Origin of the sequence: Bacillus sp. FSL R5-0443, assembly GCF_038608285.1 — a bacterium.
Lineage (GTDB): Bacteria > Bacillota > Bacilli > Bacillales > Bacillaceae > Bacillus > Bacillus velezensis.
Map to the genome: position 1 here is coordinate 2,657,517 of NZ_CP152013.1, position 228,190 is coordinate 2,885,706.

Here is a 228,190-nt window from a genome sequence, read left to right on the forward strand (position 1 = left end):
TGATTAAGCCGGAAAGCGGAATTAAAAGAATGGAGCATTACTTAAAAGACGCTGCCGCCAAAGAGCCGTCAGACTGGGCTGACAGCGCGATCGCCAGATGGAAAAAGGACCTCAGGCTGCTCGATCAGTTTTATGAGCAGACAGAGGAAAAACCTGAGGAATACCATTTGGAAAAACAAGCGCTGAAAGCCTTATATCAGCCGAAAATTCACATTCAGATTGAAAACGGCGGTTTATTTTTCCTGCAAAGTAATTTTTCTGGATAAGCGTTATCCATTCGACACCTTTCCCGTTTTTTCTGGAAATTCTATATTATAATAAAAGTATATAGAAAAAATTTCTGGCGTTTCGCATGCGATGAATCACTTCCAGACATGTAAAGATAAGGTCATGGGCGGATTGGCTGAAATACATAAACAAGTATTTTAGGAGGAGAAAATGCATGAAAAATGCAAAAATGGAATTTTCGCAATTAGATAAGGAATGGGTTGAGCTGATATTAGAAGCCCAAAAAGCAAATATCAGCCTAGAAGAAATACGCAAATACCTGCTTTCGCATAAAAAGTCTTCTCAACATATCCAGGCAGCCAGAAGTCATACCGTAAATCCTTTCTGAATGTGCTATAATATCACAAGGAAGGTGATGACATTGATTGGCCAGCGTATTAAACAATACCGAAAAGAAAAAGGCTACTCACTATCAGAACTAGCTGAAAAAGCTGGGGTAGCGAAGTCTTATTTAAGCTCAATAGAACGAAATTTACAGACGAACCCCTCCATTCAATTTCTCGAAAAAGTCTCCGCTGTTCTGGACGTCTCGGTTCATACTTTACTTGATGAAAAACATGAAACCGAATACGATGGTCAATTAGATAGTGAATGGGAGAAATTAGTTCGCGATGCGATGACATCCGGGGTATCAAAAAAACAATTTCGTGAATTTTTAGATTATCAAAAATGGAGAAAAGCGCAAAAAGAGGAGTAGTGCCGCCATATGTGCACAACTCCTCTTTTAACTGTCCGACTTTCGGATTAGTTTTTATCCTCACTGTGAGCCTTTTCATTTTCCTTGACGTAACCGTCTTTATCCGTATGATCTTTCGTAATGGTCAAGCCGTTCCATTGCGTTGCTTCAAAAGAGAATTGAAGAGAAATCGCATTGCCTTGGAACTTGTTTTGCACACTTAATCCGTCCGCAGTTTTTGCGGTGTCATTTTTAAATTGGATTTCCATTCTCACCTGGTCATAATCAGCAGGCGTTTTCGGAACTCCGTCGTACTCAGGAGCTGTTTTGCCGTTAATGGTTGCTACATTGACTTTTCCGCTCTCACTCAGGAATTTCGGATCAATGTGCTTGCTGATCGCTTCGGCAGCTGCTTTATCCTGTTTTGTTGACATTAAGTATAAGTCTTTCAGGCTGGCCGCCTTCAAAATGATATTTTTAGGATAGCCGTTGCCCCCTTCTTTACCGACTGTCAGAACCGTAATTTCAAACTGACTGAGGAAATCCTCCGCAGATTCATTTCCTTTCTTTGCTCCTTTAAAGTCAGTAAAATTCAAAGCCATCAGCACTTCTTTAATAGCAAGTGAACCATTGTTTCTGAATTCAAAATCTTTCGTCAATTTATCACCTGGTTTTAAGTTTGACAAATTGACATTGGCTGATTGTTCTTTAGCCGATAAATCAAGTGTTCCTGACGCAAATGTAGCGTCTGTCGACTTCACATCATTAAATGCGGCCCATGTGCCTCCTCCTACTAATGCTAAACCGAGTGCGGCTGAGGCAACGCCCAAGCTTAATTTCTTTTTCATACCCATGTTTGTACTCTCCCCTTACTTTTTATTTTTGTTATCAAATCCTGTCGCCAGGTTGCAACCGTATTCATGTGGAGATGGTTCCCTTTTTCGCATGTTCTTCCAGCGCTTTCGTTTTCCGCTCAATATCGCGGAGGGCGCTGACAATGACTGTTATTGAGTAAATCAAAAGCATGACGCCGGGAACGATTAACAGAATCGCCGTTCCGATCGGCTGGCTGGCCAAATGGATGACATATCCGGCATACGGAAGCTGATATCCCGTATACTGGGCCGCCACTTTTTCAGCTTGAACGGGTGCGGCATCCGGGGCGGCATTATGGTCCCCTTTTGTCTCAAACAGCAGGTTCCCGTCCTTTTTCGTGATCCCGATTATTCTGTGTGTGACGGCTGTTCCGTCATCTTGCGTAAAGGTGATCACATCCCCTTTTTCTAAGTCATTCACGTCAGAAATTTTCTTTACCGCTATGAGCGAACCCGTCTTAAATTCCGGGTCCATTGAACCCGACAGCACGGATTTCAGCGTATAGCCGAAGATGGCCGGCTCACCCCCGGAAGCCCGGGTCGAAATCACCGTTAACGTCAGCACAATAATCAAGCTGAAGATGACGGCATACAAAATATTACTGATCAGTTTCAGCGTTTTTTTCATGTTCTTCCCCGCTTTCTTTTACCGGCTCAGCCGGCTCTTTCTCCGTTTTCTTTAGATCGGAAACGGTCGCCTGTTCCCGGCATTTGACGAGTTTCATCGGTTTTGACCACTCAAATTTTTCTTCGTCCGCCGGATACCCTTCAGGCTTGTAAACCTTGAATGCGTATATGCCCGGCTGCAAAGACCGCTTTGACTCAATTTTATAAATCGTTTTGCTTTTTTTATCAGTAATAAGCCCTTTATCCACAACATTGCCGTTTCGTAAAGGCTGCTGCTGAAAAGCAATTTTATGGAGCTCCCATTTCCAGTCAGAAACAGTCCGCTCTTTTCCCTTATTCTCCAGCTCGGCATAGAGCTGAAGCGGCGCACACACGGTGCCTGACGTATCAGTTTGATTTGTTATATGTAAATCACTTTGATCCCAGCGTTCGTCATAACGGCAATCGTCATCCGTATATTGAAAATCTCCGCACGTTTGAACCTGGAGACTGAAGCTTTTTACATCATTGAAGGAGGAACTTGTATCACCTGTGAACTGAGCACATATCGTCACGGACAGGCAAAAAATGAACGAAAGCCGTAAAAATAGCATCATCCGCCATCTCACCTTGCCCTTTTTTTCCATTCGCAACAATCGGAACATGCCTTACCCCCTGTAAAACTGGTAATAAATATGACAACCGTTCTCTTTAAAGAACTGTATGAACAAAGTATAATCAAGGATTATCGTCTTGAAAAATGTCAAAATCGGTCAAATTGTTCGTTTTTAAGAATGGTATCTTTTAAAAACAGCGTTTTGCTTCAAATTACACACCTTTTTGGAATTTTTTCTAATAAAACGTGAGAAAATAACGAGGTGCCTAGAACAAAATGGAAAGTATATACAGCGAAAGGACGAAGAATGATGATCAAACAAAGTCTGATTTGCCTTTCTCTTCTTGTTTTCGGGGTTTCAGGAACAGCTCAGGCGGAAACGGTGCCTTATTATGCTGTTCACCATAAATCAAAATGGGAAAAGTTAGCAGAAAAGGAAGCTAAAAAAAGATATCCGCTCGCCCAAACGTTATTTATTCAAAAGGTGTGGGATCGGAAAAGAACGGACGAAGCAGTCAAGCAATACCACTTGACATTGCGGGATGGCGCAAAAGAATTTGGCGTGTTTGTTACGATTTCTTTTAATCCCTACAGCCAAAAGGTAAATAAAATTGCCGTCATTGAGGAATACCAATAAGGCCCTCCTGTATCAGGAGGACCTTTCGTGTGATTCACTTTATTTTTTCCGCTGCATCCACAGCTTAAAACTATACGGCAATATTCCGAACCAGTGCTGAGAAGCCGGCACTTTCTTTTCTTTCCGCACTTCTTTTCGCTCTCTCCGTTCCTGTTTCGGCGTATCGAAATATTTAACGAATTGCTCAGTCATATATTTTACATAATCATTTGTTTTCACGGCTCTCACCTCATAGTGCTGTCTTTACTATGAAGTGTTGTCCCGCCGCCTCTTTTTTATACTTCCGTCCATTGAATCAGCTGTTTCTTCTTCTGATCGAACAAAAGGTGAGCCTCCCGTCTCGTTCCTGTCGTTGTTTCCGCCTGAATTGTAACCTGAACCGTTTCCCGGCGATCACTCCCCGTGATGTGAAAAGAAACGGTGCCATACGGAAAACGCTGTGTACCAGTTTGGACCTTTTGTCCCTGTGTCATATGGCGGCTTGACAGCAGCACGCCGTTTTGGAGCAGATTCTCTCCGATCCAGTACTCCCCGGCCTCTTTTGCAAATGTTTTTCGGGTGATGAAATCAGACGAAGTATAGCTGATGACAAGTAAAACTGCGGCAGAAACAAACAGAACCGCGGGATATATAAAACCGTCAGATTTGTACATTTAATCACCTTTAAAAGAGCTGTAAACCGGAATGACCGCCTGATTCTTTTGACCTGCAACGCTTGAGATCTCTAATAAGAGCAGGCCGTTTTTCACATCAGCCGTTAATGATGCCGCGTTTTGCAGGATCGGCACGTGGCCTTTTCCGTTTACTCTTTTCCTTATCATCTTATGATAAATTTCAAAACGCACTTCTTCGCCCCCGGTTTTCCGGCATGCTAACGCCCGTCCGCCGTCCTCCGGCTTCACAGCCTCAGCCTGTTTACATTCGTTCATGATCTGCTGAACGGCAATTTGATGCTCCCGGCTGTCTAATCCGCCGTTATCGGCCCGGTTTGATAAAAACAGATGTAAAATCGGGCCCAAGGTGCCTGATAGGAAAAGACAGACTGCCAAGGAGAACAAAACATTAAGAAGCGTAAAGCCAGTCTGTTTTGAGAATGCTGAGGCACATTTCTTTTTCGCTGCGGTCAGCCGTACACACTTTGTAATACTCACCATCCTCCTTCCACTTCACACCGGGAGACGGCGGCTTTTTTCCGGTCATCATATAAGTGCTGATATGTTTCTGAAGAAGCTGGTACGCTTCCTGGCGATCTTCTATTTTCAGACCATCTGTCAGCATGCCCGTCCAGACCGGAATGATAGACGTCATAAGGAACAGCCAAATGGCCATTGCTGATAGTGTTTCAATAGTAGAGAACCCCTTATTTCCGTTTAGCATGAACATTTCCGCTCCCTAAGTAAACTGTGATCTCATAGGTGAACCCGGCGCTCTTCAATTGAATCTTTCCTCCCGAATTCGGATGGCCTTTTTCGTTAAATTCAAGGCTCTCCGGTAAAGTCACAAGTGTAATGTGAAGCGAGTCAAAAGAACGCTCGACAATCCTTCCGCCTGACTGCAGTTTGTATTTATGCTCTTTTGGAAGAAAAGTGATTTTTGTTCTTTTATGTTCTGCGATAGCCGTTTCCTGAGCAAGCTGAATATCTTTTTGGAGCAGTTCTGTTTTTTGCCGCACGGCAAGGTGGGTGTAGGCCGGCGGAACCGTCGTGAACAAAACCGTCAGCAGGACGGACGCCAGGCTTAACACAATCAGGCTTTCAAGAAGGGTAAACCCATTTTCTGTCCGCCTGTTATTGTTCAACTGTAACTTCTCCGCCACTAATTAAGATCTGTTTACCATTCGGGCAGGCTGTATTCTTTTTGATATACCCCTCTGATTGTAAATCGTTCATATCCGGCATTTTACCTTCATGATCGATTTCGTACGCCGTCACTTGGGCTTTCACCATATTCTGCAGTCCTTCACAGCCTTTATGCTGAATGCTTTGATTATGTTTTGTAACGTTAGGAATGGTGATTAAAAGCAGAATGGAAACGATAAATAAAACGATCAGCATTTCAATTAAAGTAAATCCATCTTGATTTTTCAGACGAAGCACTCCCTTACATTTGGTTCATCATCTGGTACATCGGCATCAGCATTGACATGTAGACAATTAAAATCATACCGGCCACAACACCGTAAATGACAGTCTGGAGAATGCCGGTATACTTCGCCGCGTTTTGTTCAAGACGCTCCATCATAAACTGGCTGTACGTATAAAGTTCGCGGTGAAGCAGGCCGTTTGCCTGTCCGTGGCTGACTGCAGCCGCAAGGTCTTTTTCATAACACGGATGCCCGGAAAGAGCGGATTCTATGGTTTCTCCGGCTTTCAGACGTGTAATGAGCATCTCTGCTTCTTCACGATAAAAAGGCAGAAAAGATTGTTCTTTAAAAGCTGTTAAGCTGTCATAGATCGATAGGCCGGATTTCAGAAGACTGCTGAGCTGTAAAGAGAAAAAGTAGCTGTTAAAAAGAACGGCCGCTTTTCCTAATAGTGGTATTTTCACAACAATCAGCATTTTATCTTGCGGGGATTTTTTTTTACATAAGAACCAAACGTACAAAAACAAGCAGAAAGCGGCGGACAGCGCCAGTGCGCAGGCTTCATGAAAATGCCGAAAAAACGCAAAGATGAAAGCAGTCGCACCGGAAGTATTCATATTCATTGATTGATAAATCCCAGCAAACTGCGGAACAATTAAACTTTGCAGGATATAAAACATGACACAGACGGAAGAAATTAAAAACATCGGATACCGGAGCATTTTTTTGATTTGATTCGTCTGCATGAGCTTTCTCTGTAACAAGTCGCCGCTTTGTTTCATCGCCCCCGGCAATTCCCCGTGTTTCTCCGCGAAATAGCAGATAGAGACGGCTTCTTTGTGAAAAGACAGTGTCTCAAGCACTTGGTAAAACGCATCACCTTCCCTCAGCCGGCGGATTCCGTCCGTCAGCTCTGCAAGCTGACGTTTATGCAGCTGGAGTTGCAGCAGCCTGAGCCCTTCAATCAGACTGTATCCTTTTTCCGTCATTTCACCGAGCCTTTTCAAAAAAGCCGCTTGATCCTTCAAGGGCCAGGTTCGTTTAATCCGCTTCATGATACACCCACCGATCGTAATTGTCGGTCGTGACATAGCCGAGCGCGATTCCTTTTCTGATCAGCCTGCGGAGCGTCTGATATTGAAAATTGGCGTGCTCTCCCTTTGCTTCCTGAAAGCATTGGGTGAGGTTTTTCCCGTAGAGCAGTTCATAAATGCCCGCACGGCGTGTCTGCCTGTACATCCGGCAGTACACGGAACAGTTTTCCTCTTTGCAGAACGGACATGTTAAATCAACCAGACGCTGAGCGGCAATAGCAATGACGGTTTGTTCAATTTCTGTCATGTTCACGCCGAACTCCAGCAGCCTGTATATGGCGCCCTTAGCATCTCTTGTATGCAGGCTTGAAAGAACGAGGTGTCCCGTCATGGCCGCGCGGACTGCGATTTCAGCCGTCTCGGCATCTCTGATTTCCCCTAAGATGATCATATCGGGATCATGTCTTAAAATCGCTTTTAAACCGGCGGAATATGTGACTCCGGCTTTTTCATTCACCTGAACTTGCAACACATCCTCATCTCTTGTTTCTACGGGGTCTTCAAGCGTGACAATACGCCGGTTGAAATGCCTTTTTGCATAGTTGACAAGCGAGTAAAGAGTGGTCGTTTTTCCAGATCCGGTGGGGCCGGTAAACAGAAGCAGGCCGTGCGAATGCTTCAGAAAGGACAATAGTGCGGCGCCTGCCCCCCGAAATAAGGACAGTTTATCCAGAGGGGGAATCTGCCGCTTAGGCAAAAGCCTGATGACAAGACTTTCATCATTCATTGTCGGCAAGGTTGACATTCTTAAATGAACGGTTTCCGTCGGAAGCGGCAGAGACAATGACCCGTTTTGCGGCTTACGTCTTTCTCCTATATCCATGGCCGATAAAAACTTAAAATGAGAAATAAGCCTTACGCATTCCTCTTTTTTTAAGACTCTTTTTTTCACAAGAGCATGGCCGATGCGAAAATGAATGAAAGCATCCTTTTCTCTCGGCACAATGTGTATATCTGAAGCCCTTGCCGTATAGGCCTCGTTTATGATGTTCCTGCTGTATGTTTCAATATTTTTCACAAGACTTCCCTCCTTCCGCACGTATTGTAAATCAGATACACAGAAGCCGGCAAAGGAGAGATTATGCGTTTTACAGTGTGTAAAACGTAAAATAATAAAAAATAAGCCCCCTGACATTGATTTACCGAATGAAATCGGGAACCATTCGGCCATTTTCAGCCATCAAAAAAAAGCAGGCGTATGCCTGCTCTTCTTAGCGTTTCTTTTCTTTCCGCAAATATTTTTTTTGATGCTCCCTCAAAATGTCCCCTGTCCAGCCTTTCTGCCGCAGATAAATATAAATCAGCAGGGTTGATACAATAATGAGCACGATGGAACAAATATACGCATATTTCCAATGAAGCTCCGGCATGTTATCAAAGTTCATCCCCCAGAGAGCTCCAAGCGCCGTCATCGGTGTAAAGAGAGTTGTAAAGATCGTCAAGGCTTTCACAATTTCATTTCCTCTTTGGGAGGTAATGACTTCCTCGGCGTGCAGCAGATTGCTCAATTCCTGATCAAACTCATTGATATATGTAATTCCTCTTTCCATCTTTTGATGAGCTCTGAGGTAATCTTTCTGCCTGTCATTCTTCGGAAGAAAAGCTTCTTTTAAAGCCATTTCCACTTTTTTAGCCCCCAGTGTAAGGCCTTTCCAAATGAACAGCTCATGGCGCAGTTTATGCACATTTTCCAAGATTCCTTTGCTGTTGTCATCATGAATCTGCCATTTCAGCGTCCGCTGCTTGACTTCAAATTCATCCAGTCCGATCAGATAGGAATTCATCAGCTCTCCCAGCAGAACAAAAAAGCCTTCAATCGGATTTTCACAGGTTTGAATCTGCTGTGTGGCATGCTTTTCTTTTACACCGCGCAGCAGCGAAAAATCAAAATTAATCGTAAAAAAGAAGTCTCTCGTAATATAAAAGTGAAATACGGTATGGTTTTTTTCATCATCTAATCCTTGATGATAGATTAAAGAACCGAAAACCGCTTCATTATTCTGATCATTTGTATCTGAGCGCAGAAAGTTTATATGATTTTCATGTTCAAACCACTTTTCGCATTGCGGCCAGTGATTGTGATGAATCATTTTTTTCGCTTCTGTTTTTTCATGCGGACCGAGCTGGTACCACAGCCAGTCCGCACCCGAATGTACCTTCATCTCTTGTCATCCTCCAGTATCGCTTTCTTGTTTTATTACCGTAAATGAAGCAGGCTAAACCAGGTTCGATGTTTGAGCAGCTTTCTACAGTGGTATTATTCCGAAAAAAGGGAGGTGCAAGCCTTCCTTCGCGGAAGGCGTTACATTGTATATCATCAAACTGTCTGCCATCGTACTATTTATTTTATTAACGGCGTGTTTTGTCGCCATAGAGTTTTCAATCGTTAAAGCAAGGCGCTCCCGCATTAATCAGCTCATTGAGGAAGATGTAAAAGGAGCAAAAGCAGCCAAGCATGTCATTACACACCTCGATGAATATTTATCGGCATGCCAATTGGGCATCACCGTCACCGCTTTGGGAATCGGCTGGCTGGGTGAACCGACAGTCAAAGCAATGCTTCAGCCGTTATTTTTAAAGACCGGAGTTCACGAAGCGGTTGCCCAAGTCCTGTCATTGATCATCGCCTTTCTGCTGGTTACATATGTGAATGTCGTTATCGGCGAACTCGCCCCGAAAAGTTTTGCTATCCAAAAAGCCGAGCGGATTACACTTTTGTCTGCCAGACCGATGATTTTGTTTTATAAGTTAATGTTTCCGTTCATCTGGCTGCTCAATCATTCCGCCCGCCTGATTACAGCCATGTTCGGCTTGAAGCCTGCTTCCGAACATGAAATGGCTTATACGGAAGAGGAATTGCGGGTGCTCCTTGCCGAAAGCTATCGAAGCGGCATGATTAAAAAAAGCGAGCTGCATTACGTAAATAACATTTTTACATTTGATAAGCGCACTGCCAAAGAAATTATGGTGCCCCGGAATGAAATGGTGAGTCTGCCGTTAGACAGCGGATCGGGACATATGCTCCGGGACATTATCAAAACAAATAAATATACCCGGTATCCCGTAGTAAAAGGAGATAAAGATCATGTAGTCGGCATCATCAATATAAAAGAAGTTTTATTCAGATTCCTGTCAGAAGGAGCGGCGTTTACAAAACACGAACTCAGCCCTTACATCCAGCCGGCGATCCATGTGATTGAGACGATTCCGATTTATCAATTATTCGTTAAAATGCAGCGGGAACACGCCCATATGGCCATTCTCATTGATGAGTACGGCGGAACCGCGGGATTAGTAACGGCGGAAGACATCATTGAAGAGATCGTCGGCGAAATCCGCGACGAATTTGATACGGATGAAACACCTTCCGTTCAAAAGCTTGGGAAGAACCGCTATCTCCTGAACGCCAAATTGCTGATCAGCGACGTCAATGATGTACTCGGAACAGAGATTACGGCTGATCAAGTCGATACACTCGGGGGCTGGTTTCTTACTCAGCATATTGACGCGAAGCCCGGGAGCACCATTGATTTTGAAGGCTACACATTTACGGTAAAAGAAATCGACAGCCATCATATCATTACGATTGAAGCTGACAAAGCTGAATAGCTGAGGGAGACATCCCTCCCGGCCATTCAGCTTTTTATCATCTTAATGATTCTTTTACGATAAATCCGTTTTTTGCCAGCGCTTTCGCCAGACTCTGCTCCGTTTTCACCTGAGAAAAATCGATGCCGAGCTTCACGACGGTCTGCGCGATTTCCGGCCTGATGCCTGAGATTGTCGTTTCTATGCCAAGAAGTTTTGTGCTGTCAATCACTTTAAAAATCTGATAAGCGACCATCGTATCCACAATCGGCACACCTGATATATCTAAAAATAAATAAGAAAGACGGAGTGAAGAACATTGGTCAAGCACCGATTCCAAAATCATTTTTGCCCGGTAGGTGTCAATTTCGCCGACGAGCGGCAAAATTCCAATACCGTCGGCAATCGGCATAATCGGCGCACTTAGTTCGTTAATCATTTCTTTTTGGGCGTTTAATTGTGTAACCGTCACTTTATAATATTCCTCTGTAAATACTTCAATCATATGGTCAATTGCTTTGTTCAGCTTCTCTCCCCAATGGAATACCGCATTCGCCCCAGGCTTCTCAGACATTGTTTCACAGCACGTCTGTATGCGGTTCCAGACCAATCTCCGGAATTCTTTAAAGCTCGTGACGCTTTCATAGACCGGTACTTCATGGACGGCCCGGTCCCTTGCGAACTGAAGCGCCCATTTTGTCAGCTCCTCTTCTCCGCCGTCTTTTTCCGATAAAATGCCGGCAACGATTTCAATTAACAGACGGTGCTGCATTTCCGCTTTCTGATCATCTGAAGGCCGCCCCGATTTTGGTATGAGCAGCCACTGGCGTGTGATTTCACCTGATTCTTCAATTAAGGTTCGAGATAATGTTTCACTCAAATGTTTCACGTGTCTCCTCCATTCAAATTCCTTTGTATGTATAAATCGGCGCCGGACGCACATACTGTAATTACATCCGATGGGCTATAGCCAAGCGGTAAGGCAATGGACTTTGACTCCGTGATCGTTGGTTCGAATCCAGCTAGCCCAGTCCGCAACCGCAAAAAACGAAGATTAGCTGATAAATTTTGATCAGCGGATCTTCGTTTTTCTCTTATGATACAGATTGATGTACCGTTTTTTTCTTCGTCAGCTTCATCAGTTCTCCCGGATTGTATCCGATAACGAGCTTATTGCGATCGATCAGAATCGGACGCCGCAGCAGTTTCGGCTTCTCAGTCAAAAGCTTCAGCACTTCATTTACAGTCATTTCTTCAATGTTCAGGTTGAGATTTTTAAATGTTTGACTTCTCGTCGCCAATATTTCATCAATTCCTTCAGTCGTTAATGATAAGATCTGCTTCAATTCATCAATTGTCGGTGTCTCCCTGAATAGATGGCGCTCTTGAAAGTCAACATTGTGGGCTTTTAACCAATGTTTCGTTTTTCGGCATGATGTGCAGCTCGGGTATGAATAAAAAATAAGTTCTTTCATTTTTAAAAATTCCTCCCTCGGATAATCCGTCTCTTTGTTAACATAAGTACCCTGAACTTTTTTTCATTAAACATATTTCCAAAAAGATTTTTCGGATCTTTTTGAGAGAGCGGCATAAGATATAAAACACAGGGAAAGACATAAATTCCACAATAAATATAATCATGAAAATGTTTACATTTTGAGTGCCGATCTATTATAATAAACTTCAGATAGACTCTCGGGAGGGGATAAGGAATGAATCGCATGTTCCGGGTGTTAGGATTTTGGACGGGGATATTTGCAGTCATGTTTTTTTTAGGGGGCATGAAAGACGCTTCACTTTTGTTTTTTGGACAGACGATCTTTTTCGTATTTCTTTCTTATTTGAATCTGACTGAGCGGATGTATATTTATATTTTCGGAGCTTACTTAACCGTATTTTTCGCCGGATTTACATATTACTCTATTTTTATTATGACACCGGGCGGCGGAACCCACTGACAGAAAAAGACAGACCGTTATGGTCTGTCTTTTTTCATTTACAGTGAAAAACCATTGATAAACGGGTTTCGCTCCTGCTCTGTCTGAATATCCGTTTCCGGCCCGTGCCCGCTTAACACAAGTGTATGTCCGGGAAGCGTGAGCAGTTTTTGATGAATGGAATCAAGCAATACGTCCTGACTTCCGCCCTGTAAATCAGTTCGGCCGATGCCTCCCTGAAAGAGCACATCACCTGAAATCACCAGATCCGCGTCCTTCACATAATAAGAAACGCTTCCCGGTGAATGTCCCGGCGTAAACAATGTCTCCAAATGGAAAGGCCCGATGTCCAAAATGCCGTCGCCTTCGATGAGCCGTTCGGCGGGCCGTGCCGTTACGGCGATGCCCCGCAATATGCCCGATCCGTTTAAGGAAGAGTCCTCCAGCCACTTTTCTTCATTTTTGTGAAGATATACGGGAACATCCCATCTGTCTCTTACTTCGTCAAGCGCGCCGATATGGTCAAAATGGGCGTGCGTCAGTAAGATGGCCAGCGGCTTCAGATTGTTTTCTTTTATGTAATTGTTGATTTTGTCCGCTTCTCCGCCCGGATCAAAAATAAGACAGGACTGATCCTCACTGACAAGAAAATACGCGTTTGCCTGAATCGGACCGGCCGGCATTCGTCTCCATTTCACTTTCATCACCTCTTTATGTATATGCCCTTATTATGAAGGTTTTCTGCGGAAGATTCAATGAATGCGGCCGGGAAAACGCTATCGACAAACAAAATGAAAACGGTTAAAATGAAATGGAAAGATTTTCAGGTTCCAATGACAAAGGAGGAGCATGATGTTACTTGTTGTAATCTTCGGCCTTGTCGCATTATTAGCTGTATTAGGAGTCCTGCGGGCTGTCAGACAGAGAAATATCCTGGGATTTTTGTTAGCCGCCGCCACGCTGGGCGTGTTTGGCTGGTTTACCGTAATGACCGTTGTAACCAGCGGCTATCCGACTGCACATTAAAAGCCTGTATCCAATGGATACAGGCTTATTTTTTATTGCTGCAAATGTTTGCTGACACTTTTGATTTTGCTCTCCAGTGTCGTTTCTTTATCACGTCTGTCATCAATGCGGATATTTGTCGCCACTCTGTGCAGCCCTTTTTGGAACGGGGCTTCGTGAATGTCCTGAATGACTGCGAATAAGTCGCTCAGCTCACCTTCAATCAAAGTGTTCATCGGCGTGAGCTGAAATTTGATTTTGCCGGCAGCTTTGTAACCCTCCAAAATGTTTTGCACATCAGCTACATACTCACTGACACTCGGTGTTTTTGTTCCGATCGGAATGATTGTGACATCTGCAATTGCCATTTGGTTCAAACTCCTTTTTCATTTGTTATGATTGGTTCTGTCATGCCTGTTTTCAGTGAAATCAGACGGTCATACGTAAAGCCGTATAAAGCGTATTCCCCGTTCGGAGAGATCTGAATCGGCTCCATTTCCGTGTTTTTGAGCACCGTCCGCTCCCGTTCGTCTCCTAAGTCAAAGCTGATCAGATTGTAAGAGCGGCCTTCAGGCTTAAATATGTAAAACCGCTTGTGTGTCTGATCGTAATCATACTCCATCGGCGCGAAGCTCTCATACTTTTTTTGGAGAGGAAAGCGGTGCGTCACGGATGCCGGCTTTTGGAAAAGGAACTCGCCGTCTCCGTCCGATTGATCCGTTTGTCTGACGGCAATCGTCATGCCCGGGCGGGAATCGGCCCAGATGACGTGATGAAGCACTCTTTTTTCTTTTTTTGTCTGCAAGTGATAAGAATATAAAGGACCCTCTTCCTCCGTTTTTCCTTGCTTGATATATTGGAATTCATCAGTGGAGGTCCAATGGACAAAAGGGGCCTGAACGGGACTCTTTTTTAAAATGCCGTTGTTCATATCGGCCGTATAGGCAGTGAAGTCCCATGTTTCAGTAAAAACGGTAATCATCATTTGATACGGGTCATACGGATTCCAAGCCGTCTCCAGCTCATAAGAGTTAAAGGCTTTGTGATAAAGTCTTTTCCCCTGCTTGTTCATAAGCACAAGCTCAGTCTGACCGCTGCTTGTCACCTGTACGAGAATCAGCTGTTTTTTCCGGCTGATCTTTACATTGACAATATTGCCCTTTGTTTCATAGAGCCGTTCGGATTTTCCGCTGAAAAGATCATATTTCATCAGCTGATGATGTGCTGTATACAGGATCGTTCTGTTATCCAGCCATCCTTCCGTTTTCTCCGCTTCCTTTTTACTGAGCGGAACGATTTTCTGTTCTGCCGATTTTGCCGAAACGCCTGTGTCTTGCTGCTGATGAGATGGTTCACAGGCCGCTAAACACAGAACGAATGCGGACAGCAGAACACAAACCAAGTATCTCACCAGCCTTCCCTCCATTCTTTTCTATTGTCCCATATTTGTTTATGTAAACAAATGAGAAATTTCACAGATGTCTCAAAAAACAAGCGACCTCCACAAAATACCTTCCGTCGCTTGATAAATATCAGCAAACTGATGAAAAGGCAAAGGGTTTTTTCCCTTCCCGAGCTCAATGGTATAGCCCTCTTTTCCATACTGCTGTATAAACCAATCCCTAAAACCGGCATGGCTGTCAATGGTTTTAACGCCTTGATAGCGGTTTCCGCTTATCGCTTCAAACTCCCGAATCATCCGGGATGATTGCTCCGGTTCACATCCTTCGTATCCCCAATAAATCTCTTCTCCCTGCGTATGAAGCGCGATCAGCCTGTCAGGCGGCTGCTTCGTTATCAGCCGGTGCATTGCCTGCGCCTCCGGTTCAGTGAGCGGCGCCGTCCCCGGAAAATCACGGTATGAAGGGGCTTTCGGTTTGCGCCTCTGTTCAATATCCCAATTGGATGGGAAATGTTTATTTAAATCCACACCGTTTATATTCGCCTTCCATTCGCGGAAATCCGGGCGCTGCTCATTTAATTCATTAAGAAATTCATTTTTTTCTGATAAATCTTCACATCCGTAAAGTACGAGATCAACACCGTCGGGATTTACGAGCGGAACGAATGACAATGATGTCCGGCTGAATATATCAAGCGCAGAGTGCCCGAAAACGGTTTTATTTTCGCATAATGCCGCGCAATATTCTTTACACCATTTAAGCGCGACCGAGGTGGTGATCCATTCATTGGCATGAAATGAGGCGTTTACATGGACTTTTCTTTCGGCCGTATCCGCACCTATTTTCAGCTCATAAAGCGGCTTTCCCAATACGGAACTGCCGATTTTACGGCACGTGACAAACGGAAAGACATCCGTTATTTTCTCAATTTCTTCATAAACCGATTGGGAGCCGTACACCTTTTCTTCCTTCACCCATTGATCAGCGGAAAGAATCCTTTCACAGTGCCGGATGTATCGCGAAAGCCCGCTCAGCGTCTCAAGCGGCGGACCCTCTGACTGCCCGCTCACGGCAAAGCCGGGACAAAATAATTCATCGTTTTCCGCCGTTTTATCAGCGGCTTTCAACAGTTTTTCATCAATTGAAAGCACCTTTGCAATATCTTTCATATGCTGTTTCAATTCAGGTTTGACACGAATTCCCGCCATTGTTCATCCCCCTTTTTTAAAAACTATATGACTGGGGAGATAAAAAAAGAAAGCCGCCCGCGATATGGGCAGGCAGACTTTCTTCAGCAGTTTTGATGTTTGAGCCATTCATTTTTGGCAATCCACGCCCCGCCGATGACTCCGGCGTCATTTCCAAGTTCCGCAATCGAAATATCCGCCGCTTCCGCAGAACGCGGGAATGCGGTGATTTTGAAAGTCTCTTCCACTTTTGACCGCAGGATTTCACCCGCTTTGGAGACGCCTCCGCCGAGCACGATTTTCGTCGGATTCATGGCGCTTGCCAGATTTCCGAGCACGAGGCCTAAATGTTTTGCGACATAATCGACGACTTCAAGCGCTGTCTTATCCTGCTGTTTAGCCGCATCGAACACGTCACGTGCTGTCAGATCGCGCACTTGTAAGAGCGAAGAGTCGGAAACCGCCGCAAGCTTTTCTTTCGCGATGCGGACGATGCCGGTTGCGGACGCAATCGTTTCGATGCAGCCGGATTTTCCGCAGTTGCACGGAGCTCCTCCTTCCGGAATACTGCAAATATGACCGATTTCTCCGCCGGCCCCGTTTTTTCCGTGAACGATTTCTCCGTTGACGATGATGCCTCCGCCGACTCCGGTTCCGAGCGTCACTAAAATGACATCTTTGGCCCCGTCACCTGCACCCTTCCACATTTCTCCGAGCGCCGCGATATTGGCATCGTTTTCAATGACGGCCGGAATACCCGTTTCCGCCTCGAGATGGTCTTTCAGCGGATAGTTTTTCCACCCCATATTTGTCGTCTCATAGACCATCCCCGTCGTCATTTCCACGGGTCCAGGCGCTCCCATTCCGATCCATTTTACGATCCGTTTCGGCTTGTTCAGTTCTTCCAGCTTCTGGTCAAGCGCTTTGGCGATCGTGACCGTAATTGTGTTTCCTGATTTATCGGTCGGAACTTCCCATTTATGCTGAATTTCACCGTACATGTTGATAAAGGCCAGCTTGATGGTTGTTCCGCCAAGATCAATCCCCGCAAACCATGTATCTTCCATAATAATCTCCTTTTCTTATTAAAATCCTGCTGTGTTATCTGCCTTTGATCCGCTCCGATTCTCTCTGAAGAACTCCGGCGGCTTTTTGCCATAATTCTCTTTCAATCACGTTTGACAAGTACATTTCCTTTAATTCATCTTTCATAAAGTCAATTTCGGCTTGTCTGTCACCGAAATAAACGATATGTCCGAATGACTTAAACAGCTGCTGCACGTCATAAAATGAATTCATCTTCTTCACCATTTCTATTCTTCTTAGTATAAGCGTATTTCATCACTGATCCGGGCGTCAAGCAAAAAACGATTGGAGAAAATATCCTTGTATTATTTTCATAAATTGTATATTCACAATTGTAAAAAAACACTCATTTATGCGTTTTTCTGTTACAATACTTTCGTGCCCAAAAGCACAAAAGGATTAAAGTTTGATGGGGTGTTGTTTTGAAACAAGAAAAAAGGCTGACGTTCATCTCAGCCATCAGTTTATTTGTCTTGATGTTAGCAGTCATTATTTCCTGCCTGTTTTTCTTTCATACAGAGCCGCATATGCCGCTGTTCTTTTGCGTCATTATTCTGTCTCTGGCAGGTTTGTGGCTCGGTTTCTCGTGGGACAGTCTTGAAAAAGGAATTGTCAGCGGATTGAAAAACGGTGTGCAGCCGATTATCGTGCTGGCTTTGATCGGTGTGCTGATCGGCGCCTGGATGTACAGCGGCGCCATTCCCACCGTCACCGTTTACGCTTTGTCAATTATACAGCCGAGTCAGCTGCTTTTGACCGCATTATTTTCCTGCATGATTATCAGCACGCTTGTCGGCTCAAGTCTGACAACTGTCAGTACAATCGGCGTCGCGCTGTTAGGGGTAGCAAGCGCGGCGGGAGTTCCGCTCGAATGGACGGCGGGAGCAGTCATTTGCGGGGCTTGTTTCGGTGATAAAATGTCACCGATGTCCGACACGACGAATTTTGCCGCCGGAATCGGCGAAATTCCGATTTTTAAGCATATTCGCCATATGATGGGCACTACCGTTCCGGCACTTCTGATCACGATTGTTCTTTTTTATATTCTCGGTTCATCGGTTTCAATAAATGCCGCTTCAACGCAAAATATTGAGGCGGTCATTTCCGGAATAAAAGAGGCCGTGCACGTTACGCCTTGGTCGCTTCTTTCACCTCTGTTGGTGATCATTTTAGCTGTGAGACGGGTTTCCGTGATTCCGGTGCTTACCGCCGGTATTATTTCCGCAGGGCTTCTGACTGCTGTTTTTATTCCTGACAGCAGCATTCAAGGATTTATATCCGCCCTGCAAAGCGGGACGGCGTTTAAAACCGGCGACCAGGCTGTGGCCAGCATTATCAACAGAGGCGGGCTCCAATCGATGATGGGATCAGTCTCTCTGATCATGATCGCCTTTGCGCTCGGCGGCCTGATGGAAAAAACGGGCCTGATCGCGGCGCTGCTTCAAGGATTGATAAAAGGCGTGCATACGAAAGGACGTCTTGTCATGGCGACCGTCTTCTCAAGTATAGGCGTAAACCTTGCGACAGGTGAGCAGTATTTGTCGATCTTAATTCCGGGTCAATCTTATAAACCTTTATATGACAAGCTCAGCATTAAGCGGATTCACCTTGCGCGGTCGCTTGAGGACGGCGGAACATTGATCAACCCGCTGATTCCCTGGGGAGTAAGCGGCGCTTTTATGGCAAGCGCATTAGGGGTTTCTGTCATCGACTACCTGCCGTTTACCTTTTTCCTGTACATTTCTCCTATGATCTCAATTCTGCTCGGTTTCCTGAAAAAAAGCTGACAATACGAGAAAACCTGCCGTTTTTTACCGGCAGGTTTTCTTATGCAAAAAATCCCGCTGAAAAACGGGATTTGTTTAAAATGCCTGCTGAATGAATTTGTTTCTGATAAACGGTATTTTTAAAAAGAAATGAATGAATGACCGTCTGATCCCCGGCTGGCTGAGCACGCTGTTCATCAGACGGTAGCGGTTTTGGTAAACGGCTAAAACAGATACGGCGCATAATGAGTAGATCAACAATTTTTTCATCTTATCCCTCCTGCCCCTATCGTTTGTCAAACAGCGAGAATTATTCCGGTGCAAGAAGTTTTTTATGCGATTAAGCGATGGTTTCAGATTCAGTCACGATCATATCGACCGGAATATCGTGGGGCATGCGGGGAATGCGGTCTGTCAGCTGACAGTCAAAGAGAAGCGACACGGTACGGCCTTTATAACCGGACAGGTACCGATCATAATATCCTCCGCCGTATCCGATTCTGAAGCCTTCCCGGTCAAAAGCCACGCCGGGCACAATCACAAGGTCAATGTCATTTTGGGCGGCTTTTTCCGTCAGGCTCTCGATCGGTTCACTGAGGCCCGCATATACGGTTTCCAGCTGATCATACGCAGAAAATGTACGGAACTCCATCGCTCCCGTCTGCGGAAAGCATTTTGGGATACAGACTTGTTTTTTCTCTTTCCAGGCCTGTTCAATAATCGGCTGTGTCGGAATTTCCAGGCGTGTCGAGATGGTAACGGCGATCACGCGGGCCTGTTTCCATTCTTTTAAAGAAAACAGCGTTTCACGCATGCTGCGGCATTTTTTCTCCCATTCACTTTCTGTCATGTCAGAAAGCTTTGCTTTGATAGCGGTTCTGATTTGTGCTTTCACGTTTCTCAAACCTCCCTGAAAGACAAAAAAGCCAGAACTTTATTGAAAGCTCCAGCTTTTTCCGCTGTTTTAAACAGCTTATTTTGTTTCACGGTGTAACGTAGATTTTTTATCACGTGGGCAATATTTTTTAAATTCAACGCGGTCCGGATTGTTGCGTTTGTTCTTTTTAGAAATATAGTTACGCTCACCACATTCAGTGCAAGCCAAAGTAATATTAACGCGCATTATTTTCCCTCCAAACTAAATATCATTTACTTATTCAGACTTATATATAATACCACTATAATGGACGGAATGCTAGAGTGATTTACATGAAATGTTGTTTAAGTGCAGAAAACATCAGTTTATGCTTCTGATCCTCTGAATGAGCTTGCGTCAGATGAAGGGAAAATATGACGAAACAGGACAAAAAAGGACTTTCTGATACGAAATCTATAGAGAAATAACCGTTTGCTCCCCGAATAAAAAAGATTTCCCGACAAAATTCCGTTTTTTTCTCTATTTCCTTTAGAATGGCGGCGTTTTATGGTATAAAAAAGAAGGGCAAATTAATAATAGAAGGTGATGAAACGTGGAAATTGCTATTATTGCGTTGTTTATCGTCAGTATAGCGCTTATTGCATTCTCATATTCTCAAAGAGATCCGATGAAAGACGTGGAACAGGAGCTTGAAACGCTTCAGCTTTCCGCCATGCAGGAAATTTACAAGCTGAAAAAGAAAATGACGGTGCTTGAAGAAGAATTGCTGGAAACCAACCTCGTGATCCGCAAAGCCAAAAGCAGCGGCATTAACCAAAAAATCGCCAAACAAATCATTTCAAAATATAACAACGGAATGTCTGCGGAAGCCATCGCAAAAGCGGAGCACGTATCTGTCGAGGACGTCAATACCATTATTAAAGATAATGAGAAGGTGCTCGTATGACAAAACGGGGCATTCAGGCTTTTGCAGCAGGCATGATTTTAGCGACGGCCGTTCTCGCTGCTGTCTTCTATTTGACTGACCATGACCAGGCAGCCGCCGTTAAAACCGAAAAAACAGCATTGACAGAAAAAGAAGTAAACAGCTACCTCGACGATCAGCAAAAAGTCTCCGTCAACCGGGATGACTATCAAAAACTGCTTGATTCTAAAGAAAAATCGTTAAACAACGACCAAAACACAGACGCCAAAAAGAAAAAAGTAACATACAAACTGACGATTAAAGACGGAATGAGCACTGCTGATGTGTCATCCATTCTTGAAAAAGAAGGGATTATTCCTTCAGCGAAGGACTTTAATGATTACGTCATTGACGCAGGCTACCATAAAGAAATCCGCGCCGGCCATTTCAAAGTCGACTCAGATATGAGCTTTAAAAAAATCGTCAAAACATTAACCCGCTAAAAAAGCTTGCAGGCATCGTCCATTCAGATGGATACGGCCGGCAGGCTTTTTTAATAGGCAGTATAAAACGGACCCGGTCAATGGCCGGGCCCGTTTTTTTATCCAAATTTTCCGGTGATATAATCATGTGTTTTTTGATGATCCGGCTGAGAAAATATTTTGCCCGTATCGCCCCACTCTACCAGTTCGCCCATATAAAAAAACGCGGTTTGATCAGAGACCCTCGCAGCCTGCTGCATGTTGTGCGTCACAATGACGATTGTATACTTTTCTTTCAATGTCAAAATCAGCTCTTCTATTTTCCGCGTGGACACGGGATCAAGAGCGGACGTCGGTTCATCCATCAGAAGGACGTCCGGTTTTGTGGCGAGCGCCCTTGCGATGCACAGCCGCTGCTGCTGACCGCCTGACAGTGAAAGCGCCTGCTGGTGAAGGCGGTCTTTCACTTCATCCCAGAGCGCAGCTGCCTTTAAAGATTCCTCGGCGATTTCAAGCAGTTTCTTTTTATTTTTTTCGCCGTGAATTCTCGGACCATACACGACATTCTCAAATATTGACTGGGGAAACGGATTGCCTTTTTGAAACACCATACCGATCTGTTTTCTTAATTCTGCCGCATCCGTCTTTTCTTTCAGCAGATTGCGCCCGTTATAGATCATGTCGCCTGTCACTTTGACATTCGGGGCCATTTGCAGCATTAAGTTTAATGTTTTAATAAAAGTGGATTTCCCGCAGCCGGACGGACCGATGATCGCAGTTACCTTCCGCTCCTCAAAACCGATCGTAATGTCTTTTAAAGCCTGGTGGGCTCCGTACCATACGTTCATGCCGTGAATATCAAATAAATTCTGTGTGTGCACCGCTTCCTTCACAAGGCTCACAGTCCTTCCCCCTATCCGAACTTTCCGTTAATGTAGTCATCTGTCTTTTGCGCTTTAGGACTCGTGAAAATTTGTTCTGTCTGCCCGTATTCCACCACTTCCCCGTTTAAAAAGAAAGCCGTTCGGTCAGACACCCTAAGTGCCTGCTGCATGTTATGCGTAACGATAATAATCGAATAATCTTTTTTCAGTTCTGTCAAAAGCGTCTCGATTCTGGCGTTTGAAATAGGGTCCAGAGCTGAGGCCGGTTCATCTAAAAGTAGCACGGCAGGTTTCATCGCAAGCGTACGGGCGATACAAAGACGCTGCTGCTGGCCGCCTGATAACGAAAGAGCCGATGAATGAAGCCGGTCTTTGACTTCCTCCCAAAGCGCCGCCTTCGTTAAGCTTTCCTCGACCGCATCATCCAAAACGGCTTTCCTGCGGTCCCCCGCATACTTCAGCGCATGTGTGATGTTATTGTAAATGGATTTCGGGAACGGATTCGGTTTTTGAAACACCATACCGATCTCCCGTCTGAGAGACACGACATTAATCGCTTCCCCCAAAATATTCAGCCCTTCATAAAGGATCTCTCCCTCGCTTCTTGCCGAAGGGATGGCATCGTTCATTCTGTTAATCTGTCTCAAAAATGTTGATTTCCCGCAGCCGGACGGACCGATCAGAGCCGTCACCGCATGTTTTTCAATATTCATGTTCACATCTTTAACCGCTTGTTTGTCACCGTAATAAATTGATAAATGCTTCACTTCCAAAATTGAAGACTCCGGCGAACGCTTTGTCTGTTCCGCTTGTTCCCTGATGATGTGATCAATCATGTTTTCGCCTCTTTCCGATTAATTTGCCGTAAGCTTTTTATAAATGACAGATCCGAGCCATCTTGCACAAAGGTTAAACAAGAGCACCGAAATCACCAGCACCGCGGAGCCGCCGTTTGCAATCGCTTCGGCGTCAGGGATGATTCCCTGCGTATTGACACTCCATATATGAACCGCCAGCGTCTCAGCCGGCCTGAAAATGTTGAAAGGAGATGATTCAGAAAACGGGTTCAAATCCGTAAAGTTCAGCCGCGGCGTTGTCAGTCCCGCTGTAAATAACAATGCGGCCGCTTCTCCAAATACTCTTCCGGATGCGAGAATGGCTCCGGTTAAAATCGAAGGAACCGCACTCGGAACCAGCACCGTTTTGACGGTATGCCATCTCGATACGCCTAAAGCGAGAGAAGCTTCTTTCAGCTCCTTAGGAACTGCAGTGAGCGCGCCTTCCGTCACCCGGACCATAACGGGAAGGTTAAAGACCGTTAATGCGAGCGCGCCCCCGATAATCGTGTAACCCCATCCGGTCAGGTTTACAAACATCAGCATGCCGAACATCCCGATGACAATGGACGGAAGCGAAGACAGCACCTCAATACACGTTCTGATAAAATTAGTGATTTTATTTTGGGGCGCATATTCAGCCATGAAGACGCCGCCCCCCACTCCAAGCGGTATCGTGATCAGCATGGTGATAAACAGAATGTAAAAGGAGTTAAAAAGCTGATCCCGTATTCCGCCGCCTGACGCAATGGCGCTCGATTTTGACGTAAGAAAATGCAAGGAGATTTCAGAGACGCCGTGAATAAGAATGTACAAAAACAATCCTGCCAAAATCGCCGCGATTACAGCGGCGCATAACCCGAATACACCGGTGGCCAATTTATCCGTTATTTTCCGGTTCATTACACTTTCCTCCTAGATGACAAGTAGCGTATGAGCAATATAAACAGAAACGACATGATAAGAAGAACAAGCCCCATAGACCATAACGTATTATTTTCAATACTGCCGTATGTGGTATGGCCCATGTTTAACGTAATAATCGTCGTTAATGTTCCCGCCGTATCAAGCAGGCTTTCCGGCAGAAGCTTTGTATTTCCGATAACCATCTGTACGGCGAGTGCTTCTCCGAACGCTCTTGCCATCCCGAGCACGACGGCGGTCAGCAATGTCGGAAACGCCGCCGGGATAAGCACCTTTCTGATTGTCTGCCACCTCGTCGCACCAAGCGCGTATGAACCGTCGCGAAGATGTTTCGGAAGTGACGCAAGCGCATCAGCGGAAATCGATGTAACAGTCGGCAGAATCATTACCGAGAGTACGATCGTCCCCGCCAGAAGGCTGTGACCCGTTCCGCTTGATTTAAATGAGCCGATAAACGGAACCAATACTGTAAGACCTATGAATCCATAAACGACGGACGGAATGCCGACAAGCAGCTCAATTACCGGCTGCAGCACCTTTTTTCCCCAAGTCGGCGCAATTTCCGTCATAAACACGGCACCCGCAATTCCGAGGGGCGCTGCGATCAGAGCGGACAGAACCGTGACCGCAAATGATCCGAAAATAAAAGGCAGCGCGCCGAACTCAGGTTTTGCCTGGGTTGGATTCCAATTCAGACTTGTTAAGAACTCAATCGGGCTTACACCATTTACAAAAAAAGATTGCAGCCCCTTTATGCCGAGAAAAATTGTGATCGCCGCTGATGCCGCAATGATAATCGCGGCACACACAGACACAATCACCCTTCCGCGGACTTCATCCATTTGCCTGTTTTGTTTTGAGCTTATTAAGCGTTCGCTTACAGACTCTTTTTCTCTGTGATTTATCATTTGTTTACACTCCTATAAGGAAGAAGAGGCGGGGAGCCCGCCCTCCCCTCAGCTTTGCTTGCCGTTTGCGTCACGTGTGACTTTCATATCAGAGATCGGAATGTAGCCTTGATCTTTTACGATACTTTTCTGTACTTCATCGCTGTTCATATAGTCAAGAAACGTTTTTGTAAGGCCTGACGCTTCACCTTTCGTATAAGAGTGCTCGTAAGCCCAAATCGGATACTCGCCTGTGACGACGTTTTTCTCTTCCGGTTTGATGCCTCCGATCGATAAAGGCGTTACTTTGTCATCGTTTATATAAGAGAATGCCAGATAACCGATTGCTCCCGGCGTTTCCGCAATGATTTTTTTGACTGTATTGGAGGAATCCTCTGTGATGCCCTCTGCAGGATCTGCTCCGTCAAGCGCATATTTGACGAACGTAGCGCGCGTTCCTGATGAATCAGGACGGTTCACAAGTGTAATTTTTTGATCTTTACCGCCAAGCTCTTTCCAGTTTTTAATTTTGCCTGTAAAGACGTCTGTCAGCTGTTTTTTGGTTATATCCTTTACGCCCGCACCGGGGTTGACCGCAGCCGCCATCGCCACTACCGCGACTCGGTGGTCTTTTAGGGCTTTTGCATCAATGCCTTCTTTTTCTTCAGCAAAGACATCTGAGTTGCCGATTTGCACTGCCCCTTCAGACACTTGCGAAAGACCTGTTCCTGAACCTCCCGCTTGCACCTGCACATCAGCATCCGGATGTTTTTCCATAAACTTTTCCGCCGCTGCCAGTACTAACGGCTGCATGGCTGATGAACCAGAAATAGTTAAAGAACCTGATGCTTTTTTATCCTCACTTGCAGATTGACTGTCTGTCTTGCCGCTTTCCTTTGCATTTCCGCATGCTGCAGCAACAATCATAACAGCAGCCATCAGAAGCATAAGCATCCATTTGTTTTTTTTCATTTCCTGAATTCCCCCTGCATTTAATGTGTAATTTGTCCTACAGGTCTAGAGTAAAGGGTTCTTGTAAAATGCGTATAAATCAAGTGTTAAGGTTTTGTAAATCCGGATGTTTTTTTGTATAAAAAAAACGCTCACAAGTTGTGAGCGTTTTTCTGTTAGTGATTTGTATTGCCGTTTTCAGCGTCTTCCTGAATTTTATCTTCGTTTTTCTGCTTCGTATTATTATCTTCTTGTTTCTTTTTCAGCTCAAAGTATTTGTCCAGAGCTGCTCTTCCTATATCATTCGTAATCGAATATCGATCGCTGTAATCAATATAGGCCCAAGGAACGACTACAGAAATAGCCACTTCCGGATTATCCGCAGGTGCATAAGCGACAAGAGTCGTATTATACGTTCCTTCACCCGTCTCTGATTTGTCCGGACCGTCATAGAAAGATTGCGCCGTACCCGTTTTACCGGCAGGACTGTATGTCGCCGTCGCAAAATCAGTTGCGGCTGTCCCTTTTGTCATGACACGTCTGAAACCTGCCTGCACTTCTTTAATGTCTGCATTATTCATATCAATCTTGTTCAGTACTTGGGGCTGAACAGACTCTACAACGGCTCCGATTCCTTTTTTCGAATCAGGCTGCCTGACCTCTTTTACAAGCTGAGGCTTCAAACGATAGCCTCCATTGGCAATTGTAGATACATACTGCGCCATTTGCAGCGGTGTAAACGTATCATACTGTCCGATGGCAAAGTCTAACAGAAGACCGGAAATTCGCTGTGACCCTTGGTACCCGGTCGCTTCATTCGGAAGATCAATCCCCGTCTTAACTCCGAGTCCGAACTGATTGAAGTAGTATCTGAAAGTATCGAATGCCTTCATATCAAGCGGCAGGGACTGGCCTTTTTTGTATTCCCCTTTACCGACGGCAATCGCCGTTTTGAACATGAACACGTTTGACGATTCCTGAAGCGCTTTTTGGATATCTACGGGACCTAAATTCGTCCATGATTTTTTCGGGTTTTTGCTTCCCTTGAAATACATAGGTTCATCCTGGAAAACGGTGTTCAAATTAATCGCGCCCGTCTGCAGTCCGGTCAACACCGTCGCTCCTTTGACCGCCGATCCCATTGCGTAGGAGGAAGTCATTGCGCCGAGGGCATAATCATTAATTTTGTACTTTCCATGGTCATTCGTAATCTGTTTGCCGGCCATCGTCAGCACTTCTCCGTTTTTCGGGTTCATCATGACGACGAAGGCCCGATCAAGAAGCTTCGTGCTCGGTCTCGCTTTTGCCGATCTTAAATTTTTCTCAATGATTTTTTCAACGGATTTCTGCAGGTCCATATCAATGGATAAAACAAGGTCTTTGCCGGCCTGTCCTTTTGAAATCACTTTGCTGCCCGTGACATTTCCGGATGAGTCGGTTAAGTTCTGCACTTTCTCTTTTTGACCCTGCAGCAGGCTTTCATATTGATATTCTAAATAGCTTTTTCCGACCCTGTCATTCCGGCTGTAGCCGAGTGACAGATAGTGATCCAGCAGGTTGGACGGAAGACCTTCGTTCGAACTGGATACACTGCCGAGCAATGTCCGGATCAGGCTTTTATAAGGATAAGACCGTTCCCAGTCAGACGTCACGTCAACTCCCGGCAGTTCATCTAAATGTTCGCTGACGACGGCCATTTCTTTTGCCGACACCCCTTCATTTTTGATGTATTGAGGCGTCAGGGAGTAGCCTGAATCCATCTGCCTTTTGATCGCAAGGATCTGCATGTCTTTTGAAGTGAGCTCATTCAGCTGTTTGTCTGTGATGCGTTTCAGCTGAAGCTGATATAAATCATCGTCAGACAGTTTTTTGTCTTCAGCTTTTTGCTTTTCTTCGGCCGTAATCAGTTTTTTCGCTTCACCAGGCCTCGTTAACATCCAATAGTCTTTTTTATCCCGCTCAGTCACCTTTTTGGTGCTTACCTTAATCATACCCGACAGTTTTTTTGCGATTTTCAAACGCTGCGCCTGGGTGGTTGAGGCTGAACGTGTATATGTAATCGCATTTAATGCTTTATTCGTTACGATGGGATTTAGGTTCCGGTCGTAAATTTTCCCTCTCGGAACCGCCGTGCTGACATCAGACTCCTCCTGCTTATTAGCGGCGTTTTTATAATCATCACCCTGAACTATCTGCTTGATGCCAAGCTCGACGATAATCCAAGTGAAAATAAGAAACGCGGCCAAAAACAAAAAATTAAGCCGGATCGGCAGTGATTTTTTCTTTTCTTTGTTTACAGCTATTTTCTTTTTATTTCTCCTCATGACATCACCTTTTCTTATTTACAGAAAGAAATGACACCTTCTGTTCAGGTGCCATTTTTCATTCTAAAGGTTTTTTCGATATTTTTCTACAGATAACCCTTTTATCTTTCTCCTTTTATAAAATTCGGTTCCGCCGCCTGTTTTTGTCGGTCTTCTTCTACTGTTTCATCCGAAGTTTCCGTATCCAGTTTGATGTCTTTTATAAAGTAATAAATCAGCGGATGCCCGGCTCCGAGCAGCACGAGCGCCGCCGGTATTCCCACTTTTTCCTTGAACAATGTAACGATGACAAGGAAACAAAGGATGGAAACGATCCGGCCCGCATTTAAAAATAACTCCCTGAGCACAATGTATTCAATTCTGGCTTTTCTGGCAAGCCGCGCCCGGCCTATCACATCATATGTAAGCGAGACATACGGCACGAGCAGAACTGGATAGCCGATCGCAATAAACACTCCGTACAAAAGGAGCGTCGTGAAGCTCATTTTAAAAATTATGAGAAACAGGGCGCCGTACAAGATCAATCCGCCGATAAGAATCGCCTTTTTCCGCGCTCTTTTTTTGATGAGCCTTGATGCAAAATAATAGGCAAAAAAAGAAACCGCGGAATTGACGAGACCGAATGTTCCGAGCGCCAGCTCACTGTTTGTCGCAATGAATACAAATACGCTGATTAAAAAAACAAAAATCCCTTCTCTCAAGCCTTGAAAAAAGTGCGCGTTGGTAATCCGGCGCCAATTCAGATTCGTGTGGCGCTCATCAAAAACTTTTTTCAGCATAAACCGGCCTTTCGACTCCCTCCGCTTCAGGAAAAAGCTCATGACCACGGCAAGGGCAAATAAGCCGAGCGACAGGCTGAAAATGATTGTATAACCCGTATTGTTTTCAAGTCTTGAAATGACATATCCGGCCACAATCGGACCGATCATACCCGCCGATGAAGACAAAATGCCTAAAAACCCGTTAAAAAAATCTCTCGTTTCCGGTTCCGTGATTTCGAAAGTCAGCACATTAAAAGCCAGCCAGTAAAAGCCGTATCCAACTCCGAGCACGGCCCCTATCAAAACGAGACGGGAAGCCGCAGTTTCTCCGGCAAGCAGCACACTTAAATAAAAAGCGGCCAAAAAGATAACGCCGAACCTTAGAATAAACACCCTGTCAATTTTTTTAGCCAGCCGGCCAGCCAGCAGAAAGGTAACCGGCTGCATCGTCACGACCGACAAATTGTATATGGCCAAATCAATAAATTTTCCCGACTGCTTCCACAAATACACGTTGACAAATGTATTTGACAGCGCGATGCCCAATGAGTAAAGGCCGCCAATCGTCAATAACAGCAGCAGCCCTTTATTTATTTCGATGTCGCCGATAATTTTTTTTATTTTGCTCATCATTGACTCCCCTTTACTACACATTAGTTTGTCTCACTCAAACTGAGATATGTAAAAGGAATCAAAGTCAATAAAAAAACAAGGCCTCCCGCGGGAGACCTTGTGATCATTCAACTCAATTATTTTGCTTCGCTGTAAAGACGGGCAACTTCATCCCAGTTCACAACATTCCAGAAAGCTGAAATGTAATCAGGACGGCGGTTTTGGTAGTTCAGGTAGTACGCGTGCTCCCAAACATCAAGGCCGAGAACAGGTGTTTTACCTTCTGAAAGCGGTGAATCTTGGTTTGGCGTGCTTGTAATTTCAAGTTTGCCGTTGTTTACAACGAGCCAAGCCCAGCCTGAACCGAAACGGCCTGCAGCTGCTGCCGCGAATTTTTCTTTAAATTGATCGAAGCTTCCGAACGTGCTTTTGATCTCTTCAGCAAGCTCACCAGTCGGTTCGCCTCCGCCGTTCGGAGATAAAAGAGTCCAGAATAAAGAGTGGTTTGCATGTCCGCCGCCATTGTTGCGGACTGCCGTGCGGATGTCCTCCGGCACTGCGTTCAAATCAGCAACAAGCTCATCTACAGATTTCTCTGCAAGCGCTGATCCTTCGATCGCTTTGTTGAGGTTTGTCACGTATGTGTTATGGTGCTTCGTATGGTGAATCGTCATCGTTTCCTTATCGATATGAGGTTCTAAAGCATCATAAGCGTAAGGCAATTCTGGAAGTTTGTAAGCCATAATTTTTTCCTCCTTTAAATATATGTACTGAAATGCCGCTTAACGCGAACTTTTCTAATCTCAATGTAACAAAAGAAAGCGTGGTAATCAATGAAAAAGCTCACAATCCGGCGATTCCAGCAGACATATTACACTTTATCCGTTCACGGCCGAAATTAAACCTTTCTAAAGCACCGTCCATAAGAAATACCCGATCATAAAGAGCTGAATGACGCCTTTTGCCGCCACGCTTGTTAAAAAGCCGATTAACGAGCCGAGCCCCACTTTTGCCGCAGACTTGATATCCTTTTGATGAACAAACACCTCAGCGCAGAGAGCACCGATAAACGGGCCTAATATAATGCCCGCCACGGGAATAACGAAGGGCCCGATCAATAATCCGATCGTGCTTCCCCAGATTGCCGCCCTGCTTCCTCCGTACCTTTTAACGCCAAGTAAATTTGACACATAGTCAGCTGCGAATAAAACGGCGGCAAATACCGCCTCAATGAGCCAAAACAGGTAAGAATAAGGACTGAAGGAAAACAAAAATCCGTAGAGAAGAAAACCGGCCACAATAAAAATAACGCTTGGAATCACCGGATATACAAGCCCGATAAAAGCAATGACGAAGACCGCAATGATCATCAGCCAATACAAAACACTCATAACAAAAACACCCTCCTTTGTTTTGCGGGCGATCACCGCTTCCCGCTTTATCTTATTATGTATGATTCCTTATCACCGCTTTAAATACTCTCACTTGTGTTCATCCCCTGTGAACGATACAATAAGCAACATATACCAGTTTAGGCTAGGAAGTGAAGATGTTGAACATATTTACGGCTTTATTGAAAAGTACATACTCTCCGGCAGATATTGCAAAAACACGGTTTCAGGGGATAGGAAAAGCGATCCTTTATGTATTTTTGCTGTCTGTCCTTTTTACGCTGCCAAGCGCTTATTACCTTTGCTCCGGCACCGTAAACTCAATGAACGGTTTCAAAACCGTGTTAAAGAAAGATTTCCCTGATTTCAGCATTTCAAACGGAGAATTGCAGACGAAAGCGTCCGCCTCTAAGGAAACGGAAGCGAACGGGTTCGTCATCGTGTTTGATCCGACAGATGCTTACGGCGCGAAACAAATAGCGGCCAAACAAAATGCGATCGGCATTTTGAAAAATAAAATGGTGCTTGCTGTAGACGGACAGGCGACAGAAATGAATTATTCGCTGATGCCTGCTGATATCACAAAAAAAGAAATCATATCAGCATTAAACCAAAATAAAACAATGATCGTCACCGTCCTGTCCGTTCTGCTGTTCATCATGACAGCGGCCGGAAAATTCATTGAAGTATCATTTCTCGCCGTCATCGGACTGATATTGAAAAATGCGCAAAGAAAGACATTGAATTACCAGCAGCTCTGGAAGCTTTCGGCTTATTCCATTACACTTTCGACCATATTCTTTACGATCATGCGCGCGCTTGTTATTACAGTGCCGAGTGAATTTTTAGTGAATTGGTTTGTAAACTTTATCATCCTTTTCCTCGTCTTAAAAGAGATACCGCCAAGAAAAACAGCTGTGTAACAAAGACTGCCCCCGGCGGTCTTCTTTTTTGTCATGAACAAAATGGGACAAGCATACAATGAAGTAAAAATGTATGCGGGAGGCGGTTGGAATGAAGCGGCTTACTTTTGTATTCGGCAGTTTATTTGTGATATTCATTATCTTTTACGATCTTAAAATCGGCACGATCCCTTCTCAAGACCTTCCAGCATACGCAGCGGCGGCACAGCCAGCCCGACAGGAATCTTCATACAGAACGGTTACGGTCAAAAAAGGCGATACGGTGATGTCGATAGTCGGCGCACATAAAGCGCCAGATGATATTGCGCAAGATTTTGAAGCGCTGAATCCGAATGTAAAAGCAAACGCAATTCAGGCAGGCACCGCTTATAAATTCCCCGTCTACCGCAATTAAACGTTAATTTCTTGTCAGTTCGGCAAATACACTGTTACAATATAACATGTAAATAGAAGTTGCCTGACATGTAAAAGGCTCAGCCTGCAAAAGCGGTAACTACAATTAAGGAGCGATTGACAAGTGAGTGAAATCACACATCGTACAAAAACGCGTCCCGTCAAAGTGGGACCTTTAACAATAGGCGGAAATAACGAAGTCGTCATTCAGAGTATGACGACGACCAAAACACACGACGTAGAAGCAACAGTTGCGGAAATCAACCGTTTAGCCGAAGCCGGCTGCCAAATTGTCCGGGTGGCATGTCCGGACGAACGCGCCGCTAACGCGATTGCCGACATCAAAAAACAAATTTCCATCCCTCTCGTTGTCGATATTCATTTTGACTACAAGCTTGCATTAAAAGCAATTGAGGGCGGGGCCGACAAAATCAGAATCAACCCGGGAAACATCGGCCGCCGCGAAAAAGTGGAAGCCGTCGTAAAAGCAGCGAAGGAAAAAGGAATTCCGATCCGGATCGGCGTAAACGCGGGTTCTTTGGAAAAACGCATTTTAGAAAAATACGGCTATCCGACTGCTGACGGGATGGTTGAGAGTGCGCTTCATCATATCAAAATCCTGGAAGACCTTGACTTTCACGACATCATCGTCAGCATGAAAGCGTCTGACGTCAATCTAGCCATAGAAGCATACGAAAAAGCATCAAAAGCATTTGATTATCCGCTCCACCTCGGAATTACAGAATCGGGCACGCTGTTTGCCGGAACGGTAAAAAGCGCGGCCGGACTCGGAGCGATTTTAAGCAAAGGAATCGGAAACACGCTCCGGATCTCTCTGAGCGCCGACCCGGTTGAAGAAGTAAAAGTAGCCAGAGAACTGCTGAAATCATTCGGTCTTGCTTCAAACGCGGCTACGCTTATTTCATGCCCGACATGCGGACGGATCGAAATTGATCTCATCAGCATCGCAAATGAAGTGGAAGAATACATTTCTAAAGTCAAAGCGCCGATTAAAGTAGCCGTTCTCGGATGTGCCGTTAACGGACCGGGCGAAGCAAGAGAAGCTGATATCGGGATTGCCGGCGCGCGCGGCGAAGGACTTCTTTTCCGCAAAGGCCAAATCGTCCGCAAAGTCCCTGAAGAAACCATGGTCGAAGAGCTGAAAAAAGAAATCGACAAGCTGGCAGAAGAACACTACGCAAAGCTTGAAGCGGAAAAAGCAAAAGCAGAACAAGAAACACAAAAAGCTTGACGGATATTCCGCCAAGCTTTTTTTTGCGTTGTGTTAAAAAAACGGTGTAATGAAGATGCCGAGGACAAGGGAAACAATACCGATTCCCATCGCCCATCCGCCTAAAGCGCCTGCTCCTCTTCTTCTGGCGATATAGCCGACGATAATGCCGCATGCCCCTAATAAAACAGGGAGCACAAACAGGGAAATGATAGAAATAGCCAATGCTGCATACCCTATCCCCCGGCCTTCACTTACTCCGTCCCGGTTATCATCACGGTCTGCTGCCCGGTCAGAAGCACGATATGGCTCTGAAATTTCGGCCGCTGTTTCTTCTGAATAAACATCACGCGTGATATCGGTTCCTTCCGATCCATGATCCACATAGTAGTCGTTGCCTTTTCGATTTTCGTAATCGTATGCCACCTTCAATTCCCCCTTTTTCTTTTATGAAAGGAGCTTTTTTAGTTTCCGCGTTTTTTACGGATTCATGTTTGCTAAACTTTTCTGGTATTGTTAATTGTTTATGTTACACTTGAAGGGATGAATTTATAGGAGTGTGGACATGTTACGGTTAGGTATAGATATTGACGGCACAGTTACGGCACAGGATACATTTGTCCCTTATTTAAACCGCTCATTTCATCTTTCCATTACCTTGGATGATATGACTGATTATGATCTGACGAAGCTTTTGAACATTACAGACGAGGAATTTTGGGAATGGATGAACGTTCATGAAGCAGCCATATATAAAGAAGCGAAGCTCGCGGAATTTGCCAAGCAGGCACTGGACGGACTGAAAGAAGAGCACCGTCTGATCTACATTACGGCAAGACGCGGCCACTTAGAAGATGTTACGCTGGACTGGTTTGCAAACCGGGACATTCATTACGATCACATTGAGCTTGTCGGAGGCCATCACAAAGTGGAAGCCGTCAAAAAACACGGCATTGATTTATTTTTCGAAGATCACCACGGCAATGCGACAATGATCGCAAAAGAAGCAGGCATTCCGGTTATCCTTTTTAACTCCCCATATAATCAGCTCCCCATCGATTCCAATATTATCAGGGTGCAGAATTGGCTTGAAGCCGTCGCCTGGATTAATAAAAACAAACATAGCTTTCAGCATGTCAAAAGCTGAAAAAAACCTCCTGTATAAGCAGGAGGTTTTTTATCGGCACGCCGGACAGGTGCCGTAAATTTCAAACTTATGGCCGCTGATTTCATACCCTTCCAAATCATCGTGCAGCTTATCCATCGGACAGGACTCAATTTCCTTCGTTTTCCCGCAGGTTAAACAGATAAAATGGTGATGATGATGGGTATAAGAGCATGTAAAACGGAACAGTTTTTCTCCGGAAAGCTCCGTCGTTTCCAAAATGCCGAGTTCTTCATATAACGAAAGATTTCTGTATATGGTATCAAAGCTCAGACCCGGATAGTCGTCATTTAATGCGGCAAGCACGTTTTTGGCGGTCAGATATTTATCAGAATCAGCAAAAAGCTGCAGCATGTCTTCTCGCTTACTCGTATATTTATACCCTTTTTCTTTCAGCAGGTTCAACGCTTCTTGTACGTTCATGAGGACCTCCCCTTTACAACACGGTATCGCTCCAAAAAGAAAATGGCAGCTGTCTGAACAGCAGGCCATTTTCTTATGATGTATCAAATTATACCTATAAAATGATGAAAAGTAAATGAAAGCCTAGTGAATCGCGGTTTTGAACTTACCGCCCCTCGTTTCATGGGTATTCATGATCGTAATAAAGGCGTTTTTATCAATTTCAAACACAATGGATTTCAATTTAGTCACTTCAAGCCTTGTCACGACCGCGTAAATGACTTCTTTGGTTTCATCCGTATATCCGCCTTTACCCTGAAGTTTGGTGGTTCCCCGCCCAAGCCGGTGCAATATAGCATCTGAGATCTCAGCATATTGCTCTGCAACAATAATGACCGCTTTTGTTTCATCAAGCCCCTGGATGACCGCGTCAATCGTTTTCATGGCAATATAATAAGTCATGAAAGAATACATTGCCTGCTCCGGACCGAACACAAAACCGGCCCAAATGAAAATAAACACATTGATGAGCATAACGAATTCCCCGACTGAAAAGGGCAGCTTTTTCGTGAGAAGGATACCGAGGATTTCAGTACCGTCCATCGAGCCTCCGTTTCGGATGACAAGGCCTACCCCGAAACCGAGCAAAAGCCCCCCGAATACCGTCGCCAAAATAGGCTGGGTCGTAATGGCCTCCACATGGTGCAATGAGGATTCAATCAGCGCTAAACCGACGATTCCGATAACAGTAGAGATGAGAAATGTTTTTCCGATATATTTATATCCGAAAATCATAAATGGAATGTTGAGTAACACAACGAATAAGGCAAAATTGAGGAGGGGATTGGACATAAAGAGGTGGTCTAAAATTAATGAAACACCGATAATGCCTCCGTCGATAAAATTATTAGGGACCAGAAACAATTCAATACTTACGGCGGCTGAACCCGCCCCGATCAGAATCATAATGACCCTGAAGATAAAGTGTAAAAATGATTCTCTTTTATGCTGTTTATTTGGGGTCATAAAATCTCCTTTCCTATAATAACTATTTTAAACAGTAAGCAACTTCATTTTACCATTAAAAGCTGTAACAGTTTAATGATCTGCTCAATACATTATGTCTAAAGAGGTGAAAGTATCGATGATTTTAATACAAAGAATTATTTTGCAGCGGCTCAATCAAGTCACTGCGGACGATCTGCTGAAATATTCCAAGCAATACGGGATCAGCATTACAAGAAGTCAAGCGGCTGAGGTAGCGGCTCTGATGCACGGAAAAAACATCAATATTTTTGATGAACAGGAGCGGCTGCGCCTGCTGAAAAAAGTGGAAACGATAACTTCAAAAGAAACGGCGCGGAAAGTTGACGAACTTTTCAATCAATTCTCAGGGTAAAAAAGGAGGGACACCCGCCCCTCCTTTCTTTCTTATTGAGCTGATATTTTTTCAAGAAGCTCCTTATCAAACTGCTTTTCTTTCAGCATTTCGATTTCAAAACGGTACGGCGGCTTCTTATTTTTCTTGTCTTCACCTACATACGGTGTTTCGAGGATTTTCGGAATATCGGCAAGCTGCTCGTGATGAACGATGTACTGCAGAGCGTCAAAACCGATCTCTCCGAACCCGATATTTTCATGGCGGTCTTTCCGGGCGCCTTTAATATTTTTACTGTCGTTAACATGAAGGACTTTTATCCGATCGATGCCGACGATTTTATCAAACTCGTTAAGAACACCGTCAAAATCATTAGCGACATCATACCCGGCGTCATGGGTGTGGCAAGTGTCAAAGCAGACGGATAGATGTTCATTATGCGTGACTCCCGCAATGATCTCGGCCAGCTCTTCAAAGCTTCTCCCGCATTCTGATCCTTTGCCCGCCATTGTCTCCAGCGCAATCTGCACGTTTTGCCCGGGAACAATCACTTCGTTTAAACCTTCAATGATTTTTTTGATGCCTGTCTCAGCCCCGGCTCCGACATGCGCCCCTGGATGAAGCACGATCTGTCTCGCGCCGATCGCTGCCGTTCTTTCAATTTCAGAACGCAGAAAATCAACGCCCAGCTCAAATGTTGCCGGATTTGTCGTATTTCCAATGTTAATGATGTACGGCGCATGCACGACAATCTCATCGATGCCGTTTTCCTTCATATGGGCGCGGCCCGCTTCAATATTCAAGTCCTCAATTTTTTTGCGGCGCGTGTTTTGGGGAGCGCCCGTATAGATCATAAATGTGTTCGCCCCGTACGAAACAGCTTCCTTGCTTGCGGCAAGGAGCATATGTTTTCCGCTCATTGAGACGTGTGAACCTATTTTCAGCAACCCGATTCCCCTACTTTCCTCTGTTAGATTTGTTTCTTCTCTGCTTTCTTTTTATCTTTTCCATTTCGTAGCCCATTTTCTTTTTATAGCCCGGCTTCACTTTTTTCGGTTTTTTCACGAGGCGCTTCGCCATTTGGTCGGCCTCATTCTCCGATTTTTTGCGTTTTTTGCGGCGGTGGCGGTCATCGCCTTTCTTCCATTCCCCGTTTACAAGCTCCGCATAGTCAAACACAATGCCCATCTTTTCAAGTCTTGCGAGCGCATCTTCGTCAGAAAGCTCATAAATGGTCAGTGCTTGGCCTGATGAACCGGCGCGTGCAGTTCTTCCGACACGGTGAACATAAAAATCCAGATCATCCGGAAGCTCATAGTTGATGACGTGGCTTACGCCTTTAATGTCAATTCCTCTAGCCGCAAGGTCTGTCGCAATGACATAAGTGAACTCCAGATCATTAATCTGCTTCATTACCTTCTTACGCTCACGCGGCGTTAATCCCCCGTGCAGAAGACCGACCCTCATTCCTTTTTCAGTCAGGTATTTCGCAATATGGTCAGCCGTGTTTTTCGTATTTGCAAACACAATGCCCAGATAAGGATTCAGATGAGACATCATATCAAAAAGCAGTTTGTCTTTATCACGCTGTTTAGAAGGAACCAACACATGTTCAATCTTTTCGGCTGTGATTCTTTTCGGCTCAACATGCGCGTACTTCGGATTTTCCATATACTTTTTCAAAAACGGCTTCAGCTTTTCCGGAATCGTAGCTGAGAACACAAGCATCTGAAGTTCTTCCGGCATACGCGATCCGATATAATCAACGTCTTCTAAAAAGCCCATATCAAGCATCAGATCAGCTTCGTCAATGACGAGAGACTGCGCTTTATAGACGTTCAATGCCTGCGCCTTAATCAGATCCGCGATCCGGCCCGGCGTTCCGACGACCAGATGCGGCTGTGTTTTCAGCTTATCAATTGATTTTTGCTTGTCCGTCCCGCCGATGAAGCATTTTGTCCGGATCGGCTCGTCTTCCGCACCCTGTGTAATTTTGAGCGCTTCCTGATGAATCTGATTGGCAAGCTCTCTCGTCGGTGCCGTGATAACGGCCTGTACCGTATCAGAACCCGGATCAATCCGATTCAAAATTGGCAATAAATAGGCGTGGGTTTTCCCCGTCCCCGTCTGGGACTGCCCGATCACGCTTTCGTTTTTCAGTACGGCAGGTATCAGACGCTTTTGAATATCTGTCGGTTCATAAAAACCAAGGCGGTGAACTGCATCTATAATAAACGGTTTTAAGTTGTATCCATCAAATTTAGTTTCTTTCATTTTTCCCAGCTCCTTAAAGCGGCACATTCTGTGTCCATCATCACATTATAACCGATTTTACTTAAAAACACCATGTCTTGGGGGAATCCTGTTTTCGAGACAGAAAAGCAAATGCCCCCTCCGATGCATATTGTAATAGCAGAGAGACAGAAAGGAGGTACAAGTATGTTTCCACAGCAGCCGATGAGAAATATGGCGCAGCAGGGACGGCCGTTTATGAATCCGCGTATGATGATGGGAGGAAGACCGTCATTGCCGGGACGGCAGCTAATGCAGCAGGGACGGCAGCTTTTCCCTCAGCAGCAGATTGCCGGAGCGGGCCTGAGAAACGCAGGCACGGGCGGCGGAGGGGGCTTAAAAGGGATGCTTTCCCGTTTTTTACCCGGTTCAGGAGGAGGAAGCGCTGCCGCGTCGGCACCGGCGGCGGCCAGCGGAGGAGCAGGTGCAGGACTGCAGGGAATACAGAACCTGGCAAGTCCGGCATCCCTGTCGAGCATGCTCGGCAACGTTCAGAAGGTGCTCGGCGTGGCGCAGCAGGTTACGCCGATGATTCAGCAGTACGGTCCTTTAGTACGGAGTCTGCCCGCCATGATGAAGCTTTACAGCCAATTAAGCAGCAGTGATGACGAGAATGAATCTGACGAGACGAAAGAAACAGACGAACAGAACAAAAAGGATGAAGCTGAAAAAACAGATGAAACAGAAGATGAAAACAAATCAGACGCCTCATCCAAAACATCAAAGAAGACGTCTGAAAAAGCATCCGCTTCAAAAGAAAAAGACGCCGCACAGGCAGACTCAGCGGAACAGCCGCGTCCAAAAAGAACATCGGGCAGATCAAAGCCGAAATTATATATTTAACATTCTTTGATATCTCACGAAAGATTAGCTATAATGAGATCAGAAGAATGCAAGATTTGAGCCGTTTAACTACGGCTTTTTATATTGCCTCTACACTCACTTTTGATAGGAGGACATCTACATTGGACGTTATCAAAATATCGCCGCGCGGCTACTGTTACGGCGTTGTTGATGCCATGGTCATAGCCAAAAACGCGTCACTCGATAAAACACTGCCAAGACCTATATATATACTGGGAATGATTGTTCATAATAAGCATGTCACAGATGCGTTTGAGGAAGACGGCATTTACACGCTTGACGGCACAAACCGTCTGGAGATTTTAAAGCAGGTGGAAAAAGGAACCGTTATTTTCACGGCTCACGGGGTATCTCCGGAAGTAAGAAAAGCCGCTGAGGAAAAAGGGCTTGTTACGATTGACGCCACATGCCCGGACGTCACGAAAACACATGACTTAATCCGAAAAGTAAAAGCTGAAGGTTATCACGTCATATACATCGGTAAAAAAGGCCACCCCGAGCCTGAAGGAGCCGTCGGCGTCGCTCCTGAAATCGTTCATCTCGTTGAAACAGAGGAAGACGTGAGAAATCTCGATATTCAGGCTGAGAAATTAATCGTTACAAACCAAACGACAATGTCCCAGTGGGACGTCCACGATATTATGGAATCAGTCAAAGAAAAGTACCCGTACGTGGAATACCATCAGGAAATCTGCCTGGCCACACAGGTTCGTCAAGAAGCTGTATCAGAGCAGGCAAAAAAAGCGGACTTAACCATTGTTGTCGGTGATCCGAAAAGCAATAACTCCAACAGACTGGCTCAAGTGTCAGAAGAAATCGCCGGAACAAAAGCCTACCGAATCGGAGACATCAGTGAACTGAAGCTCGAATGGCTGAAAGACGTCAATACCGTCGCCGTTACCGCAGGCGCATCAACACCGACACCGATTACAAAGGAAGTCATCCGCTTTTTAGAGCAGTTTGACCACAACGATGAATCGACATGGCAGCTTGAACACAGTGTGCCGCTAAAAAAAATCCTTCCGAAAGTAAAAATAAAAAACTGAGGCCGGGGGCCTCAGTTTTTTTATAAGAAAGTAAATGGGTTTGTATCTGTTTCGGAAGCGAAAATGCGCACATCATAGTTTTTCTCCCCGGCCATTGCCGTAAGCTTCTCAGCCGTGCCTTTTCTCATGATTTTTTCAGCATAATGCCCCGGGTCCACGACGTTTAACCCCATCATCATCGCATCATGCGCTACATGGAAATAAAGATCGCCCGTCACGTAAACATCTGCACCCTTCCGCTTTGCCTGATAAATATATTTATTTCCGTCACCGCCAAGAACCGCGACTTTTTTCACCTTGCTGTTTCGCTCTCCGACCATCCGGACTCCGTTAACGTCAAACTTTTCTTTCACAAACAGAGCAAACTCTTCAAGCGTCATGTCTTGCTGAAGTTTTCCGATGCGGCCGAGCCCTTTTTCAAGCGGAGACTGCTCCACTGGATAAATATCATATGCCACCTCTTCATACGGATGGCTTTTTTTCAGCGCTTTTACGACGGTTTTCTCCATACTTGCCGGAAAAACGGTCTCAAGTCTCACTTCATGGACGAGCTCCAGTTCTCCCGTCTGTCCGATAAACGGTTCTGCCCCGTCCAGCGGCTTAAAGCTGCCGATTCCCTCAGAGGAGAACGCGCAATGGCTGTAATTGCCGATATGTCCCGCTCCGGCGTTGCCAAGTGCAGTTCTTACAGCTTCTTCATAGTCTTTCGGAACATATACGGCAAGCTTTTTCAGCGGATCCGAATATGTCGGGACGAGCACTTCTGTGTCTGTCAGGCCGAGAGCTTCGGCAAGCAGATCATTCACACCGCCGTCCGCTACATCAAGATTCGTATGAGCCGCATATACGGCAATATCATGCTTTATACATTTCTCAATCAGTCTTCCGCCAGGCTGATCAGTGGTGATCTGTTTAAGCGGCCGAAAAATCGGCGGATGGTGGGCGATAATTAAGTCAACTTTTTTCTCAATGGCTTCATCTACCGTTTGTTCCAGAACATCCAGTGTCACCATGACATTTTTCACCGGCTTATTCAATGTACCGATCTGCAGGCCGATTTTATCTCCTTCCACCGCAAAAGCCTTCGGTGAAAATTGTTCAAACAGCTGGATGATTTCCTGTCCGTTCACATGTTTAGGCATGTCCGATTACCTCCTTCAGCAGAGAGATCCGCTCTTTCAATTCAGCTAATTTTTCATGATTTTCATGCTTTGCGCTGCGGCTGATCTGTTCATAAATTTGTTCAGTATGCTTAAGTTCCTGGCTCCATTTCCGAAGAAACACTTCATTCCTCTCTTTTAATAAAAACGGACCCGCGAGCATTCCGGCAGCCATCGGCACGTCCCGATACGGCGCATCACGGTCGCCAGTTTCCGCAACGAGGATTTCATAACACTTTCCGTCTTCTTCGAGAATCACTTCATCAATCAGTTCATAGCCTTCCTGATACAGCCACTCTCTTATATGAACGGCATGAATATTCGGCTGCAGAATCAGCCGTTCACGCCCCGTCAATTTCGTTTTTCCGGACTCCAAAATATGAGCGATCAGCGCTCCGCCCATGCCAGCGATTGTAATGGCGCCGGCTTCTCCTTTTTCAAGGACGCTCAGCCCGTCACCTTTCCTTACGGAGATAAGAGTGCTTAAGTCCAGTTTTTCCACCTGCTGTTTGGCGGATAGAAACGGTCCGTCTGTAATTTCACCAGCGATTGCCCGGCTTGCCAAATGATTCAAAACGGCATAGCAAGGAAGATACGCGTGGTCCGACCCGATATCAGCAACCAGGGCACCCGGAGGGATATATTCCGCCACAGACTGCAATCTTTTAGATAACTTCATTTCATTCACAATATCACAACTTTTCTCAGGTTCTTTTTCCTTTACTATCATATAAAAAAACCGCCCGGAATCCAAGCGGCGGATAGAGTTTTTCATATGTCTTTTATATAGGGACCGGTAAAGCTTTATTTAATGTCAGAAACCCATTTTGCCATGTCATCCAGCTTTTCGGCCGGCACAAGGCCCGCGGGCATCCCGTTGCCGCCTTTTTCAATTTTTGTTTTAATCTCAGCGACATCTTTTCTTTTGCCGACGCCTTTTAAGTTCGGCCCTGACACACCTTCATAGTTTTCCCCGTGACAGGTGATGCAGTTCGCTTTATAAATCTCTTCAGGTGAAGCGTTTGCAGTTTCCTTCTCGGCATTTTTGCTTTCACCGCCGCTTGCGATCTGATGCGCATCTCCATTGCCTTTTACAGCTAAAAAGAAAGTCAGCCCTATTCCCAGCACTGCAATGAGCAAAAAAGGAATCAGCGGATTCCACTTCATATCTCCATCCCCCTTTTTCATTCTCCCCCTATGTAAACACTTCTAATTCTAACTTATTTTTACAAAAAGTAAATGGTCTTACTCAGCAATTTCATTGATTTCACAATTTATACAAAAAGCAAAAATAACTGTTTTGTTTATCACAAAATTATCTTTATTCTATTGTATAATGAATTGTATACGCTTACAATAAAGAATATAAATAAACTTATCTCATTTTCCCCCTTTCAGGACATGCCGCATTTTTTCCAAACTCATTTGCAAAACATATGCTTATCCAGTAAAATAAAGGTATATTATCCATATATCTTATACATAAAAAAGAACGGATCAAAAAGACCCGTTCCATTCTATTCGAGAAAATCCTTCAGACGTTTGCTTCTGCTCGGATGTCTCAATTTGCGAAGCGCTTTTGCTTCAATTTGGCGAATACGCTCTCTCGTTACTCCAAACACTTTGCCTACTTCTTCCAAAGTTCTTGTGCGTCCGTCATCCAGACCGAAACGGAGACGCAGCACGTTTTCTTCACGATCTGTCAACGTATCCAGCACATCTTCCAGCTGTTCTTTTAAAAGCTCATATGCCGCATGATCCGACGGAGATGTCGCTTCCTGATCTTCGATGAAGTCACCGAGATGTGAGTCGTCTTCTTCACCGATCGGCGTTTCTAAAGAAACAGGCTCTTGAGCAATTTTTAATATTTCACGGACTTTTTCAGGCGTAAGATCCATGTCTTCAGCAATCTCTTCCGGTGTCGGCTCTCTGCCAAGATCCTGAAGAAGCTGACGCTGCACCCGGATTAATTTGTTGATGGTTTCCACCATGTGAACCGGGATACGGATTGTTCTCGCCTGGTCAGCGATGGCGCGTGTAATCGCCTGTCTGATCCACCAAGTCGCATACGTACTGAATTTATATCCTTTACGGTAGTCAAACTTCTCGACGGCTTTCATGAGACCCATGTTTCCTTCTTGGATCAAGTCTAAGAAAAGCATGCCGCGGCCGACATACCGTTTAGCAATGCTGACAACTAAACGAAGGTTTGCTTCAGCCAGTCTGCGTTTAGATTCCTCGTCACCCTCTTCAATTTTTTGAGCGTAGGTGATTTCTTCTTTAGCAGAAAGAAGATTTACCCGTCCGATTTCCTTAAGGTACATGCGGACTGGATCATTGATCTTTACGCCAGGCGGTACGCTGAGGTCATTAAGGTCAAATTCTTCTTCGGCTTTGGCAAGCTGTTGAATATTAGGATCTTCCGTTTCTTCATTTTCACTAATTAATTCAACACCTTGTTCTCCTAAAAATTCATAATACTCATCCATTTGGTCTGATTCAATTTCAAAGCTGGACATGCGTTCAGCAATTTCTTCATATGTTAAAACGCCACGTTTTTTTCCAGTTTCAGTAAGCTGCTCTTTTACCTGGTCTAATGTAAGTTCTGTTTCTGTTTCGTGGGTTTGTTTATCAGCCATTATGGATCCCTCCTTCCAAAGCTTGCAACGAATTCTAAAAGCGGTATGTTTCTTATCCGACCCGGAAGCCTTCTCTCTTTTTCAGCATGCAGGGCTGCGGATAATAAATGACAATTCATGATGAGGTTAAGCGATCTATTTGCTCCTCCGCAAGGAATCATTGCCAATCAGAACGCAAGCCTCTTTTTGGTGTTACTTTAATGATCGGTTCAATGCAACAATTTCTTGAGCCAGAGACGCAGCTTTCACGAAGTCTTTCTGCCTCTCCGCATCCGCTCTTTCTGCTTCTTTTTCCTTTATCATTGACCATTTTCGGTGATCCAACACTTTTTTTACGTAATCGGATAACTCGGCCTCTGAGAGCTCCTCGTTTACTTGGAGCATCCCTATATCTGAAAGCAGCTGGCTGATTTCCTCATCCTGCATTCTCGCCATAAGATGCTGCGGCGTCATGTCAGCACCCTCTTCATAAACAGCGTACAGGTATGCTGCCAGCGCACGATGTCCGTCAATGTTAAATTCAAAGCCGACACGCTCTATCACTTTCTTTATGACGTTTCGGTCTCTCAGCATATGAGCGAGCAGAAGTCTTTCCGCGTTCTCATAGGCGGGACGGAGACGGCGCCGTTTCGCTTTTGTCGTCACCCGGGCCCGTCTTGTCTGCGGTTCGGCGTTTTTGTCGCCGGGGGCGTTTTGTCTGGCGTAGATGGAAAGCTGTTCCGTCAAAGATTCTACCGAAAGAGAAAATTCTGAGGCGAGCTGCTTCACATACATTTCCTGCTCAAGCGACCCGGAAAGAGCGCTGATTTCTTTCAGCACTTCTTTCATGTAAGCGAGCCGGTCTCCTTCGTCAGATAAGTTTTTCCCTTTGCGGAAATACTGCATTTTAAAAGCCATGACCGTAACGCTTGCATCAATGATATCGGTCCGGAATTTTTCTCCGCCCCGGGTTCTGATATAATCATCAGGATCAAGCCCGTCAGGCAGCATGCTTACTCTTACCTTACAATCGGCTTTCTGGAGCAGGCCGGCCGCTTTCAGCGTAGCTTCGTACCCGGCTTTATCCGAATCGTAGCAGAGAATGACCTCCTGAACATTTCTCCTGAGGATTTTCACATGTTCTTCGGTGAGCGACGTCCCCATTGTGGCGATACTTTCTTTTACGCCTGAGCTGACGGCGGATATGACGTCAGCGAAGCCTTCAAACAGAACGGCTCTCTCCTCTTTCCTGATCGGCAGGCGCGCCTTATGAAAGTTATACAGCAGCTTAGATTTATGAAACAGCGGCGTTTCCGGGCTGTTCATATATTTCGGCTGCTGGCTTCCGAGCGCCCTTCCTGAAAAAGCCGCCACGGCTCCGTGGTGATCATGAATGGGAAACATAATTCTGTTTCTGAAACGGTCAAAATACCCGCTGCCGTCTTCCCTTCTGATCAGCAGACCCGCTTTTTCCATCAGTTCTTCCTCAAAACCGCGCTTTTTCAAGAATTTCGTCATGAAATCCCAGGAATCCAGCGCGTAGCCGATTTCAAACTCATCTATGAGCTCTTTCGTAAAACCCCTTGATAAAAGGTAATCTAACGCTTCCTGGCCTTCCTTTGTATTTATTAGCAAATGATGGTAAAATTTCTTCAGAAGCTCGTGGGCTTCCGCCATCTTCTGCTCTCCGGAAGATTCCGGCCTGGATGCAGAGTGAATCGTTATATCATCAGGGAAATCAATCTGATATTTATCCGCAAGGTGAGAAACAGCTTCCGTAAATGAATAACCTTCCATCTGCCGTAAGAAAGAGAAAACGTTCCCGCCCGCACCGCATCCGAAGCAATGAAAGATCTGCTTATCGCTGGAGACGGAAAACGAGGGCGTGTTTTCCCCGTGAAACGGACAGAGCCCAAAGTAGTTGCGGCCTTGCTTTTTCAATTGGACATAATCACCTATGACTTCAACAATGTCTGCTGACTGCTGCACCTGATTAACTACTTCATCTGGTATGCGGTTTCCCATCTTATAACACTCCGTCGTACATTATTCGATGTTTTGATTTGAAATCCCTTCATCATTCGACAGGATTTTTTTAAGCAGGGTAACAAATCGATTCCGATCTTCTTTATTTAATTTTTTAGGTCCTTTGGAATGAATGCCGCTTCTTCTCATTTTGCCTGACATATGACGGCTCATCAGAGCGAAGTCAATCGTGTCTTCAGTATAAGAACGGCCCCTTTCCGATAAGACGGCAATATTTCTGTTCAGCAAAAGAGAGGCTAAACCGATATCCTGCGTGACTACGACGTCTCCCGATCTCACATGGTTTGCGATATATAAGTCTGCCGCTTCTTTATGAGGATCAACGTATACCCAGTTCTCGTCTTTGCTTCTGGAAAGCTGGTAGTGTTCAAATGATGCGACGAAAATAACCCGAACGCTGACTTGCGATGCAATGAGCATTATTTCCTCTTTTACGGGGCATGCGTCTGCATCGACAAAAATCGTCTTTTCTTTTTCATTTAGAAGACTAATTCTCCATCCCTCCATCAATCTCCTGCATAAAAACAAGCGAAATCGCATATGCTCCATGACTGCGGATCTATTTTGAGCTTTGTCGAAAAATTTCCGGGAGTTATTCTTGACATCTTACCCATAATAGTTTATTCGTATCACACGAAGCTTAAACCTAAAAATAAACATTTTATCACAATTTTTTATTATAATACAAACTTCGCGAAGATGCCATCCTTTTTGTTTATTCCCTATTTGCATACCCAAAAACCCAGGATAAAGCGTCCTGAGTTATCGGCCCTTTGTTTTGAGGTGATGAATGATGTTCGCTGTTTCCTCGACCGCTTTATTCGAAACGTCAACGACTTGGCAGCCGATCCGGTCCACGATTTTCTCAAAATACTCCAGCTCTTCTTTAATTCTGTTGATATTGGCGTAAATGGCTTTGTCATTTAAGCCGAGAGATTTTAACCGTTCTTTTCGTATATGGTTCAGTTTATCAGGGCTGATTTTTAAGCCGATGCATTTTTTCGGATCAACGCTGAACAGTTCTTCCGGCGGATCGACCTCAGGAACGATCGGCACATTGGCCACTTTCAGACGCTTATGGGCAAGATATTGTGATAATGGGGTTTTAGACGTTCTGGATACTCCGAGCAGGATGATATCGGCTTTTAAAATGCCTCTTGGATCCCTGCCATCGTCATATTTGACGGCAAACTCGATCGCCTCGACCTTTTTGAAATAATCTTCATCAAGCTGGCGGACGCGGCCCGGTTCATATTTGGCGGTCAGACCGTAAGCCGATTCCATTTTATCGATGAGCGGACCGATAATATCGTAATACAGCACATTCGCTTTTTCCGCTTGTTCAACCAGGTATTTGCGCATTTCAGGAACAACGAGCGTAAAACAAATAATGCCGCCGTCCGCTTTGGCGAGAGACACGACTTCATTAATGGTGCCGATATCTTCCACATAAGGTATTCTTCTGATATGCGTATCATCGGCTGAGCCGTTAAACTGGCTGAGCGAGGCTTTTACAACGAGTTCGGCGGTTTCTCCGACTGAGTCTGATACTACATAAATGATGCGATTGTCCATGTTATCCCCCCGTTAGTTTTCAAGCTTATATGATTTCATTTTCTGATAAACTGACAAGTATCTTAGTCATATTCGTTTTGGTAAACCGGCCGATGACCTCAAAGCCTTTATCCGTATCTTTAATAACGGGCAGGGCATCGATCTGTTTTTCAATTAAATACTTGGCGATGTCCATCACATAATCGTCACGCCGGCAGACGGCGATATTCGGCATTCTTGTCATGATAATATGAACCGGTATTGAGGCAAGTTCCTGCTGGCCGATGCTCGCCCGCAGCAAATCTTTGCGTGACAGCACACCGACTAAGACAGCATCACGATCTACGACAAATAACGTGCCGACATCTTCTAAAAACATGGTGCAGATGGCATCGTATACCGAGACATTCTCATTGATGACAACAGGGATCGATTGAAAATCTTTCACTTGCAGCTTTTTCAGTTTATCCGCAAGCAGCTGATTTCCCGTTTTCCCCGTATAAAAATAACCGACCCGCGGACGGGCCTCTAAGAAGCCTGACATGGTGAGTATGGCCAAGTCCGGCCGCAGCGTGGCCCTCGTTAAATTGAGCTGTTCTGCGATATGCTCTCCGGTAATCGGGCCGTTTTCCTTTACAATCTGTAAAATTTGTTCTTGCCGTTTATTTAATTCGATCGTACTCACCACCTTTATGGAAGGGTTTCTTTATCTATGTTTTCATTCTGTGATGTTTATGTAAAAGGGGAAAAGACGATTGCCGATCACACAGCAACCGTCTTTTTCTTTATTTTACAATAAGATGATTCATATTAGCAAAAGACTTGATCACATCTGCAAGAGCGGTCATTTGCGCTAAACGGTTGGTTTTTAATGCTTCATCGTCCGCATTTACCATCGTGTGATTAAAGTAGTCTTCAATCGGCTCCTTTAATCCGCTGAGCACGGCAAGCGCCTGTTCATAGTTTTTGGAGGCAAAGCTTTCCGCGACACTGTCTTTTGTTTTTTGATAAGCGTCAAACAGCTTTTTCTCCTGTTCATTTTCAAACAGATCCGGATTGATATCGCGGCTCTCGCCTTTTTTGCTGATGGAGATGACCCGGCCGAGTGATTCAGCCGTTTCTTTAAAGCCGGGTGTGCCGAGGTGCTTCTCAAGCACTCTTGCTTTATGAACGGCTGCATACGGCTCAAGCTCTGTGCTGTCCAGAACGGCTTCGATAACGTCATGACGGATGTCTTCAGCGTTTAAGACGTATTTCAGACGCTGTGTAAAGAAATCGAGGAGCTCATTTTCTTTTTCCGTTTCTGTCAATGACAGCAGCTCTTTAAAAGAAATGCCCCAGTTGCGGTCGATCAGAATGGAAACGATGCCGCTTGCCTGACGGCGCAATCCGTACGGGTCCTGAGAACCTGTCGGAATCACGTCAATGCTGAAGAAGGAAGCAATCGTGTCCAGTTTATCAGCTAACGCCACAACCGCGCCGGTAAAGGTTGAAGGCACTTCTCCCCCGGCCGCTCTCGGCATATAGTGCTCATTGACAGCGGCAGCGACGGCTTCATCTTCACCGAGCATGCGCGCATATTTTTCTCCCATCACGCCTTGAAGCTCAGGGAACTCATAGATCATATGTGTAACCAGGTCAAATTTAGAAATCTCTGCGGCGCGCTTCACAAGGTTTTGCGTCTGTTCATCCGCTTTCAGGCGGACGGCAAGTTTGCCCGCAATGGCGGCCACTCTCCTTACTTTATCTCCAAGGGAGCCGAGCTCTTCATGGAAAACGATATTTTCCAGTTTCTTCACGTTTTCATCAATGTTCAGCTTTTGGTCTTCTTTGTAGAAGAACGCAGCATCTGAAAGCCTTGCTCTCAGCACTTTCTCGTTTCCGCGGGCAACATTTTCAATTGCATGGCTGTTCCCGTTTCTTACCGTAATAAAATGAGGCAGCAGATTCCCGTTTTCATCTTTTACCGGGAAGTAGCGCTGATGCTCTTTCATTGTTGTTACAAGCACTTCTTCAGGGATAGAAAGAAACTCGGATTCAAAAGATCCGTAAAGCGCCGTCGGGTATTCCACCAGATGGTTGACTTCGTTCAGCAGGTCCTCATCGATCGGAATGTTCCATTTCTTCTCGGCTGCAAGCGCGTCCAGCTGGCTTTGGATCATTTGTTTGCGTTCTTTCGGGTCAGCAATGACGCTTTGTTCTTTCAGCAGCTTTTCGTATGATGACGGTGCATCAACAGATACTTCTTGGCCGAGAAAGCGGTGTCCCTGTGTGTTCCGGCCCGTCTCGACATTTGTGATTTTAAACGGAATGACGTCTTTTCCAAAGAGAGCGATAATCCATTTGATCGGACGGATATAGCGCAGATCCTGCGTGCCCCAGCGCATGTTTTTCGGAAAATGCATTCCGGCAATCAAATTTTCCAGCTGCGGTAAAAGTGTCTTCGTCTCTTGTCCCGCCTGGAATTTTTGAACGAAGACATATTCCGTGCCGTTTACATCTTTTATATACAGGTCATCCACTCCGGCGCCTTGGCCTTTTGAAAATCCGATAGCGGCTTTTGTCCAGTTTCCGTCAGCATCCAGAGCGATTTTTTTCGCAGGGCCTTTTGCTTCTTCCTGAATATCAGCCTGTTTTTCTGCTACGTCTTTTATATATACTGCCAGACGTCTCGGCGTATTAAAAAGTTTCACTTCGCCGTGGGCGATATTTTTTTCAGCCAGCCAGCCGGTCAGCTTTTCACCGAGCTGCACCATGCTGTCATGTAAAAACCGCGCCGGCATTTCCTCGAGTCCGATCTCTAAAAGCAAGTCTTGTTTACTCATGGGAAGAGCCCTCCTCTTTAAGCATTGGGAACCCTAATTTTTCCCGTTCTTCATAATACGTTTTTGCCACTTTTCTCGCTAAGTTGCGGACACGGCCGATATAACCCGTCCGCTCCGTCACCGAGATCGCGCCTTTTGCATCGAGCAGATTAAATGTGTGAGAGCATTTCAGCACATAATCATAGGCCGGATGCACGAGCCCGTTATCCATTTGTCTGATCGCTTCTTTTTCATAGGTGCTGAACAAACGGAAAAGCATATCCACGTCAGATGTTTCAAAAGTATAAACGGAATGCTCATATTCAGCCATCATAAATAAATCTTTCACAGTAAATCCTGACGTCCATTCAAGATCAAAGACGTTTTCTTTATCCTGAATATATGACGCGAGACGTTCAATACCATATGTGATCTCAACGGATACCGGTTTACATTCAATTCCGCCCACCTGCTGGAAGTATGTAAACTGAGTAATTTCCATCCCGTCAAGCCATACTTCCCAGCCGAGACCTGCACAGCCTAAAGACGGGTTTTCCCAGTTGTCTTCTACGAAACGGATATCATGTTCAAGCGGGTCAATGCCGAGCGCACGCAATGAATCAAGGTAAAGCTCTTGAATGTTATCAGGCGACGGCTTGATAATGACTTGGAATTGGTGATGCTGATAGAGCCTGTTCGGGTTTTCACCGTACCGTCCGTCAGCAGGCCGTCTGGACGGCTCAACGTAAGCCACTCTCCACGGTTCCGGCCCGATGCTTCGTAAAAATGTATACGGGCTCATTGTGCCTGCGCCTTTCTCCACATCATACGACTGCATGAGCACACAGCCTTCATTCGACCAGTGCTTCTGCAAGGTTAAAATCATATCTTGAATGTTCATTTCAAGCACCTCCACTTTCTCCATTCTTTTACAAGTGCGGCGGCAACCAAAAAACTCCCGTCTCTATGCTTGCCGGCCGCAAACATAGGGACGAGAGTTCTCCCGCGGTTCCACCCTAGTTGCTGAGGATGTGAATCACTCAGCCTCTTTTTAAAGGGTTGCTCGAGAATGCCTTTCGTTGCGCGCTCATCCTTAGCTTACACTGCCCTAAGGTCGCTTGTATGAGTTGGACGCAAGTACTTCTTTCTGTCACTGCAACATATTTTATAATAAATGATCATATAAAAAGATGGGCAGAATGTCAACTTTTGTTTTCATCCAAAAGGTTCTTCATGCTTTCCATCTGATCTAAAAACCGTTTTGACTTTAAATAAAGTCCTGAATATTCCTCGTAATACAGATCAATGACCCGTTTAATTTCGTTTTTGGTTTCCTGTTTTAACGAGACGCTGCCGAGCCTTCCGATATCAAAGTAATAAAAAAGCCTTAGCAGCCTTGCCGTTTGCGGCGACATCGGAACTCTGTACGGATCCTTTTCAAAGCAGCGGTGGCAGATAAACCCGTTATCTCTTATCGAAAAATGAAACGTCCCTTCCCCGCTTTTGCAGTGGACACAATGATTCAGCTCCGGATACAGCCCCATGACGCCGAGCATTTTCATCTGCACGATGAAGGTGATCACGTCCGGGTCAGTCCCGTCATTCAGCCTCTTAAAGGATTCGAGAATCAATTCGAATAAATAGGGGTTCGGTTTCTTCTCTTCCGTTCCTTTGTCAGTGAGTTCAGCGATAAAAGCGGCATACGCCGTCAAAAATAAATCTTCTCTGATCGTTCTCATGCTGAGAATCATTTCACCCTGCTGGAGCGTGCCGAGTCCGGATGTTCTTTGCATTAAAAATGACCCGTACAAAAACGGCTGGCTGACTGCTGACAGCCGGCTGGCTGACTTCCTGGCGCCCCTTGCCATGACGCCGATTTTGCCGTGTTCCCTCGTCAGCAATGTCACGATTTTATTCGTCTCCCCGTAGTCATTCGTACGGAGCACGATTCCTTCACTTTTAGTCAGCATTTCCGCACCTTCCAACAACGGGAGGGGCCAAGAGGTTTACAAAATTGGAAAATCAATTCGGGCTAGCTCATCTTCCGGTTCTTCGGGTCTTTCCAGGTTCTCTTTTTCCAGTTCTTTAAAAAGAAGGTACGTATCAACACTTCCTGTTTGAGAAAATACGTTCCAGGTAAAATTCAACACAAAAAACCCACCTTTCATCATTAAACTAGCTTGCTATCCAAATTCTTACCCTTATCTTGACCTGATGTCCTCCTTTTCATGTTAAACAAATTTTGCTAACGAATCCCTGCTTCTGTGAGGTAATCTCACACCTCAGGCATGCGCCTTAGATGAATTAATATTCATCCTCTTTGAAGCCGAAATCACGCAGCTGAGACATTTTATTCCGCCAGTCCTTCTGCACCTTCACCCATAATTCCAGGTAAACGCGTGAGCCCAAAAGAGCTTCAATATCAGCCCGCGCTCTTTTGCCGACTTCTTTCAGAAGCGCTCCTTTTTTGCCGATGACGATGCCTTTTTGAGAATCCCGCTCGACCACAATGGTGGCGGCGACATGGACGGAGCCGTTTTCCTGCCCTTTAATGGACTCGATGGCGACAGCGATGCTGTGCGGCACTTCTTCCCTTGTCAGATGGAGCACCTTTTCCCTGATCAGTTCAGAAATAATGAACCGCTCGGGATGGTCAGTCACCTGATCGCTCGGATAGAACTGAGGCCCTTCCGGTAAATACGCTTCAATCTGCGCGAGAAGGGTTTCGACGTTGTTCCCTTCCAAAGCTGAGATCGGCACGATTTCCTTAAACGGATAGCGCGTACGATACTCATCAATTAAAAGAAGCAGCTGGTCAGGGTGGATCTTATCAATTTTGTTAACGATCAGAAAGACCGGTGTAGACGTCTGTCCGAGCTTTTCAATGATAAACTCGTCGCCTTTTCCGTACCCTTCTTCGGCGTTAATCATAAATAACACCAAGTCAACTTCTTTCAGCGTATTCTGCGCCACTTTCATCATAAAGTCGCCAAGCTTGTGCTTTGGTTTGTGAATGCCCGGTGTATCAATAAAAATGGTCTGCGACGTGCCGGTTGTCAGCACCCCTTGGACTTTATTTCTTGTCGTCTGGGGTTTGTCGCTCATGATGGCGATCTTTTGACCGATGACCCTGTTTAAAAAGGTAGACTTTCCTACATTCGGCCTTCCGATGATAGATACAAATCCTGATTTAAAGCTTTCGTTCGTCATGTAAATCCTCCGATGAAAATGCGCCCGGTAATAATTCTTCCGCAGTCATTTCTTTTATTTGTCCTTGTAAGTTGGTCAGAATAACAAGCATATCCTTTGAGCACAGCTCGGAAATTACTTGTCTGCAGGCTCCGCACGGCGAAACCGGTCCCGGAGTATCCGCAGCCACGGCGAGCATCGCAAATTCCGTATCCCCCTCGGAAACAGCTTTGAATATCGCCGTGCGTTCAGCACAGTTGCACATGCTGTATGCCGCATTTTCGATGTTGCAGCCTCTGTACACTTTTCCGTCTTTGGTAAGAAGAGCGGCTCCCACTCTGAAATTTGAATACGGCACATACGCTGTGTCCCGCGCTTTTAATGCTTCTGCAATCAATTCTTGTCTGTTCATGTGTACTTAATTCCTCTCTTACCTTTATCCTGTATGATACCGCTGTCACTTTTATTTTACATAATTATGATTGGTTTTTCACGCCCATTTTTGGCAATGTAAAATAATTGTAAGAATCTTCTGCTAACATATCTTCGGCAAGAAGATGAGTAAACCAATGATACACGATATCACGGCAAAGACGCAAACGGCTCCGGCGGCCGCGTCCTTTGCCGCTTTTGCGAGCGGGTGATACTGATCGGTAACTAAATCCACAACATGCTCTATCGCGGTATTTAACAGCTCCAAAGCAAGCATTCCTCCGATCAGCATCAAAACAACGGCCCATTCGGCTGTGCTCAGCCCGGTGAGAAAACCGCAAACGATAACGGCGCAGGCCGCGGTAATATGAAATTGAAAATTCCGCTCTGACCGCGCCGTTTTCCAGATTCCCCTCCATGCATGGACAAAGCTCTTCAGGAACCTGCTCCACTCGTTTTTATGATCTCGTGAGTCCATACTCATCCAGCAAATCCTTTTGCTTTGAAAACATTTCTTCCTCTTCTTCTTTTGTCATGTGATCATAGCCAAGCAAATGCAAAAAGCCGTGCACGGCCAGAAAACCGAGCTCTCTCATAAACGAATGGCCGTACTCTTCCGCCTGCTCTTTCGTTCTGTCTGCGCTGATGATAATATCTCCTAAAACAGGCGGCATGTCGGCGCCTACGATTTCAACCTCGTCTTCGCCTTCTTCTTCAAGCGCAAACGAAATGACGTCAGTCGGAGTGTCTTTTCCCCGGTAGTCTCTGTTGATTTCTCTGATTTCCTCATTTGTCACAATCGTGACCGATACTTCAGCCTGGTCCTGAACGCCTTCTTTTTCCGCCGCGAATTGGAGCAGCTTCTCCACTTCTTGGAGCGCATCAGCTGAGACGCTATTCGTTTCATCAACAATATCTATGAGTAAACTCATTTATTTCACCTTCTTCGTAGCCTCCGGATATTCAATCCGGGAGTGGAAAATTCCTTTTAAAGTCGCACATAGTGTTTTTGCGATCGTATCCAGTTCTCGGAACGTGAGATCACATTCTGAGAATTGTCCGTCCTGAAGCTTATCGGATATAATTCCCCGCACCAGTTTTTCGATCCGCTCGGGATTGGGATTATGCATGGAACGGACGGCGGCTTCAACGCTGTCGGCCACTGAGATAATAGCCGCTTCTTTCGATTGCGGCTTCGGCCCCGGGTAGCGGAACTCTTTCTCTGTAATCTGGTCGCCCTTTTCTTTCGCTTTATAATAAAAGAATTTTAAAAGGGACGTTCCGTGATGCTGCTCCGCGATATCCACAAGCTCTTTCGGAAACTTATAGCTTCTGAGCATATTCGCACCGTCTGTCGTATGTGCGATAATGATATTTTTGCTGAGCTGCGGAGACAGCTTGTCATGCGGATTATCCATATTCATCTGATTTTCAATAAAATATTGCGGACGTTTCGTTTTGCCGAGATCGTGATAATACGCTCCGACCCGTGCTAAAAGACCGTTTGCCCCTACGGCTTCACAAGCCGCTTCCGACAGATTTGCCACCATGACGCTGTGATGATATGTACCGGGTGTTTCCGTTAAAATCTTTCGAAGCAGGGGATGATTCGGATTAGACAGTTCAATCAGCCTCATTGTTGAAAGAATGCCGAATCCCGTCTCAAAAAACGGCATCAGACCGATAATCAAAACGGATGAAGCAAGTCCCGAGACGACCCCCATCAGCATCAGCGTTCCGATTTCAACCGGTGACAGCGCCGTATTTTGTATTAATAAAAGCGACAGCACGATAATCATATTAATAAATGAGACGAACAGTCCCGTCTGCAATATTTTTGACCTCGCATTATGTTTTCCCAAAAACAGAATGCCTGAAATGCTGCTGATTAAATAGTAAATGCCGATGACGTAATTAAATGTTCCCGTCACACCCTGATTAAACATCATACTGCCGCAGATCGCCAGAATGATGCTTCCTAAAATGGCGAGCCTTTCATTGAGCAGCAGCCTGATTAAAATCGCACCGGCGGCGATCGGCACAAGATAGCCGATATTGGTGTATTCAATCTTCTGAAAGAGACTGACGACTTCCATAATGACGAGAATAAGCGTTGTAATGATAGAAAACAGCAAAAGAGATTTATTTTTCAGCTTAAGCTCCTGCTGCTGTTTCTCAAAATAGTAGACAAGCGTGGCAATAAACAGGCCGATCATCAGAAGGAGACCGCTGATCGGTTTTAACAGGTTGGAATTATTCAAAAGACCCGTCAGTTCAAGCTTCCTGTATACTTCCCGGTCAATCAGGTCATTCTCTTCCACGAGAACCTGTCCCTGTTTGATCTGTACCGGCTGGACGCTGTCTGACGCTTCCTGGCGTTTTTCATCGGTCGCTTTCGGATCAAAAACATAATTCGGGATGACCGCGTATTTTCCGATTTCAGTCGCAGCCGCTAAATATTTTGACGGCACAGAAGCGTTTTTCAGCTCTTTTGCGACCTTATCCTTCGCTTCGGCAAGCTTTTCAGAAGGAATTTCACTGCTCATCACCGTATTCACCGCGGTAATGACGGAATCCCTCACAAATGAGAAATCTTCATTGTTTGCATGGAGAAGCGATTTAATGGCATCTTCCGAGACGGATTCATTGACATCCTGTGTCAGCTTGTTTTTCACCGATTTTACCAGTGATTTTTCCGAAGGTGACTTTTTGTCTTTTTCCGCATCTTTTTTCACTTCGCCGATGCTGTCAAAAATGGAAGTGATCAGGTCAAGCCGATTGTCGGTATAGCCTTTTTTCAGAGTGTATTGATCTTCCACCGCATCTTCGGCCGCCTGTTTTTTCGATTCCGTCGCCTGCTGATCTTCCACTGTGGCGGGCGCGTAAATCGTTTTATCACTGACTGCAAACAAATCCAAATTAAGTGATTCAGGTTTTACATGAATAAAGAGCAAACCAAACATGATCGCTGAAAGCAGCAGGTACAGCAGCACATGGGCTGAGCGGGCATGTCTGAAACTGCGGAACCGTTCCCGGGCGCTTTTGCCCTTTCCCTTCTTTTTCAAAACAAGAACCTCCTCCCTGAAACATCAGGAACACATCATATAAAAATGACCCGATAACGGGAGATCGGGTCATTTTTGCATTACTTTTGCTTATCATAAGCTTCAATAATTTTTGCAACAAGCGGATGCCTGACCACATCTGTCTGGTCAAGTTCAATCACGGAGATGCCGTTTACGTCCTTCAGCATGTCCTTCGCTACTGCAAGTCCCGATGTGACGCCTTTCGGCAGGTCAATTTGGCTTACGTCGCCCGTAATGATCATTTTAGAGCCAAAACCCAATCTCGTCAAAAACATTTTCATTTGAGCGGGAGTGGTATTCTGGGCTTCATCAAGAATCACATACGCGTCGTCAAGCGTCCGCCCTCTCATATAGGCAAGCGGGGCGATTTCGATAACCCCTCTTTCCATAAGACGCTCCGTATGGTCGCTTCCGAGCACATCATGGAGCGCGTCATACAGCGGGCGCAGATAAGGATCTACTTTTTCCTTTAAATCTCCGGGCAGAAAACCGAGGCTCTCGCCGGCTTCCACAGCGGGTCTTGTTAAAATGATTTTTTTAATGTGGCCGTTTTTTAAAGCGTGCACCGCTTTTACGACCGCCAAATAAGTTTTGCCGGTTCCCGCCGGCCCGATGCCGAACACCATGTCGTTTTTCTTCATCGCCGCCACATATTCTCTTTGGCCGATGGTTTTGACACGGATCGGTTTGCCTTTTGCCGTTTTCGTTATTTCCTCTTCATACATGCTTTCAAAATAGTCCAGTTCATCTTTTTTTGCCATTTTCACGGCATACAGCACATCACGTTCCGAAATCTCGATCCCCTTGCGAATTAAAGTAAGGAGCGAGCCCAATAATCTGTCAGCGATCTCAAATGTTTCATCATTCCCGGAAACGTAAATGGTTTCACCGCGTGTGATGAGGCTAATGCCCAGATCCTTCTCCATTAAATGTAAAAAAGCATCTTGGCTGCCGAACAAAGAAAGTGCTTCGTCCGGGCTTTTCAGTTTGTGATTAATCGCAAGTAAATGTTCTGCCATTCTTTAGTCTCCCTGAACAATAGGTGTGGTTTGAACGATATCTTCTATAACTTGGTAGAGAATAATCAACTTTACTTTACCATTCTCAACGGATTGGTGCAAAACTTTTTCACTTTCCACCTCTCCGCTGCCGTTTAATCGCTTTTCTACATCTTGTCTTCCCATTTTGATACCGGCCTGAACCGCTTCGCCTTTCGTATAAGTCCGCACGGATGTTTCACTTTCTCTTGTCTGTTCTGAAACGTAAGAAACCGGAAGCTTCATCCCCAGAAATTGAAACGGATGCTTTTCTTCCTCTGTTTTCGGATGTTTCAGCGGCTTCTCATTAAATTCAAAGCCCCAAAAAGGCACGCCCCATGATCCGAAAGACAGCTTGTGCTTCGTCCTTACTTTACCCGTATATAGCGTAAATGATGTTTCAAGGGGCACGGTTACTTCTGACTTGTACCATGTTTCTCCGTAAATTTCCGCTTTTGAGGCGACTTTCCGGTCTTCATTTCCGATCAGTCCTGAGACGAGGAGCTGTCCTTTGTCAACATGATCGTTCACAAAAGCCATCGGCTGCCCCTTTTGCACGAACATCCTTTTGATGACCGCCTTCTTTTTGGCAACGATATGGCGGGGGCTTACGTACTTTTCTTTTGTCGGTTCGTTCTTTTCGACCACTTTCATATGAAGGGCTGTCCCGTTCAATTCCACACCGACCCACGTAATATTATCGATGCCGTTTGTTAATGATTTTTGAATTTTTTCCGGCGTCATCATTAAAAATTGCAAACGGCCTTTTTTCACACCGATTTCTTCAAGGTGCTTTACCATCTGATGCTCGGTTTCGGGCTTGGCCCCTTTAATATCAATTTCCCAAATCATGTTGGACAAAAGAAACAATATAACAAAAAATATCACAAATCCCGCAGTGAAGCCCAGATTTAATTTTGATTTGAGAAGCAGAAAGGGAAGACCCTTTCTTTTTGTAAAGCTTGCTTTGCATTCATGTTTTCTGATGACTCTTCTGAAAGCATGTACATCTTGAAGCTGAATCATCAGCAGAACACAGTCTTGCTTTTTTTTCACCGCAAAGATGGCGATTCCGTTTCTCGTGCATTCATTCAGCAGCCGTTCAATCCCTTTTCCTTTGACTTCCATTTGGACTTTACCCGAAAAAAATGACAGCCATTTGTTTTTCACATTATTTCCCCCCGGCTTTATGAATCGACATATCGTACGTGATCTATCGTGCCTTCCAAAAGGATTTCCTCAGGAAGGATTGCCTTAATGACCAAGTTTTTTCCTGATATGATACACTGCCCCTGCTTGAGCATCAGCCTGACTTCTTCTTCACTGAACAGCAGGAGGCCTCTGTGATTCTCTATGTAGATATGAAGTCTGCCGACCATCGTAATACGAGGCAGATCCATCATAACGTCCGGGGGAATTTCCAATGCTCTTGTCAGCCATGCCTTTACACGATTCTTTCTTTGCCCCATAAAAAAAGAACCCCCTTTCATCTCATATGTATGATTTGAAAAGGGGTTCTAACACTTTATTTTTTACCGATGTTCCGCATGGTCCGGTGCGGTTTTTTTGCACGGGGCGGACCCAAAACCTCACTGAATATAATGCCTTGGACCGCAGTTTCTTTATTTATTTTGAGGGCTGATTTCTTCAGAGACGCGTTTCGTGCGCGTGCGGATGTCAGCTTATGTTCGAGCCCGTTAAACATCTGCTCCGTCTCCGCTAGGCGCTTTTCAGCTTCCCTTCTTTTTTGCTCAAAAGGGTTCTCTTCTGAAACGGCAGGCCATTCTTCCGCTTCCGGCTTATGCTCTTTCTGCGGCTGTTTTTGATCCTGCTTTTTTGCCTGATTTCCGGGACGTGTACCCGGCGGACGTTTTTCATCTTTGTTTTTCTTGCCGAATATTGCCGATATAATGCCGATGACGGCGGCAATGACGAGCGGATTTGTCAGAATCTCGTGCATATAGCGGCTCCCTCCTTAATAGAGAGGTTATTGTTGGTCTTCATCTTGCTGGTCATTCGTCAGCTTGCCGATAGAATCCCTCATGTCCGTATCCGCGTCGATATTTTTTATGTTCATATAGTCCATGACGCCGATGTTTCCTTCACGCAACGCTTCTGCCATCGCAAGCGGCACTTCGGCTTCTGCTTCCACGACTTTTGCACGCATTTCTTCTACGCGAGCGCGCATTTCCTGCTCTTGGGCGACCGCCATGGCGCGGCGCTCTTCGGCTTTGGCCTGCGCAATGTTTTTGTCTGCTTCTGCCTGATCCGTCTGAAGAATCGCTCCGATGTTTTTGCCGATATCAACGTCGGCGATGTCAATCGAAAGAATTTCAAATGCGGTGCCTGAATCCAGCCCTTTGCCAAGTACGGTCTGCGAAATCATATCAGGGTTTTCAAGCACTTTTTTATGATTGTGAGAAGAACCGATTGTCGAGACAATCCCTTCTCCGACACGGGCGACAACCGTCTCTTCTCCCGCTCCTCCGACAAGGCGCTCAATATTGGCTCTTACCGTGATTCTGGCTTTTGCTTTTACTTCAATTCCGTCCATGGCGACACCCGCGATAAACGGTGTTTCAATGACCTTCGGATTAACGCTCATCTGTACGGCTTCCAATACGTCACGCCCGGCCAGGTCAATGGCTGCGCAGCGTTCAAATGACAGCTCAATATTGGCGCGCTGTGCCGCAATCAGGGCATTGACCACCCTGTCGACATTACCTCCGGCCAGATAATGGCTTTCGAGCTGATTTGTTGTTGCGGACAGGCCGGCTTTGTGCGCTTTAATTAACGGATTGACAACGCGGCTTGGTATGACGCGCCGCAGCCTCATCCCGACCAAAGTGAAAATGCTGATTCTGACTCCTGCCGCAAGCGCCGAAATCCATAGCATCACCGGTACAAAGGTGAAGAATATGGCTAACACAATAATGGCAGCAGCAACTAATGCTAAAATCGCCAAACTTGACAGTTCCATCTAATTCCTCCTCAAGGTTATCATCTATATTTCTCTCACGACAATGCGTGAGCCTTCCGCTTTCACTACTTTCACCTGTCTGTCTTTTTCAGTGAATGATCCTTCTGAGACGACATCCAGACGTTCATCATCAATAATGACGGTGCCTGACGGTCTGAGGGCTGTAGCGGTAACGCCGACTTTTCCCAACAGCTCCGTCCGGTTCTGATTTGAAACATAACCGCTCTCCGTGCTTGTTGAATCAGTTAATATTAATTTTTTAAAGAATTTCATTCGTTTCCCCAACACCCTTGTTAATATGATAAAGGCTGTAATAGACACAGCAATGGCGATCAATAGAGAAACCGCCATTACGGTAAAGCTGCCCGCAGCGAGAAAGAGGCTCGCGATGACGCCTGCAATACCGATAAGACCGATTATGCCTCCGGGCAGAAATATCTCTAAAAGGATAAAAACCAAGCCCGCGCAAAATAAGAATACGCTGTCATAGCCGGCGAATCCGGCAGCGATATGCCCGGTGAAAAACAGCAGCATGGCCGTCAGTCCGACGGCACCCGGTATCCCGAGGCCCGGCGAGAACAATTCAATGGTCAAACCAAGCAAAGCAAGCGTTAATAAGACGGGGACAACAAACGGATTTGTCAGCCATCTGCCCAGTTTGCCGACGAAACCTTCTTTTGCATGGTGAACATCCGCTTTGTCAAAACCGAGCTTTGTATATAAAGCATCAAGGTCTGAAACCGTGCCCTCCGAATATCCGACTTCCTTGGCTTTTTCAGCTGTCAGTGTCAGCAGTTTTCCCTTTGGGGCGCCCGCTTCCTTTGCATTAATGGCGGGATCTGCCATGGCCAGGGCGTATTTCGGATTTCGGTTGTTTTTAACCGCTGCGTCCTCCATTTCTGCATGCCACAGTGATTGGGCCTTTTTGTCTGCCGCGTTTCCCTTTCCGTCGATGATGGCTGCGGCACCCATTTTTCCGCCCGGCGCCATATAGATTTCATCTGCCTGAAGCGCTATATACGCTCCGGCAGAAAGCGCCCGTTTATTAACGTAAGCGGTAACAGGCACATCCGCGCGGCCGATGATATCAGCAATATCCAAGGCTGATTGAACGGCGCCTCCCGGTGTATTGATGTCAAGAATAATGTGTGACGCGCCGGACTCCTTCGCTTCTTTGAAAGAACGCGATAAAAACGAGGCGAGCCCCTGTTCGACATTTTTCTCAACCGGGATGACATAAACCGATGGGTGATCAGCTTTCGCGTTCAATTGAACCCCTAATAAAGATAATACAAATAAGCCCAATAGAGCAACAGCAATTCCGGTTTTTTTTTGGAACAAGGCAAATATACCCTCCTTCCCGTTTCGTTCTTCTTTATATACGTAACAAATGTACTTTAGTTTCATTTTTTTATGTATAAAAAAAGACATCTCTCAAGGAAAGATGTCTTTTTTCTTGTCAATTAAGATAATTGACTGCTGACAAGTCTGTTAATTACGCTGCCGTCAGCTTTACCTTTTACTTTAGGCATAATAGCACTCATCACTTTGCCTATGTCCGCTTTGGAGCTCGCACCGACTTCAGCGATGGTTTCATTTACGATTGTCTGCAGCTCTTCTTCAGAAAGCTGCTTCGGTAAATAAACTTCTAAAATGTCCAGCTCTTTTTGAACTTTATCTACTAAATCTAAACGATTAGCGTTTGAAAATTCATGGAGGGAGTCTTTACGTTGCTTAAGTTCACGAGATAGGACAGTAAGTTCCTCATCCTCGGTCAAACTGTCTTTCTTAAGCTTAATTGCTTCGTTTTGAAGTGAAGCTTTCACCATTCGAACGACAGTCAGTTTGTCTTTCTCACGGCTTTTCATATACAGCTTCATATCTTGGTTAAGTCGCTCAAGAAGACTCATAAATCCACCCTCTTTTAGAATTTGCGTTTTCTAGCAGCTTCTGACTTTTTCTTGCGCTTTACGCTAGGTTTTTCATAAAATTCGCGCTTTCTTGCTTCTTGCAAAGTACCTGTCTTTGATACACTGCGTTTGAAGCGACGAAGAGCATCTTCAAGCGATTCGTTTTTTCTAACGACCGTTTTTGACATTCTCTTTCCCTCCCTCCGAATACACCAATCGACTACCTTTAAAAAGATACATATATAAACATGTACTTTGACATTATAATATAAGCCATCAGTCAGGTCAACTAAGCGAGCTCACTTTTCCGTCATGAATAAAGCTGCTTGTCTATATAATGATGGAAAGGGGTGTTTCATTTGATGATACTGATTCTCTTTACCGCACTTATCCTGATTTTTTTACTCGGAATGAGCCTGCTCAGGCAGGGGCTGATCGCATTAACGTATTCAAAAATTGAGAAGAGCCTGCTCTTATTTACCGACCACCCTTTGAAAGCTTTTCTCATAAGCATCGTATTCACTGGTTTTCTTCAGAGCAGCTCAGCCTTCATGGTCATTGTCATCGGCTTTGTCAGCGCAGGCGCTTTATCTTTTAAACGGACCATTCCGATGATTCTCGGCACGAATGTCGGCTCCACGTTTACGACGGAGTTTTTAGCCATAAAGATGGATGTGCTCATTTGGGTGCTTTTTATCGGAGGCCTTGTGTTTATCCTCCTCCGTAAATATCCGTTCAGGCAGATCGGCATAAGCTTCCTCGGTCTCGGCATCATCTTTTTTTGCATCACATGCTTCAGCCGGCTCGCCGTTCCGCTGACAGAAATGAAGGCGGGGGCGGAGGTTTTGCGACATGTGAATGATTCGAGCTGGTCCGCTCTTTTTATCGGCATGATATTGACGGCAATCATTCATTCAAGCTCCGTCTGCATCGGCATTTTGATGAGTTTTATGAACGAAGGGGTGATCGGCATTGAACAAGCGGTCAGCGTCGTTCTGGGATCTAATATCGGGACATGCGTCACGGCCGTCATGGCTGCTGTTTCAGGCGGTTATGCCGCCAGACAGACCGCCGGTGCTCACGTTGTGTTTAATATTCTCGGCGTGCTGCTCGTATTTCCCTTCCTGTCCGCATCAGCAGGTTTTACGGAGCGCCTGTCTGATGATCCCGCGCAGATGATTGCGCATTTCAGCCTGTTATTTAACGTAGTCACCGCCTTATTGTTTCTGCCGTTCACACATTTGTTTTACCGGCTGATTGACAGGCTGATTCCTCCGAAACCGTAAAAAAACCGATGCGGGAAGGCACCGGTTTTTTTATCAGTTATGAAGACATGCGCATGTTTCGGGTCATTTCATCCTCAACGACGCGGACGAATTGTCCTTCGTTATACGGATAGCCCGCTTTTTGAATTTTGACTTTGACAAGTTTGCCGATTACATCTTCCGTGCCTTTGAAGACGACTTTCATGTAATTGTCCGTATAGCCGACGAACATGCCCTCCTCATCAGACTCTTTAAACGCCTCTTCCGGAATGATTTCCAGAACCTCTCCTTCATAATCGGAGGCGTATTCTTTTGCAAGCTGGTCAGACAGCGCGATCAGCTTATGCACCCGTTCGTTTTTCACGTTCTCGTCAACCTGGTCTTCCATTCTGGCCGCAGGTGTTCCGGTGCGTTTGCTGTAAGGGAATACGTGAAGCTCTGAAAACTTATGTTCTTTAATGAACCGGTATGTTTCCATAAATTCTTCTTCCGTTTCTCCCGGGAAACCGACGATGACATCAGATGTGACGGCAAGACCCGGCAGCGCTTCTTTCAGCTTATTTAAACGGTCCGCGAAAAATTCCATCGTATATTTGCGTCTCATCCGTTTCAGAACGGTGTTTGATCCTGACTGAATCGGGATATGAAGGTGACGGACGATTTTATCAGACGCATCCAGCACTTCAATCACTTCATCAGTGATTTGGCTTGCTTCAATAGATGAAATTCTGATCCGCTTCAGTCCTTCTACACGTGTATCAAGCTCGCGGAGAAGCTTGGCGAAATTATAATCTTTCATATCTTCGCCGTAGCCGCCCGTATGAATCCCCGTCAGGACGATTTCTTTATAGCCGGCATCCACCAGCTGCTGCGCCTGTTTAATGACTTCTTCCGGATCGCGGGAACGAAGCAGGCCGCGCGCCCAAGGGATAATGCAGAACGTACAGAAATTGTTGCAGCCCTCTTGGATTTTTAACGACGCTCTTGTGCGGTCAGTAAAAGCGGGAACATCCAGCTCTTCAAACACGCGTGCTTTCATAATATTGCCGACGCCGTTGATCGGCTGGCGCTCTTCCCTGTACTGCTCAATGTAACCGAGCATTTTTTCACGATCCTGCGTGCCGACGACGATGTCAACACCCGGGATGGCCATAATTTCCGCCGGAGAGGTTTGCGCATAGCACCCTGTTACGCAGATGACGCCGTCAGGATTTTGGCGGATCGCCCGTCTGATGACTTGACGGCTTTTTTTATCTCCCGTGTTTGTTACCGTACATGTATTAATGACATATACATCTGCTGTCTGTTCGAATTCTTTTCGTTCATAACCCGCATCTTTAAACAGCTGCCAGATTGCTTCTGTTTCATAATGGTTGACCTTGCAGCCAAGGGTATGAAAAGCAACAGTTGCCATTACTGATCACCTCTTAATAACTCTGTATGATAGGAAACTGCGCTTAACGCGTAAAGAGGCGCAGTTTCAGTCCGTAAAATTCTCGGTCCGAGGCCGCATAAGACGGCGCCTTTTTCTGAAAGCTGATGAACTTCAGACTCAGTCAGACCGCCTTCAGGGCCGAATACGATTAAAAGAGACGAACCTTGCGGAAGGCTTTTGAGCTCCGCAGCGAAAGCGCCCGTTTCTCCCTGCTTTGATGACTCCTCGTATGCAACGACACATTTATCGACATTCTCCGCCATTTCAAGCAGCTGCCGGAACGTATGAACGGTTTTCACTTCGGGAATTTCATTGCGGTACGATTGCTCCGCCGCTTCCTTCGCGATTTTCGCCCATCTCTCCCGCTTTTTCTTTGCCTTTTTGTCGTCTAGCTTAACGACGGATCTGGCGCCCTGAAAAGGGATGAACATACTTGCCCCCAGCTCGGTCCCTTTTTGGATAATCCATTCAAGCTTATCGCCTTTCGGGAGGCCGCTGGCGATCCTGATCTTCAAAGGCAGTTCACGGTTTTCACCCGTCCATTCAGCAATGCTGCATGATATATGATCTTTAGAAACCTCTTTAAGCAGGCATAACGCTTCATGGCCGTCTTTCGAACAGCAGATAATCCGGTCTCCCGCACTCATTCTCATGACGTTCGCTATATGGTGGACGTCTTCCCCCGTGATTTGAAAATCAGGAGTTTCGTCCATCTCCTGCTTCGTGAGCTCGATAAAATATCGTTGCATACGCTGTGACACCTACTAACTGTTATTTTTTCGCGATGATGCTGACCCAATCTTCCATAGACAGAATTTCTATGATGGTAAAGCCGGCTTTTTCCAACGCTTCTTTTACTTCCTGTTTTTTCTGGCCGATAATGCCTGAAGTAATAAAATGGCCTCCGTCTTTGAGCAGGTCGTACGCCTGTGATGTAAAGCGGAGAATCACTTCCGCCAAAATATTTGCGACAATGACATCATGTTCGCCCGTGATGCCGTCTAACAAATTGTTCTGCTTCACTTCGGCCGTATCACTCACTTTGTTCAATTTCACATTCAGACGCGCGCTTTCAACAGCGACCGGATCAAGGTCATACGCATGAACCGATTCGGCCTCAAGCATGGCGGCCGCGATGCTTAAAATTCCTGAACCGGTGCCGACATCAATTATACGGTCGCCTTTTTGAACGATACGCTCAAGCGCCTGAATGCACAGAACCGTTGTCGGATGCGTTCCCGTACCGAATGCCATACCCGGATCCATTTCGATAATCAGTTCATCTGTATGAACAGGTGTGTACGTTTCCCAAGTGGGAACAATCGTGAACTTTTCAGAAATTTTCACAGGATGATAATACTTTTTCCAAGCTGTCGCCCATTCTTCTTCATTAACTTCAGAAATGGTGATTGTGTTTCTGCCCAAATCAATGTCGTACAAAAGCAGATTATTAATCGTCTCTTTAATGCCGTCCACCGTTTCGCCGAGGAAACTGTTGATCGGCAGATACGCTTTGACAATGACACCCTCATCGGGGTAATCATTGGGGTCGAGCTGGTAGATTTCCCCGTAAACATTCTCACGCTCTTTCATTAAATCAAGCGGATCTTCGATGACAACCCCGCTCGCACCAGCTTCATGCAAAATATTTGAGATGGGTTCAACCGCTTCATGTGTTGTGTGAATGCTGATTTCGGACCATTTCAAAACTACCAACTCCTATCCAATCATTACTCGCCTTTAAATGCGCGTTTTACTTTGTCAAAGAAACTCATTTCTTGTTCATCCGGCAGGTTTCCGCTGACTTCAGCGAACTCGCGGATGATGTCTTTTTGTTTGTCTGTCAGATTCGTCGGTGTGACGACGCGGACGACAATGTGCTGGTCGCCTTGTCCGTAGCCCCGGACGTTCTGAACGCCTTTGCCTCTTAATCTGAATTTCGTGCCTGTTTGTGTGCCGGCAGGTATTTTCAATTTCACTTTTCCGTGAAGCGTCGGCACTTCCACTTCGTCTCCGAGTGCCGCTTGGGCAAACGTTAACGGCATTTCGCAATAAATATCGTCTCCGTCGCGCTCAAAGAACTCGTGGGCGCGCACATGGAATACGACAAACAGATCTCCCGCAGGCCCTCCGTTTACGCCCGGTTCACCTTGGCCCGGAACGCGCAGCTGCTGTCCGTCATCCACACCGGCAGGAATCGTGACATTGATTTTTTTCCGTTTTTTCACTTTGCCCGTGCCGCCGCAGTCAGAACACTTGTTTTTGATGATTTTTCCTGTTCCTTCACAGTGGTGGCAGACTCTTCGGTTAACCACTTTGCCAAACGGCGTGTTCTGTTCGACGTTCAGCTGGCCAGAACCTCCGCAGTGCGAGCACGTATCCGGCTTTGTTCCCGGCTTCGCGCCAGACCCTTTACATGTTTCGCAATTCTCTTCGCGCGGAATTTCAATGATCGTTTCTTTCCCGAAAGCCGCGTCTTCAAATGACAGGGTCATTGTATACTGCAGATCCGCGCCTTGCCGCGGCGCATTCGGGTCACGGCGTCTCGTGCCGCCTCCGAAGATGCTTGAGAAGATGTCATCGAAACCGAAGCCGCCGAAGTCTCCGCCGCCTCCGAAACCGCCGCCGAATCCCTGGTTAGGGTCTGTATGGCCGAATTGGTCATATTGAGCGCGTTTTTGGTCGTCTGAGAGCGCTTCGTACGCTTCTTTTACCTCTTTGAATTTTTCATCTGCTCCGGATTCTTTATTGATATCAGGATGATATTTTTTTGAAAGCTTCCGATAGGCTTTTTTGATTTCATCCTTTGAAGCGCTCTTACTTACCCCAAGCACTTCATAGTAATCACGCTTACTCATCTCGCTTCACTCTCCCGAATTTCTCACATAAATTAGATTGTATCATTTTGAATTATGTTTTTTCAATTCCTTTTATCCCGGGCAAGAAAAAAAGTCAAAGCCAAGAGATGCCTGACTTTGACTTTCTGTCTGTTGAATCAGAATATGCTGTGTGTTCTTCCGCCTATAGCCATGCGGGACAGAACTTATTTTTTCGTTTCGTCGTCTTTTACTTCTTCGTATTCCGCATCGACAACGTTGTCATCCGCTTTTTTGCCTTCAGCGTTTGCTCCGCCTTCAGCCTGCTGCGCTTTCGCCGCTTCTTCGTAAAGCTTCATAGAAAGCTCTTGAACGATTGTTTGAAGCTCATCTTTTTTCGCTTTGATGTCTTCAATTTCGTTTTTCTCGATAGCGGCTTTCAGCGCGTCTTTCGCGTCGTTTGCTTTTTTCACTTGCTCTTCGTCCACTTTGCCTTCCAGATCTTTTAATGTTTTTTCCGTTTGGAACACAAGCTGGTCAGCTTCGTTGCGGACTTCGATTTCTTCTTTTCTCTTCGCATCAGCGTCAGCGTTTTCTTCCGCTTCTTTTACCATGCGTTCGATCTCATCATCAGAAAGACCTGAAGAAGATTTGATTGTAATGTTTTGTTCTTTTCCTGTGCCTAAGTCTTTCGCTCTTACGTTTACGATACCGTTTTTGTCAATATCGAAAGAAACTTCGATTTGCGGTACGCCGCGCGGTGCAGGCGGGATATCAGTAAGCTGGAAGCGGCCGAGCGTTTTGTTGTCGGCAGACATCGGGCGCTCACCTTGAAGCACGTGAATGTCAACAGCCGTTTGATTGTCAGCTGCAGTTGAGAATACTTGAGACTTGCTCGTCGGAATTGTCGTGTTGCGGTCGATCAGTTTCGTGAACACGCCGCCCATTGTTTCAATACCGAGAGAAAGCGGTGTAACGTCAAGAAGAACAACGTCTTTTACGTCTCCCGTGATGACGCCGCCTTGAATCGCTGCACCCAGCGCTACAACTTCATCAGGGTTTACGCCTTTATGCGCTTCTTTACCCGTTTCTTTTTTGATTGCTTCCTGTACGGCAGGAATACGTGTTGATCCGCCGACAAGGATAACTTTGTCGATTTCGCTCGCAGAAAGATCCGCATCTTGAAGAGCCTGACGGACAGGAGCCATTGTGCGCTCAACAAGGTGAGCGGAAAGCTCTTCGAACTTAGCGCGGGTCAGTGTCAGCTCAAGGTGAAGAGGACCTGCTTCTCCCGCTGTGATAAATGGTAAAGAAATTTGTGTAGATGAAACGCCGGAAAGATCTTTTTTCGCTTTCTCAGCCGCATCTTTCAAACGCTGAAGCGCCATTTTGTCTTTTGAAAGATCAATGCCGTTTTCTTTTTTGAATTCTGCTACGAGATGATCGATGATGACTTGGTCAAAGTCGTCTCCGCCAAGACGGTTGTCACCGGCAGTTGAACGGACTTCAAACACGCCGTCGCCAAGTTCAAGAACAGATACGTCAAACGTACCGCCGCCAAGGTCGTAAACAAGAATTGTTTGGTCTTCGTCCGTTTTATCAAGTCCGTATGCAAGCGCTGCTGCAGTCGGCTCGTTGATAATACGCTCTACTTCAAGACCGGCGATTTTACCGGCATCTTTTGTCGCTTGGCGCTCTGCATCGTTGAAGTATGCAGGAACCGTGATAACGGCTTTTGAAACTGTTTCGCCGAGGTAGCTTTCAGCATATGCTTTCAGATGCTGAAGGATAATAGCTGACACTTCTTGAGGCGTGTAGTCTTTTCCTTCGATTTCCACTTTATAGTCAGTACCCATATGGCGTTTGACAGACATGATTGTGTTAGGGTTTGTGATGGATTGGCGTTTCGCCACTTCCCCTACTTGGCGCTCGCCGTTTTTAAATGCAACGACTGACGGAGTCGTACGGTTTCCTTCAGCGTTGGCGATAACTGTAGGCTCTCCGCCTTCAAGCACTGCCACACATGAGTTTGTCGTACCCAAGTCAATTCCGATTACTTTACTCACTTTGAATTACCTCCTGCTATGTAGTTATTGATTCACTTTTACCATTGAAGGACGAATGACGCGATCCTTCAGTTTGTAGCCTTTTTGCAGTTCTTCGATAACAATATTGCTGCCGAAGTTTTCATCTTCCACCTGCATGACGGCTTGGTGAAGGTTCGGATCAAATTCCTGACCGACAGCTTCGATGGCTTCAACGCCTTCTTTTTCAAGTGCGTCCATCAGCTGGCGGCGGACCATTTCCATACCTTGCAGCAAGCTTTTTGTCTGCTCGCTTTCAGCTTCTACCTGTAACGCCCGTTCAAAGTTGTCGAGAGCCGGAAGGATTTCCGTTACGACGTTTTGAGAACGATATTTCTGAGCAGCTTCCATTTCAAGGCGGCTGCGTCGTTTATAGTTTTCAAAGTCTGCTTGAACACGCAAAAGCTTGTTTTCTTTTTCATCAAGCAAACCCTGCAATTCATCAATTTGGTGCTGAAGGGCTTCTTCCTGACCTGCCGTTTCTTCATGCTGCTCTTGTGAAGCGGCTTGTTCTGCCTGTTCTGTCACTTCTTCTTGTTCTGCTGCTTCAACCTGTTCTGCGGTTTGTTTTTCTTCTGACATTGTGTTCACCTCCCTCAAATGCTGTAAAAAGATGACTGAAAATGATTGCCAAAATTCCCTTATTCATCATACAAACTTGTGAATGCTTTTGACAAGTCCGAAGTCACGTGCTGCAGCAGGCTGACGACTCTTGAATAATTCATACGCGTCGGCCCGATAATGGCGATTGATCCGATCTGCTTCGTATCAACTGTATAGGTGGCCGTGATTAAGCTGCAGTTTTCCATTTCTTCGTAGTCGTTTTCTTTCCCGATTTTGATTGAAATCCCGGCTTTTGATGACTGAAACAGCTTCAGAACATCCTGCTCTTTTTCAATTAAAGATAAGAGCGAGCGGACCCTTTCAATATCATGGAACTCCGGCTGATTCAGCATGTTGATCTTTCCGCCGAAAAACAATTTCTCAACGTGGGCCGCCGGATGGAATGTGGAGCGGAGCGATTCAAGTATGCTGTCATAGTTGGCGATATGCTGCCTTAAATATGTGACAACCTCTTTGAAAATGCGCTCATTCAGTTCGTCCATCGGCACGCCCGCCAATCGATCGTTTAGTATATTGACCAGTTTTTCAATATCGGCCAAATCCACTTTAGCCGGGAAATTGATGGTGCGGTTTTCGACATGCCCCGTGTTCGTGACGAGGATGGCGACCGCCTTATCCGGCTGGATCGGTACGATTTGAATCTGTTTAAGATAGTTCTCGCTCAGCGTCGGCCCGAGGACAATCGATGTGTAGTTTGTCAGGTCGGACAGGATTTGCGCTGATTTTTGGACTGTTTTTTCCAGCTCGAAGATTTTTTCTTTAAATATCGAGTGAATTAAATCCAGATCGGTTTTTGTCAGCTTGACGGGTGACAGCAAATGATCGACATAATACCTGTACCCTTTTTCCGACGGAATCCGTCCTGAGGATGAATGGGTTTTTTCAATAAAGCCCAATTCCTCCAAGTCAGCCATCTCGTTTCTGATCGTTGCAGAGCTGAATGTAATCTCGTCTTTTTTTGAAAGAGTTCTTGATCCTACAGGCTGCGCTGATTGTATAAAATCATTAATAATCACTTGCAGGATCAACAGCTGACGATTTGTTAACATCATCATCACCCCTGTTAGCACTCAAGGTCAGCGAGTGCTAATTCTATATCAAAAGTAACAAACCAAAAGAAAAATGTCAATTATAACTCACCCAAAAAAGCGCCAAAAACCTCATTTCCTAATAATTTGCCCTCATGCGTTAATGCAACCGATTCTTCCGTGTCACAGATTAGGCCTTTTTCGGTTAAATCTTTGAGAACATCGGGAAACAGTTCGTCGACCGAGCGTCCGAATTTATCGAGAAAAGCTTGCTTTTGTACGCCGGACATTTTTCTGAGACCGAGGAACATTTCTTCTTCAATCTGCTCCTCACGTGTCACCTCGTGCGTGTCACGGTAAGGCAGCCCCTTTTCTTCGATGAGCTGCATGTAATGTTTCACAGGCCCGGCGTTGACGGTGCGCGTGCCGCTGATATATCCGTGAGCGCCTGCGCCAAAACCGAAATACTCTTCATTGCTCCAATACGTCAGATTATGCTGCGACTCGTATCCGGGCTTTGCAAAGTTACTGATCTCGTATTGACGGATGCCCGCTTCACTCATCTGCCTCATGACTGTTTCATACATCTCGGCCTCTTGTTCTTGCGCGGGGAGATGCAGGCGGCCTTTTTGCATTAAATTATAAAACACCGTTTTCGGCTCTACGATCAGCGAGTAAACGGAATAGTGCTCCGCATCAAGAGACAAAGCCGTTTTGACGGAATTGTCAAGATCGGCCAGCGTCTGACCCGGCAGGCCGAACATTAAATCGAGACTGATGTTGTCGAAGCCGAGAGCCCTCGCACGTTCAAAGGAAGTGAATACGTCCTTTTGTTTATGCACTCTTCCGATTTTTTGTAAAAGCTCATCTTCAAAGGTTTGAACACCGAAGCTCAGCCGGTTGACACCGGCATTTTTCAGGATTTTTAATTTTTCCGGAGACAAATCATCCGGATTCGCTTCCGCGGCAAATTCTATGAGTCCGTCAGAAGGCTTCAGCACGCGGTGAATGGAATCCATCAATTTTTCCAGCTGGACGGGTGAGAGCGATGTCGGCGTGCCTCCCCCGATAAAAATCGTGCGGAGATCAGGGCGTCCCGTCCGTTCTATTGTATTTATCATTTCCTTTTCGAGTGAGTTTAAGTACTCATCGACAGGCTGGCTCTGAATAAAATATTTATTGAAATCGCAATAGTGGCAGATATGCTCACAAAACGGAATATGAATATAAGCTGATTTCATTTTGAAACACCTTCTTCTTTACAGAAAGAAGCCGCAGCGCGGGACTGCGGCGGCTTCCGTTATTTTTTCGGGCTGTCATCCATTTTAAGAACGGCCATAAACGCTTCCTGCGGCACTTCTACTGAGCCGACCTGCTTCATCCGGCGTTTTCCTTCTTTTTGTTTTTCAAGAAGCTTCCGTTTCCGCGAGATGTCTCCTCCGTAACATTTTGCAAGGACGTTTTTCCGCATGGCCTTAATGGTTGAGCGGGCCACGATTTTCTGTCCGATCGCCGCTTGAATCGGTACTTCAAAGTGCTGGCGCGGAATAAGCTCTTTCAGTTTTTCCACAATTACTTTTCCGCGTTCGTACGCGTAATCGCGATGCACGATAAATGAAAGGGCGTCGATTTTTTCTCCGTTCAGCATAATGTCCATCTTGACAAGTTTAGACGGTTTGTAGCCGATCAGTTCGTAATCAAAGGACGCGTAGCCTTTTGTGCTTGATTTCAGCTGATCAAAAAACTCATAGACGATTTCCGCTAATGGCATGTCATAGACAATGCTGACACGATTTGCGTCTAAATATTGCATGTCGATAAAATTGCCGCGTTTTCCTTGGCAAAGCTCCATCACCGCACCGACATAATCGTTCGGAACCATCATTGTCGCTTTTACATACGGCTCCTCGATTCTTTCGATCTTTTGTGGGTCAGGCATGTTGGACGGGTTGTCGACAACAACCTTTTCGCCGTCTGTCATATACACATCATAGATAACACTCGGTGCCGTTGTGATCAGGTCGATTTTAAACTCACGCTCAATCCGCTCCTGAATGATTTCCATGTGAAGCATACCTAAAAATCCGCAACGGAAACCGAAGCCGAGGGCTTGTGACGTCTCCGCCTCGTATTGAAGAGATGAATCGTTCAATTCAAGTTTTTCCAGAGCCTCGCGCAAATCATTATATTTGGCTGTGTCAATCGGATAAAGTCCGCAGTATACCATCGGATTGAGTTTGCGGTAGCCCGGAAGCGCTTCTGCCGCAGGCTTAACCGCGCTCGTGATCGTATCACCGACACGGGTGTCGCCGACGTTTTTGATTGCGGCTGTCAAATAGCCTACGTCACCGACTGTCAATTCGTCAGCCGGCTGCGCTTTCGGCGTGAAGACGCCGACTTCGATGACTTCAAACTCTTTTCCGGTTGCCATCATTTTAATTTTCTGGCCCGGTTTGACCGTTCCTTCTACGACTCTGATATACGCGACGACTCCGCGGTACGCGTCATAAAGCGAGTCAAAGATGAGCGCTTTCAGCGGAGCTTCCGGGTCTCCCGCGGGGGCCGGCACTTTTTCTACGATCTGTTCTAAAATGTCTTCGATGCCGATGCCCGCTTTCGCTGAAGCGAGGACGGCGTCTGAAGCGTCAAGGCCGATAACGTCCTCAACCTCTTGACGCACACGTTCTGGCTCTGCGCTCGGGAGATCGATTTTATTAATGACAGGAAGAATCTCAAGATCATTATCAAGCGCCAGATAGACGTTCGCCAATGTCTGCGCTTCTATTCCCTGAGCCGCATCAACAACGAGAATCGCGCCTTCACAGGCAGCCAGGCTTCGCGAAACTTCATATGTAAAGTCGACGTGTCCGGGCGTGTCGATGAGATGAAATATATATTCTTCTCCGTCTTTAGCTTTGTATTTCAGCTGAACGGAATTTAATTTGATGGTAATTCCCCGTTCGCGTTCAAGGTCCATTGAATCAAGCAATTGTTCTTTCATTTCCCGCTGGGTGATCGCCGATGTTTTTTCTAAAATCCGATCCGCCAAGGTCGATTTGCCGTGGTCTATGTGGGCGATGATGGAGAAATTCCGGATTCTTGACTGCCTCTCTAAACGCTTTTCTTTATCTGTCACAATCTATCACTCCTACTATTAAACGCAAAATACACTAGCTTAGATTATATCAATAGGATTGTAAACATTCAATTAAAACAAGAAAGAGAAAAGCTTCCTTTAAGGAATCATCCGCTTTTCTCTTCATCAATGCTAACGGTTCAGTTTCGAAACCCACTCATACATCGCCTGCGCCGAGTCCGTCACGGTATTTGAAAGGGTTTCTCCGGCTTTTGAAAACAGGTTGAAGGTTTCCGCCTGTTCCAGCTGTTTTTGTTTTTCTTCCAGATCTTTCGCCGTAACGGTTTGCCCCAAAATGGAAGCTTCTTTTTCCTGTCCTTCTCCGCCGCCGAGCGTGAATGCTCCTTTTAAGGAGGGATCTTTGTATCCTTTCATATCAAGCATTCCGCTGTTTGCCTGCTGCATGCCGAACAAAACGCCGAAAAACATGACAATGGCGATCAGCAGGCATTTGCCGGTAAAACGGATCATTCGAATCACCTGATTTCTATTGTTTTTTCTTCTCTCCTGATTGCGAGCTGACCTTTTCTGCATCCCAGTACAGTTCGCTGAACACATCGGCCACGGCATCTGATGCGCGCCTCAGTTCTTCAAGATTGTTATCCACGCCCCCGAATTCCAGCAGAAGCGACCGGTCGTTTAAATCTTGGTTGTATACTCCATTATCTCCCGGAGAGCCTTTTGATAAAACACCGACGCTTAAGCCGGGGTATTTTTTCTCCATGAGCTTATGAAGTTCACTTGCGAGTTTATAGTTTTCTTCAAAATTAGCGCTTTTTTTGCCGACGACGATGGCGACTCTGGCATAGCTTTTTCCTTTGATGTCGGCTGTCGTATTTTTCTTGCGGCGGGAATCCCGGTGAATGTCTATGGTATATTGCAGGTTTTTATTTTTGGCGAGCGCGCTTTTTACGACCGGCCTTGATTCGTCGTAGCTTCGCGCATAATTTAAGCCGTCTTTGTTCAGGCGGGCCTGAATGTCGGTTTTATCTACGGTCGCTCCTACACCTTGCGCTTCAAGCGCTTTTCCGAACATATCTCCGACAAGCGTGACATTGGCCTTCGAATGGCGGGCGTTATCCGGATTTGTTTCCCCCTTTAACAGAGGAAGATAGGATTCGGTATTATGAGTGTGGTAAATAAAAACGACTTTTTTGCTGCCTGTTGAATGTTTCGGCGGCGCCGTTTCTTCTTTTTTCGTTTTGTTTTCGATTTCTGCCAGGTTCACTTCTTTTTCTTTTTCCATCACCTTTGACGGCGGCGGAGATTCAGCCGGCATATTCGTATAATCCGTCCCCTGCCCCGCCAAAAGGATCTCCGTATCGTATTGGGCAAATCCCGGCAGCTCACGTCCCAAGAAACTCCGCGGGTCTTCCATATTAATGCTTGTCGCCAGTTTTAAGGAAAGCCTGGACAGCTGAAAAGAGTCTTTTTCAGGAAGCTCTGAGGCGAAATAATGATTTTCCATGCCGAGGAGGTGTGCAAACGCGTCACCCGGAAGTTCTCCGGCAATTCCGTGAAGAGAATCCGAAGAAAGCCTCAGTTCAGGGCGAAGCGATGTGAGCACACCCGATAATACGAAAATTACGATAAGGCTTGTCATAAACAAAAACATGCCCTTGAGCGCATTTCCACCGTTTACTGCAACGACAATTTGACGGTTTCTGCGTTTTTTTCTCATGATTTGAATCCCTCCAGCGCTTGTCTAGTAATTACTCTATGAACAAGCTAGAGGAGGTAGAACCATTTTAATGATTATAAGAACCTTTGTTATCTTGTGACACTTTTTCATGAAGGGCGGTGTTTAACCCGTTTGCAAGCACGTTCGCCATATCATCAATAAAGGTGTCAATCTCCTTCGGCGTGACCATCAGATTATGGCCGAGCGGAGAAAGCACTTCGTGAATCAGCTGGCGTTTTTCGTTTTCGTCCAGCGTGCCGACAATACCGAGAAAGGATTGGCGTTCTTTTTCTCCGGGAAGGTCTTCGTCTGTCAGCACCTTCTTTTTGCCGAAGTTCATTCCGGCGGGCACCAGAGATCTTGACGGGCTGTCATCTTTCATCTCTCTTCCGAAATGTTTTAATATATAATCCACCGTATCGCTTGCGATCGTAACCGCATCAACGACAGTCGGTACCCCGATTGCGATGACGGGAATGCCGAGCGTTTCCTTGCTTAATTCTTTTCTCTTATTGCCGACGCCTGATCCCGGGTGAATGCCCGTATCAGAAAATTGGATGGTCGTGTTCACCCTTTCAACGGCTCTGGCCGCAAGAGCGTCTACCGCGATCACAAAATCCGGCTTTGATTCTTTGATCACACCTTGAATAATATCGCTCGTTTCAATTCCCGTTAATCCCATCACACCGGGAGCAAGCGCGCTGACCGGCCTGTACCCTTCCTGCACGTTTTCCGGCTGAAGCCTGAACAGATGCCTTGTCACAAGAAGGTTTTCGGTCACGAGAGGGCCGAGCGCATCCGGCGTCACATTCCAGTTGCCCAGACCGACGATCAAACAGCTTGCATCCTTTGGAATCTTTAATGCCGACAGATAGGCGGAAAATTCCTCGGCAAACACTTCCGTTACTTTTTCCTGCATGTCAGAGTCGTGTTCCCGAACCCCTTGAGCCTCGATCGTGACATAGCGTCCCTGCTTTTTCCCCGATAGCTCGGCGCCTTCTTTGGTAATATCGACGGTTCTGACTTTAATGCCGCCCTTGTCGCGTTCTTTTTCAATAAACCCGTTTATTTCTTTTTTCTGACCGGCTTGTCCGTCTTTTACCGCCTGTTTCGTTTCTACCGCTAAATCCGTCCGTATCAGAAATTGATTGACATCCAGTTCGTTGTTTTTCACAGGGAAGACCTCCTTCAATCATAGTGGTACATAGTGTGGCCATTTACAAAACGAATCATGCGAATTTACCCATCAACGAAAAATACTTTACATTTATATTGCAATCTAAAGTTCTGTTTGATAGAATACAATTTGTTCTATTGTGAAGAAGATTTAACCTTAAGACACTGTGCTACAGGTTGTATCTTAGGAGGTGAAACACATGCCAAACATTAAATCAGCGATTAAACGTACAAAAACAAACAACGAACGCCGCGCTCATAACGCGACAATCAAATCTGCTATGCGTACTGCAATCAAACAAGTTGAAGCTTCTGTTGCTAACAACGAAGCGGATAAAGCGAAAACTGCTCTTTCTGAAGCAGCGAAACGCATTGATAAAGCAGTGAAAACAGGTCTTGTACACAAAAATGCCGCAGCTCGATACAAATCTAGACTTGCGAAACAAGTGAACGGACTTTCTGCATAATACAAAAACGATCCCTTTAACGGGGATCGTTTTTTTCATTCAGTCCGGAGAAGCTCAAGGAGAAAGAGCTCCAGCAAGAGCTGCTTGTCCTTTTTCCCCGTTTTCATTTCATAATCCATCACTGCGAGTCTTTCTATAATACGCCGCAGCTCTTCTTCAGAAAAAAGCCTCGCCTGATCCATCGCCAGTTTTACCCGGAAGGGGTGCACCTTTAAGTTGGAAGCGATTTGCTTTTGGCCGTATCCTTGTCCCGCAAAATACTTTGTCTGCATAATCAGACGGAATTGGTTGGCGATCAGCGCCATAATTTTGATCGGTTCTTCGTTTTGTTTTAAAAGATCATAAAATATTTGAAGACTTTCCGTCCGTTTTCGGTTCACGATTTTGTTGATCAGCTCAAAAATATTCTGCTCCAAACTTCTTGCGACGAGCTCACGGACATCTTCAAGTGTGATCTCATGTCTGTCACCGGTGTAGGCGGAGAGTTTTTGTATTTCCTGATATATGGAAGACAGATGGCCGTTTGCAAGCAGAACCAAATGCTCGGCAGCTTCTGTATCGATCATTTTATTTTCGGATTTCGCCAGATTAATCGTAAAATCCGTCGTCTCCTTTGCATTCAGCTCCTTAGCTTCAATCATAAGGGCTTTTTGCTTCAGCGCTTTCGTCAGCTTTTTCCGTTCGTCCAGCTTCTCATACGGAGCCACAATCACAAAGACCGTATAAGGTGCAGGCTCCTTCAGATAAGTCTCCAGAGCGGCTGTATTATGCTCTATTTTTTCTTTCTTTTTTTCCCCTGTTAAAAAAGACGGATTTTTTACGATGACCAGCCGCTTCTCTCCCATAAACGGAAACGTTTCCGCATCGGTTACGGCCTGGTCAAGCGGATCCTCTTCAAGATCAAAAACAGACAGGTTAAAATCCTTTGTCTCCTCATCAACGACAGCTTGTCTGATCCGGCTGACAGTCTCTTGGAGCAGATACGTTTCTTTTCCGTATAAGCAATAAACGGAGCGGACATCCCCTTTTTTCAGGGCTTTCCAAACATCAAATACCATGATCGTATGACTTCCTCTCTTTCTTGATCCCCTTCTATCCTAAATTGAGTTCGGCAAATAGTAAAGAGGAAGCTTTAAGGACAGCTTCCTCATTTATAATAAACGCCTGATTCACAAGCTCCCGGGTCTGCTTGTAAAAAGGCGATAATCACAAGAACAGAAAACGTTACCATCACTTCTAGATTTTTCAAAACAATTCCAGTATACTTAGGGAAGTCAGGAGGGATGAAATTGAATGATTTTGAAAAAAACGTTCAAAGCAAACGAAATGATGCTGTTGACTCAGCTGTCGGTTTTGTCGTGTCCTTCGGATTTTTCGCCTTTTTGTTCGTGATGGCAACAGCCATCCATCTTATCGGCTCTTAGCCGCATTCCGGGCTGCTGTCAATCGGCAGTCTTTTTTACTTCTTGCGCCCTGGTTTCTTCTATATCATATGGAGGGAAGACGGAAAACGTTCCGGCGCCTTTTTTAAATCTGTATTGAATCGTTCCGCTGATATCGGTGCGAAGCACATTTACAGAGTACGCCTTCAAACGATCCAGCACTTCTTCATGCGGATGATGGTATCGATTCTCTTTTCCTGCTGAAATCAGCGCTGCTTCCGGCTGAAGCTGCTTCAAAAAGGCTTCACTCGTTGAGCTTTTGCTGCCGTGATGACCCGCCTTCAATATATCAGCCTTCAGATTCGGATACGTTTTCAGCACTTCCGTTTCGCCGTCCGATTCTAAATCTCCCGTCAAAAGCCAGCTCACTCCGCCTAAAACCGTCCAAAGCACCAGTGACGAATCATTTTTACTCTTTCCGTCAGACGACTCCGGAGACAGCACCTGAAACTGAAGATCACCGGCTGTAATGGTGTCGCCCCGCTTTGCTTCGGCAACGGGAATGTTGTTTTCTTTCGCCATATTTAATATGTTCTGATCTTTCGGTTCTTTTACGAATCCTACGGGGACAATTAACCGTTTGACTCTATGATTTTTGATTAACACTCCGGCTTCCCCGATGTGATCTTGATCCGCATGGGTTAAAATCAGTGCATCCAGCTTTTTCACCCCTTTTCCGTTTAAAAATGGAATCAAAACCTTCTCGCCGATAGAATACGGGTGGCGTTTTTCTTTCCATGATTCTCCGGGATAAGCAATCACTCCCCCTGTATCAACCATTACGGTCCCTTTGCGGTGCGGCGCGCTTATAAACAGTGAGTCTCCCTGCCCGATATCAAGCATATCCGCTTCTCCCCATGGACTGAAATACGGACGGCATATTAAATAAGCCAAAACCGCGCAGAAAAAAAGAGCCGATTTCCTGAGTTTTAAAAAACCTCCCTTTTCCAAAGCCGCAAAAAGCGTAAAAACGGAAACCGCAAGCAGAAGAAGGGAAAGAAAGTCAGGCTTTGACACAATCATAGTAAATAAATCAACGGATGCCGCATATGTAATGAAATCATGCACAGGCTTCATCACAAGGTCAAACATACCAAACAAACATTCTCCCATCTGCCTTGAGAGTAAAAGAAGAAGGAAACCGATGACAGAAACCGGAATGACAAATAACGTATAAAAAGGCACCATCACCATATTCATCGGAAAACTGACAAGTGAAATCTGCTGAAAATGATAGAGAAGAAACGGAAGTGAGCTGAGCTCTGCAATCAATGAAGCCATCGCAAGCCCGGCAAGTTTGCTTTCCCCTGCTTTCTTTAAAATGGAGGATGACAGAATTAAAGAGGCGCTTACCGCAAAGGAAAGCTGGAAGCCCGCCTGCCAAAGGAAGTAAGGATTAAACAGCAGGAGCAGCAGATAAGACAGGGACAATGCAGCAGAGGAATGAATGCCGCGTTTAACAAGAGTTCCGGCGATATAAAATCCCAGCATGAGGGATGCGCGCAATACGGATGGGGCGGCACCGCTCAGCAGTGTATACACCGGCAAAAACAGCAGCAGCAAAATTCCTGCTTTTTCTCTTGTCAGCCCGATTCTGATCAGAGCATAAAATAATCCCGCCGTAATAAGACCGACATGCATTCCGGAAATCGCCATTAAATGAACGACTCCCAAATTTTGATATACACTCAGTATATCGTCCTCTATAGAAAATCTTTCACCTAAGGTCAGCGCTTCAACAATTCCGGCGGAAGATTCAGGCACGTGATTCCGAATGATCGAAATCAAATTTTTTCTGATGTTCAGCAGTTTAAACAGCGGCTGTTTGGATTTTTCACACTGCTGAATGGAAGTCACGGAAAATAACCAGTGAATCTGCTGAGAGTAAAGATATTCCTTATAATCAAAACCTCCGGGAACCGTCGCATGTGCAGGCTGTTCCAGAGAGCCTGTAAACGTGCAGCGCATCCCCGGTTCAAGCTGTTCAATGAGTCTCTTTTCCTCAAGAGACCGGATTTTGTACGAAGCCGCCCATTTTTCCTTGTCATGTGTACGGATAACGGCTGACATTTTCGCTCCGTCAACCTTCGGAATATTAGTGATGACGGCCTGTTCAGTATAACTGCCGGCCTGATACCGCGTTACATTCGCAACGTCACAAACCGTATAAAGAAAGAAATAAAGACAAAAAGAAACGAGGCAGACGATAACCGGAGCATGCTGCTTTGTTTTTACAATGATAAAGAGAAGATACAGAAGAAAAAGGAGCAGAACCAAGAAGACATGAGCGGCGGCAATTCCCGCAGTTGCAGAAACCGCCGCCAGAGGCAGAAGAAGGTATTTATATTTCATTTATACGTAACTGGTAAACAGCTCATTGGCCTGTTTATGAATTTTTTTCAGTTCATCTGCCTTAACCCCCGCATCAGATAATTGCTGAATCAGACCTGCTACAAAAGACAATTTTTCGCGGTTTTTCAGATCGATGATCATTTCATCAAGTTCGACCTGCTCCACCTTGACTCCGGCTTGGCTGAACAGCTCTTTTGCATAAGGCTGTGTTTTGTAATCTTCCGCATAATAAACCGTTTTGATGCCTGCCTGGATAATTGATTTGCAGCATTGAATACAAGGATAATGCGTCACATAAATTTCGGCGCCCTCCGTCGGAACACCGAACTTAGAACATTGCAGAATCGCATTCATCTCTGCATGTATGGTCCGCTGGCAATGATTATCTATTAAAAGGCATCCTTCATCAGCGCAATGGACGCCGCCGGCGATTGAGCCGTTGTATCCGCCGGCAATCATCCGCTTGTCTCTGACTACGGTTGCCCCGACTGACAGTCTCGGGCATGTGCTTCTCAGCGCCAGCAAATGGCTTTGCGCCATAAAATATTGATTCCATGAGATTCGTTCCACAAGTGTTCCCTCCAAAAAGTCTTGTTGCTTTTCTAAGTTTACATAGATTTAAGCAAAACCGTCAATTCACTTTACCGTAATGGAAGTTTTTATCCGCTCAAATGACTTTTCTCCAAAGCCTGATACATTCATCAAATCTTCAGCAGTCTGAAACCGTCCGTTTTCTTCTCGGTAGGCGATAATCGCTTCCGCTTTTTTCTGCCCCACCCCGGAAAATGACCTGAAGTTCGTCCAGAGATGCCGTATTGATATTGACAGCTGCATTCTCCTTTTCACCCGCTGCTGTTTTCGGGCGATTCTCCTCTTCGCCTTCACTCGGAATATAAACAATCGTCCCGTCCTGCAGCTGCTCTGCTAAATTAACATTCAATTCATCCGCCTTTTTCTTCAGGCCGCCGGCTTTTTCAATGGCTTGCGTCACCCTGTCTCCCGCTTTCATTTCATACACGCCGGGATTTCGGACCGCGCCTTTCACATCAATCATAATCTTATCGGCTGCGGTGTCTTTTTTGTCCGCGACGGATGCTGAGGCTGTTTGGCCGAGCACAGACTGCTGTTTGACCGGCTCTTCCTTTTCAGAACGAAACAGCCAAATGCAGATAAAAACCGCCCCTGCCGCAAGACAAGCGCCCAGAATTTTCAGGTTCCGCCGCAGCCGCTCCGTCATCATCGCTTTCGTCATATTGCATTGCCTCCCCGCATAAGGTTTAGAGGATTAAGGGAAAAAGGAGGGGAATTCATTGAAAATAGGCTTTATCGGCACCGGAAACATGGGAACGATCCTGATTGAATCGTTTATCGAATCAAACGCTGCCGATCCCTCACATATCACCATCACAAACAGAACAATCGAAAAAGCATTAAAACTAAAAGAACGTTTCAGCGGCATCCATGTCACCGAGGATCAGGAAAAGCTCGTACAGGAAAATGAAATAATATTCATTTGTGTAAAACCGCTGGATATATATCCTTTGCTGAAAAAACTCACACCGCATTTACGGAAAGATCACATTTTAATCTCCATTACCAGCCCCGTTCAGACGGATCAGATTGAACATACGGTTCCGTGTCAGACGGCCCGCGTCATTCCGAGCATTACGAACCGCGCCTTGGCCGGCGTCTCGCTTGTTACGTTCGGCAAAAGCTGCAGCGAGTCTGCAAAAGCGGATATTCAAACGCTGTTCACTCATATTTCAAAACCTGTGGAAATCAGCAGTGGCATTACAAGAGCGGCGTCAGACATTGTCAGCTGCGGGCCCGCTTTTATGAGTTATCTCGTTCAGCGCTTTATTGACGCGGCAGTGGAAGAAACGGACATCACCAAAGAAGAAGCCGTGATTATGTCGACGGAAATGCTTGTAGGTCTCGGCAAGCTTCTGGAAACAGGGCATTACACACTTCCCGCCTTGCAGGAAAAAGTATGCGTAAAAGGCGGCGTAACCGGAGAAGGACTGAAGGCTCTCGAAAGCGGTGTTCAGGATATGTTCAACCGTGTCTTTCAGCGTACACATGACAAATACGATGAAGATATATCGTTAGTGAAGAAGCAATTTCACGTGTAACTGAGTATGCCATAAAGTGCTTTATCGCGCCAATCGCAAAAAATGCATTTTAAAAACCATCGTTCCGTTTAAACGATGGTTTTTGGTTTGCCTGCCGTGAAGAAAAGACGTTCAGACTCTGTTGAAGGAGGCCGGTCTGTAAAATCAGCCGTCACCTTCTTCAGTTCAAATCCGGTCTCTGCAAGCATTTGTTCATATTCTTCAATGTAAAATGTTTTTTGCTCATGCGTCTCGTCATAACGGTCATAAGATTGTCCGTTCCATACGAAAAAAGACATATCATGGATGACAGAAAGCTCTTCATCGCCGGCAAAGCTTTGCCAGATATAGCTGATCTGCTCATCCTGATCCGCATGGGTGCTGCCCGGAAAAAGCTCCGTCATTTTAAATGGGGAATGGACGTCAAACAGAAGCAGGCCGCCCTCCTTCAAAACTTGAAAAACACTTTTGAAGGTGCTTAAGACATCATTTTTCGTTTTTAAGTAATTTAGGGAATCACAGCAGATGACAACGGCATCAAACTGTTCTTCAAAACCGGAAAGCTCTCTCATATCCTGTTGGAGAAAAAGAATCGGCTTTCCCGTTTTTTTCTGCTGGGCACAGCTCAGCATATCTTCACTCAAATCAATCCCCGTGACTTCGCAGCCTTTTTCAGCAAGCCTGATGGATATTTCTCCGGTTCCGCAGGCAAGATCAAGCACCCTTCCCTTTTCCGGAAGAGACGCTTCGATCCAGCCCGCCCATTCATCATACGGCGCATGTGACATTAACTCGTCATATACGCCGGCGAAGCCTTGGTAAATCATGAGTTCAAGCCGAGTTCAAGCTCTGCGAGCGGCGCGTCGCCCCATAGCTTTTCAAGATTGTAGTAGCTTCTTTCATCTTTATGGAAAACGTGGACAATGACGTCGCCGAGATCAACTAAAATCCAGCGGGCCTCATCAAACCCTTCCATCTTTTTGACATCAATGCCGTTTTCTTCTGCCTGATCTTTAATTTCACGCGCAATTGCCTGAACCTGCTTATCAGAATTCCCGTGGCAGATTAAAAAGTAATCCGCTATAAGTGAGATTCCTTCCATGTCCAGCGCTAAAATATCTTCTGCACGTTTATCGTCGCATGCTTTTGCCGCGATTTTTAATACGGAAGCTTGATTCATTCTTTAAATTCCTCCTGTCAATTTTGAGACACCAGCCAATTATAGGTTGCAAACGTCTCCGGAAAGACCGGCTGGTTTTTTTTCATCAGAAATATCATTGTATTTTTCATTGCTTGTATGAGCGCTTCGTTCAGATCTGTTTCCGCCAGACGGCGCACCTCTTCCACTCCGGGGAAATGGCGTCCGGGTTCAATGTAATCCGCAACGTAAATGACTTTGTCTAAAAGGGTCATTCCGGGACGCCCTGACGTGTGATAGCGGATTGCATCCAAGATCTCAGGATCAGTGATCCCCGCTTCTTTCTCAGCCAAATACGCTCCCACAGGGGCATGCCACAGCTCGGCATTGTAATCCAAGAGCTCAGCCGGCATTTTTTCCCGCACGATGATCTGCTTCATTTCTTCTTTCGGCCGGAATTTCGCATAATCATGAAAAATAGCCGCCATTTCCGCTTTTTTCGGGTCTGCTCCGAACCGGCCTGCGAGAATAACCGCCGTATCTGTCACGCCGATTGTGTGGATGTAGCGATGCTCGGTCAGCTGCTCTTTGACGCAGGCAAGTGCTTCCTCACGATTCATATAAATCATTCTCCTCTATATACTGCCTCACTTTATCCGGCATTAAGTATTGCGTCGGCTTTTTTGCTTTGAGACGTTCTCTCAGCATCGTTGACGAAACGTCAAATTCCGGAACGTCGGCAAAAAGCAGCGGGTACGGGGTCTCAATATGATACCCCGGGCGCCGCACTCCGATAAATTGAATGAGCGTGAGCAGTTCGTCCAGTTTGTACCATTTCGGCAGATATTCAATCATATCCGCCCCGATAATAAAGAAAAGCTTGTCGTTCGGGTGCCGCTCCTTCAGTAAACGGACGGTATCATAGGTATAAGAAGGGCCTTTCCGGTCCATTTCCGCAAGCTCAAGCTTAAAGCCGGAATTAGAGCTGATGGCAAGCTTCAGCATCTCCACCCGGTGCCGGCTGTCTGTAAAGTCTTCATTCTGCTTATGCGGAGGGATTTTATTGGGCATAAACCAAATCTCATCGAGCTCCGCCTGATGAAGGACTTCATTAGCCATCAGAAGATGTCCGTTGTGCGGAGGGTCAAATGTGCCCCCGAATATTCCGATTTTCTTCATGTCAACCACCTTACGGAAGCTCGATTTGTTTATTTTCCTTTGATTCCTTATACAGTACGATCGTATTTCCGATCGTCTGCACCAATTGTGAGCGGGTGCCTTTCACAAGGGCTTCTGCGACATCATTTTTATCGTCTTCGCAGTTTTGAAGCACGCTGACTTTAATCAGCTCTCTTGCTTCTAAAGCCTCGGCAATCTGTTTCACCATGTTTTCGTTGACTCCGCCTTTTCCCACTTGAAAAATAGGCGTTAAATGATGCGCTTTTGAACGCAAAAACCGTTTTTGTTTTCCTGTTAACATTGTGTTCCTCCTAGTTTTCCTTCAACAATCGCTCTCATTAAGCCGCTGTCAGGCTCTTGTTCCGTCCACAGCTTGAAAGACAGTGCGGCCTGTTCCACAAACATGCCGACACCGTCAATGGTTGTTAAACCTCTTTTTTCAGCTTCTTTTAAGAACGCCGTTTGAATCGGGTTGTATACGATATCACAAACGATGGCGCCCGTTTTGGCCCGTTCCAATGAGAGCGGCACGGCATCCGTTTTCGGATACATGCCGACAGATGTTGTATGAATAATGACGTCATATTGTTCAAGCTGATTTTCAGCTTCTTTTAAAGTAAGGGCGCGTTTCTGCTGAAAAGAGGGAGCAGCCGCAATCAGGCTTTCCGCTTTTTCCGGCGTGCGGTTGCAAACGTCAAATTGTTTCGGCTCTCTGCGGACGATCGTCGTAAAAATCGCTCTTGCCGCTCCTCCCGCCCCAATCATGAGGATGGTGAGCTCTGATATCGGTTTGTCCAATACTTTGACTAAGGATTTATAAAACCCATCTCCGTCAGTATTATACCCGATGAGCCTGTCTCCCTCTCTTTTGACGGTATTTACGGCCCCGAGTACTTTCGCGCTTTCATGTATTTCATCCAGATGCTCCATGATCGCGACTTTATGCGGGACTGTGACGTTCACTCCGCAGATGCCAAGCGCCTTGATTCCGTTAACGGCGTCCTTGAGATGATGAGGTTCCACCTGAAACGCAAAATACTGCCCGTTGATGTTCTTATCTTGCAAAGCCGCGTTATGAATATCGGGTGACATTGAATGCCCGATCGGATTACCGATTACTCCGTACAATTGTTTCATGCTCCCTCTCCCCTTCTCTCTATATTAATGAACGGCGGACAAATACGTGTACGCCTTTCGGAGCGTATGCCGTTATTTTTTTATCTGCTTGCTGCACCGTGACCCAGCCGAGACCGGAAAAAACGATATCCGTCTTTCCTTCTTTAATCGTAAACGTGTGGGGCGTAAGCTCCGGAAATTCATCCAAATGATCTTTTCCGGGCGGGGTAAGCAGTTCTCCCGCATGCTTTTCGTATAAGGCATCAGCATTTTCAAGCTTTGTTCTGTGAATCATCAATTCATTCGGCATATAGCAGACAAACGCCGTTTTATCGCCTGATACATAGTCAAACCGGGCAAGCCCGCCGAAATAAAGCGTTTGTTTTTCATTCAGCTGAAAAGTGCGCGGCTTCAGTTCTTTTTTCGGTGTCAGCACCTTTAAGTCACGCTTGTCCACGTAATGCGCCATCTGGTGATGGTTAATGATTCCCGGCGTATCGTAAAGCGCAGATCCGTCATCGAGCGGGATTTCAATCGCGTCAAGCGTCGTGCCCGGAAATTGAGAGGTGGTAATAATATTCTCTTCCCCTGAGACCTCTTTAATAATCCGGTTGATAAATGTGGATTTGCCGACATTGGTACAGCCCACCACATACACATCGCGCCCTTCGCGGTAATGTTCAATGGCGTCAATGACTTCCTTCATCCCTTGTCCGCGGGAAGCGCTGATTAAAAAGACATCAAGGGGTTTTAAGCCGTATTCTTTCGCTTCGCGTTTCATCCATTGAACGAGCCGTTCCCGTTTTACGGATTTCGGCAGGATATCGGCCTTATTACCGACAAGAATGATCGGATTACCGCCGACAAAGCGGTTCAGCCCGTTTATCCAGCTTCCGTTAAAATCAAAAATATCAACGACTTTGACAATAAGAGAGTCAGTATCGCCGATTGTGTGCAAGATATTTAAAAAGTCATCATCCGTTAATGAAACATCTTGAATTTCATTGTAATTTTTCAGTCTGAAGCAGCGCTGGCAGATGACATTCTCTTTCGTGAGCGATGCCTTTGGCGCGTATCCGAGACCTTGTTTATCCTCGGTCTGGATCGTTACTCCGCAGCCGATGCAAACAACCTTTTCCATTTCTAATCCTCCCACTGAATATGGCCTTTACGTTTCAAAGAACTCAATATTCTCCGTTCAATCCGGCGGTTAAAGCGCGTCATGACTCCGTCAGAGGAAGCGACAGGCACGACGAGGATCGTATGATACCCGTTTCTGTTTCCGCCGAGAACATCAGTAAGCAGCTGATCGCCGATGACCACACAGTCTTCTTTTTTCAGATCCATGCTGCTGACGGCTCTTTTAAAGGCGCGTCCCATCGGTTTTCTTGCCTTATAAATAAACGGTATGCCAAGCGGCTCCGAGAATAATTTCACTCTTCGTTCATTATTATTGGAGACGATCGTGACTTTAATGCCGTGCTCCTTCATTTCTTCAAACCACTCGATTAATCGAGGTGTCGCACTCGGTCTGTCCCACTCCACAAGCGTGTTGTCAAGGTCTGTAATAATCCCTTTCACATTGCGTTCTTTGAGCTTTTCCGGTGTGATATGAAATATATTTTTCACAAATTCGTCAGGTAAAAAAAACTTTTTTAACAAAACCCGCACCCTTCCTTTTCTTTCTATCATCTATATGTCGAAACCTGTCAGATTTAAAAACAAAGTCGGACTCAGTAAAAAAATTTCGACAAAAATTGGGTTTCTTCACCAGTTGTGGATAAAATTACACACATTATCCACTCTTATTACATCCGGATTTATCCAGATTATAAACAAGATACTAACAAGTTATCCACTTACGAGTGTGGATAACAGAACGATTGTTCTTATTTGTATTTCATGGTAGATTAAAGATAACCTCACCATGATTGAAACGCAACCTTCCATCATATGCTTGCGTCTGATGATTGATTACAATTATAAGGAGGTGCCACTCCCATTAATTGGGTCCCCGGCATGAGAAAGCTTTCTGATGAATTACTAATAGAATCTTATTTCAAAGCCAATGAAATGAATTTGAGCCGTGAATTTATCGAGTTAATTGAAAACGAAATCAAAAGAAGATCGCTCGGACACATTATTTCCGTTTCTTCTTAAACAGAAAAAAATTCCCGGGCGAATTTCCTTTTTTTACTCAGATGACTGATATTATATCACTTCGGTTATGCGCATTACTACCACTTTCAACAAAAAACACCCCTAAAATAGAGGTGTTTAAGAGGACGGCTGCTATATATTGAACCAATACAGACCGCCCAGGACGAGAATGACGACGAGCAGCACAACAAAAAATGCGTACCAGTACCCCGCATTCACCCGAGGAGGCGGGCATACAGGATATTGCGGAGGGAAACCGCGGTTCATAGCAATCGCCTCCAAAAAGATGTTTTTTCTACAGCCTATGAATCAGAAGCAAAACGGTTTAGGCAGCTGACGGCGTCAGCGTTCCAAAACCCGCCCATTTTTTATGCCTTCAATTAAGATTCTGGCGCCTTTTGGCGTCATATGATTTCCGGAGGGATCTATCAGTCCGGATTGAATCAGCGCCCGGTCTGTATCTTTGCCGCCGTCCGCGCGTATAAAGTGTTTCCAGTTATCCACCAGCGGCACTTTCAACTCAGCTGCAACCTGCCTCGTAACGCCGTTATAGGAATTATGCCATTTTCTCGCGCCGCCTTTTTCTTTAAAGGCTGAGGCTTTATATCTCGAATAGTAATAGAGATGATGCGTTCCGTTTCCTTCTATAACCGGGATGCACGTCATTAAAATCGGCTTTATGCCGTGATTTCTGCTTTCGTTTATGAAATAAGTCAGGTTTTCTTTAAACCGTTTCTTTGATACCCGCGGCTGATCGCCCGTCAAAATGCCCGCATCATTTGTTCCGAACATGATAAATAAATATTGGGGCTTACGCTCCAGCACGTCGCTTTGAAAGCGCAGGCGCGCATCCTCAGTCGTCTGGCCGCCTATTCCCGCATTTATAACCGTAAGACGGCCGCGTTCCGCTGTTTTTAAAATGTTTACCCACTGCTGCGCCTTCGGATAATCACGATAATCCCAGTTGGAACCGCGCGTATTGCTGTCGCCGAACGCGACAACACTTTTTTCTTTGCCCGCGGCGCATCCTGATAACAGACAGATTATCGTAATAAAAAGAACAGCAAACTTCATTTTCTCTCCCCCCAAACCTTACCTTCAATGGTACACATCTCTTTGGCGGCTTTCAACGCGGCGCTCTCTTTACTGGATATGAAAAGGGCCGGAATCCTGTCCGATTAAATCCGAAACCTTAACAAACGTGTAGCCCTGCTTTTTCAGCTTGGGAATGATTTCTTTCAAAGCCTCAACCGTCTGGCGCCGGTTTCCTCCGCCGTCATGCAGAAGAACGATATCTCCATCTCTGGCATGTGAAACAACGTGCCTGACGATTTTTCCTTTCCCGGGCCTTTTCCAGTCCCTCGGGTCTTGGTTCCATGACCACATGATGATATGATAGCCCTCTTTTAAGATGCTTTTGAAAGCCGTATGATTCAGCGACCCTCCCGGCGGGCGGAATAACTTGTCCCCTTCCGGCTGCAGCGATGTGATATGATGCGCTGAGCTGTGAAGCTCTTGTAAAATGTCTTTGCGTTTCAGACGGTGAAAATAAACATGGTTCATCGTATGGTTGCCGATTTCATGCCCTTCTTCAACGATGCGTTTTGCCGTTATGGGGTATTTGTCTATACGGCTCCCGACACAAAAAAAGGTTGCTTTAACATTGTGCTGTTTCAACACGTCTAACACAGCCTCCGTATAGACAGGATGGGGGCCGTCATCGAAGGTTAAAGATAGTTTCTTTTTTTCAGACCTTATATCCCAGTACACGTTTCCCGTCTTCTCCATGTCACTTCTTTTTAAAGATTTCGCCTCGGCGGACACGGCAGTGAGACTCGTGAGGACGCATATCATGATGATCAGATGAAAGCATCTCAACGTTTACACCTCCAGTAAACACTACTGTTAACGTGTCCCCTTTTATAAAAAATCATTCTCTGCATCAAATGATGCACATCACCCGCTTCCCGCTTGTTTTTGTCCAAATCCGGGTGCCAGCCGTTTCTCATCAAACGGCAAATGCTGATAAACAAGTACGCTTATCGGACAGCTTATTTTAATAGAAGGAGATAGATTTGTGCTGTATACTAATTGAAAAGAGGTGAACGTGCAGATGATAAAAAAGGGATTCAGTCTTGCCGTCATCATTGCTGTCGTGATGATCGGCTTTATGCAAAAAGACGTCTGGCTCAGCATGATTCGCGCGGGCGGCATGTACGCCGTGCTTATGAGTATCCTTCTGGTCGCAGCTGACGTATTTTTTCCGATCGTTCCATTCGCCATTATCGCGGCCTTAAACGGAGCGGTTTTCGGGATTGTAAACGGGGTGTGGATTACATTGTCAGGCGCAATGCTCGGAACAATGGCATTGTTTTTTCTCGTCCGGTACGGATTCAGAGACTGGGCCAGAAAAAAGCTGCTGGCTTACCCGGCAGCGGCCCAATATGAAGATTCATTTCATCAGCACGCGTTTACGGCGGTGCTTTTCGGGCGGCTGATTCCGATTATACCGTCGCTTGCCATGAATACCGTCTGCGGGCTGAGTAATATACGATGGCCGATCTTTTTTTCTGCGTCGGTGCTCGGCAAAATTCCGAACATTGTGATCGTGACCGTCGCAGGCGCTTCATTTACAAGCAACAAACTGCTGTCTTTCGGGATTTACGGAATGTATATGCTCGTCTTAATGGCGGTCATTTATAAGAAGTTTCCCGGCCTTTTAAAAACAACGAAAAAATGAAGCGCGTACCGCCCCCTATTCCGGCGGTACGGCTCCTCTCATTCTGAGAACTTTTCCGTTTAATTCTAAATTGATGCAGCTTCGTTCCGCGTTCTCTTTGCTGCTCAGTAAAGGTGCACATAACCGATTTTTTGGCTGCGGTAAAATTTGATGGAAGCTTCAAGCTGTCCGATCGGCTGCCCGTTATGAAAAAGCAGCATAAAACCGTCGGGAAAGCATTTGATTTGGGATGACAGCCACCTTAGATATTCATCCCTATTAAAATGATCCGCCGTGCCAAATCTGACGAAAAACGAATCCTCACGAAACGAAACGGCCGTCTCTTTATGTTTGTTTAAATTGATCCGCTTGAAATACATCAGGAGTCCTCCTTTTTGCGGACGCAAATAAGAACGAGCATAAAACGGCTGCCAACGCCAGCATAACAGCAGCGCCTGCGATGACGATGCCGCGGACGGAAGAACTGACAGAAGCCGCTCCGAAAACCGCCGTTACTACTATAATGAAGACGGCTTCGACTAATGAATAAAAGCTCCCCACTCTCCCCATGATGTCCACCGGAACATTCTTTTGATAAAACGTCAGAAAGCCTGTATTGGCAAACGCCAGAAAAAAAGCGAGAAGGAAAAATCCGAAAGCAGCCGTCCAAAAAACGTCAGAAAACGCATAAATCATATATCCGGCCGCTGTGAATAAAGAGCCCATTCCCATCAATAAAGAAGCCGGCATTTTTTTATTAAAGAACACATTGACAAGCGCCCCCGCGATAATGCCTGCCCCTGAGACACTGACGAGAAAACCGTAATCGGCATCAGTCAGCTGAAGAACCTCTTTTGCAAAAGCGGCTTCAAGCGAATCAAGCGCTGATGGCATAACGGTCATGACCAGACTGAATAAAAAATAAATGATCATGACGTTTCGCGCCGTTCGGCTGAAGCGATAGACGAGCTTCCAATCTTCTTTGCACACTGCCAAAGAAAGCTTCTGTCTGGGAGAATGTACGTGAGGCTCATTTTCAAGGTTCGGCAGCATCATCGTGATGAAACCGGACAGCACTAAAGCCCCCGCATTCACCCAAATCGCAAAAATCGGCGTGCCGGCGATAAAAAGCAGCCCGGCCGCAGCCGGCCCGAGGAGAAAAGCCCCTGATTCCGACAAAGCCCTTAGTGAATTGAATCGTTTTCTCCTTTCAGCCGGAATAAGCATCGTCACATACGCCATGGAACACGGACGAAACATCGCATTGGCCATTTGAATCAAAAACACGATACAATAAACGGAAAACAAAGACCGTACAGTAAACATCAGCGGCAGAACGGCAATGAATGCAGCCCGGATGAAATCAAGCGACATCATCATATTCCGTTTGTTACACCGGTCGATGATGCTGCCCGCCCACCCATTTGTCATCAAAACAGCCGCAGGCCTGATTAAATAAAGAATGGAAACCGCAAAAGCAGACTCCGTTTCTTTTAAAACAATAAGATTAAGAGACAAAAAATAAATCCATTCACCAATATTTGCTATCCCGATTCCGGTTAACAGAAGCATCGGGTACCGCCAAGACTTCAGGTTTTTCATCTTATCCCTCCCTTAAAAATAAAAAACGCCCTCAAGACAATAAAGTCTTGAGGACGGGAAACAGCCCGCTATGCCACCTCAATTCGGTTTGGTGCCGGCCTAAGCCGGGTACAAAGCTTACTCGGTAACAGGAGTATCCGCCGCATCATCCTCGTGTTGCATGATTCCGATGCGAAGCTAAGAGGTTTGCTTCAACACATCCATTCATACTCCTTCACAGCTCCCGGAGCTCTCTGTCATGAATGATATCTGTCTACTCGTCTCTTCAGCGCTTTTCGGTTATATTGTTTTCACCCTTACTTTTTTTAACAATATACAGGCTCAATCAGCAAAAATCAAGAGGCTGTAAGAAATAAAACCTGCCTTTGATTAATTTCCCTGTACAGACACAAACAGCCTGACTGCCACATACAGTTACATATAGGCTTTTGCCTACATAACTTTGTGGAGGTGAGGATGGTGACAGGTGTTTTTGCAGCGCTCGGGTTTATTGTGAAAGAACTCGTGTTTTTAGTATCATACGTGAAAAATAATGCCTTTCCACAACCGCTCTCGAATAGTGAGGAGAAAAAATACTTAGACCTTATGGCTGAAGGAGATGAACACGCCCGCAACATGCTGATCGAACACAATCTCCGTTTAGTCGCCCATATTGTGAAAAAATTCGAAAACACGGGAGAGGACGCAGAAGATCTGATCTCCATCGGTACAATCGGGCTGATTAAAGGAATTGAAAGCTACTCAGCCGGAAAAGGCACGAAGCTTGCCACATATGCTGCACGATGTATTGAAAATGAGATTGTAATTACAAAAGGGGGGTGCATACACCCCTCTTTAATAAGTTTCAATATATACGGTGTCAGAATCCACAACGGTAACTTCTTTCACGATAAAGTTAACAATTGTTTTTTTATCATCAAGAGTTAAGTTATCTGCACCGATTGATTGAAAATAGTCGATGGCTCTCTTTAGAGCATTTTCACTTGAGCTTGTATCATCTAGGACTTTCATTTTTGATTGAATTTCGTTACACTTTTCAGTAAGTTGGTTTTGCTTTTTTTGCAGCTCAATAATTTGTGCTTTGATTTCTTCAATATCTAAATCATCGTCATCGCTTAGGCTGATTAGCGTTAAAAGACGCTTGCGGCCTTTTTTTGTTTTCTCTATCTCTTTTTGAATAAGTTCTAATTCATCAGACAGGTGATTTGATTGTTCAATCTCTTTAAAGGAAGCATACTTTTGAGGATTTGTGATGAATTTAAAAATCTCACTCCATACATGCCGGTTTAATTTATTCTCAGACATTTCTTTTCCGCAGCCGCGGTCCTTTGCGCCAGAATAATTTTTCCGGCAAGTATACACGTAGTAGTCTTTACCGTGTGATTTTCTTTTCTTACCTGTCATGGTATTTCCGCATTTCCCGCATCTAACCAAACCCGATAACAAGTAATTGTGAGGGCTAATACTCAAATGTTTTCTTTTACTTTGACCTAAGAGTTCTTGAGCATAATCCCATTGTTCAGCTGGAACAATTGCTGGAATTGCCACAGTGATTTGCTCTTCTTCAGGCCTTATTTTAATTATAGATTTGTTCCCTGCCTGTTTTGAAACATAGGAACCCTCAGTGTCATATTTATACTGTCTGTGTTCACCCTTATAAGAAGAGTTCATTAATATCTGTCGAACAACCTGCCTGTGCCATACTTTGGCGCCTTTTTTTGTTTTAACCCCCATCTGAGTTAAGTGCAGAGCAATCCCATTCACTCTTCCGAAAAAAGGGCTTTTATGATCGGTGAAATAGTTGAAAATCATCCGAATGATTTTTGCTTCCTCTTCAAATATCTCAAGAGTTCTTTTCTCTTTAACAAATTTATAGCCATATAGTTTGGAGTCTTTAATGATCATGCCTTTTTTCATTTTTTGAAGTCGACCGCTTGATGTCCGTTCTTTGATTTTGGCTTTTTCAAATTCCGAGATTGCTCCGCGCATTGCGAAAAACAATTGACCTTCTGGAGAATTGGCGTACTCACCATTTACAAAAATCAAGGGTATGTTTCGCTTTCGCAGTTCATCATCAATGATAAGCTGATTCATTAATTTCCGAGAAAGACGGTCAGGATCATAACAAATGACTTGACTTATAAGTCCTTTGCTTGCATCCTCCCTCAAGCGATTCAAAGCCGGACGTTCAAGCAACTCGCCTGAAAATCCTTCATCGGCATACTTCAACACATCCTTAGTACCTGCTTTCTTTATGCAGGCCTCGATCTGGCTGTCGATGCTCGATCCCTTGATCGCTTGTTCCTCGGTCGATACCCTTACATATATTGCTATCACCCTGGATCTCCTTCCTATAAAGTTTTATTAAATAATGATAGCAATCGTTAATGCATTTGTCAGCTTGCGGTCCCTCGATGATTTTTACCTTCATAAAATGCATCACCCCTTGGGTAATGCTATGTAATAGGTGTTTGTCCTAATGAGGAGATTTTCAATGAGTATGAAAACAATTAAAAAGCCGATAGTTTGAAACGATCGGTTCTGTTCTAGGATATTTACTTTACTACGTCCACTAGGCCCTCAATAAAGTGGAAACTATTATCAGTTACAGAAGCATGTTATCTCAAGCATCAAAGTCATTCATTACATCTATTTACAACGTTTTATATTCATTTTGTACGCAAAATGGGCACAGAATGTGGCTATTTTTCAGCATTGATTGGTGTATCAATTGCACCTGAACCAGTATTATTTACACAAATAACTTTTGATGCATATTCTAAAAATCATTCACTAAAATATAAATAATAGTGTTATCGGATCTTGATCTGAAAGTAACTAAAAAGAACCCATTTTGAAAAAATCAATCAAAATGGGTTCTTTATTATTTTTTAAGCTGTTTAATATAATGTTTCAATTGCCTCACGCGTAAACGGAATTAATTTTTCTGTTCGTCCATCTCGGATTTTGTTTACCCAGTCAGGGTCAGCCAATAATGCGCGACCCACAGCTATCAAATCAAATTCTTCACGTTCTAATCTCTCGATCAAATTGCCCATTTTGTTGGCTTTGCCATTGGCCTCTTCTCCAGTAGCGAAGAAATCCACGAAATCAGCGCCATCAAGACCGACAGATCCAACTGTAATTGTTGGTTTTCCTGTCAACTTTTTAATCCATCCTGATAGATTCAGTTCAGATCCTTCAAATGCAGGTTCCCAAAAGCGACGAATAGATGCATGAAAGATGTCAACACCTGTATCAACTAATGGCGTTAAGAAACGTTTTAGTTCTTCTGGAGTTTCTACTAATTTTGCTGTATAGAAATCATATTTCCACTGTGAGATTCGCAACGAGATTGGAAAATCTGGTCCAACAACACGTCGGCAAGCTGCGATGACCTCACTCGCAAAGCGTGTGCGCTTAACTATGTCGCCACCGTATTCATCTGTACGTGTGTTTGTTTTTTCCCAAAAGAACTGATCAATTAAAAATCCATGGGCTGCCATAATCTCAATGCCATCAAAACCAACCTTTTTAGCATTGGCTGCTGCCTGTGCAAAAGCTTCAACCAATTCCAAAATTTCTTGTTTTGAGTAATCATTAGCGTTGCCTCGTGCACCCATGTGCCACAATTGAGAGAAAATTTTCCCACCGGCCTCGTGTACCCCATCAACTACTTTTGACCAACCGTTTAGCGCCTCTTCTCCGTATAAGTGTGGTACGTCCTCCTGCCATGCTGGCACCTCGGATGCAACATCAGGATGGTTGATAAACGTACCCTCTGTCACAATAAGTCCAACACCATTCTCAGCTCTACGACGATAATACGCAGCGACATCCTCCCCTGGTACTCCATTTGGAGAAAAGTTTCGCGTCATAGGTGCCATCAAAATACGATTAGATAGTTTCAGATTTCCCAGTTCGAATGGTTTAAAAAGAGCTTCAACTGACTGAAAATTATTCATAAAAACCTCCAAGTTTTATACTTTAAGACTTATTCATTCATTATGCATTAACTCCATGATCAAGAGCAGATCTGACTTTCAAGGCAGTTGCTACCATAATTGAGTCAGCAACTTCTTCTTTGGAATCTCTATGTTTTTAACTTGTTTAACATCGTCTTGACTAATAATTCTTCCCTCTAATTCCTTTTATCAGTACCTACCGTTTGGTACAATTTTGTGTTAGCAGTTTAAATGGACAAGCTGTTAAGAAATGTTTCGATTTCTTCTTGTGTTTTCCGAGCCTTGCTAACAAACCGCCCTGCTTCTTCTCCGTTATGATAAGCGATAAAACTTGGAATACCAAATACATTCAATTCGATGCACAAATCAATAAAGTCATCCCGGTCTACATAAATAAACTGATATTCCGAATAATTTGCTTCAATGTCCGGCAAAATTGGCTCGATTGCCCGACAGTCTGGGCACCAGTCCGCTGAAAACATAAAGACAACGCGCTCTGTTTTTTTTAACTTCTCAAATTGATCCATTGATTTTAATTTTTCCATCATGATTCCCTCCATTCTTTTCATATACATAATCTTTGTATTCTTTAGCACGTATATGATGTTGGATATCATCTATATTATCCATTTCAACTACTCGCATCCCCCCTTAATCATAAGGGGATTCATTTACTATTCAGGACTATCCTCTAATTCTGTGTTTATTTTTAGAATTTAAAGGATGAGATAAGTTCGGAGTAGTTTTAATGGACTCCACATCACCACAGCTATTGTTTATCGTTAATGAATTCCCTTCCTCGGGGGATCTAAGAATACAATTTCATCAAATCGTTGTTTGAGCATAATCTGTAATCCCCAAACGTACTCGATCTTCAACTTTTGCCCAAATAGGGTCCTGTACAGTTCTGTTGGTGTAATCACTTAACCTCCTTCTATCAACAACTAAACTTTTTTGTACCTACCAGTAGGTACAAATTATATTAGCATGCTTTTTTAGGTTTTTGCAACCTGTATCTTTTAAAAAAATAAATAGATTCATATTCACCATTTTCATTCACAAAGCACAATTGTTACTACCAACCATCAATTATCTACCTTATTTAAAATAGAGTACAACAGAGTAGCTTAAGAAAAAAATCACTGTATTTCAATGATTAATAAATGCATCATTCCAGAAGGGGTCATGACTATTACATCATCATTTAATTTGTGACCAATTAGACTTTTTCCGATTGGAGACTCATCGGATATATAGTTTTCAGATAAATGTGATTCTGCGGGACTAACAAGTTTAAGATGCAATTCATATTTTCCTGTCATTTCTTTGACAGTGACAATGGATCCGATCCCTACTTCTCTTATATTTGCATTTCTAATTATTTTTGCTTGCTTTATAATGTATTCTAAATCATTTATTTTCTTTTTAAGTGTAGCAAATTCATCTACTGAAATTGGATACTCAGGATCTTCATTAAAATCACAAAAACTTCTGCTCTCTTGAACTTTTTCACTAACTTCTTTCCATCTTTTTTTCTTTAAATAAAGTAATTCTTTCTTCAACGCATTATAACCAGCTTCCGTAAGTAACTTCTTGTCCACCAATCATTCACCCTCCTTTACCGAAACTACTTTTCTCGGCTTTGTTGGTTCTGTTACATTTTTGCGTAAAGAATCACCAAACACTAATGCGATAATCAGTAACGGTAGGGAAATCCGGAAAATCCATTGCTAAGTTAAAGTTTTTAAGATTAAGCCTGATACTGTACTGTTGGTCCAACAGTTGGTTTGACCTTAAGCTCCAATGGAACTTCCGCACTTATGCAGTGGAATAATAACAAGAATGGTGTTAAAAAATAAAGGGTGAAAGTAAAGCTGTTCCTATTCAACTAAAGATTGCTTTAATTAAAGAATAAAGATTAAACAGGTAAAAATGGAAAGAGAATCCGTCAAGTTCTCTTAAAAATGAAAAATGCATGCCATTACTGTTTTAAAAAAACAAAATGAGTACATCGTTTAATGTTTATAACGGATAAGAGAAATCATTGCCCAAACTCCTATAATAGGACCGATCGAAAGGATGGAGAATGCCCATTTCCACCCTACGATATCTTCAAAGACCGGAATCAAATAAATAGAAAAGACCGTAATAAGAAAACCTATAGCCATTTGAAATGTCAAGGCAGTTCCTGCACATTCTGATTTTGCGAAATCTGCAACCATTGCTGAAAATTGTGCTGAATCTGCAACAACTGATATCCCCCAAATGATTGCTACAATAACGGTAATCCATATAGGAAGACCAAAGGTAAGTCCGATACATAAAGAAGATACAGCACTAACAATCATGGCAATCATAGAAAGTCGTGCTTTCCCAATTTTATCAGCACATAATCCACCTATTATCGAACCTATAGCCCCCGAAATTCCAATTGTTAAAAATGCGAACAGTGTACTAGTCTCTTGTAAAATTGTTCCCTTTAAGGATGCTTTAAAGCTGGCTGTTAAGAAATATGGAAGCCATGTCCACATAGCATACATTTCCCACATATGACCAAAATAGCCATAGTTAGCTAACATTACAGGTCGATCTTTTAAGATATATTTGAGTGTATTCATCGACTTAGTAGCTACTTCTTTTTTAGACTCCGGAGCATCCGGAAGACCCCAATGCATAATACCAGCTGCGACCAATGCTAATAAAGAGCTGACCAGCATTAATATCTTCCAGCTGACATTCGGAATAACTAAATTAAATAGATGTGGCAATGAAGAACCTAATGTCAGAGCTGCAATTAGGATTCCGATACCAAATCCTCGTCTATCTTGAAACCAAGTAGAGAGTAGTTTCACGGCAGTAGGATAAACACCTGCCATAGTAATTCCTGTTAGAAAACGTAAACTTAATCCCACTACCATTCCAGTGCTTAAAGTAAATAAACTATTGATGACAGCTCCGAATATACAGGCAATAGCAAATATTTTTCTTGGGTTATAACGGTCTGCCAACCCTAGAAAAGCAAAACAAATGGCTCCAATAATGAACCCAACCTGTACGGATGTGGTCAACCATGACCCTTCTGTTGCACTCATTCCCCATTGAAGTTTTAATTGGGGAAGAACGGCTGAAGCGCTAAACCATAAACTGAGGGCAAATAGTTCAGCCAACGCAATCAAAAATAGAGCTCTCCATCTTTTAATACTGTTCACATCAGACATAATGGGGTTTTTTCCTCCTCTCGCGTTTCCAATTCTACCTGCAACGTATGAGAACGTAGACATTTACGCATGTAATATATCGCGTATATCTACGTTCTTTTTAAATTAGTTATACAAAGTAAAGTAAGATCGACCCTGTCATAAAGCTTTTTAATTATTACGTTTAAAAGTTGAATTTACTTGAACATTTCTTTCTAATGAATTTTTCACAGGCGAAATTTCCATTGCTTTTGAAACTAATTCTTCAAGTTGTTTATCGTCTGCATCACTATCTATTGTGAATTGAACATCAATTTCGTTAAAACCTGGATTCCCTTCTTTTAAGCCCAAAAATACATTTAAATCTAATTGTCCTGAAGCGTTAACTTCTAGTGAATTTACCTTAATCCCCATTAAACTAGCTGTTGCAATAAATCCAATTGATAAACAACCACCCAATCCACTTAATAAAAGTTCAACTGGATTTGGACCCTTATTAGATCCTGATAACCAATCTGGCTCATCAATCAGAACGGGTTTGTGATCACCTACTTGCGCTTCAGCGTAAAATCCATCTTTCCATTTTACCGAAGAAGACCATCCTGCCATTCCTTCCTCAGGATTTTTCTTATAATTTTCTACTAAGTTTTCAATAACTTTTGTATCGACTCCATTAATTTTTGTCATTTTTATATCTCCTTCATTTTGTTTTTTATAAGGATTATCTCTTTCTACGCTCGTTATCTAATAAAAGTTATTATGATTTTTTGAGGGAATGACACAGCTGCCAACAGTACATAACCGTCCATAAGATTATTCATCATATGCAACTAATGCATTAACTCCATGAGAAAGAGCAGATCCGGCTTTCAAGGCAGTTGCTACCATAATTGATTCAGCAACTTCTTCTCTCGTTGCTTTCGCTTTTTTGGCTGCTTTAGTGTGGATATCAATACAGTAAGGGCACCCTGTTGTATGCGCCACTGCTATAGCAATCAACTCTTTTTCCTTAACACTAAGTAATCCCGCCTTCATCGCTTGTTGGTCAAAAGTCATAAACGCTTTAAAGGCATCTCCATCTAACTGAGAAAACTCTTTTAGTCGGTTGATATAAGAAGCTCTAAATAATTCATCATCAGCTGTTCCATCAAAAGCGTTTAAAGCATTGACACCATGAGCAAGAGCAGACCCTGCTTTCAAGGCAGTTGCTACCATAATTGATTCAGCCATTTCCTCCCTAGAAGCTCTATGTTTTTTAACTTGTTTAACATGAAAATCAATACAATGAGGACATCCAGTCGTATGAGCAACAGCAACTGCAATTAATTCCTTTAATTTAGCTGTTAACTTTCCTTCAGATAACGCTTTTCTGTCAAAAGCTACAAATGTTTTAAAGCTTTCAGGTGAAAGTGTACTAAATTCACCTAAACGGTTAAAATGTGATTTTTTGTATAAACTATCGTTCTGATTCATAATTTTCTCCTCTAACTTTTTTTATTTCACACCTAACTGTACCTACTATTCGGTACAATTAGGTGTGATTATATATTACCAAAATAGATAAATGTTTTTTCTTATGAATTCTCAAGGTTTTCAATATAATGTTGGACGCTTTGAGCTGCTATTGATCCATCACCCGTAGCTGTGACAATTTGACGTAGGCTCTTATCACGGATATCTCCAGCTGCATAAATACCAGGAATCTTTGTAGCCATTGCTTCATCTGTCACTACATAACCTTCTTCATTGGTTATATCTAAGTTTTTGAATGCACTATTTAACGGAAGTGTACCCACGTAAATAAATACACCATTTGCAGGGAATTGAGATTGTTCCCCTGTTTTTGTATCTTTTAATGTTACTGTATTAACTGTTCCATTTCCTGCATTTATACTTATAACTTCTTTATTCCAAATGAATTCAATCTTTTCATTGCTAAATGCTCTTTCTTGGAGTATTTTTTGCGCACGCAACTGATCTCGACGGTGAATAATGGTGACTTTTGAAGCGAAACGTGTAAGATACACAGCTTCTTCTACAGCTGAGTCTCCTCCACCCACAACAACAAGTTCACGTCCTTTAAAGAAGGCTCCATCACACACGGCACAATATGAAACTCCTAGACCACCAAGCTCATTCTCCCCTGGAACTCCAAGCTTTTTATGGTCTGCCCCAGTAGCGATGATAACAGATTTTGCATAAAATTCTTTCTTTGTAGTTACTACTTTTTTTAAACGGCCCTCATCTATAATTTCTTTTATATCTCCATATTCATATACAGCACCAAACTTTTTGGCGTGCTCAAACATTTTATTAGAGAGGTCTGGACCTAAAATATGATCAAAACCAGGATAATTCTCCACATCCTGCGTATTAGCCATTTGTCCCCCAGGTATTCCACGTTCAATAAGCAATGTGTTCAAATTAGCACGTGAAGTGTAAACTGCTGCTGTCATTCCCGCGGGACCTGCCCCAACTATGATGACATCATAAATTTTCATTTCCTCCAATATGATCTCCCTCCTTTAAAAGAATACATTAATGCACATTTGATTAAAGGGACTTAATTTTTGAAACTTCTTCTTTTAATTGCGCAATACCAACAATACCAGCAAAAGGTTTTTCGAATTTATTATTAGAATAGAAGCGTGTATTAGGGATACTCATTACACCAAATTCTGCAGCAAGCTCCGGATTCTCATCCACATCAACTTTAACAACTTGTACTTTATCACCAAACTCTTTGTCAAACTCCTCTAGTGTCTCAGCAAAAACCCGGCATGGTCCACACCAAGATGCTGAAAAGTTTAGTAAAACCACTTTATCTGTATTTAAGTTCTTTTCTAAATTATCATCTGTTACTTTGATTATAGTCATTTTGTTTTTCCTCCTGAGTTGTAAAAAGCTTTTTTATTAATAATTAATTGAATCGATTAAAGAGTAGACACTTTACCTTTAACTTCTATTTCTACGCCTGCTTTTTTGACCATGTTACCTACTATACATGCTCTATCAGCTGCTTCATTCACTCTTTGCATTGACTGTACTTCTTTTTCTGTTGCATCAGCAGATAAAACAATACGAGGATAATGGATAATATCAAAACTACTGTCAGAAGCAACCATCTCAGAATCAACCTCAATACTCACTACTGGCAGTTTTCTTGATTCAACCATCGATACTAATGTTGCTACATAACAAGCTTGTACTGATGACACAAGGATTTCTTTAGGTGATGCTCCTTCCCCATTACCTCCATACTCTGTTCCTATAGCAATGGGTGTATCAATATATTGAGATTTGATGATGCCGTTTCCTTCTACTCCTCCTTTCCAAACAGCATTCAGTTTTACATTCACATTAGACATATGAAACACTCCTCTAGTTTTTGGTTGCCATACTTTTTTAACATTGTTAAAACATCATGTTGTATATATTTTACTTACTCTTTCTAGTCTTTTTTCTAATTGTTCAAAATGAACAAAGCGTGCTTCTCTCAAATATTCAGTTCCTTCAATGAATAAAAGAAGTGCAGGAACCGTAAGAATTGAAAACCGTGAGGCTATCTCCTCTACGTTGTAAGCATTGATATACCCTAATTTAATATGTGGAAATTTATCCAGTAATTCTCTGAGTTGAGGCAAGACTGCATGGCATACTCCACAATCTGGCCTTGAAATATACAAAAAACTAAATTTATTATGATGGATAAAGTTATCTATTGAATCTAAAGAAGTTAATTCAACTGTTTCTACCATTAGTTCTCTTCCTCCTAATATTAGTCTTTAATAGGTTTAAACTTAAAATTGCCATTTCTAAAGAGATCAGATCTAATTTTAGTTTTAGAAGAGAAGTTAGAGTTTAAAACAAACTCATCTAAGAGAAATTTGGGCTCCCACTTATTTTTTACTTGTAGGAATTCCGCAGCTTCCATCAGTACAAAGCGTGTCATCCTCACTATTCACTGATAGATTCTTAAGTTTCAGTAACGGATTTTCTTCTTCCCATACCTTGTTGAGTGCCTCTAAGAAAGCCTCTGCTGGTTGTGCCCCAGAAACGGCGTATTTCTGATTTATAATTAAAAAGGGAACTCCAGAGATACCATAACGCTTAGCTTCTATTTGATCTGATCTTACCTCATCTGCATAAAGAGACTTGTCATTTAGGACCTTTAGAGCCTCTTGTCTATCTAAACCAGAAGCTTCTGCTAAATCTGCAAGGGTTTCATGATCACCTACATCCTTAGAATCAGTAAAGTGTGCATAAAGCAGAGTTGCCGAGATATCAGCTTCTTTTCCTTTTGTTTTTGCCCATTTTGTTAGGCGATGGGAATCAAACGTATTAGTTGGTTTCAAACCTTCTAAATTAAATGTTAATCCAACCTTTTTTGCACTTTGAGTTAAGTTTTCAAGGAACTGTTTTGTTTGTTCGGAATCCCCAAATTTAGGGAGTAACTTTTCATAATAACTTTGCCCGTTATATACTGGCGCACTAGGATCTAGTTCAAAGCTTTTATATTCAACTTTAACTTCATCTTTAAAAGGGAATTGTTTCAATGCTTTTTCTAAATTTTGTTTACCTATATAACAAAAGGGACATGCTACATCAGACCAAACTTCAATTTTCATATGAACACTCCTTTAATTAAATTATTTAAATTTGACTTACGTAATTATCGTATTCCTCCGCATTTAGGAGTTCTTTTATCTCCTCTGTGTTAGAAGCTTTTACTTTCAGTAACCACCCTTTATCATAAGGTGATTCATTCACAAATTCTGGACTATCTTCTAATTCTGTATTCACTTCTATAATCTGTCCGTTAATCGGAGAAAAAAGCTCAGATATAGTTTTAACTGATTCAATACTCCCAAATCTAGCATCTTTCACTGTTGAAGTTCCCATTTCTGGGAGTTCTAGAAATACAATTTCTCCAAGCGTTGATTGAGCATAATCAGTAATTCCTAAGGTAGCAATGCTGTTATCAGCCTTTACCCATAAATGTTCTTTAGAATAATACATATCTGTTGTACTCCTTCAGTCAGTTATAAGTAAGTCACTGTACCTACTATTTGGTACAGTGACTTTCGAAAAATACTCTTATAATTATTCTTATTTCTTATTGTGACTTAAAGATGCCTGAACATGAACATTTCTTTGGATTGTATTTTTTACAGGTGAAAGTTTCATGGCCTGTGCAACAAGTTCTTCAATCTGATGTTCATCCGCATCACTATCGACATTAAAATGCGCATTGATTTCGTCAAAACCAGGATTTCCTTCCTTTAATCCTAAAAAGACATTCAAATCTAGTTGTCCTGATACCTCTACTTCTAATGAGTTTATCTTGATTCCCATTCCACTAGCAGTTGCAATAAACCCCACTGACAAGCAAGAACCTAGTGCACTTAATAAATATTCCACTGGGTTTGCTCCCTTATCGGAACCTGCTAACCATTTTGGCTCATCAACATGAATAGGAGCATGATCACCTACTTTTGCCTCAACATGGAATCCGTTATCCCATTTTACAGAAGATGACCAACTTCCAGTACCTTCAGCAGGATTTTTTTTGTATTGCTCCACTAAACCTTCAATAATACTCATATCAACACCATTTAATTTTTCCATTGTTTATCTCTCCTTCAGCACAGAATTGTACCTACCGTTCGGTACAAAAAGAGCTTAACATAAGAAAAACAATATTGCAAGAAAAAAAAATTTACTATTCTAGATTAAATTGTTTTCGGATTACTTCTATAATGTCACTTAAAAAGTTGACGTTTTGTTGGTTTTTCATTAGCAAAATTCCTCCTTCAATCATAGCTACAATTGCTTGAGCATCTTTTTTAGTATCAAAGGAATCTAACAGACCTTGTTCAACCATTTCATTTAATGTAATCTCTATAGCCCCTATCCAACATTCAAATAAATGTTGAATTTTTACACGAAACGTTTCATCATGCTCACTCATTTCAATGGCTAAGTTTCCTATAGGACAACCTGATTTATTCTTCACTTCAGTATGAAAAGTAAGTGTTCTGTCCAGCATCATATTTAACTTATTTACTGGAGTATTATCTGACTGAAGAATATCTGATATTAACTCTGTTTGCCATTCATGGACTATAGATTCCACTACTGCTAATCCTAAATCATATTTAGATGAGAAGTAATGATAAAATTGGCCTTTTCCAATCTCTGCAGCCATAAGAATATCATTTATAGAGGTTGCTTGATATCCCTTAGAATAAATAATCTCTCTTGCAGCTGATATTATTTCATGCTTTTTAGACAAATTTCTCACACCTTAATCGCAAAGTTTAGTTTATATATTATATGATTCCATTAGGTTTTGCCAAGTAATTTAGGAATGGTTCATATTTCCATCATCTAGTATAGTCATCAGAACATTACTTTCATGTAATGAACAGTTAAGAAATACCTTAAATTATAAAAGCAGAACAAGTAGGAGAAGTTTTAACGGCTCCCTTTTCCTTTTGACTCAATTGTCAATGTTGAACCAATCCAATACATAAAGAAAAAACCCTCAATTGAGAGGGTTTAATCAGTTTTCATGTTTGATTGCGGTCAGAAAGTTGGTGATATGCTTCACTTTTCTCTACAGTAAAAGTAGTAACCAAACCTAAACCTAAAGTAACTGCACTAAGCATAATGATTACGCCTTTTTTAAAATTCATACAGGCATTCTCCCCTCTGAATTTGTTTTTGCGTTTCAAGCATTTTTTGATGATAAACATATGATGTTTCAAATTCCTTTGATTTTGCAAAAACTTCAGCCGTATCAATTGCGATATCTTCCACATACGCATAATTCTTAGTTCTTTCTAAATAATCAATAGTTTTTTTGATTCCCGCTTGATCTACTGCACTAATATAAAGTGCTTCCAGGTACTTTTGCAGAGACACAAAAAGTTTATCACCTTGGGATAACGCAGCGGATAAACCCTTTTTACTCATTTTTATTGCTTCACTTGTTTTCCCCTGCTTAAAAAGAAATTTAGCGTATGTAAATAGGGAATGAGGTAAATTGCTTAACCTAGCACTTTCTGATATCTTGGCAGCCTCATTTAAAAAATAATCTGCTTTATCATTTATTCCTAAATCTGCGTAATTCTTTCCGAGATTGTAGTAAGCCGAGCTAAGTAGCCTTTCATTGCGATCTAATTGTTTGGACAACTCTAATGCTTTTTCAAGGTGCGGCAAGCTTTTCTCGAAATGTTTAAAATCAACATAATTTCCCGATATTACAAAATGACACTGTATTTTCCGCACTTTATAAAGCTCATATTGATTATAAATGTCCATTGCCTGTTTAACATGGTGCATCGAGATATGATTTTGCTTCATAATATAGTAAGCTTCAGCCAACTTAAAATGAAATTCCGCCTTCTCAATATCATCATTTACATGAGTAAGGTGTTTTTCTGCTTCTCGATAAAAACCAATTGCTTTGACATACTCTCTCTTATCAAACTCATACATTCCACGAAAAAACAGAGAGTAGTAAGACAACAGACCAGTTATCCCCTTATTGGATGCTTCTATTTTTTCAAGCAGTTCATCAATAGTTGGCCTGATTCTTGTTGTAACTGGTTCCAAATAATCTAACATAAGCTGATGACGGAATTTCATTAGAGAGAAGTAAATAAGTAAATACTCATCTTCCTCCATCTGATTGATCTCTTGCTCCACTTCAGCCTTTAAAATCTCTGCATCCGGGACACTAAATTGACGTATCATTTTATACCATTCATTGATCTTTACGCCAACTTCTGACGAACTTAAAACCGGATTCACAGGATCCCTCCTTTTATGTCTTTTTATGTAATATTCTAACATTTCCAAAAAGTGTTTGGACCGCAAAAAAACCGCAAACTTTTCTTCGGTATCTTTGATATGATCAATCAAGTTAATTTTAAGTTCGTTTCTTCTTTCTTCCATGGTAATATTTTGTTATATGATTAAATGAGAGGGTATGAATATGAAAGTCTTTGAAGCTAAAACACTTATGTCTGAAGCTACAGACCGTGCCAAGGAATATAAAGAGCTAAGGACGCAAATGGTCAACTTGCGAAAAGCTTTACAAAGCGTCGCTGAACTGGACGACAGCGAGTTCTCAGGTAAAGGCGCTAATAACATTAAAGCATTCTATCACGATCATGTTGGTGTCACTGATCAATGGATCGACTACATTGACATGAAAATCGCATTTTTTAACAGCATTGCCGGAGCTGTCGAGGACAAAGGCCTCTCTGATGCTTATATTGAAGAGTCTTTTCTAGAACATGAACTGGCTAACGCCCATAAAAAATCAAAGTCCATCATGTCTGAACAGAAAAAAGCCATGAAAGATATTCTAAACGATATCGACGACGTCCTCCCGCTCGACTTGTTTTCAACAGAAACCCTCAAGGATGAGCTTGCAGATGCCAATGATAAACGCAAAAAAACAATTGAAAAACTAGGTGACCTTGACGAAGATTTACTGACAGAATATGCCCTGTCAGAACCTAATGAACAATTCATCAAGTCAGACTTCCAAAAGCTCCAAGAAGCAACGGGCAAAGGCAAAAACGCTACGCCCATTCACTACAACGCCAAGGCGTACCGTGAGAGTGACATACATAAGAAAAAAGGCGATATTGAAAAGCGAACGGAAGCTTATTTGAAGATTAAAAAGAAAGAAGAAAAAGAACGGGAAATCGAAAAGTTGAAAGAAAGACTGAAAAATTACGACTATGCTGATGCAGATGAATTCTATTCAATGGCTAAAACAATTGGGTATGAAAATCTAACAGCAGATCAACAAAGATATTTCACACAGATTGAAAACACACGGGAACTAATGGCTGGAGCCAAAGGTACTGTTACCGCCCTTTATGATATGACAGCTGAAACATTAGACTATATGGCACACAATCACCCTGTCGACATGTTTATTAATTCTGCAGTTGCAGTTTATCACTATGATTCTACGTTTAACTCAATAAAAGATGCAATAATAACCTCCTATGTTAGAGACGTAAAGAACGGAGACGCAGAATCAACAGCTCATTGGATTACATGTGCAGCAGTAAACATCTTTGCTTTAAAAGGTGCTGGTTCAGTTGCTAAAATAGGAGTGAAAACAGCTGGAAAAGCTGCAGTCAAAAAAGTGTCTAAAAAGCTGGATGAAACTCCTGATCCACTAACAGCAATTAAACCGTTTGTCATGCGAGAAGATATTGTTGTAGCAGGTGGCATGCCTTATAATGTCATCAATGATGTGAGCGCAAAAGACAGGCTACTTCAGCTTGCTAAAAAATTAGATGAAACAAGAAAACCATTTACAGGTAAGGAAATAAATCTCCCTTGGTTAAATAAAGAAAAGTACAGTGCTGTTGAATTAGACGGCAAAGTAAAGGTTAAAGGTGAAGTTAGAGATGTAAGCCGGAGAGTCTATACCTTAAAAGACATTGATATTAATCAAAAAACTCCAAGAGGAAAAACCAATCTTGAATTAATGAAGGATGGTAAATCCCCTTATGCTAAAGACGGAACACAGATTAACTTACATCACCTCATACAAGAAGAAAGTGGAACATTGCTTGAGATACCTAACAGTTTACATACAAAGTATAGTGATGTGATACATGGCCTAAAAGGTAATGGCGAAAGCTTTAGAAATGATGTTTACCTGGAGAAACAATACAATAACTTTAAGACAAGGTATTGGAAGTGGAGAGCAAAACAATATGAGAAAGAATAAGGGGTTATAAATCATGGATTTTTATTTGAAAGTAAAGGAATTCTTAGCTGAAAATGCAAAGGAAAAAGATTTTACAGGTGGAATTAGCGAAGATAAAATTTTAAAAATCGAACAAGATCTTCAAGTCACACTTCCAGATAGCTACAAATGGTTTCTTAGAAACTATGGTTCTGGCGGGGTTTATGGAATCGATTTGTTAGGCTATGACTTTGGTGGTGCTTCAGTTGTTGAGACAACCAGGGAATATCGTGAATATAGGGAATTGCAAAGTGGATTGGTAGTTATAGAGCATGTTGATTTTTTTGGTTATTGCTTGGATACCAATAAAATGAACAGTGAGGGAGAATGTCCAGTTGTTATTTGGAGTGAATTTGGTGGCTATAAAGAGCTTGATTCGGCGCATTTTATAAAGTTCTTTTATGAAAGGCTCCATGAGATGAAAGAAAACTGGGAAGAGGATGAAGACTGGGACGATTAAGCAAAAAATTGAATTTAGTGCCCCTTGCAAATGAGGGGCTTTTTTTAAATTGATTGGTGTTTTTCTTTGCAAAGCTAACAAGATATTTATAATAGCCCATCCAGTCTTTTTTGTTTTCTGTCCGTAACTGCCGTCTTGAAGTATGCAGAAAAAAGAGCCCTTCTTTAATTAAGGACTCTTCTCAATTTAGAATTATGAATTTTTATTTAAACCAAGCTTTCTTTAAATTGTTGGTGAAATTACTATCATTAAAAGGAACATTTGCTTTACCGAAATCTGCTGTATTTAATGCATTCCTTGCGGCAGGAGTTAAATCATCCCAACCGATTAACGGTTGAGTTCCACCTACAACACGATCGCTCATCATCAATTCGTGATTAAGTGGCCACGTGCTATCATAGGCAATCAAAGGATGAGTACCATCTTTCATGTTGGTTCCGCTTGGTGCTACATTTGTGAATTTTCCATGTCCAGAATATGCAATTGATAAAACCTTTGGATTTTGATTTGCTGGATTATCAATCCATACAACGATTCCTTCCCAGTCATGTCTGTGACCTAAGCTTGGAGAGGCTTCATCTTTAGGAAAATACCAAGAATACATGATTGCCCAAACCCCATTGTACCATGCAGAACGTGAATATACTTGTCCAGTATTTTTGCTGCAATGTCCTTCAGGCGCTCCAGTAGGCTCTAAACCGCCACTTGTATTCCCCTGCGCATCTACTGCAGGAAAAGGCACACAGCCGCTGTAAACCTTTAGATATGGTTGAAAACGTTTCGCCGCTTTTTGAGTAACAGTGGTAGGCACCACCTCTCTAAAACCCACAACTTTATCGTGATCGATTACAGCTGCATTTGCTGTTGAAACCGTGCTAACAGAAGTGATTACAAATAAAAAGAGAGCCAAGAGAAATTTATTCATTATTCCAACTCCTTTTAAGAATATTGACAACAATTAAATACCACAGAGTTGGAATAAATATCAATATCTTTTTTAAGAGCTAACTGAATATCCATACTAGAGTACTATTTTATTTTTCTTAGGTCTTTAAATTCAGTAAATAATACACCCTTCAAAAATACATAAAATGTCCTCTCTTTAAAAAAGAGGGTTGTTATTTCAATAATGCTTCAAGTTTAGCTTTCGTATCGGATCCATAAATACCGTCTTCGGTAAGACCATACATAGATTGGAACCGTTTGACTGCATTTGCTGTTTTTGGTCCATACACACCATCAATACCGTTATTCTTCGCACCTTTGTCCGGGTAGAAATAAAGAGCAGCAAGAACTTTTTGAATCTGCCTTACGTCATCCCCTTTTCGCATAGGGCTTGTGACTTTATAGATGCCAGAAGGCAGCGCATATGACGTTTTTTTGCTGCTTGGTTTAGTGCTTGAAGTGCCTGAGCCTGTGAGCTTTAACTTTTGGCCAACTTTGATTTTATTCGGGTCTTTAATGTTATTCCAGCTCTGAAGATTTGCCACGCTAACCCCTTCAGCTTTTGCAATTTTGGAAAGTGTATCCCCTTTTTTGACTGTATAAGTTGATCCTGAAGAGCTACTTGAAGAAATATTAGTTTTTCCTCCAAAGGCCTTTAATTCTTTTTCAATGGCAGCCTTAACTTGATTCCATCTACCCTCTGACAAAATGCGGTGCGGGCAATACTTACCGTTCCAGTCTTGGTGCTTACGGACACGATCAATACCCCATCCACGTTCTTTAAGTAGCTGCGCCACAAACTTAATAGCAAGCTTTTCCGCTGCCTTATATCGTGCCCCTCCTGACTTGCTATAACAAATTTCGACACCAATCGACTTACGATTCCCTGTACCGTTTGTTCCATCTCCTGTGTGCCAAGCGTTACGATTCGTTGGAATCCCTTGAATGACTTGTTTATCGTCTACTGCAAAGTGAAAACTCGTTGAGCTAGAGTTATTCTTCATGTAAGAAATCTCATTGGCTGCTGAAGCATCATTTGCAGTGTTATGAATAGTGATATATTCAGCTTTCATTGGATTAGGACATTTCAATCCATACTTTGATTTAGAGACTAAATTCTTTACAACTTTAATGGCCATATATCCTCTCTCCTTCTGTCTGTGTAATAAAAAAAGCCACTGGCTTAGCCAGCAGCTTTGTCTACGTTATTCTTACTCTGTTCTTTTTCGTTCTCAATTGTTTGTAATCGATCTGTTATTGATGATGGTATTTTAACACCGATCTGTGCTAAGTTTTCAGTTATTGACAAACCTTCATTAGCGATATAAAAAAGAACGGTACCAAAGGTTAAGACACCGTTCAAATTGAGTACTGTATCAATCACGTTTGCTAAAATGACCGCAAAGAAATTGAGTAGCTTGCGGACATAGCCAAACCATGCGCTTCGGCTTCGCAGTTTTTTGAATTTCCATGCCTTGATTACTCCTGTTAAAACGTCAATTATGCTAAGTACTAGAAGTAAATCAAGGTACTTCACCCCTCCAAATAAATATACTCTTGCTAAATCTAATGTTTCAAAATTGATAAACAAACTTGTCTCCTCCATTTCTAATCACCTCCTCCGAGGCAAATAAAAAAGGACAGCCGGATCTTATGAGACGGCCGTCCCTCTAACTGAAAAGTTTCCATTTGTTAAAGCTGTAAGCTCCATAACAATTTCTTTAAAACCAGTAATGTTAAAAGACCAAGCTTCTGATTTCCCTTTTGTGCTAGTGGCAAATGTTCCGTCATCCACTTTCTGCCCTCTAAGGGCTCTTTTTGTCCCCGATAAGGATTTACCCCAGAACTTCAATTCACTTGTCTCAGCCGTCCCATAAACCTCAATGAGCAACGATTTGAATGATCCAACGGTGAATGGGTTACCCTCACCTATGTTTTCTGTTTTATCGTGAAAGACAATATCCATCGTTTTTGATTGAGTGTCCAAAGATCTAAGGTTCAGGCCTTCAGTCTGAACTTTTAAACGACCATCATCAGTTAAGCTGCTTTTATCTAACTGGACTGAGAACGGAGCAACTGCTGTAATTGGAACAGTGTGGTTAATGGTTATATCCTCTTCACCTGCGCCCAATGACTGGTAAAGTAAGAATTCAGATTGTTGTAGGTTACCATTTACATATCTGAAACGGAAATAGCGTTTAGTTAAATGAATCCATTCAGTCTCGCCAAGTGTATTTGCTTTAACAACCAACGAAGAGACTGTGGTCCATGAATTCATATCGTTACTTTCTTCAATGAATAAGGTACCTTCACGATCAGAATAAGCATGACCTTTTACTTTTGAAATTAAAATCTGACCTAATCGATCTTGGCCATATTGCGTGTACACTTCGGTCGCTTTTAAGACTGCGTTTGTCAGCAGCTCCGCATTACCTGAAATAGTAGCCACAGGTACTATAAAATCCTGGTTCCCTTCTCTGTACGGTTTAGCCGCTCCTGGCTTACCCGTTGCATCTGTTGGGAATTGAAAACTATATGATGCCATAGAAAATCCTCCTTGCTATTGTTGATCTTTAGTGATGAGCATGGGTTTTACAACGGCACCACCCCCTTTTAGGCAAAATAAAAAAGCCCTAAATGGCTTCTCCTGTGATCTCTTTATACTGTTCAGCTGTAATGAGTTTTTTCTCTACCCCTTTTTGTAAATCCTCAGTCGAGCAATCTTTATAATGGATTGCCTTTTTCACCATTTCAGAAGAAGCCCAGTTATAATGCAAAGCCAGCACCCAATAATTCATGAACCTTGCCCTCCTTGTAGAGTAAGCAGTTGCAACTTTATTTTTGAAAGCTCGCTTCCCAAAGTTTGGTTTAATTCTTCAAGCTGTTTACGAGCCAGTTTTTCCTGTGACAACTCTCTTGCAAGTAGATCCACTTGAACTGGTGGTTCATATGCAGATGTACTCTGAAGCTCTTCCCACCAAGTTTTTAACTCTGCTTCCGTGGGTATAGGTGCCCTAATATTCCACTCTTCTATATATGAGGGAGTTCCATCACCATTATTCTGGACAATAAAATCCTTTGTGGGATCAGCTGTTGGGTATTTAAAAAGAATAGCTTCACCTATATTCATCGTTACCTCCTAAAATCTTGGATAGTTTCGGCCTCCAAGTTCTTGTATATCAAAAAAGTTAAATACACCATTTTTATCATCTACTGCCCTTTTCAGTGTTTCGTCTCCTCCATAATTACAGTAGCACCAGATTTCAACGTAATCTCCTTTATTCATGGGTACAGTCGCATTGCCGTTTAAACCAAGATTCATCCCATTATCCTTTTCCTGAAAGTCTCCTCTTACATGGTGCAGTGTTTTATATGCTTTTCCATTTAGGTAAACCTTCAAATGAAAGTTTATATAAGATGTATAATTTAAGGTATATATACTTGCCCCGATTAAGTACATTCCATCGTTCGGAGCAATAAATCGATTGTTTTTAGTATCAAAAGCATTATGGCTATCTTTGATGACCCTGTTAAATGCAATTTTAGTGTGATCAATCTTTTTCAAATACTGAACACCTGTAGTTCCAATATTCGCATGAGCAAAACCTGATATCTTTTGCCACGGAGTCCAGCCTGAACCACTCCACCAGTGTCTAATCCAAACTCCTGTACTGTCATAGTAAGTCCCAGACTCATTCCCTGTTCCGTAAAAGTATTGAGTGAAACGGTAATTATTATATTTTTCATTTTTGACAATGCCATAACCCAAGGGGTAGCCTGTAGTATTTCCCTGCCCAATGTCCATTAAGGTCAGTCCTAAAGGATATTCTTCCCCTCCTGTTCTTGCATCTTGAATAGCATTGTCTCCAGTAATTAACGTCAGATTGTTATTTTTATAGTTGGTATCCACGTAATATTTTGCATCCGATAAAGCCTTATCCGCTTTTTCCTGAGCTCCGACAATTGTTTCTTTTGCATTCCAATTCTCCCGTTCCACTGGTGTAATGTGCCGTTGTAAATCATTACGATGCTCTTCAAATTCTTTTTTCGAAGCTTGCTGTACATTATCAACGTTCCCTAGCCCGATTTGCGCCTTTGTTGTATTGTGAGGGTTGTTCATGTCATTTTTATGTACAGCTAAATCTTTATGCGCATCTTGAATGCCTTTCTCCCAACGGTTCACATCATCTTCATTAATCGGATCGTCCGGGAGCCAATCTGTTTTTGCATCATAAGCCATTGTTACACCACCTCAAAAGTAATCCTAAAATCTAGCGTTCTATTATTACTAACGTCTAAATCTGTTGTTCTTTCCGTAATCACGTTGTTTTGATCATCAAGTATCTGAACACTCTTAATATGTTTGATGTCTTCCTCTCGTTGAGTAAGCACCGTGACAACGGCACCCTGAATGGTGAGTTCCACAATTTCTGTTTCATTTCCATTCAGCAGCACTTTCGATATTCTATTTTTCAAATCTGCAGCTGTACGCTCTCTATAAAGCTGTGTAATCATACAAGGACCACCTCGTTATTATTGAGCGTGACGGAATAACCTACCTTTAGCTCACTTACTTTTCGATACCTTCTGTTATTCAAAATGACAGTATCTTTTATTTGGAGTGGCTCATTCAAAGCAGCTCGCAAGGTATATGCCAAATGAGCTGGCTTCATATTCTCCAAGGTTTCTATGAGCTCGCTCATATGCTGCATATCATCTATATCAATATCAACATTAAAACGGTACTCTCCGGGAAGCAGCCGAACCTGAGCTGACGGATTTTTCAGGAACCGGTTCAACGCATGTTCAATGGCCCTATATGTTGCGGGGGGTATGTTGGACATTTTAGAGATTAGACGCAATCGGCGGATCTCATCGGTGTCACCTGATTCCCGCATTACGTTCAAAATCTTTTCCCATCGTTCAAGCCCCCAGGTTGCCGTAGTAACAAACAGCTGATCTGTCAGATCAAAGATACTGTTATTTTGCTTCTCAGATTCCGGAGCTTCCGCTTTAAGAAGTTCAGCCATTTCCTTTAATTTGGTAAGAAACGGCGGCAGGTAAGAAGTCATTTCATCAAGTTTGCTCAATGATGTTCACCTGCCCCAATTTAGGGATTTCGACATCACTCAGAACCAAATTTTCGGCCACGCCGTTGATTTTAATATCTGCGTAATCACTTACTGAAGGTGAATTGTAGACGATATTATTAATCTGCGATAAACGGATAACGTTATCTTCAAAAGCAATCTTTTTAAAGAGATTTAAAACACCTGATTCGATTTCTTGCTTTACCTGTTCGATAGAGCTATTGACCTCGGGAAGTACCTCGGCTGAAATCTCAACCTCTTTCCATACCGCACTCTCCACTGTGACAAAGGCACCTATTGGCGCTTGTCCCTCACCTTGTCCGGGTTCAGGATCAATATAGTTTTTAACCTTAGAAATCAAAATATCGGAAGCAGGTTCCAAGTTAGCATTAGTCACGACAATTTTGACTGTGCCGTCCCCGTTCCAAAGCGGAAAGATCTTTGCCTTCCCCACTCCGTCTACTTCTTCAGCCCATTGTTTATAGTGTGCTTTATTGGCACTGACAGCTTCTCGACGCACGCGGGTAAAATATCTAGCTCTTAAACTGTCATCATCCTCTTCTTCACGTCCAGGAATCAGAATCTCTTTCACAATCGCTTTTTGAAGCCCAGGTATAGTGTCTAATGACAATAGATTCTGACCGGATATGTTTGCGTTCCCTGCTTCCCCCGCTGTTTCACACTCCAACGTCCCGTCAGCTGTGTATTGAAAATAAAGATTATCAACATAAAAGCGAGACCCTACAGGAATGGTCACGCCTTCAGTAAACTCCCCTGCCCTGACTGCTTTTGTGGCAGCAGTCCGCTCAATGCCTGCTTCAGTAGCCCGTCGATCTAAAAATTCCCCTTGCGCTGTGTCTGAGAAGACAAGTTCCAGCACAGTATCGAGCCAAATATAAGACTTGGCCAATTCTGCGGCTGCAGGAGCTAACGCGTTATAAATCACGCTGCCTTCCCTTGTATCAATGTCCGCTGAAATGCTGTTCAACATTCGATCCATAATCGCTTCATAGGTTTGATCTTCAAACATCCTCGCCAAGCACCTCCTCGATCTCCAATGTTCCTTCGTCAGTCTCGACTGTAAAGGAGGCACGGAACGATTCGCCTTGTTTTTCTATTTCAAAATCTGTAACAGCAGAAATCCGATCGTCATAGATCAGTGCTTCCTCTATCAGCCGCGGGATCTCCATTTTCTTATATGCGTCTGTTGTTTCGTTATCTGCCAACACTTCTTGAAGCTCATTTCCAATGTCATGACTGTAAACAGAATATGCGTATCGCTCAGTATGGAGAGACAGATATACAAACTGCTTAATCGCTTCAAGGCCTGTGATGATTTCATTTGTGATACGGCCATTTTCAAAATCTATTTTGTAGGTTTGCGAGGTCTCTATGACTTCGCTGTTATCTTCAATATCAGCAAATTCAATTTCTGGCGAAAGGGCCAACCCAGGCACCCCCTATATTTTGTCGAGAATAAAAAATGATTGTCCGCCTTTTAAGGAGACAACCATCACATTCTCACCCATCTTTAGTTCTTCATCTCCTCCAGCGCGCAGCCGTTTAGGAATAATAATCAAATCAGACGGAATAATTAGCTTTTCATTTTCATTGAGTTTAATTTCAACAGGAGAAACGGAAACCACTTCAGCCGGCATAATATCCACCGGTGACTCAGAATCAACTGCACCGATAGCCAAATGTTTGATTGCTTCACTTAATCTCATGAGGAAACACCATCAGGGATAGAATTTTTCTCAACCACATCAATGGTCATCGTGTGTGTCGATCCTTTAAATTCGTGTTTATCTGTATCAATCCAGTATGTTTTCTTAACCCCGACTTCCGGAATTGAAATATAGACGGGCAAACCGCTCTGAAGATCTGGAATCCCAATTGCTTGAATACTTTTGAGTTCTTTTTTGACGCCTTTCTTCTGTGCCTGTTTAACTTTCGCACGCTGCTGAAGCTGTGCTTGGTTAATGTTATCTGATACTGTTTCAACATACTGAAGCACGCCGTATTTGCTGATACCCGTGTTGTCACTTGCGGTAGCCGTATAAGTTTTATTGTCTTTCTGACGCCGCAGCTTTACTCTTGTGGCTGTGTCATTAATGGAAGTGCTGTATTGATAACCAGTAATGTTCACACCCGATTCTAGCACCCATACTTCTGAGGGATCAGGCCAAGCGCGAAGGCCGAGCTTCCCCTTCGGCGAATATAATTGATAATTCCTTCCGGTTTGGCTCTTCGTTTGTTTCAAGGCTTTCAGAATCATGTCATAAAGGCTCGTATCATCTTTAAACACTAATGATTTAATGGTGTAACCCGTATTTGCAATGGATGTCGTTGGGATTTGAAAATCTCTTGCCAGGCGTTTAATAATCTCGTCTGCACGCTTATTGGAGAACACATAAACATCTTTGTTCTTAACCAGATATTGCAGCATGTCATAAGCCGTAAAGGTCAGCCCATGTTCTTCCGGATTGCGAGAAAACACAATACCTCGAAACAGCTCTTTCCCTTTCCACTTAAACAGAACCGTATCCCCTTCTGATACGCTGTAATATGAATGGGTTCCTTGTTTCGTTATGATCTTTGCTGTGATCGATCGGGGTGCCTGATACCGTTGTCCCTCAAGAGAAACACTTTCAGTTACCAGCTCAAGCCACTCCGTTTCTTTAATGACGAAAAGTTCTATCATGTCATCACCTGCTTACTGCGGTATCTTTAATTTTTGACCAGGAAAGATCCAGTGCCCTGGCTGCCTGATATTCCGTTTGCTTCGTTTGATCATAGCCTTTTTATTGACGTTCCAGATCTTGCGCCATTTTGTGCTGTCTCCATAAAATTTGCCGGCAAGGTCCCACAGTGTATCGCCTTTCTTAACGGTGTACGTTTTAGGAGCTGATTTAGATGGCCGTTTCTTCTTCGTCTTTTTCTTCTGCTTGATCTTCCGCGGCGAAGCAGTTTTGTATTCCTTCAGCTTTATTTCATAATCACGATCACCTATATCTTTTTGGCCCTCGCTATAAGAAAAAACCTCGATACTGCAAGTTAAATTAATTTTCGTTCCAGTAATTAAGAATTGAACCGGCTTTTTAGATTTCACCCATTTCTCGATCTTTGCAATAGCATTTTCAGGAGAAGGAAATCCTTTATACTCAGCAAGCGGACTGTGTTTCTTTGGAAAAAAAGAAGAGAACGAAATTTCTTTCGCTCTCGGTTTATCAATAAAAGTGATCTCCCCAAAACTAGCCACTTTTACTGATTCATTTTGAATTGTGTTTGAAATATCAATTTGTTCAGGAAGGACAGGAAGCCGCAGCTTGTCCTTCCCTTGCGAAATCCAGAATTCATATATGGATTTAGTCAAAAGCAACGACTCCCTTCGTTCCAATGTTGATATCCTGTTCAAGCTCATCGACAAGGGCCTGCTTAATCTTAGCTACAAGGCTGTTCATGTCTTTGTCATTGTGAAAATGCTGATCGCCATTAAATTGAATAATAACCTCTTTACCTCCTGATGCTGTAACAGTTGTTTGCTGACTGCCTGTTGTAGCTGCTGTTACCTGACCGGAAGATAATTCAGTTTGACCTTTTTGAGATGGGTCTGTGACTTCCATTCCGAGTGCCTTAGCTGCTTGGGCTAATAAATAACGTCCACGGATGCCTCGCTCCTCCGGAATGATCCATTCCCGTTTGTTTCCTTCACCGACACGTGCAATCTGCTCTTTGGTAATAAGTCCGCCGTTAGCGTAGCCAACATATGGACCTCCGTGCCTCATGCTTCTAATGCCTGGTACATTATTAATTGATCCATATCTGCTTTTGATATAGCCAATCGCAGCAGCAGCGTTGTGAATCGGGTTAAGAATGTTATTCATGCCTGGCAATTTGTGTGCGTTGAAGGTACTTGGGATTGTCTGCATGAGCCCCTGAGATGGATGTCCTGCTTTCGCATTACTATCCCATAAGTTGATTGCCTTCGGATTACCGCCTGACTCATGCTGAGCAATTGTCATCAGCCCTGGGAGCCAGCTCACCGGCGTCTTTGTAGCCATGATAGCAGCCATAAGCCATTGCTTCACATTTCCGCTTACTGCTCCCATTCCGGAATAAGCAGCAGCTAGTGAGCCTGCTTGTTTTTCAGCAAACTTTTTCACATCAACTGAATCCAGACCTTTTACAATACCTATAGAGGCAAAGCGACCGAGACTCATCATGACACGGGAAGGTGAGTGAATATCAAGCTCTTCACGAAATGCCATCTCAACTTTTTTCGCCAGTTCCTCGGCAGCTTCATGGACTTCACTTGCCTTAGAAGTCATGCCTGAAACAAAATTCCCGATCATACTGCTTCCCCATCCGTTTGATGATTCTTTAGATCGGATAAACGGCTTGTTAATATGAGTGCTGACGTATTGATCAGTACCAGTTTGTGAACTATTTTGTCCAGAAGCAAAACCTTTGATCGTTCCGCTTCCCCATGATGAAGATTTATTAACAGTGTTCTGAAATGGCGTTTTAACCTTCGTCTGCAAGAAGCCATCTGTACCGGTCGAAGTGCTGTTCTGACCTTTAGCATATCCATTGACCACTTGCTTTCCGTAATTCGGAGAATAAGAGATTAAATTGTTCATTGGCTGTCCAACGTTTTTCTGTTTCCAAGATTCCATAGAAACAACATTATCTCCAATTCCTTGATCAAAGCCTTTAGTGAACTGTTGACCAAATGAATTCGCTTGTTCATCAAGACTGGATGTGTCAATTATAGGAGATACAGAAGTAGTCACCGCCGCTCTACGGATTAGCGGGGAAGTTGCTGGTTCACCTCCTGCAGATGAAGCAGACGCTATATCATCAACTACACTCATCCCTAATTTTGAAGCAGCTTGAGAAAGGAGCATTTTGCCGCGCCCTTTATTATTCTCAACAGGGATAACAAATTCTTTACCAGCTTCACCAATCCAAGAAATCGTTGGCTTCGTAATGTAACCACCAGTAGCATGTTTCTTTGGCTTTTCTTTTCCCGTACCAAATAAATAGTTTACGCCACTCTTCACATATCCCCACGCTTTACCAGCAGTTTTTTTCGCACTTGAAGCTACTTTACCACCAACTTCTTTTACTCCGCCTAAAATACTGCTTCCCAATTCCTTTACATTTTGCCACTTTTCAGACCACCACTTCTTACTAAAAAGGGTTTCTGAGATGGAACTCTTAACACTTTTCCATATTGATTTAGCATTGTCCCATTTATTTTTTGACCAGCTCTTTACACTTTCCCATTTTCCTGACCACCATTTCTCACTAAATAAAGTGGATTTCAGCTTTCCTTTAACAGATTGCCAAACAGAAGACGCGCTGTCCCATTTACTTTGAGCCCAACCTTTTACGCCTTCCCACTTTCCTGACCACCACTTCTCACTAAATAAAGTGGATTTTATTTTTCCCTTTACGGACTCCCAAACAGATGATGCACTATTCCATTTGTCCTGTGCCCAGCTTTTAACACCAGACCACTTTTCAGACCACCATTCATTATTAAATAAAGTGGACTTCACCTTTTCTTTTACATTAGACCATGTATCACTTAACCCATTGAGAGAAGTCTTCGCATTACTCTTAATGCCGGACCATTTTTCAGACCACCATTTTTGATCAAATAATGTACTGTCTAGTTTCTTTTTTACTTCTGAACCATCAAACGCCTTACCTAAACTTGAGCCGCCCATGGTGCCTGCTATACCGCCAACTAATCCACCAATAGCTGTTCCCACTCCTGGAAAAACACTGCCAATAGCTGCTCCTGTAGCCGCTCCAGCAAGGCCACCGCCAGCTGATCCAATTTTTTCACCAACATTGTCTTTATTCATCCCAATTAAATCGGTTACCGCTAACGCTGTTCCTAATAGAGGAACTCCCTTTGTAAACTTACCAACACTTTTCAGAGGACTTAAAACTTTCCCGAACTTCGATGTACCGCCTGCAGCTCTACCTGCTGAGTATAGTTCCGATCTCGTAGTGGTTATTGCTGATCTTGAATCTCTGGTTGGATTAGTACCTACAGTTCTACCGGAACGCCTTCTCTCCAACCGTTCAGATGACACAGCAATTGAACTGTCAGAAGGGTTCATTCGGTTTGGATTACCGCGTCGACCTAAAACTCTTTTCCCTCGTCTTCTACGAATGCGATCATTTTTACCCCCATCGCTACAACAGCAACATGTTAAGCTGCCGCTACGAGGTAAACTCGTTGGACCTGTGGCAGTTTTCGATTCTCTGCTCCTTGTGCTGGCATTACGATTACTGTTTCTGTTCCTCCTTTCACTTTGCGTATTAGTGACAGCTTTAGGAGTACGTTTTGGAATTAACTTTCGGATTACGCCTGCTGCATCACTTCCGACAGTACCTATCCCTTTTAACAGCGGACGTAGTATTTTCAAATAACCAATCAACCCAATTAAAGAAGGGATCACAACTTTAATCGCTGTTTTCAAATCATCCCAATGGTTGACGCTCCACTCAATGGCTACGTTTAACTTATCACCTATCTCCTCACCAAGATCGGCAATATCTTTTTTGATCTCTTTAAGCTTTTCCTGACCTTCTTTACTGTTAATGAACGAGCTGATTTTATCAAAGGCCGGCCCTAATCCAGTTAGCAGAGAGGTTCCCATATCCTTAGATATGCTTTCAAAATCTCTCATGGCATCATTAACCGGTGTCATCGGGTTATTATCCCGAAGTTTCGTAAAACTTCGTTCCAATTCACCGCTTGTTTTGGCACTTGTACCAATACCCTCAGCCATATCTAAAATAGGCTGCTTAAGGTCTTCATATTGTGTACCGATAAGCTCAGTCGCAATGGCAGCCCGCTTTGTTTTGTCTTTCACTTTAGAAAGGGCTTTTGCCACCCTAAATAAACTTTCCTCTCCGCTTATTGAACCATCTTTGAAGCCCTTGAACATTTTCTTAGTTTCCTTGGCTCCGAACAGCGTTTTAAATGCGTCCACTTGGCTATCAGACATTTCGGTTCGGCGGATGTTAAACTCACGCATACTATCGGCTAGGTTATCGAAGTTTCTGGCGCCACCCTTTGTTCCTTTTATCATGGCGTTTGCAATTTGGCCGCCTGTGAGCTTCAAGTCTTTAAAGGTGGAACTGTATTCATTCATCGTGTCCAATAAATCGTCAGCTTGGTCACCGGCATTCCGATATACATAAGCAATTAAGTCTCCGCTTTGTTTCCCGGACAATTTCAAGTTGTTATACATTGAACTGAAAGCGCGATCTACCTCTGCCTGATCAGCATTCATGAGCTGGGCGATCTTACTTGACGACTCAGTCAATTCAGCCAGAGCTTTTTTAGACGCCCCTGTCTGTTGCGATAAGTTTCTTAGAGATAAACTGACTTCTTCCCGAGAACTGCCCGCTTTATTGTTGAAATAGATCTGATCCGTCATTCTTGCAACATCTTTTTTATTAACGTTTGCAGTTGCTGACACATAAGCATCCTGAGACATTGTACTTTTACCAGAACCCATAATTGAACCTGCAGAAAAACCACCTGCAACTGCCAGAGTAATGGTAGCATCCTTCAAGCTGTCTATTTTCGCTTCAATTGCATCAAGAGCCGCTGAAGCTCTATCCTTAATTGAAACAGTTGGCTCTGCATGTTCGCTATCTACATCGGACACTTGACGACGGATCTCATCTAATTGGTTTGAAGCTCGATCACGAACTGAAACAGTTGGCTCAGCGTGCGAGCGATTCAAATCAGACAGACCTCCACGGATTAAGCGAAAACGCGGTGTAGCTAGATCATTTACGGAAACCGTCACCTCATGGCGGCTCTCGGTAAGATCCTCAGCTTGCTGACGTATAGAATGTAAGCCATTTGAAGCTCGATCATCTAAATCCACTTCAATCGATCGAGCCCGACCGGTCAAACGGTTGGCAGATCGGTCAATTCGCCGCATAACTCTTTCAGTCCGGTCTTCAGCGTCAAAAATAAGAGGGCCATTAGCGGCCCTCTTAAGTCTTTTAGCATTGCCTTGTATCATTCGAAGCTTGCGGGAAATCTTATCATGTAATTCAAACGTGGCTGTTAGTTTAGCCATAGTTAATTACCTCCCTTCTTCGCTTCTTCTTCTAACAGCTCAAGCTTATAACTGATAAACCCATATAAGAGCGCCTTGAATTGTCGCGGTGCCTCATATAGTTCTCTTAATTCTGACGGGGCGTATTTGAGCTCATGCATAGCATAGTAAAGATATACAGCTTCTTTGTCCCCGTCTTTTATTAGTTTTTTGCTGCTTCTTCAAGGTCTTCGAGATCATCATCAAATCCATTGATTTCAATTGCTTTGTTTAGCCAGTTCGCATACTCACCGCCGACTGAAAGAACACGTTTTGCAACTTCCACCGGATCTTCTGTTTTGTAGGCCTCACGTAGTTCCTTAGCTTTAAAGTTCGGGTAAACAGTCGTTTCAACCGCAATCCGAGCATAAAAGCGTTGGCTGTCCAAGTCCTTTACACGGCCGCGACCTTTTACATTCTTGTAAGTCGTATTCTCTTTCTCAAGTTCGTCAATTCGTTCAGTCGTAATTGCTTTGAATACAAACGGAATCACCTTTCCTTGCTTGTCCACAAACCGCTTTGAGATAGGTACTTCAACTTCTTCCGCTTCAATTGTTTGTCCTGGCATAAAGAATGAAAGATCATAAGTTTTTCCGTTTTGTTTTTCGCTCATGTCTATTAGCTCCTTTGAAATTAGAATCAATTTTAGGCCAACAAAAAAGACAACCACAAAAATGGTTGTCTAGTGTATAATTATTCCTGTACATTTGCACGGCTAACTCAAAGGTGGTCTGCTGGCTAAATCCCCTGAAAGGGGGTGACGCCTATGTCGACATTTCAAGCGCTTAGTTTAATGCTTGGAACGGGAATGTTTATTCTCGCCTTGTTGACATATATAGACAAAAAGAAATAGACCACCCTTTGAGGCCTGAGAAACTTCTAGGGTTGGTCCATACGTACCCATAGCCAGCGCTCCAATGAGGGGCCAGCATTTGTACAGGCCGGAGTGTTGCCGCACTCCGGTATTTTTTTATTTTATGCATTTCTTGTTCAAGAAATACATGGAAAACCAAGAATAACGAAATGCATTACATAGGTATTCATGAATACCTTAATGTTACTAGTATTAGTACTAATACTAAAGTTAGTACTAATACTAAAGTTAACTTGTTAACATCAATATTAATATTAACAATCGGAGTTATCAAGTGGTAAGTCGTAGATTCCTCTCAATTCCGTTAGGTTCCACTAGATCCCCATAGATTTTAAGGTTTTTAAGAGCTGAAATGCGTTACAAGAAATGCATTTCAAAAATAAAAAAACATTCAACAGTTCTGAATGCATTTTCCATTTTCCATATTTTCAGTTATAATAGACTCTTGAAGCTATATGCCTATCTTCATTCTAAATGTGAAGGAGGTTGGTACATGAGTTCATCTAAATGCCCCCTGAGGGGAGGTGAAATATAATGAACACTGACCTTCTTATGGTTATCGCAACCTACGCCGGTTTGGTGCTAAAGATTGCGGAACTCTATTTAGAACAAAAGAATAAGAAAGACACGAGAGTATCAACAGAGGGATCTCACGTGTCAAACGAAGAAAAGCTAGGGTAACAGCTTCAAAAAGCTAGAGTGCGCCAACACTCTGGCTTTTATATTTTATGCAAAAACATAAGATGGTAACCCTTTTCTGGTTTGACCAATCTCATTTTATGATCGATCAATATATATTGAGTATATATTATTTTTTTATCTAAATCAAAAAAATAATTTTTCAAAAAAACATACAAAAGACTTAAAATGTTGATTTTAACTGTTCAGGAACATCAAAATCCTCAAAGGTGAACGGCACCTCTTCCTCTAATGCTTCTGAATCAACATCAAGCCCAGCGATTTTCGCAGAATCAAAGTTCACGTCGTACAAGGTGACTCGTTCAGTACCACGCCCTGAAGATGCGTCATCTAGTACAGCTTGTAAAGTGAAGTAAGGATCACTTCCTGTTTTTACATAATCCATCATAATAAGAACAAATTGAGAAGTCACTTTATAAAAAGTGGCTGTCCCTGTTCCATTTGCACCGGTTGTTTTATGCCCCGTCATTCGGCGGCCCATGATATTGACCTCGGATTTGTTTTTCTCCACGTTGGCTTCAAAGGTTTTGATATGGGCCATTTCTTCTCCATCAAGAAACAGCCTGCCCTCTTTACCTGAAATGGTGTTTTGCGCTTTTAATGCCATTCTTATTTCACCTCAACGTTAAAGTAGAATTTTTCAGCTGCATCGACTGGTTGAACGGCGAGATCAATTAGAAAGCCGTCTCGATCATTATTCAGAGCAATTGTAATGTCATTCTCTGAATCAAAATCAGTAATGCCCCCGTTATCTTGAAGAACACTCAAGTATTGAGTAATCAGCGTTTTTACAAACTGCAGTCCGTCATTTGTAGCGGGAACGTCACTGCCGCTTGCTTTGCGAGACTTGATCAATGCTTTTAATTGAGATGTCAGGTCATTATTGATTGCATCAAGTACACGGACAATTTTGTTTTTCTGGAACATCTTATTTTTCTCTGCTGTTAGGCTTGTGAGTGAATTAATGTCCTTTTCAACCGATACTGATTTATCACGAGAATCATAAGTAAACAAAAATTCCCCATTTGACAATCGTTCAACGATTTCGTCGTTGTCAATTCGGTTAAGGACATCTACAGCTCCCTCGTATTCTACAAATGTAAGTGATTGATTAAATGTAGCCCCCGCACTTGCGCCTGCAACCCAAGCAGTAGCTTTTTCTGGAGTGATCTCTGTTCCATCTTCAAGCAGGACGCCACCAGTTACATTGATAATACCCTCATGGTCTCCCTTGTAATTTGAAAGAACACCTTGAACTTTTTGCCCTTGGTTGTCTCTCAGCCGTTTGATAAACGCAACAAACGTTGCTTTTAATTGCTCGTTATCCTCTACAGGCAGTACGATTGTATCAAAGTATTCCGTTTCAGCCGCTTCCAAGAAAGCTGTATAATCGGCATTTGTCGGTGTTTTGTCTGTTCCACCTGACAAGCGGATTCCGGAAGTTGCCGGAAGAGCACCGCTGACGTCTTCAGGGGCCGTACCGGTTAACGGAATAGTGACTGTTAAATCCCCTTTCCCCGTAAACGTGACATAGTTATTTTGTTTAAGCTCTTCAGCTTTAGAAACTGTTTGTTTATCAACTTCTGACTGATCAAGGTAGGTAGTGACATCAACTTTCGAAGAGTCAATAACATTCTCCGTGATGCTGATAATGATGTCATTTCCTTTAGTGCCACCATAAAGAGCAGTAGCTTTTACACCTTCGCTAATGTCTGCTGAAGCACGAAGACCTTCCGTCAGACGATAAAGCAAGGCTGTACTTGCCTTTTTCATTGCCTCACGTAAAAGCAACAGCGATGGATCATCAATATTCAACCCTACTTTTTTATTCAAGTCCTCGATGGAAGAGATAGAAATGAATTTCTTTACCTCACCCCAGCCGGATGCTATCGGCAGCGCAACTGTTCCACGTTCTCCGGCAGAAACACGGTTCTCCGCGGTCGTTTTGAAGTTAAAGTAAATACCGGCACGCTCTTTTTCCTTGCCGGGTGTGAATGTTCCGCCGTTCATCTATTTGACCTCCTTTTGAAGAAACTGATTAATTAACTTCTTCGCTTCCGATTTTGTAATACTCGTTTTATGAACATGAAAAAGAGCACCGTCAAACACCTCGGGTTTTACCCCAAAGAGTTCTCGACTGTGCTCTCGCAAATCCCTAATATAAAAAGCATTTTCCGCTTTCTCTTTTTTAGTGGCCATCATTTCACCCCACTTTTAAATTTAAAACCATTAATTGAACGTTGTTCCTCCCGCTCATACCAATAACGACTCGTCCAGTTTAAGACAATGGTCGCGTAATCGTCTGATACCCGCGTTTCTATTCGAGATAGCCGAATAAAATCCCCCGTATCCTCGCCAGATTCCTGCATGAGCGGAATTATGCCTCTATTGCTTCTAAGTGTATCCGCAATTCTTTCCGCTTCGTTATGGGCTTTCTGTGCGTTCTCGTGAAAGAGTTTCACGTTTAAAACATAGGATTTCTGAAACGTGGATACTGTGTCCACCCCATCGACTGTGGAAACGGGTGGAAAGTAAAGAGACGGAACAGCAAAGTCCTGCGGTATTTCTTCTTCATACACTTGAACAGGATACAGTTTGTATAGATAGCCCATAATTGAACCTACTTCTTGATTCATGGCAACACCGCCTTAAAATTCTTCATCAATCCATTGCTGCAGTTTCCGCTCAAGGCTTCTCTCAAACATCAACTGAAATATAGCCATGGCGTTATCCCAAAAGCCAGAACCGTCTACCCATTGGAACTTCAGCAGCATACCGGAATTTCTTTCGGCAGGGTCATATTCGAAACGGTTGCCTTTCCACCGCCCTGGAACCCACCGTCTATCCTGATTTTTAGACGGATCGATAGTAAAGTGCCCGTCATTGACGTATGAGGCGTATTCCAGATTTGTTCCAATATCCAACTTTAAGCTGCCTTTTGTCATTGAAAAGATATTATCCTGGTCACCTTTCTGAAAGGAATTAAGCAAGCGGCGTGTGTCTACCGTCTTCGTCCTGATAATTTCATCTTGAATAATGTCTAGGAACTCAAAACCCATAGCTTCAAGCCACTCCTCGTATTTCCTTTGCACCCCTCCTCGAGAAGCACGGTTTAATGACTGAATGAACTGATTAAGACCTTTGATCTTCACAAATATTCAACCTCCCGTACTGCCGTAACTTCCCAATGATGATTCCTGACTTTGCGGGGCTTCTGTAATTTATAAGCAGTACCATCCCAAACCGCCCTGTCATTTACTCGAATATCAGCAGTAGCAGGGAAATGCACAAGGAAAGATTGATAAATAGATACATTTGGCTCCTGTTGGATAATGGACTGACTCTTTTCTGTAAAATAACACGGCTGATTTTCTATGTCCGGCTCATCAGGGTACGAAAAAACCGGTTGAACATCTTCAACCGGCACCCCGAATTTTTGCTTTCTATTTTCTTTTTTCTCCTGCAGATGGTAAATGTCACATCTGTGAGTCAGTAAAGATCGATAACTCATATTGATCTCATCCGCACTTTCGCTTCAACCCCTTCTAAATCAGGGTCAGCCGGTTTTACATAATCTTTTATTAATGCATACACATCAGGTTTTTGAAGAGAACTGCCATCCCTTAGAGTATAAGAATAATCACCAATTTTTTCAGTTGTATATCCTTTAATAATTGACTCGTCGCCATTTATAAGAGCATAAAACTGAGACAACTTTAATAGGGCCAGTCGAACCGTTTCAGGCAAAGGAATATACTCTGCATCTGAAAAATCATGTCCAACTTTAAGAATGATATCGGCAGTTGCCTCAAGGATATCCTGTTTTAACAACTCGTCAGGCCTGGTCTTTACAGACTCAAAAACTGAATAACTCTTTAATTCATCGGGAGTGATTAACAGCATAAGGTCACTCCCCTTTGTTATCTATTTGGTTAAGGATGTAGGCAATTCTTTCATCTGCGTTTTTGAAGTCAGACGGATTGCCACCAAGATTAGAAATAATGGATTCATGCTCTGCTTTATTCATACCTTTCAATTCCGATTCAGTATAATTTATCGGATCATCCTTTTGATTATTAAGCTCTTGGGTTAGTACAAAATATGGATTTTCATTTAAATACTCATAGAGCTTTTTCGGTACTGTTTGACTGACACCTGCTCGAAAGGTTATTCCCATCACATTGTATGTTTTGCCTTTAATAAGCTTTGCAGTAAACACACCAGACCACCTACTCCTTCACTTTCACGATCTTGGCTACGGCGTCCTCTTCTTCAAAAACACTATCCAATTTCGCTGTCAAAACAATGATAAACATACGGCGACGGATGTCCTTATCTACTTCAATCCGAATGTTACGAGAGAATCCGAGAATAATATTCTTCGGATGAGTTAGGATGATATCAGAAACATCGGCTGCAGTATCTCCCTCTCCAATCGTATAAGGCTGTAAATTTGCAATACCTTTGATTGGAACACCAAAAGCAGATGAAAGGCCACCTTGAACAGCTGCATCCCCTAAATTTGTTTGACGATCTGCTACACGATCTTTCCATTCAACCTCAATACCAGGCGATGTATAGAAACGGAACTCCTGCGGAATTCGCAAATATTTAGGAGGTACAGCTTTGTATCCCCGCTTGAACGTTTGCCGTGTCAGTTCTTCACCTGCAGCATCAACAATATGAGATGTAGCTTGTTTTCTGATGCCATCTAATTGTGCAAGATATGAGTCGGACGAAGATGTATCCCCATTTACAAGCAACTCTTCAATATCAACCGCAGCACGTTCTGCTATCATTTGCATGATTGTATTCTGTAGGCCTTCTTTTTCAATGTTGTTTTCAAGTGTGTCATAGGTAATGTTAACTTCTGCAATTACTTCTTTTGTGCTTAAGTTAACTGTACTAGTTGATGGAACAGACTTTTGATCTTTAGTTAGCGCAACTCCCTCTTGGGCTGCCCTTAAAATACGCTGACCAAAACCGATCTTCTCGATTTTCTGTGTGTCATGATCCATTTGAATAACACGCGCATCTCTTAAAATCGTTGGCGTATCTTGAACCATTCGAATAAATGTTGAAGCTTGAGTAGGATTCATAATCCCACCGCTCTCTAAAGTAGAAAGCGTCATTTCTGCTTTATTAATAACCTCTTGATTTCTCATTCATATCCTCCTTATACATTAAAACAACCCTGACCAGATTGATTTTTGAACTTGTTCAGAACCCGATTCTTCGGTTTGCTTAGATGTTCCCCGGCTTTTTTCAATGGCTTCAATACGATCAACGAGTGGTTGAACAGCTTCTGAAATTGCCTTTTTCAACTTCTCGCCCTCTTTTTCAACCTCTTCTGTTTTCTCTTTATCTTTGTTTTTAATATCTTCTTTTTCTAATTCTGTGAGCCGCTTCTCAATTGGCTCTAATGCTTCTTGAATGGATTTTGTTACTTCCTCCGAAGTCATTTCTTCTTCCCCCTCTTCTGTTTCCACTTGGCTCAGTAAATTTCCAAGAGCGGTGTGAGCATTTTTGATTTCTTGCAGGTTTGAAGCGGAAAATTTTCTGCCCGCCTTTGTAACTGGCTCTTCATATGATTGCTGTTGCTTACCCGTAAAAAAGTTTTTGAGCAAATTAAAAAGCCCTTTCTCATCTGTTTTCTCTTGAGAAACGGGCTTTTCTTCTTGTTTTTCAATTGTCTCAGCAGTCCCTGCCATTGAATAACCGGTAATTTCGCCTTTTTTGATTTGCTCCCATACTTCCTCGGAAGCCTTTGTGACAAGGACCCATGAACCCTTTTTGATGATTTCCCCATTCATTTTAAAGTCAGCAGGTGCGACATAGGACTCTACCACCTCGCCAACACCGCCCTGAAAATCATGTTGCTTGTCAATTTCTCGGGCATCTTTTAGGAATCCATGAGCAGCTTTTTCGATTTCTGCAGCTGTCATGAAATCGCCGTGGGCGTCTACTGTATCTGGTTCATATACAATTCCATAAACAAGTTTTTGTTCATCTGCTTCTTTCGCAAGGATCTTGACTTCTTTTTGAAAATCCGGCTGCTTTTCTGACTTCATAAAAAAGAACTGCTTTTGATTAGCAGCCTTGTCTACGTAAGAAACATGTGTGATTTTTGCGTTTATTAGTTCTCTTGGCATGTTTTCACCCCCTTCCAAGCCAAAATTCTTTCGCATTTTGTAATTGTTTTTTTGCTATAAGACATTTTTTAAGAAACTCATTTACTTGGTATTTTTTCAGTTTCACTACTTTAAATTCATTATATATTTCATTCAAAGTATTAAGTGCTTTAGCTAAATCATCCGTTATAGCTTTCTTAACCCATAGCGTCATAATAATATCGATGTCATCTTCAAGATTTTGTTCACCAATTGAATTCGCAAAGTCCCTCAATTCAGATGAAACCAAAAACCACGAATAAAGTATTGTCTCTTTAGGGGTTTTTGTATTTTTTCTAATTTCTTTCAGTTCATTAAGTGTCAATAACGGCATTTTTTCATCATCATTTTGATCAGCCTCGGTTTGTTCATCTCCGTGCTCCTCATCAGTTTTATCGCTCTTAGATTGTAATTTTTCTTGTAGATTTTTATCGTAGTGATTGAGTCCCTCGTCAGCTTCCTTTATAAGCTTATCAAAGGCGATTTCAACATTCCCCACTTTTAAACTGAAGAGCCTATTCTCGATTATTTTTTTCAAACTTCCCCTGATAGCAAACACGATTATTACTGTGGCTAAAGGCCAAGACGTTAGTATTGTTTTAACGATATCCATATTATTCTCCAATCTATTTTCTTATGGAGATTATACTATTTTATTCCATGTTTGCTAAGACTTCTCTTCGAATCTCTTCTTTTTCATCTGCTGACAACCCCAAAATCTCGTTATCTATCACAGGCGATAGAACACAATGGCAATTTACCCGCTCCCCTGCCGATAGTTTAGGATCTCGCGGAAACATGCAGGTCTCGCCACTACCTGGTATCTGAAATTCTTCATCTACTCCAATGACTGTACCGTCTAGGTCGATATGATTCTCGCGTGGGTTGTTTTTCTTCCCTCCGCTGTGCCGCCATTTCTTTTTCTTTACTGCTGGCGATTGTGCATATGATTCATGCTGCGCGGCAGAGGAAGCGGCAAGCACTTCAGTGATGGCTGTTTTGCGAGCCCGTTCCCTATCAAATTGAGGCATGTCTTTGAGAGTCAATTCAATGTCTTGAATGGATGACCCGTTTTCAATAGCAGCCGTCAGCACGTTTTCCACCGCTTCATGAGTGTTTAACTTCATGATCCGAGCCAACTTCTTTGTCCAATCCTTAATCCAATTAATCGTACGGTTAGACAAGACTTGAAAAGGCACTTCTGGATCTATAGAGTCCATGATCACTTCTGCTAGTTCTTCAATGGTCTGCTGCAGGAATCCCTCAGTCAGTTCCTGAAATTCTACCTCGAAATCATCCTCAGCAAATAAGTTTTGCGTAAAAAACACCAGAATGGCTTCTAAGGTTTCTTTCGAATCTTTGCTTACAAAACCTTTAAGACCATCTAAAAACTTCTTACGCTGGCGTCTGAGCAATCTGGCAATGCCTTTTTCATATTCTTCTACAAAGCCGGGTATCTTAGAAAGGCCGGGGAAGTCAGGTACACTCTCCACTAACTTTTCTCTCTCACTTTCCTCGGCTTTTTGAATGAATACGTTCAGACTTTCCAACAGCTTATCCGTTTTGTTCATCTCTTCAGATCCTCCAAAACATCCCGCATATCTTTTAATAACCCAATCATATTAGGAGTACCGGTCTTAGATTTAAACAGCGCAGCCAAAGGATCAGAAGCGGACGATTCGTTAGTCTTACCAAGCGGCCTATTGTATTCTTCCTCTGGCCATTCTTCAAGCGTCTTACCAAGAACTCTACCAGCCAAATCGCGTAAATCATTCGGAGAAACTGCACCAGCTGTTATAAACGGTGTTAGAACCTTAGCAATCTCAAGTGGGTCTCTAAAGTCAGGCCCTTTCAACATAAGACGAACCTTATGAATCTCAAGATCATTTAGAAATAAAGCGTTCAGTTTACCTGTGATTAACTTTCGTTCAGGCTGAAAGACTTGTTCCTCAGTAATCTTTCTTGCTGTGTCAGCTGTCGCTCTGTTGTAATCTTGAGCTTCACCAGTATAAAGTGGAGGCAAACGAAAAGCCGATCTAATTTTGTCTCGGCTCTTTTGGTCATATTCAAGAAACAAGGCATCCTCTTGAAGGATTTCAGCAAGTGATTTAATATCAACTTTCACTGGAGCAATCTCTTCATCACCATGAATGTTTTTCCCCTTCTCTATGCCTTCCGCTTCAAGTAAAAGAAACTTATGAGCATTTTCCACACCCTCAAGCCCATTCATGTAATCCTGCAATTGTGTGTAAGAATCCTCTGACAACATTCCGTTTTCAATTGTAATGGCAGCGGGAATATGTCTTCCTTGTTTGAAATACATGAAATTCAGCTCTTCAGCTTTTCGAGCACCATACAAATTAACAATATGGCCAATCCATCGAGGCTTTCCATAAGTACCGCTTCCTATTTTGAAATGAACCACTTCATTTGCTCGTTTTTCAAATGGTGTTTGTTCATCATATTGACCTGTCTCTAAATTTAAAGTGCGGGGATCACCATACTCTTTAAAGTAAACTATACGGCCGTCAATCATCTGAACATACTTTCGGAATCGTTTCTCTCTTTTGATTGATTTCATTTGTCCTTGTTCGAAGTATGTAAAATCAACTTCGATTGGTTCCGACGGTTTGCAAACTCGTACATTTTGAACATCCATGTATTCAATGCCGGCTGGCTTATTTTCACCGTTTCGAATCACTTCGATAAAGCCATTCCCTGTCTTTTCTCGGTCTTCAATAACAAAGCCGAGTAAAGTCTCAGCTGACTCATCAAAGTGAAGATATTTAACGAACTCTTCAAGCTTTGTCCATTCATTTTCAGCTTCTGTTTTTTCATTGTTTGTCACATCTGGCGAATTCACATCAAACGAGTACTCAAAATCAAACCCAAAGCCCACAATATTTGTCCTGTAGGCATCAACACATTGCTGTAAGATTGTTGAATACTCAGCAATCATTTTTAATTCTTTTAGGTTATACGGAGGCGGCAAAATATTGCTGTCATAACTGTCCGCAAATTCATCTTCATAAATTTGTTTTGTTGATTCAGTAGGTGGAGAGGCTTTGATCACTCGTGCTTTAACAGATTGTTTTGACATGCTTTACCTCCTTCCTGGTCTTGATCTTTGCGGTCTTCCTTTAGATTCTTCTTTCAAATCGGTTACCTCATAATCATCGAGAGCGTACCAGATAGCTGATAGTGTATGCGGGTCTATGGTGAACTCATCTTCTATGATGTTCCCTAGCTTATCGGTAGCATAAGTGAGCGGTTTAAGCTCATAAATCGTGTTCTCGCAACGATCAGAGCAAATGATCTTCTTGAAACGTTTGATCTTCTTTGTGTATTGGAGGCGTGATCCTTGGTACTTTCGGGCACCTACCATATTGAAACCGTGTTGCTGAAAATAACGTATTGTTTTGGGCTCTGCTGAATCCGATTTGATTAATTCTTTAGTCTCTGCAAATTCCTTGAGTTCTTCGGCTGTCTTATCATCCGTCAGTCCATTTTTGTAATACTCCCAGTAGATATAGAGATATTTCTTTTCATGATCCACAGCAACCCTAACAACAGCGTTATACGACTCCACAAAACCAAAGTCCATGCCAACTCGTTTAAGCGGGCGGTTAATATTAGCGATTGCTGTCATAACCTTCTCATGCGGCCACTCTTCAAACTGCGGTAGTACCCGAATTCCATTCACGCCAAAATGACCTTTCCGCGCAATCCGGTAAAGGTCTGGGTCATACTCCTTCAATTCTTCAAGTTGCTGGACATAGCTTTCTGGCAGAAAAAGATTATCATCTGCCGTTGAGTGATGATAATAGGTGTCGTTGCTAATGATTATCCGCTTTTCATAAAGCTCCTTATCATCCAGTACAAAGCGCTTCTCCCTATCATCCTTGAAGTAATGCTTAAAAGTCCAATTGTCCTCCCCAACTGGATTTGTTGAAAGTATCATGTGGAGCGGCAAAGTCGGGTGACGAAGACGTCCAAGAAGTTCCTTGAATCCCTCATATTTCACTTCTGAACATTCCTCAATCCAAATGAGCGAAATATTATTGATTGATTTCAGTTTTGCTGGCTTATCCATCCCTTTAAAGATAATCCGGCTGCCATTTGAAAATCGAATCTGCATAGGAGAAGACACACACCTAACGATATGATCTAATTTCAGATCACTTACAAGTTCATCAAAAAGAGAAAATGTTGAGTCCCTATGTGTGTCGTACACTTCTCTGATAACAAGAGCGGTACGTTTTTCTATAAGCAATTTCAGAACAATCTTGAGCGCCACATGATAACTTTTAGATGATCCATAACCACCAACGAGAAACTGAAACTTTTGATTCCAGTCAAAAAGAAATTCTTTAAAATGAGGATTTACTTGTTTAATCACTGTCATCACCTTTGTTCACAATGGTGATTTCAAAAGGTTTATCTTCTTCTGTAAGCTCTTCAATCTCTAATTTTTTCTTGTTGATATTTAAGCGCATATGCTCCAATTTAAGGCGTCGTTCGTCTTCCGAATGGGCTAATTCATCAAACTGCTTTATAAGGTTCCTGAGCTCTGCCATTGCCCTAGATTGAGCATTCAAGAACGTGGCATGACGATCCCAAGAAAATTGAAATTCGTATTCTTCCTCTTCGACTTCGTTTGTCTCAGATAGGACAGACTTTTTCTTTTTCAATTCCTTAATGATTTCCTGCTTATCAGAAACAAACATGATTTTTTGTGCCCTTATAATTGCAGCATATTGGATCTGTATCTGATCCCATATCATATCGACAGGTGAGCGCTCCTGAATCTCTTCCATGATAGAGAGTGTGTCTTTAGGTAAGAATTTAGAGAAGAATCCATGTGTCACAGCGTTTTGATTTCTCTTTGGTGCGCCACCCTTATTCCCTAATGCATTTTTGTTACCAATCGGTGCACCTACTTTTTTTGTGTGCACACTTTTCTTGGAAGGTGCACCCTTTTTTCTTTGCCAACCCTGCCGCTGTTTCCAAGATTTGATTGTGTTAATAGATACTCCGTATTTTTCAGCAAGGTCCTTGTATTTCATACCTTTTAGGTAATCCTTATACGCCTGTATGTGCTTTTCAATCATCTACATCCACCGCCGCCTCCTTTTAATTGAGTTGTTTTGAAAATAAAAAAGCTTCTCTAAAGAAGCTTAAATATGTTTTTTTATTAAATTGATTATTTCATCAATCAACCGCTCAATATATTCTTGACTGAAGTTTATCTCAATTATTGGATCATCATTCATAAAACCTCTTAATGCCACTTCAACTTCTCTTAAATAATTTATATATTCCTCTAACTTGATATTCAGTTCTTTATCAAAGAGTATTGAAAATTTCTTAACAATCAGTTCAAATGCCGATAGCTCTTTAAAATAATCAGTATGTAATTTTTCTAAGTATCCTTCTGGGTGATTATAGAACGGCACAAAGGCAGCAGCGGTTTCAATTCTTTTATTGTTAATATTATAAATCTCATCAATTAGTATATAGCCTTTTGTGAAAATTTCATTTCCTTTTCTATTCTTCTTTTGTAAAACATAATTAGTTCCACCTGTAAAAAAAACTGCTGTTATAGCACTAGTAATGACTGTACCAAAATCTATTTGAATCAATTCCATTCCCTCCTTGTAGTAATTATCGGCAAAAGAGAGCGATTCAGGTACTATTCGCAATATTTTTCGAATGAAAAAGCATCCTATTGGATGCTTTAGTCTTACATATTTAACAAAGCTTGTGATACCGCTTGACCCCAACGCGGATCAGTAACAACAGTAGAAAAGATTCTTAATAGACCATTTTCACCGATTTCAAGTACTTTCTGAGCTACTCTTTTCAATTTAGATTCATTAGGCTCAGGTTGGTTTAGTTCTTCTTCTAATTCACTTGAAAGTTTCTCTACTTCTTCTAAAGAGTCTTGTGGAACTAACCCTGATTCCTTAACCTTTGACATTATATCTTCCTTAATATTTTTATAATTAATATTTTGTTGAATATCTTTACCAACAGCAATAGTACTTCCATGTTGCGCAGTAAGTGTTCCGTTATTTATAATCTGTAAAGAAGCTACTGGTATTTCTTCTCTCCCCTTAATATCTTCCATTAAATCACCTAATCTATACCTTAATTCTCTTAGTGAGGACGAAACAACATCCGATAAATATAAACTTATGTTATCGGCTATTCTTTTATTCTTGTAGATAGTAAAGGTGAGAGTATCTAAATAACCCTCTTTCTCAGATGCCAATTGAAATACTTTAAAAACATACGCTATTTGCTCATCTATATTAACTGGCAAATTTAATTCAATCCATCCTCCACCAACTGGTTTGTGAATTTCATTAAAATCAACGTCTATCAAGTAGATGGGCTCCACAATAGAATTAATGACAGGGTTATCTTTCGACAGTTGAACAATTCTTTTCATTTTAAGCACATAGGTAGAATAGCTTGCATTTAACACATCACTGACAGCCGAATCAAATTCTCTAATTGCTCTTTTAACTTCTTGTTCTGTAAATTCGCGCATAATTAGATCCCCCTTTTAATAGCAATCTTTTGATTAAAACAAAAGCTTTACTATTCAAGTATATTCGAAAATAGGAATAATGCAGAAAACTGATGAATTTTTTATCCAGAATTAAAATTCCTTTGTATTAATATATTATTTTCTGCTCTTTATATAATCTTCTTTATTGATTCGTAAAAGCTCCGCAGAATGCTCATCAGCTGAATGTTCTATATGATGCATTTGATATTTAACGAATTCTTCTTCTGTAAATACCTTTTTGTCGATGAGAATATCAATTAGAGCTTCTATTGTACATTGACGGTTTACCGACCCGCCTGCTAACTGTTCTAACAAATGTTGCTGATTAACATTAATTGTTCTTGCCATGTTTTCACCCCCTACCTTAATATCGGCAAGAGATTATGACAAAGAACATTTTGCAAAATTTGTCGAATGATTTATTATCCTGTGTCTATATGGTTTAGGTGGCTCAATAAAATTACTGCCGCGCCGACCTGCCTCCCATTTTACACCACAGATTTTTTCAGATTCAACAAACGCTCAAAGTGGCAATCTTGGCATAATTGGCTGATGAACTCGTCTTTCATTTTACGTACAGTTTCCCTTGAAATGCCAAGGTGAAGACCTATTGCGCGGTAACTCATCCCCTCCATCATGCAATCATAAATAACTTTGTGCTGCTCCCCTTTGATCTTTTCAGCCCCTAATTCAACTGCATATACTCGCTCTTCATAATACTTAAGACGTTTGAAAAGACGTTCCTCTCTCATATCCATTTGCCGCAACTCAGCCTGACTCTTCCCCGGACACCCTTTTGGCATAGCAGCTTCTAATCCGTATTGAGCAACACCCCAATTTTTCATTGGAATTACTGAACCATAGAGTACCCTTTGCAATCGATTAACCTCTTTTGCCATCCAGTGATAGCTATTGATTAGATTTTCAATATCTTTTCGATTCAAGATTGTGTCCTCCTTTTCCAAATAAAAAACGGACACCAAACAAACAGTGTAATACTGTAAGTTTAGTGTCCGCAGGCTTTCCGTCTTGGACTTTTGGTTTGTTTATAAGAATTTAGGATTTAATAATCTTTCAATCTTTTTCTTTTCTTTCTCTAAAACCTCTTGGTCCTTAAAATAAACTTTAAGAGTTAGTGAATCTGTAAACATAAACACCTTATCTCCATCAGCAAAAAATAGATACTTATTATTTCTCGCAGCCATCTTACCTAATGTTGAAAAATCACCTAAATCATCGATTTTATAACCTCTACTTATTTCAACCAAGGTCGCCATATCATCATACAAATCATTAGATGATAAAAATTCCTTGTATTCTTTATATACAGGAGCTAGCTCATCTTCCTCAATATCTTCTAAATCAATTTCTCCTTCCCAATCATTGCTCAAATACGGAGTAACAATTGTTTGGTTGAAAGTTGATAAATAAGGAGAAATCCATTGAAAAAATTTATTTTCAATATCTATCCACTGTTGTTTAGAGATCTTAATATCAGAATACTCATTATCAACCGATTCAAAACCAAATGAATCATAAAAGTCTTTTATTTCAACAATGTCTTCTGGGAGACCAATAACAAGTTTATGGTGATTCTCTTCTTCACTCTCCCAATTAAAAAATTGATATTGAGATAGAACACTTAATAGTTTTGATGTTTCTAATTTCATTTTTTCCACCTATTTAGATAAAATTTTTCCTTTACCGTCAATAGAAGCGACACGTTTCCCACTTTTGTCTTTCAGTTTCCATTTACGTCCACCATGTCCGGCATTATCTTTTTCGATTGTCCAACCTGTTTTTGGATTCTTATAAGCTTTTTTACCTTTAACCTTTTGATTAAACGCTCCTAAATCTACACGGGAATCACTTTCTAACAATCTTCCTGGGATATCAAATCTTAAAACTGATCTATGGTGAGACCAAAGAGATTTTACACCCAGATAGCCTAAATAAATTGCTGCTGCCCCTATTACAACTTCTCCTACGCCTGGAATAGCAACTGCTGCTAATGCTATTGGTGTATTACCAGTCGGATCATAGTATCTTAACGGGTTGTTATTTGCATAATTATAACCATTCTGTGTGACTAACTGGTCCTCTGTGCCGTACCAGGCATCCCTTGATAAAAAGACCGCAGTAGAAGGGTTATAGTACCGGTTTTCTAGATAGTATAATCCAGTTTCTTTATCATATTTATAACCAGCATAATTGATATCATTATCTTTAGCATAGTAACCAGTTTGTTCAGTTATATTTCCCCATGAATCGTACTTATAGTTTGCAACTACTTGCCCTTTTTCATCAGTGATTTCAATCACATCACCTCTTAAATTATGGTGATAATAAAAGGTTTGATTTTCACTGAAGTCTTTGACACTATTAACTTCTCCATTTTTCAAGTATGTATAATACTTTGTAATGTTATGATTTGCATCAGTTTCATAAATAACTTTGTTATTACTGTCATCATACACATAATTGGTAACTTCGTCACCTACTTGCTTTTGTATCCTTCTGCTATACTCATCATATTTGTATTTGATATTCTCGCCAGATTTTTTGTTAGTTGCTTCAACAAGACGTCCTGCTTCATCCCAAGTAAATTTAAAGGTATCATTTTCATTCAACTGACCGTTGTCATTGTATGAACTTCCTTGTGATTCAAATTGGTTCAATTTATTAAAAGTATAGTCGTTTAATGTTACTTTACCAGTTTTCCTGTCAGTAACTTCCTTACTAATACGGTTCCCTTTTACATCGTAAGAATATTTAATGATTTGGTCCTTAGAGGTTTCTTGTAAAAGTTGATTATTATCATCATACTTATATTCTATTTGATCATCTTTTGTTGTATCAGAAACTATATTACCTTTTTCATCATATTCATATTTATCGCTGCTTAAAACATTTCCTGCTTTATCAAAAACAGTTTTCTCCGTCATAACTCCCTGTTCGTTATAAGTAAGCGACTCTCTTAGACCATTATTATAAGAATAACTTATTGGCTGACCTTGATAATTATATTCAATATCAGTTTTACTGTCTTCTGATGCTATGCTAATTAAGTTGTTTTCCTCGTCATATTTATGATTTTCATTAATATAATTAGACTTATTCTTTACTTTAATTGAACTCAGAGCTAATTGATTATACTCCCAGGAGATGTCTCCATCATCAGTATGTAATTCTCTTAATCTTGATAAATCATCTAAAGTAGTGACTTTATTTAGCCCCTGCTCCTTATTTTGGACAGCATAATCAGTTAATTCACTACCAACTACTGTTCCATCATCTTCTTTTTCCCCGGCTTCCTTATCTACGTAATTAGATTTTTCCACAGTGTACTTATCAGTTTTATTTAGACTTAGGGAACTGACCTCTCCATCATCATCAAGGTTAAATTTTATTTCATCCTTTTCTGGATTTTTAATTTTTACAACTTGTCCGGCTTCGTTATATGCATATTCCGTAACATTTTTATCAAAATCAATTATTTTAACTACTTGATTTTGATCATTATACTCATAAGTAAGTTCATTAATAACTTTATTATTTTTGTCTTTTGTTGTTTCTTTAATAATATTTCCTTTATCATCATAGGTATAATATAACTTTGCTCCAGAATCGTCATATGTCTCTACTAACTTTTTGTTTAATTCTTCTGCATTGGCATAAGATGTTCCAACTCCTGTAACAAACATAGATGTTGATAGAGCAACGAGTGTTAACTTTGAAGCGAAATGAGTCTTTTTACTCACGAAAATTCCTCCTCTATGTAATTCAACCTATATATTTATATTACATCTCTGAATATTTTTCCATTTTTTTCGAACGACAAAATTCGACACTCGCACTCTTGAAACAACATCTTTGTGAAAAATTTCAACTATCATTTCACTTTAAACCCAATCTCATGATCAACCCGCGCAAAGCTCCCCTTTACAGTTTGAATAACAGTTTTACCGTGCTCCGGAGCATCTAAGACATGAGCAGTACCTTGATTCCCATCTAAAACAATGATTTGAACTTTCCCTGGGTTAATCTTTTGCTGAATAGTGAAGTCTTTTTTGATGTTTATTTCTCTTGGATTGTACACTCAAAGCGCCCCCTGTGTTATGATAGAAGTACCAGTTCATATCAAGAACACTGAGGCTAAGCGCTTCGGTGTTTTTTATTTTTAGGCAGAAACCTCTCTTATCATGACTTCCACCCTCGGCTTTTCGCTATAAAACTTACTAACTTTCAGATCCACTACTTGGCTATCATCTTTGTAAATAAGATGATTCAGGGCATCTTTTACACCCTTTACATAGTTATCAACGTCAGGCTTTGTGGTCGGCCGCAGAAGACCCTTTACAGCTTGTTCTTTCTTCTTTTTTGAGTTTGAAACTGATTTTGGCATTGGTCTGTACACTTTGACATTCATTGAGACAGGCCCAGTAATAATTGTTTCTGGGCGATGCTGAGACGCAACCAATGCCACATACTGTTTGAAATACTTTGATTTTGCTGGATCTCGCATATGCACCTTCCCATTTCGTATTGATCCACGCGGCCGTCCTTGTGCGACTGGCTCACCATAAACAGTGAACTTAATGCAATCCAACTGTTCTTTACCTCCCGTCAAGCTGTTCCCATAGCTGAATTTCTTTTTCTATTCTCGGTGCGGAGAGTAAAATTGTCAGCAGAGACACAACTGCTTTAAGCACTCAGCATCCGCTCCATTTGCTTTATTTTTTCCTCAAGTAAACGGATAGTTGGTGTAAGATCTTTACCTTCTGTAGGACTTAAAGGTCCGAATATATAAAGTCCACCAGTTGCTTTTACATTCGTTTTCTCCTTCATTCCCAATCACCTAACCTATGATTTAATTGCATTCGCTCGCCTTTAATAATCACTATGTAATCACGGCACATCTGGTGAATCCGTGAACCAAGAGCCTCGTCAATGTCCAAAATCTCATCGATTGTTAACTCCGAAGAAATCAGCAGAGGCTTGTGATTCAAATAACGATAATTTAAGACTGACTGGATTTGTTCAACCTGCCAATCGGTTGCCCTTGCTTGACCGTTTATTGGTTTAAATAAGTCATCAATGAATAGAACTTCGACCTTTCTCATGACATCGAGTTTCGCTTCTAAGTTATCAAAGTTAGCTTTTAAATCACCCATGCCCTCTACGTAAGGGAAATACATGCAGTGTACTGATTTTTTCTTGATCAGATTATTCATAATCGCCGTGAGTAAATGAGTTTTGCCACTGCCTGGCTGTCCAAGTAATGCGATACTGTTTTGTCTTTCTCCTTTGATCTTTTGAAAATCTTTATAGTATTCCACTGCACATTCATAAGCATCTTTGATCATGTCTGGCTTATCGTCCGTTATGAAGTTACCAAAGAGAAGCTTTTCAAACTCTTTTGTAATGCCACTAGCTGCCATGAGTCTGGCAATTTTCTTTCGTCTTACACATTCACACTGTTTTGAATAAGTATCTTTCCATTCACTAGCTTTGTCCGGCGTGCAAACCTTTCCCAAAAGAAAATCATCCTCCGATACCATATCATCTGGAACCATAAGATCTAACTGTTCATCCAAATGCCAAGGAGTATCTTTATGGACCCGATAAACGACAATTCCACGATCCTTACAATAAGGACAATCAAATTCAGCCTTTTCTTCGGATGCGGCCTGTTTTGTTCCCAAAAAGCGGGCTGACTTTTCCCGAAGCTCCTGCATGATCGTTTGAAATGCGGTGTCTATACTGACTGCTTTGTTTATAGCCATGTTGTTTCTCCTTTCTCTTTTGAGTGAATGGATTTGATAAGATGGCTTGAATGTATGACAAACTAGCTGCTTTCCCCTTTAATTGAAACGCTGTCTTAATAGCCTCCATCACTTTTTCTTCACCATAATCGTCGACCATGTATCCAATTCGCTGTGCCTCTATAGGACCGACTGACCGAGCAACTTTGTTTTCATATAGCTCAAAGGCATTTTTCATTTTGTCATTGACCTCCTGAAGTTCAATCTCAGCTGGTTCCAAAGCTTTTTTCTTCATATAGTTTCCTAGCTGTATGTAGTCTGCATAATGAAGTATGGTGACGATGAACCCTCTTTTTTGTGGAAGACGGTCCAATTTGATATATCCCTGATTCTCCATTCGGTCTAGTGAGTATTTGATCTGTGAAGCTGACCAGTTAAAATCTTTTGCAAGTTCCACAACTTTGATAATGGTCTGCCCAAGTTCTAGCTCTTGATTTGGCCTGTATTCAGCTCTTTTGAACAAGTGATCATAAATTTGTTCATCCCTAAACTCTTTGAATGGTAATCGGGGTATGACCACATACCCCATTGCTTTTATGTCCAAGTCACTCACCTACTTCCTTTCACATAGTGCAGTTATGTCACAGTTGCCGACCTCAATCGAACGGAAGTTCATCTTCTTTTATGTCTACAGGCTTGCCGTCAAAAGGATCGGCTTCTTGTGCGCTTGGTTTTTCCGTTTCGTCTTTGTTTGAAGGCTCGGAATCGATAATTTCTGAACTGTCTGCCTCATTGGTAATGTCAATCCGTTCCCTTGTTTCATCTTCTTCAATAACGGCTTTTTGCATTTCCACAGAGAGAATCCCCCACTTACTCAAAACTGCTTTTAATACAGTCTTAAGAGCCATCGCATCCCAATCATTTTTCCATCCAAAATCAGACTTACTGAATTTCTTTTTGTGTTTCTCCACTTGTGCCTTTGTCCAGTACACTGTTTTTCGGAAGCCATTTATCAACTCAAAATAAGCTGCATAACCAATTACCGCGTCTGATTCTCGTTTTTCAAAATCAATCTCGATCTCCTCAGTCAGCGGATTCCACTTCTGCAATTCGCCTTCATGAATCGGTATGCAATTGATGGATTTATATTGGCCTGTTCGTAAGGCTAGCTGGATATATCCTTTGTATCCAAGCTGAAATTGAGCCTTTCCCCCATAAGGAACAATCCAGGCATATCCTAAGTTTTTATCAATAGGTAGGTCGAGTGTAGCTGCCACCATCGCAGATGAAATAACGCTCATAGGATCCGTTTTCTGTAACATCTGCTCGCTGTTATAAAGGCTTAAGATAGAGGCCGTAAACTGTGTAGCCCTCTTCCCTAACACTTCCTCAAATCGCTTAATAACGGATGGTGAGGAAAGCAAGCCTTTCATGGTTGCTCCTTGTTGTTGCACAGGTGCGTTTTTTTGTTTCTTTTGGATGTTGTTTTTAATTGATTGATTAGTAGCCATAATCAGCTAACCTCCTTGATTCCAAAACGTCTGAAATGAGTTTCCTTTTTGACCTTTTCGTAAATATCCGGAAACTGCTCTTTGAGCTTTTTCGTGTCAACTCGATTTGAGACAACTGGCTTCCAACAAGCTTGATAGTTTCCAATAAACCCATACTCTGCATCCTTCATTTCATGTTTGATCTGATTTTCTAATTCTTTTGCCTGGCTTTGAAGCTCTGTGATCTGTTCTTTAAGAAGCAAGTATTGTTGAATACGTTCTCGATTAGTCGCAGTTAAATCAATAGCCTTATTATTTTCCGATTCGGCATATCGTTTTTTGAGGTATTCCTCCGCAGCACTTGAACCATCTAAAGCAGGAGCTTGTCCACCTAAGACCTTGTCATTCCAGAACTCAATCTCTGCTTCAAAGATCATGTCAATTAACTCGTCGTCTCGCTCAATCTCTTTCCAGACAAATTTGTTTCCACCGATCAGCACAGCAAAATAAGCTTTCCTATATTCAGGTCCAAGCACACCCAGATAATGCTGGACCTGAACGATATAGCTCTCGGGGATTTCTTCATCTTCCCATTCTTTTAAGTTGTAGGCTGATGTTGTTTTACATTCAAGGATCGCTTTTTCACCAACAATCATTCGATCTACATTCGCCAAAATGAAATCATGTTCCGGATGTCTGAGTATTGCTTTTTTACGTCTAACCTTCTTGCCACTACGTATCTCAAATTCTTTTGCAACAATATCTTCAAGCAATGATCCAAAGTAAGCAGCTTCACTTTGCGATTCACTTACAGGGACCTGTCCTGTTTTGTCTAACCATAATTCAAAAAGTGTCTTCCACTTGTTTAACCCCAAGATAACAGATGCATCTGAGCCACCAATTCCTTTTCTCCTTTCAATAAGCCATTCATCACGGCTCATTTCAGAAGTCTTAGCAAGAACCTCAGCCCGTTTGCTTGTCATACCACCTAACCCCCATTGTTTTTATTGAGGCTATCTGATAAAATATTTGCACATGAGTTTTTTAGATAGCCTATAAAGAAGTCCACTTTGTCCGAGTGGGCTTTTTTTATTGCGCATTTTTAAATTCAAATCCAAGTTGCTCCTTTAGATATCTTTCCAAGTTCTCTCTCAGAATGATTTCGCCGCCATCAATTACATAATCATCAACTGGTGTTACTTCATCACCGTAAAAATCTATTTGCACATCCGTTTCAGTAAGCTTATCGTGCCAGTTGTTTATGACCGTTGGATTTTCGACCATTCGTACTCTCCTCTCTGAATTTGTCTGCACGTCTATCCCACAACAGATGGAATTCACTATTGTTACGAATCATCGCACACCATTTACGAACTTCCAGAGCAGTTGCCGGCTTATGAACAAAATGAACCATCATCCTATACACCTGCTCACTACTGTTAAGTTGATGCCTCGCTGTTGCATTTTCAATGCTGTTTCATAAAGCTGTCCTTTGTTTGCCAGCCGGCTAATATCCTCAGTAAGAACCTTGATGCTTCCAGCGAGACTAATCGCTTCTTCATAATCACCATCACGTAATGCCTCTGACAGCATGATTGATAGCTCTTCTGCTGATTCGATTTTTCTTTTTGCGATAGGAGCATCTGACTTCAAGAAATGATTAGTATTCATATTGAAACCGCCTGCCTTCCTTCTTGTTTTGCCATAGCAACTTGATCAACTAGAGCTTTCCGCGTCCACCTATCTGCAAGCTCCTGCATTTTTAACCCGTGAGTACGAACAAGTGAATAAATCAATGTTTTATTAGCCGCAATCAAATCAAAAATCTGTTTAATATCAGCCATCGGCAGCTCTTCTGTTTTGCCTGGTCGATTATCCGTAAGCCAACGGGCTAAGTGTTTGGTTGCTTGCAATGCTTCCTCCAATTGGTGAACCATATTAATCACCGCATTACTCGCACATTCATTAAGTGCCGGATCAATAGGAGCAGCCGCTGTTGGGTGAAGTTTGAATAAGTAATGTACAAGATCAATATGTTCATAGGCATCGCACTTCTCAAACCACTTGATACATAACTCTGGAGTGAGTTTGGCAAATCCATTTTCAACATCTGAAACATACCTTTGATCCTTACCTCCGATTAACTTGCCGATTTGGTATTGGGAAAGACCTGCAGCCTTACGGGCACTACGCATAATCTGCGGTAAATTCCGCATGTTGTATGGGTTGTTCTCCATATGTTTGCCTCCTGATATATTGGATTTTCAGTTTTAAAATTGAAGTTAATAGACCATGCTGTTTATAAATGACTTAGGCTGATTCCTTTTTATTTTGTTGCGCAAGCTTCTCTTGGTGTTCATTCATGCGCTGAACAAGTATGCCTCTGAGGTATTTGTAAGCTTTGGCCTCTGCCTGTTCAAACAGCGGTCCTTTTTTCAAGATGACTTTCATAATTAAGCCCCCTTATCTGTACTTGTCTTATATTTAAGACACGTTTCGTGTCTAATTTGAGTAAAAAAAATTTCATCTACAGTTGTTCCATAATAGTCTGCAATCTTTTTGGCCAGACTTAAGGAGGGAGTTCTATCCCCTCTTTCAATTGCCCCTAGCATCTGTGGAGTTATGTTTAAGTCATTAGCAACAACTGTTCTTGACGTGTTCCCACGTAAGGAAAACAAAACTTCCCTTTCCACTTATAACACCCCCTTAGAAACGTTTTGTTTCCTTTTACGATTTATAATATACAGGACACAAAATGTGTCCGTCAAGTGTTTTTAGAAACTTTTTGTTTCTAAATGTAGAAACGCTTAGTTTCCAAGTTATAATTAATAACAAGGAGTGAGTGTATATGTTAGGTAAAAGGATAGCAGCTTTAAGAAAAGAAAAAGGTCTAAGCCAATATGAACTCGCAGACAGATTAGGCTTTTCAAGAGGAAAACTTGCTAATTATGAACAAGGCACTCGCGAACCTGATTACGAAACATTAATCAAAATAGCCGACTTTTTTGATGTATCTACAGACTACCTTTTAAGAGGAAAAGATAAATCATCCAATATAATCACTGACGATGCAAAAAAAGTGTTAAACGATCCTGAAACATTTCTTGCAGCAAAAGACGGTGAGGTAACAGATGAGATCTTACAGGCTGCTTTGGAGATTATAACGGAGCAATTAAAGGAAAGACGGAAATCAGATAAATAAACGCAGTTAGTTTATTATTATTTATTTCTGTTTATTATGTTTAATTCTGTTTACTAATAAGATTTAGATTCTCATTTATATCTCAATCATATCCTCATTTATAAAGTGGCTTTTGAATCCCTTAGAAACCCTTATAAGACAAGGGTTTTTGTTGTTTTTCTCATTTATATTTTCATTTATGTTTCTTTTATATTCTCATAAATAAAAAAAGCGTTTTTTGTGGGGAAAACTGCAGAGTATCGAAATAGGAAAAGGAATCTTCTTGTTAAAAACCTTGCAAGGTGTAAGTGAAAAAAATAAACAATACAATTACCGTTACGACAATAAATGTTTCTTTAATAAAATTTTTATCATCTTCATGCTCTTGTTTCTTTTTTTAAATCTCTTCTCTATATTTTCTTTGAACCTTTTTCATCTTATCATTCATCATGATTAAACTCCTTTGAAGCCCATTTTATTTTCTATTCCCCTAACAATTGCAATTTTAATGCTTTACAAATAATTACACCAGTGAAAAAAGGATTGGCAATGGCCTTTCTCTCAATGATGTAACACTCTGCGGTTTGCTCTCTTATAAAACAGATTCATACCCATCACCTAGACGCATTTTCCTATGAAAATAGTCTTGGTTTCCCTATAATATTTATCGAATCCAATTTTTAGATTGTCGTCTTTAAGGAGGTTTTTCATCTTGAGGTATACAAACAGTCATTTAGAGGATTGGATTGAAAACTTATACAGGAAAATTGATATTACAGAACCTGAACAAATTAATTTTGAACGCATTGCCGCGTCATTAGATATCAGGCTTTCGTTTAAACCTGTTACAAGCTTCGCACTTAAACACAGCGGAATTTATAACATATGCTTGGACAGCCGAAAAAGTCGAATTGAACAATGGTATGATTTCGCTCATGAATTTTGCCATATATATAGACATGAAGGCGATAAAAAAACAATGCCGACCACTTGGACCGATTATTTAGAGTGGCAGTCCAATTACTTTACATATCACTTTTGCATTCCAACTTTCATGTTGCATAATATTAATCTTTCGTACATACAATCACATGCAATTGAAAATGTAGCTTGGTTATTTAAGGTATCCCCTTCATTCGCTAAGAAACGTTTGAGCATTTATTACAGGAAGCTGACTCAACATTTATTTAATCAATCAGTGACGGGAAATCTGTGCACCCCCCTTTTGTAATTAATAATGAGATTTTAATGCATCTGCGCGCATTGAAAAAAACGAAAAAAGACGTCTCCCTTCATGATCCGATCGGCCAGGATAAAGAAGGGAATGAAATAAGCCTGATCGATGTCCTCAAGTCGGAAAGCGAAGATGTGATCGACACCATTCAGCTCAACATGGAACTTGAAAAGGTCAAAAAATATATCGATATTTTAGACGACCGCGAAAAAGAAGTCATCGTCGGCCGCTTCGGGCTTGATTTAAAAAAAGAAAAAACGCAGCGCGAGATCGCAAAGGAGCTCGGCATTTCAAGGAGTTATGTGTCGCGGATTGAAAAACGCGCATTGATGAAGATGTTCCATGAGTTTTATCGGGCGGAGAAGGAGAAGCGGAAGAAGAAGGGAAAGTGAGCGAAAAGCCGGATCTGACATCCCGGCTTTTTCTGCATTTTAGGACATTGCTCTTCAAGTATAACTTCAGGATTTAAAAATAAAACATAACAAATGAATAGAATTGGTACAATCGTTAACCTTTTTAATAATTTTTCATTGATATTTAACCCATTCAACACAGCCCCCCTTTATACCCCCCCATCATTGAATGTATTTCCTATGAAAAATGATTTTGAACCTCATAGGAACCCTTACATCACAGGGTTTTTGTTGTTTTTTCATTGTTTATCAAGACCTAAAGCAAAAAAACTTGCTATTTCTCAAATACATCCACCAAATGTTCAATGTTAGTTTGTTTTTCATACATACTAATAAAAAAATAAAACCTAGTTGAAACTTTACAAGACAAGCTGAATGGACTATAGTCTAATTAGACTAAAATATTGATGTAAAGAAGTGAAAAAATTAGATGATAAAGTCTTTTTTAATGTTAGGGCAGTCGAATATGGCAGGCCGTGGATTTTTGAATGAAGTAGACCCTATCTATAATGAAAAAATAAAAATGCTGCGCAATGGACAGTGGCAGATGATGACAGAGCCGATTAATTACGACCGTCCGGTTTCCGGCGTTGGCCTGGCGGCATCTTTTGCAGATGCATGGTCGAAAGCTCATCCCGATGAAGAAATTGGCTTGATCCCGTGTGCGGAAGGCGGCAGTTCATTGAATGACTGGCATCCGGAAGGCATCCTTTTTCAGCATGCTTTGTCCGAAACCCGCTTCGCCCTCCGATCCAGTCAAATTTGCGGAATCCTTTGGCACCAAGGTGAGAGTGACAGTTATCGTTCGCTGCATGAAACTTATTACGAGAAATTAACTCTTATCATCGGGACGCTAAGAAACGAGTTGAAACTTGATGAGATACCGTTGATTATTGGAGGGCTTGGTGACTTTCTTGGGAAGACTGGTTTTGGACAGCACGCGACTGAATTTCGACAGGTTAATGAACAATTGCTGCGTTTTGCTAATGAACAACAGAATTGTTATTTTGTTACTGCGGCAGGTTTGACTGCGAATCCTGATGGCATTCATTTAGACGCAGCTTCACAACGCAAATTCGGTTACCGCTATTTCGAGGCTCTTTCGAAAAAGCACCATATCCTGAAACCCATTTCGGGAGAGGAGCAATCACTGAAAGTGAATGGTGACTATTCTAAAACAGAACAGATTTACCTTCATAGTATGGATTTGGCTTCGGGTAAAATCACGTACGCGGAATTTGAGGCGCGGATGGCGAAGGTGATGAAACCATGATTCCCTTACTTATCCTTGGCTTGCTCATCCAAAACCCCGGAGCTCACGGCTATGAACTTCTGGCCTTAATGGAAAAACGTCATTACAAGTACATCGTTAACTTCACGAAAGGTTCATTTTATTACAATCTGCAGCAACTTGAAGAAAAGTGTTTGATTGAACAGATTCAGCAGAAACCCTCAACCGGCGGGCGTGAAATCCGTAACTTTAAAGTCACAGAATCGGGAAGGGCAGAATTCGAAAAATTAATGATCAAATACGGCACCAAATCGGAATATGTGAACCTGCAATTTTATGGAGCGTTACTCTTTGCCGATGAATTCGACAAAAATAAATTACTGGATCTGATCCAATCACAAATCGATCAGACTAAAACTCGAATCGAGCTCCTTGACGAATACCTGTCCATCACTCAAGAAATTCCCGGCACAATCAATTACTTTCGCCGTATGAATGAAAATTCCCGTTCACATCACTTGGTTAATTTAGAGTGGTTCGAAAAATTGAAAGCAGAAATAGAGTGAACTATTGCATCATAAAAAATGCAATGTTACATATATCAGAATATTAGTTACCTACATATAAAACCTGTGTCGCAGATATCTAGTAACACCATTGATACAGGTTTTATATCCCTTCTTTTAATTAAACCAGTAATAGGGTTGTCAACACTTGCCCCAAACAAGAGCAAGTGAATCTGCTGCGTGTTCTTCTTTTTCAATCCGTATGAATAACCACTTTTTACACCTATTTAGTATTCAAGTAAGTCATAGGACATTTCAGTGGCGTATCGGTATAAAGTGAACTAATTTATTAATGTTCAACAACAGAATTTCGTCTATTGACAATAAAGAATGCACAAATCATTGCAAGAATGGCCATCGCCCACCAGAACGTTGAGATCGCCTGATCATGATCGATGATAATCAAACGAATGACAGCCGTGATGCCAATATAAATAAAGTAGCGAAGCGGGAAATGAAAGTCTGATTTGAAGTATTTGATAATCAAAGCAATGAACTCAAAGTACATGAAGAATATAAGCAGTTCCCCAAGCATCTCATAATAGCTGTCCACTTTGTTGAACAGTGAATTGTATACGAATTGCACAATGTACCATGTCTCGCTGATCAGAAGTCCGCTTAAGGCTATGGCCAGGAAGAACAGGCAGACATTGAGAAGCGCTTGTAACAGGTAAGGTGCCTTTTTGAAATTGTTGGAAAATCTCATCTTGTTGTCTCCTATTTCAATATTTTCGTCGTTTTGATTCGCAGCCTACATCTTTCTGTTCCAAAATCGCAGCACGATGCAGTACTTGGAATTCTTTTGTATACTGTGAAACTGCCCCTGCATGCGGGACATCATTCGCGCAATGCTTCTTTCACCGAGTCCGTTGCTTTCCGGTGTTACATCCGCAAGTTTAATCGTATTGCTAACATGAATCTCAAATATTTCTTGATCCGATACAAACGTGATGCTGATTTCTTCTTCCGGATCTGCGTATTTAAATAAGTTTGACATCACATTATCAAATACACGACCAAGCTCCTCCAAATTCACGTTAATATAGGTTTCCGGCAGCTCGCCTGAAATATGGACCCGGAAATGCTCCTGATGAAGGATAGCAATCTGATCTGATATTAGATCGTAGATCACTTCTTTCACTGCAACGGTCTCCAGGTCGGCCCCATGTTCCTTATTCAGCAGGAAATACGCAAACAGATTGTCAGACAAGTTTTTTAATTGCAGTGCTTTACCATAAGCATTGGCTACATAACGATCTTTGCTGGTACCCGCTTCGCCTCCTTCTTTTTTGGCAAACTCCAGATTCATGATCAGCGACGTCAGCGGTGTGCGCATATCGTGCGACATTTCGGTAACCAGGCTGCGGCTCTCTGCTTGCAATTCCTCGATAGCTTTAAGTTTGTCCAAGAAAGCTTTCCGCAGATCCTCAATGCTCTTTGCAATCATCGCTAATTCATCATGCCCTTTTATCGTCATCTCGTAGTCCAGCTGGCCCCCTTCAAGAATATGAATCTCTTGGTGAAGCGTTTTAAGGTAGCGAAGACTTTGACGGATGCCCAAGAGAACAATGATTAAAAAGATGAGGGTTGCACCGAGCAAATCCAATGTAAAGGCCAGATCATAATATCGGGAAGAGTAGAAACCGTCGATAATGACTCGTCCTTCACCATCGCTGAACTTGACAGGATGTGAATGATTTTGAGCATACTGAGTCAGCTTTTCTTTTCCATAATCGGATTCGGAATAAACGGAATCATATTGCAGCTCCTGATCCTTGAATATGGTGAGGTTAATGTAATTTTCTTTTTTGACCCACTCGCCAAACGCTTTTCTATCCGATGTAGACAACCCATTTTCTGAAACGTACTGACTGAATTTTTGAATGTATCTCGCTGACTCCTTGTGATAATACTCATCCGAACTCAAATATCCCTCGATCAGATCATCTGTAATCTTTTGCAACGTCAGAAAGAACACACCGCTCACAATCGCAGCAACCATGATCAGCAAAGCCAGTTTTTTGGTTAGCGTGAATTTACGATATGCCAAATCGATATCCTCTTCCCCATTCAGTTTTTATATAAACCGGACGTGCCGGATCATCCTCAATTTTGGAGCGCAGTTTCCGAATATGCACCATCACCGTATTGTTAGAACAGTAAAAGTAAGGCTGTCCCCACACACTCTCATATATATTTTGAGCAGAAAATATTTTGTTGCGTTTGCTCATCAGCAGTTTCAAGATACGATATTCCAGATCTGACAACTTGATTTGCTGCTCCTCTTTGTAAACCTCATTAAATTCTTCGCTCACTCTCAGGTTGCCCCCGATAAGAAATGTTTCTTCTTGTTCCTTCTTTTCCTGATAGATTGTATATCTGCGTAATTGAGCAATCACTCTAGCGTGAAGTTCCTCTTCCGAGAAGGGTTTAGTCATATAATCATCGCCGCCGGCGAGTAATCCCTCAGTTTTATCGAGTGTACTCGATCTGGCCGTCAGAAACAGAATTGGGACGTTAGAGGTTTTCCTAATGTGCTGACAGGTTTCGATTCCCGAGATGCCTGGCATCATAATATCCAAAATAACCAAATCAAGCGAGTCATTCACAAGTTGCAATGCTCGCTTTCCATCCTTGGCTCTTAGCACCTCGTAGCCTGCTCGCATAAGGGATTCCTCCAAAAGATCACCAATATCATGATCATCCTCTACGACTAATATTCGATGGGTCATGCCTCTTTCACCTCATGATTCTTGATGTTATCTCTCGTGTGACCTTACTATATATCATTCATAAGTAACACGTACGTTATAAGATACCACGTAAATCTTAACAGTTTATGAAAGCTGATGTCCGCCACAAGTTTGTCACATTTTTAAAAAAATGATGAACCTTCATAAATTGTTAAGATTCTGTCTTTATATTTATCCATTGTAAGGCTCAAGTTTTTCAGATCCGCACTGCACATTGCAATGGTAAATGGGAAAGGAGTATTGATATGATTGTACAAAAAGAAGGACGCGGGCAACCAGTGAGTCTGCGGGAACGGGTTCATTTTCTGGACATCGTACGTGGATTTGCCTTGCTTGGCATTATTATTGTCAACTATTTTCTGATCGTAGATTCAGTAAAGGGATTCGAAATGGCCTCCGATGACGTCCTGCACAATCTGGTTTCCTGGTTTGCCGAAGGGAAATTCGTTACATTATTCTCTTTCTTGTTCGGAGTTGGGTTTATGATCTTTATGGATCGAGCCGCGCAGAAGGTAGATAGTCCCAACAAGCTGTTTGCCCGCAGGTTATCTATCCTGTTGGGGTTTGGCATTTTGCACATCACATTTGTTTGGGTCGGTGACATATTGACCTTTTACGCCGTAAGCGGCTTCCTGTTACTCGCCTTCTATCAACGCACGGCCAAAACGGTGCTTAGATGGATTATCGCACTTATCGTGTTTCAATTCCTGACTCCTGTTTTCACAATGTTGTACAATGTCATCAATACTGCAGGGTCAAAAAACCCGAATTTTTCAGAGTTTACTTTGTTTAGCCACACAAGCCTTACCTACATGGAATCCATCAGCACTCGGTGGACAGATATGGTCACGATGGCTGCTGGCTCTTTCTCCATGATCTATTCCATGTTTCTCATGTTTCTGCTGGGCGTGTACTTTGTTAAGATGGAATTTTTCAAAGACATGGAAGCGAAAAAGTTCATATGGAAGCGTATCTGGATCATTAGCACAATCGCTTTTCTAATAACACAAAGCAGTATATTACTAGACATGTTTAATTTTTCTGAGAATATGCTGTGGAAGGACATTTCCTCTGTCTTGGGTCAAAATGGCGGCTTAACCGGAAGTATGTTTTATATGAGCACTTTTGCAATGCTGTTTCTGTATGTTCCTCAGCTGCGAGGCCCTATGATGATATTCACCAAAGTCGGACGGATGTCATTGACCTGTTATCTGCTTCACTCTATCATTGGAACAGTTCTGTTCCTCAGGTACGGATTCGGGCTTGCGGATCATATTCAATCCGCCGGCACGTTCATGTTCAGTCTGGCCGTGTACTTCGTGCTTATGAGCTTTAGTACATTGTGGTTGAAACGATTTAAGTACGGTCCGATGGAATTAGTATGGCGCAAGCTGACGTACGGCAAAGTAAACGGGAGTCCTAAAGCAACTCCGCTGCATTCGGAAAAATCAATACAGAAATAATCCCTTTGCACAGATTGCATGACTTCAAATTTGTTGTTGACTGAAGCGGGCATTAAACGGATAGATTTGATATATATACTAGTTATTTTTATATCATTTAGGCTTCTTTGGGCTAATAAATCCACCGGAGTTTACTCAATGTGCATTGCTCATGATCGAAAGTAAATTGAATCTTTTACGCATGTTCATAGTCAAAGGCGGCCCATTCGACTATTTTTGTAACTTTTCGCAGGAAAAATTCGAGAATGATGACAAATCCCGCATACGACACTTAATACGGTAGTGAACGATAGTAAATAAGGGTTACATGCAGCTTGTTTTCCAATGAAACAAAGAAAAAATACAAAAAGACAGGAAAAAGCTTTTGAAGTATTTTAACGCCAAATTTACCGCGGAAGAAAGAGCGGCAGAGCAGCTGGAATTACACTGAACGACTGAACTCGTTATTTCAGCAACTGAGGGAGTGAGCAATCATGAAAACAAAAAAGGAACCAAAAGTTATTCTGGAACCAGCAAAGGAATCTGATCTGCCAGAATTCCAAAAAAAATTACAAGAGGCCTTTGCGATCGCCGTGATTGAAACGTTCGGTGATTGCGAAGATGGACCGATTCCATCGGACAATGATGTTCAGGAGTCTTTCGACGCTCCCGGAGCAGTCGTATATCATATTCTTCGGGATGGTGAGAAGGTAGGTGGTGCAGTAGTACGTATCAACAGCGAAACACATCATAATTCGCTAGATTTATTCTATGTATCTCCAGAACATCACAGCCAGGGGATTGGTCTTTCTGCTTGGAAAGCCATAGAAGCACAGTATCCGGATACTGTGCTTTGGGAAACCGTGACACCTTATTTTGAAAAGCGAAATATCAACTTCTATGTGAATAAGTGCGGATTCCATATCGTAGAGTTCTACAATGAACATCACTCTGATCCGCATATGCATTGCAATGGACGCGAAGGTGACAAGCCCCTGCCGGATGATGATGACTTTTTCAGATTTGTAAAGATTATAAAAAAAAGGGACTAAACAATCGAACACTGCGATATGCCCCAGAAAGTTGCCGGTAACTTTTTTAAAGATATTTGTTTGGATTGAAAAAATTCCAAGTTAACCAATAATTCCCCATGTTTACAGAGTTGATTAATAAACGATACGAGGGATAAACGGATAGAGCCTTCCCCTTCTTTTTAAGGAGAAAGTATTAAAAGGCGGAAAGCCCTTCTCGTTATGAGAGGGCTTTAATTCGGTCTGAAAATGAGATGGAGAATAAAAATAAACAAAGAAATAATTAATTAGGTGATGAACGATTTATAAGAATTTTAGAGAGATACTCCAACGGAGAACTTAACGAAGAACAAATCACTTCTCTATTGTGGGATACTGCCGAAAATAAATCACTTCACAACAGAGAAACTGAAAGCGGTATAAAAAAACAGCTCCGTTAAAAAAATGGCCGGAACTGTCTTTGAATTTTGGTTTTCCAGTTATCTCCGTCCGTTAGTTTAATTAGAATTCAGATAATCCAAGACACGATCAACTCTTTCATTGACTGAGTAATCTCCTTCAATTTTTAGCAATGGACAAGATAAATCTGCCATCCAATGTTCGTGTAAAGCTTTGCTTCTAACTTCCATTCCAGCATTATCATATAAAGAAGCCCACTCTAAAAATGTTTTTGATTGTTCATATTTACTGCCGCCGGCTAACACTTCGTTTCCATAACGCTGAAATTCCCTATGCCTTAATCTCTCAAGCCGTATATCTTGCGGAATCCATAAGAAGATGACAAGGTCAAAGTAACTTTTTAGATCATCGCCCCAGCCGCACACTGCGCCAGAAAGAATCCATTTCTCATTTATTGTCAAGTCTTTTTCAAGCAACTTTCTTCTTTCAGGAATTTCTCTTTTCTTAGTGAATTTATCTGTCCAATAGTAATCATCAGTATCAAGATGCGTATGAGGCAAATGCTTTGATAATGCAACACCCAATGTTGAAGTTCCGACTCCGGAGGCTCCCAGTATGTGAATATTTTTTTTCATAGTTCCCTCTCCTTATAAAGCAACGAAACTCCCTGTCCGCTGCACAAGGTTCTTACTATTATTTTAACATAAATCCCCAAAAACCTTTACTTTGCCAGGGAAATCCAAATGCGTGTTAAAACCATACTGCTTACGAACATCATGGTCATTTTCAAACAGAATGATTAACTTTCTCTCCGGCCTATTTTAATATCCTCATACACTTTCTCAAAAGTCTCGATTGGCAGTGAAAACTTGGTTATTTTCTCGTTACGATAATTGATCATGATCTCAATTTGATTATTTTTTTGTTCAAACTCAATAAGTGCATTCTCCCATTTATCTCTGATTGAAATGATACAATTTCCATTTTTCTTTTCCTTTTTCTTATAAATGTAATTCACTTTAACTCCCCTTTCATTGATCGAAAAAAGGTTTCGGAATAAGGAAGCTCCTCAAAAAAAGGATCAAAACTTTTATCAAGTTTGATCCTTTTCCCTTTTTAGTCATTCCTTTGCGAACGTTTATAGACATTCATGTTTACCAGCCAGCTCATAACGATGATTCCTGCAAAAAGAATGAGCATATTACTGTACAAATAAGCGGAATGATCAGCGTTAACAGGCAGCAGCCTTTGATCCAGCAAGCGGGTCGATAATAAACCGCCTGCAATCGAAATACCCGTTCCCTCTGATAGAAAGCTGGTAAAATTAAGCAGACTCATTCCGGCGCCGGCTTCCTTTTGTTTCAAACTGCCAGATACCATTGTAGATATAACCGTTTTTGTGAAGGAGAGCCCCCCAAAAACAAAAACGATGATAACGGTCATGAGCCAAGGTGTCGCATCTATAAAAAAGGCAGCGATTAAAAAGCTGGAAGACATCAATGCAATCCCAATGGTCAGCACATATAAAGAACCTTTCCGATCAACAAGCCATCCTCCAATGTAACCGAAGATGATGACGCTCATCGTTCCAGGAAACATAATCCCGCTTCCAATTGCCGCAGTACTTAAATGGTGAACATCTTTCATCATATAAGGAACCATAGACACAAATCCTGCAGCAGTGCCGAATATCAGGCCTCCGCAAAGGACGCCCATCATAAACAAGACATTTTTCCCCAGTGCAGGGTCAACAAAGGATTTTGCACTTCATCCATAACTCCCCCTGCATTGATTGATATACCTTATTATAAATCCTCAAGCCGATGTTTTGAATACTTCGCGACACACCCGCTGAATGACGAAACATCAAATACTGTTATATTTAAAATTTACAGTACCAAAAAACCGCAATTTCATTTGCTGTTGAAAAATTGGAATATAGCATTGTATCGACCGCTCCTATGACAAAGTTATTTTTGGCATAAAAATGACAAGCTGAAACATTAATATCTTGTGTTTCAAGCATAAGACCGCATAAATGATTCTCCTTTGCCCACTCAACCGCTTTATGCAATAAAGCCGTCCCGACACCATTTTTTCTATAATCTTCTGCAACGGCAATGTCTTCAATCAGTGCGTATCCATTCCAATTAGAACGAAGCTTACTCCGGCCGACACAGTCGTTCTCTGCGTAATAAAAAAAGACAACTTTATCCTCTTCTTCAATATAACTGACATCAATGTCTTCATCATCATATTTTTTGACATAAGGTTCAGCAAATTTCTCCTCTGTATATGTCCAAACATTGTTTTCAAATGAAGGGATGATTCTCCCTGAAACAACGAAAGATTCGTTTGGTTTATTGAAGTCTTTCATATTGAATCGCGTCATTTTAGTTATCATCATAATCACCTTTCTGTATTTATTGACCTTAATTTACATCTTTTGAACTGTTGATTCGTCTGCATGTCATGGATACCGGTTTAATAACTCTAAAAAACAAAAAAGATACCAACATCGATTGGTATCATCTATTCATTCGAGCCCTTACAACAATATCCTATTTCGGAGCTTCCAAACCGAATTTAGTCCATTCCTCTTTTGCCGGACCGTAAATACCCGGAACAGGTAAACCTGCTTGTCTCATAAGGACAGTCATTTGTCCTCGATGATGGTTTTGATGTTGAATTAAAAACATCAAAAGTGAACCATTTGGCAATTGCTGACCAATAAAGTTGACACATTCTTGAAGTGTATCGTCAGTCCATTGCGTTTTTAACGCCTGTACAAATGCATTACTGGCTTGATGATAACTCTCAGCAATAAACCGCGCCGATGCAGGAACAGGATAATCTTCGGCCGGAGCGTGAAACGTTAAATCTGTGTTTGAGGTAATGATGTGAATGGCAGCGACAGTATGCCATGCAATACGGCCCAAAGTCCAATGTTGTGAAGTGATTTCTTGTTTAAGTGATTCATCAGTCAGATGATTCAGCAGTTTTTGTGTCGCATCGGCTTCGAATTCCCAAGATTTCAAAAAATGGTCTAAGGTTTGAAACATAAAAATCCTCCTTATCCTTTTTTGTTTTTCTATGTATCTACAGTTCAATTATAGTGCTCCGTTTAGTTAAAAAAGAACAAAACGATAGACAGACATTTTCAACAGAAAGCCCGATCTGACAACAACAGACAAAATATAAGAACATAACGGATAACTCTATACTTCTTTTTCTTCAATCGACAAAAAAAGGATAGCTGTTCAAACAGGATTCTTCTGTCTAATATTTTCTCTTTGCGAAAGTCCATATCGTCTTAGTGATTGAACCGGAGACAAAACAGCTCCCCGTCATCATAGCCACCCAAATGAAAAATGTCGGTTCGGCACCTATTACAATAAACATGAATATCAAGGACAAAAAGAATACAATAACAACCATCATCCATACTTTTTTAAAGATGAAATATCCTAAAATCCCTAACAGAAAAGAAGCTGCCGGAAGAAAAATAAGAATGATATACGCGGGGCTCAACAGCGGGCTAATACAAACACCTCCCAATTTCAAAACGAGGCAGTTCCTGCTTTTTGTCTGATATGAAGTGATTTTTTTCATCTTGATATTAAACCGCTTCATTCATTTTATACATATTATACCAATACCATCGAGTCAAATATAGATATTTATTCATTTTTAACATACTTTAGGAAAATCAGGAGTGAATTAAAGTCTGAGGATAGCCCGCTTTTTCTATCCCTAGTAAGTCCTGCCGCATTGATTTTAGCTCATTGTTTTTGCAGCGCTAATATTCTCATAATCGTGTGCATAACGCTGCTTTCCTCATTTGATTTGATGACAAAGTGCGCCGCATCTTTTATTTCGTCAATGGCATTCTTAACCGCAAAGCTGTAGGATGCCGCTTCCATCAATTCTTTGTCATTGCGGCCGTCTCCGAACGCCATTGTTTCATCAGCCGAAACCCCTAATAATCGCTGCAGTTCTTGTACTGTTGTTCCTTTATGTATTCCGATATTTGCTATGTCCATCCAGGTATCCTCTGATGCTACGATATATAATTGGTGAAAAAATTCATGCAGCTTTTCTCTCGTTTCCGGACAGTTGGCGTCGGGATCATGAACCGTAATCTTGATAAAATCATCTTTTATCTCAGTAAAATCAGTTATTTTCGTTACATGTGCATAAGAGGCATTTACATATTTCATCTCACTTTCAGACAGATTTTCTTTTACGATCGCACCATTTTTTGTGCATGCGATAATGCTATGCCCGCAGCTGATTTTTTCTAAAGCGCCTATAATTGACAGTCCCGCTTCATTGCTGATCAAAGATTCATATACGAACTTGCCGTTCTTTTTTATACGTGTGGCACTGTCTCCTAAAATCCAAAAATCTTTCGCATCTTCTCCGAATAAAGCTTCCACTCTTTCACACTGCTTCCCGGTGCAGATGGCGAAAGCGACATGCTGTTCCTCCATTACTCGTTTTGTCTTTTCAAATAACGTTCTGTCAAAATCGCCTTGATTATTTAAAAATGTACCGTCTAAATCCGTAATCACTAATTTAATCATCGTTCAGCACCTCCGCAGTTAAAACGTCTTTTTCAGACAAAGGGTTTTTCACATTTTAGAATGGAATCAATCGCATTTAAGACCCCTTCTTCATTGTTTGATTGCGTGATATGCGCGGCAGCCTGTTTAATGCTTTCCTGCGCATTATCCATGGCGACCCCGTATTTCACGGCGGACACCATCTCCAGATCATTGCCGCTGTCTCCGAAGGCCGCACACTCTTCATCACCCATCCCCCATTGTTTCTGGAGAAGCTTAATCCCGCTCGCTTTATGAAGCCCCGGTATGATCAGATCTATGTCACCGTGCCCGCTTGATACAGGCGTAACGAAAGACCCGATTGCGTTTTTTAAATAGCTCAGAAGTGCGGAACAATGTTCGGCGGGAAAGCTGATGGAAAATTTCAAAATGTCATCATCGATGTTTTCAAAATGCGGCACCCTTTTTAACACATAATAATACTTACTGGCATGCAGATATTCATCTTCACCGGCATTTTCATGAATATACGCGCTTTTTTTTCCGCAGACAATGACGTTTTTCACCTCATACTGCTCTAAAGCAAGGATCACTGCTTTTATAGTGTCTTCAGACATGTTACCCGCGAATAATTCTTCTCCGGCATTCACGACGAAAGCGCCATTCTCAGCAACGAAAGCGATTTCACTTTTGATTTCCGGAAAGAAGGATGTAAGCTGCGCATATTGGTTTCCGCTTGCTACGGCAAATTTAATCCCCCGCGATTTTAATTCACGATACTGATTCATAAAACGCTCTTTGTTATATGCCATTTCATCATTCAAAAACGTTCCGTCCATATCAACTGCTATCAGTTTGATACTCATATTGTCCTCCTTTTTTCGGCCGCTTTTGTCAGAGACCCTTGAAGAGATCATGCATAAAGCGTATGAACGAATTATATCCGCAGTTGTTTTGCGCCGTAAATCATTGGCTGACGTCTTGTTTTGAATGACACAAAAAGTGATTTGTCACATAAATATAACACTATGTTTCTTTTAAAAATGATATGTTACGATTAGATGTACATTCACCATTCTCATAAAAAGGAGAATCCCCCTGCATGTTCACACACGAAATGATTGCTTCATTTAACGAGCTTGAAACTTCTTTATACAACTACATCTCCCAAAACAGCGAGAAAGTCGTCTATATGCGAATCCGTGAATTGGCAAATGAAACCCATGTATCTACGGCTTCTATTTTACGTTTCTGCAAAAAAATAAACTGTGAAGGGTTTTCGGAGTTTAAGGTGAAGCTGAAAATGTATACGGAGGCAAATAAAAAAACGATTTTAAAGAGTCCCCATCATTCCGTTGCCGAATTTTTTGAAAGAACAGTAAGCGGAGGGATGGAAGAAAAGCTGAAGGAAGCAGCAGCCCTTGCGGCGGATGCAGAAAGCGTTATTTTTATCGGAGTGGGAAGTTCAGGAATTCTCGCCGAATACGGAGCCAGATATTTTTCGTGCTTAGGGAAACTTTCAATGTATATTAAAGATCCTTACTTTCCGGCCCATTCCCATTTCCGCCATAACAGCATCACAATCGCATTATCGGTTTCAGGTGAAGGAGATTCTACGGTGACTCATCTGAATCAGCTGAAACAAGAAGGCAGCCGGGTCATCAGTATTACAAATCATAAACATTCAACCATTGCCAAAATGTCCGATGTGAATATTTCATATTACGTGACGGAAGAATGGGTTGAAAATGCGAATATCACCACCCAAATCCCCGCTATGTACATACTTGAATCAATGGCTCGGGAGATATACAAATTGAGAGAATAAATTCAGGAACGAAAACACTGATACACTGGAGATTTCGCCCTTTTTGTAAAACCCTTCTCTGATGCCAGAGAAGGGTTTTGAGGATCACAGATGAGACACAATACAATTTGCATGGCCTGCCAGTTTATATTCTCCCAAACCGGAAGGCAGGAGAATATGATCTCCTTTTCTAAAGGGATATTCATGCCCGCCTGCAATCATTATTCCGTCTCCTTCGATCACGCTGACAAGAAGGAAGGGATGATGCTGGAATAGATTTGCTTCACCTTTTACAACCCACTTTTCGACTGAAAAATAAGGACATTCTATTAAAACAGCTGCCAGCAAATCATCTGTTTGTTTATATTGAACGGTCGGCCGTTCACGGACAGATGGAACGTCTATCACTTCTATACTTTTTTTCAAATGGAGCTCGCGCATCCTGCCGTCCGCATCTTTTCTTCCGTAGTCATACAATCTGTAAGTCGTATCTGAATTTTGCTGCGTCTCTAAAATAAGTGTGCCCTTTCCAATCGCGTGTACGGTGCCGCTTGGGACAAAGAAGAAATCTCCCGGCATTACCTTAACTCTGTTCAGGAGCCCGTCCCATTCTCCCCGCTCAATCATGGACATCAGTTCTTCTTTTGTTGTTGCGTTGTGGCCGAAAATGATCTCCGCATCTTTTTCACAATCAATGATATACCAGCATTCGGTTTTTCCAAGTTCCCCGTTTTCATGCATTTTGGCAAAGTCATCATTCGGATGCACCTGAACTGACAGGTCTTGGTCCGCGTCCAAAATTTTTGTAAGAAGAGGAAAACGGTCTCCTTCAAGGTTTCCGAATAAATCTCTGTGATGCTCCCACAATTCACCGAGCGTACATCCTTTATACATGCCGTTTCGAACTGTGCTCTGTCCATTTTGATGAGCGGCGAAGGCCCAGCACTCCCCTGTCCGCTCGGACGGAATATTATAGTGAAAATCACGCAGGGCGGCGCCTCCCCAGATTCTTTCTTTGAAAACCGGATTGAAAAATATCGGTTCAGTAGACATGATCATCCCCCGCTTTATTCGATTTCTTCCAGAAGCTCATACGCCTCTTCTTTTGTCTGAACGGAGAGCAGCCTTTCCCGATAGCTGTCATCCATCAGTTTTCGGGATAACATCTGCAATATTTTCAGATGCTGATTTCCGCCGCTTTCCTTCGGTACGGCAATCATAAAAATCAGTTTTGCATCAGAACCATCAAGGCTGTTCCAGTCAACACCCGAACGTCTTATTCCGAATGCGACACCCGGCGTTTTGACGGCTTCAGACTTTCCGTGCGGAATGGCGATATTCATACCTATCGCCGTGGTTCCCTGCTGTTCCCGGCTCAAAATGGCCTGCTTAAATCCGCTGTCAGACAGCAGCATACCTTTACGGGACATTTTCTCGATCATTTCATCGATAATGTCATCCCTCGTTTCGCCGGATAAATGCGGTTCAATCAAGTCCGTACTGATAATGTCAGTCAGTTTTTTGATTTCGGTCATCCCGGCTTTTCGGCTGTCAGCCTGAGATGGTTCCTTTGTTTCTTTTGCCGCTGCAGCTTCATTTGGTGCGGCAGACGGCAGCACCTCGCCGGGCGCGGGGGATTTCGCCATATCTTTCTTCAGTACATTAACCAACAGAGCGGTGACAAGAGAACCTGCTGTTACAGCGATAAAAAACATCAGTACATGATCTACTGCTCCAAGTACAGCAACGATGGGGCCGCCGTGTGCCACTCTGTCCCCCACATGGCCGATCATCGCTATCACCGATCCGGTCATAGAACCCGCCATAATACTCGGGATCACACGAAGGGGGTCTTGGGCCGCAAATGGAATGGCTCCTTCCGTGATACCGAAAAGGCCCATCGTAAATGATGCTTTTCCCATTTCTTTTTCTGCGGCGGCGAATTTTCTTTTTCCTAAAAACGTTGCAATCCCAAGCCCTATCGGCGGTATACAAATGGAAACGGCAATCGGGCCCATGATTTCATAATTTCCTTCTCCGATCATTGCCGATCCGAAAAGAAAGGCCACCTTGTTTACGGGTCCTCCCATATCAAAGGAGATCATCGCTCCTAAAATCAATGCCAGAAGAATTGAACTCGAACCTTTCATTCCCGCAAGCCAAACCGTTAATGATGCGAAAATATGAGCGACGGGGGCGCCGATCAGAAATACAAACGCCAAACCGACGATCAGTGAGGCAAACACCGGAATAATAATGATCGGCATAATCGGCTGTATTGCTTTAGGAACTTTACATTTTTTGATTCCAAGCGCCGCATATCCCGCCAAAAATCCCGCAATGATTCCTCCAAGAAATCCTGCGCCGCTTGCACTGTCGTAAAAGCTGCCGGATGCCGCAATATATCCGCCGATCATTCCGGGGACAAGACCCGGCTTATCAGCGATGCTGAACGCGATGTACCCGGCTAAAATCGGGATCATGAATGAAAAAGAAGCACTGCCGATCTGTTCAATCGTCTTCCAAAAAGACTCGTCCGGAATGACTAAGCCCTTTGGTGTTTTTTCTCCTCCAAGCGTCAATGCAACCGCTATCAATAATCCGCCGACGACAATGAAAGGAACCATAAAAGAAACGCCGTTCATTAAATGACGGTAAATCGGGTTTTGTTTTTTGCCCTGCTGACTTGCGGATTCAGCTTTTGAAGCAGATTGATAGACCGGCACTTCACTGCTAAGCGCTTTTTGAATTAATTCTTCCGGTTTGCGGATGCCTTCCTGAACCCCGACGGCCAGCAGCTTTTTTCCCGCGAATCGGTCTTTGTTCACCGAGCGGTCCGCCGCGATAATGATTGCGTCTGCTTCCCGGATTTCCTCTTCGGTCAGCCTATTTTCCACCCCGATTCCGCCCTGGGTTTCCACTTTGATCTCAACGCCTAATCTGCCGGCTGCTTTTTGTAAATTTTCAGCAGCCATATACGTATGGGCAATGCCGTTCGGACATGATGTAATCGCTAACAGTTTCATATAAATCCTCCTTTGCAGTCTGAATTTCAAGATCTTGTCTCAACTTTATACTGAAATCAGCCTGTGATAAGCGCGTTTTTTTACCATAAGTTCCGGAAATAACGGCATTTTTCCCTATAAACAGAAAAAAAGCAGGGAGCCATTCCCTGCTTTTAATAGTTTAAATACGATAAAAACGTCATCACATTTTTTTCTTCCGTCAGTTTTTGAATAAATGCCGGCTGCTCGCTAAGATAGGAAAGCTCACTGAATAATTGCTTTACCTTGTTTTGATCTTCGTGTTTGACGGCAAGCATAAAAACGAGCGACACCTTTTCTGTCCCCCATTCAATCGGCTCTTTTAAGGTGGCGATTGCAATGGCTGATTGTTTGATATATTTAGAGTTCGCGTGAGGGATGGCAATACCCGCCCCGATATTTGTCGCCGACATTTTTTCTCTCATTACTGCATGAATGCCATACTCTTTTTCTACATAGCCTTTTTCATACAAAGCCTGCGCCAGCTTTTCAATGACCTGATAACGGTGCTCTGTCTCTTGCTGTAAAAAAACGAGAAACGGAGTCGTGTCGTTCAGCATTTTAAACGTTTTTTGCTCCCGGCGATGTGATGTATCAAGCTGTTGCATAAATGCGCTGAGCTTCTTTTCATCAGCAGACTCCAAAAGCGGTGATACGACAATATGAGGGATCGTTACATTTCCAAGCCCTATCGTAGAAATGACGAAATCTATATCTTTATGCTTTTTGATATACTCTGTCAGCTCCGCTTTTGCGATACAGTCTTTTACCGTAATGTGATGAAATTTGCGTTCAATTTTAGTCCGCAGCAATTGCGACATGCCAATGCCCATATGGCAGACGATGATCGTCCTTTTAGGGTTATGACTGTTTCGGCGCAGCCGTTCGATCGCTGCCTGAAAATGCAGCGTCAAATAGGCCGCCTCTTCTTCAGGAATATAAAGATCAAATGTTTGATTGATGTCTTCTAAAACGTCAATGATAAGATGAAACAAATAAGGGTACATTTTTTTGATGTCGTGAAGCATGGGGTTTGAAACAGAGAGATCATAGCTCAGCCGCTTCAACACCGGATCGAGATGAATGTTCAATCCGTTGATTAGTTCCTGGTCTTTATGAAAATCCAGCATTTGCAGTTCTGAAACACGATTGATCAAATGCCTGACGACTTTGGAAAGCTCAGAATCTTCAAGATCAAGCTTCTTTTCTTGCTGCGATGGATAGCGGACTTTCCCGCCTATTATATGTAAAGTTAAATAGACGGCTTCTTCCTCAGGAAACCGGATGGCAAATACCGGCTCAAGCCGTTTTAAACAAGCCAGTGTCCATTCATATTCTTTCTTCTTTTTTACCGCGTCCAGCTGTCTTGCAGAAATGGCGACCGGCTGTTTCATTTTGATACGGCGGATAGTCAGCAATGTATGCAGCAGCAAACTTTCAAATGTTTCATCCGTAAAATAGATAGAATGGTTTTTTTGTAATAACTTGATTTCTTTTCTCACAAAGTCCGCTTCATGACTTAAAAACTTACTTTTTATAAATTGGCTTGTAAACTCCGTATTATCAATCAAATCTGAAATTCGCGCCAATGCTTTTCTTTTGTTTTTTTCGTCCCCTTCAATCTTTAAGCCAAGCCGCTGTTTAGAAACCAGTATGAGATCAAATCGCTTCAGCCACTCCTCAACCGCACTTACATCCTTTTTAATGGAAGCTCTGTTTACAAAATGCTGTGCGGCAATTTCTTTTGCGGAAACGGGCTTTGAATTCATTAATAAATCATAAGCGATGTGAAGTATTCTTTCTTCATCGGTCTTGTGCCCGCACGTAAAGTGCTCATTATAAATTTGCCGGCTTAACCGTGACCTTTCCTGTTCAGATATATGTAAATAGACGCCTAATCCCGGTTTGCGGATCAGCTGAGCTTGAGCATGTTCATTCAGGAAATCTTCAATCGTTTTCAAATCATTCCTGATCGTTTTTTCAGAACAGCGGACCCTGTCTGCGAAATCTTGCACAACTAAGTAGTCATCAGGTTCAGATAACAACAGATACAAAATCTTTTTCTGCCTTGAATTCATGTATTTCATCTGTTTTTCTATCCTTCCTGTCCGTTTCTGCTGGAGCAATTGTGATAGGTTAAATATACTGCGCATACGAAACCGTTTTCATTTTATAGTGAAACAAAAGAGTAAAAAGTTTTGTTTTTTACCGCATGTTCCGGAAAAATCATGTTTTATACAGAGACAATTCACCTTTGATTGACGTCAAAACACCAACCGTTTTTAAACGATTGGTGTCGGCAGCGAAAACCTGCTGTTACAGCCAAAATGTTTCGCCAAGCGCTAATGCTTTCAGGTTTTCAGGAGGTAATGCAAGCCGATCCCACTCGCCGTGCAGTCTGCTTAATGCTTCCGGGCCTGTATCATCAGCAAGCCGGAATGCCCCGTAATGCATGGGAATGAAGCTGTCAGCCTTCAGCTCCAAAAACGCTTTTACGGCGTCTTCCGGATTGATATGTGACACTTGCATAAACCATTCCGGTTCGTATGCTCCGATCGGCATCAGAGCCGCCTTAATACGAAACCTCTCTCCGATTTCTTTAAAGCCTTCAAAATAGCCTGTATCTCCTGCAAAATAGATGGACTCGCCGTTTTTGCTTTCTATGACCCAGCCTCCCCAATGAGAGGTATCGGTATCCCAAAGCGTTCTCCGTGTCCAGTGCTGGGCCGGAACAAATGATATATTCACCCCCCGCATCTCAAAACGATCCCACCAATTCATTTCATGAACGTTTTTGCGGCCTTTTTTGTTGAACAGCTTTTTCAATCCCGCAGGCACGTAAAAATCCGGGTTTCCTCTCAGTTTTTTTATACTCGGAAAATCAAGATGGTCATAATGCCCGTGTGAAATGAGCACGGCATCAATGTCAGGCAGTTCGCTCAATTCATATCCCGGCTCTGTCAGCCGTTTTTGAAAACCCATCCGCCGCGCCCATACAGGGTCGGTCATTATGTTAAGCCCCTGTATTTGGATCAGAAATGAAGAATGGCCGATCCAAGTTATGGCGGTTTCCGTCCGATTGACGGCAACATCACGGACATCCCTTGTGACCGCTTTCGGAATGTTCTCGCTCAAGTCTTTACTTTTTTCTCTTCGTTCTTTCATCCATTTCCACATGTCCCTGAATCCATGTTCATTCTTCACGCCATTCAAGTTTTCATATCTTTTTTTCATTATCATTCTCCCTTGACACGTGTTCTATTAGATTCATCGGACATTTATACAATGTCTGTAAATACCGCCCCGCTTGCTTCGGCTAAATCTTGAGGCGCTGCTTTCAGCTGCATTCCGATTTTCCCCGCACTGACAATCATAAACTCCAGTGTTTCAGCGGATCTATCAATAAAAGTCGGAAACCTTTTTTTCATGCCGATCGGAGAGCAGCCGCCGCGCATATAGCCGGTTACTCCCAAAAGGTCCTTCATGGCAATCATTTCTATTTTCTTCTCACCTGCCGCCTTCGCAGCTTTTTTCAGATTCAGTTCTTTTGCAACGGGAACGACAAAGACGTAATAACGATCAGTACCTGCAGATGCCACTAAGGTTTTATAAACATATTCGGCAGCGTATCCGATTTTTTGTGAAACGGAAAGACCGTCTGCGGGCTGTCCCCCTTCTGTTTTGTAACCTAATAGCTCATAGGGAATGTTTTGCTGCTCAATGATACGGACAGCATTTGTTTTCACTGTTTTTTTCGCCATGGTTTTCCTCCGTTTTCTGTATTTCTTTCTGCTTTATTTTCAACTTCGATTTTAATAAAATGACCGCTCAGTTGCGTGCTTTGTAATACTCAAGTGCAAACTGTTTAAAACGCTCAGCAGCGGGAGAAAGAGCATGGTTTTTCAGCTGGGCTAGCGCTATGGTGCGTTCGCATTGGTAATCTGCAACCGGTAGAAAAACGACCGGAAAGTATGAATGCTCCGCGGTTTTCGGCAGCACTGCAGCCCCCAGACCCGCGGCGGTCAGCCCTAATATGGTTGACACTTCCTCTCCTTCAAATGCGAGATGCGGGTGTATATTCAAATCCCGGCACATCAGATCAAACATATACCTCAGCCCGTATCCCGGTTTAAAACCCACAAAATCCTCGTCCTGCATCTCTTTCATTTGAATGCTTTTATTTCCTGCAAGCGGGTGGTTCTCAGGTAGCACCGCATAAAGAGGCTCTTTCTCCAGCACTGTCCATTGTAAAAGCTCGCTGGGAAGCGGCGGGGAGCTGAGACAGATATCCGCATCTCCCGTTTCCACCATTTTGCGAAGCGTTTCATTTGCGCCTTGATAAAGCCGGAAGGTCACGTTTGGGTATAGCTTTTTAAATTCGGCAATCAGCTGAGGCATTAAGCGCAGCCCGAGCGTATGAAGAAAAGATACAGATATTTCGCCGTGCTCCAGGCTCATATTCTTTTTCACTTGTTCAACGCCTTCATTTAAAGCTCGTCTCGCTTGTTTTGCTTTTATTAAGAACTGCTCTCCGTGCCTTGTCAGCCGGACGGCTTTTGTCTCTCTGTAAAATAACGGCGCGCCTAATTCTTCTTCGAGCCTGATAATCGATCGACTTAATGCCGGCTGAGAAATCATTCTTTCTTTTGCCGCATTTGTGAAATGCTGATGAGCTGCCGCCGCAATGAAGTTGTCAATTTGATGAAGCTCCATTTTCTCCTTCTCCCCTTTCTTCATAACCTACACGCATTAATTCTATAGTTATTATAAATTAGACACATTGAAATGAAAAGCGTACGATACATATATAACCAACAGTGAGAAAAGAGGGACATTCATGACGTTTATTCAGCCTCATACAAAGGCTTACAGAAAGGCCAGCTTGGCTCTGTTTATCAGCGGCTTTGTGACCTTCGCCACGCTTTACACGACACAGCCGCTTCTGCCTTTGTTTTCGGAAGAGTTTCATATTTCCGCTGCGGCTGCCAGCTTAACTTTATCCATCTCAACAGCCGTTTTGGCATTTTCATTATTGGCCGCCGCTTCGTTGTCTGACGGATTCGGCAGAAAAAAATTAATGGTGCTGTCGTTAACAGCTACTTCTGTTTTAGGTCTATTAACAGCGTTCAGTCCGGCTTTTCCCGCGCTTTTGGCGATGAGGGCGCTGCTCGGTATTTTCCTGGCAGGCGTTCCGGCTGTCGCTATGACATATGTAGGCGAGGAGTTTGATCCGAAGGGCCTCGGGAAAATGATGGGCTTGTATATCAGCGGCACAAGCATCGGGGGAATGAGCGGCAGGCTGTTAACGGGGCTTCTGACCGATGTATTCGGCTGGCGGCCGGCGCTTGCCATCATCGGCATTCTTTCTATTGTATTAAGCTATTTGTTTTGGCGTTTTCTTCCGGCTCCGCGCCATTCATCTCAGCGGCATGCGGGCGTAAAAGCGGCATGTAAGGAATACGGAGCGGTCCTGCACCGCAAACGGCTGCTTTTGTTAATATCTCTGGGATTTATATTAATGGGGAGTTTTGTGACATTATATAATTATATCGGCTTTCATTTAATGGCGGCTCCTTATCATTTGTCGCAGACTGTGATCGGTTTTATTTTTATTGTCTATCTTGCGGGAACGTTCAGCTCGGTCTATATGGGGAAAAAAGCAGATCTTTTCGGAAGCGCGAAAATGATTAAGATTGCGATTTTTGTTATGCTTGCCGGCGCAGCGGTGACACTTTTGCCCCAGCTTGCGCTTAAAATCGCGGGGATTGCCGTCTTTACCTTCGGCTTTTTCGGTGCGCATTCGATCGCAAGCGCCTGGGTCGGCCGCGCAGCCGGTGATCATCGTGCGCAAGCCTCTTCATTATATCTGCTTGCATACTATATCGGTTCAAGCGTGGCAGGGTCTTGCGGCGGTTTCTTTTGGACGCATTTTCATTGGATCGGTATCATTTCATTTATTTCGGTTTTGCTATTGCTGTCTTATCCGGTTTTATTTCTGGCGGAATTCAGAAAAAAGGGACATAGCCGCCTGCATGTAAATCAATAAAAACATTAAAGAATTGTGTCTTTTGGCCGATACTAAAGATAAGGCCGGCACGATACTCCCTATAACTATTCCTTTTGATTCAGTAGATTTCAAATATCGTGCCGGCTTTCTTCAATTAAAAAACATTCTTCAGTTGTCTCACTCTTCTGTTACATACCTGCCCAAACATCTTTCGCATATCTTCCTTCCGCCTGCAGCTGTTCAAGCCACTCCAAGGAAACTTTTGAATCGGTGTTATGCACCTTTTCATACGCCTGAAGCAGTACATTTTCGACAGCCGGAGCCATTTTGCTTCCGTCACCGCATATATAGAGATGGCCGCCTTGGTCAAGAAGGGCAATAATTTGTGCAGCCTCGCGAAGCAGAACATCCTGTACATATACTTTACAGTCCTGATCTAACCTGGAATACGCCCGATGCACGGTGACAAGGCCGTTTTTCTCCGCATGGTCGAATTCATCTTTGTACAGATCGTCTTCCTCTGGATGCCTGCAGCCGAAGTATAAATGAGCTTCGCCCAGGCTGTTACCGGACATTTTTTCGGCAGCCCGCGCCTGGATAAATCCCCTGAACGGCGCAATTCCTGTGCCTGCTCCGACCATAATGAGAGGCGTTTTCGGATTTTCAGGCAATGCGAAACCCGACTGCGGCGAGCGGATGAAACAGACGGCGGAATCGCCTTTTTGTAATCCGGCTAAATAGTTCGAAGCCACGCCCCGGTATTCCCCACGGCCGCTCCATGCCGGAGCCGTCACAACGCCGACCGTGATACTGAGCTCCCCGCTGGTTGCCTTCGGTGAGCTTGAGATTGAATAATAGCGCGCCTTTAAGGACGGCAGAAGTTCTAAAAAGCGCTCAAACGGCAGTTCACATGCAGGATAATCTTCCAGCAGGTCCAGCATGGTCATTCGTTTTTTCAGCACGTTTTCTTTATATGCCGCATCATCAGAATAAAGATGCTCCAATTCTTTTTGGTGCGGCGGGCACACGGTATGTGCGGCAAGTTCGCGAAGCTGGGCTCTCGTTGCCGGCTCCTGCAGCTCTACATAGGACGCCAAAAGCTCCGGCGCATTAACCGGCCGGTCCATCGGCAGATGAGGCAGCTGCCGGCCCTTGATCTTAAAGTGCTGGTTCGGATCAAGACCGAATCGGCGAATGACACGGCTGATCAGTTCCCCGCTGTTTTGCGGAAGCACCCCGAGATGATCTCCTTCCTGATACGTTTCTGTTTCGGGGAGACGCAGCTCAATATGCCGGACTGAGCGCTTGCTGCTTTCGGTATGAAGCTCTTTGTTCGTGATGACCTCCGCCTCAAATGCTTTGTACGTTTTGGCAATCGGCGTCTCGGCTGCTTCACTTACGTATTCGATTGATAACTGTGATTTGTTTGTCTGTTTTGGAGCGGCCTCTATATGAAAAGCCTTCATGATGTCCTTCCAGAATGAGTCTTCCCAGGCTTCCTGACTGTACTCAAAATCATCGGCATTGTCGCCCTCCCCGATAGAGGTCAGCCGTTTTGCCCCTTTTTCTTCAAGCAATTTGTCTATCAGGCGGGGGATCCTTTGGTAAGTGGCGGCCCAGTTGCGGTCTCCGCAGCCGAAGACGGCGTAAGAAACACCCTTTAATTCCTGATCTTCAAGGGTTTCCATCCATTTCACAAAACCCGCCGCATTATCAGGCGGCGCCCCGTTATAAGAAGCCGTAACAATAACGACCGCGCCTTTTACAGGCAGTTTCCCGGCATAATCATCGAGCGGGCCGGTTTCAGTTGAAAATCCTTTGCTTCTTCCGATATCAGCCAGCTCTTCCGCGATTCCTTCCGCAGTTCCTAAATTTGATCCGTAAAGAATGAGAAGCGGCGTTCCGTGGGACGGGATTTCTTTCGTTTCTTCTTTGTGACCGCTGCCTGCAGCTTTATGGTTTTGTGCGGACTGCTGATTGGACACGTCCTTGTTTTTCACACGGATTTTAAAATCACCGGGCTTAATGGTTAAAGCTTCTTTAATCGTAAGCTCATAATCAGTATGATCAATCAGTTCAAAATGTTTCAGGACAAGGCCGAGCACCATTGTCGCTTCCTGCAGGGCAAACTGCATCCCGATGCATGCGCGCTGTCCGTTTCCAAACGGCTTATACGCGTCAGCCGGAATTGCCGCGGGATCGCTGAACCTTTCCGGGCGGAATAACTCGGCATCTTCTCCCCACGCGCTTTTATCCCGGTGCAGCTGCGGAGTCAGAATCGTCACCGGCTGTCCCTTCGCAATCGGATATTTCCCGCCGAGAACCGTATCTTCTTTCGCGTACAGAGAAAATGCCGGGGCAGTCGGATACAGCCGCAAAGTCTCGTTTAGCACCATGCGGATATATGTCAGCTGCTGAATCTGCTTATATTCAGGGGTCTCTCCCGTCAGCACCCGCTCGGCTTCCTGAACGGCTTTTTTCAATTTATCTTTATTTTTCAGCAGGCAGTATATCGCAAAAGAAAGCAGCCCGCTTGTGGTTTCATGCCCCGCGATCAAAAAAGTAATGATTTGATAACGGATATTTTCATCATCCAGCCTTTCCCCCGTTACAGGGTCTTTCGCTTCAAGCATCAATGCTAAAAGGTCAGACAGATTCTCATCCGGATTTTCCCTCCGCTCAGCGATGATCCGGTCTACAAGCGAATTCATCTCTTCAATATCCTGCTGGAACTGATGTCTCGTTTTGATCATCAGCTTGTCCTGCAGGCTGTGTCTCTGTGATTGGCGCATTGCCTCCTGCAGCGCACGAAGCATACTTGTGATAAAAGGATGCTGTGTGTCGCGGTAAAAGCTGTTAAAGCGGTAATGAAATCCGCACAGGCCGATTGTATCCAGCGTCAGGCGCGTCATATCTTCGGCAACGTCAATTTCTTCATTCGGATTTAATCTGCTCCACTTCTGCACGAGCTGCATGGCAATATCCAGCATCATTGAATGATAGCCTTTCATCGCCTTCTGGCTGAAGCTCGGCAATAAAATCCGATGCGCTTTCTGCCAATTCTTTTCGTGAGTCCAGCTCGTAAATAGTCCGTCACCGCCAAACTCACGGACCTTCAGCAAAGCTTTGCTGAGATTTTTGTCAAATCGCTTTTCATCACAGACTTCTGCCGCGAGCTCGCGGCCTGAGACGAAGACCCCGACAGAGCTCGGAAATTCAAAACGAAAGATCGGGCCGTATTCTTCGGCAATTTTCCAAAGCGATTGTGACAGTTTTTCTTTTTCCAAGTGAGGGAGATTTTTCAGAGGCCCGTATGTTTTCGGCTGCGGTATAGCGCTTAGCTGTTTCATATCGATCTTCCTTCCTTCGGCGAATAATTAATGAGTTCTGATGGCATCCCAAGAACATTGTTCCAATTCTTTCAAAAACGGTTTTGTTATTTCGACGCTTCCCGTCCGGATAAGCTGATAGAGTTTGAGATATGCCCCGAGCAGCAGCGCCATCAGCACATTGGACGGCAGATTGCGGAGCACACCTTCAGACTTGCCGCGCTGAAAAAAGACGTCAAGCATCTGTGTTATTTCATCAAGAAGCTTACGGCTCGTTTCATTCAGAAAGTAGGCGTCCTTATTCGTTTCAAGAAAAAACAATGCATACTCACTTTCCTTCGTAAAATCAATCAGACAATAAAACAGGTGATGAAACCCTTCTCTTACAGATATCCCCTGAAAGTCCGTTTTGACTTTTTTCATAAAACGCTGCGCACTTTCCTGATACAGTACGTTCACAAGTGTCTCTTTACTGTCAAAGTAACGGTAAATTGTGCCGGTTCCAACATCGGCCTGAGCGGCAATCATCGGAATCGTCGTGGCGTCAAATCCTCTATCTGTAAACAAAGTAAGCGACGCTTTCATAATGAGTTCAACCTTGTTTGAAGCTGTCATTTCATCCCCCTTTCTAAATGCGGAATGAATATTCATTCCGTTTGTTCAAAATATTTAAAATGTACGGTCATCTGATTACTATTGTATAAGAAAAAAACTTTTTTTAATATAAAATATATGTGAAATAACCAAAAATAAGGAAATATGCCCAATTTCACAAAAAGAGCTGCAGTGACTTAAGCAGCTCTTTTTATTTCCCAAGAAATATTCTATTTAATGGCAGTAATAAAATGGAATGAATCTCTGCTGACAACTGAAATGTCTCTGAAATGCTGATCATAGAGCACCTCAATCACATCCTTTTCACTCATCCGCGAAGGTTTCAAAACCATATAGAAACACCCGTCAATTTGAAGAACGCGGTACACTTCTTTACATGCTGTCCGGTAATCGCTGACTGTTTCAGCAGTATGTAATGAGAAGACTTTATGAAAACTGCGGTCGCGGAACGGTATGCTTTCCGGCCTCCCCTGCTGAATGTTTCCGAGCCCGGCTTTTATAACCGAACGGTTTGCGCGCTGTGTTTTCCGTATTTTACGTTTCGATGTTTCTATGCTTTTAAGACTGCCCTTTTCAAGCTGTCCGATGATTTGTTTAAACATTGAGCCGTTTCCGGTCCCGATTTCCAAAATGCGGTCGTATTCCTGTATGTCCATCAATATTTGCTGAATGACTGACTCCGCCGGTTCTGATGCAGCAAAGTATTTCGCGCGCATTCGTTTTAATGCTGAAGATGTATGTTGCAACATTGTATAACACCCGCTTTTCCATTCCTGTGATTTATTATTCAGAAATAATATTACCTCGTATTAGTATGAGGTACTAACTAGACGCACTTCTCTTCATGAACGTTTCGATTTATTTGAAATTTATATTTGTTTTCATAAAAAAAAGACGGAAAACGTAGGTTTTCCGCCTGCTCTAGTACCAATAATACGGTGCTATATATCTTGTCTGCCGGGAAAGCGCCGCCATTCTCTGCCGGCGATACGGGTTGCCGTAGCCGTGTTTAAATGAATGGGGCATTGACGCATACCCGTGCCCGATGGATGGAATTCTGTTCTGACCGCCTTGCATGCTATCACCCGCTTACCAATTTTTCTTTCTTTACCATGGTATGCAGGCCGTCTGCGACGTGACAGCAACATCCTCGCTAAACCTGGTCCTTCTCCATTGTGTAATGATTCAGCAGTTCAATTCTGAACATGATGATCTCCTCCTTCTCCTCCGTTTTGGCCCTTCGTGTCCGTTAGTTCATATAAAAGTGTTTCAGCTGGCGTTCTTTCGCTTCATTATAAAACTCTTCGACCTGCTGTTCTCGTTCATACTCTTCCGCACTTTTAAAACGCTTTGAAATGGTCAGTGTTAAAAAGAAAAGATTAATGGTCATTATCGCTCACCCCCTTTCAATATCCGCACAAGCGAAAATAACCCGCAGCAAAGTTCATATGCGCTGCGGGCAGACTAAATCCGCAGACAAAAGAAGACGGTGCTTCTTTCCCTGCGGGGAGCTGCGAATGTCCTGATACTCCGAAATTAACGTGCTTGACGGGCAGAGGTTAAGGAAGGACACGAACTCTTCCACAGGCTGAATCGGTTCAATTGTAGATTTTGATTGCCGTTTAACGTCGTCATGTGATTCAACCTCCCTTTGCTTTTTTCTTACTTTGTAAGTATATCCATCAGCTTCCATTTTGTAAACATTTTTTTTAAGATTTGGACGGAAAATGTGCTGGCATTCCGCTTCAATTGTCCGTGTTTTCCGGCATCTTTCTTACCTCAGGAAACTCTTTTCATCCCTTGCTTTTTCTGATCTTTTTTTGAATATGCAATAAAATAAATAAGGCCGACAAACACTGCCCCGCCGATGACATTCCCGATAAAGGCCGGAATGAGATTGCCAATCAGATCACCCCACGAAAAAGAACCTGCAAATATCGCAGCCGGGATGATAAACATATTGGCTACAACGTGCTGAAAACCAATTGCGACAAACGCCATAATCGGAAACCATATACCCGCGATTTTTCCGGCTCCGTCTTCTGCACCGAAAGAAAGCCAGACGGCCAAACAGACAAGCCAGTTACAGCCGATCGCCGAAACAATGACTTTTCCAAACGGCATATCCAATTTGCCTTGTGCGACCGCAATTGTTTTTTCCAAGTAAGGTCCTGTTTCGGTTAATCCGACAACATGTCCGAAAAAGTAAGCGACAAACAGTGCGCCGACAAGATTCATCAACGTCACGATCACCCAATTTTTCACTAATGCACCGGCGGATATTCTTCTGGAAAACAGCGCCATGGATACCGACATCATATTTCCCGTAATCAGCTCCGCGCCGGCAAGAACGACGAGCACCAATCCGATGGGAAACACGGACGCCCCGATTAAACTCGACAGGCTTCCCCATTCTTTCGGAAGGTCGCCGATGACACGGATATCAAGCAAATAACCGAGTGCGATAAACGCTCCTCCCAAAAATCCTAATACAATCAGTGCTGAAAGCGGTGAATGCACCTTTTTTACCCCTGATTCGACCGCAAGCTCCGCTATTTCGTCCGGTTTACGAAAAGCCATAATAACCCCTCCATTTATCATTTCAGCCCGCAGTTTCCAAAGACGCCTAACAAAAAAGGCAGCATTCAACTAACCCGTCTGAAAAAACGGGGTTTGAATGCTGCCTAACTTGTATGCATACCCATACAACAATATCAAGCAGAATGAAAATATGCGGTATAGAATATGTACAGATCATGCACACATTCCATAAAAAATCGTCCTTAGGCCACTGCTGGCAGTTCATATCATATCAAATGTGACAATTTCGTGTCAATTGAATATTGTCAGCTTTTGATTTCTTCTTTATGCTCTTCAATTGAGCGGTCAAAGACAAACACCGATACGGCAATATTTTCCTCTATTTTAATATCTGAAAACAGATGCACAAGCTTTGCTCCGATGAGCTCTTCCATTCCGTCAGGCGTTTGTTTTGAATACAGTTCCTGAATTAAGCTGGTACGCGCCGCATGAACCATTTCTCTTCCTTCAGGCGTGCGTGCGATAAACTGCTCACTTGCGCTTAGATTGCCGTAAAGTGTAGATACCGCCATGTTATCCACAAAAACGGTGTGAATTCGTTCAGGCCCCTTTCCAAATAATTCTTTGCGCAATTTCCGGATAATATCGTTAAATTCATGAATTTTTTTAGACATATTGTCCCCTCCGATTTTAGCCTATGAAAGACATTCCCGGTTCCCCTTTGTGACATTTCACCTGGTTAAAGTTTTCCTTTCGTATTGTATTATAATAAATATCACCTTATAATAAAAGCAGTGAAGATGGATTTGTAATAGGAAACGTGTTATGAGTCTATCGTTTTATACAAATAGGATTGGTCTGTTAGTAAGACTTGCTAGTGAACTATTCCGCCATGCGTATTTATACCGTTTTCCGTACAGGAGGCCGGTATCTATGTGCATGGCTTTTTTTCGAGTTTAAAAGATGGAGGGGAATTGGAAGTGACAGACGTTCAGTCTATCCGTGTCAAAATTGACGGCACGGAGTATGAAGCACCAGAGGGGTCTAAGATTTTAGATATTTTAAACCAAAACGGAATTGAGATTCCGCAAATATGCCATGTACCGGAAGTGGATCCGATTCAAACATGTGACACCTGTATTGTTGAAGTAAACGGGAAATTGCAGCGCTCTTGTTCCACGGCTGCAGAAAACGGGATGTCCATCTCGCTTACGTCGGGAAGGGTAAAAGAGGCTCAGACAGAGGCCATGGACCGCCTGCTCGAGAATCACCTGCTTTACTGTACGGTATGCGATAACAACAACGGCAACTGCACACTGCATAATACAGCGGAAATGATGGGAATTGAGCATCAGAAATATCCGTATACGCCGAAAGATGATTCAAAGTGCGCGGTTGATATGTCTCACCCGTTTTACCGCTATGATCCGAACCAATGCATCGCCTGCGGCCAATGTGTGGAAGTGTGTCAAAACCTTCAGGTGAATGAGACCCTTTCAATTGATTGGGAGCGCGACCGCCCGCGGGTCATTTGGGATGAAGGCGTCGCCATTAATGAATCTTCCTGCGTCAGCTGCGGCCAGTGTGTCACTGTCTGTCCTTGTAACGCACTGATGGAAAAATCAATGCTCGGCCAAGCCGGATTTATGACAGGAATAAAAGAAGATGTCATGGAACCGATGATTGATTTAGTGAAAAATGTTGAACCCGACTATACAAGCATCTTCGCCGTGTCTGAAGTGGAAGCGGCTATGCGCGATAAACGGACGAAAAAAACAAAAACAGTCTGCACGTTCTGCGGCGTCGGATGCTCTTTTGAAGTATGGACAAAAGGACGTGACATCCTTAAAATTCAGCCTGTTTCCGATGCTCCGGTTAACGCGATTTCCACTTGTGTGAAAGGGAAATTCGGCTGGGACTTCGTGAATTCGGAAGAACGGATTACAAAACCGCTTATCCGGAAAAACGGCGCATTTGTTGAATCGTCATGGGAAGAAGCTCTTGATCTTGTCGCTTCAAGACTCGGTTCGATCAAGGCCGAACACGGAAATGGTTCTGTCGGTTTTATTTCTTCTTCTAAAATTACGAATGAAGACAACTATGTCATCCAAAAATTAGCGCGCCAAGTATTTGAAACCAACAACGTGGATAACTGCTCACGCTACTGCCAGTCACCGGCAACGGACGGCTTATTCCGCACCGTCGGTATGGGCGGAGACGCCGGCACAATTAAAGATATCGCAAAAGCGGGCCTCGTGCTCATCGTCGGCGCCAATCCGGCGGAAGGACATCCGGTTCTGGCCACACGCGTGAAACGCGCCCATAAACTGCACGGCCAAAAACTGATTGTTGCCGATCTGCGCAGAAATGAAATGGCTGAACGGTCCGACCTCTTTATCAGCCCGAAACAAGGGACTGACCAGGTCTGGCTCATGGCAGTAACGAAATATATGATTGACCAAGGCTGGCACGATCAAGCGTTTATTGATGAAAATGTCAACTACTTTGATGATTATAAAGAAACGCTGGAAAAATACACATTGGAATATGCGGAGCGCATCACCGGACTTTCTCAGAATACGATCATCCGCATTGCCGAAATGATTCGTGATGCAGACGGCACTTGTGTTCTTTGGGGCATGGGCGTTACTCAAAATACAGGCGGCTCTGATACATCAGCGGCGATTTCCAACCTGCTGCTTGCCACAGGAAACTACCGCCGTCCGGGCGCCGGAGCCTATCCGCTGCGGGGACATAACAACGTTCAAGGCGCTTGCGATATGGGAACTCTTCCAGGCTGGCTTCCGGGGTATCAGCATATTACCGATGATGCGGCACGCGCTAAATTCGAAAAAGCTTACGGTGTTGAAATTGACGGCAAGCCGGGTCTTGATAATATCGAAATGCTCCATGCGATTGAAGAAGGAAACATGAAAGCCATGTATCTCGTCGGTGAAGATATGGCGCTCGTCGATTCAAACGCCAACCATGTTCATAACATTTTATCCAGCCTTGATTTCTTTGTTGTGCAGGATATTTTCCTTTCAAGAACGGCGCAATACGCGGATGTCATCCTGCCTGCGGTTCCATCTCTTGAAAAAGACGGAACATTTACAAACACAGAGCGGCGTGTGCAAAGATTGTATCAGGCGCTTCCGACACTCGGCGATGCAAAACCCGACTGGTGGATTATTCAGGAAGTCGCCAATCGTTTAGGCGCTGATTGGAATTACACGCATCCTAGCGACATTTTCTCAGAAATGGCGAGCCTTTCTCCGCTGTTCGGAAAAGCAAGTTATGACGTTCTTAGCGGCTGGAACAGCTTCTTGTGGGGAAGCTTTACGGGAGAAAGCACTCCGCTTCTTTATGAAGACGGCTTTAACTTCCCGGACAAAAAAGCCCGTTTTGCGCTGAGCGATTGGGTGGAGCCTGCTGTATTCCCTGAAGAATATGACCTGCATATTAACAACGGACGGATGCTTGAACATTTCCACGAAGGAAACATGACAAACAAGTCAAAAGGCATTCAGTCTAAAGTTCCGGATGTATTTGTTGAAGTATCGCCGGAGCTCGCGGCTGAACGCGGAATTTGCGACGGAACAATGATCCGGCTCGTCTCTCCTTTTGGGGCGGTTAAATTGAACGCGCTTGTGACAGACCGCGTCCGCGCAAATGAGCTTTATCTGCCGATGAACTCTACAGATAAAGATTCTGCGATTAATTTCCTGACCGGGCCTGCGTATGATTCACGGACACATACACCTGCCTATAAGCAGACAAAAGTCCGCATGGAAGTGCTTGGTTCCTGTGATACTCCGCCGCTTCCGAAAACAAATCCGCGGAACAAAAAACGTCATCCGCAAAACGGTGTGGAAGCTCAGCGAAAATGGAACCGTCCGGGCTATGTGCACTTAACTGATTAAGGAAAGGAGGAAACATTATGGCAAGCCCAATTACTGAAATTCAAAAAGAAACGAAAACAGAGGAACAGCTGAAAGCTGAAAAACTGGAAGAACTGAAGACGCTTCTCGCAGAAAATGAAGAAGCTGTCGCGAAAACGATGTCCATCATGGCAGAGCTGAATGGCTTGGGCATTTTTGATGCCGCCGGCTATATGCTCCAGGCAAAAGAGGAGATTGCCAAAATCGCACTCGGACAGATTTCCCGGGAACCTGTCACCAATCTCCTAAATACGATGATGGCCGCGGGAGGCGCGCTGTCAAAAGCTGATCCCGAATTTATGGGCAGACTTTTAGAAAGCGCCATGGCCGGGACGGATCAGGCGCAAAGATTTTTAAAAGAGGACAGGAAAGTCAGTATGTTTGAACTGATGAAAGCCGTCGGTGATCCTGATATTAACCGCGCGCTCGGCTTCGGGCTGCAGTTTTTAAAAGGGATGGGAAAAGAATTACGCGAACCCCCGTCTGAATAAGAAACGAAAAAGCCATTGTCAAAAGACAATGGCTTTTTTTTATTCATCGGCCTCTTCCAGCCTCTTTTTATAAATAAGTGAACGGTCAACGCAGAAATAAGCGCCCGCTAAAAATACACAATCCGTTACAAACATCAGCATTTTCTGGCCCGCAGTCAGCCCTTGTCCGGGAAGAACCGCGCCGATATAAATGAAGGTGCTGACTGCAAGCAGAATAAATGCGTAATGCTTAAAATCTTCTATTAATGATTTCAGTCTTTTCTTCTCCATATAAGGTCACCTGCCAGTTTTATAGTCTACCAACATTATAATACAAGCTGACAGCCGACAGAGAATGTAAATCTATCCATTCTTTATAAAAGTGAATCAAGCGCCTGTTTCACATCCGCCGTTAAATCCTCAGTATCCTCAATACCGACCGAGATCCGCACGAGCCCGTCGGTAATGCCAAGCGCAAGCCGGCGGTCGCGCGGGATCGATGCGTGCGTCATTCTGGACGGCACGGAGATTAGGCTTTCAACCGCTCCTAAACTTTCCGCGATCGTAAACAGGTTCAATTTTTCTAAAAACGCGTCGACGCGTTCGCTGCTGCCGACATCAAAGGAAATCATTCCGCCGAAACCGGAGCTTTGCGCTTTTGTCAGCTCATGGCCCGGGTGTTTCGCTGATCCGGGATAGTAGAGCGTCTGAACGGCATCATGTGCTTCAAGCAGCTCGGCGATTTTTCCGGCGCTGTGATTGATGGCATCCATTCTGAGTCCCAGCGTTTTAATGCCTCTCATCAAAAGCCATGAATCCTGCGGTCCTAAAACGCCGCCCGTTGAGTTTTGCACATAATGAAGCTTTTCGCCCAGTTCTTTATCAGCCGTGACGACTAAGCCGCCGACGACATCACTGTGGCCGCCGAGATATTTTGTCGCGCTGTGCAGCACGATGTCCGCGCCGAAGCTGAGCGGCTGTTGGAAATACGGCGTGTAAAACGTATTATCGACGATAAGCAATACGCCCGCTTCTTTTGCGATGTCAGACATCAGTTTGAGGTCAGTCACTTTCAATAGTGGGTTTGTCGGTGTTTCGATATAAATGGCTTTCGTATTCGGACGGATGGCTTTTTGGACTTTTTCTTTGCTGCTCGTATCGACAAAGTCCGCTTCAATGCCGAAGCGGTTCAGCACGCCTGTCATCACCCGGTAAGTGCCGCCGTATACATCATCCGTCATAATAACATGATCGTCGCTGTCAAACAGCATCATGACGGCAGTAATCGCAGCCATGCCTGAGCCGAACGCATATCCTGCCGCGCCGCCTTCAAGCTCCGCAATTAAGCTTTCAAGCGCCGTCCGCGTCGGATTGGCCGTTCTTGAATATTCATAACCCGTGTGCTCGCCCGCTTTCGGCTGTTGGTACGTGCTTACTTGATAAATCGGTACGGAAACCGCTCCTGTTTTTTCATCTCCCGTAATCCCTCCGTGCACCATCAGCGTTTTTTTCTTCATCTTACTGACCTCCTTGAAAAATGTTTTTGCTTATATATCGATCGCTGCCGTCAGGGAAAATAGTGACGATATTTGATCCGGCGGGCGCTTTTTTCGCTTCTTCAAGCGCTGCATAAAGAGCCGCCCCTGAAGAGCTTCCGATTAAGAGGCCTTCTTTCTCAGCCGCTTCTCTGACAAGCGAAAACGCCGTATCGTCTTCCACCGTGTAAATGGCGTCAAAATGGTTCTCGTCCATATAATCCGGGATAAACTCCATGCCGATGCCTTCCGTTTTATGGGCATGCGGCTCTCCGCCATTCAGGATCGAGCCTTCCGGTTCAACGATCACCGTTTTGACGGCAGGATTTTTCTCCTTTAAATAAGCTGCCGTACCGGCAAAGGTGCCGCCGGAACCCGCTCCTGCGACAAAAGCGTGGATATCCCCGCCGAGCGCGTTCCATATTTCAGGTCCGATCGTTTTGTAGTAAGTCAATGGATTTACTCGGTTTTTAAATTGCAGAACGGCATAAGAATTATTAATCTCTCTCTCCAGTTCAAGCGCTTTTCGGATGGCTCCCTGCATGCCTTCTTCTCTCGGCGTATGCACGATGTCCGCTCCGAGAGCTTTCATAATTTGCTGCTTTTCTCTGCTGAAATGCTCCGGGACGCAAAAAATGGCGCGAAGCTGATGCTTTCTGGCGCACAGAGCGAGTCCGATCCCGGTGTTTCCGGCAGTCGCCTCAATGATAACGCCGCCCGGTTTCACCTTTCCCGTGCGAAGCGCATCTTCAATGAGCATCCCGCCCAGCCTGTCTTTAATGCTTCCGCCCGGATTCATCATCTCAAGCTTAGCATAAACCGCTGTTCCCTCCGGTAGATCAAAATGCTTGAGACGGAGCAGCGGTGTATTTCCGATCAGTTCTGTAATATCTGTTATCACGTTCAAGATATGTCCTCCTCCTGGAAAAGCGGAGGAGAACGAGAATCCCCCGCTTAGTGAATTCGTTTGATGACATTCAGGACAAGCTCAGTTGAATGAACGGCAGCCTGTTCTAAAAATTTATCAAATGAAACGTCAGATTCTTTTCCGGCAATATCAGATAAAGCTCTGATGACAACAAAAGGCGTTTTGAACTGATGGCACACCTGTGCGACAGCCGCAGCTTCCATCTCAACCGCGTACAAATCCGCAAATTTGGCGCGTACGTCTTCAACCCGCTTCGGATCATTCATAAAAGAATCTCCCGTTGCGATTGTGCCTTTGGCGACTTGAATGCCGTTCAGTTCAGAAACCGCTTCCTCAGTAATACTGATCAGCTTTTCATCAGCTTTGTATGCTGCCGGAAGACCCGGCACCTGTCCGTATTCATAGTCAAACGCCGTCACATCCACGTCATGATGGCGGACATCTGTTGAGATGACGACGTCGCCTACATTCAATGTATGATGAAAACCGCCCGCTGAGCCTGTGTTAATCACATAATCAGGTTTGAAACGGTCAAGCAGAAGCGTCGTGCTGATCGCCGCGTTGACTTTCCCGATACCTGATTTCAGCAAGATGACTTCGACGCCTTCATAGCTGCCAGTTGTAAACTCACAGTGAGCGATCATCTCTTGTTTTGCGTCTTTCAGTTTGCTTCTTAAAATCGTAACTTCCTCTTCCATTGCTCCGATGACTGCCAGTTTCATTTATACACAATCCCTTCGATTTACCGTTTAATCGCCTCCATTATCCAGACAAAGTCATTTTGCTGCGTAAACCGCGCGGCAAATCCCTCTTCTGAAAAGATGTTTTTCATTGTCCCGAGTGTCGGATAATGTTCCGTCTTTAAATCGTCCGCTAATTGATGATAGCCGTTTCGGATTGCTTTTTTAATGGCTTCATCATAAGCTTCATGATCTTTAAAGACTGTATCGGCAAACACTATTTTATCATGCTTCTGAAGGATTGCGCCATACTGCTTTACAGCCGTTCGCTTTTCTTCATCGGTTAAATGATGAAAGGCGTACGAGCTGACGATGGTATCTATTTGAAAAGGCGGAGCGGGAAACTCCAGAAAATCTCCGTCACTGAACACGGCTTTGTCAGAAAGCTTGTCAGCCGCCAGTTTTCTCATTGACGGAGACGGTTCTACACCAAACACCTTTTTGTTCGCAGCGGCTAATTTCGCCGTTAAATTCCCCGTTCCCGGTCCGAACTCTAAAACGTTTGAACCTGAAAGTGCGACAATGCTGTCAAGAATGTTGTCATATCCTTTAAAAACAGCGGCATATTGTTTGTCAGCCCCGTGCACTGTGGCGTCATAAGTCGCTGCCCAATCTTCAAATAAAGGAATAAATTCACGGCCCATATTTTTCACTCTCCATAATTTATAATTCCTATGAGTATAGTATGGATTAATCGTGGAACAGTTCCTATCCTATCACAAAAAAGAATGGAAGGGTACTAAAATACTTTGGGATTATTGCGCAATTACGGCAGAAAGGCTTATACTTTCATTGACTCAGAAGAAAAATCAGGAGGATCTGTACTGATGAATTTTCAATTGGATTTAATCAAAGATAAAGTAGAATTTTTCGAAGCGGCATCTTTGCAGGAGCTTGAAAAGAAAATAAACGTTCAGATTGAAAACAACCAGGCGATTATGCTTCGCGTCCGTTCCATATCCCATCAGGTGACGGCCGTTGACGGCAGAATCCTTTACAGCGCGTCGGTGCATTTTTCAGCTGACGTATGACAGAAAAAAGCAGCTGAATAATCAGCTGCTTTTTTGCGGTTATTTTAAGGTTTCTACTTTTGTCGGCTTCCAGCCTTTTTTGTCTTTCCAAGTGATGGTGACCTGATACTTTTTGCCGTTCGTTTTGTCTAAAACTTTACCCTTCGCATCTTGCGGGCTTCCATTGTTTCCGAGCCACAGCACTGTCATATGATCTTTTGACACGCCTGTTGCGTAAGAGATGGCGTCAAGCATTTCGGACCAGTCTTCAGAGCTTGAGTCATACGTCGCCGCATGTTCTCCCGTCTGCTTTGTGCCGACCGCTTTCCATTTTGGGTTAACAATTGTTTTCTCGACATCGCTTGATGAGCCGCCCTCTGTTATTTTTGCGCCTTTAAAAGGATCGCTTGAATCAGAGTCTTTTTTGCTGCTGTCATCACTTTTCGATGAATCATCGTCTTTTTTGCTGTCAGAGTCTGAAGATGAATCAGATGTGTCCTTATCCTGTTTATCTTTTTTGTCATCGTCTGATGCCGTATCTTTTTTGCTGTCTTTTATGTCTTCATCCGATGTCTGCTTCGTCTTGCCTGATGCAGGTGTTTCCTGCTTCTGGCTCGTGTCCGCTTTTTCGCTCACGTCGCTCGACGGACTGTTGATGAAGAGGCTGACGGCAACGACGACAATAAGAATAGATACGATAGCAATTAAAATGTTAAGCACCATATTTGCTTTTCTGCGCTTATCACGGTTTTCAAAACGAGATTGTTTATTGCTCAATCATTCTGCACTCCTTTATCCCTCTTGCTCAGCATATATTTTAACATGGGCTGAGCGGTTGTTCTATGTCTGATTTATTTCATTTTCATGTACCTTTTTAACAATATCATAAAACACTGTATTTGTCAGAGCCTTATCCCCCGGCGTGTCCATGTGCAGCACCACGAGAGCATATTTCGGCTTGTCCGCGGGAAAGTATCCCGCAAACCATTTGTGGTAAAGCGTCTGTTTTTCTTTTGTGAACATTCCCGTCTGGGCCGTTCCCGATTTGCCTGCTATCTCATACGGCAGATCCTGAAACCTTCGGCCGGTTCCTTTCGGTGAGGTGACGACTTCTCTGAGAATTTTTTGAAGCTGCTGCGCCGTATATTTGTCGATGTTTTCCCCTTTTAACGGCTGATCTTTGAATGACGCCATCGTCGTTTTGTTTTTGTATTCAATTTTGTCCGCGATTTTGACTTGTTTTTTTTCACCGCCGCGCGCGATCGCCGCCATCATATTGGCGACTTCAAGAGGCGTGACTTTCACGTTTTTTTGCCCGATCGCCGTCTGTGCGACGGCTTTTTTTACGGTTTTGTCTTTGTCATCTCCCCAAATGACCCCGCTTTTTTCATTATACAGCTGCCTGAATCCGTCTTCCCGGTACAGCTTGCCTTCCCAGCCCGCCCGCTGGGTGAGACCGAGTTTTTCCGCCATGTTTTCAATAACGGAATCATCTTTTTTGATCAATTTTTCCGCAAGGCTTGTAAACGTATAATTGCAGCTTTGGGCAAAGCTTTCTCCAAAACTGAGCGTGCCTTTGTCATCCCCCGGCTCTCCGTACAGGTTGAGATTGCAGTTAAAGGATGTGCCCGGCTTCACTTCGTTTTGTTCTATGGCGGCTGCGGCGATCACCGTTTTAAACACTGATCCCGGATAAATCGGCGTCAGCATGTAATTTTGCAGTGTCTGCTGCTTTGACATGTCGGCGTCAGGCTTTGATACCATTCCGAGCACACTGCTTTTTTCAATGTCTAAAAGGACGGCTCCCCCCTTTTTTAACCCGCGGTCTTTCAATACATCTTCCATTGCTTTTTGAATATTGCGGTCGATGGAGGTTTTGACTTGCAGCGGATAAAACGCGTTTGCTTCAGCCGTATATTTGACGTCCATTCCGAATAAAGGGTTTCCCCTTCCGTCGACATGATACAAAAGTTTTGTGTCCTGATCCGCCAGTAAAAACTCATCAAACGTCCGCTCCATCCCGCTTGTCCCGATCTTTGCCGTGATCGGCAGTTCCTTCCTGCCGGGGTATTTCTTTTTCAAAAGCTCAGGGTCCTGGTTTGTCGCGCCCAACAGATGAGCGGCTATGTTTGTTTCTTTGCTGTCTTTCATATATACGCCGTAAATGCCGGGATATTTCAAAGAATTGATATTTGACACGGATTGTTTCGTCAAATGTTTTATTTTTCTGCTGTTCAGGACCACCGGTTTTTTCGCTTCCGTGAGCAGCTGCCTGAGCTCCCCCTGTTTCATTCCGAGAATGTCTGATACCCGGTCAACCGGCCAATCCTGCGTCACGAGAAAGGGAAACAGTATGACGGCAGGCTGCTTTTTTCCGGTCAGTTCTTTGCCGTTCCGATCAAGAAAAGAGCCGCGTCCATCTGAAATAAGGACTTCTTCCGTCCGCTGCTTGACGCTTTCCTGAATCAGATTAATATTGGATTTTGAAAAAGATTCTGTAAAAAACAACTGAATTTCAGCCAGCCTCGCAAGCAGAAAGAAAAACACAAGCAGAAAACAAATCACGGCCGTTTTCAGCCTTTTTGATACGATCATAAAAAACACCTCATCCACATTTTGGACGAGGTGTTTCATTGTTAAACGGATCTTATGAAATTTTCACAATTTTCACGAGCATTTCTCCGCCCGGCGTCTGAACTGTCACTTCTTCGTCCACTTTTCTGCCGAGCAGGCTTTTGGCGATTGGCGAGTCGTTTGAAATTTTCCCTTCAAACGGATCGGCTTCAGCGCTTCCGACAATCGTGTAAGATTCTTCTTCACCGTCCGGCAATTCGATGAATGATACGGTTTTTCCCAAACCGACTACATTTGAACCGCCGTCGTCCTCGATGATTTTCGCATTGCGGATCATGTTTTCAAGCGTCGTGATGCGCCCTTCCACAAATGCCTGTTCTTCTTTTGCAGAATCATACTCAGAGTTCTCTGACAGATCTCCGAAGCTTCTTGCGATTTTAATTCGTTCTACTACTTCTTTACGTTTAACCGTTTTCAATTGCTCTAATTCTTGTTCTAGTTTTTGTTTTCCTTCGTGAGTCATCGGAAAAACTTTTTCTTGTGCCATGTTCCTTCACTCCTTGGTGGTTGTCCCTCAACAATAACGTGTGATTATGTATGAGAGCATAAACGAAAAAATCAAGAATGAGAACACAGGGCAGTCCTCGTTCTTCTCTCCCATATAGGTACTGTTTATCTTAAACTGAATGTGTGTTTTCTGCAAATGTTTCGGTTTATAAACAGGGAAAGAAGGGAACTGTCTCATTCCCTTCCAGCCTATACATAATATGGTCTGAGTTATTTATGTCTATGCTATGGTATTACAAAATTGCATTTTGTTCAAGGATCGTTTGAATCTTCGTGACCATCAGATCAATTGCGACGTGGTTTTGTCCGCCTTCCGGAATAATGATGTCCGCGTAGCGTTTCGTCGGTTCAACAAACTGATTGTGCATCGGTCTGACGACGGACACATACTGCTCAATGACAGAATCGATTGAACGGCCTCTTTCGTTAATATCTCTCATAATCCGTCTGATGATACGGAGATCCGCGTCCGTGTCGACATAAAGTTTCATATCCATGAGGTCGCGAAGTCTTTTATCTTCGAGAACGAGAATGCCTTCCAGAATAATGACATCCTTCGGCTCAACCGGAATGGTTTCCTCAGAACGCGTATGCAGTTTATAATCATAAATCGGCTTTTCTATCGGCCGGTAATTCAAAAGCTCCTGAATATGCTCGATTAAATAGTCATTATCAAATGCGAGCGGGTGATCATAGTTTGTGTTCAGCCTTTCTTCAAACGGAAGATGGCTTTGGTCTTTATAATAAAGGTCTTGCTGGATCATTAAAATCGAGTGTCCTTTAAACTGTTCATAGATGGAACGGGTGACGCTTGTTTTTCCTGATCCGGAACCTCCTGCGATGCCTATAACTACAGGACTCTTACCCATTGGTGATTACTTCCCCTTTCTCATCATGTTGCTCGGATAAATCTTTTTGTCTACTTTAAATGTAACGATTTGCAGGGGATGGCGGGCAGCATCAAGCTCGTTTCCGTCTTCGTCCCAAATAGTGCCGATTGTGAATGTGAAATTGTCGATTTCAGGACCGAAAAATTCCACTTCGTCACCTTGTTTAAAGAAATTGCGCTGCTGGAGCGTCACCATTTGAGTTTCCTCGTTATACGCGAGCACGAGACCGGCAAAATCAAATGTTGTTTTCTTTCCGTGTTCGCCGAACATCTGCTCTTCATACCCGGGCGTGCCTTCAAAGAAAGCAGGCGCGGTATCCCGGTTTGCACATTTGTCCAGCTCATCCAGCCATTCTTTTTGAATGACAAAGTTTTCAGGATCAGCGCAGTATGCGTCGATGACTTTGCGATACACGCTGACAACCGTCGCAACGTAATGAATCGATTTCATCCGGCCTTCAATTTTCAGGCTGTCGATGCCCATCTCGATCATTTGCGGAATGGATTCAATCAGTTTTAAATCTTTCGGGCTCATCGCAAACGGAGCGTCTTCTTCGTCATAGAGCGCGACCGCGTTTGCACCATCTGTCTGATACAGGTCATAATCCCAGCGGCAGGACTGACAGCAGCCGCCGCGGTTGGAATCCCGGGCCGTCATGTGATTGCTCAGCACGCATCGGCCTGAATAAGCGATACACATGGCGCCGTGGATAAAGGTTTCAATTTCAATATCCACCTTTTCCTTCATTTCTTTAATTTCCAGTCCGCTCGTTTCACGGGCAAGCACCACGCGGTCAAGCCCTTCTTCTTTCCAGAACTGCACCGCTTTCCAGTTGGAAAGGGACTGCTGTGTACTGAGGTGAATTTCTACGTCCGGGGCCACTCTCCGGCATGTTTCAATAATCAGCGGATCAGCGACGATAATTCCGGCAACTTTTGCGTCTCCCAACGCTTTTAAGTATTCTTCCAGACCGTCCATATTTTCATTATGGGCGAAAATGTTTGTTGTCACATATATTTTTGCCCCGTATTTTTTGGCAAATTCTACGCCCTCTGCGATTTCTTCTATTGAGAAGTTATCCGCATTTGAGCGGAGTCCGTATTCCTGTCCTCCGATAAAAACCGCGTCCGCTCCGTAATGAACGGCAATTTTTAATTTTTCAAGGTTTCCTGCCGGAGCAAGGAGTTCAGGTTTTTTCGTAATGACGCGTTTTCCGTTTACTACTTTGGAAATGGTTTGATTTACGGCTGTCATCCGTTGCACCCTCCTTTTTAATAGACCGTTTCTTTAAAGAAGAATCCTGTGTCGATGCTTCTGTTCACAGGCTGAATGCTTTCAATCCGCTCTATCCAGCTCTCTTTTTTCTCTTCGTATGTCTCCCGGCTTTCGAAGCACAAATCGATTGCTTCTCTGTACATGCGGGTCACTTCAGTTAAGTATTCAGGAGACTTCAAAACTCCGTCGATTTTGAAAGAATCGATGCCGGCGTCCATCAGGTCCTCTAATTCATCAATCATGCACACATCGTTCGGGCTCATGATGTGCGTGCCGTTTTCATCTTCAAAAATCGGGTATTTATTGCCCCGTTCCTTGTCATGCAGAAACATCCCCGCTTCTTTTTTCTTCTGTTCGATGTCCATGACTTTACCCTGGTATTCGAAGTAATGGCCCACTAAAGAACGCTTCGATTGGAACATGCACGTCATGCCGTGGATTTGAATTTCAATTTCCACTTCGGCGTTTTCTTTTATGTCAATGATGCTGTCCATATTTAATTCCTTAGCCAGCACTGCCCGCCGTGCGCCTTTGCGTCCCCAGTAATTGCAGGAATAGTAGTTGGTTCCCGTTGTTTCCGTGCTCCAATGCAGTTTAAGCTCGGGAGCCGCTTCACGCGCCGCCATTAAAACGGCCGGATCACCGAAAACAGCCGCATCAACGCCGGCCTCCTGCAAAAAGGCAAGATAGCCGTTCAGCTCGTCCACTTTTTCGTTGTGAAAAATAGCATTGACGGCGGCGTACACTTTCGCGCCTTCCTGATGAGCTGTCTTTACGGCTTCTTTTATATCTTCTCTTGAAAATTCACCGGCCAGTCTCAGACCGTATCTCTGTTCTCCGACCAACAGGGCCGTTGCGCCCGCTTGAATGAGCGGAAGAATATCCTGTACAGAAGTCGGAGTCACCAAAAGTTCAGGTTTTTTCATGATCCTTCACCTCTTCTTTTTACTGATGGCGATGCCGTCTCCGACCGGCAGTATGACCGTTTGATAGTCAGGCCGGTCCATCAGCCATTGGTTATATTGATCAATTTTTTCAACAAGCTTCCGTCTTCTTTTCGGCTCAATGTCCGAGTGATTTTGTGCCACCAGTCCTTTAAACAGAACATTGTCCGTAAAAATGACTCCATCCGGCGCAAGCATCGGTTCATAGAGCTCAAAAAAGTTCGTGTACTGGCCTTTGGCCGCGTCGATAAAAATGGCATCATAAGGAGCCGTGACACGGACAGACTCAGAAAGTTCCAGCGCATCCCCGTGCATTACGTGAATCCGGTTTTCCATTTCAAAGTCTTTTATATTGTTCACAGCTTCTTCATAGCGTTTGTCGTCCCGTTCAATCGTGTAAATATTCGCACCCGGAAGCTCAAGCGCCATCCGTATGGCGGAATATCCGATTGCCGCGCCGATTTCCAAAATGTTTTTCGCCTGTTGAATCGACAGCATTTGAAGCAGCACTTCAATGCCCGCTTCTTCCATAATCGGAACATGGTGCTCTTTTGCATAGGCTTCAAGCTTTTTCACTTTATCAGGCCGAGGCTTCAGCATCGCGTTTATATACTCGTTTATTTGTTCATACCGATCATTCACGGCAAACAGCCTCCGTTCTAAAAAGGAGTGCCCCTGACGAATCCGCGGGGACACTCTCTTAAGACACTTCTTTATCCATAAGTAAACAACCCGATATATTTTATCATAAAACCTTTCAGAATGGAATAAAAGGAGAGCTTTTGCCCTCCTTTTATTCGCTGTCTTTTTTGGAAATATACTTTTCCTTCGCTTTATTATGGTCTTTTAATGTTTTGGTGAAAACAACCTCGCCGTTTGATTTTGCAAGGAAATAGAGATAATCCGTTTTGTCAGGGCGGAGAGCCGCTTCCCATGATGAATCACCGGCATTTGCAATCGGTCCCGGCGGCAGCCCCTTATGTTTATACGTATTAAACGGAGAATCAATTTTCAGGTCTTTGTAGTAGACCCGGCTTTTATGCTTACCGGCCGCATATAATACCGTCGGATCAGTCTGCAGCGGCATTTTTTCTTCGAGCCTGTTGTAAAAAACGCTGGCGATTTTGTGACGGTCAGCTTTGGCGGTGGCTTCTTCTTCAATTAGCGATGCCATTGTCAGCGCGTTATGGACGGAAAGTTTCTTTTTTTCCAGTTCAGATTTATACGTTTCGATACGGGTGTTTGTTTCCTGAACCATTGCCGTCAAAATCGTGTCAAGCGATGCATCCGGATCATTAAACGGATATGTGGCCGGATACAGATAGCCTTCGAGCGGATGCTTGAGCTTCTTGTTTGAAAGTGCGTCCGTTATCGTATCAGGAAACTGTTTCTTCAGTTTGCCGATGAATGTTTTGTCATCCAGTTTCGCCATGATCTCTTCTTTAGAATATGATGTTTCTTTTGCGATCGCCTCTGCAATCTGTGTAAGCTGTTTTCCTTCAGGAACGGAGATCTGAAAGGCATATCCCGTTGATCCCGCGGTCAGTTTTTTGATAATCGCATCCGCATCCATTCCTTTATTCAGGTGGTAAAATCCCGCCTGAAACCCGGAAGCGCCCTTATACTTCACATACAGCTGAAATGCTTTTTTGCTTTTGATGACATGCTGATCCTCAAGAATTTCAGCGATTGCCGAAACGGAAGAACCGCTCGGAATATTAATATTGACTGCCGTTTTGCTGCCTTTGTCAACCGGAGACAGCAGAGATTTTCCATAGAAAAAAGCACCGCAAATGATGATAAGCAGAGCGATCACGGAGGACAGTATTATCGTCGTTTTTTTGTTTTTACGCGGAAATGAATGTTTAGTCTGATTGATATTCATACAAGTATTTTCCTCCCAACAGCTCTTATACTACATGATTCATGTGCATTCGGCAATTTATTACAAAAAAAAGCCGAAGCGCATATGCGCTCCGGCTTTTTCCGTTCATTTTATTCTTCGTCTTCTTCCGCTAAAAACGTGTTCAGCGTTTCTTCGATCATTTCCCACTCTTCATCGGTTTCAATCGGCATCAATTCGCCGTCTTCACCGTTTTCGTTCGGTTCGAAGCTTGAAGCGTGAATTTCGATTTCATCATCGTCTTGAGCATCAATCGGATAATAAAGTACGTAAGATTTGTTGAATGTGTCGTTTTCAAATGTGAACAGCACTTCGCAAAGCTGTTCGTTGCCTTGATCATCGACAATTGTAATGTGTTTTTCGCCGTGTTCCATTTTTTTCACCTCTTAGTTTAAACTGTCCAGATATCCTTGAAGGATCATGACAGCCGCCATTTTATCAATGACTTTTTTTCGTTTTTGCCTGCTGACGTCAGCCGCGATCAGCATTTTTTCAGCCGCCATCGTCGTCAGACGCTCGTCCCACAGCACAACAGGGACATTGTACGCTGTTTCAAGCAGTTTCGCAAATGTTTGGCTGGCTTCGCCTCTCGGACCGATCGTCCCGTTCATGTTTTTCGGAAAACCGAGCACGATCTTCTCTACATTATAGTCTTTCATCAGCTCGGATAAACGGTCCAGACCGTAATCTCCTTCAGCCTCGTTTATTTTTATCGTCTCAATGCCTTGAGCGGTCCAGCCCATTTCATCGCTTAAAGCTACGCCGAGTGTTTTCGTTCCAAGATCAAGTCCCAATATTCTCATGAATGTATTTACGCCTCTTTATGCTGTTCTAGATAGGATTTTACCAATTCCTCGATTAATTCGTCACGTTCCAGTTTGCGAATTAAGTTCCGGGCGTCGCGATGCCTAGGAATGTATGCAGGATCTCCAGACAGCAAGTATCCGACAATCTGGTTGATAGGATTGTACCCCTTTTCCTGAAGCGCATCATATACCGTAATCAGCACTTCTTCGACGTTTGTTTCAGCAGAATCATCGGAGAAATTAAATTTCATCGTTTTATCAAACGAGCTCACCGTTTTGCACCTCTTTCCCAAATTCGCAGGCAAAGTTCAGCCTGAGGTCCTCATCTTATCATCATTCTACACTAGTTGAAAGGATTATAAAACGGATTTTATCCAATCTTCCGCAGATGCGAGCGCCTCTTCCAATTTTTCAGGCTGCTTTCCGCCGGCCTGCGCCATGTCCGGACGGCCTCCGCCTCCGCCTCCGCAGACTTCAGCCGCTTGTTTGACCATTTTGCCGGCGTGAAGACCTTTTTCAATCAGGTCTTTCGTCACGCCTGCTGAAAGGTTGACTTTCTCATTTTGCACGGCGCCGAGAATGATGACCGCAGAACCGAGCTTCGCTTTCAGATCATCCACCATAGTGCGAAGGTGGTTCATGTCTTTCGCATTTACTTTTTCAGCCAGCACTTTTACGCCGCCGATGTCTTTTACTTTAGACAGAATGGCTCCGGCTTCTACATTGCCGAGTTTGCTGAGCAATGATTCATTTTCTCTTTGCGCTTCCTTCAGCTCCGCTTGAAGAGACTGAATTCGCTTCGGTACGTCTTTTACGTTTGATTTCAGCTCGTCCGCAGCGTGCTGCAGAAGGCTGAGCTGGCTGTTCATTTCCTGATAAGCGCCTTTTCCTGTTACGGCTTCAATTCTTCGCGTCCCTGCGCCGATCCCTGATTCGGATACGATTTTAAACAGGCCGATTTCAGCCGTATTCGTGACATGGCATCCGCCGCAAAGCTCAAGGCTGTAATCTCCGACTTGTACGACGCGGACGATATCGCCGTATTTCTCGCCGAACAGGGCCATCGCGCCCATTTCTTTCGCTTCATTGATCGGTTTTAAATCAATCGCTACCGGAATGCTCTCCCAGATTTTTTCGTTGACGATTCCTTCAATGCGTTCAAGTTCTTCTTTCGTCACTTGACCGAAATGAGAGAAGTCAAAACGCAGACGGTTTTCGGTAACGAGTGAACCCGCTTGGTTGACATGTGTGCCGAGAACGTCTTTCAGCGCCTGGTGCAGAAGGTGGGTAGCCGTATGGTTTTTCACCACGCCGCTTCTCATTTGATCTTCAACTTCAGCCGTCACGCTTGCGCCTTTTTGAATCGTGCCGCTAGCCACCGTGCCTTCGTGTACATGCTGACCGTTCGGAGCTTTTTTCACGTCTTTAATGGTTACGACAGCCTGCTCGCTTCTCAGCACTCCTCTGTCACCGATCTGTCCGCCGCTTTCAGCATAGAAAGGCGTTTTGTCAAGAAGGATTTGGACGGTATCCCCTTCATGCGCCTCACTGATTAATTGCCCGTCATGAAGAAGCTCGATCACCTTCGCTTCAGCTTTTACGGCACTGTAGCCGACAAATGTGCTTTCTGCGGTAATGTCGCGCAATGCGCCGCCCTGAACCTGCATGCTTCCTACATCTTGGCGCGCATTTCTCGCCCGTTCACGCTGTTTTTCCATTTCGGCTTCAAAGCCTTTATGGTCAACCGTCATTTGCTCATCTTCCGCGTATTCCTCCGTCAATTCAACCGGGAATCCGTACGTATCGTACAGTTTGAATACGTCTTTTCCGGAGATGATGCCGCTGCCTTTTTCCTTCTCTTTCTTTATCACGTCGGATAAAATGGCCAGACCTTCGTTTAATGTTTCGTGGAAGCGCTCTTCCTCCGTTTTGATGACTTTGGCGATAAACTCTTGCTTTTCTTTCACCTCCGGATAGAAAGCGTCCATAATTCCTGCAACAGTCGGTACTAGCTCGTACATAAACGGACGGCTGATACCGATGGTTTTCGCGTATCGCACTGCCCGGCGCAAGAGGCGTCTCAGTACATACCCGCGCCCTTCATTTGACGGCAGAGCTCCGTCGCTTACCGCAAATGCGACCGTTCTGATATGATCGGCGATCACTTTAAAGGCCGTATCCTTCACTGCATCCTTTCCGTAAACATCTCCGGAAATGCGCTCTGTTGCTTCAATAATCGGCATAAACAAATCAGTGTCAAAGTTTGTCGGGACATCCTGAATCACGGAGACCATCCGTTCAAGCCCCATGCCCGTATCAATGTTTTTCTTCGGAAGCGGTGTGTACGTGCCGTCCGGGTTGTGGTTGAACTCTGAGAATACCAGGTTCCATACTTCAAGATAACGATCATTTTCGCCGCCCGGATACAATTCAGAATCTGACGGGTCATTGCCGTATTTCTCGCCGCGGTCATAGAAAATTTCCGTATTCGGTCCGCTCGGGCCTTCGCCGATATCCCAGAAGTTCCCTTCCAGACGGATGATTCTTTCTTCCGGAACGCCGATTTTTTCCGCCCATAGCGTATAAGCTTCTTCATCCTCAGGGTGAACCGTTACAGACAGCAGCTCCGGATCAAAGCCGATCCACTTTTCGCTCGTTAAAAACTCCCATGCCCATGTGATCGCTTCTTCTTTAAAATAATCACCGATGGAAAAGTTTCCGAGCATCTCAAAGAACGTGTGGTGGCGCGCCGTTTTCCCCACATTTTCAATATCATTTGTTCGGATTGATTTTTGCGCGTTTACAATTCTCGGATTCTCCGGCACAACGCGGCCGTCAAAGTATTTTTTCAGCGTCGCAACGCCGCTGTTGATCCATAATAAAGACGGATCTTCATGCGGAACCAATGAGGCGCTCGGTTCAACGGCATGGCCTTTTTCTTTAAAGAAATCTAAAAACATTTGACGCACTTCAGCAGAAGTTAAGTGTTTCATCTATGTTCCTCCTTATCACTACCCGAAATTCTCTTTTGCGACAGCAAAAAAGCTCTCTCCCTATGCAAACCATGCGTTCACACAGGGACGAGAGCTGTCTCGCGGTACCACCCTGATTACAGGCCGAAAAAGGCCTGTCACCTTTCATCCCGTAACGCAGGACTGCGGCAGCCTTTAACTGCACTCAGGATTAGCTTCGGCCGATCTTCTGCTGAAGCTCCTTTCAGCGTATCGGAGCTTCTCTCTTAAACAGGGCTTCGGCGTACTCATATCCGTCACTCGAGATTCGTATGTATTCTACTCGAAATTATAGACAAGCAGAACCCGAATGTCAATGTTCCGTCCTGATCCGCAAAAAGTGTATGGCCGTCACTTTTAAAACGGCTGCCGCCGGAACAGCGAGAATCATGCCGGGTATGCCCGCGAGCTCTCCTCCGGCAAGGAGCGCCAGCATGATCACGACGGGGTGCATTCTGAGACTGCGCCCGACAATAAGCGGGCTCAAAATGTTTCCTTCTATAAATTGCAGAATAAAAATCGTGACGATTACGATGATCACAGCTTTAGCAGAAATCGCCAGCGAAAGGAGCAGCGCCGGCACAGCACCGATAAACGGACCGAAATACGGGATGACATTCGTAATCCCGATGGCAAGACCCAAAATCAGCGGGTAAGGAAGCCCGAACAGCCAAAATGAAACGCCGGCTATTAACCCGAGCAAAAAACAAACGAGAAGCTGACCGCGGATGTAATCACCGAGAGAGTCGTCCACATCCCGCAGAAATTCACTCCCCCTTTTTCTCCAGGACTTCGGCGTCAAATACCAGACCGTCTTTTTCATGACGTCTATATCCTTCACCATATAGAACACGAGAAAAGGAATCGTCGCCGCGATCAGGATATAATCAAGCACGAAACGGATGCTTCTGATCGTGCTTTCAATCGTGCCGGCAAGAAACGTTTCTGTCTGCTGAATCATTTTGTCCATTCGATGGTGCATGCCGTCAGGCCAATGATCCGTGTGATTATGCAGATGCTTCAGCATGCTGTTGTAGTTTTTGGCAAGACCGGGAATGCTCTCAGACAGATCCTGCAGCTGTTCAATTAAAACAGGAACCCCTTTATAAACCCCCCAGCCGATTCCGCCGAAAAACAGGCAATAAATCAGAAGCAGGCTTAAAGTTCTAGGCATCCCTTTTCTATGAAGCCATTCAGTAATCGGAAGTAAAAGATAAGCAATAAATACTGCAATGAATATAGGAATAAAGAGAGATTTTATAACAAGCCAAATGGGAGACCATAACATATCGAGCATGCAAAAGACATACACTGTTAACAAAACGAGCAGACATACAGCCGTCCACATTAAGAGCTGCAGCGGTTTTTGAAGCATGACGTTTCACCTCTTGCTTTATCTTTTGACAGAAAGCCGGAATTATTCCCGTTTCATAAACTCCGCCTTATGACACAGACCTCTTGACGGAAACAATTATCAGAAATTACGAAATAATCTAAATAATATTCATAAAAATCTGTATAACTATCGTAATGTGTTAAGGGGTTTTAAAACTGTCCAGTCAATATGACTCATGTTTTTTAAGGAGGTTGGCCATGATTTCATTTCAGGATGTAAATAAGCACTACGGACATTTCCACGTGCTGAAAAACATTAATCTGCACATTAAAAAAGGGGAAGTCGTCGTTATCATCGGACCTTCAGGATCGGGAAAAAGCACGCTTCTCCGCTGCATTAATCAGCTGGAAACAGTTGATGGAGGCGCCTTAACGGTAAACGGCGTCTCCATCCATGACAAGAAAACGGATATAAATAAGGTCCGCCGCAATATCGGCATGGTGTTCCAGCATTTTCATCTGTACCCGCACAAAACCGTTCTGCAAAACATCATGCTCGCACCGATCAAAGTACTTAAGCAATCAAAAGAAGAAGCAAAAGAAACGGCCTTATACTATTTGAAAAAAGTCGGTATACCGGAAAAAGCGGACGCTTATCCTTCACAGCTTTCCGGCGGCCAGCAGCAGCGTGTCGCCATCGCCAGGGGGCTTGCGATGAAGCCCGAAATTATGCTGTTTGATGAACCCACATCTGCGCTTGATCCGGAAATGATCGGGGAAGTGCTGGATGTCATGAAAACACTCGCAAAGGAAGGCATGACCATGGCAGTCGTCACACATGAAATGGGATTCGCAAAAGAAGTGGCGGACCGCATCGTGTTTATCGACGGCGGAGCCATCTTAGAAGAAGCTGCACCGGCTGAATTTTACGAAAGCCCACGTGAAGAGAGGGCGCGTTTATTCTTAAGCCGTATTTTAAATCACTGAAAAGAAACGGAGGAGTGCTTATGTCACGTGTAACAAAATGGTTGTCATTCGGGTTGATATCACTGCTGGCCGTCTTTATGCTGGCCGCCTGCGGAGGGAAAGAAACGTCCGGAGATTCAAAAGGAACGGGAAAAGACACGTTAGCCTCTATTAAAGACAGAGACAAAATCATCTTCGGCGTCAAAACCGACACGAGGTTATTCGGGCTGAAAAACCCAAGCTCCGGTGATATTGAAGGCTTCGATATTGATATCTCAAAACAGCTCGCAAAAGATATTCTGGGGGATGAGAAGAAAGCGGAATTTAAAGAAGTGACGTCAAAAACGAGAATTCCGATGCTGCAAAACGGCGATATCGATGCCATCACCGCCACGATGACAATAACGGATGAGCGGAAAAAAGAAGTTGATTTCTCAGATGTTTATTTTGAAGCCGGGCAATCCCTGCTCGTCAAAAAAGGAAGCAGCATCAAAAGCACCGAAGACCTGGGAAAAGGCTCAAAAGTATTGGCGGTAAAAGGCTCTACTTCCTCACAAAACATCAGAGAAAAAGCGCCTGACGCCTCAGTGCTGGAATTTGAAAATTACGCCGAAGCGTTCACTGCGCTTAAAGCGGGACAGGGAGATGCGCTCACAACCGATAATGCGATTTTATACGGCATGGCAGATGAAAATAAACAATATCAGCTGACAGGCGAAACCTTCACCGATGAACCTTACGGAATCGCCGTCAAAAAAGGCCAATCCGGACTCATCAAGGAAATCAACGCCTCTTTGAAAAAAATGAAAGCCGACGGCAGGTATGAAAAAATCTATAAAAAATGGATTAAAGAAGAACCGGCAAAATAGAAAGGACCGCGGGATGAGCAGGCATGCTCATCCCCGTTTTATAAGGAGTGACATAGATGAACTTTTCAATTTTAACGGAAAACTTCGATATGTATATGGACGGTTTCCTGCACACATTGCTTGCGAGCTTCATCGCGCTGGCAGGCAGCTTTGCGCTGGGCGTTCTGATCGCAGTCATGAGAATCACGGCTTTCAAACCCCTTCAATGGATCGGCACTGCGTATGTGGAATTTATCCGGAACATCCCGCTTCTCCTCATCACATTCGTTTTTTATTTCGGACTTCCGAACGTCGGGCTGAGACTGGACGGCTTTCAGGCGGGAACGATTGCGCTTACGATATACACGTCCGCCTTTATCGCAGAAGCCATCAGAGCCGGAATTCAGACTGTCTCCAAAGGGCAGATGGAAGCGGCCAGATCGTCAGGCTTCACCTACAGTCAGGCGATGAGATATATCATTCTTCCTCAGGCCGTAAAGATCGTGATTCCCCCGCTCGGAAACCAATTTCTCAACCTTGTCAAAAACTCATCAATACTCGGAGTGGTGGCGGGACTCGATTTGATGTATCAGGCGGATCTCGTTTCCTCAAGCACTCTTGTCGTGTTTGATGTCTATATTTTCGTCGCGCTTTTTTATTTGATAGTAACGATCCCGCTCAGCATCGGGGTTCACTATTTGGAAAGACGTCTCGGAAAGAGTTATTAGAGAAGGAGAGTGAAAAACATGGATTTTAGCGGCGCCTATACACCTGACCATCTGCTGTTTTTATGGGACGGCTTTTTGGTCACACTTTATGTTGCGCTGATCTCCATTGTCCTGAGTTTTATTTTCGGGCTTGCCGCCGGCACTTTGCGCTATGCGAAAATTCCTATCGTCTCGGGCATTATAGCGGCCATTGTGGAAACCATCCGCAACCTGCCGCTGTTATTAATCATTTTCTTTACGTTTTTTGCCCTTCCGGAAATCGGGATCAAGCTGGAAATTACCGCGGCCGCCATCACGGCGCTGACGATTTTTGAATCGGCCATGCTGTCAGAAATCATCAGAAGCGGTTTGCAATCCATTGACAAAGGACAGATTGAAGCGGCGCGTTCTTCAGGACTGACGTACACGCAGACTCTTTTTCTCGTCGTCATGCCGCAGGCGCTCAGGCGTATGGTTCCTCCGATCGTGAGCCAGTTTATCTCCTTATTAAAGGATACGTCACTTGCGGTCGTCATCGCTCTGCCCGAACTGATTCATAACGCGCAGATCTTAAACGGACAAAGCGCTGACGGAGGGTATTTTTCCCCGATCTTTCTGCTGGCGGCCCTGATGTATTTCGCGGTCAATTACAGCCTGTCTCTCGCAGCCAGACGGCTGGAAGCGAGACAAACGTAAAAAGGATACTTCCGGAGAAGTATCCTTTTTTCTGCTTAAAACATTTTCATGACTCGTCTTCTCATCCGTTTCATACCTTTTTTATTCAGCATATCGGATTGAGAAGCCATACGATACATAACGGCTCCAGCTCCTAAAGCCAACAGAGAGGTCATTGTTCTGCCCATCGCGCGTATCTCCTTTCAACTTTAAAAATTGATACTGCGTTCGTCTTCAGAAAACAAATCATCAAGACTGCTTAATGTGCCGTCTTCCTCTACTTGATGTGTCGCAATTTTGCCTTTGGCCACCGTCAGCTCAATGAAGCAGCCCCAGCAATAGTATTGGTTTACGCCGATTTTGCCGATATCTTTACTTTTGCAGTTCGGACATACAAGCACAGACTACACCTCTTATCCGTTCAGGACGATGCCTTCTTTCCCCGCTTCAATAAGCGTATCGGCGGCGCGGCGCACTTGGCGTCTGCCGGCCAGATCTGAAAAGAAGCCGTCCGAGAGTTCATATGCTACGATTATGCCCCTGTCCAAACAAAAGTATACATCTTCCAGCAAACCGAACATTTCACCATCAGGCGATTTCACCGGCTGCATCTTAATCTGTTCAAAGGTGAAACAGCTCTTCGGCAAAGGCTGCAAATGAGCATGACCGGCAGCTACGGCTTCTTGATCCATCTCTTTTATATCACTTGCCTCTAAAAAAAGATGGCGGTTGTGAAACAGGCGTTTCTGCTCCAGCACGAAACCGAGAAACCGGCCGTCCAGAGAGAAACATACATCCGATATCATCCCGAGACTGCGCCCGGTGTTTTCGTCATATACTGTTCGTCCTTCAGCTGCATGGCATGTTCTCAAAGTGTGATCAACCACCTTTTGTTGAACACGTATAGGTTTTGCCAAGAAGCGGGGCAGCATACTTTGAAATGACTTCCACAGGCGAAAACCCGGCGCATGTTTATGCACCGGGTTTTATTTACGCTTTTTCTTCCATAAAGTCAAACGGCGTGATGCCTTCCATTCCGATGTTCGCATCATATACACTGAACGGCAGCTCTTTTTGCAGGGCGGCCAGTTCTGCATCCATCTCTTCAGTCTGCTCTGTGAGCCTGTTTCTAAGCGACGTCTGTCTGACGGTGGCATCATTGTTTTTGACGCCCCATTCAAGCGCTTCTTCTTCTCCGCAAAGAATCAGAAATTTTTTCGCCCTTGTTATGGCGGTATAAAGCAGATTTCTCCTGAGCATTCGATAGTAGCCTTTGACGACAGGCAGGACGACAATCGGGAATTCGCTCCCCTGCGACTTATGAATGGAACAGCAGTACGCGTGGGTAAACTGGCTGAAATCCTTTTTCGTAAAGGTGATTTCGTTGCCGTCAAATGAGACGACGACCATGTCTTCTTTTTCCGTATTTTCTTTGGCATAAAAAATGGATACGATTTCGCCGATATCGCCGTTAAACACATTGTTTTCCGGCTGGTTGACAAGCTGTAATATTTTATCGCCCGTCCTGTAGACGACATCACCGAATTTCAGCTCCCGCCTTTTTTCTTTCGGCGGATTCATGATGTCTTGAAGAAGCATATTCAGCTCGTTAATTCCCGCTTTTCCCCTGTACATCGGGGCCAGCACTTGAATATCCCTGGAGGTATACCCCTTTTTTAACGCGTTCGAAACGACCTGATCCACGACTTCTTTAATCTGTGAAGAATTACAGCGGATAAATGAGCGGTCCTTTGTCGGCGCGGTCAGCCCCTTTGGAAGCAGTCCTTTTTTCATATCATGCGCAAGTTCCACAATGGATGATCCTTCAGCCTGACGGTAAATATCTGTCAGGCGCACGGTCGGCAGCACCTCAGAAGCCAAAAGGTCTCTGAGCACCTGCCCCGGTCCTACTGAAGGAAGCTGGTCTTCATCACCGACGACAATGAGCTGAATGTGCTTAGGAAGCGCCTTAAACAAATGGCTGGCGAGCCAGATATCGAGCATACTCGCTTCGTCTATAATGATCAGTTTCCCTTCTATCGGCTGATCTTCATTGTAGGTAAAGCCTTCAGCGCCATTCCAGCCGAGCAGCCTGTGTATCGTAACAGCCGGCAGACCCGTAGATTCGCTCATCCGTTTTGCGGCTCTTCCCGTCGGCGCGGCAAGCAGCACCGGGAACGTCTCGTCTTTTTTATAATCACCGGGGTCAAGCGATACTCCGTGCAGTTCACTGTATAATTCCACGATTCCTTTAATAACGGTCGTTTTCCCCGTCCCAGGTCCTCCGGTCAGTAAAAGCATCGGTGAAGACAGCGCTTTTTGAATGGCATCCTTTTGGCTTGGTGCGTATTGAACATTCATCCGTTCTTCCAGTTCACCGAGTGCAAGCAGAAATTCCGATTCAGGAAATTGATCGGCATACTCCGTTTGAGCCGCAATGTCGAGCACGCGTTTTGCGACATTTTGTTCGGCGTAATACAAGGACGGAAAATAGCAGCGTTCTCCTTCTATGACGATATCCTTACTCTCCCCGAGGGCGATGATGCCGTCAGCCGCATCCATTTCCGTGACGCGGCCGCCTTCAGCTGACTGATTCAGGAGCGTTTGCGTATTGATTATCAGCTGCTTTGTTTCTATGTACGTATGGCCCTCTGAAAGACAGGTCGATTCAATTGTATATAAGATAGCCGCTTTGATCCGCTCCGGGTGGTTTCCTGACAGACCCATTTTTCCGCCCAGCTCGTCAGCTTTCACAAAGCCGATGCCTTCAACGTCTTTTACAAGCTGATAAGGATTTTCCTGAATTTTCTCCAGTGTTTCCGTTTCGTAGGCCTGATATATTTTCATGGATAGCTGGGGCCCGAAACCGTATTGGTTCAGAGAGATCATAATCTGCTCAAGCCCCTGATGCCGCTGCAGCTCTCCGGCAAGCTTATCCGCTTTCTTTTTCGACATTTTCGGCACATCGTAAAGCACCGATGCATCCGTCAGAATTTTATTGAGCGCGCCGTCTCCGAGCTTTTTGACGATTTCTTCCGCCGTTTTTTTTCCGATTCCTTCAAACAGATCACTTGATAAATAGTGAATGATCCCTTCTTTTGTGGTCGGAATTTCTTTTTTAAAGTGTTCAGCCTGAAATTGCAGGCCGAACTTAGGATGCGTGGCGGTTTTTCCGTAAAATGTGTAGGTCTCATCTTCTTGCAGCAGAGGGAAGTAGCCCGTTACGGATACGACCTTGTCTTCGATCGCCTCAGACGTTTCTGCAACCTTGACTTTCAGCACTGTATACAGGTTGGTGTCATTATGATAAATGACCGTATGAATGACGCCTTTTACATACGGCTGTTCTTCGATGTTCAGCTGATCCACGAGCCTTCCCTCCTTTTGTTATGACTGGGTGATAAGCTGTTTCGCATGAAGCGCAAGCATATGATCAGGCTGTATGCCGATTGCGCCTTCCAGCATCTCAAGCGCCTTTTCACGATTTTCTTTGTACGCGTAAGCGACCCCGGCATTATAAAATGCGTCCGCGTGGCTTGGGTCCTGCTCGATCACCGTCTCAAACTGCGCCAGAGCTTCATCCAGCATTTCTTCGTTTGCGAGGCACATTCCGAACTGGAAGCGTGCTTCCGTGTCATTTTCATTTAATTCAACGGCACGCTGCAAATATGGCAGTGCAAGCTTCGGCCGCTCTAATTTAACGAGAACGGTCCCCAGCATATAAAACAAATCTCCGTTTTCCATTTCGGAGCGAAGCGCTTTTTCAAACATATCCTTCGCTTCGGAAAACGATTCTTTCATCACATATACGTTTCCCGCACCGTAATAAGCGGCTGCCGCCGAATTGTCCAATTCAAGCGCTCTGTTATAGAATGCAAGCGCCCGTTCGAGTTCGTTCACAGAAGAAAGCAGATTTGCGAAGTTGATATACGGCACCGGATCTTGGCCGTTTTCCTCAATCGCTTTCGTAAAAGCCTCTGCCGCTTTTTCAAAATCGCCCTCCTGCATGGCGTCAATCCCGATTTTATTATAATCCATTTTTAACTTCCTTTCGCTAAAAAACCCCAACATGCGAGTTGAGGTTTTTTACATGTGTTATACGTACCACAGTTTTGTTCCGTCTTTATAAACGTCATCTATCGTTCCGCCGCCGAGGCACTCTTCTCCGTCATAAAAAACGACGGCTTGTCCCGGCGTAACGGCGCGTACCTGCCCGTCAAAAATGACTTCCGCTTCATCATCACCCGTCATTTTCACCGTTACTTTGTGATCTTCCTGACGGTAGCGGAATTTCGCCGTGCATGTCATTTCGCCGCCGTCCATCAGAACGGGACGCGTCCAGCTGACATTTGTCGCCGTGATCTTGTCAGAATACAGAAGCGGATTATGGAATCCTTGATCAACATACAGAATGTTTTTTTCAAGATCTTTACCGACGGCGAACCACGGCTCGCCGCTTCCGCCGATTCCAAGACCGTGGCGCTGTCCGATAGTATAATACATCAGACCGTCATGACGCCCTTTTACTTCTCCGTCCATTGTCATCATATCGCCCGGCTGAGCGGGGAGATATTGGCTGAGAAACGTTTTGAAGTTGCGTTCGCCGATAAAGCAGATTCCCGTGCTGTCTTTTTTCGCAGCTGTCGCAAGTTCCGCTTCTTTGGCGATTTCCCGCACGCGGCTTTTTTGCAGATCACCGATCGGGAACATGACTTTGCTGAGCTGTTCCTGATTGAGCTGATTCAGAAAATAAGTCTGGTCCTTGTTTTCGTCCAGACCGCGGAGCATGCGCACTGTACCTGCGCTTCTGTCCACGCGGGCGTAATGGCCCGTCGCAAGATAATCCGCGCCGAGTGACAGAGCATGATCCAAGAAAGCCTTAAACTTAATTTCTTTATTGCACATGACATCCGGATTGGGGGTTCTTCCGGCTTTATATTCATCAAGGAAATATTGAAATACCTTTTCCCAATATTGCTTCTCAAAATTGACGGCATAATACGGAATTCCGATCTGGTTGCAGACCCGGATGACGTCTTCATAATCTTCCGTCGCCGTGCAAAAACCGTTTTCGTCCGTATCATCCCAGTTTTTCATAAAGATTCCGATTACATCGTAGCCCTGCTCCTTCAGCAGAAGGGCCGCCACGGAAGAGTCCACGCCGCCGGACATGCCGACTACGACTCTTGTATCCTCCGGCCGTTTTTCCATTTGCATTCACTCCATTAAAAACGTAAGTCCGCCGTTTTAAGCAAGCCGTTTAACGACGGCGGCAAGCTTTTCGGCGGCTGTTTCGATTTGTTCCGCCGTATTGCCGAGGCCGAAGCTGAGGCGGATTGACGAAGTCAGCCTGCCGCTCTCACTTCCGAACATGGCCGTAAGCACATGGGACGGAAGAACGGATCCCGCCGTACAAGCAGATCCGCTGGAGACGGCAATGCCTTCCATGTCAAGATTGACCAGCAGCGCTTCCACCGGCACACCGGGAAAGTAAAGGTTTAAAATATGAGGCAGGCATTTCTCGGCATCTCCGTTCACCTCCGCTGTGACGCCGGATTTTTCCAGCGTGCTCATGATAATGTTCTTAAACTCCTTATACTTCGCTGTTTTCTCTTCCCTCTCACGGTTTGAAAGGACGACCGCTTCTTTTAAGCCGGCGATGCCCGGTACATTTTCCGTCCCCGCGCGGCGCTTTCGTTCCTGCTCTCCCCCGAGAAGAATCGGTGACAGCTTCACCTCTTGATTTACATATAAAAAGCCTGTCCCTTTAGGCCCGTTAAGCTTGTGACCGGAAACAGACAGCATGTCAATTCTGCTTTTTTTCACTTCAATCGGCATATAACCGAATGCCTGGACGGCATCTGTGTGAAAATAGGCCTGATGCCCGCTTAACAGCTCTCCGATTTCGTCAATCGGCTGAATGGTACCGACTTCGTTATTGCCATACATGACGGTAACAAGGATTGTATCATCACGGAGCGCTTCTTTCACCTGATTTGCACTGATCCGTCCTGAAGGGCCGGGGATGAGGTATGTCACCTCAAAGCCGTCTTCTTCCAGCTTTTCGCAGGCGTGCAATACAGCATGATGCTCAATAGCGGTCGTAATGATATGCTTACCTTCATTCTTCCGGGCGGCAGCCGTTCCGAAAATCGCTAAATTATCAGCCTCCGTGCCGCCGCTTGTGAAAATAATTTCCTGTTCTTTCGCACTGATTTCGCGCGCGATGTCCGCTCTCGCTTCATCGACCCATTTCCGGGATTCTCTCCCGAATGAATGAATGCTTGACGGGTTGCCGAAACTGCCGAAGAAATGGGGCTTCATCTCTTCGAGCACACGCTCATCCATCGGGGAAGTCGCGGCATGATCTAAATAAATCCGTTCCATTGTCTGTACACCTCTGGTTTAAATATAGAACATATAAGCTTCCTGCTCGCCGTCCGTGTAGCTCGCAAGGTCTTCTAACGTCGTGCTGTCCAGCACGTCTTTTACAGCGTCGCGGATGCGGATCCATAACTCCCGCTTGGCAGGCTCTTCATCCTCAAGCACTTCTACCGGGCTGATCGGCCCTTCCAGCACTCTGATAATATCTCCGGCCGTTATCTCTTCAGGCTGGCCCCCGAGCACGTAACCCCCGTAAGCGCCTCTGATGCTTTTTACGAGTCCGGCGTTTCTGAGCGGTGATACAAGCTGTTCCAAGTAATGCTCAGAAAGGCTGTTTGTTTGGGCGATGCTTTTGAGCGACGTCGGACCGTCTCCGTGCTTTTTCGCCAATTCAATCATAATGGTGAGCCCGTATCTTCCCTTTGTCGATATTTTCAATATGAACACCCCAGTCAATTCTAATTGTTAATTTATACAAGTAAATGGATATGAATAATCTGTTTAGTATCTTATAGACCAACTGTTATTATAACATAACTTATCCTAATTTTCATTGAAACACGGGGCCCGCCGCAATTCGCTTTTCTAATCGTCCGTTTTCCGTTACCCTGTATATGTAAGGAGAGATGTTCATGAAACCATTGGCGTATCGGATGCGGCCTGCCAATATCGAAGACATTATCGGCCAGGAACATTTGGTCAAAGAGGATAAAATCATCGGCAGAATGGTGCGTGCAAAGCACTTATCATCCATGATCCTGTACGGACCGCCGGGCATCGGAAAAACGTCCATCGCCACAGCGATCGCAGGATCGACAAGCATCGCATTCAGGAAATTGAATGCCGTCATTCATAATAAAAAAGACATGGAGATTGTCGTACAGGAAGCGAAAATGTCAGGCCAGGTCATTTTAATCCTTGACGAAGTGCACAGGCTTGATAAGGGAAAGCAGGATTTTCTGCTGCCCTATTTAGAAAACGGCATGATTATTTTAATCGGCGCGACGACCGCCAACCCTTATCATGCCATTAACCCGGCCATCAGAAGCCGGACCCAGATATTTGAGCTTGAACCGTTAACACCCGATCTGATCAAGCAGGCATTGGAAAGAGCGCTCACAGATGAACACCGGGGGCTCGGTTCCTACAGCGTTTCGGTGGACGACGACGCGATGGATCATTTCGCGCAAGGGTGCGGAGGAGACGTCCGCTCCGCTTTGAACGCACTTGAGCTTGCCGTGCTCTCCACAAAGGAATCAAGCGACGGCACGATCCGGATTACACGGGAGACGGCGGAAGAATGTCTGCAGAAAAAAAGCTATACTCATGATAAAAACGGCGATGCGCATTATGACGTCTTATCCGCCTTCCAAAAATCGATCCGAGGCTCGGACGCAAACGCCGCCCTTCATTATCTGGCCCGTCTGATCGAAGCCGGCGACCTTGAAAGCATATCAAGAAGACTTCTCGTGATCGCCTATGAAGATATCGGCCTCGCAAGCCCGCAGGCAGGCCCCCGGGTGCTGAGCGCGATTCAGACCGCAGAACGGATCGGCTTTCCGGAAGCGAGAATTCCGCTGGCCAATGCGGTAATCGAATTATGCCTCTCGCCAAAATCAAACTCCGCCATCTCAGCCGTTGATGAGGCGCTCAAAGACATCAGGACGGGTAAAATCGGCGATGTGCCGAAACATTTAAAAGACGCCCACTATAAAGGGGCCCAAGAGCTCGGACGCGGGATCGGCTATCAATATCCTCACGATTTCGAGAACGGATGGGTCGAACAGCAATATTTGCCTGATCCGTTAAAAAACAAGCAATACTATAAACCGAAACAAACGGGGAAATTTGAAGCCGCCATAAAGCAAGTGTATGAAAAACTGATGAAGCAGAAAAAATAACCGGACAAGGACACCCTATGTGTTCTTGTCTTTTTTGATACCGGCCAAAATCTTTCGTGTAAACGGCGGATTCAAATAAAAAAAACAGCCTTTCCTGAAGAAGGCTGTTTTTCTTTTTATTTATCTTTAACCCGTTTAATGTCGATGTCCTTTAAGAGCTCCATGACAACATGTCCGCCCATAATCAGACCGGCCACTGACGGAACCCAGGCGTTGGAAGACGGCGGCATTTGCGCTTTGCGGATTTTCGCTTCATCATTCCCGACTTCTTTTCTGACGTCCTCACGGATGACGATCGGGCTTTCATCAGAAAAAATGACCTGTACGCCTTTTTTAATGCCCTCTTTGCGAAGCCTTGTGCGGACGACTTTGGCAATCGGATCGGTATGGGTTTTTGAAATATCAGCAATCTGAAAGCGTGTCGGGTCTGTTTTATTCGCCGCTCCCATGCTTGAAATCAGCGGAACATTCCGTTTCAGACATTCTTTCATCAGATGAATTTTATAATGAATCGTATCCGACGCGTCAATGACGTAATCAAGCGGATGCTCAAAGAACTGCTCATATGTCTCTTCTGTATAAAACATTTTTAAGGCGACGACATCGCAATCCGGATTAATATCCGCGATCCGCGCTTTCATCAAGTCTGTTTTCGGCTGTCCCACCGTCGACAAGAGCGCATGCAGCTGGCGGTTTACGTTTGTAATGTCAACATCATCTTTATCGACAAGCACGATCCGCCCCACTCCGGACCTCGCCAATGCTTCGGCTGCGAATGAACCGACTCCGCCGACGCCGAGAACGGCCACCGTGCTGTTTTTTAACGTGTCCAGCCCTTCTTTTCCAATCGCTAGCTCATTTCTGGAAAACTGATGTAACAAGAACCTCACTCCACATTCTGGTTTTATAAACTCGGCTTGTCAAAAAGCCGCTGGTTTTAGCGCACAAAAAATAAAGTCCCAATTGTGCCGTTGCAGCTTTCCTTCGTTTTGAACCCGCTCTCAGCAGGTGGGTGCCCTTTTTTAAATCTTGTAAGTCCTCTTAACGAATGAAAAGAGGCATGTACGCCATTTAAAAATGCGGGCTCCCAAATCAAAAAAATGTTCGGTCAAAACTAGGTGTACAACTAACACATCAGGACTTTATTTAACTTGTCAAAATCATATCACAGCAGATTTTGATTTTCAAGAAACAAACTGCTGATCTTTACTGTTTCACTTTTCTTTTGACAGAAAGGTGAAGTTCTTCAAGCTGGGCGTCGCTCACTTCGCCGGGCGCTTCCGTAAGAAGGCAGCTTGCGCTTGCCGTTTTCGGGAAAGCGATCGTATCTCTTAAGTTTGTGCGTCCTGCAAGAAGCATAACCAATCGGTCTAAGCCGAGCGCGATTCCGCCGTGCGGAGGGGCGCCGTATTCAAAGGCTTCAAGAAGGTATCCGAACTCCTCCACCGCTTCTTCTTTTGTAAAGCCGAGAAGCCCGAACATTTTTTCCTGAACGTCTTTTTCAAAAATACGGATTGAGCCTCCGCCGAGTTCATAGCCGTTTAAGACAAGGTCGTAAGCCTGCGCTTTCATATCTTCAGGCGCCGTTTCAATCAGGTCAAGATCTTCACGCACAGGCATTGTAAACGGATGGTGAGCCGCATAGAAACGGCCTTCCTCCTCGTCATGCTCCAGTAACGGCCAGTCCACAACCCACAGGAAGTTGAAGAGGCTTTCGTCAATCAGGCCGCGTTCTTTGCCGAGCTTTAAGCGAAGCGCGCCGAGGGATTGGGCCACAACCTCAAACTTATCAGCGCCGAACAGGAGCAGATCGCCTTCAGAAGCATCAAGCGCTTCAGCCAGTTTTGCCTGCTTCTCTTCATCAAAGAATTTCGCAATCGGGCCTTTTACACCGTCAGCTTCAACTTTCACCCAGGCGAGACCTTTCGCGCCGTAATTTCCGGCAAAAACGCCGAGCGCATCGATATCTTTTCTGGAATAGTCGCCGGCAGCGCCTTTGACATTGATCGCTTTTACAACGCCGCCGTTTGCCACGGCTGATGAGAACACCTTAAATTCAGTATCTTTCACTATGTCTGACACGTCCGTCAGCAGCATGCCGAAGCGGGTGTCAGGCTTGTCGGAACCGTAGCTGTTCATCGCTTCTTCATATGTCATTCGCGGAAGCGGAAGCGGTACTTCAACACCTTTTGTTTCAAGCATGACTTTCGCCATCATCTCTTCCGCCAGAGCCATGATGTCCTCTTGACTCATAAAGGACATTTCGATATCAATCTGCGTAAATTCCGGCTGGCGGTCGGCACGCAAGTCTTCATCGCGGAAGCAGCGGGCCACTTGATAATACCGTTCAAAGCCCGACACCATCAGAAGCTGTTTAAAAATCTGCGGCGATTGCGGAAGGGCGTAAAATTCTCCTTCATGCACCCGGCTCGGCACTAAGTAATCACGGGCGCCTTCGGGAGAGCTTTTTGTTAAAATCGGTGTTTCAATATCAAGAAATCCGTTTTCATCCAAGAAATGGCGGATGGATTTTGTGACTTGGTGGCGCATTTGCAATGTTTGAAACATCGCCGGGCGGCGCAAATCCAAATAGCGGTGTTTTAACCGGACGTCTTCAGAAACGTCAGCCGCCTGGTCACTGATCGGAAACGGAGGCGTTTTCGCCGTACTGAGCACCGTCACCGTTTCAGCTTTGATTTCAATTTTACCGGTTTTCAGGTTGGGATTCACCGTGCCTTCTTCACGGGCAGAAACAGTGCCTTCGATATCAAGCACATATTCGTTTCTGATTGCTTCCGCTGCGGCAAGGGCTTCCTTCGATACGTCAGGGTTGAACACGACTTGCACAATACCCGAGCGGTCGCGCAAATCAATGAAAATCAAGCCGCCGAGATCGCGCCGCTTCTGCACCCATCCTTTCAGTTTGACGGTTTCGCCAATCGCTTTTTCAGTTATCTCGCCACAATAATATGTTTTTCCAAACATAGCGTTCCTCTCCTTCACTGCTTTTGATCTGCCTTTAACACTTGTATCAGCTCGTCTAACACCACTTCACGCTGCTCTCCTGTTTCCGCATCTTTTACATTGATTTTATTTTGGGCAAGCTCATCTTCCCCTAAAATCGCAATAAAACGTGCGCCGAGGCGGTCAGCCGTTTTAAATTGGCCCTTCATCTTTTTATTTTCATAATCGATTTCACTTGAGATGCCCGCTTCTCTCAGTTTGTACACGAGGGAAACGGAATAATCCTTCGCTTTTTCTCCGAGCGTCACGATGTAGCAGTCAATCCCCTGATTGACGGGAAGCTCTGTTTTCTCAGCGTCAATGGCTGCCAGCAGACGTTCGATGCTCATCGCAAATCCGATACCCGGCGCTTCAGGTCCGCCGATCTGTTCAACAAGCCCGTCATAGCGGCCCCCGCCGGCAAGTGTTGTAATCGCTCCGAATCCTTCGGCATTGCTCATAATTTCAAAAGCGGTATGGTTATAATAATCAAGCCCTCTGACAAGGTTCGGATCTATTTCGAACGGGATGCCGAGATCGTTTAAGTATTGTTTTACTTTTTCAAAATAAGCGGCTGATTCTTCATTTAAGTAATCAAGAATGGACGGAGCCGTTTTCATCAGTTCATGCTCTCTGTCTTTCTTGCAGTCAAGAATTCTGAGCGGGTTTGTGTGCAGGCGCGACTGGCAGTCTGAGCAAAACTCTCCGATGCGCGGTTCAAAATGTTTGACGAGCGCCTCCCGGTAGGATTTGCGGCTGTCCTGGTCACCAAGGCTGTTCAGCACAAGCTTGACATGTTTCAAACCGGCTTTACGGTAAATACTCATCGCAAGCGCAATGACTTCTGCATCCACGGCCGGATCTTTGGAGCCGATCGCTTCAATTCCGAATTGATAGAATTGGCGGAAACGCCCCGTCTGCGGACGTTCGTAACGGAACATCGGTCCGACATAATAAAGCTTCGTCGGCTGCACCGGGTTCGCAAATAATTTATTTTCATTGAACGCGCGGACTGCGGCGGCTGTTCCTTCCGGCCGAAGCGTCAGGCTTCTCCCTTTACGGTCTTCAAACGTGTACATTTCTTTCTGCACGATATCTGTAGACTCACCGACGCCTCTTGCGAACAATTCCGTATGTTCGAAGATCGGCGTGCGGATTTCTTTATATTGATAAGTGCGGCACGTCTCCCTCATAATTTGTTCGACGAACTGCCATCTGTCTGATTCACCCGGCAGTATGTCCTGTGTGCCTCTTGGAATGTGATATGCCATGTTACAGGCCTCCTTAATGTCTTTCTTCAAATAAAAAAACTCCCGCTCCTACTATACATGTATAGTAGGGACGAGAGTTATACCCGTGGTGCCACCCTAGTTGGAATGCCGAAGCATCCCCGCTCTGACCTTTAACGCAGGTTCACGTCCGCTGCCTAATGACTTACAAAAGCGTTCAGCAGGGAACCTCCGGAGTGTTGTTTCGAGAAAGATGCAGTGCGGATCCGCTTTCAGCCCGGGACGGTTCCTCTCTTCTCCATGCATTCTGACCTACTCTTCTCCATTATCGGTTCAAAATCGTTATCATGACTTATGTACATCAATTTCTATTATAATAATGGGATTGCACTCCCCTGTCAAGTTTTATTCCGTCTGTTTTTCCTTGCGACCGCATCTTTCGATAAAAGACCGAACTCCGTCGCCGTCTCTTCAAGAAAACCCGCCTTTTCTCTATCGCTCTGATCACTGAAGTGCAGATTTCCTTCCGCATCGTGCAGCGCGCGTCCCATTTTTGGTTGATATTTCATGATTTGCACACCTTTTCGCTGTATTTATGACTAGTATAAACAAACCATTTTATTTTTATTTAACATTCAGCAAGGAAAATACGATATTATACAAGAATGTATTTTAGTTAGTTCAGAAAGGAGGACAGCCATGAAGAAGAGAACTCTTGCTCTTATTTTATGCGGCGTCATCATCACAGCGCTTCTTCCGTCATTCCACACCGCAATCGCCGCAGAGGGAGAAGCGGTCATCGCGACAGACAAGATCAATGTCAGAGGCGGTCCCGGCCTGAGCTATGGAATTAAGGCTGAAGTAAAAAAAGGGGAAAGATACCCGATCGCTAAAGAAGAGGGAGACTGGGTGCAGCTTCAGCTGAGCCCCGGTAAAACCGGATGGGTCGTTTCCTGGCTGATATCAAAAACAGCCGGAGGAGCAGACCATTCATCCGCAACAAGCGGAACGGTCACTTCCACCGATCCTGACCTCCGCATCAGAAAAGGCCCGGGGACATCATATGAAGTCATCGGCAAACTTCCGCAAGGCGCACATGCATCCGTGCTTGACAAGAACAGCGGATGGGTGAACATTTCTTATCAAGGCACAACCGGATGGGTTTCTTCCGAATACGTCACCGCGGACAGCGGCGGATCGGATACGAAAGCAACTTCGGCCCGAAGCGGGTCAAAAAACGGGACTGTCGGCGTTTCTTCATTGAATGTCAGAAGTGCAGCGTCACATGATTCAGCGATTATGACTAAATTATCACGCGGAACAAAGGTTTCCATCTTAAGTGAAGACCACGGCTGGCTGAAAATTGAAGCAAACGGGCAAAAAGGCTGGGCAGCAAGCCACTACATCATAAAGGATTCTGACTCATCGGACAGCGCATCCGGCTCGGGAGACGGTTCTGCGGGCTCAGGCTCCTCGAAAAAAGCGTATATTGTTTACGGCGGCACCAACTTAAGGAGCTCGGCCTCGACTTCCGCTTCTATCGTAAAAAGAGCAGATAAAGGCGCAGCCTACCCGATTGTCGGCTCAAGCGGCAAATGGTATGAAGTCCGGCTTGAAAACGGACAAACCGCATATGTGGCAAACTGGGTCGTACAAACGTCAAAAAGCGGTGAGGAAACAGGTGAAGCACCTTCTCCCGACACGTCAGGCGGCAGCGGCTCACTTAAAAACAAAACGATCGTCGTTGATCCCGGACACGGAGGAAAAGACAGCGGAACGATCGGCTACTCCGGAAAGTTTGAGAAAAACGTAACCATTAAAACCGCTAAGCTGCTGGCCCAAAAACTGCGGGCGGCCGGTGCAAACGTGTATATCACCAGACAGGATGATACTTTTATCAGCCTGCAGGCCAGGGTTTCAACCTCTCATTACCGGAATGCGGATGCCTTTATCAGCATTCACTATGACAGCTATGCCGATACGTCAACACGGGGAAGCACGGCTTATTATTACAGTCCGTCTAAGGATCGCCAGCTTGCCTCAGACGTCCATTCTGAAGTAGTGAAGCGTTCCCCTATCCCGGATCGCGGCGTTCTGTTTGGCGATTATTACGTCCTGAGGGAAAATAAACGGCCTGCCATGCTGTATGAGCTCGGCTATCTCAGTCAACCGCAAGAAGAAACAATCATACATAGCGGCTCTTATCAGGAAAAAGTGACAGACGGAATTGAAAGCGGATTGGAACATTATTTTCAATCATAAAAAAAAGCTGCCGAACGGCAGCTTTTTTATTGTTTAGAATCCATAATCAATGTAATCGGCCCGGAATTCGTCAGCTGAACATCCATCATGGCTCCGAATATTCCGGTTTCCACTTTGACTCCTTTTTCCCGAAGGAGTTCGTTCCACTTTTCATAAAGGAGCACAGCCTGATCCGGTTTAGCCGCATTCATAAAATTCGGGCGTCTCCCTTTCTTCGTTTCGCCGTAAAGCGTAAACTGTGAAACGGATAAAATCTCCCCGCCCGTATCCAAAAGCGATAAATTCATCTTGCCGCTTTCATCATCAAAAATCCGAAGATTCACGATTTTATCCGCCAAGTAAGCGGCATCTTCTTCTGTATCTTCATGAGTGATGCCGACAAGCGCCATAATACCGGGTCCGATCCGGCCGGCAACAGCGCCGTCAACCGTCACACTCGCTTCTGTTACACGCTGAACAACTAATTTCATAGCAAGCTCCTTTTAGTTCATTACCCGGCGGACTGAATAGATGTCTCTGATCTGCTTAATCCGCTCGACCACTTTATGCAGATGATTGATGTTTTGAATAAAAATCGCCATATGAATCGTAGCGACTTTATTGCGGTCGGATTTGCCGGAGACAGAGGAGATGTTGGTTTTCGTTTCATTTACGGCTTGGAGCACCTCATTTAAAAGCCCGAGACGGTCATACCCCAAAATCTCAATCTCAACGTTATATTCTTTGCGTCTTTGAACCTGTGATTCATGCTCCCATTCAACGGGGATCAGACGTTCCTGCGCTTCATTCGTTTTGACGTTCGGACAGTCATCACGGTGAACGGATACACCGCGCCCTTTTGTAATAAAACCGACGATATGGTCGCCCGGCACCGGGTTGCAGCATTTCGACAAGCGGACGAGAAGGTTGTCAATGCCTTTTACGCGCACACCCGCTTCCCGTTTTCTCCCTTGCGGATAATGTTTCGGCTCGGAAGTGACTTCCTGAACGATTTTTTCCTGCTCTTCCTGGTCACGCAGCTTCCGTTCTTTTTCGGTGAGCCTGTTGGCCACCTGAAGAGCGGTAATGCCGTTATACCCGACCGCCGCGTACATATCCTCTTCATTTGAGAAATTGAACTTGTCGGCAACTTTTTGAAGATTTTCGAGTGTTAAAACATCTTTCACTTCAAAATCAAGATTTTTAATTTCTTTCTCGACAAGCTCACGGCCTTTTTCGACGTTTTCTTCACGGCGCTGTTTCTTAAAGAATTGGCGGATTTTGTGTTTCGCCTGGGACGTCTGCGCCAGTTTGACCCAGTCTTGGCTCGGACCGTATGAATGCTTGGACGTCAGAATCTCGACGATGTCGCCCGTCCGGAGCTTATGGTCAAGCGTCACCATTTTTCCGTTCACTTTCGCCCCGATTGTTTTGTTGCCGATCTCCGAGTGGATCCTGTAGGAAAAATCAATCGGCACAGAGCCTGACGGCAGTTCAATGACATCGCCTTTTGGCGTAAATACGTATACCATGTCAGAAAACAGATCGATTTTCAGCGATTCCATAAATTCTTCCGCATCGGTAGACTCGTTTTGGAATTCCAGAATTTCACGGAACCAGGACAGTTTTTTCTCAAATGTCGCTTCTTCGTTTGCAGCCTTGCCTTCTTTATATGCCCAGTGTGCGGCCACCCCGTATTCAGCGATCTCATGCATCTCAAACGTTCTGATCTGCACTTCCAGCGGATCGCCTTTAGGCCCGATTACGGTCGTATGCAGCGACTGATACATATTCGGCTTAGGCATCGCAATATAATCTTTGAATCTGCCCGGCATCGGCTTCCAGCACGTATGAATAATGCCGAGGACGGCGTAGCAGTCTTTAATGCTTCCGACAAGAATACGGACGGCGAGCAGATCATATATTTCATTGAACTGTTTATTTTGCAGCGCCATCTTGCGGTAAATGCTGTAGATGTGCTTCGGACGTCCTGAAAAGTCCGCTTTGATATTCACTTCTTCGACGCGTTTTTTCACTTCATTGACAACCTCTTCGACATAAAGTTCGCGTTCCGCGCGCTTTTTCTTCATGAGGTTGACGATTCTGTAATATTGCTGAGGATTCAAATAACGGAGAGCGGTGTCTTCCAGCTCCCATTTGATTTTAGAAATCCCGAGCCGATGGGCCAGCGGAGCGAAAATTTCCAGCGTCTCATTTGAAATTCTCCGCTGCTTTTCCTGCGGAAGATGCTTTAACGTCCGCATATTGTGAAGGCGATCCGCCAGCTTGATCAATATGACTCTGATATCCTGAGCCATAGCGACAAACATTTTTCGATGGTTTTCCGCCTGCTGCTCCTCTTGAGATTTATACTTAATTTTACCGAGCTTCGTCACGCCGTCGACAAGCATCGCCACTTCTTCAGAAAATGCTTCCTTCAGGTCGTCGAGGGTGACATCCGTGTCCTCTACCACATCATGCAGAAATCCGCCCGCAATTGTGGAAGGGTCCATTTCCAGATCGACGAGGATCCCCGCCACCTGAATCGGATGAATGATGTACGGCTCACCTGATTTGCGGTACTGTTCGCGATGCGCGTTTTGCGCATACAGGTAAGCTTTCTCAACAAACGCAATCTGCTCCTCCGGCAGATAAGTGCGCGCTTTATCTATTACTTGCTCGGCAGTCAATACTTGTTCGTTCGCCATGGAATCACCTTTTTTAAATGTAAACTGTATTAGTTTATTATCAAGAAAAAAACGAGAGATGTAAAGGGCAGAAGTTCAAAACACCTAAAGAATCTGTCAGGATGATGAAATAATAGGAAAAAAGCACCCTGACACGAGTGCTTTTTTCCATATGCGGTTAATATTTCATTAATGTTAAAATATCGTAATCGTCAAGCTTGTCTCTGCCGTCAAGGTAAGAAAGCTCGATTAAGAACGCAATACCGGCTACAACGCCGCCCAGTTCTTCGACCAGCTTAATTGTTGCTTCGATCGTGCCGCCTGTTGCAAGCAAGTCATCAGTAATCAGCACGCGCTGTCCCGGCAGAATTGCATCTTTATGAATCGTCAGTACGTCTTTTCCGTACTCCAAACCGTAATCGACTTTAATGACCTCACGCGGAAGTTTTCCTTCTTTCCGAACCGGCGCAAAGCCCACTCCGAGAGCGTATGCAACCGGACAGCCGATAATAAAGCCGCGCGCTTCAGGCCCGACAACTAAATCAATTTCTTTTTCTTTTGCATATTCAACAATTTGGTCAGTGGCGTAACGGTATACGTCGCCTTTGTCCATCAATGTCGTAATATCTTTAAATTGTACGCCTTCTTTCGGGTAATCGGGCACAATTGTTACGTATTTTTTAAGATCCATCTGTTCTATGTCCTCCTCGTACTTTCATAAGCTTCTGAACCTTGGTTCATCAGCTTATTCAGCCATTCCTTCAGCTCATGGGCTGCGGAATAATTGAGCTTCTGGTCTAATTCCATCAGCTGCTGTTTTACCTGATAGGTTTGCGAATCTGCCAGGTCGCGTTTTTTCGCGCCGCTCACGACAGACAGCACACCATCTTCTATTTTAACAAAACCGAGATCAAAAAACACCTTTGTCATGAAATTGATTGTGTCAATTGACCATCCTCTGTGTCTCGCAAGCTCTGAACCATGCTTGCCGAAGTCAAAAGCGCCCCTTTTCAAGAGAAATGCGTAAAACCACTTGAAATCATTCCGCGATGGAAATGAGGACAGGAAATGTTCTTCATGATTGATAAAAACAAAATAAATCCGTTCCGGCTTCTTTCCGTCAAGCAAATGCTGCAGGCGATCCGCTGACGGCGGCACATCCAGAAAAACGGCATATTTTCCGTCAAGCTGGAGAGCTTCCGCCTCGGATTCCGAAGTGATACCGGCCAGCTCGCCCGACAGCTCTTTTGCATGGAGCTTCTGAGCGGTTTTTTCGTTAAAGCTGATGAGCACCCGTTTTTCCTTCGGCAGCGCGGTGACCGTGTCTTCCCACGTCCGCTTGCCCCTGATATCAAAAAGCTGCCATTCCGGCACCGCAGCGTCTTTAATCATCAGCTGGGGCTTCTTTCTGTTGTTCCATTCATTAATAGACATCTCGCCGACAATGGAAATCGTTGATCCGGGGACAACTCCGGCTTCAAGCTCTCCTTTGTTAAAGCCGACGCAGTCAAGGACGGCGGAATCACTTTTTACCGTCATTTTCACGTGGTTTTTATTCGCTCCGATCAGGCGCACATCATCAAGCACCGCATTTTTCACCATCACATGCGGTTTAGGGTTAAGCATGCCGAACGGCGACAGCATATTCAATTCTGTAATGCTTTCAACGGTTATGTCTTCAACGCCGCAGACAAGATCAACCTCCTGAACGGGAATAAAATCCTCTTCCGTAAGGGTTTCTTCAGCCATTTGATTCAGCCTGTCCCTTAATTCCGCCACATCTTCAGCCTTCAACGTCATTCCTGCCGCCATCGGATGCCCGCCGAAATGAGGAAGAATGTCTCTGCACTGTGAAAGGCTCGTAAACAGGTTGAAGCCTCTGATGCTTCGCGCCGACCCTTTAGCGATTCCCTGCTCCTCATCTATCCCAAGCACAACAGCGGGCCGGTAAAAACGTTCAGCCAGCTTCGATGCGACAATACCGACGACTCCCGGGTTCCAGCCGGCTTTTGCCACTACAATGGCAGACGGGTTTCCGCCTTGCTGCTGAACCATTTCAACAGCCTCTTCGGTCATGGTTTTCACCATTTTCTGCCGCTCTTTATTCAGCCGGTCAATATCCGAAGCCAGTTCCTCCGCTTCAAACTGATCTTCGGTCATCAGCAGATGGACGGCGGGATCGGCCTGTTCTATTCTTCCGACGGCATTGAGCCTTGGCGCGACCTGAAATCCGATCGTTTCCTCATCAGCTTGTCCGATATCTCCGCCGGAAAGCTTAATCAGGGCTTTGAGGCCCGGCCGATTTGTCGTCCGAAGCCTTTCGATTCCGAGTGACGCAATTAATCTGTTTTCATCATGAAGAGGCACCAGATCTGCAACCGTACCGATTGCCGCCAAGTCCAGCATAGCTTCCGGCAAAGAACCCGTAAGCGCGTGGGCAAGCTTAAACGCCACACCGACGCCGGCCAATTCTTTAAACGGATAGCCGCAGCCCGGCTGCTTCGGGTGGATGATCGCAAATACGTCAGGAAGCTCGGGTCCCGGCTCATGGTGGTCGGTAATAATGACGTCTAAGCCCAGCTCTTTTGCGACTTCAGCTTCATGGACGGCGGCGATTCCCGTATCCACTGTAATGATCAGCGAAAATCCCCGCTCTTTTATGGAGCGGAAAGCTTGTTCATTCGGGCCGTAGCCTTCTGTGAAACGGTCGGGAATATAAAAGTCAACGTCCGCCGACAGCTGTCTGAGTGCCGTCAGCATCACCGACGTGCTTGTAACGCCGTCTGCATCGTAATCTCCGTAAATCATAATCGGTTCCCCTTGAGAAACCGCCAGTTTTATCCGATCAACTGCTTCCCGCATTCCCTTTAATTCATACGGGTCATAAAAGTCTGCATCCTTTGTATGTAAAAACAGCCTTGCGCTTTCGGCAGTATCAAAACCTCTTTTTACAAGCAGTGATGCCACAAGAGGTGTTATGTCCAATTGTTCTGTGAGTGATTTGACTTTTTCCTGATCCGGCTGCTGGATTTCCCAGCGCATTTTTGACGCTAACATAAATTCACCCCTCAACCACCCTATTATACTAGAGCGGACTGAGGGGTTTCAAATGTTATTCTGATCCTTTTTTCTCTTCAAGCATTTCTTCCGGCGGCGCGGCTGTTTTTTGGCCGTCCGAATCAGCCGTCAATTCACCTGCGGATCTGTTTTCTTTCCGCAGCATTTTAATTTCGCGCTTCAGCTTCATCACTTGAAAGATACCGGCCGAAAACACGATCAGCGCTCCCATTAACACAGAGCCTAAAATGACTAAAATCAGCGGCCATTCAGCGGTTCCGAACAGATAATCAACCTCAACCGCCCGCACGTTAATGACAGCAAAGATGGCGACAATCAAAGTAAATAGTAAAGCGAATATAATAGTCCATTGTTTATTCATGCGTCTGCCCCCAATTGTTCATTCTTATCTTTTCCCCCATTTTCCCGGGAGTAAACCCCGGTCTCAGGAAATCCGGGCCGTTAACTGCTCGCGGACCAGCTTTTTCAGTCCGCTCCTTTCTCCCGATATGACGAGGGTG

257 protein-coding genes, 1 tRNA gene, 1 other RNA gene, 10 pseudogenes and 2 other annotated features (2 of these 271 only partly in view) are annotated in these 228,190 nt (G+C 43.8%); of the genes and pseudogenes, 45 read left to right on the forward strand and 224 right to left on the reverse strand.

The window, feature by feature from the left end; all coding sequences use genetic code 11:
- From NYE28_RS13110 to sinR, 3 genes are all read left to right on the forward strand, one after another.
- Positions 1-266, forward strand: the final stretch of a protein-coding gene (locus NYE28_RS13110) for a YqhG family protein (RefSeq protein ID WP_076424968.1). 529 nt of this gene lie to the left of the window's left edge; only the last 266 of its 795 coding nucleotides appear in the window; its start codon lies beyond the left edge, outside the window; the stop codon is at positions 264-266.
- A gap of 176 nt (positions 267-442) precedes the next feature.
- Positions 443-616, forward strand: coding sequence for an anti-repressor SinI family protein (locus tag NYE28_RS13115; RefSeq protein ID WP_003153105.1), 174 nt, complete (start codon positions 443-445; stop codon positions 614-616).
- Between the two features lie 33 nt (positions 617-649).
- Positions 650-985, forward strand: coding sequence for a transcriptional regulator SinR (sinR, locus tag NYE28_RS13120; RefSeq protein ID WP_003153104.1), 336 nt, complete (start codon positions 650-652; stop codon positions 983-985).
- Between the two features lie 47 nt (positions 986-1,032).
- On the opposite strand, the gene NYE28_RS13125 is transcribed toward sinR, so the two are convergent.
- The 3 genes from NYE28_RS13125 to tapA form a co-directional block, all read right to left on the reverse strand.
- Positions 1,033-1,818: a TasA family protein gene (locus NYE28_RS13125; RefSeq protein WP_007408329.1), complete on the reverse strand. Its 786-nt coding sequence runs from the start codon at positions 1,816-1,818 to the stop codon at positions 1,033-1,035.
- Positions 1,819-1,882: 64 nt separating this feature from the next.
- Positions 1,883-2,467, reverse strand: a complete 585-nt coding sequence (locus NYE28_RS13130) for a signal peptidase I (protein WP_015240205.1) — start codon at positions 2,465-2,467, stop codon at positions 1,883-1,885.
- Positions 2,439-3,110 (reverse strand): amyloid fiber anchoring/assembly protein TapA, encoded by a 672-nt coding sequence (gene tapA, locus NYE28_RS13135; protein WP_124934997.1) that lies wholly within the window; start codon positions 3,108-3,110, stop codon positions 2,439-2,441. Before tapA ends, NYE28_RS13130 begins: the two co-directional genes overlap by 29 nt.
- Before the next feature lie 258 nt (positions 3,111-3,368).
- Here tapA and NYE28_RS13140 point away from each other — a divergent pair, with 258 nt between their 5' ends.
- Positions 3,369-3,698: a DUF3889 domain-containing protein gene (locus NYE28_RS13140; RefSeq protein ID WP_012117979.1), complete on the forward strand. Its 330-nt coding sequence runs from the start codon at positions 3,369-3,371 to the stop codon at positions 3,696-3,698.
- A 39-nt stretch (positions 3,699-3,737) separates the two neighbouring features.
- Here NYE28_RS13140 and NYE28_RS13145 read toward each other — a convergent pair whose 3' ends face one another.
- The 9 genes from NYE28_RS13145 to NYE28_RS13185 all read right to left on the reverse strand — a co-directional run bounded on the left by NYE28_RS13145 (position 3,738) and on the right by NYE28_RS13185 (position 9,037).
- Positions 3,738-3,917, reverse strand: a complete 180-nt coding sequence (locus tag NYE28_RS13145) for a YqzE family protein (protein ID WP_003153093.1) — start codon at positions 3,915-3,917, stop codon at positions 3,738-3,740.
- A 56-nt stretch (positions 3,918-3,973) separates the two neighbouring features.
- Positions 3,974-4,351, reverse strand: coding sequence for a competence type IV pilus minor pilin ComGG (comGG, locus tag NYE28_RS13150; RefSeq protein WP_012117980.1), 378 nt, complete (start codon positions 4,349-4,351; stop codon positions 3,974-3,976).
- Positions 4,352-4,852, reverse strand: coding sequence for a competence type IV pilus minor pilin ComGF (gene comGF / locus NYE28_RS13155; RefSeq protein ID WP_257899725.1), 501 nt, complete (start codon positions 4,850-4,852; stop codon positions 4,352-4,354).
- Entirely contained in the window at positions 4,761-5,075 is a 315-nt protein-coding gene (gene comGE, locus NYE28_RS13160) for a competence type IV pilus minor pilin ComGE (RefSeq protein WP_012117982.1), read from the reverse strand. Before comGE ends, comGF begins: the two co-directional genes overlap by 92 nt.
- Positions 5,059-5,496, reverse strand: a complete 438-nt coding sequence (gene comGD, locus NYE28_RS13165) for a competence type IV pilus minor pilin ComGD (RefSeq protein WP_043020787.1) — start codon at positions 5,494-5,496, stop codon at positions 5,059-5,061. The genes comGE and comGD overlap by 17 nt, the downstream gene beginning before the upstream one ends.
- A complete protein-coding gene (comGC, locus tag NYE28_RS13170) occupies positions 5,486-5,794 on the reverse strand; it encodes a competence type IV pilus major pilin ComGC (protein WP_003153087.1) in 309 nt (102 codons plus the stop codon). The genes comGD and comGC overlap by 11 nt, the downstream gene beginning before the upstream one ends.
- Before the next feature lie 4 nt (positions 5,795-5,798).
- Positions 5,799-6,836: a competence type IV pilus assembly protein ComGB gene (comGB, locus tag NYE28_RS13175; RefSeq protein ID WP_337681036.1), complete on the reverse strand. Its 1,038-nt coding sequence runs from the start codon at positions 6,834-6,836 to the stop codon at positions 5,799-5,801.
- On the reverse strand, positions 6,823-7,893 hold the full coding sequence (gene comGA / locus NYE28_RS13180; RefSeq protein WP_003153083.1) for a competence type IV pilus ATPase ComGA: 1,071 nt from the start codon (positions 7,891-7,893) through the stop codon (positions 6,823-6,825). Before comGA ends, comGB begins: the two co-directional genes overlap by 14 nt.
- 193 nt (positions 7,894-8,086) lie before the next feature.
- Positions 8,087-9,037, reverse strand: coding sequence for a magnesium transporter CorA family protein (locus tag NYE28_RS13185; RefSeq protein ID WP_007408319.1), 951 nt, complete (start codon positions 9,035-9,037; stop codon positions 8,087-8,089).
- Positions 9,038-9,182: 145 nt separating this feature from the next.
- On the opposite strand from NYE28_RS13185, the gene NYE28_RS13190 reads away from it, so the two are divergent.
- Positions 9,183-10,484 (forward strand): hemolysin family protein, encoded by a 1,302-nt coding sequence (locus tag NYE28_RS13190; RefSeq protein ID WP_021494315.1) that lies wholly within the window; start codon positions 9,183-9,185, stop codon positions 10,482-10,484.
- A gap of 37 nt (positions 10,485-10,521) precedes the next feature.
- On the opposite strand, the gene NYE28_RS13195 is transcribed toward NYE28_RS13190, so the two are convergent.
- Entirely contained in the window at positions 10,522-11,352 is an 831-nt protein-coding gene (locus tag NYE28_RS13195) for an STAS domain-containing protein (RefSeq protein WP_007408317.1), read from the reverse strand.
- Positions 11,353-11,423: 71 nt separating this feature from the next.
- Between NYE28_RS13195 and NYE28_RS13200 the strand changes: the two genes are divergently transcribed.
- Positions 11,424-11,494: transfer RNA gene (locus NYE28_RS13200), tRNA-Gln, on the forward strand.
- Positions 11,495-11,557: 63 nt separating this feature from the next.
- Here NYE28_RS13200 and NYE28_RS13205 read toward each other — a convergent pair.
- The gene (locus NYE28_RS13205; RefSeq protein ID WP_003153079.1) at positions 11,558-11,938 is read right to left on the reverse strand and encodes a Spx/MgsR family RNA polymerase-binding regulatory protein; all 381 of its coding nucleotides are present in this window, start codon (positions 11,936-11,938) and stop codon (positions 11,558-11,560) included.
- Between the two features lie 237 nt (positions 11,939-12,175).
- Between NYE28_RS13205 and NYE28_RS13210 the strand changes: the two genes are divergently transcribed.
- Entirely contained in the window at positions 12,176-12,421 is a 246-nt protein-coding gene (locus tag NYE28_RS13210) for a DUF2626 domain-containing protein (RefSeq protein ID WP_003153078.1), read from the forward strand.
- Between the two features lie 38 nt (positions 12,422-12,459).
- On the opposite strand, the gene NYE28_RS13215 is transcribed toward NYE28_RS13210, so the two are convergent.
- Positions 12,460-13,098: an MBL fold metallo-hydrolase gene (locus NYE28_RS13215; protein WP_015240215.1), complete on the reverse strand. Its 639-nt coding sequence runs from the start codon at positions 13,096-13,098 to the stop codon at positions 12,460-12,462.
- Between the two features lie 154 nt (positions 13,099-13,252).
- Between NYE28_RS13215 and NYE28_RS13220 the strand changes: the two genes are divergently transcribed.
- Entirely contained in the window at positions 13,253-13,426 is a 174-nt protein-coding gene (locus NYE28_RS13220) for a DUF2759 domain-containing protein (protein WP_003153076.1), read from the forward strand.
- Between the two features lie 32 nt (positions 13,427-13,458).
- Here the strand turns inward: NYE28_RS13220 and NYE28_RS13225 are convergent, their stop codons facing one another.
- The 5 genes from NYE28_RS13225 to NYE28_RS13245 all read right to left on the reverse strand — a co-directional run bounded on the left by NYE28_RS13225 (position 13,459) and on the right by NYE28_RS13245 (position 17,306).
- Entirely contained in the window at positions 13,459-13,773 is a 315-nt protein-coding gene (locus NYE28_RS13225; protein ID WP_003153073.1) for an MTH1187 family thiamine-binding protein, read from the reverse strand.
- Between the two features lie 5 nt (positions 13,774-13,778).
- Entirely contained in the window at positions 13,779-14,816 is a 1,038-nt protein-coding gene (locus tag NYE28_RS13230; protein WP_025285001.1) for a hypothetical protein, read from the reverse strand.
- A gap of 72 nt (positions 14,817-14,888) precedes the next feature.
- A complete protein-coding gene (locus tag NYE28_RS13235) occupies positions 14,889-16,016 on the reverse strand; it encodes a M14 family metallocarboxypeptidase (protein WP_025285002.1) in 1,128 nt (375 codons plus the stop codon).
- A gap of 83 nt (positions 16,017-16,099) precedes the next feature.
- A complete protein-coding gene (glcK, locus tag NYE28_RS13240; RefSeq protein WP_342490095.1) occupies positions 16,100-17,062 on the reverse strand; it encodes a glucose kinase GlcK in 963 nt (320 codons plus the stop codon).
- A 34-nt stretch (positions 17,063-17,096) separates the two neighbouring features.
- Positions 17,097-17,306 (reverse strand): YqgQ family protein, encoded by a 210-nt coding sequence (locus tag NYE28_RS13245; protein WP_007408313.1) that lies wholly within the window; start codon positions 17,304-17,306, stop codon positions 17,097-17,099.
- A 197-nt stretch (positions 17,307-17,503) separates the two neighbouring features.
- Between NYE28_RS13245 and nhaC the strand changes: the two genes are divergently transcribed.
- Entirely contained in the window at positions 17,504-18,868 is a 1,365-nt protein-coding gene (gene nhaC, locus NYE28_RS13250) for a Na+/H+ antiporter NhaC (protein WP_021494320.1), read from the forward strand.
- 75 nt (positions 18,869-18,943) lie between these two features.
- Here the strand turns inward: nhaC and NYE28_RS13255 are convergent, their stop codons facing one another.
- From NYE28_RS13255 to rpmG, 3 genes are all read right to left on the reverse strand, one after another.
- Complete coding sequence (locus NYE28_RS13255) at positions 18,944-19,117, reverse strand: hypothetical protein (protein ID WP_007408311.1); 174 nt, start codon at positions 19,115-19,117, stop codon at positions 18,944-18,946.
- Between the two features lie 70 nt (positions 19,118-19,187).
- On the reverse strand, positions 19,188-19,742 hold the full coding sequence (locus NYE28_RS13260; protein ID WP_337681035.1) for a 5-formyltetrahydrofolate cyclo-ligase: 555 nt from the start codon (positions 19,740-19,742) through the stop codon (positions 19,188-19,190).
- Between the two features lie 78 nt (positions 19,743-19,820).
- On the reverse strand, positions 19,821-19,970 hold the full coding sequence (gene rpmG, locus NYE28_RS13265) for a 50S ribosomal protein L33 (protein WP_003153056.1): 150 nt from the start codon (positions 19,968-19,970) through the stop codon (positions 19,821-19,823).
- Between the two features lie 346 nt (positions 19,971-20,316).
- Between rpmG and NYE28_RS13270 the strand changes: the two genes are divergently transcribed.
- Positions 20,317-20,670, forward strand: coding sequence for a hypothetical protein (locus NYE28_RS13270; protein ID WP_003153047.1), 354 nt, complete (start codon positions 20,317-20,319; stop codon positions 20,668-20,670).
- Positions 20,667-21,131, forward strand: a complete 465-nt coding sequence (locus NYE28_RS13275; protein ID WP_007408308.1) for an endolytic transglycosylase MltG — start codon at positions 20,667-20,669, stop codon at positions 21,129-21,131. Before NYE28_RS13270 ends, NYE28_RS13275 begins: the two co-directional genes overlap by 4 nt.
- A gap of 98 nt (positions 21,132-21,229) precedes the next feature.
- On the opposite strand, the gene pstB (NYE28_RS13280) is transcribed toward NYE28_RS13275, so the two are convergent.
- From pstB (NYE28_RS13280) to NYE28_RS13320, 9 genes are all read right to left on the reverse strand, one after another.
- The gene (gene pstB, locus NYE28_RS13280; protein WP_003153040.1) at positions 21,230-22,012 is read right to left on the reverse strand and encodes a phosphate ABC transporter ATP-binding protein PstB; all 783 of its coding nucleotides are present in this window, start codon (positions 22,010-22,012) and stop codon (positions 21,230-21,232) included.
- Positions 22,013-22,023: 11 nt separating this feature from the next.
- Complete coding sequence (pstB, locus tag NYE28_RS13285; RefSeq protein ID WP_337681034.1) at positions 22,024-22,830, reverse strand: phosphate ABC transporter ATP-binding protein PstB; 807 nt, start codon at positions 22,828-22,830, stop codon at positions 22,024-22,026.
- 18 nt (positions 22,831-22,848) lie between these two features.
- Entirely contained in the window at positions 22,849-23,733 is an 885-nt protein-coding gene (pstA, locus tag NYE28_RS13290; protein ID WP_032870589.1) for a phosphate ABC transporter permease PstA, read from the reverse strand.
- Positions 23,733-24,662, reverse strand: a complete 930-nt coding sequence (gene pstC, locus NYE28_RS13295) for a phosphate ABC transporter permease subunit PstC (RefSeq protein ID WP_012117997.1) — start codon at positions 24,660-24,662, stop codon at positions 23,733-23,735. Before pstC ends, pstA begins: the two co-directional genes overlap by 1 nt.
- Before the next feature lie 48 nt (positions 24,663-24,710).
- Positions 24,711-25,613 (reverse strand): phosphate ABC transporter substrate-binding protein, encoded by a 903-nt coding sequence (locus NYE28_RS13300; protein WP_007408304.1) that lies wholly within the window; start codon positions 25,611-25,613, stop codon positions 24,711-24,713.
- A gap of 155 nt (positions 25,614-25,768) precedes the next feature.
- Complete coding sequence (gene pbpA / locus NYE28_RS13305; protein ID WP_099320057.1) at positions 25,769-27,916, reverse strand: penicillin-binding protein 2A; 2,148 nt, start codon at positions 27,914-27,916, stop codon at positions 25,769-25,771.
- A gap of 101 nt (positions 27,917-28,017) precedes the next feature.
- Entirely contained in the window at positions 28,018-29,307 is a 1,290-nt protein-coding gene (locus NYE28_RS13310) for an MFS transporter (protein ID WP_012118002.1), read from the reverse strand.
- A gap of 119 nt (positions 29,308-29,426) precedes the next feature.
- On the reverse strand, positions 29,427-30,032 hold the full coding sequence (gene sodA, locus NYE28_RS13315; RefSeq protein ID WP_003153025.1) for a superoxide dismutase SodA: 606 nt from the start codon (positions 30,030-30,032) through the stop codon (positions 29,427-29,429).
- Between the two features lie 165 nt (positions 30,033-30,197).
- Positions 30,198-30,680, reverse strand: a complete 483-nt coding sequence (locus NYE28_RS13320) for a DUF456 domain-containing protein (protein WP_007408301.1) — start codon at positions 30,678-30,680, stop codon at positions 30,198-30,200.
- A gap of 161 nt (positions 30,681-30,841) precedes the next feature.
- Between NYE28_RS13320 and NYE28_RS13325 the strand changes: the two genes are divergently transcribed.
- The 3 genes from NYE28_RS13325 to ispG all read left to right on the forward strand — a co-directional run bounded on the left by NYE28_RS13325 (position 30,842) and on the right by ispG (position 33,248).
- Complete coding sequence (locus NYE28_RS13325) at positions 30,842-31,603, forward strand: DUF1189 domain-containing protein (RefSeq protein WP_012118003.1); 762 nt, start codon at positions 30,842-30,844, stop codon at positions 31,601-31,603.
- A gap of 91 nt (positions 31,604-31,694) precedes the next feature.
- The gene (locus NYE28_RS13330; RefSeq protein WP_007408299.1) at positions 31,695-31,997 is read left to right on the forward strand and encodes a LysM domain-containing protein; all 303 of its coding nucleotides are present in this window, start codon (positions 31,695-31,697) and stop codon (positions 31,995-31,997) included.
- A gap of 132 nt (positions 31,998-32,129) precedes the next feature.
- The gene (ispG, locus tag NYE28_RS13335) at positions 32,130-33,248 is read left to right on the forward strand and encodes a flavodoxin-dependent (E)-4-hydroxy-3-methylbut-2-enyl-diphosphate synthase (protein ID WP_169510269.1); all 1,119 of its coding nucleotides are present in this window, start codon (positions 32,130-32,132) and stop codon (positions 33,246-33,248) included.
- A 33-nt stretch (positions 33,249-33,281) separates the two neighbouring features.
- Here the strand turns inward: ispG and NYE28_RS13340 are convergent, their stop codons facing one another.
- Entirely contained in the window at positions 33,282-33,659 is a 378-nt protein-coding gene (locus tag NYE28_RS13340; protein ID WP_087920773.1) for a DUF308 domain-containing protein, read from the reverse strand.
- Between the two features lie 133 nt (positions 33,660-33,792).
- Here NYE28_RS13340 and NYE28_RS13345 point away from each other — a divergent pair, with 133 nt between their 5' ends.
- Entirely contained in the window at positions 33,793-34,374 is a 582-nt protein-coding gene (locus tag NYE28_RS13345) for a nucleotidase (RefSeq protein WP_007408297.1), read from the forward strand.
- A gap of 30 nt (positions 34,375-34,404) precedes the next feature.
- On the opposite strand, the gene NYE28_RS13350 is transcribed toward NYE28_RS13345, so the two are convergent.
- A complete protein-coding gene (locus tag NYE28_RS13350; protein WP_003153018.1) occupies positions 34,405-34,815 on the reverse strand; it encodes a Fur family transcriptional regulator in 411 nt (136 codons plus the stop codon).
- A gap of 123 nt (positions 34,816-34,938) precedes the next feature.
- Positions 34,939-35,820 (reverse strand): YitT family protein, encoded by an 882-nt coding sequence (locus NYE28_RS13355; RefSeq protein ID WP_007408296.1) that lies wholly within the window; start codon positions 35,818-35,820, stop codon positions 34,939-34,941.
- Positions 35,821-35,938: 118 nt separating this feature from the next.
- On the opposite strand from NYE28_RS13355, the gene NYE28_RS13360 reads away from it, so the two are divergent.
- Positions 35,939-36,193, forward strand: coding sequence for a DUF2624 domain-containing protein (locus NYE28_RS13360; protein ID WP_003153013.1), 255 nt, complete (start codon positions 35,939-35,941; stop codon positions 36,191-36,193).
- A gap of 32 nt (positions 36,194-36,225) precedes the next feature.
- Here NYE28_RS13360 and NYE28_RS13365 read toward each other — a convergent pair whose 3' ends face one another.
- Together NYE28_RS13365 and NYE28_RS13370 are read right to left on the reverse strand one after the other, a co-directional pair.
- Positions 36,226-37,119, reverse strand: a complete 894-nt coding sequence (locus NYE28_RS13365; protein ID WP_012118004.1) for a deoxyribonuclease IV — start codon at positions 37,117-37,119, stop codon at positions 36,226-36,228.
- Positions 37,120-37,129: 10 nt separating this feature from the next.
- Positions 37,130-38,446: a DEAD/DEAH box helicase gene (locus NYE28_RS13370; protein ID WP_160223185.1), complete on the reverse strand. Its 1,317-nt coding sequence runs from the start codon at positions 38,444-38,446 to the stop codon at positions 37,130-37,132.
- Positions 38,447-38,611: 165 nt separating this feature from the next.
- Between NYE28_RS13370 and vrrA the strand changes: the two genes are divergently transcribed.
- Positions 38,612-39,307 carry a VrrA/YqfQ family protein gene (vrrA, locus tag NYE28_RS13375; protein ID WP_163113655.1) on the forward strand — a complete coding sequence of 232 codons (696 nt, stop codon included), beginning with the start codon at positions 38,612-38,614 and terminating at the stop codon, positions 39,305-39,307.
- Between the two features lie 122 nt (positions 39,308-39,429).
- On the forward strand, positions 39,430-40,374 hold the full coding sequence (locus tag NYE28_RS13380; RefSeq protein WP_012118007.1) for a 4-hydroxy-3-methylbut-2-enyl diphosphate reductase: 945 nt from the start codon (positions 39,430-39,432) through the stop codon (positions 40,372-40,374).
- Between the two features lie 20 nt (positions 40,375-40,394).
- Here NYE28_RS13380 and NYE28_RS13385 read toward each other — a convergent pair whose 3' ends face one another.
- The 25 genes from NYE28_RS13385 to rpsU all read right to left on the reverse strand — a co-directional run bounded on the left by NYE28_RS13385 (position 40,395) and on the right by rpsU (position 63,378).
- Positions 40,395-41,516 (reverse strand): Nif3-like dinuclear metal center hexameric protein, encoded by a 1,122-nt coding sequence (locus NYE28_RS13385; RefSeq protein WP_015240228.1) that lies wholly within the window; start codon positions 41,514-41,516, stop codon positions 40,395-40,397.
- Entirely contained in the window at positions 41,509-42,213 is a 705-nt protein-coding gene (locus tag NYE28_RS13390; protein ID WP_012118009.1) for a tRNA (adenine(22)-N(1))-methyltransferase TrmK, read from the reverse strand. Before NYE28_RS13390 ends, NYE28_RS13385 begins: the two co-directional genes overlap by 8 nt.
- Before the next feature lie 125 nt (positions 42,214-42,338).
- Entirely contained in the window at positions 42,339-42,701 is a 363-nt protein-coding gene (gene cccA / locus NYE28_RS13395; protein ID WP_003152999.1) for a cytochrome c550, read from the reverse strand.
- Between the two features lie 350 nt (positions 42,702-43,051).
- Positions 43,052-44,173 carry an RNA polymerase sigma factor RpoD gene (rpoD, locus tag NYE28_RS13400; protein ID WP_003152998.1) on the reverse strand — a complete coding sequence of 374 codons (1,122 nt, stop codon included), beginning with the start codon at positions 44,171-44,173 and terminating at the stop codon, positions 43,052-43,054.
- A 192-nt stretch (positions 44,174-44,365) separates the two neighbouring features.
- The gene (gene dnaG, locus NYE28_RS13405; RefSeq protein WP_007408290.1) at positions 44,366-46,177 is read right to left on the reverse strand and encodes a DNA primase; all 1,812 of its coding nucleotides are present in this window, start codon (positions 46,175-46,177) and stop codon (positions 44,366-44,368) included.
- 21 nt (positions 46,178-46,198) lie between these two features.
- Complete coding sequence (locus NYE28_RS13410; RefSeq protein ID WP_012118011.1) at positions 46,199-46,705, reverse strand: YaiI/YqxD family protein; 507 nt, start codon at positions 46,703-46,705, stop codon at positions 46,199-46,201.
- 255 nt (positions 46,706-46,960) lie between these two features.
- Positions 46,961-47,773 (reverse strand): pyruvate, water dikinase regulatory protein, encoded by an 813-nt coding sequence (locus NYE28_RS13415; RefSeq protein ID WP_003152991.1) that lies wholly within the window; start codon positions 47,771-47,773, stop codon positions 46,961-46,963.
- 25 nt (positions 47,774-47,798) lie between these two features.
- Positions 47,799-48,437 (reverse strand): transcriptional regulator CcpN, encoded by a 639-nt coding sequence (gene ccpN / locus NYE28_RS13420; RefSeq protein ID WP_003152989.1) that lies wholly within the window; start codon positions 48,435-48,437, stop codon positions 47,799-47,801.
- Positions 48,438-48,537: 100 nt separating this feature from the next.
- Entirely contained in the window at positions 48,538-50,577 is a 2,040-nt protein-coding gene (gene glyS / locus NYE28_RS13425) for a glycine--tRNA ligase subunit beta (protein ID WP_059368104.1), read from the reverse strand.
- Positions 50,570-51,457: a glycine--tRNA ligase subunit alpha gene (glyQ, locus tag NYE28_RS13430; protein WP_094031841.1), complete on the reverse strand. Its 888-nt coding sequence runs from the start codon at positions 51,455-51,457 to the stop codon at positions 50,570-50,572. The genes glyS and glyQ overlap by 8 nt, the downstream gene beginning before the upstream one ends.
- A gap of 301 nt (positions 51,458-51,758) precedes the next feature.
- A complete protein-coding gene (gene recO, locus NYE28_RS13435; RefSeq protein WP_015240232.1) occupies positions 51,759-52,526 on the reverse strand; it encodes a DNA repair protein RecO in 768 nt (255 codons plus the stop codon).
- Between the two features lie 36 nt (positions 52,527-52,562).
- Entirely contained in the window at positions 52,563-52,706 is a 144-nt protein-coding gene (locus NYE28_RS13440) for a YqzL family protein (RefSeq protein WP_007408286.1), read from the reverse strand.
- A 154-nt stretch (positions 52,707-52,860) separates the two neighbouring features.
- Complete coding sequence (gene era / locus NYE28_RS13445) at positions 52,861-53,766, reverse strand: GTPase Era (protein ID WP_007408285.1); 906 nt, start codon at positions 53,764-53,766, stop codon at positions 52,861-52,863.
- Positions 53,747-54,157 (reverse strand): cytidine deaminase, encoded by a 411-nt coding sequence (locus NYE28_RS13450; RefSeq protein ID WP_003152976.1) that lies wholly within the window; start codon positions 54,155-54,157, stop codon positions 53,747-53,749. The genes era and NYE28_RS13450 overlap by 20 nt, the downstream gene beginning before the upstream one ends.
- A 123-nt stretch (positions 54,158-54,280) precedes the next feature.
- On the reverse strand, positions 54,281-54,655 hold the full coding sequence (locus tag NYE28_RS13455) for a diacylglycerol kinase family protein (RefSeq protein WP_015240233.1): 375 nt from the start codon (positions 54,653-54,655) through the stop codon (positions 54,281-54,283).
- Positions 54,636-55,109: an rRNA maturation RNase YbeY gene (gene ybeY / locus NYE28_RS13460; protein ID WP_012118016.1), complete on the reverse strand. Its 474-nt coding sequence runs from the start codon at positions 55,107-55,109 to the stop codon at positions 54,636-54,638. Before ybeY ends, NYE28_RS13455 begins: the two co-directional genes overlap by 20 nt.
- A complete protein-coding gene (locus tag NYE28_RS13465) occupies positions 55,110-57,242 on the reverse strand; it encodes an HD family phosphohydrolase (protein ID WP_094031843.1) in 2,133 nt (710 codons plus the stop codon).
- Between the two features lie 80 nt (positions 57,243-57,322).
- Positions 57,323-58,282: a PhoH family protein gene (locus tag NYE28_RS13470; protein WP_007408283.1), complete on the reverse strand. Its 960-nt coding sequence runs from the start codon at positions 58,280-58,282 to the stop codon at positions 57,323-57,325.
- Positions 58,283-58,285: 3 nt separating this feature from the next.
- Entirely contained in the window at positions 58,286-59,470 is a 1,185-nt protein-coding gene (gene yqfD / locus NYE28_RS13475) for a sporulation protein YqfD (protein WP_015240234.1), read from the reverse strand.
- Between the two features lie 17 nt (positions 59,471-59,487).
- Positions 59,488-59,769 (reverse strand): sporulation protein YqfC, encoded by a 282-nt coding sequence (gene yqfC, locus NYE28_RS13480; protein ID WP_003152966.1) that lies wholly within the window; start codon positions 59,767-59,769, stop codon positions 59,488-59,490.
- Between the two features lie 56 nt (positions 59,770-59,825).
- Positions 59,826-60,260: a hypothetical protein gene (locus NYE28_RS13485; protein WP_060562635.1), complete on the reverse strand. Its 435-nt coding sequence runs from the start codon at positions 60,258-60,260 to the stop codon at positions 59,826-59,828.
- A 27-nt stretch (positions 60,261-60,287) separates the two neighbouring features.
- Complete coding sequence (gene floA / locus NYE28_RS13490) at positions 60,288-61,280, reverse strand: flotillin-like protein FloA (protein ID WP_007408280.1); 993 nt, start codon at positions 61,278-61,280, stop codon at positions 60,288-60,290.
- 24 nt (positions 61,281-61,304) lie between these two features.
- Positions 61,305-62,621 (reverse strand): nodulation protein NfeD, encoded by a 1,317-nt coding sequence (locus NYE28_RS13495; RefSeq protein WP_094031844.1) that lies wholly within the window; start codon positions 62,619-62,621, stop codon positions 61,305-61,307.
- Between the two features lie 122 nt (positions 62,622-62,743).
- Positions 62,744-63,190, reverse strand: a complete 447-nt coding sequence (locus NYE28_RS13500; RefSeq protein ID WP_094031845.1) for a GatB/YqeY domain-containing protein — start codon at positions 63,188-63,190, stop codon at positions 62,744-62,746.
- Between the two features lie 14 nt (positions 63,191-63,204).
- Positions 63,205-63,378, reverse strand: coding sequence for a 30S ribosomal protein S21 (rpsU, locus tag NYE28_RS13505; protein WP_003152957.1), 174 nt, complete (start codon positions 63,376-63,378; stop codon positions 63,205-63,207).
- A 171-nt stretch (positions 63,379-63,549) separates the two neighbouring features.
- Between rpsU and NYE28_RS13510 the strand changes: the two genes are divergently transcribed.
- Positions 63,550-64,476, forward strand: a complete 927-nt coding sequence (locus tag NYE28_RS13510; RefSeq protein WP_015240237.1) for a Na/Pi symporter — start codon at positions 63,550-63,552, stop codon at positions 64,474-64,476.
- A 37-nt stretch (positions 64,477-64,513) separates the two neighbouring features.
- Here the strand turns inward: NYE28_RS13510 and mtaB are convergent, their stop codons facing one another.
- The 12 genes from mtaB to gpr all read right to left on the reverse strand — a co-directional run bounded on the left by mtaB (position 64,514) and on the right by gpr (position 78,433).
- Entirely contained in the window at positions 64,514-65,869 is a 1,356-nt protein-coding gene (mtaB, locus tag NYE28_RS13515; RefSeq protein WP_007408276.1) for a tRNA (N(6)-L-threonylcarbamoyladenosine(37)-C(2))-methylthiotransferase MtaB, read from the reverse strand.
- Positions 65,869-66,639: a 16S rRNA (uracil(1498)-N(3))-methyltransferase gene (locus NYE28_RS13520; RefSeq protein WP_007408275.1), complete on the reverse strand. Its 771-nt coding sequence runs from the start codon at positions 66,637-66,639 to the stop codon at positions 65,869-65,871. Before NYE28_RS13520 ends, mtaB begins: the two co-directional genes overlap by 1 nt.
- A 22-nt stretch (positions 66,640-66,661) precedes the next feature.
- Complete coding sequence (prmA, locus tag NYE28_RS13525) at positions 66,662-67,597, reverse strand: 50S ribosomal protein L11 methyltransferase (protein WP_015240238.1); 936 nt, start codon at positions 67,595-67,597, stop codon at positions 66,662-66,664.
- 23 nt (positions 67,598-67,620) lie between these two features.
- The gene (dnaJ, locus tag NYE28_RS13530; RefSeq protein WP_003152895.1) at positions 67,621-68,748 is read right to left on the reverse strand and encodes a molecular chaperone DnaJ; all 1,128 of its coding nucleotides are present in this window, start codon (positions 68,746-68,748) and stop codon (positions 67,621-67,623) included.
- Between the two features lie 185 nt (positions 68,749-68,933).
- Positions 68,934-70,772: a molecular chaperone DnaK gene (dnaK, locus tag NYE28_RS13535; RefSeq protein ID WP_007408273.1), complete on the reverse strand. Its 1,839-nt coding sequence runs from the start codon at positions 70,770-70,772 to the stop codon at positions 68,934-68,936.
- A gap of 24 nt (positions 70,773-70,796) precedes the next feature.
- Complete coding sequence (gene grpE / locus NYE28_RS13540; RefSeq protein WP_003152892.1) at positions 70,797-71,372, reverse strand: nucleotide exchange factor GrpE; 576 nt, start codon at positions 71,370-71,372, stop codon at positions 70,797-70,799.
- 59 nt (positions 71,373-71,431) lie between these two features.
- Positions 71,432-72,463, reverse strand: a complete 1,032-nt coding sequence (gene hrcA, locus NYE28_RS13545) for a heat-inducible transcriptional repressor HrcA (RefSeq protein ID WP_003152889.1) — start codon at positions 72,461-72,463, stop codon at positions 71,432-71,434.
- A gap of 80 nt (positions 72,464-72,543) precedes the next feature.
- A complete protein-coding gene (hemW, locus tag NYE28_RS13550) occupies positions 72,544-73,683 on the reverse strand; it encodes a radical SAM family heme chaperone HemW (RefSeq protein ID WP_007408272.1) in 1,140 nt (379 codons plus the stop codon).
- Between the two features lie 59 nt (positions 73,684-73,742).
- The gene (lepA, locus tag NYE28_RS13555; protein WP_015240241.1) at positions 73,743-75,578 is read right to left on the reverse strand and encodes a translation elongation factor 4; all 1,836 of its coding nucleotides are present in this window, start codon (positions 75,576-75,578) and stop codon (positions 73,743-73,745) included.
- A 132-nt stretch (positions 75,579-75,710) separates the two neighbouring features.
- Entirely contained in the window at positions 75,711-76,049 is a 339-nt protein-coding gene (locus tag NYE28_RS13560; RefSeq protein WP_007408270.1) for a YqxA family protein, read from the reverse strand.
- Between the two features lie 16 nt (positions 76,050-76,065).
- On the reverse strand, positions 76,066-77,259 hold the full coding sequence (locus tag NYE28_RS13565) for a stage II sporulation protein P (RefSeq protein WP_007612673.1): 1,194 nt from the start codon (positions 77,257-77,259) through the stop codon (positions 76,066-76,068).
- Positions 77,260-77,326: 67 nt separating this feature from the next.
- On the reverse strand, positions 77,327-78,433 hold the full coding sequence (gene gpr, locus NYE28_RS13570) for a GPR endopeptidase (protein WP_007408268.1): 1,107 nt from the start codon (positions 78,431-78,433) through the stop codon (positions 77,327-77,329).
- Between the two features lie 202 nt (positions 78,434-78,635).
- On the opposite strand from gpr, the gene rpsT reads away from it, so the two are divergent.
- On the forward strand, positions 78,636-78,902 hold the full coding sequence (rpsT, locus tag NYE28_RS13575) for a 30S ribosomal protein S20 (protein WP_003152876.1): 267 nt from the start codon (positions 78,636-78,638) through the stop codon (positions 78,900-78,902).
- A gap of 16 nt (positions 78,903-78,918) precedes the next feature.
- Here rpsT and holA read toward each other — a convergent pair.
- Positions 78,919-79,960: pseudogene (gene holA, locus NYE28_RS13580) on the reverse strand (DNA polymerase III subunit delta).
- 39 nt (positions 79,961-79,999) lie between these two features.
- Positions 80,000-80,151: pseudogene (locus NYE28_RS13585) on the reverse strand (hypothetical protein).
- Between the two features lie 40 nt (positions 80,152-80,191).
- Between NYE28_RS13585 and NYE28_RS13590 the strand changes: the two are divergent.
- On the forward strand, positions 80,192-80,326 hold the full coding sequence (locus NYE28_RS13590; protein ID WP_003152870.1) for a YqzM family protein: 135 nt from the start codon (positions 80,192-80,194) through the stop codon (positions 80,324-80,326).
- A gap of 18 nt (positions 80,327-80,344) precedes the next feature.
- Here the strand turns inward: NYE28_RS13590 and NYE28_RS13595 are convergent, their stop codons facing one another.
- The 3 genes and pseudogenes from NYE28_RS13595 to NYE28_RS13605 all read right to left on the reverse strand — a co-directional run bounded on the left by NYE28_RS13595 (position 80,345) and on the right by NYE28_RS13605 (position 83,948).
- Positions 80,345-82,696 carry a DNA internalization-related competence protein ComEC/Rec2 gene (locus NYE28_RS13595; RefSeq protein ID WP_342490096.1) on the reverse strand — a complete coding sequence of 784 codons (2,352 nt, stop codon included), beginning with the start codon at positions 82,694-82,696 and terminating at the stop codon, positions 80,345-80,347.
- Positions 82,697-83,266: a ComE operon protein 2 gene (locus NYE28_RS13600; RefSeq protein WP_094031848.1), complete on the reverse strand. Its 570-nt coding sequence runs from the start codon at positions 83,264-83,266 to the stop codon at positions 82,697-82,699.
- Between the two features lie 66 nt (positions 83,267-83,332).
- Positions 83,333-83,948 (reverse strand): annotated as a pseudogene (locus tag NYE28_RS13605) (helix-hairpin-helix domain-containing protein).
- Between the two features lie 58 nt (positions 83,949-84,006).
- Between NYE28_RS13605 and comER the strand changes: the two are divergent.
- Entirely contained in the window at positions 84,007-84,828 is an 822-nt protein-coding gene (gene comER / locus NYE28_RS13610) for a late competence protein ComER (RefSeq protein ID WP_012118027.1), read from the forward strand.
- Between the two features lie 68 nt (positions 84,829-84,896).
- Here the strand turns inward: comER and NYE28_RS13615 are convergent, their stop codons facing one another.
- From NYE28_RS13615 to NYE28_RS13650, 8 genes are read right to left on the reverse strand one after another with little or no spacing between them, the layout of a single operon-like run.
- Positions 84,897-85,634, reverse strand: coding sequence for a class I SAM-dependent methyltransferase (locus tag NYE28_RS13615; protein WP_076424998.1), 738 nt, complete (start codon positions 85,632-85,634; stop codon positions 84,897-84,899).
- Positions 85,631-85,987 carry a ribosome silencing factor gene (gene rsfS, locus NYE28_RS13620; protein WP_007408260.1) on the reverse strand — a complete coding sequence of 119 codons (357 nt, stop codon included), beginning with the start codon at positions 85,985-85,987 and terminating at the stop codon, positions 85,631-85,633. Before rsfS ends, NYE28_RS13615 begins: the two co-directional genes overlap by 4 nt.
- 17 nt (positions 85,988-86,004) lie before the next feature.
- The gene (yqeK, locus tag NYE28_RS13625) at positions 86,005-86,565 is read right to left on the reverse strand and encodes a bis(5'-nucleosyl)-tetraphosphatase (symmetrical) YqeK (protein ID WP_014418422.1); all 561 of its coding nucleotides are present in this window, start codon (positions 86,563-86,565) and stop codon (positions 86,005-86,007) included.
- Positions 86,555-87,124: a nicotinate-nucleotide adenylyltransferase gene (locus tag NYE28_RS13630; protein ID WP_007408258.1), complete on the reverse strand. Its 570-nt coding sequence runs from the start codon at positions 87,122-87,124 to the stop codon at positions 86,555-86,557. Before NYE28_RS13630 ends, yqeK begins: the two co-directional genes overlap by 11 nt.
- A 10-nt stretch (positions 87,125-87,134) precedes the next feature.
- Positions 87,135-87,425 carry a ribosome assembly RNA-binding protein YhbY gene (gene yhbY / locus NYE28_RS13635; RefSeq protein WP_007408257.1) on the reverse strand — a complete coding sequence of 97 codons (291 nt, stop codon included), beginning with the start codon at positions 87,423-87,425 and terminating at the stop codon, positions 87,135-87,137.
- On the reverse strand, positions 87,419-88,261 hold the full coding sequence (aroE, locus tag NYE28_RS13640) for a shikimate dehydrogenase (RefSeq protein ID WP_094031849.1): 843 nt from the start codon (positions 88,259-88,261) through the stop codon (positions 87,419-87,421). Before aroE ends, yhbY begins: the two co-directional genes overlap by 7 nt.
- A 19-nt stretch (positions 88,262-88,280) precedes the next feature.
- Positions 88,281-89,381 carry a ribosome biogenesis GTPase YqeH gene (gene yqeH / locus NYE28_RS13645; protein WP_007408255.1) on the reverse strand — a complete coding sequence of 367 codons (1,101 nt, stop codon included), beginning with the start codon at positions 89,379-89,381 and terminating at the stop codon, positions 88,281-88,283.
- A 2-nt stretch (positions 89,382-89,383) separates the two neighbouring features.
- Positions 89,384-89,902, reverse strand: coding sequence for a YqeG family HAD IIIA-type phosphatase (locus NYE28_RS13650; RefSeq protein ID WP_007408254.1), 519 nt, complete (start codon positions 89,900-89,902; stop codon positions 89,384-89,386).
- Positions 89,903-90,259: 357 nt separating this feature from the next.
- Between NYE28_RS13650 and NYE28_RS13655 the strand changes: the two genes are divergently transcribed.
- Positions 90,260-90,400, forward strand: coding sequence for a sporulation histidine kinase inhibitor Sda (locus NYE28_RS13655; RefSeq protein ID WP_003152850.1), 141 nt, complete (start codon positions 90,260-90,262; stop codon positions 90,398-90,400).
- 132 nt (positions 90,401-90,532) lie between these two features.
- Here NYE28_RS13655 and NYE28_RS13660 read toward each other — a convergent pair whose 3' ends face one another.
- The 3 genes from NYE28_RS13660 to NYE28_RS13670 all read right to left on the reverse strand — a co-directional run bounded on the left by NYE28_RS13660 (position 90,533) and on the right by NYE28_RS13670 (position 92,278).
- Positions 90,533-90,667: a hypothetical protein gene (locus tag NYE28_RS13660; protein ID WP_003152848.1), complete on the reverse strand. Its 135-nt coding sequence runs from the start codon at positions 90,665-90,667 to the stop codon at positions 90,533-90,535.
- Positions 90,668-90,742: 75 nt separating this feature from the next.
- On the reverse strand, positions 90,743-91,474 hold the full coding sequence (locus NYE28_RS13665; protein ID WP_025285021.1) for an SGNH/GDSL hydrolase family protein: 732 nt from the start codon (positions 91,472-91,474) through the stop codon (positions 90,743-90,745).
- A gap of 69 nt (positions 91,475-91,543) precedes the next feature.
- The gene (locus tag NYE28_RS13670; protein WP_015240250.1) at positions 91,544-92,278 is read right to left on the reverse strand and encodes a polysaccharide deacetylase family protein; all 735 of its coding nucleotides are present in this window, start codon (positions 92,276-92,278) and stop codon (positions 91,544-91,546) included.
- Between the two features lie 235 nt (positions 92,279-92,513).
- Between NYE28_RS13670 and NYE28_RS13675 the strand changes: the two genes are divergently transcribed.
- Positions 92,514-93,140: a TVP38/TMEM64 family protein gene (locus NYE28_RS13675; protein WP_012118035.1), complete on the forward strand. Its 627-nt coding sequence runs from the start codon at positions 92,514-92,516 to the stop codon at positions 93,138-93,140.
- Positions 93,141-93,244: 104 nt separating this feature from the next.
- Here the strand turns inward: NYE28_RS13675 and NYE28_RS13680 are convergent, their stop codons facing one another.
- Both NYE28_RS13680 and NYE28_RS13685 read right to left on the reverse strand, forming a co-directional pair.
- Positions 93,245-93,499, reverse strand: a complete 255-nt coding sequence (locus NYE28_RS13680; protein WP_227749546.1) for a hypothetical protein — start codon at positions 93,497-93,499, stop codon at positions 93,245-93,247.
- Positions 93,465-94,721, reverse strand: a complete 1,257-nt coding sequence (locus NYE28_RS13685) for an MFS transporter (RefSeq protein ID WP_094031851.1) — start codon at positions 94,719-94,721, stop codon at positions 93,465-93,467. Before NYE28_RS13685 ends, NYE28_RS13680 begins: the two co-directional genes overlap by 35 nt.
- A gap of 459 nt (positions 94,722-95,180) precedes the next feature.
- On the opposite strand from NYE28_RS13685, the pseudogene NYE28_RS13690 reads away from it, so the two are divergent.
- Positions 95,181-95,525: pseudogene (locus NYE28_RS13690) on the forward strand (sigma-70 family RNA polymerase sigma factor); the annotation flags it as partial.
- A 30-nt stretch (positions 95,526-95,555) separates the two neighbouring features.
- Here NYE28_RS13690 and spoIVCA read toward each other — a convergent pair.
- From spoIVCA to NYE28_RS13785, 19 genes and pseudogenes are all read right to left on the reverse strand, one after another.
- Positions 95,556-97,016, reverse strand: coding sequence for a site-specific DNA recombinase SpoIVCA (gene spoIVCA, locus NYE28_RS13695; protein ID WP_268477350.1), 1,461 nt, complete (start codon positions 97,014-97,016; stop codon positions 95,556-95,558).
- Positions 96,974-97,152 (reverse strand): annotated as a pseudogene (locus NYE28_RS13700) (hypothetical protein). The gene spoIVCA and the pseudogene NYE28_RS13700 overlap by 43 nt, the downstream one beginning before the upstream one ends.
- A 469-nt stretch (positions 97,153-97,621) precedes the next feature.
- Positions 97,622-98,686 (reverse strand): NADH:flavin oxidoreductase, encoded by a 1,065-nt coding sequence (locus NYE28_RS13705; RefSeq protein WP_342490097.1) that lies wholly within the window; start codon positions 98,684-98,686, stop codon positions 97,622-97,624.
- Positions 98,687-98,913: 227 nt separating this feature from the next.
- A complete protein-coding gene (locus NYE28_RS13710; protein ID WP_342490098.1) occupies positions 98,914-99,261 on the reverse strand; it encodes a thioredoxin family protein in 348 nt (115 codons plus the stop codon).
- A gap of 564 nt (positions 99,262-99,825) precedes the next feature.
- On the reverse strand, positions 99,826-100,287 hold the full coding sequence (locus tag NYE28_RS13715; RefSeq protein ID WP_342490483.1) for a GreA/GreB family elongation factor: 462 nt from the start codon (positions 100,285-100,287) through the stop codon (positions 99,826-99,828).
- 33 nt (positions 100,288-100,320) lie between these two features.
- Positions 100,321-100,570: pseudogene (locus NYE28_RS13720) on the reverse strand (MFS transporter); the annotation flags it as partial.
- A 131-nt stretch (positions 100,571-100,701) separates the two neighbouring features.
- Positions 100,702-101,904: an MFS transporter gene (locus tag NYE28_RS13725; protein WP_342490099.1), complete on the reverse strand. Its 1,203-nt coding sequence runs from the start codon at positions 101,902-101,904 to the stop codon at positions 100,702-100,704.
- 150 nt (positions 101,905-102,054) lie between these two features.
- Positions 102,055-102,570, reverse strand: a complete 516-nt coding sequence (locus tag NYE28_RS13730; protein WP_342490100.1) for an OsmC family protein — start codon at positions 102,568-102,570, stop codon at positions 102,055-102,057.
- Positions 102,571-102,696: 126 nt separating this feature from the next.
- Positions 102,697-103,356 (reverse strand): carboxymuconolactone decarboxylase family protein, encoded by a 660-nt coding sequence (locus NYE28_RS13735; RefSeq protein ID WP_342490101.1) that lies wholly within the window; start codon positions 103,354-103,356, stop codon positions 102,697-102,699.
- Positions 103,357-103,457: 101 nt separating this feature from the next.
- Positions 103,458-104,393 carry a thioredoxin-disulfide reductase gene (gene trxB, locus NYE28_RS13740; RefSeq protein ID WP_342490102.1) on the reverse strand — a complete coding sequence of 312 codons (936 nt, stop codon included), beginning with the start codon at positions 104,391-104,393 and terminating at the stop codon, positions 103,458-103,460.
- Between the two features lie 43 nt (positions 104,394-104,436).
- Positions 104,437-104,778: pseudogene (locus NYE28_RS13745) on the reverse strand (thioredoxin domain-containing protein); the annotation flags it as partial.
- 38 nt (positions 104,779-104,816) lie between these two features.
- Positions 104,817-105,251 carry an OsmC family protein gene (locus NYE28_RS13750; RefSeq protein ID WP_342490103.1) on the reverse strand — a complete coding sequence of 145 codons (435 nt, stop codon included), beginning with the start codon at positions 105,249-105,251 and terminating at the stop codon, positions 104,817-104,819.
- A 54-nt stretch (positions 105,252-105,305) separates the two neighbouring features.
- The gene (locus NYE28_RS13755) at positions 105,306-105,641 is read right to left on the reverse strand and encodes a thioredoxin family protein (protein ID WP_202853763.1); all 336 of its coding nucleotides are present in this window, start codon (positions 105,639-105,641) and stop codon (positions 105,306-105,308) included.
- Between the two features lie 141 nt (positions 105,642-105,782).
- On the reverse strand, positions 105,783-106,511 hold the full coding sequence (locus tag NYE28_RS13760) for a DsbA family oxidoreductase (protein ID WP_342490104.1): 729 nt from the start codon (positions 106,509-106,511) through the stop codon (positions 105,783-105,785).
- A gap of 25 nt (positions 106,512-106,536) precedes the next feature.
- Positions 106,537-106,902, reverse strand: a complete 366-nt coding sequence (gcvH, locus tag NYE28_RS13765; RefSeq protein ID WP_342490105.1) for a glycine cleavage system protein GcvH — start codon at positions 106,900-106,902, stop codon at positions 106,537-106,539.
- Between the two features lie 90 nt (positions 106,903-106,992).
- Entirely contained in the window at positions 106,993-107,511 is a 519-nt protein-coding gene (locus tag NYE28_RS13770) for an OsmC family protein (RefSeq protein WP_342490106.1), read from the reverse strand.
- A gap of 94 nt (positions 107,512-107,605) precedes the next feature.
- Entirely contained in the window at positions 107,606-108,178 is a 573-nt protein-coding gene (locus tag NYE28_RS13775; protein ID WP_010788730.1) for a TetR/AcrR family transcriptional regulator, read from the reverse strand.
- A 277-nt stretch (positions 108,179-108,455) separates the two neighbouring features.
- Positions 108,456-108,581, reverse strand: coding sequence for a hypothetical protein (locus NYE28_RS13780; protein WP_258182200.1), 126 nt, complete (start codon positions 108,579-108,581; stop codon positions 108,456-108,458).
- Positions 108,571-109,701 (reverse strand): aspartate phosphatase, encoded by a 1,131-nt coding sequence (locus tag NYE28_RS13785; RefSeq protein ID WP_342490107.1) that lies wholly within the window; start codon positions 109,699-109,701, stop codon positions 108,571-108,573. Before NYE28_RS13785 ends, NYE28_RS13780 begins: the two co-directional genes overlap by 11 nt.
- Before the next feature lie 184 nt (positions 109,702-109,885).
- On the opposite strand from NYE28_RS13785, the gene NYE28_RS13790 reads away from it, so the two are divergent.
- Positions 109,886-111,652, forward strand: a complete 1,767-nt coding sequence (locus tag NYE28_RS13790; RefSeq protein WP_342490108.1) for a T7SS effector LXG polymorphic toxin — start codon at positions 109,886-109,888, stop codon at positions 111,650-111,652.
- A 13-nt stretch (positions 111,653-111,665) separates the two neighbouring features.
- The gene (locus tag NYE28_RS13795) at positions 111,666-112,130 is read left to right on the forward strand and encodes an SMI1/KNR4 family protein (protein ID WP_327826612.1); all 465 of its coding nucleotides are present in this window, start codon (positions 111,666-111,668) and stop codon (positions 112,128-112,130) included.
- Positions 112,131-112,332: 202 nt separating this feature from the next.
- On the opposite strand, the gene NYE28_RS13800 is transcribed toward NYE28_RS13795, so the two are convergent.
- The 51 genes from NYE28_RS13800 to NYE28_RS14050 form a co-directional block, all read right to left on the reverse strand.
- A complete protein-coding gene (locus NYE28_RS13800) occupies positions 112,333-113,055 on the reverse strand; it encodes an NPP1 family protein (RefSeq protein ID WP_342490109.1) in 723 nt (240 codons plus the stop codon).
- 193 nt (positions 113,056-113,248) lie between these two features.
- Positions 113,249-114,214, reverse strand: coding sequence for an N-acetylmuramoyl-L-alanine amidase (locus NYE28_RS13805; protein WP_342490110.1), 966 nt, complete (start codon positions 114,212-114,214; stop codon positions 113,249-113,251).
- Between the two features lie 44 nt (positions 114,215-114,258).
- Positions 114,259-114,681: a holin family protein gene (locus NYE28_RS13810; protein ID WP_342490111.1), complete on the reverse strand. Its 423-nt coding sequence runs from the start codon at positions 114,679-114,681 to the stop codon at positions 114,259-114,261.
- A 45-nt stretch (positions 114,682-114,726) separates the two neighbouring features.
- Positions 114,727-115,620, reverse strand: coding sequence for a phage portal protein (locus tag NYE28_RS13815; protein ID WP_342490112.1), 894 nt, complete (start codon positions 115,618-115,620; stop codon positions 114,727-114,729).
- An 88-nt stretch (positions 115,621-115,708) separates the two neighbouring features.
- Positions 115,709-115,873, reverse strand: coding sequence for an XkdX family protein (locus NYE28_RS13820; protein ID WP_041850053.1), 165 nt, complete (start codon positions 115,871-115,873; stop codon positions 115,709-115,711).
- Positions 115,870-116,205 (reverse strand): XkdW family protein, encoded by a 336-nt coding sequence (locus tag NYE28_RS13825; RefSeq protein ID WP_342490113.1) that lies wholly within the window; start codon positions 116,203-116,205, stop codon positions 115,870-115,872. Before NYE28_RS13825 ends, NYE28_RS13820 begins: the two co-directional genes overlap by 4 nt.
- 9 nt (positions 116,206-116,214) lie before the next feature.
- On the reverse strand, positions 116,215-117,315 hold the full coding sequence (locus NYE28_RS13830) for a pyocin knob domain-containing protein (RefSeq protein ID WP_003229943.1): 1,101 nt from the start codon (positions 117,313-117,315) through the stop codon (positions 116,215-116,217).
- 2 nt (positions 117,316-117,317) lie between these two features.
- Complete coding sequence (locus tag NYE28_RS13835; protein ID WP_003229942.1) at positions 117,318-117,590, reverse strand: hypothetical protein; 273 nt, start codon at positions 117,588-117,590, stop codon at positions 117,318-117,320.
- The gene (locus NYE28_RS13840) at positions 117,587-118,165 is read right to left on the reverse strand and encodes a putative phage tail protein (RefSeq protein ID WP_342490114.1); all 579 of its coding nucleotides are present in this window, start codon (positions 118,163-118,165) and stop codon (positions 117,587-117,589) included. Before NYE28_RS13840 ends, NYE28_RS13835 begins: the two co-directional genes overlap by 4 nt.
- Positions 118,152-119,195 carry a baseplate J/gp47 family protein gene (locus tag NYE28_RS13845; protein WP_342490115.1) on the reverse strand — a complete coding sequence of 348 codons (1,044 nt, stop codon included), beginning with the start codon at positions 119,193-119,195 and terminating at the stop codon, positions 118,152-118,154. The genes NYE28_RS13840 and NYE28_RS13845 overlap by 14 nt, the downstream gene beginning before the upstream one ends.
- On the reverse strand, positions 119,188-119,613 hold the full coding sequence (locus NYE28_RS13850; RefSeq protein WP_342490116.1) for a DUF2634 domain-containing protein: 426 nt from the start codon (positions 119,611-119,613) through the stop codon (positions 119,188-119,190). Before NYE28_RS13850 ends, NYE28_RS13845 begins: the two co-directional genes overlap by 8 nt.
- A 12-nt stretch (positions 119,614-119,625) precedes the next feature.
- Positions 119,626-119,892 (reverse strand): DUF2577 family protein, encoded by a 267-nt coding sequence (locus tag NYE28_RS13855; RefSeq protein ID WP_342490117.1) that lies wholly within the window; start codon positions 119,890-119,892, stop codon positions 119,626-119,628.
- The gene (locus NYE28_RS13860; RefSeq protein WP_342490118.1) at positions 119,889-120,869 is read right to left on the reverse strand and encodes a phage portal protein; all 981 of its coding nucleotides are present in this window, start codon (positions 120,867-120,869) and stop codon (positions 119,889-119,891) included. The genes NYE28_RS13855 and NYE28_RS13860 overlap by 4 nt, the downstream gene beginning before the upstream one ends.
- 12 nt (positions 120,870-120,881) lie before the next feature.
- Positions 120,882-121,541 carry a LysM peptidoglycan-binding domain-containing protein gene (locus NYE28_RS13865; RefSeq protein ID WP_342490119.1) on the reverse strand — a complete coding sequence of 220 codons (660 nt, stop codon included), beginning with the start codon at positions 121,539-121,541 and terminating at the stop codon, positions 120,882-120,884.
- The gene (locus NYE28_RS13870; protein WP_342490120.1) at positions 121,534-126,291 is read right to left on the reverse strand and encodes a phage tail tape measure protein; all 4,758 of its coding nucleotides are present in this window, start codon (positions 126,289-126,291) and stop codon (positions 121,534-121,536) included. Before NYE28_RS13870 ends, NYE28_RS13865 begins: the two co-directional genes overlap by 8 nt.
- A gap of 2 nt (positions 126,292-126,293) precedes the next feature.
- Positions 126,294-126,431, reverse strand: a complete 138-nt coding sequence (locus tag NYE28_RS13875) for a hypothetical protein (RefSeq protein ID WP_289859369.1) — start codon at positions 126,429-126,431, stop codon at positions 126,294-126,296.
- Between the two features lie 41 nt (positions 126,432-126,472).
- Positions 126,473-126,922, reverse strand: a complete 450-nt coding sequence (locus tag NYE28_RS13880; RefSeq protein WP_342490121.1) for a phage portal protein — start codon at positions 126,920-126,922, stop codon at positions 126,473-126,475.
- A 1,123-nt stretch (positions 126,923-128,045) separates the two neighbouring features.
- On the reverse strand, positions 128,046-128,489 hold the full coding sequence (locus NYE28_RS13885) for a phage tail tube protein (protein ID WP_342490122.1): 444 nt from the start codon (positions 128,487-128,489) through the stop codon (positions 128,046-128,048).
- Between the two features lie 2 nt (positions 128,490-128,491).
- On the reverse strand, positions 128,492-129,892 hold the full coding sequence (locus NYE28_RS13890) for a phage tail sheath family protein (RefSeq protein ID WP_342490123.1): 1,401 nt from the start codon (positions 129,890-129,892) through the stop codon (positions 128,492-128,494).
- Entirely contained in the window at positions 129,893-130,084 is a 192-nt protein-coding gene (locus tag NYE28_RS13895; protein WP_342490124.1) for a hypothetical protein, read from the reverse strand. It lies immediately after the preceding gene.
- Positions 130,081-130,518 carry a DUF6838 family protein gene (locus NYE28_RS13900; RefSeq protein ID WP_342490125.1) on the reverse strand — a complete coding sequence of 146 codons (438 nt, stop codon included), beginning with the start codon at positions 130,516-130,518 and terminating at the stop codon, positions 130,081-130,083. Before NYE28_RS13900 ends, NYE28_RS13895 begins: the two co-directional genes overlap by 4 nt.
- A 12-nt stretch (positions 130,519-130,530) precedes the next feature.
- A complete protein-coding gene (locus NYE28_RS13905) occupies positions 130,531-131,034 on the reverse strand; it encodes an HK97 gp10 family phage protein (RefSeq protein ID WP_342490126.1) in 504 nt (167 codons plus the stop codon).
- A complete protein-coding gene (locus tag NYE28_RS13910) occupies positions 131,031-131,393 on the reverse strand; it encodes a YqbH/XkdH family protein (RefSeq protein ID WP_342490127.1) in 363 nt (120 codons plus the stop codon). The genes NYE28_RS13905 and NYE28_RS13910 overlap by 4 nt, the downstream gene beginning before the upstream one ends.
- Positions 131,390-131,785 (reverse strand): DUF3199 family protein, encoded by a 396-nt coding sequence (locus tag NYE28_RS13915; protein ID WP_342490128.1) that lies wholly within the window; start codon positions 131,783-131,785, stop codon positions 131,390-131,392. Before NYE28_RS13915 ends, NYE28_RS13910 begins: the two co-directional genes overlap by 4 nt.
- 4 nt (positions 131,786-131,789) lie before the next feature.
- The gene (locus NYE28_RS13920) at positions 131,790-132,101 is read right to left on the reverse strand and encodes a YqbF domain-containing protein (RefSeq protein ID WP_152425538.1); all 312 of its coding nucleotides are present in this window, start codon (positions 132,099-132,101) and stop codon (positions 131,790-131,792) included.
- Between the two features lie 10 nt (positions 132,102-132,111).
- Entirely contained in the window at positions 132,112-133,047 is a 936-nt protein-coding gene (locus tag NYE28_RS13925; RefSeq protein ID WP_095252408.1) for a phage major capsid protein, read from the reverse strand.
- An 18-nt stretch (positions 133,048-133,065) separates the two neighbouring features.
- The gene (locus NYE28_RS13930) at positions 133,066-134,034 is read right to left on the reverse strand and encodes an XkdF-like putative serine protease domain-containing protein (protein ID WP_268292854.1); all 969 of its coding nucleotides are present in this window, start codon (positions 134,032-134,034) and stop codon (positions 133,066-133,068) included.
- A 4-nt stretch (positions 134,035-134,038) separates the two neighbouring features.
- On the reverse strand, positions 134,039-134,665 hold the full coding sequence (locus NYE28_RS13935; RefSeq protein WP_213400193.1) for a hypothetical protein: 627 nt from the start codon (positions 134,663-134,665) through the stop codon (positions 134,039-134,041).
- A gap of 40 nt (positions 134,666-134,705) precedes the next feature.
- Positions 134,706-135,623: a phage minor head protein gene (locus tag NYE28_RS13940; protein ID WP_342490129.1), complete on the reverse strand. Its 918-nt coding sequence runs from the start codon at positions 135,621-135,623 to the stop codon at positions 134,706-134,708.
- Entirely contained in the window at positions 135,620-137,152 is a 1,533-nt protein-coding gene (locus tag NYE28_RS13945) for a phage portal protein (RefSeq protein WP_342490130.1), read from the reverse strand. The genes NYE28_RS13940 and NYE28_RS13945 overlap by 4 nt, the downstream gene beginning before the upstream one ends.
- 3 nt (positions 137,153-137,155) lie before the next feature.
- Positions 137,156-138,451: a PBSX family phage terminase large subunit gene (locus tag NYE28_RS13950; RefSeq protein ID WP_342490131.1), complete on the reverse strand. Its 1,296-nt coding sequence runs from the start codon at positions 138,449-138,451 to the stop codon at positions 137,156-137,158.
- Entirely contained in the window at positions 138,444-139,163 is a 720-nt protein-coding gene (terS, locus tag NYE28_RS13955; RefSeq protein WP_342490132.1) for a phage terminase small subunit, read from the reverse strand. Before terS ends, NYE28_RS13950 begins: the two co-directional genes overlap by 8 nt.
- Positions 139,164-139,229: 66 nt before the next feature.
- Positions 139,230-139,694: a hypothetical protein gene (locus NYE28_RS13960; RefSeq protein ID WP_268432955.1), complete on the reverse strand. Its 465-nt coding sequence runs from the start codon at positions 139,692-139,694 to the stop codon at positions 139,230-139,232.
- Positions 139,695-139,795: 101 nt separating this feature from the next.
- A complete protein-coding gene (locus NYE28_RS13965) occupies positions 139,796-140,608 on the reverse strand; it encodes a hypothetical protein (RefSeq protein ID WP_024122173.1) in 813 nt (270 codons plus the stop codon).
- A 135-nt stretch (positions 140,609-140,743) separates the two neighbouring features.
- Positions 140,744-140,977: a hypothetical protein gene (locus tag NYE28_RS13970; RefSeq protein ID WP_342490133.1), complete on the reverse strand. Its 234-nt coding sequence runs from the start codon at positions 140,975-140,977 to the stop codon at positions 140,744-140,746.
- A 140-nt stretch (positions 140,978-141,117) separates the two neighbouring features.
- Positions 141,118-141,573 (reverse strand): sigma factor-like helix-turn-helix DNA-binding protein, encoded by a 456-nt coding sequence (locus NYE28_RS13975; protein WP_024122175.1) that lies wholly within the window; start codon positions 141,571-141,573, stop codon positions 141,118-141,120.
- A 102-nt stretch (positions 141,574-141,675) separates the two neighbouring features.
- Positions 141,676-142,299, reverse strand: coding sequence for a hypothetical protein (locus NYE28_RS13980; protein ID WP_024122176.1), 624 nt, complete (start codon positions 142,297-142,299; stop codon positions 141,676-141,678).
- A 9-nt stretch (positions 142,300-142,308) separates the two neighbouring features.
- Complete coding sequence (locus NYE28_RS13985) at positions 142,309-144,390, reverse strand: RHS repeat-associated core domain-containing protein (protein ID WP_342490134.1); 2,082 nt, start codon at positions 144,388-144,390, stop codon at positions 142,309-142,311.
- A 131-nt stretch (positions 144,391-144,521) separates the two neighbouring features.
- Positions 144,522-144,728, reverse strand: coding sequence for an XtrA/YqaO family protein (locus tag NYE28_RS13990; protein WP_024122178.1), 207 nt, complete (start codon positions 144,726-144,728; stop codon positions 144,522-144,524).
- Between the two features lie 81 nt (positions 144,729-144,809).
- Positions 144,810-145,238, reverse strand: a complete 429-nt coding sequence (locus NYE28_RS13995) for a RusA family crossover junction endodeoxyribonuclease (protein ID WP_024122179.1) — start codon at positions 145,236-145,238, stop codon at positions 144,810-144,812.
- Between the two features lie 95 nt (positions 145,239-145,333).
- Entirely contained in the window at positions 145,334-145,483 is a 150-nt protein-coding gene (locus NYE28_RS14000; protein ID WP_080332533.1) for a hypothetical protein, read from the reverse strand.
- On the reverse strand, positions 145,474-146,415 hold the full coding sequence (locus NYE28_RS14005; RefSeq protein ID WP_081638342.1) for an ATP-binding protein: 942 nt from the start codon (positions 146,413-146,415) through the stop codon (positions 145,474-145,476). The genes NYE28_RS14000 and NYE28_RS14005 overlap by 10 nt, the downstream gene beginning before the upstream one ends.
- Positions 146,297-146,974, reverse strand: coding sequence for a DnaD domain protein (locus NYE28_RS14010; protein ID WP_116429894.1), 678 nt, complete (start codon positions 146,972-146,974; stop codon positions 146,297-146,299). Before NYE28_RS14010 ends, NYE28_RS14005 begins: the two co-directional genes overlap by 119 nt.
- Positions 146,975-147,050: 76 nt before the next feature.
- Positions 147,051-147,905 carry a recombinase RecT gene (locus NYE28_RS14015; protein ID WP_342490135.1) on the reverse strand — a complete coding sequence of 285 codons (855 nt, stop codon included), beginning with the start codon at positions 147,903-147,905 and terminating at the stop codon, positions 147,051-147,053.
- A 2-nt stretch (positions 147,906-147,907) separates the two neighbouring features.
- A complete protein-coding gene (locus tag NYE28_RS14020; protein ID WP_342490136.1) occupies positions 147,908-148,867 on the reverse strand; it encodes a YqaJ viral recombinase family protein in 960 nt (319 codons plus the stop codon).
- 106 nt (positions 148,868-148,973) lie between these two features.
- Positions 148,974-149,168: a hypothetical protein gene (locus tag NYE28_RS14025; RefSeq protein ID WP_342490137.1), complete on the reverse strand. Its 195-nt coding sequence runs from the start codon at positions 149,166-149,168 to the stop codon at positions 148,974-148,976.
- Complete coding sequence (locus NYE28_RS14030; protein WP_342490138.1) at positions 149,128-149,301, reverse strand: hypothetical protein; 174 nt, start codon at positions 149,299-149,301, stop codon at positions 149,128-149,130. The genes NYE28_RS14025 and NYE28_RS14030 overlap by 41 nt, the downstream gene beginning before the upstream one ends.
- The gene (locus NYE28_RS14035) at positions 149,298-149,555 is read right to left on the reverse strand and encodes a YqaH family protein (protein ID WP_342490139.1); all 258 of its coding nucleotides are present in this window, start codon (positions 149,553-149,555) and stop codon (positions 149,298-149,300) included. The genes NYE28_RS14030 and NYE28_RS14035 overlap by 4 nt, the downstream gene beginning before the upstream one ends.
- Positions 149,552-150,121: a helix-turn-helix transcriptional regulator gene (locus NYE28_RS14040; protein ID WP_268298345.1), complete on the reverse strand. Its 570-nt coding sequence runs from the start codon at positions 150,119-150,121 to the stop codon at positions 149,552-149,554. The genes NYE28_RS14035 and NYE28_RS14040 overlap by 4 nt, the downstream gene beginning before the upstream one ends.
- A gap of 73 nt (positions 150,122-150,194) precedes the next feature.
- Complete coding sequence (locus tag NYE28_RS14045) at positions 150,195-150,335, reverse strand: hypothetical protein (RefSeq protein WP_088679343.1); 141 nt, start codon at positions 150,333-150,335, stop codon at positions 150,195-150,197.
- Positions 150,336-150,337: 2 nt separating this feature from the next.
- Complete coding sequence (locus tag NYE28_RS14050; protein WP_342490140.1) at positions 150,338-150,577, reverse strand: helix-turn-helix domain-containing protein; 240 nt, start codon at positions 150,575-150,577, stop codon at positions 150,338-150,340.
- A 155-nt stretch (positions 150,578-150,732) separates the two neighbouring features.
- On the opposite strand from NYE28_RS14050, the gene NYE28_RS14055 reads away from it, so the two are divergent.
- On the forward strand, positions 150,733-151,086 hold the full coding sequence (locus NYE28_RS14055) for a helix-turn-helix domain-containing protein (protein ID WP_021480133.1): 354 nt from the start codon (positions 150,733-150,735) through the stop codon (positions 151,084-151,086).
- A gap of 265 nt (positions 151,087-151,351) precedes the next feature.
- Here NYE28_RS14055 and NYE28_RS14060 read toward each other — a convergent pair.
- Positions 151,352-151,519 (reverse strand): annotated as a pseudogene (locus tag NYE28_RS14060) (hypothetical protein).
- Positions 151,520-151,777: 258 nt separating this feature from the next.
- On the opposite strand from NYE28_RS14060, the gene NYE28_RS14065 reads away from it, so the two are divergent.
- From NYE28_RS14065 to NYE28_RS14080, 4 genes and pseudogenes are all read left to right on the forward strand, one after another.
- A complete protein-coding gene (locus tag NYE28_RS14065) occupies positions 151,778-152,296 on the forward strand; it encodes an ImmA/IrrE family metallo-endopeptidase (protein WP_342490141.1) in 519 nt (172 codons plus the stop codon).
- 5 nt (positions 152,297-152,301) lie between these two features.
- Positions 152,302-152,691 (forward strand): annotated as a pseudogene (locus NYE28_RS14070) (sigma-70 family RNA polymerase sigma factor); the annotation flags it as partial.
- Between the two features lie 451 nt (positions 152,692-153,142).
- On the forward strand, positions 153,143-153,985 hold the full coding sequence (locus tag NYE28_RS14075; RefSeq protein WP_337681032.1) for a sialate O-acetylesterase: 843 nt from the start codon (positions 153,143-153,145) through the stop codon (positions 153,983-153,985).
- Positions 153,982-154,509: a PadR family transcriptional regulator gene (locus tag NYE28_RS14080; protein WP_043021651.1), complete on the forward strand. Its 528-nt coding sequence runs from the start codon at positions 153,982-153,984 to the stop codon at positions 154,507-154,509. The genes NYE28_RS14075 and NYE28_RS14080 overlap by 4 nt, the downstream gene beginning before the upstream one ends.
- Positions 154,510-154,798: 289 nt before the next feature.
- Here the strand turns inward: NYE28_RS14080 and psiE are convergent, their stop codons facing one another.
- From psiE to yrkP, 3 genes are read right to left on the reverse strand one after another with little or no spacing between them, the layout of a single operon-like run.
- Positions 154,799-155,215 carry a phosphate-starvation-inducible protein PsiE gene (psiE, locus tag NYE28_RS14085; RefSeq protein WP_337681031.1) on the reverse strand — a complete coding sequence of 139 codons (417 nt, stop codon included), beginning with the start codon at positions 155,213-155,215 and terminating at the stop codon, positions 154,799-154,801.
- A gap of 45 nt (positions 155,216-155,260) precedes the next feature.
- Positions 155,261-156,559 (reverse strand): two-component system sensor histidine kinase YrkQ, encoded by a 1,299-nt coding sequence (gene yrkQ, locus NYE28_RS14090; protein WP_342490142.1) that lies wholly within the window; start codon positions 156,557-156,559, stop codon positions 155,261-155,263.
- Positions 156,546-157,241 carry a two-component response regulator YrkP gene (gene yrkP / locus NYE28_RS14095; protein ID WP_342490143.1) on the reverse strand — a complete coding sequence of 232 codons (696 nt, stop codon included), beginning with the start codon at positions 157,239-157,241 and terminating at the stop codon, positions 156,546-156,548. Before yrkP ends, yrkQ begins: the two co-directional genes overlap by 14 nt.
- Positions 157,242-157,507: 266 nt before the next feature.
- Here yrkP and NYE28_RS14100 point away from each other — a divergent pair, with 266 nt between their 5' ends.
- Entirely contained in the window at positions 157,508-158,725 is a 1,218-nt protein-coding gene (locus NYE28_RS14100; protein ID WP_099566967.1) for a DUF418 domain-containing protein, read from the forward strand.
- A 473-nt stretch (positions 158,726-159,198) separates the two neighbouring features.
- On the forward strand, positions 159,199-159,756 hold the full coding sequence (locus NYE28_RS14105) for a GNAT family N-acetyltransferase (protein ID WP_094031857.1): 558 nt from the start codon (positions 159,199-159,201) through the stop codon (positions 159,754-159,756).
- A gap of 476 nt (positions 159,757-160,232) precedes the next feature.
- Here the strand turns inward: NYE28_RS14105 and NYE28_RS14110 are convergent, their stop codons facing one another.
- The 8 genes and pseudogenes from NYE28_RS14110 to NYE28_RS14145 form a co-directional block, all read right to left on the reverse strand.
- Complete coding sequence (locus tag NYE28_RS14110) at positions 160,233-160,769, reverse strand: AAA family ATPase (RefSeq protein ID WP_032866675.1); 537 nt, start codon at positions 160,767-160,769, stop codon at positions 160,233-160,235.
- A gap of 164 nt (positions 160,770-160,933) precedes the next feature.
- Entirely contained in the window at positions 160,934-161,152 is a 219-nt protein-coding gene (locus tag NYE28_RS14115; protein ID WP_060562648.1) for a hypothetical protein, read from the reverse strand.
- 98 nt (positions 161,153-161,250) lie between these two features.
- Positions 161,251-161,889, reverse strand: a pseudogene (locus tag NYE28_RS14120) (MFS transporter); the annotation flags it as partial.
- 127 nt (positions 161,890-162,016) lie between these two features.
- A complete protein-coding gene (gene satA, locus NYE28_RS14125) occupies positions 162,017-162,538 on the reverse strand; it encodes a streptothricin N-acetyltransferase SatA (protein WP_032866673.1) in 522 nt (173 codons plus the stop codon).
- A gap of 157 nt (positions 162,539-162,695) precedes the next feature.
- A complete protein-coding gene (locus NYE28_RS14130) occupies positions 162,696-163,196 on the reverse strand; it encodes a DinB family protein (RefSeq protein ID WP_100001555.1) in 501 nt (166 codons plus the stop codon).
- 217 nt (positions 163,197-163,413) lie between these two features.
- Positions 163,414-163,767, reverse strand: coding sequence for a DUF2651 family protein (locus NYE28_RS14135; protein WP_309193257.1), 354 nt, complete (start codon positions 163,765-163,767; stop codon positions 163,414-163,416).
- Positions 163,768-163,916: 149 nt separating this feature from the next.
- Positions 163,917-164,720, reverse strand: coding sequence for an HAD-IIB family hydrolase (locus NYE28_RS14140; protein WP_025285030.1), 804 nt, complete (start codon positions 164,718-164,720; stop codon positions 163,917-163,919).
- A gap of 32 nt (positions 164,721-164,752) precedes the next feature.
- The gene (locus tag NYE28_RS14145) at positions 164,753-165,565 is read right to left on the reverse strand and encodes a Cof-type HAD-IIB family hydrolase (protein WP_100001556.1); all 813 of its coding nucleotides are present in this window, start codon (positions 165,563-165,565) and stop codon (positions 164,753-164,755) included.
- Between the two features lie 236 nt (positions 165,566-165,801).
- Here NYE28_RS14145 and NYE28_RS14150 point away from each other — a divergent pair, with 236 nt between their 5' ends.
- Complete coding sequence (locus NYE28_RS14150; protein ID WP_025285032.1) at positions 165,802-166,527, forward strand: MurR/RpiR family transcriptional regulator; 726 nt, start codon at positions 165,802-165,804, stop codon at positions 166,525-166,527.
- Positions 166,528-166,611: 84 nt separating this feature from the next.
- Here NYE28_RS14150 and manA read toward each other — a convergent pair whose 3' ends face one another.
- The 6 genes from manA to NYE28_RS14180 all read right to left on the reverse strand — a co-directional run bounded on the left by manA (position 166,612) and on the right by NYE28_RS14180 (position 174,263).
- Complete coding sequence (gene manA, locus NYE28_RS14155) at positions 166,612-167,559, reverse strand: mannose-6-phosphate isomerase, class I (protein WP_015240265.1); 948 nt, start codon at positions 167,557-167,559, stop codon at positions 166,612-166,614.
- Positions 167,560-167,573: 14 nt separating this feature from the next.
- Entirely contained in the window at positions 167,574-169,532 is a 1,959-nt protein-coding gene (locus tag NYE28_RS14160; RefSeq protein WP_015240266.1) for a fructose-specific PTS transporter subunit EIIC, read from the reverse strand.
- A gap of 152 nt (positions 169,533-169,684) precedes the next feature.
- Positions 169,685-171,637, reverse strand: a complete 1,953-nt coding sequence (locus NYE28_RS14165) for a BglG family transcription antiterminator (RefSeq protein ID WP_015240267.1) — start codon at positions 171,635-171,637, stop codon at positions 169,685-169,687.
- A 229-nt stretch (positions 171,638-171,866) separates the two neighbouring features.
- A complete protein-coding gene (locus tag NYE28_RS14170; RefSeq protein ID WP_015240268.1) occupies positions 171,867-172,784 on the reverse strand; it encodes an MBL fold metallo-hydrolase in 918 nt (305 codons plus the stop codon).
- 44 nt (positions 172,785-172,828) lie between these two features.
- A complete protein-coding gene (gene ybaK / locus NYE28_RS14175; protein WP_012118054.1) occupies positions 172,829-173,311 on the reverse strand; it encodes a Cys-tRNA(Pro) deacylase in 483 nt (160 codons plus the stop codon).
- 67 nt (positions 173,312-173,378) lie between these two features.
- The gene (locus NYE28_RS14180) at positions 173,379-174,263 is read right to left on the reverse strand and encodes a LysR family transcriptional regulator (RefSeq protein ID WP_015240269.1); all 885 of its coding nucleotides are present in this window, start codon (positions 174,261-174,263) and stop codon (positions 173,379-173,381) included.
- 124 nt (positions 174,264-174,387) lie between these two features.
- Between NYE28_RS14180 and NYE28_RS14185 the strand changes: the two genes are divergently transcribed.
- The gene (locus NYE28_RS14185; RefSeq protein ID WP_015240270.1) at positions 174,388-175,596 is read left to right on the forward strand and encodes an MFS transporter; all 1,209 of its coding nucleotides are present in this window, start codon (positions 174,388-174,390) and stop codon (positions 175,594-175,596) included.
- Positions 175,597-175,745: 149 nt separating this feature from the next.
- Here NYE28_RS14185 and NYE28_RS14190 read toward each other — a convergent pair whose 3' ends face one another.
- From NYE28_RS14190 to NYE28_RS14220, 7 genes are all read right to left on the reverse strand, one after another.
- The gene (locus NYE28_RS14190; protein WP_136396512.1) at positions 175,746-178,907 is read right to left on the reverse strand and encodes a bifunctional cytochrome P450/NADPH--P450 reductase; all 3,162 of its coding nucleotides are present in this window, start codon (positions 178,905-178,907) and stop codon (positions 175,746-175,748) included.
- A 27-nt stretch (positions 178,908-178,934) separates the two neighbouring features.
- A complete protein-coding gene (locus tag NYE28_RS14195) occupies positions 178,935-179,501 on the reverse strand; it encodes a TetR/AcrR family transcriptional regulator (protein WP_003152789.1) in 567 nt (188 codons plus the stop codon).
- Positions 179,502-179,710: 209 nt separating this feature from the next.
- Positions 179,711-180,250, reverse strand: a complete 540-nt coding sequence (locus tag NYE28_RS14200) for a methyltransferase domain-containing protein (protein WP_007408228.1) — start codon at positions 180,248-180,250, stop codon at positions 179,711-179,713.
- A 172-nt stretch (positions 180,251-180,422) separates the two neighbouring features.
- Positions 180,423-180,578, reverse strand: a complete 156-nt coding sequence (locus NYE28_RS14205; protein WP_007408227.1) for a hypothetical protein — start codon at positions 180,576-180,578, stop codon at positions 180,423-180,425.
- A gap of 172 nt (positions 180,579-180,750) precedes the next feature.
- Positions 180,751-180,891, reverse strand: a complete 141-nt coding sequence (locus NYE28_RS14210) for a YrzI family small protein (RefSeq protein WP_003152787.1) — start codon at positions 180,889-180,891, stop codon at positions 180,751-180,753.
- 389 nt (positions 180,892-181,280) lie between these two features.
- The gene (locus tag NYE28_RS14215) at positions 181,281-182,081 is read right to left on the reverse strand and encodes a formate/nitrite transporter family protein (RefSeq protein WP_007408225.1); all 801 of its coding nucleotides are present in this window, start codon (positions 182,079-182,081) and stop codon (positions 181,281-181,283) included.
- A 266-nt stretch (positions 182,082-182,347) separates the two neighbouring features.
- Positions 182,348-182,716, reverse strand: coding sequence for a DUF2294 domain-containing protein (locus NYE28_RS14220; RefSeq protein ID WP_007408224.1), 369 nt, complete (start codon positions 182,714-182,716; stop codon positions 182,348-182,350).
- Positions 182,717-183,022: 306 nt separating this feature from the next.
- Between NYE28_RS14220 and fdhF the strand changes: the two genes are divergently transcribed.
- A complete protein-coding gene (fdhF, locus tag NYE28_RS14225; protein WP_100001722.1) occupies positions 183,023-185,965 on the forward strand; it encodes a formate dehydrogenase subunit alpha in 2,943 nt (980 codons plus the stop codon).
- A gap of 17 nt (positions 185,966-185,982) precedes the next feature.
- Positions 185,983-186,474: a DUF1641 domain-containing protein gene (locus NYE28_RS14230; protein WP_085342221.1), complete on the forward strand. Its 492-nt coding sequence runs from the start codon at positions 185,983-185,985 to the stop codon at positions 186,472-186,474.
- A 39-nt stretch (positions 186,475-186,513) separates the two neighbouring features.
- Here the strand turns inward: NYE28_RS14230 and NYE28_RS14235 are convergent, their stop codons facing one another.
- The 5 genes from NYE28_RS14235 to NYE28_RS14255 all read right to left on the reverse strand — a co-directional run bounded on the left by NYE28_RS14235 (position 186,514) and on the right by NYE28_RS14255 (position 190,300).
- A complete protein-coding gene (locus NYE28_RS14235; protein WP_012118061.1) occupies positions 186,514-186,744 on the reverse strand; it encodes a YrhC family protein in 231 nt (76 codons plus the stop codon).
- An 83-nt stretch (positions 186,745-186,827) separates the two neighbouring features.
- Positions 186,828-187,970 (reverse strand): bifunctional cystathionine gamma-lyase/homocysteine desulfhydrase, encoded by a 1,143-nt coding sequence (locus NYE28_RS14240; protein ID WP_342490144.1) that lies wholly within the window; start codon positions 187,968-187,970, stop codon positions 186,828-186,830.
- A gap of 1 nt (position 187,971) precedes the next feature.
- On the reverse strand, positions 187,972-188,895 hold the full coding sequence (locus tag NYE28_RS14245) for an O-acetylserine dependent cystathionine beta-synthase (RefSeq protein ID WP_326142768.1): 924 nt from the start codon (positions 188,893-188,895) through the stop codon (positions 187,972-187,974).
- Between the two features lie 47 nt (positions 188,896-188,942).
- On the reverse strand, positions 188,943-189,638 hold the full coding sequence (mtnN, locus tag NYE28_RS14250; protein ID WP_003152774.1) for a 5'-methylthioadenosine/S-adenosylhomocysteine nucleosidase: 696 nt from the start codon (positions 189,636-189,638) through the stop codon (positions 188,943-188,945).
- Between the two features lie 20 nt (positions 189,639-189,658).
- Positions 189,659-190,300, reverse strand: a complete 642-nt coding sequence (locus tag NYE28_RS14255) for a class I SAM-dependent methyltransferase (protein ID WP_012118064.1) — start codon at positions 190,298-190,300, stop codon at positions 189,659-189,661.
- A gap of 183 nt (positions 190,301-190,483) precedes the next feature.
- On the opposite strand from NYE28_RS14255, the gene NYE28_RS14260 reads away from it, so the two are divergent.
- Positions 190,484-190,687: a YrzA family protein gene (locus tag NYE28_RS14260; RefSeq protein ID WP_100001724.1), complete on the forward strand. Its 204-nt coding sequence runs from the start codon at positions 190,484-190,486 to the stop codon at positions 190,685-190,687.
- Positions 190,688-190,726: 39 nt separating this feature from the next.
- On the opposite strand, the gene NYE28_RS14265 is transcribed toward NYE28_RS14260, so the two are convergent.
- The 13 genes from NYE28_RS14265 to NYE28_RS14325 all read right to left on the reverse strand — a co-directional run bounded on the left by NYE28_RS14265 (position 190,727) and on the right by NYE28_RS14325 (position 204,011).
- Entirely contained in the window at positions 190,727-191,443 is a 717-nt protein-coding gene (locus tag NYE28_RS14265; protein WP_014305483.1) for a DUF1510 family protein, read from the reverse strand.
- 63 nt (positions 191,444-191,506) lie between these two features.
- Positions 191,507-193,261 (reverse strand): penicillin-binding protein 2, encoded by a 1,755-nt coding sequence (locus NYE28_RS14270; RefSeq protein ID WP_015417895.1) that lies wholly within the window; start codon positions 193,259-193,261, stop codon positions 191,507-191,509.
- Positions 193,262-193,313: 52 nt separating this feature from the next.
- A complete protein-coding gene (gene greA, locus NYE28_RS14275) occupies positions 193,314-193,787 on the reverse strand; it encodes a transcription elongation factor GreA (protein WP_003152766.1) in 474 nt (157 codons plus the stop codon).
- Between the two features lie 253 nt (positions 193,788-194,040).
- Positions 194,041-194,676 (reverse strand): uridine kinase, encoded by a 636-nt coding sequence (gene udk / locus NYE28_RS14280; RefSeq protein WP_003152763.1) that lies wholly within the window; start codon positions 194,674-194,676, stop codon positions 194,041-194,043.
- Positions 194,677-194,682: 6 nt separating this feature from the next.
- A complete protein-coding gene (locus tag NYE28_RS14285; protein ID WP_003152759.1) occupies positions 194,683-195,951 on the reverse strand; it encodes a U32 family peptidase in 1,269 nt (422 codons plus the stop codon).
- 17 nt (positions 195,952-195,968) lie between these two features.
- Positions 195,969-196,898 (reverse strand): peptidase U32 family protein, encoded by a 930-nt coding sequence (locus tag NYE28_RS14290; RefSeq protein WP_007408214.1) that lies wholly within the window; start codon positions 196,896-196,898, stop codon positions 195,969-195,971.
- A 6-nt stretch (positions 196,899-196,904) separates the two neighbouring features.
- On the reverse strand, positions 196,905-197,558 hold the full coding sequence (locus tag NYE28_RS14295; protein ID WP_174747042.1) for an O-methyltransferase: 654 nt from the start codon (positions 197,556-197,558) through the stop codon (positions 196,905-196,907).
- Between the two features lie 151 nt (positions 197,559-197,709).
- Positions 197,710-198,801: an endolytic transglycosylase MltG gene (gene mltG / locus NYE28_RS14300; protein WP_012118069.1), complete on the reverse strand. Its 1,092-nt coding sequence runs from the start codon at positions 198,799-198,801 to the stop codon at positions 197,710-197,712.
- A gap of 110 nt (positions 198,802-198,911) precedes the next feature.
- Positions 198,912-199,193, reverse strand: a complete 282-nt coding sequence (locus tag NYE28_RS14305; protein WP_003152751.1) for a DUF1292 domain-containing protein — start codon at positions 199,191-199,193, stop codon at positions 198,912-198,914.
- A gap of 12 nt (positions 199,194-199,205) precedes the next feature.
- Complete coding sequence (gene ruvX / locus NYE28_RS14310) at positions 199,206-199,622, reverse strand: Holliday junction resolvase RuvX (RefSeq protein WP_003152750.1); 417 nt, start codon at positions 199,620-199,622, stop codon at positions 199,206-199,208.
- An 8-nt stretch (positions 199,623-199,630) separates the two neighbouring features.
- The gene (locus tag NYE28_RS14315) at positions 199,631-199,897 is read right to left on the reverse strand and encodes an IreB family regulatory phosphoprotein (RefSeq protein WP_003152749.1); all 267 of its coding nucleotides are present in this window, start codon (positions 199,895-199,897) and stop codon (positions 199,631-199,633) included.
- A gap of 84 nt (positions 199,898-199,981) precedes the next feature.
- Positions 199,982-202,618 carry an alanine--tRNA ligase gene (gene alaS, locus NYE28_RS14320; RefSeq protein WP_042635383.1) on the reverse strand — a complete coding sequence of 879 codons (2,637 nt, stop codon included), beginning with the start codon at positions 202,616-202,618 and terminating at the stop codon, positions 199,982-199,984.
- An 80-nt stretch (positions 202,619-202,698) separates the two neighbouring features.
- Positions 202,699-202,906, reverse strand: a binding site (T-box leader).
- Positions 202,907-202,949: 43 nt separating this feature from the next.
- Complete coding sequence (locus tag NYE28_RS14325; protein ID WP_007612803.1) at positions 202,950-204,011, reverse strand: AI-2E family transporter; 1,062 nt, start codon at positions 204,009-204,011, stop codon at positions 202,950-202,952.
- A gap of 218 nt (positions 204,012-204,229) precedes the next feature.
- Here NYE28_RS14325 and NYE28_RS14330 point away from each other — a divergent pair, with 218 nt between their 5' ends.
- The 4 genes from NYE28_RS14330 to NYE28_RS14345 are packed head-to-tail and all read left to right on the forward strand — an operon-like array spanning position 204,230 to position 207,188.
- Positions 204,230-204,958, forward strand: coding sequence for an amino acid ABC transporter ATP-binding protein (locus tag NYE28_RS14330; protein WP_007408209.1), 729 nt, complete (start codon positions 204,230-204,232; stop codon positions 204,956-204,958).
- 20 nt (positions 204,959-204,978) lie between these two features.
- Positions 204,979-205,806 carry a transporter substrate-binding domain-containing protein gene (locus tag NYE28_RS14335; RefSeq protein WP_007408208.1) on the forward strand — a complete coding sequence of 276 codons (828 nt, stop codon included), beginning with the start codon at positions 204,979-204,981 and terminating at the stop codon, positions 205,804-205,806.
- A gap of 56 nt (positions 205,807-205,862) precedes the next feature.
- Positions 205,863-206,513: an amino acid ABC transporter permease gene (locus NYE28_RS14340; protein ID WP_061860749.1), complete on the forward strand. Its 651-nt coding sequence runs from the start codon at positions 205,863-205,865 to the stop codon at positions 206,511-206,513.
- Between the two features lie 18 nt (positions 206,514-206,531).
- On the forward strand, positions 206,532-207,188 hold the full coding sequence (locus tag NYE28_RS14345) for an amino acid ABC transporter permease (protein ID WP_342490145.1): 657 nt from the start codon (positions 206,532-206,534) through the stop codon (positions 207,186-207,188).
- Between the two features lie 35 nt (positions 207,189-207,223).
- On the opposite strand, the gene NYE28_RS14350 is transcribed toward NYE28_RS14345, so the two are convergent.
- From NYE28_RS14350 to cymR, 8 genes are all read right to left on the reverse strand, one after another.
- Positions 207,224-207,355, reverse strand: a complete 132-nt coding sequence (locus tag NYE28_RS14350; protein ID WP_003152741.1) for a YrzQ family protein — start codon at positions 207,353-207,355, stop codon at positions 207,224-207,226.
- Between the two features lie 21 nt (positions 207,356-207,376).
- Positions 207,377-207,568: a hypothetical protein gene (locus tag NYE28_RS14355; RefSeq protein ID WP_003152738.1), complete on the reverse strand. Its 192-nt coding sequence runs from the start codon at positions 207,566-207,568 to the stop codon at positions 207,377-207,379.
- Between the two features lie 12 nt (positions 207,569-207,580).
- Positions 207,581-208,039 (reverse strand): PRC-barrel domain-containing protein, encoded by a 459-nt coding sequence (locus NYE28_RS14360; protein WP_007408205.1) that lies wholly within the window; start codon positions 208,037-208,039, stop codon positions 207,581-207,583.
- Between the two features lie 118 nt (positions 208,040-208,157).
- Entirely contained in the window at positions 208,158-210,536 is a 2,379-nt protein-coding gene (locus NYE28_RS14365; RefSeq protein WP_061860750.1) for an ATP-dependent RecD-like DNA helicase, read from the reverse strand.
- A gap of 18 nt (positions 210,537-210,554) precedes the next feature.
- Positions 210,555-211,205 carry a tetratricopeptide repeat protein gene (locus tag NYE28_RS14370; RefSeq protein WP_342490146.1) on the reverse strand — a complete coding sequence of 217 codons (651 nt, stop codon included), beginning with the start codon at positions 211,203-211,205 and terminating at the stop codon, positions 210,555-210,557.
- Between the two features lie 57 nt (positions 211,206-211,262).
- Entirely contained in the window at positions 211,263-212,378 is a 1,116-nt protein-coding gene (mnmA, locus tag NYE28_RS14375; protein WP_053573163.1) for a tRNA 2-thiouridine(34) synthase MnmA, read from the reverse strand.
- 36 nt (positions 212,379-212,414) lie between these two features.
- Entirely contained in the window at positions 212,415-213,554 is a 1,140-nt protein-coding gene (locus NYE28_RS14380) for a cysteine desulfurase family protein (RefSeq protein ID WP_342490147.1), read from the reverse strand.
- 18 nt (positions 213,555-213,572) lie between these two features.
- The gene (gene cymR, locus NYE28_RS14385; RefSeq protein ID WP_003152730.1) at positions 213,573-213,989 is read right to left on the reverse strand and encodes a cysteine metabolism transcriptional regulator CymR; all 417 of its coding nucleotides are present in this window, start codon (positions 213,987-213,989) and stop codon (positions 213,573-213,575) included.
- Between the two features lie 194 nt (positions 213,990-214,183).
- Between cymR and NYE28_RS14390 the strand changes: the two genes are divergently transcribed.
- The gene (locus NYE28_RS14390) at positions 214,184-215,452 is read left to right on the forward strand and encodes a replication-associated recombination protein A (protein WP_015240288.1); all 1,269 of its coding nucleotides are present in this window, start codon (positions 214,184-214,186) and stop codon (positions 215,450-215,452) included.
- 116 nt (positions 215,453-215,568) lie between these two features.
- Here the strand turns inward: NYE28_RS14390 and NYE28_RS14395 are convergent, their stop codons facing one another.
- The 5 genes from NYE28_RS14395 to NYE28_RS14415 form a co-directional block, all read right to left on the reverse strand.
- The gene (locus NYE28_RS14395; protein WP_015240289.1) at positions 215,569-216,333 is read right to left on the reverse strand and encodes a tRNA threonylcarbamoyladenosine dehydratase; all 765 of its coding nucleotides are present in this window, start codon (positions 216,331-216,333) and stop codon (positions 215,569-215,571) included.
- Between the two features lie 71 nt (positions 216,334-216,404).
- Positions 216,405-216,596, reverse strand: a non-coding RNA gene (ssrS, locus tag NYE28_RS14400) — 6S RNA.
- A gap of 62 nt (positions 216,597-216,658) precedes the next feature.
- Positions 216,659-218,437, reverse strand: a complete 1,779-nt coding sequence (gene aspS / locus NYE28_RS14405; RefSeq protein ID WP_033574172.1) for an aspartate--tRNA ligase — start codon at positions 218,435-218,437, stop codon at positions 216,659-216,661.
- 14 nt (positions 218,438-218,451) lie between these two features.
- On the reverse strand, positions 218,452-219,726 hold the full coding sequence (gene hisS / locus NYE28_RS14410; RefSeq protein ID WP_012118082.1) for a histidine--tRNA ligase: 1,275 nt from the start codon (positions 219,724-219,726) through the stop codon (positions 218,452-218,454).
- 63 nt (positions 219,727-219,789) lie between these two features.
- Positions 219,790-220,022, reverse strand: a binding site (T-box leader).
- A gap of 60 nt (positions 220,023-220,082) precedes the next feature.
- Positions 220,083-220,253 carry a YrzK family protein gene (locus NYE28_RS14415; protein ID WP_020956141.1) on the reverse strand — a complete coding sequence of 57 codons (171 nt, stop codon included), beginning with the start codon at positions 220,251-220,253 and terminating at the stop codon, positions 220,083-220,085.
- Between the two features lie 130 nt (positions 220,254-220,383).
- Between NYE28_RS14415 and NYE28_RS14420 the strand changes: the two genes are divergently transcribed.
- Positions 220,384-221,946 carry an SH3 domain-containing protein gene (locus NYE28_RS14420; protein WP_015240291.1) on the forward strand — a complete coding sequence of 521 codons (1,563 nt, stop codon included), beginning with the start codon at positions 220,384-220,386 and terminating at the stop codon, positions 221,944-221,946.
- A 26-nt stretch (positions 221,947-221,972) separates the two neighbouring features.
- Here NYE28_RS14420 and dtd read toward each other — a convergent pair whose 3' ends face one another.
- The 6 genes from dtd to NYE28_RS14450 form a co-directional block, all read right to left on the reverse strand.
- Positions 221,973-222,416 carry a D-aminoacyl-tRNA deacylase gene (dtd, locus tag NYE28_RS14425; protein WP_007408194.1) on the reverse strand — a complete coding sequence of 148 codons (444 nt, stop codon included), beginning with the start codon at positions 222,414-222,416 and terminating at the stop codon, positions 221,973-221,975.
- Positions 222,417-222,428: 12 nt separating this feature from the next.
- Positions 222,429-224,633 (reverse strand): GTP diphosphokinase, encoded by a 2,205-nt coding sequence (relA, locus tag NYE28_RS14430; protein WP_003152716.1) that lies wholly within the window; start codon positions 224,631-224,633, stop codon positions 222,429-222,431.
- A 157-nt stretch (positions 224,634-224,790) separates the two neighbouring features.
- Positions 224,791-225,303 carry an adenine phosphoribosyltransferase gene (locus tag NYE28_RS14435; RefSeq protein ID WP_003152714.1) on the reverse strand — a complete coding sequence of 171 codons (513 nt, stop codon included), beginning with the start codon at positions 225,301-225,303 and terminating at the stop codon, positions 224,791-224,793.
- A 5-nt stretch (positions 225,304-225,308) separates the two neighbouring features.
- On the reverse strand, positions 225,309-227,669 hold the full coding sequence (gene recJ, locus NYE28_RS14440; protein WP_033574174.1) for a single-stranded-DNA-specific exonuclease RecJ: 2,361 nt from the start codon (positions 227,667-227,669) through the stop codon (positions 225,309-225,311).
- Between the two features lie 55 nt (positions 227,670-227,724).
- The gene (locus tag NYE28_RS14445) at positions 227,725-228,051 is read right to left on the reverse strand and encodes a lipopolysaccharide assembly LapA domain-containing protein (protein ID WP_014418528.1); all 327 of its coding nucleotides are present in this window, start codon (positions 228,049-228,051) and stop codon (positions 227,725-227,727) included.
- Between the two features lie 63 nt (positions 228,052-228,114).
- A protein-coding gene (locus NYE28_RS14450) for a cation:proton antiporter regulatory subunit (protein ID WP_012118088.1) crosses the window boundary here: on the reverse strand, positions 228,115-228,190 show its end. 422 nt of this gene lie beyond the right edge of the window; 76 of the gene's 498 nt are visible here — the last part of the coding sequence; its start codon lies beyond the right edge, outside the window; its stop codon occupies positions 228,115-228,117.

Bases quoted from the DNA above. Each gene is read 5' to 3' on its own strand.
- NYE28_RS13115 (WP_003153105.1), top strand. From the start codon at position 443: ATGAAAAATGCAAAAATGGAATTTTCGCAATTAGATAAGGAATGGGTT.
- NYE28_RS13125 (WP_007408329.1), bottom strand. From the start codon at position 1,818: ATGGGTATGAAAAAGAAATTAAGCTTGGGCGTTGCCTCAGCCGCACTC.
- NYE28_RS13130 (WP_015240205.1), bottom strand. From the start codon at position 2,467: ATGAAAAAAACGCTGAAACTGATCAGTAATATTTTGTATGCCGTCATC.
- tapA (WP_124934997.1), bottom strand. From the start codon at position 3,110: ATGTTCCGATTGTTGCGAATGGAAAAAAAGGGCAAGGTGAGATGGCGG.
- NYE28_RS13140 (WP_012117979.1), top strand. From the start codon at position 3,369: ATGATGATCAAACAAAGTCTGATTTGCCTTTCTCTTCTTGTTTTCGGG.
- comGG (WP_012117980.1), bottom strand. From the start codon at position 4,351: ATGTACAAATCTGACGGTTTTATATATCCCGCGGTTCTGTTTGTTTCT.
- comGF (WP_257899725.1), bottom strand. From the start codon at position 4,852: ATGGTGAGTATTACAAAGTGTGTACGGCTGACCGCAGCGAAAAAGAAA.
- comGE (WP_012117982.1), bottom strand. From the start codon at position 5,075: ATGCTAAACGGAAATAAGGGGTTCTCTACTATTGAAACACTATCAGCA.
- comGB (WP_337681036.1), bottom strand. From the start codon at position 6,836: ATGAAGCGGATTAAACGAACCTGGCCCTTGAAGGATCAAGCGGCTTTT.
- NYE28_RS13185 (WP_007408319.1), bottom strand. From the start codon at position 9,037: ATGAAGGTACATTCGGGTGCGGACTGGCTGTGGTACCAGCTCGGTCCG.
- NYE28_RS13205 (WP_003153079.1), bottom strand. From the start codon at position 11,938: ATGAAAGAACTTATTTTTTATTCATACCCGAGCTGCACATCATGCCGA.
- NYE28_RS13210 (WP_003153078.1), top strand. From the start codon at position 12,176: ATGAATCGCATGTTCCGGGTGTTAGGATTTTGGACGGGGATATTTGCA.
- NYE28_RS13220 (WP_003153076.1), top strand. From the start codon at position 13,253: ATGTTACTTGTTGTAATCTTCGGCCTTGTCGCATTATTAGCTGTATTA.
- NYE28_RS13225 (WP_003153073.1), bottom strand. From the start codon at position 13,773: ATGGCAATTGCAGATGTCACAATCATTCCGATCGGAACAAAAACACCG.
- NYE28_RS13235 (WP_025285002.1), bottom strand. From the start codon at position 16,016: ATGGCGGGAATTCGTGTCAAACCTGAATTGAAACAGCATATGAAAGAT.
- glcK (WP_342490095.1), bottom strand. From the start codon at position 17,062: ATGGAAGATACATGGTTTGCGGGGATTGATCTTGGCGGAACAACCATC.
- NYE28_RS13245 (WP_007408313.1), bottom strand. From the start codon at position 17,306: ATGGTGAAGAAGATGAATTCATTTTATGACGTGCAGCAGCTGTTTAAG.
- NYE28_RS13255 (WP_007408311.1), bottom strand. From the start codon at position 19,117: ATGAAAAAATTGTTGATCTACTCATTATGCGCCGTATCTGTTTTAGCC.
- rpmG (WP_003153056.1), bottom strand. From the start codon at position 19,970: ATGCGCGTTAATATTACTTTGGCTTGCACTGAATGTGGTGAGCGTAAC.
- NYE28_RS13275 (WP_007408308.1), top strand. From the start codon at position 20,667: ATGACAAAACGGGGCATTCAGGCTTTTGCAGCAGGCATGATTTTAGCG.
- pstB (WP_337681034.1), bottom strand. From the start codon at position 22,830: ATGATTGATCACATCATCAGGGAACAAGCGGAACAGACAAAGCGTTCG.
- pstA (WP_032870589.1), bottom strand. From the start codon at position 23,733: ATGAACCGGAAAATAACGGATAAATTGGCCACCGGTGTATTCGGGTTA.
- pstC (WP_012117997.1), bottom strand. From the start codon at position 24,662: ATGATAAATCACAGAGAAAAAGAGTCTGTAAGCGAACGCTTAATAAGC.
- NYE28_RS13300 (WP_007408304.1), bottom strand. From the start codon at position 25,613: ATGAAAAAAAACAAATGGATGCTTATGCTTCTGATGGCTGCTGTTATG.
- pbpA (WP_099320057.1), bottom strand. From the start codon at position 27,916: ATGAGGAGAAATAAAAAGAAAATAGCTGTAAACAAAGAAAAGAAAAAA.
- NYE28_RS13310 (WP_012118002.1), bottom strand. From the start codon at position 29,307: ATGAGCAAAATAAAAAAAATTATCGGCGACATCGAAATAAATAAAGGG.
- sodA (WP_003153025.1), bottom strand. From the start codon at position 30,032: ATGGCTTACAAACTTCCAGAATTGCCTTACGCTTATGATGCTTTAGAA.
- NYE28_RS13320 (WP_007408301.1), bottom strand. From the start codon at position 30,680: ATGAGTGTTTTGTATTGGCTGATGATCATTGCGGTCTTCGTCATTGCT.
- NYE28_RS13330 (WP_007408299.1), top strand. From the start codon at position 31,695: ATGAAGCGGCTTACTTTTGTATTCGGCAGTTTATTTGTGATATTCATT.
- NYE28_RS13345 (WP_007408297.1), top strand. From the start codon at position 33,793: ATGTTACGGTTAGGTATAGATATTGACGGCACAGTTACGGCACAGGAT.
- NYE28_RS13350 (WP_003153018.1), bottom strand. From the start codon at position 34,815: ATGAACGTACAAGAAGCGTTGAACCTGCTGAAAGAAAAAGGGTATAAA.
- NYE28_RS13355 (WP_007408296.1), bottom strand. From the start codon at position 35,820: ATGACCCCAAATAAACAGCATAAAAGAGAATCATTTTTACACTTTATC.
- NYE28_RS13360 (WP_003153013.1), top strand. From the start codon at position 35,939: ATGATTTTAATACAAAGAATTATTTTGCAGCGGCTCAATCAAGTCACT.
- NYE28_RS13370 (WP_160223185.1), bottom strand. From the start codon at position 38,446: ATGAAAGAAACTAAATTTGATGGATACAACTTAAAACCGTTTATTATA.
- vrrA (WP_163113655.1), top strand. From the start codon at position 38,612: ATGTTTCCACAGCAGCCGATGAGAAATATGGCGCAGCAGGGACGGCCG.
- NYE28_RS13385 (WP_015240228.1), bottom strand. From the start codon at position 41,516: ATGCCTAAACATGTGAACGGACAGGAAATCATCCAGCTGTTTGAACAA.
- NYE28_RS13390 (WP_012118009.1), bottom strand. From the start codon at position 42,213: ATGAAGTTATCTAAAAGATTGCAGTCTGTGGCGGAATATATCCCTCCG.
- cccA (WP_003152999.1), bottom strand. From the start codon at position 42,701: ATGAAGTGGAATCCGCTGATTCCTTTTTTGCTCATTGCAGTGCTGGGA.
- rpoD (WP_003152998.1), bottom strand. From the start codon at position 44,173: ATGGCTGATAAACAAACCCACGAAACAGAAACAGAACTTACATTAGAC.
- dnaG (WP_007408290.1), bottom strand. From the start codon at position 46,177: ATGGGAAACCGCATACCAGATGAAGTAGTTAATCAGGTGCAGCAGTCA.
- NYE28_RS13410 (WP_012118011.1), bottom strand. From the start codon at position 46,705: ATGGAGGGATGGAGAATTAGTCTTCTAAATGAAAAAGAAAAGACGATT.
- NYE28_RS13415 (WP_003152991.1), bottom strand. From the start codon at position 47,773: ATGGACAATCGCATCATTTATGTAGTATCAGACTCAGTCGGAGAAACC.
- glyS (WP_059368104.1), bottom strand. From the start codon at position 50,577: ATGAGTAAACAAGACTTGCTTTTAGAGATCGGACTCGAGGAAATGCCG.
- glyQ (WP_094031841.1), bottom strand. From the start codon at position 51,457: ATGAACATTCAAGATATGATTTTAACCTTGCAGAAGCACTGGTCGAAT.
- recO (WP_015240232.1), bottom strand. From the start codon at position 52,526: ATGCTGACTAAAAGTGAAGGAATCGTGCTCCGTACGAATGACTACGGG.
- era (WP_007408285.1), bottom strand. From the start codon at position 53,766: ATGACGAACGAAAGCTTTAAATCAGGATTTGTATCTATCATCGGAAGG.
- NYE28_RS13450 (WP_003152976.1), bottom strand. From the start codon at position 54,157: ATGAACAGACAAGAATTGATTGCAGAAGCATTAAAAGCGCGGGACACA.
- NYE28_RS13455 (WP_015240233.1), bottom strand. From the start codon at position 54,655: ATGGACTCACGAGATCATAAAAACGAGTGGAGCAGGTTCCTGAAGAGC.
- ybeY (WP_012118016.1), bottom strand. From the start codon at position 55,109: ATGAGTTTACTCATAGATATTGTTGATGAAACGAATAGCGTCTCAGCT.
- NYE28_RS13470 (WP_007408283.1), bottom strand. From the start codon at position 58,282: ATGGCAGAACATTTACTTGCGATTAATCACAAACTGAAAAGCCCGGAC.
- yqfC (WP_003152966.1), bottom strand. From the start codon at position 59,769: ATGGGGCAAAGAAAGAATCGTGTAAAGGCATGGCTGACAAGAGCATTG.
- NYE28_RS13485 (WP_060562635.1), bottom strand. From the start codon at position 60,260: ATGCACGAGATTCTGACAAATCCGCTCGTCATTGCCGCCGTCATCGGC.
- floA (WP_007408280.1), bottom strand. From the start codon at position 61,280: ATGGAACTGTCAAGTTTGGCGATTTTAGCATTAGTTGCTGCTGCCATT.
- NYE28_RS13500 (WP_094031845.1), bottom strand. From the start codon at position 63,190: ATGAGTCTTCTTGAGCGACTTAACCAAGATATGAAGCTGTATATGAAA.
- rpsU (WP_003152957.1), bottom strand. From the start codon at position 63,378: ATGTCAAAAACGGTCGTTAGAAAAAACGAATCGCTTGAAGATGCTCTT.
- mtaB (WP_007408276.1), bottom strand. From the start codon at position 65,869: ATGGCAACTGTTGCTTTTCATACCCTTGGCTGCAAGGTCAACCATTAT.
- NYE28_RS13520 (WP_007408275.1), bottom strand. From the start codon at position 66,639: ATGCAACGATATTTTATCGAGCTCACGAAGCAGGAGATGGACGAAACT.
- dnaJ (WP_003152895.1), bottom strand. From the start codon at position 68,748: ATGAGTAAGCGTGATTACTATGAAGTGCTTGGGGTAAGTAAGAGCGCT.
- grpE (WP_003152892.1), bottom strand. From the start codon at position 71,372: ATGTCAGAAGAAAAACAAACCGCAGAACAGGTTGAAGCAGCAGAACAA.
- hrcA (WP_003152889.1), bottom strand. From the start codon at position 72,463: ATGTTAACAAATCGTCAGCTGTTGATCCTGCAAGTGATTATTAATGAT.
- hemW (WP_007408272.1), bottom strand. From the start codon at position 73,683: ATGAAATCAGCTTATATTCATATTCCGTTTTGTGAGCATATCTGCCAC.
- NYE28_RS13560 (WP_007408270.1), bottom strand. From the start codon at position 76,049: ATGATCCGTTTTACCGGCAAATGCCTGCTGATCGCCATTGTCATGTTT.
- NYE28_RS13565 (WP_007612673.1), bottom strand. From the start codon at position 77,259: ATGAGAAAAAAACGCAGAAACCGTCAAATTGTCGTTGCAGTAAACGGT.
- rpsT (WP_003152876.1), top strand. From the start codon at position 78,636: ATGCCAAACATTAAATCAGCGATTAAACGTACAAAAACAAACAACGAA.
- NYE28_RS13595 (WP_342490096.1), bottom strand. From the start codon at position 82,696: ATGAAATATAAATACCTTCTTCTGCCTCTGGCGGCGGTTTCTGCAACT.
- NYE28_RS13615 (WP_076424998.1), bottom strand. From the start codon at position 85,634: ATGATTTACCAAGGCTTCGCCGGCGTATATGACGAGTTAATGTCACAT.
- rsfS (WP_007408260.1), bottom strand. From the start codon at position 85,987: ATGAATCAAGCTTCCGTATTAAAAATCGCGGCAAAAGCATGCGACGAT.
- yqeK (WP_014418422.1), bottom strand. From the start codon at position 86,565: ATGAATCGTGAGGAAGCACTTGCCTGCGTCAAAGAGCAGCTGACCGAG.
- NYE28_RS13630 (WP_007408258.1), bottom strand. From the start codon at position 87,124: ATGAAGAAAATCGGAATATTCGGGGGCACATTTGACCCTCCGCACAAC.
- yhbY (WP_007408257.1), bottom strand. From the start codon at position 87,425: ATGTTAACAGGAAAACAAAAACGGTTTTTGCGTTCAAAAGCGCATCAT.
- aroE (WP_094031849.1), bottom strand. From the start codon at position 88,261: ATGAAACAATTGTACGGAGTAATCGGTAATCCGATCGGGCATTCAATG.
- yqeH (WP_007408255.1), bottom strand. From the start codon at position 89,381: ATGGAAAAGGTTGTTTGCATCGGCTGCGGAGTAACGATCCAGACCGAG.
- NYE28_RS13655 (WP_003152850.1), top strand. From the start codon at position 90,260: ATGAGAAAGCTTTCTGATGAATTACTAATAGAATCTTATTTCAAAGCC.
- NYE28_RS13660 (WP_003152848.1), bottom strand. From the start codon at position 90,667: ATGAACCGCGGTTTCCCTCCGCAATATCCTGTATGCCCGCCTCCTCGG.
- NYE28_RS13665 (WP_025285021.1), bottom strand. From the start codon at position 91,474: ATGAAGTTTGCTGTTCTTTTTATTACGATAATCTGTCTGTTATCAGGA.
- NYE28_RS13675 (WP_012118035.1), top strand. From the start codon at position 92,514: ATGATAAAAAAGGGATTCAGTCTTGCCGTCATCATTGCTGTCGTGATG.
- NYE28_RS13680 (WP_227749546.1), bottom strand. From the start codon at position 93,499: ATGTATTTCAAGCGGATCAATTTAAACAAACATAAAGAGACGGCCGTT.
- NYE28_RS13685 (WP_094031851.1), bottom strand. From the start codon at position 94,721: ATGAAAAACCTGAAGTCTTGGCGGTACCCGATGCTTCTGTTAACCGGA.
- NYE28_RS13705 (WP_342490097.1), bottom strand. From the start codon at position 98,686: ATGAATAATTTTCAGTCAGTTGAAGCTCTTTTTAAACCATTCGAACTG.
- NYE28_RS13710 (WP_342490098.1), bottom strand. From the start codon at position 99,261: ATGTATATGAAAAGAATGGAGGGAATCATGATGGAAAAATTAAAATCA.
- NYE28_RS13725 (WP_342490099.1), bottom strand. From the start codon at position 101,904: ATGTCTGATGTGAACAGTATTAAAAGATGGAGAGCTCTATTTTTGATT.
- NYE28_RS13730 (WP_342490100.1), bottom strand. From the start codon at position 102,570: ATGACAAAAATTAATGGAGTCGATACAAAAGTTATTGAAAACTTAGTA.
- NYE28_RS13735 (WP_342490101.1), bottom strand. From the start codon at position 103,356: ATGAATCAGAACGATAGTTTATACAAAAAATCACATTTTAACCGTTTA.
- NYE28_RS13750 (WP_342490103.1), bottom strand. From the start codon at position 105,251: ATGTCTAATGTGAATGTAAAACTGAATGCTGTTTGGAAAGGAGGAGTA.
- NYE28_RS13755 (WP_202853763.1), bottom strand. From the start codon at position 105,641: ATGGTAGAAACAGTTGAATTAACTTCTTTAGATTCAATAGATAACTTT.
- NYE28_RS13760 (WP_342490104.1), bottom strand. From the start codon at position 106,511: ATGAAAATTGAAGTTTGGTCTGATGTAGCATGTCCCTTTTGTTATATA.
- gcvH (WP_342490105.1), bottom strand. From the start codon at position 106,902: ATGTATTATTCTAAAGAACATTTATGGGTAAAGGCTGATAACAGCATT.
- NYE28_RS13770 (WP_342490106.1), bottom strand. From the start codon at position 107,511: ATGGAAAAATTAAATGGTGTTGATATGAGTATTATTGAAGGTTTAGTG.
- NYE28_RS13780 (WP_258182200.1), bottom strand. From the start codon at position 108,581: ATGAATTTTAAAAAAGGCGTAATCATTATGCTTAGTGCAGTTACTTTA.
- NYE28_RS13790 (WP_342490108.1), top strand. From the start codon at position 109,886: ATGAAAGTCTTTGAAGCTAAAACACTTATGTCTGAAGCTACAGACCGT.
- NYE28_RS13795 (WP_327826612.1), top strand. From the start codon at position 111,666: ATGGATTTTTATTTGAAAGTAAAGGAATTCTTAGCTGAAAATGCAAAG.
- NYE28_RS13800 (WP_342490109.1), bottom strand. From the start codon at position 113,055: ATGAATAAATTTCTCTTGGCTCTCTTTTTATTTGTAATCACTTCTGTT.
- NYE28_RS13805 (WP_342490110.1), bottom strand. From the start codon at position 114,214: ATGGCCATTAAAGTTGTAAAGAATTTAGTCTCTAAATCAAAGTATGGA.
- NYE28_RS13810 (WP_342490111.1), bottom strand. From the start codon at position 114,681: ATGGAGGAGACAAGTTTGTTTATCAATTTTGAAACATTAGATTTAGCA.
- NYE28_RS13815 (WP_342490112.1), bottom strand. From the start codon at position 115,620: ATGGCATCATATAGTTTTCAATTCCCAACAGATGCAACGGGTAAGCCA.
- NYE28_RS13820 (WP_041850053.1), bottom strand. From the start codon at position 115,873: ATGAATTATTGGGTGCTGGCTTTGCATTATAACTGGGCTTCTTCTGAA.
- NYE28_RS13825 (WP_342490113.1), bottom strand. From the start codon at position 116,205: ATGAATATAGGTGAAGCTATTCTTTTTAAATACCCAACAGCTGATCCC.
- NYE28_RS13830 (WP_003229943.1), bottom strand. From the start codon at position 117,315: ATGGCTTATGATGCAAAAACAGATTGGCTCCCGGACGATCCGATTAAT.
- NYE28_RS13835 (WP_003229942.1), bottom strand. From the start codon at position 117,590: ATGATTACACAGCTTTATAGAGAGCGTACAGCTGCAGATTTGAAAAAT.
- NYE28_RS13845 (WP_342490115.1), bottom strand. From the start codon at position 119,195: ATGTTTGAAGATCAAACCTATGAAGCGATTATGGATCGAATGTTGAAC.
- NYE28_RS13855 (WP_342490117.1), bottom strand. From the start codon at position 119,892: ATGAGATTAAGTGAAGCAATCAAACATTTGGCTATCGGTGCAGTTGAT.
- NYE28_RS13860 (WP_342490118.1), bottom strand. From the start codon at position 120,869: ATGATAGAACTTTTCGTCATTAAAGAAACGGAGTGGCTTGAGCTGGTA.
- NYE28_RS13870 (WP_342490120.1), bottom strand. From the start codon at position 126,291: ATGGCTAAACTAACAGCCACGTTTGAATTACATGATAAGATTTCCCGC.
- NYE28_RS13875 (WP_289859369.1), bottom strand. From the start codon at position 126,431: ATGCATGAGCTCAAATACGCCCCGTCAGAATTAAGAGAACTATATGAG.
- NYE28_RS13880 (WP_342490121.1), bottom strand. From the start codon at position 126,922: ATGAGCGAAAAACAAAACGGAAAAACTTATGATCTTTCATTCTTTATG.
- NYE28_RS13885 (WP_342490122.1), bottom strand. From the start codon at position 128,489: ATGGCATTAAAAGCGCAAAACACCATTTCAGGTAAAGAGGGCAGGCTG.
- NYE28_RS13890 (WP_342490123.1), bottom strand. From the start codon at position 129,892: ATGAACGGCGGAACATTCACACCCGGCAAGGAAAAAGAGCGTGCCGGT.
- NYE28_RS13895 (WP_342490124.1), bottom strand. From the start codon at position 130,084: ATGATGGCCACTAAAAAAGAGAAAGCGGAAAATGCTTTTTATATTAGG.
- NYE28_RS13900 (WP_342490125.1), bottom strand. From the start codon at position 130,518: ATGAATCAAGAAGTAGGTTCAATTATGGGCTATCTATACAAACTGTAT.
- NYE28_RS13910 (WP_342490127.1), bottom strand. From the start codon at position 131,393: ATGAGTTATCGATCTTTACTGACTCACAGATGTGACATTTACCATCTG.
- NYE28_RS13915 (WP_342490128.1), bottom strand. From the start codon at position 131,785: ATGCTGTTAATCACTCCCGATGAATTAAAGAGTTATTCAGTTTTTGAG.
- NYE28_RS13925 (WP_095252408.1), bottom strand. From the start codon at position 133,047: ATGAGAAATCAAGAGGTTATTAATAAAGCAGAAATGACGCTTTCTACT.
- NYE28_RS13930 (WP_268292854.1), bottom strand. From the start codon at position 134,034: ATGCCAAGAGAACTAATAAACGCAAAAATCACACATGTTTCTTACGTA.
- NYE28_RS13935 (WP_213400193.1), bottom strand. From the start codon at position 134,665: ATGGATATCGTTAAAACAATACTAACGTCTTGGCCTTTAGCCACAGTA.
- NYE28_RS13940 (WP_342490129.1), bottom strand. From the start codon at position 135,623: ATGAACAAAACGGATAAGCTGTTGGAAAGTCTGAACGTATTCATTCAA.
- NYE28_RS13945 (WP_342490130.1), bottom strand. From the start codon at position 137,152: ATGTCAAAACAATCTGTTAAAGCACGAGTGATCAAAGCCTCTCCACCT.
- terS (WP_342490132.1), bottom strand. From the start codon at position 139,163: ATGATTGAAAAGCACATACAGGCGTATAAGGATTACCTAAAAGGTATG.
- NYE28_RS13965 (WP_024122173.1), bottom strand. From the start codon at position 140,608: ATGCGCGAATTTACAGAACAAGAAGTTAAAAGAGCAATTAGAGAATTT.
- NYE28_RS13970 (WP_342490133.1), bottom strand. From the start codon at position 140,977: ATGGCAAGAACAATTAATGTTAATCAGCAACATTTGTTAGAACAGTTA.
- NYE28_RS13980 (WP_024122176.1), bottom strand. From the start codon at position 142,299: ATGAAATTAGAAACATCAAAACTATTAAGTGTTCTATCTCAATATCAA.
- NYE28_RS14005 (WP_081638342.1), bottom strand. From the start codon at position 146,415: ATGGCTATAAACAAAGCAGTCAGTATAGACACCGCATTTCAAACGATC.
- NYE28_RS14015 (WP_342490135.1), bottom strand. From the start codon at position 147,905: ATGGCTACTAATCAATCAATTAAAAACAACATCCAAAAGAAACAAAAA.
- NYE28_RS14020 (WP_342490136.1), bottom strand. From the start codon at position 148,867: ATGACAAGCAAACGGGCTGAGGTTCTTGCTAAGACTTCTGAAATGAGC.
- NYE28_RS14025 (WP_342490137.1), bottom strand. From the start codon at position 149,168: ATGGTCGAAAATCCAACGGTCATAAACAACTGGCACGATAAGCTTACT.
- NYE28_RS14030 (WP_342490138.1), bottom strand. From the start codon at position 149,301: ATGATGGTTCATTTTGTTCATAAGCCGGCAACTGCTCTGGAAGTTCGT.
- NYE28_RS14035 (WP_342490139.1), bottom strand. From the start codon at position 149,555: ATGAATACTAATCATTTCTTGAAGTCAGATGCTCCTATCGCAAAAAGA.
- NYE28_RS14040 (WP_268298345.1), bottom strand. From the start codon at position 150,121: ATGGAGAACAACCCATACAACATGCGGAATTTACCGCAGATTATGCGT.
- NYE28_RS14045 (WP_088679343.1), bottom strand. From the start codon at position 150,335: ATGAAAGTCATCTTGAAAAAAGGACCGCTGTTTGAACAGGCAGAGGCC.
- NYE28_RS14055 (WP_021480133.1), top strand. From the start codon at position 150,733: ATGTTAGGTAAAAGGATAGCAGCTTTAAGAAAAGAAAAAGGTCTAAGC.
- NYE28_RS14075 (WP_337681032.1), top strand. From the start codon at position 153,143: ATGATAAAGTCTTTTTTAATGTTAGGGCAGTCGAATATGGCAGGCCGT.
- NYE28_RS14080 (WP_043021651.1), top strand. From the start codon at position 153,982: ATGATTCCCTTACTTATCCTTGGCTTGCTCATCCAAAACCCCGGAGCT.
- psiE (WP_337681031.1), bottom strand. From the start codon at position 155,215: ATGAGATTTTCCAACAATTTCAAAAAGGCACCTTACCTGTTACAAGCG.
- yrkP (WP_342490143.1), bottom strand. From the start codon at position 157,241: ATGACCCATCGAATATTAGTCGTAGAGGATGATCATGATATTGGTGAT.
- NYE28_RS14100 (WP_099566967.1), top strand. From the start codon at position 157,508: ATGATTGTACAAAAAGAAGGACGCGGGCAACCAGTGAGTCTGCGGGAA.
- NYE28_RS14105 (WP_094031857.1), top strand. From the start codon at position 159,199: ATGAAAACAAAAAAGGAACCAAAAGTTATTCTGGAACCAGCAAAGGAA.
- NYE28_RS14110 (WP_032866675.1), bottom strand. From the start codon at position 160,769: ATGAAAAAAAATATTCACATACTGGGAGCCTCCGGAGTCGGAACTTCA.
- satA (WP_032866673.1), bottom strand. From the start codon at position 162,538: ATGATAACTAAAATGACGCGATTCAATATGAAAGACTTCAATAAACCA.
- NYE28_RS14130 (WP_100001555.1), bottom strand. From the start codon at position 163,196: ATGTTTCAAACCTTAGACCATTTTTTGAAATCTTGGGAATTCGAAGCC.
- NYE28_RS14135 (WP_309193257.1), bottom strand. From the start codon at position 163,767: ATGAAGCGGTTTAATATCAAGATGAAAAAAATCACTTCATATCAGACA.
- NYE28_RS14140 (WP_025285030.1), bottom strand. From the start codon at position 164,720: ATGATTAAATTAGTGATTACGGATTTAGACGGTACATTTTTAAATAAT.
- NYE28_RS14145 (WP_100001556.1), bottom strand. From the start codon at position 165,565: ATGAGTATCAAACTGATAGCAGTTGATATGGACGGAACGTTTTTGAAT.
- NYE28_RS14150 (WP_025285032.1), top strand. From the start codon at position 165,802: ATGTTCACACACGAAATGATTGCTTCATTTAACGAGCTTGAAACTTCT.
- manA (WP_015240265.1), bottom strand. From the start codon at position 167,559: ATGTCTACTGAACCGATATTTTTCAATCCGGTTTTCAAAGAAAGAATC.
- NYE28_RS14160 (WP_015240266.1), bottom strand. From the start codon at position 169,532: ATGAAACTGTTAGCGATTACATCATGTCCGAACGGCATTGCCCATACG.
- NYE28_RS14165 (WP_015240267.1), bottom strand. From the start codon at position 171,637: ATGAAATACATGAATTCAAGGCAGAAAAAGATTTTGTATCTGTTGTTA.
- NYE28_RS14170 (WP_015240268.1), bottom strand. From the start codon at position 172,784: ATGAAAAAAAGATATGAAAACTTGAATGGCGTGAAGAATGAACATGGA.
- ybaK (WP_012118054.1), bottom strand. From the start codon at position 173,311: ATGGCGAAAAAAACAGTGAAAACAAATGCTGTCCGTATCATTGAGCAG.
- NYE28_RS14180 (WP_015240269.1), bottom strand. From the start codon at position 174,263: ATGGAGCTTCATCAAATTGACAACTTCATTGCGGCGGCAGCTCATCAG.
- NYE28_RS14185 (WP_015240270.1), top strand. From the start codon at position 174,388: ATGACGTTTATTCAGCCTCATACAAAGGCTTACAGAAAGGCCAGCTTG.
- NYE28_RS14190 (WP_136396512.1), bottom strand. From the start codon at position 178,907: ATGAAACAGCTAAGCGCTATACCGCAGCCGAAAACATACGGGCCTCTG.
- NYE28_RS14195 (WP_003152789.1), bottom strand. From the start codon at position 179,501: ATGACAGCTTCAAACAAGGTTGAACTCATTATGAAAGCGTCGCTTACT.
- NYE28_RS14200 (WP_007408228.1), bottom strand. From the start codon at position 180,250: ATGTTGCAACATACATCTTCAGCATTAAAACGAATGCGCGCGAAATAC.
- NYE28_RS14205 (WP_007408227.1), bottom strand. From the start codon at position 180,578: ATGCAAGGCGGTCAGAACAGAATTCCATCCATCGGGCACGGGTATGCG.
- NYE28_RS14210 (WP_003152787.1), bottom strand. From the start codon at position 180,891: ATGACCATTAATCTTTTCTTTTTAACACTGACCATTTCAAAGCGTTTT.
- NYE28_RS14215 (WP_007408225.1), bottom strand. From the start codon at position 182,081: ATGGCTTTTCGTAAACCGGACGAAATAGCGGAGCTTGCGGTCGAATCA.
- NYE28_RS14220 (WP_007408224.1), bottom strand. From the start codon at position 182,716: ATGTCTAAAAAAATTCATGAATTTAACGATATTATCCGGAAATTGCGC.
- NYE28_RS14230 (WP_085342221.1), top strand. From the start codon at position 185,983: ATGGCAAGCCCAATTACTGAAATTCAAAAAGAAACGAAAACAGAGGAA.
- NYE28_RS14235 (WP_012118061.1), bottom strand. From the start codon at position 186,744: ATGGAGAAGAAAAGACTGAAATCATTAATAGAAGATTTTAAGCATTAC.
- NYE28_RS14240 (WP_342490144.1), bottom strand. From the start codon at position 187,970: ATGAAGAAAAAAACGCTGATGGTGCACGGAGGGATTACGGGAGATGAA.
- mtnN (WP_003152774.1), bottom strand. From the start codon at position 189,638: ATGAAACTGGCAGTCATCGGAGCAATGGAAGAGGAAGTTACGATTTTA.
- NYE28_RS14255 (WP_012118064.1), bottom strand. From the start codon at position 190,300: ATGGGCCGTGAATTTATTCCTTTATTTGAAGATTGGGCAGCGACTTAT.
- NYE28_RS14260 (WP_100001724.1), top strand. From the start codon at position 190,484: ATGAATTTTCAATTGGATTTAATCAAAGATAAAGTAGAATTTTTCGAA.
- NYE28_RS14270 (WP_015417895.1), bottom strand. From the start codon at position 193,261: ATGATCGTATCAAAAAGGCTGAAAACGGCCGTGATTTGTTTTCTGCTT.
- greA (WP_003152766.1), bottom strand. From the start codon at position 193,787: ATGGCACAAGAAAAAGTTTTTCCGATGACTCACGAAGGAAAACAAAAA.
- udk (WP_003152763.1), bottom strand. From the start codon at position 194,676: ATGGGTAAGAGTCCTGTAGTTATAGGCATCGCAGGAGGTTCCGGATCA.
- NYE28_RS14285 (WP_003152759.1), bottom strand. From the start codon at position 195,951: ATGACAGCCGTAAATCAAACCATTTCCAAAGTAGTAAACGGAAAACGC.
- NYE28_RS14290 (WP_007408214.1), bottom strand. From the start codon at position 196,898: ATGAAAAAACCTGAACTTTTGGTGACTCCGACTTCTGTACAGGATATT.
- mltG (WP_012118069.1), bottom strand. From the start codon at position 198,801: ATGAATATCAATCAGACTAAACATTCATTTCCGCGTAAAAACAAAAAA.
- NYE28_RS14305 (WP_003152751.1), bottom strand. From the start codon at position 199,193: ATGGAACACGGCGAAAAACACATTACAATTGTCGATGATCAAGGCAAC.
- ruvX (WP_003152750.1), bottom strand. From the start codon at position 199,622: ATGAGAATATTGGGACTTGATCTTGGAACGAAAACACTCGGCGTAGCT.
- alaS (WP_042635383.1), bottom strand. From the start codon at position 202,618: ATGAAACACTTAACTTCTGCTGAAGTGCGTCAAATGTTTTTAGATTTC.
- NYE28_RS14325 (WP_007612803.1), bottom strand. From the start codon at position 204,011: ATGCTTCAAAAACCGCTGCAGCTCTTAATGTGGACGGCTGTATGTCTG.
- NYE28_RS14330 (WP_007408209.1), top strand. From the start codon at position 204,230: ATGATTTCATTTCAGGATGTAAATAAGCACTACGGACATTTCCACGTG.
- NYE28_RS14335 (WP_007408208.1), top strand. From the start codon at position 204,979: ATGTCACGTGTAACAAAATGGTTGTCATTCGGGTTGATATCACTGCTG.
- NYE28_RS14340 (WP_061860749.1), top strand. From the start codon at position 205,863: ATGAACTTTTCAATTTTAACGGAAAACTTCGATATGTATATGGACGGT.
- NYE28_RS14345 (WP_342490145.1), top strand. From the start codon at position 206,532: ATGGATTTTAGCGGCGCCTATACACCTGACCATCTGCTGTTTTTATGG.
- NYE28_RS14350 (WP_003152741.1), bottom strand. From the start codon at position 207,355: ATGGGCAGAACAATGACCTCTCTGTTGGCTTTAGGAGCTGGAGCCGTT.
- NYE28_RS14370 (WP_342490146.1), bottom strand. From the start codon at position 211,205: ATGGATTATAATAAAATCGGGATTGACGCCATGCAGGAGGGCGATTTT.
- mnmA (WP_053573163.1), bottom strand. From the start codon at position 212,378: ATGGAAAAACGGCCGGAGGATACAAGAGTCGTAGTCGGCATGTCCGGC.
- NYE28_RS14380 (WP_342490147.1), bottom strand. From the start codon at position 213,554: ATGGAACGGATTTATTTAGATCATGCCGCGACTTCCCCGATGGATGAG.
- NYE28_RS14390 (WP_015240288.1), top strand. From the start codon at position 214,184: ATGAAACCATTGGCGTATCGGATGCGGCCTGCCAATATCGAAGACATT.
- aspS (WP_033574172.1), bottom strand. From the start codon at position 218,437: ATGTTTGGAAAAACATATTATTGTGGCGAGATAACTGAAAAAGCGATT.
- hisS (WP_012118082.1), bottom strand. From the start codon at position 219,726: ATGGCATATCACATTCCAAGAGGCACACAGGACATACTGCCGGGTGAA.
- NYE28_RS14415 (WP_020956141.1), bottom strand. From the start codon at position 220,253: ATGAAATATCAACCAAAAATGGGACGCGCGCTGCACGATGCGGAAGGA.
- NYE28_RS14420 (WP_015240291.1), top strand. From the start codon at position 220,384: ATGAAGAAGAGAACTCTTGCTCTTATTTTATGCGGCGTCATCATCACA.
- dtd (WP_007408194.1), bottom strand. From the start codon at position 222,416: ATGAAATTAGTTGTTCAGCGTGTAACAGAAGCGAGTGTGACGGTTGAC.
- relA (WP_003152716.1), bottom strand. From the start codon at position 224,633: ATGGCGAACGAACAAGTATTGACTGCCGAGCAAGTAATAGATAAAGCG.
- NYE28_RS14435 (WP_003152714.1), bottom strand. From the start codon at position 225,303: ATGGATCTTAAAAAATACGTAACAATTGTGCCCGATTACCCGAAAGAA.
- recJ (WP_033574174.1), bottom strand. From the start codon at position 227,669: ATGTTAGCGTCAAAAATGCGCTGGGAAATCCAGCAGCCGGATCAGGAA.
- NYE28_RS14445 (WP_014418528.1), bottom strand. From the start codon at position 228,051: ATGAATAAACAATGGACTATTATATTCGCTTTACTATTTACTTTGATT.